We start from the raw sequence: 230,686 nt of genomic DNA, 5'->3' as shown, positions 1-230,686 counted from the left end.
TCTTCGCCAACTGTCACACTATCATGTGTAAAGACATAAATGACTGGTAATTTTTGTAAAGCACTTAACCGAATAGCTGCTTTCATATAATCTGAAAATACTAGAAACGTAGATCCAAAAATTTTGGTGCCGCCATGTAATGCAATACCGTTCATAACGGCCCCCATACCAAATTCTCTGACGCCAAAAGCAATGTTTCGTCCTGCACGATTATTTTTGTTAAATAGCGATGATTCAACAATTTCGGCATTAGTTGAAGCAACTAAATCAGCTGACCCTCCCCATAACTGCGGTAACTGTTTTGAAAATGCCTGTATAACAGCTTTCGAAATTTTACGACCAGCTTGGGTTTTAATAGTGTCTGTTAATTTGGGTGTTTCCGTCACTTGATATTGCGTAAATAATTTATAAGCGGCTAATTCATCAGTATTTGGCAGCCGTTGATGAATCAAACGCGTCTGAATACGTTGACGCATATCTTGCAAAACATCGTCATCTATATCAAAATCACTTATTGAAATATTTAAGCTCGCTGCCAATTCATCAAGCTGTTTTTCATTTAACGGCGTCCCGTGCGCTTTACTTGTGCCAGCAAAGGGTCCATAATTACCAATTATCGTTTTAACTGAAATAAACGTTGGTTTTGAATTTTCCTTTGCTTTATCAATCGCATCATGAATTGCAGAAATATGATTACCGTCAGGTACATCAAGAACATCCCAGCCATAACTTTCAAAACGTGCCATATTATCTGAAATATCTGATCTACTCTTATCACCATCAAGGCTAATACTGTTATCATCATGAATAACAATCAATTTCGATAAAACTTGTTTGCTTGCTAATGATGCAGCTTCATGACTGACACCTTCCATGAGATCACCATCCCCAACAAGGACATACGTATAATGATCAACAACATTTGGAAATTGATCATGTAATTTCGCCTCGGCCATAGCCATACCGACAGCCATTCCTAGTCCCTGACCCAAAGGTCCTGTTGTTGCTTCAACCCCAGGTGTTATACCAACTTCTGGATGACCAGGCGTTTTTGAGTGCGGTAATCTGAAATGCGCCAAATCATCAGATGATAGATCAAAGCCAGCGGCATATAACGTAGCATAAAGCAACGCAGCACCATGTCCAGCTGACAATACGAAACGATCTCGATTAAGCATATTTGGATGATCAGGATCGACCACTAACTGATTTGCATATAATTCATATAAAATCGGCGCAGCACCAAGCGCAATACCTGGATGCCCAGATCCAGCCTTTGAAATCATTTGACTAGCAAGTAACCGAATACTATTGATTGCTTTTAACGATTCAGCAGATGACGTTAATTTTTCACTCATAATTTTCTCCTAATAAAAAACCGTACCAGTATATTTCACCTAGTACGGTTTTTTAAAACAGTTATACCCTGTTAAATAAAAAGCCACTAAGTGTTAAAATTCCACTTAGTGACTAAACCCGAAAAGCTTCTGGTCGCTAAGTGCGTCGAAAACCGACGCACTTAGCGACGGTTCTACATAAACCAGAAGTAATAATAACTATTATTTTTGCTTTTCAAAATTTGTTTGTTCATTAATTTATTCTCTTATTCCTATTTAATATTTTAATTATAGCGTCTAAAATTAAAATTGTCAAATTTAAATTAAAAATATTTTTAATTTTCACTCATTTAAAATAACGTTGCACAGTTTTGTACATCAACGCTACAACATAAACACCAATTACGCGATCAAAATAATCAGTCCCTATTTGAACTGAAAATATTGCAACTACTTGGTTTACACCAAAGCCATGCAACATTTGAACAACGATGCTTGACCCTGATGATGTGATACCATGAAACAACCAAATAGTAATCATTGTACTAACAATTGTTGCTGGTACTGAGATAATTAATGCTAACCACCAAATTTTTTTGAAATCGGTTGCTTTAAATTTTTTATAAACAAATCCAGCTACAATACCAGTTGTTACTTGACTTGGCATAAAATAAATTGAAAAAAGATCCCCCGTTGCCCCATTCACAAGTGCTGTCAATATACCAGTGATCATACCGCCAATTGGGCCAAAAAAGGCGCTACCTAAAAGTGTCCCAATCGTATCTAAATAAATTGGCAAACGTGTATATAGTGCTAAGTGCCCACCGACAATGTTAATCACAATAAATATTGCCAAAAGTGCAATTTTTTGTGCTGAAAAATACTTTTTCATGATAATCGCTCCAAACTCGTAGCAATCATATTAAGTTCATTTTCAATTGTGTCCACATCATTTCCTAGTAAACCACCCACAATGTAAGCCATAACACGCTTGGCATCAATGTCTTGCAGAATAGTTGCATTTGCTGGCTTTTTCCAAAAATCAGCAATATCTACAATGCTTTGTCCCAATGCGACACCTGTTGTTACCACGGTGACGTACTTACGAATAATAGTAGCAATTTCTGGATGCAAGACATAAATAACTACCAATGGATCATTGATTACTGCACCTAATACGTGCTCTTGTTGCCAATGGAAATCAAAATAAAATCGCATTATTTTCATGATGAAATCTGTTTTTTCAGGATTTAAATAGGCCATCATTTGTAATATGTTTGGTGTCAAAACAATTTTACGCGTCACATCAAGTGGCACAAGTTCGATTTCAACAGGACTCTGTTTAAAAACATAATCTGCTGCATCAGGATCAACCCAAAAATTATATTCTGCAACAGGTGACGTATTTCCATTTGTCTTATATGCCCCGCCCATAACAATTAAACGAGATACATGATGCCAAATATCAGGATAGTGTTGCAATGATAGTGCAACATTTGTTAGTGGTCCAAGTGCCATAAACCACACATCGTCGTACTGATTCAACAGTGCTTCATAACCTGCTTGTGCGCTTAAAACAGTAGGCCCTTCAACATTGGTTACGTTAGGTATCCCACTCTCGCCCAAGCCATCCATACCATGTGTATCTTGTGCACTAGTATACTCATGCTGTAATGGGGCTTTAGCTCCCAAAAAAACAGGAATATCTAAACGATTAGCCTCCCGTAAAACTTTTAATGCGTTTTGGAAACCAATGTCAGTGGGAACATTGCCTTCAACAATTGAAATACCCACAACATCTAATTCTGGGGAATTAAGCGCCACTAGAATGGCAAGGCTATCATCAATTCCAGGATCAGTATCAATAATTACTTTATGTTTTTGCATCATCTTTCCTACCTTTCAAGGTTACTTGGTTTTTTATCCTGGGCAGTTTTCGAACCAGTCCAATAACAACGTATTGATTTTGATAAATGCTTATTAAGTGTATCAAAAATTTAAGCACAATAAAACCCAATAACCTTTTGAACAGATTTTTATTCTGTCCAAGTTATCGGGTTCAGTTCAAATATTTTAGGTTTTATTGTGATTAACGTGCATGGTATAAAATAGCCAATGCACCAACACCAGTATGAGTTGATATGATAGGTCCGGTCGTCATGACCTCAATTTTAATATCAGGCCAAATTTTATTTAAACGTACTGCCATTTTTTCAGCTACCTCTGGCACACCTGCATGTGAAACGCCAATTGCTAACATGTCAGAGTATTCTTGCATCTTAGCAATAACACCATCATTGAATTTACTAAGCGCCTTCATGCCACGCCCTTTTGTAATAACTTCAACTGATCCTGTCTTGTTGACACCAGCACCAACTTTAATATTAAGCAGATTGCCAATAAGACCAGATGTTTTACTAAGACGCCCACCAGCAACCATATTATCAAGCGATGTGAAACTTAAAAATGTGTGAGAACTCGAACGTATTTTTTCAATCTCAATTAAAATTTCAGACATCGTAGCGCCATCTTGTGCCATTTTAGCTGCAGCTAAAACACAAAAAGCTTGTGCACGATCGGCATTTAACGTATCAAAGGTTGTAATTTTAGCAGCTGTCAGTGCCGCTGCCTGTTCAGCTGCATGTACCGTGCCAGATAAGCCTGAAGATATATGTAAACTCAAAATCTCAGCTTCTGGATTTTTTTCATGAATAGCTTCATAAACAGCTTGAAATTTACCAATTGATGGTTGAGAAGTTTGCGGCAAACTATGGCTTGTCGTCATTTTTTCTAAAAACTCGTCACGTTGAATGGTCACCCCATCTTCATAAACAACACCACTAATTTGGACAGTTAGCGGTATAATTTTGATATCATATTGCTTAATTTCTTCTGGGGTTAAGGCAACCGCCGAATCTGTAACAATTTTAATATTAGACATTTTTTCCTCAATTCTTACGCTTATAACGTTCTACAACAAACGCATATTCATTCTTATCATCCTTTTCATGCGGTTCTTGACTGACTAAATCAAATTGTGTCAAATCGATTTCATCTACAAACGTATCGCCATTAATAACAGCGTCAATGCGCGTTACAACTAAATCAGTCGCATATGGCATAAAAGCACGGTAGACAGATGCACCACCGGCAATAGAGATATCTCTTGACTCATTCTTAATAGACGATAACACATCATCAAAAGAATGTGCAACCAAAACATCATCAAAACTTGTTTGCCATGTCGGTTGTCTAGTTAGCACTAAGCTTGTTCTATTTGGCAAGGGGCGCCCAATGCTTAACCATGTTGTACGCCCCATAATCATTAATGTATCGGTTGTTTCTTCACGAAATAATTTCAAATCAGCGGGTATATGCCAAGGTAATTTACCATTTTTACCAATAGCATGCTGTTGGTCTTCTGCCCACACCATTTTAATTTTTGTCATATGATTTCAGCCCCTTTATATATGTTATTAACACGTCAGGTGTATTTTCAAGTTGTTCAAGCACGACTGACTTTTCAATGATTCTTAATACACGTCCCATTTCAGGCCCAGGTTTGACTAAACCATCCCTTATTAAATCAGCCCCATTAATTGCCAGATCAGCGCTTTTAGAAATTGGTAAGTTTGCAAATATAGTGGTTATCCGTTGCATGGTTTCATCAGACACCTGCATCAAACATAATACTTCAAACAATATTTTGCGATATGCAAAAACTTGATAGAGCTCAAATTTATGGGCAGTTTCAATATGATGCACCAATGGTGCAATAAGTGAAGTCACTTTTATATCTTCACGACTCATTTTCCAAATGCGCATAAATTGAATCATTTTTTTTACATTTAAATTTGAATGAACCAATAAGTGGATCCAAGCCACTTGTGCGGTATTAGCTTGATTGGATTTAAGATCTAATATTATCTGGGATAAGTCCCAGGTGCCAATATCACCCGGTAAATATGCCATCACGCCATCACGAATGCCAATTTGTAGGCTTTCAGATGCTTGTGATCCCATTAATAATTTTTCAAATTCTACTCGAATACGTTCAACAGCAATTTTTTTAAGATTAGGCGCTAACTTAGTAAGTGCTTGTTGCGTATTAACATCAATAGCAAACTCAAGTTGTGCACTAAATCGTAAGGCGCGCATCATACGTAAAGCATCTTCTGTAAATCGTACTTCTGCATCCCCAACAGCTCGTACAATACCATTTTTTAAATCGCTCAACCCATCAAATAAATCCACTATGTTACCAGAATAATTCATGGCTAAGGCATTAATAGTGAAGTCTCGTCTTTTCAAATCTTCTCTGAGATTACGCACAAATGTTACCTTGTCAGGTCTACGAAAATCCGTATAAGTTGATTCAGTTCGAAAGGTTGTTATTTCATAACCCGCACCATGATCTAAAACCATGACTGTCCCATGCTGAATACCAGTATCTATCGTTTTGTTAAACAAAGATTTAACTTCTTCAGGAAAAGCAGAGGTCGCAATATCAACATCATGAATTGGTTTATTTAAAATCATGTCGCGCACTGCCCCGCCAACAAAATAAGCTTCAAATCCAGCATTTTCAAGTGTCTTCAAAATAGGTTGAGCGTCAATAAATTCTTGCGGCAATGTATTAATTTTCATTATTAAAAGTCCTTAATCAAATTATACCAAAAAAAATACAAATAATACGCTTAAACTTGAGGTTCTTTTTAAAACTAACATTCATACAAAATAATTCAAATTAACCGCTATCTCAAATGCAAATAAGTGAACGATTTAGTATTTTAAAAAGCTAAGTCTTCCAATCGTATCTGCATATCTGCATCATTTGGTTCCAAAAATAAGTATTGTTTCATGGCAGAAATTTCCTCATCACGGTTACCTTGTTGGTGATACCATGCTATGTTATCTAACAAAAAAGTGGCATTTTCTTGAAACAAAGGTTCAGCTTGTTGCCAGTATTTTTGTGCCTTATCATCATTACCCATAAATTGGTAAGCACGCGCCAAATACCAATAAAATTGTGGGTCCGAGATATCCTCATCCAAGTATTTTGTTAACAGTTTAATTATTTCATCAAATTTATGCTGACTGATTAATAATTCAGCCAATGCAATAATTGTCATGACATCAGCATCATCAATTTTCAAAGCTTGATGATAGTATTTCTCTGCTGTTGCTTTATCTCCCGTTTTTTCAGCCGCTAAGCCCGCCAAACGATATAGACGCACATTTGTCTCATCTTGTGCTAAGCCCGCCTGATAGGTACGATAAGCGGCATCTAGTTGCTGTGCTTTTTCATAAGCAAGGCCCAATAGTGGATAAACGGATGTATATTTTGGATCAATTTCTAAAATATCATTAAAAATACGAATCGCTTCATCTTCACGATTATTTTCTTGATATAAAATGGCTAATTGAAAACGTGTATCTGTCGTCATTTTATTCAATTTAATTTGTTCTAAATAACCAATGGCATTTTCATAATTGCCTACCTGTGCGTAAGCAACACCAATACGAGCAACAATATCTACACGACTAATTTCGCGTTGCCCTTTGAGTAATAAAGCGCGATAACGTGTGATAGCTTTTTGAAAGGACTGATTAGCATAATCAAATTCAGCCAAAGCAAATTGAATAATATCTTCATTTGGTGCAATTTTTTCAGCTTGTAATAAACTATATTCAGCGGATTCGTTTAACCCTTCGCTTTGATAAATATCAGCTTTTACAAGTAATGAACGTAAATAGGAGTCTGAATCTGGTTTAATTTGAGCTAAATAATTTTGCGCTTCATCAATTTCACCATCTTCGATTGCTATATCTGCTAATGCCGTACGAATTTCATCTTCTTTTGGGTATTTTTCTAATAATTTTTTATAAGCCCTTCGTGACTGATTTAAGAAACCGAGCGCGTATAATTCTTCGGCTAAGCTATATATTAAGTCATCATTATCATGTCGTAACGATTGCGTGAATAGGCGTTGTGCGGTTTCTAATTGTCCACTTGATAAAGCATCTAACATTTGTTGTGCATAATTTGTTTCCATGATTACTCCCTAATAGTGCCCTTTTAACATGCTAATTAACATTAGTGCACGTATTTTAAGTGATGATTCTTTCTAGTCTAACTGTGTTTTTTAATAACACATTATTTTAACATAAAAGAAGCTGTGAATGAACTGAGCGCTATATTGATTTAATTGTGAACCGATGCTAATTTTAAATAAAAAACGCTACCCTTTTTAGGATAACGTTTCAGTTTCACTATAATATGACTTACTTTTTAAGCTTGTCAACGCCATCTTTTACTGCTTCAAAAGCGTCTTCTGCCTTATCTTTTACTACCTCAGTAGCATCAACAACTTTATCTTTCGCTTTACCAAACAAATTCTGTGCTTTACCTTCTGCTTCGCGACTCTTGTCACCGGTAACTTTACCTTCTACTTCTTTTGCCTTACCAGCAATTTTGTCCTTGGCATTATCAAACTTTTCTTCAACTGTCATAATTAGTTCTCCTTGAAATTTTATTTGATGTTACGGGCTAAGCATATCATAATTGAGACTTATTGTATAATGATATGCCTCAATTATGATACTAATTAAAAAAAGTAATTCTTTTTAAGAATTACTTTTCTGTGTTGAAATATGTGTTTAAACGATTCTTTATTTAACAGCTTCTTTCAAAGCCTTACCAGGCTTGAATGCTGGTACTTTTGATGCTGGAATTTCAATTTCTGCACCAGTTTGTGGGTTACGACCCTTACGGGCTGCGCGATCACGAACTTCAAAGTTACCAAAACCAATCAATTGAACTTTTTCGCCATTCTTCAAAGCTGCTTCAATTGAGGCAAATACTGCATCAACTGATGCAGTAGCATCTTTCTTTGTCAAACCAGTTGCTTTTGCAACTGAATCTACTAATTCTTGTTTGTTAGCCATTTTTGCTTCTCCTGGGAGTATTTATTAACCGTCGAGCGGTTTTATTGAAATGTGTCGAAACATTATTTCATGTAACTAGAATACCATAAGAAAGCCTGAATGTGTAGTAATTACGCGGGTTTTCGCTGTTTCGTAATCTTTTTGTTACACAAAAATCATGTTTATGCAAAAAAGTATGCTCACGATAACTATTTTGCTAAAATTACTAATCATTTTCGTGCACGTACAATTAACTTAATCGGTGTCCCTGTAAAGTCAAATGCTTCTCGAATTTTATTTTCCAAGAAACGTTCATACGAAAAGTGCATTAATTCAACATCATTAACAAAAATAACAAACGTTGGCGGTTGAATAGCAACTTGTGTTGCATAATAAACACGTAACCGGCGACCATTATCAGATGGTGTTGGATTAATAGCAATTGCATCCATAATAACATCATTCAAAGTAGAGGATGAAATTCGTTTACGATGATTATTGTCAACATCTTTCACTAATTGTGGTAAGCGATCTAATCGTTGACCCGTTTTTGCAGAAACAAAGGTAATTGGCGCATAATCTAAAAATTTGAATTCAGCACGAATCAAGTTTTCAAACTCTTTCATCGTATGATCATCTTTTTCAACTGCATCCCATTTATTAACAACAATAATCATAGCGCGTCCAGCTTCATGTGCAAAACCAGCTACGTGTTTATCTTGCTCACGAATACCCGCTTCGGCATCAATGACCATCAAAATAACATTACTATTATCAATTGCTTTCAGTGCCCGCATAACAGAATATTTTTCAGTATTCTCATATACTTTACCACGTTTACGCATACCCGCTGTGTCAACCATGATAAACTCATCACCATCAGAGGTTACAAAGCGAGAATCAATCGCATCTCTTGTCGTACCTTCAATGCTAGAAACAATCACACGGTCCTCACCAAGCATTGCGTTAACAATTGATGACTTTCCAACGTTTGGTCGGCCAATAATACTAAATTTAATTGCCCCTTCGTCCTCTTGTTCAGCTGCTTCATCTGGAAAATGTTTAACTACTTCATCCAATAAATCGCCTAAACCAAGGCCATGAGATCCAGAAACTGGGAATGGGTCGCCTAGTCCAAGTGAATAAAAGTCATAAATATCTTGTCGCATTTCAGGATTATCAACTTTATTAATTGCTAACACAACTGGTTTATCAGTTTTATATAACATTTTTGCAACAACTTCATCAGCTGATGTGACACCCTCACGACCAGATGTAATCATAACAATAACATCAGCTTCATCTATTGCCAACTCAACTTGTGCACGAATTTCGGCTAAAAATGGCGCATCTCCAAGTTCAATACCACCGGTATCGATCATTCGAAATTCATAATTCAACCATTCTGCTGGTGCATATAAACGATCACGTGTAACCCCTGGTTGATCTTCAACTATCGCAATACGCTCACCTGCCATACGATTAAATATTGTTGACTTCCCAACGTTTGGTCGTCCCACAATTGCTACTACTGGTGCTGCCATAATGGCACCTCCTTATTTTTTTACCGTGTGCTACCATTAATGCACACTCAAATTTTTTTCAAAAATAAAAGAACTGGAAATCCAGCTCTTTTTTTGGATCATATTACAACTTATCACCGAAAATGTCGCCCAATGTAGCACCTGAGTCATCTCCATGTTGCTTATAAGCAGCAATATCTGCACGTGATGCTGCACCGTCATTTCCACGACGATCTTCACGTTGTGGCTTTTCTTCCAAAGCTTTCATTGATAATGAAATACGTTCTTCTGCTGGTTTAATATCCAACACCTTGACTTGTACCTTATCACCAGATTTCAAAACTTCTGAAGGATTTTCAATACGCTTATTTGAAATTTGTGATACGTGGACAAGTCCTTCAATACCAGGCAAAATTTCAACAAAGGCACCAAAGTCTTTTACGCGCTTAACTGTACCTTCAAGAACTGCACCAGCAGCAATTTGTTCTGCTGCTTCATCCCAAGGTCCACGTTGTGTTGCTTTAATTGACAATGAAATACGGCCCTTTTCAGTATCCAAAGCCAAAATTTTAACATTGACTTTGTCACCCTTTGTCAAAACATCTGCAGGGTTTTTAACACGATCATGTGAGATTTCTGAAACGTGAACCAGACCATCTACACCACCCAAGTCAACAAAGGCACCAAAGTCTGTCAAACGTGCAACAGTTCCTTCGACAACTTCCCCAACTGACAACTTACTGAATATTTCAGCCAACTGTGCAGCACGTTCTTGCGCTGCAACAGCCTTACGTGACAAAATTAAACGTGCATTAGCAGGATCAATTTCGATAACTTGTGCTTTAATATCTTTGTTTCGGAACTGATTCAAATCAGACACAAAGCGTTCTGCAACCATTGATGCAGGAACAAAGCCACGAACACCGTTAACATCAACGATTAAACCACCACGAACAGCGTTGATAACTTTAGCATCAACTGTATCGCCTTCGCCGAAGCTCAAGTTTTCCCATGCCTTGCGCGCATCTAAGCGCTTCTTTGATAACAAATAGGCTACGCCTTCTTTGTCACTTGTCACATTAGAAATAACGACAGCTTCAATACTGTCACCAATTTTCAATTCGTCTGCCAGGTTGATGTTACGATCGTCTGAGTACTCACGTGCTGGCACAACTCCTTCTTCACCGGTAGGCAAACCAACTACTGCTTGGTTATCGTTGTCAATGGCTAGAAGTTCACCTATAACAACATCTCCCACCTTAATTTGATCTGCTGCGCTTTCGAGAGCTGCTAAGAACTCGTTGTTTGTTTCACTCATGACGTCTAACGTCCTCCTACAATTTACACTATGAATATAGTTTACCAGAATAGTCTGCTCTTGTATAGTAAAAAACAGCGTTTTCACGCTGTAAATTATTGATATTGATTATTTTTAATGATTTTAGTAATTTCAGATACAACATCTTCAATTTTTTGACCGGTTGTATCAACCAAAATTGCATCCTTAGCTTGTACTAATGGGCTAATTTTACGATGAGAATCTTTGTAATCTCGCATTTCAATATCTGCCTTTATATCTGCCAAATTTGTCGCCATGCCTTTAGCAATATTTTCTTTATAGCGTCGTTCAGCACGTTCTGCCACGCTAGCAACTAAAAAGATTTTAACTTGGGCATTAGGTAATACTGTGGTACCAATATCGCGCCCATCCATAATGACATTTTGACTATTTGCGATATGTCGTTGTCTTTTGACTAAATCCTCACGAACAGCGCCATACGATGAAACCAATGACACATTGTTAGTGATTTCAGTTGACCGAATATCATCAGTGACTTCTTCATCGTTTAAAAAGACACGTTGCACCAATGGATCAGGTTCAAAGCGGATAGTTATTTTGGGCAACAATGCTATGATTTTTTGCTCTTCTTCATAAGCTAACCCTGCTTTATTGGCTGCTAAAGTTATCGTACGATACATTGCACCAGTGTCAACGTATACATATTTAAAATTTGTTGCCAATATTTTAGCAATTGTTGACTTACCTGCTGATGCTGGTCCATCAATTGCTACTTGAAAATTTTCTGCCATGGTTTCCTCTAGATTATTGAATATTAAGGTCTCTTCCTGAATATTGTGTGTAGTTGCCAACTGTCAACCCTGGGTTTAGCGCAACAACCTGATCTGTCGTCATACCATGGGAAACGGCAAAATTATACAATGTTTGGCTAGCGCCAAGAACTGCTGTCTCTCCTGATGCACTAGAGGCAGTATCTGCACTGCTACTTATGGCCTCACTAGATGACGGCGTCGAACTAACTTCAGAACTTGGTTCAATACTACTTGATACTGCTTCTGAACTTGAAGGCGTTTCAGATTCGCTTTCACTTTCTGAAGAAGTGGTTGATTTCTTTTCAGTGGTCGATGACACTTTACGACTAACAGACGTTTCCGCTTGCTTTTGTGGTTCTTTTCTATTGGCCCAGGAACCATAAACAGGAACACTAGCTAAAATAACGAAAGCTAATATAATTAAACCTATACGCAAACTTTTATGTTCGCCTGTTTTTTTGTCTGATTCACGGGCAAATTTTGGTTCTACTTTTTTATTTTTGTTCTTAGCCGCTCGGCTCATGTTACTCGGATCAAAATCGTTCATTATATAACGACCTCCACTATAGTATATTCATATAAAATTTTACCACAATGACCACTCTAGTGTTTATAATCTTTCATTAAGAAGTGAGTTTATTTTGAAGTGGTTTTAGTATTGATAATACAATTAAGCTCACGCCACCCCAAACAATACCTTGTATCAAATTAAATGGCAACACCATAGCAATAAAATAACGAGTCAGTCCAATGACTTTTGCAATGTTGAAATTCGCAAATTCTGCGTAAAGTGGTACCGCAACAAACCAGTTCATTATAACTGCTGATCCTGTCATAGCTATTGTTGCCAAAAAAATGGCTAATAAGCTTCTGCCAATATTTTTAGAGGTGACATATGGCATCACCCACAACATAATAACAGAAAAAACAACCACAGCAACTAAGTTAACTGGTAGTCCTAAATAAGTATTAATACCTTCATTTGCCAAAATCAATTTTAATAGCGTTCGCAAAACAACTGTCCACATGGCTGCCGAGATATCAATCCAATAGCCAGCAATAATAACTGGGATAATCGAAAAATCTAATTTTAAAAAACTGGCACCAGGCATAATTGGCACTTGTGGAAATAACATTAATCCAAATGATATCGCACTTAATATCGCAATTAACGTTAATCTCTGTGTTCGTGTTGATGTAGCTGTCGACATATTTTAAACCTCAAAAAAACTGCACAATTTGTCAGGGTATCACAAAAAGGCAGTTTTAACTTTCTTTTTTAACTTCTTTATACCCGACTTTACGGTCGGCTCCGGATTTTGACCAGATCAACTGCTTTCGCAGGTCGCGGGCTTATCATGTCATGCATGTCTCACCGCCGGTTGGGATTTGCGCCCGACCCTGAAGTTTATTCAATTTTTATCATTGTACCAAATATACAAATTAAAAACAACTGATTATTTTCTACGATAATTTTTATAATCTTCTGCTTTTAAACGTCTCACTTCAGCACCTGTTAACTTACGATACTCCCCAGATTGCAAGCCAATTAAATCAAAAAAAGCGTATTGTTCACGCGTCAGTTTGACAACTGGCAAATGCACCTTTTGTAGCATATTTTTAATTTGATGGTTACGCCCTTCATGAATAATAACACGAACCATACTTGTTTTTTTATCCTTATCAACCCGTTCAATTGTTACCCTTGCAGGTGCTGTTTTACGGCCTTTAATGACCACACCATGCTTCAACGGTGCTAACTTTTCATCTGTAGCTATACCCTCAACTTTAGCTATATAGACCTTATCAACCCGTGATTTTGGGTGCATCAATTGATTAGCAACTACACCATCGTTAGTCAATAATAAAGCACCAGTCGTATCATAATCTAAACGACCAATAGGATATACGCGCTGACTAACATCGCCCAAAAGATCTATCACTGTCTGACGCCCTTTTTCATCATTGTTAGTTGTAACGACCCCACGTGGTTTATTCAATAAATAATAAACCAGTTTCTCACGCCCTTCAATTGGTGAACCATCCACTTCAACATTGTCACTTGGTTCGACTTTCATCCCCAGTTCAGTAACCGTTTGTCCATTAACTTGCACACGCCCTTTGGCAATTAATTCTTCTGCACCACGTCGTGATGCCAAGCCAGCTTGTGCAATAATTTTTTGTAAACGTTGTGCTTCTTCAGACATGTTTATTCTCTTCTTCCGTTTCTGCCACGCGTGCTTCAAACGCGCTGGTAAATAACTCACCACCCTCATCGCTAATTTCCAATGTGTCAAAATCTGGTAAAGGTGGTAACTCTGCTAGTTTTTTTAAGCCAAAATAATCTAAAAATTCAGTCGTCGTACCATACATAATCGGCCGGCCCGGCTCATCTTTTCGACCTGTTGCTAAAATTAATTGACGCAGTGCTAATTTTTGTAATGTTCCAGAAGACTGCACGCCACGGATTTGATCAATTTCAACACGCGTTATAGGCTGTTTATAGGCAACAATGACTAGTGTTTCTAATTGTGCTTGTGACAAAGTAGCATTTACTGGTGCATCAAAATAACCTTTTACAGTAGCCCCAAGTTCTGGTTTTGTTACTAAACGATAAGCCCCGTCTGATTCTCGAATTTCTAAAGCACTATTTAAATTATTAGCATAACTTGTTGCTAACTCATCAATCAAAGTGATCACTGCTGGCTTATCAAATTGTGTCATGTGACAGATATCTTCAATTTTGATACCTTCATCTCCTGCTACAAATAACAAGGATTCCACTTGAGCTAGATTATTCATTATCGTCCAACTTTTCAATTTTTAAAAATATTTCTGATTGTGTATTTTGTTGGTGCAGTGAAACTTTATCTTCTTTAGCCATCTCAAGTAAAGCTAAAAAAGTCATTACCAACGGTTCACGATCATATACATGATCAAACAATGAATCAAAAGTCACCATGTCCCCTATTTTTTGAACTGCAAAACGTTGCCTGATGTTCTTAATAGCTGTAGCCATAGTATATTTTTCACTGATAACGCGCCGACTAATAGGCTTTTGTTGTTTCTTTTTCTTTAATAAATGCGCAAAAGCAGTTTGCAAATCAATTAATCCAAGTCCAGGCGCTAATTTTGTTTCTAATTTGAACTTGGCATCATCTGGTGCTAACAAAGGTAATCTAGCAAATGATTGCTGATGTCGATTTTCGCGTTCACGCAATTGATCACTGGCCACTTGAAATTGCTTATAAGTCAACAATTGAACCATCAATTCTTCACGCGGATCAAAATAGGGTTCCTCAATGAAATCATCTTCAACAGTTTCTTGAGGTAACAAATCAGCCGACTTAATTTGCAATAAAGTTGCTGCCATGACCAGATACTCACTTGCCACATCTAATTGCATTTTTTTCTGTTCATGAATAAAAGCTAAGTACTGTTCCGTAATTTGGGCAATCTGCAAATCAAAAATGTCCATCTCTGATTGCTTAATTAAATGTAGGAGTAAATCCAAAGGGCCTTCAAAGTCACTTAATTTAATTGTTAAACTACGTGTTGCGATGACGATTTTCTCCATTTATTAATTAACTTTTGGTTATCTAACGTTCCCATAATAAATAACGTTTGATTTTGATTTTGAAATTCTGACAGCATCGCAAAATAATTGGCAGCTGTTCGAGATTCCGGCGTTAATGCTGCATGTCGAATTAAGGCAATTTCTTGCGGTAATAGTTCAACGCCTAAAACGCCTTGCACACGACTATCACTTTGCCAAATGTACAAAAGGCGTGTATCACGATCATTGTACCAAGCAATTTCTGCATTCAAATGAGATAATTCTCGCAGTCCTGGTAACAATGATAGAATACCCATAACCGTTTTCTGATTGTCGTTTCTAACCTGTGTTAACATTAACTCTCCTGCATTTTTCTCGTGAAAATTATGCGCGCGGATGAAACTCATCATACACTTCGCTCAACCGCTTTTTAGAAATATGTGTATAAATTTGCGTCGTCGAAATATCGGCATGTCCCAGCAGTTCTTGCACAATGCGTAAATCTGCACCATTTTCCAAGATGTGCGTAGCAAACGAATGACGTAGTGTGTGTGGTGAAACATCTTTATTAATACCTGCCGACAAAACTAATTTTTTAATGATTTTCCAAACGCCCTGTCGACTCAGTTGATTACCATGATCATTTAAAAAGACAAAAGGCGAGTCATTCCCTTTTAACAACAACAGGCGACTATTAGAAAAATATTTTTCTAACCAATCAGCAGCAACTTCACCAATTGGAATAATACGTTCTTTATCGCCTTTACCAATTGTTTGAATTAAACCAAGTTGCAGGTGCAAATCACCCATTTTTAAATTAACCAGTTCACTCACACGCAAACCAGTAGCATATAGCACTTCAATCAATGCCCGATTCCGCACACCTAATGGTGTTTTTTCAGTTGGGACAGCTAACAGCGCATCAATTTCTGCAAGACTTAAAACGGCTGGCAAATGTTCAGCCTTTTTGGGTGGCCTAACATCTGTCATAGGATTGTGTAAAATCTGTTTTTCTTGCAATAAATAACCAAAGAACTTACGTAATGATGTGACCATACGAATAACAGAATTATTCGACTTACCTTGCTCTCGTAAACGATTTAACCAAGTCAATATGACAATATGATCGATATCATTTAATGCCAAGTTTTCAGTTGTTGCATAAAGCGCAAATTGCTGTAAATCTTGATGGTAACTCTTAATCGTATTATCCGATAATCCACGTTCAATGCGTATGTAGTGCAAATAGTCAGCAATTGCGTCATCTATTTTATGTGTCATTATTTCTCGATTAACTTAATACCACCATCAATTTGTTCTATGGCACGGTCTTTATACAAATGTCCCAATGCGCGTTTGAATTGGCTTTTACTAAATCCAAATTGTCTTTTAATCGCTTCTGGATTACTTTTATCATTAAATGGCAAAAAGTGGTCATCGCGGCGTTGTAATTGTAACAACAAAAATTGTGCATCTTCATCCATTGTTTGATATGCCAAAGGTTTCAATGATAAATTCAGTGCGCCGTCCTCTCGAACACCAATCACACGCGCATCAACAACTTGTCCCAAACGAGGCTCATCATCACGTTGTGAAGGATGAATGAACCCAAGGTAGTACTCGTCTGTTATGACTAGCGTCCCTACCATTTTGTTACGATAAACAGTCGCTTTAACTGTTTTTGACTTTAATTCTTGTGGTGCACGACGAGAGACAGCATCAATAATTTGTTGCTGTGCAATCTCACCCCACAGTCGGCCCTTGTTATCTTCTTTCATAGCCAACATCAATTTATCACCTTTTTGTGGCCACAAAGTTGAAATTGTTGGTAAATCATCTAACGATACAACTAAATCCTTATTTGGCAAGCCAATAGATACAAAAACGCCCAAATCATGGCGATTAGCCACAACAGTGCCCCAACCATAAACATCTTTTTGTACTGTGGGCAATTGCTTTGTTATCTGAAACTTATGATTTTCATTTTCGTAGGCAAATCCTGTTACAAAGCCACCTATTTTTAACGGTTTTTCAAGTTCTGACTTATCAATTTCATATGTATTGCCATCTACTTGAGCAAAAAAATAACGATCATTCTCATCTGTCACATCTGCTTTTATAATTGTTCCAACTGCTGGGTTTGTCATTATTTTTCCTTTGACACGCAACTTCACGTGTTTTTTCTTTAGTATTCTAGTTTACCATGGATAAGTTAACATAATCTATAAAAATGAGCTGTCTTTTATGATAGTGCTTTCTTTACAAGGTTAGCCACCAACTTACCATCAGCTTTACCTTTTACTTGTGGTGTCACTATTCCCATAACTTTACCCATATCTTTTAATGTTGCTGCATTAGTTTTTAGAACAGCGGCATTAACAATTGCTTGAACTTCTTCTTCAGTTAATTGCTTAGGCAGGTATTTTGCTAAAATCGCCAATTCTGAACGAATACCTGCTGCTAAATCTTCACGATTCCCTTTTTCAAATTCTGACAAAGATTCGTTACGCTGTTTCACCTCACGTGATAAGACCGTCAATTCTTCTTCTGAAGTCAAATCATGTCCCAAACTAATTTGCTCATTCATAACAGTTGATTTAACCATACGAATAACTGACAAAGCACCCTTATTTTTGTCCTTCATTGCTTGCTTCATATCAGAGTTAAGTGTTTCTAGTAACGTCATTTTTAATCCTCTTTCTTTATACCTATTTTAGATTTTTTACACGAATAATTCGTGTATTTATTACATTTAATATTGTAACTATCATTGAATATTGTAACACAAATAGCGTCCTTCTTTTTAAGAGGACACTTATAATATCAATGCATTATTATTTTAAATGCATTGGCCATTTTATTTTTTAATTCGTCACTACTTGTTCAGAAACATATCTTGCATATAAGCTATGCTTTTTTAATAATTCTTGATGTGTACCAGAACCAGTTACTGTACCTTGCTCAATAAAATATATGTTATCTGCCGTCACAATTGTCGATAAACGATGTGCGATGACTAATGTTGTGCGATTTTTCATCAATGTTTCAAGTGCCTGTTGCACCATTGCTTCCGATTCTGAATCAAGTGATGCCGTGGCTTCATCTAACATTAAAATTTTTGGATCACGTAAAAAGGCACGTGCAATAGCCAAACGTTGTCGTTGACCACCAGATATTTTGACGCCACGTTCACCAACTTCCGTATCTAAACCATTTGTCATCTCTGAAACAAATGTTTCAGCATAAGCCAGTTCTAAAACTTTCCAAAGTTGATTATCTGTATAATTATCAACAAGTCCATAGGTTAAATTATCTCGAATACTACCCGCCATGATCGGTGAATCTTGCGATACAAAGCCAATTTGACTGCGCCAAGATGCCAAACTGGTCTGATCAACATTAATGTTTCCAATCTTAAACTCACCAGTAGTAGGCAGATAAAATCGTTCTAATAAACCAAATATTGTTGATTTTCCACCACCCGAGGGACCAGCAAAGGCAATAACTGTATTCGGCTTTGCTTCAAATGAAATATCATATAAAATTGGTTCATTCTTTTTATAGCTAAAGGTAACGTGCTTCATAGACACCACCTTACCCGTCACATCAATTGTCTCACCAGCTTGTAAATCTTCACCAGCCTCCTCTAATATATCGCCAATCCGTTCAGTTGCTCCTTGCGTTTTGGCCAAAGTTGTTGCAAATGTTGCTATTGTTGCCACAGGCGGTAACATTTGAAATAAATACATCATAAAAGCAATTAAATGTCCTGTAGTCATCTCTCCTTGTGACATACGGTAAGCACCAAAAGCAATGATGATCATGAATACCCCCATCATAACCATAGTCATTAATGGTTGTGATACGCCATCTATAATAGCCTCGCGACGTCCCAATTTAAATAAATGCGTAATTTGATGATGTCCGCGTTCTAGTTCTTGTTTTTCAGAACCAGACGATTTAACTAAACGTATTTCAGATAGTGTATCAGTAGATTGCCCACTAAATTCAGCGATACCATCTTGTGTCGCCCGACCAATTCTACCACCCCAAATCATTGGAATTGCCATAGCGACCGCTGCTAGTGGAATAGCAATTAAGATAAGCAATGCCATGTGCCAATCAACTATAAACATTAAGATGACAGCACCTAGCAATTGAATGATACCCGTTATAAAATTAGGAAAGCTGTTGGCTACTAGTGTTTTAACTTGCGATGTGTCATTGACTAAACGAGAGATCATTTCTCCTGATTTGACTTCATCAAAATATGTTACTTTTAAAACAATTAATTTTTGCCACAATGTTTTTCGCAAATTTTGTACAATTTGTTCACCGGCAACGCCTAACAAGAAATTACCAATAGCAGTCAGAATTGCAGCGCCAATAAAAAATATTAACGCCAACATAATCAATTGCTTGTTTAACCCATTTTTGAAGGTTGAAATCAATTGACTAGCAAAAACTGGTGTCACTAAATTACCCACGACACCCACGACACCCAAAATCAATCCCGTACCCAAATATCGCCATTGGGGATGAGCCATCTTTAGTAAACTAAAAAAATGGCTCCAATTAAATTTGCCTTTATTTTTAGGTCGTCTGTCAATAACCCTTGTCCTATTTTCACTCATCATTAGTTCCTCGAGATATCTATTTTTGAAACATAAGTCATTCAGCTATGATGTTAAGGCCACCATGGCCACTGCCGGTCGTGTTTATCAACTGTTTCACGGTCTATTTGTCGTGTTAATTGGCTAAATCCGCGTCGCATATGCTCATTTTGATGGCCACGCGCCTTGATTAAATGTTCAAACATCATCTTACGATGCTTATCCATATCTTTTGTCAATTGTTCTGTAAATTCGTCAGAAACCACATGTGCGTTTAATTTATGTAAACTTTCAGCCAGTTGTAGCCGTTCGGCATCATTTAAAACACTGAATAGTGATTCTTGAAAATCTTGACGTGAGTCGTCAACATCTTGCAATTGTTGGCGACCAGTTGCTGTGATTTTAACTTTAACAATACGGGCATCACGACCATCTTTTGCACGAATAACTAGATTATCAGATTCAAGTTTGTTAATTAAAGCTGTCACTGATGCTGGGCGAATATCTAAAATGTCAGCAATTGCGCCAGCTGTTAATTCTTTATCGGTTTCTGATAAAATACGCAACAATCGGCGACTACTATCCGATCGACCATTTCCACCACCAATACTATGCTGTGCTGCCAGCCAAATTAATGGCTGCTGTACTAATTCACCCAACTCATTAAATAATGACTGATTATCCATTTTTATTGCCTCGTTTTATTTAGTTTATTTAAATATATGCTAACTAATTAATATAAAATAGTTTACTCTCATTAGTTAGTTTAGTCAATATTAAACTAACTAATGAGATATGTTTCTATTATCTACAATATAGAAAGTCAGGATTTACATTCTAACTTTTTATATTTCAATTATTTTAATACAAAAGAAAAACGCCACCAAAGTGACGTTTAGAACCGTTTAACGGCCCTTTTTCTTGTTACGCTTTTGTGCTGCTTCAGACTTCAATTTACGAGCAACTGAAGGCTTAACATAGTATTCGCGCTTACGGTATTCTTGGAGAGTACCGTCTTTTGAAACACCGCGCTTAAAGCGACGCAATGCATCATCCAAAGATTCGCTCTTACGTACGATGACCTTTGCCATGTGATAACCCTCCTCTCTCGCATTTTATTTCGTTTTAACGACATGCTATAAATACTCACTAATTCTATCAGAAATAATGTTTGTTGTCAATGTTATAAAATTTTCAACACCTCAAAAAAGGCTGTGACTATTAAGTCATCTGTCGTGAAAGTATGTCCAATTTCTTGCGCCACATCACTAAAAAAAGGCTCATGTACTTTGTGCCAGTAGGCCAAATCTCGTGTTCCCTCACCCTCTAAATAAGCGATTTCGTCATCAACTTGTTTGTAAGGTTGTAAGACAACTTTGGTATTGACTGTAATTACCTTTGGTTGCGACTCATTGTCTAAAATCAAATTCACATGACCCACGGTGGGAACGATGTCATTATCATTTGTATAGTCCAAAAAATAACTTGAAGTGGCTGTCTTTTTACCTGCAATGACTAATTGTGCCAACGCCGTTGGGTCGCTACCAAACTGCCATGACGTACGTGAACTATTAGAAAAAATTGGAAATTCTGTTATAAAATCAAGCCAAATTTGCTCGTGTGCCATGTTTTTCTCCTATAATATTACTGATAACTTTATATCTGATAAGCATCTTCATATAATTTTGTCATAAAATCAAGCCAATATTTTGGATTCAATGACTCACCTGTTACATTTTCTAAAATTTCATTTGGATCTACTGTGCCACCATGCTGCCAAATATGTGCTTGACGCCAATCAAAGATAGGTGAATAATCACCTGATTTAAAGATATCTTCGAAATCAAGCGTCTTAGCCATTGTTGCCTTAAATTGCGCAGCATATAGGTGTCCCAAAGCGTAACTTGGAAAATAGCCAAATGATCCACCTGCCCAATGGATATCCTGTAAAATACCGTTTAAATCATCTGGTACCTCTAGACCAAGGTATTCTTTATATTTTGCTTGCCAAAGCGCTGGCAAATCAGCCAGGTCAACATGATCATTAAAAATAGCTTTTTCAATTTCATAACGAATAATGATATGCAGCGGATAAGTGAGTGGGTCAGCTTCTGTACGTATCAAAGTTGCATCCGTTTTTAACCACCCTTTATAAAATTTATTCACTGAAATATCATCTAATACAGGTGAAAAAGTCGCTTGAAGTTTAGGGTATTCCGTTGTCCAAAATTCTTTTGAACGGCCAATAATGACTTCGTTAAAAAGTGATTGAGATTCGTGAATACTCATACTAATTGGTAATACGGCGCGCGCATCATCATATTTTGGATCAACATTTTGTTCAAACAGACCATGCCCTGCTTCATGAAAAATACCCAATACCGCCATTTGAAAATTTTTTTCGTCCCACCGCGTCGTTATACGAGCATCATCTCGGTTCAATGCCTCCATAAAAGGATGAATTGTATCATCTAAGCGCCCCTTATTTAAATTGTAACCTAGGCGCTGCACAGCTGATAAGGCATACTGTTTTTGTTGATTTTTAGATACCTCACGATGTAAAAACGAACTGTCAGGCACTGTCCCTGATAATGCTAATCGTGCCCTTAATTCCGTTATGCCCACTTTTAATTGTTCAAATACAGCATCTAATTTTTTAACTGTCAGCCCTGGCTCATACTGATTGAGTAGCACATCATAGGGCGTTGCTTCTTCTTTTTGCCACAAAGGAATAAATTGTTTCAAGTAACTAATAATGCGTTCAACGTAAGGTTTAAAAATGTTATAGTTGTTTGCTTCACGTGCTCTTGACCAATAATCTTGCGCCTCAGAAAGCGTTTTTTCAAAAGCAACAAAATCTGTTTGAGGAATTTTACCTGTGATTTCAAAATCTTGCCGTGCTTTTTTCAACACAATTTGGCCTAATTCATTTAAAGAAGCGCCATCAGCAGTTAAATCTGTTAAAATTTTTTGCCTTTTATCCCCCGTTGCTATCTGAAACAATTTTTCAGCCAAATAAGCATCAACATCTGCTCGAAAATGCCCTGCATCTTTTGGCATGCCCGTTAAAGCATCCCAACCTGAAAGTGCTGAAAGTTGCGATAATAATGTTTGCTCCTTAACTGATTCAAATAAATCTTGCTGTGTCGTCATATTTACTCCTAATAAATTAATTATTTGTTTATAATTATCTTATCATTTATCCATCTAATTTAGAAGTGTGTTTTGTGTCTGTCATTCGCCAATAGACAACCAAACTAATCGCAATCACCAGCGTAACATAAATAAAAAACCAATTTTCATGATTTATCTTTTTTAAATATAGGGCGACATATTCAACAGTCCCACCAAAAATCGCAACGGTTAAACCATAAGGCAAGCCAACGCCAAGCGCTCTAATTTCAGTTGGAAACATTTCTGCTTTAACAATAGCGTTAATTGATGTATAACCTGTGACGATAATCAGTCCAGCCATCATCAGACCAAAAGCTGCCCAACCGCTTTTAACATGTGATAACAGCGTTAAAATTGGTATCGTCAATATAGTTCCCAAGCCACCAAACCAAAACAGTAATGGCTTACGGCCAATTTTATCAGAAAGTGCCCCCGCCAGTGGTTGCAAAATCATAAAAATAAACAGCGCTAAAAAATTAATCCAAGCGACTTGCTGTTTTGGTAAACCAACAGAATTAATCATAAATTTTTGTAAATAGGTGGTATAAGTATAAAAAGCAATTGTGCCTCCTAATGTAAGACCAACCACTGTTAAAATTGCCTTTGGATAGCGCAGCAATTCACGTAAATTACCTTTTACCTTCTTACTTTGAGCCATAAACTGATCAGATTCTTCCATGCTCAGTCGTAATATTAGCACCACAAGTGCTCCCATGGCGCCAATAAAAAATGGTATACGCCAACCCCATGAAATCAAAGCTATTTCTGTCATTGTCGTTTGCAAAATAATCTGAACACCCAAAGCAATCAATTGACCACTTATCAATGTTACATATTGAAACGATGCATAAAATCCACGATGACCTGCACTGGCCATTTCGGACAAATAGGTGGCAGAAGTGCCATACTCACCACCTAAAGATAAACCTTGAAATAGACGTGCTAAAATTAAAATGGTTGGTGCAAAAATACCTATTTTATCATAACTTGGCGTCAGAGCAATAATTAACGATCCGCTTGCCATGATAAGTACTGAAAGCGTTAACGCTGATCGTCGACCATGTTGATCTGCATATTTTCCAAACACTAAACTACCTAAAGGACGCATCAAAAAACCAATTGCAAATACCGCAGCTGTGCTAAGTAGCTCAGCTGTTTTATCATGTGCTGGGAAAAATGATGGTGCAAAATAAACTGCAAAAGATGCATAAACATACCAATCAAACCACTCAATTAAATTGCCTAGGGATCCTTTTAATACATTACTAATGATCTTTTTTTCTGATCGCATAATCATTTCTCCTACAATCCTGTTATGCGTAATTTAACATTTTATTATATAAGCTGCTTCGTGCGCACTGCACAGTAATTAAATAATCCTTGTACATAATGAACAAATGCGATAGAATAGCAATAAAATTATGAGGTTAAAATAATGAAATTAAATGATATATTAAAATACCCCTCACTTCAGGGTATCAAAGTAGCTGCAGGTGCTAATGGCTTATTTCGTAATATTTCACAAGTTGGTATGATTGACGCACCTGATATTAATGATTTTCTTTTTGAAGGTCAATTATTAGTGACGTCTGGTTTTCATTTTACTAAAAATCCTCAGTTATTAACTGATCTCATTATTGGCATGCATGACATAAATGCATGCGGTATTGCTATTAAATTAGGCCGTTATATTAATGATTTACCGCAAGATGTCATCATTTTAGCAGACAAATTAGCAATTCCTATACTTTGGACACCAGCAGATGATTTCTTATCTTTAACCGTTAAGCGCCTTACTGCAATTATTTTAGAAACACAAAATATTGAATTACGAGAAATTATCGCTATTAATCAACAATTATCAGACCTAAACGCTCAAAATATCACCTATCAACATTTACTTGATCAAAGTGCCAAGGTACTAAAAACACCACTTGCTTTATTAGATTCTCATTTTACAGCAATATATGCTAGTAGTGAGTGGGTAGCTCAACGCGAATTTTTAACACATCATTTACGCCACGAATCCGGCATCGATTATCTTAATTTATCAAAACCAACTCGTATTGCATTTAATCATCAAAGTATTGATATTTTACCAATTTTTTCAGCATTAAACGAAAACAAAGCATTTGCTGCATTTGTAGTTAACGAATTAGAACCATCCGACTTTCAAATGTTGCGACAGCAACAAGTCATGAATACTTTAGGCCTGGCTAACTCTCGGACAGATTTATTAAATGAAACTGACTTCCGTAATCGTTCTGGATTTTTTTTGAATGTCATGCAAGGTGGCCTAAGTGATACAGCCATAGATAATTATTTGCACGATGAAAACATTGACAACAAACAATGTTTTCATGTTGCCATAATAGGTTTTCTTCAACAAAATAAAATCATTGAATCACACCAATTTGAAATTCGGCAACAACTTACACGTTGGTTCATTTCAGAACACCAGCTGCCTGTTTTAACTTTTTCGCACAGTCAGCAGCTCGTACTACTTATTAATCAAAATATTGATACACGACAATTTTTAAATCAATTGTTTGATTTTTTAAAGACGCAAAAAGGATTGCATCACTCTTTTACAATAGGATTCTCAAGAATTTCAAAGTCTATTCATAAATTATCTGAATTATACGATCAAGCTAATAATGCTTTGAAATTAACCTCCAGTCAACATCCAATTATGATTTTTCGGCCAAAAAATGCACAAGAGTTGCTTAATCTATTACCAAAACAAGAAAGTGATGTTTTTGTGGAGAAAACACTAGGCCGTATTTTAGGAAATGAAGAATTGTTGGCAACTTTAAAAAGCTATGTATTTTTACATCAAAATGTGACTGCAGTTGCATCAGCATTGTTTGTTCATCGAAATACAATTAATTATCGCCTAAAACGGATTAGTGACTTACTGGGCATTGATTTAGAAATGCCAGATGTTCTGATAGATATTCAATTAGCACTATTATTAATTTAATTTGTGCATAATGCACAAATTAAAAATATTTTTTGTATTTATTAAATGAGTAATTGATGATTAAAATGATAATATAGTTTCAACGACTATTTTAATAGTCCTCACAACTTGGGAGGTTCATTTATTATGAAAGAATATACAAATATAGCTACAAACGCAGACGGTACTAAACGTGGTCTCAAAAAGAAGCATATCCAAATGATTGCCATTGGTGGTACCATTGGAACTGGACTTTTTTTAGGTGCCGGTAATTCTATTTCTCGTACCGGTCCTTCAATTTTAATTGTTTATGCTGTTTTAGGGGCCTTTTTCTTTCTCATGATGCGTGGTATCGGAGAAATGTTATATGCCGATCCTTCTCAGCATACTTTCGTTTCTTTCATCAGCAAGTATGTTAGCCCTAGCGCTGGTTATTTCGCGGGTTGGTCATATTGGATTGGTTTAGTTTTCGTTGCAATGGCTGAATTAACCGCCGTTTCAACCTATGTTAAATTTTGGTTTCCGCATTGGCAAACTTGGATTATTCAAATCGCTTTTCTGGCAGTTTTAACGCTAATTAATCTGGTTGCCGTTAAAATTTTTGGTGAAACAGAATATTGGTTTGCAATGATTAAAATTATTGCAATCGTCGCAATGATTTTGACTGGATTAGTTTTAATTTTCACTGGTTTTCAGGCACCTGCTTCAGGTGGCCATACCATTGCTTCATTTAGCAACATTACACATAACTTCTCAATGTTCCCCAATGGCCCAGGTATGTTTTTTGCCGCCTTCCCTATGGTTTTCTTCGCCTTTCAAGGTATGGAATTTGTTGGTATCACAACAGCTGAAACACAAAATCCACGTGAAGTCTTGCCAAAAGCCATTAACACGATTATTATTCGTATTTTAATATTTTATTTAGGTGCAATGACTATTATTATGTCAATTATCAACTGGCATGTTATTGCAAAAACACCAGATCAAAGTCCCTTTGTTATGGTCTTTCAACTAGCAGGCCTAAGAGCCGCTGCTGTCATTATTAACTTCGTAGTCTTGACATCTGCTGCATCAGCTTTAAATTCGGCAATATATTCTGCAGGTCGTCATTTTTATCAATTGGCAGAAGATTCTAATACGCCAATTATGTCGCACTTCAGCAAAATTTCAACACACGGTGTGCCTGCCAATGCTATTATTTTGACCGCCATTTTAGTATTACTATCACCTGTTATTAACGCGATACCACAAATCACTTCAGCATTTGGTTTCATCACAGCGATTTCATCAAACATGTATATCATCGTTTATGCCATGACAATGTATGCCCATCGCAAATTCCGTGAATCAAATGATTACTTGCCAGATGGCTTTACAATGCCAGGGTATAAATTTACCAGTCCGTTGACACTACTATTTTTTATCGCTATTTATATCAGTCTATTTTTTCAATCAGATTCTCGCGTATCTGCAATTGGTGCTGTCATATTTACCATTGTTTTTGGTTATTTAGCTCACCGTAAGTTTGCAAACGTGGAGACTGATGTGTAATTAAAAATAATCTACAACAGCAACTAATAAAATGCGTTTGCGATATAACATATCGCAAACGCATTTTATTTTAGATTTTTTATGACTATGAGTTAAAAATCATTATTAATCAAGCTACAAGCTCTGCTATACTGACTAAGTATAGATTAAGAACAGCAAATCACTTATGTTTAAATTGTTTAACTACTACTGCGACCTAAAGATGAAGTCTTAAAATATTGGCAATTTACAGTTAATCTTATGACTTCAATTTTGTTTTAAGTTCAAACTCTAAAAGTGTTTGAGCAGTTTGCTGATCAATAAACATTTGACTAACTAGGTTACACTTTAATAATATATGAGCAGTAGACACTTGTGACACATCGTCAATAATTAATATAGAATTTTCTTTATAACCAATATTTTCTAGGGGTAAAGACACAGTTCTACTATCCAAATCTTGACTGACAGCTTCACCATTGCTACCAATAAAATGAGCTAAGACTTCGCCGACTGCTTCATACTCTATATTTTGTTTTTCTTTTTCAGATATATAAGTTGAATTATGCAATAATGCACTATTTTTTAGGTCATTAACAGTAAAAACGATAATATTTGCTACTCTTGCTAACTTTTCTAAATAACGAATTTGTTTTTCATTTTCTACTATTAATTTAGTTGTTAATTCATCAAAAACAATAGGCAAAGGTAATAGTTGAGCAGCAGTATTATAGGCTTTCGAAAATAGCGTGGCAATTTCAGCGTCAAATTGTCGATACTCTTGACTAGTAAATATGCCAGTTAGTGGTAATATTTCAACATCCTTAACATTCTTAACATTCAGTTGTTTGGCAACTTCATGAATTTCTCTACCAGTTCCTATACCAATAATGTCCCCATTTTTAATCAATTTGTGTAAATATGTGGCTGTTGCTATTGCAACTTTTTCACTTTTTATTTTATTATCATCTTGTGCGGTAGATATGACATTAAATTTAATATGGGAATATATAGTTTCAAGCTGTTCTGCAAGAACTTGTGAATCACGCACGTCATCATTGACACGTATTGAAACAAATCCGCTTTCTCTCGCAGTCGCCAAAAGTCTGGACACTGTAGGTCTAGAAATCCCTTCTTTTTTGGCAATTTGATTTTGTTCTAGACCTTCAATATAATATAGACGCGCTATACGCAGCATTTGTTCTCGTCGATTAATAATAAACTCTACATCCTTTTTAAATTATAAAATATTATTTGTTAGCCTGTATTTTAGAAAAATCATGATAAAATCCACTAGTACTATTATATGCTTTTTTATACATCATAAAGTACTTATTGTACAATTCATGCTTATGCTGATTAGGAAAAATTTTTTTATCAATTTTAATCCATTTAGAAACATTTTTAGCATCAACTGCTTTGATGCCAATTCCTGCCAAAATAGCACTTCCCAGGTTAGCCTCACCACCAGAATTTGTTGTCAATATTATTTTACCAGTCACGTCAGCTATCATTTGAACCATTTTGGATGAAGAACTCACTCCACCAACAAGCGTAATAGTATCACCGATATCTGTTCCAAATTGTTCAACACTTTGCCGAACTGAATAGGCAATAGCCTCCTGAAATGCATTATATAACTCATATTTAGTCGTTTTCAAAGAAATGCCTAAAATTGTTCCACGCACATCAGAATCCCATAAAGGACTACGTTCTCCCATGAAAAAAGGAAGAACTAGTAGACCGTGGCTGCCAACAGGTATATTTTGGCTTTGAGAATCAAGAACTGCAGGCCCACTATTTTCATCAAGTTCTTCAGAAAATTCTTTCACAAACCAAGCTATTATTGCTCCAGCAGTATTCGCACCTGCAAAATTATAATAGTAGTCTCTAGGTTTATAAGCGTATGGCCAGATAATCAAATCCTTATTTATTTGAGGTGTTTTTGTAACCAAAGCAGCATTCATAGAAGTTCCTAAAGCAACAGTCACTTTCCCAGGCTCTAAAATACCAGTCCCTACAGTAGCAGGGCCTACATCAACACCCGTATTAAATACTGGTGTACCAGTATTTAATCCTAAACGTTCTGCCCAACTTTTCAAAATATAACCTGCAGGTTCAGTACTTGTCACAAATTTTTCAGGCAATTTATTAATGTCTAATCCTAATTTTTTTATTAAATTTGGTGACCATGTATTTTTATTAATATCGAACACACCACCAAGATTACCTGCAGCAGAATAATTAATACTCACTTCACCAGTTAATTCGGAAATTACATACGACTCAGGAGGTAAAAATTTATCAGTTTTCGCGTAAAGTTCAGGTTTATTATTTTTTAACCACATCAATTTAGTATAACCATAATATGGATCTGATCCATTGGCTGTTACTGATATTAATTCAGAATTAGAGACTAATTTTTTCACATCATTAGTCTCTTTTGTTGCTCTCCTATCCATCCAAATTAGTGCTGATCCAAGTACTTTACCATTCGCATCAACTGGAATTCCTGATCCGCCATAAAGGCCATCTATCCCAATGGCAACAATATCTGCATCATCTACATGTGAAGAAAGTGTTCGAATTAATGAAGTAACAGCATTCAGCCAATCTATAGCATTGGCTGAATGCCCATCCTGGACAAGGTGTATCAAAAGAATAACTATCTTTCTTTTGTGCCACTACTTCTCCCGAAGTAGTCAAAAGCATTGCTTTCGTTCCAGATGTACCAATATCTATCCCTAAAATATATTTAGTCATTGTCTTATTCAACCTCCATTTTATTTTCTAATCCTGTTGTTACTTTAAAATAACGACTTTCGTGTGGCTTCAAGAAAATTAAACTACCCATATTTTTTGCTTGTGTATATCCTTCGGAACGACTGGTTGCGGGCAAAGCAAAAGCTGCTACCTGAAAATCAGAATTATACATCAACCATCTTGTTACATAAGGAAAATCCGTTGTATTGAATGCCACTTTAACCACATGACCATTCATGGTCATATTAAAATTAGCTATCTCAGTTATTTTATCTAATCTATCAGCAAAGTAAACTATTTCTGGATAAAAATATTTAACATCGTTTAATTTATTAACAAGGATTTTATTTTGTTTTAATTCAGATGTATAGTTCAGCCATTCAGCGGTTGGATGAATGTGACTAGGGACAGACAATCTTAAATTGAAAACATTATCAGGAATATTTTGAAAAATTTCAGCATGTTCTATAAAATTATAATTTAAATGTACCATATATTGTAGTGGCATTTTGTCAAAATTCGACAAATTTTTTACTGTCATTTCTATATCAAATAATGCGCTTCCTTTAGTTATAGTAACTGCTGGTTCGGCAAAATAATGCGCCCCAAATCCTTTAATATACTCTTTTTGGCTTTTAACAGTAATTTTATTTTCAGTAATTTCTAAACTTGAACTATCCATGATTGACAAAGGAAATTCGCCATGGGCTTGATGTGTATCTTCTGAGCTTGGATTCCCATTAGCTAGTAATCCTGAATGAAATTGAAAAGAACCATATGAGTCAACAATACTTTTTCCATTACGTGGTTGTTTAAAAGTGTTTTTCATTTTTAAATTTAAATTATCAAATATTGCATCCCAAATCATTAAGCCTTCAAAAGGAAGCACTATTAGGTATCCTCTTGAATTGACTATTTTTAATCCCTCAACATTAGAAGAATATTTAAACGTACTCACTGTAAATTCATGATTTTTCACTAAAACAGACTCTTTTTCGGAAAAGAAATAGTGATGTAATTCAATACATACTGTCATTGTTTATCACCTCTCAACTTATGATTAACTGGGTGCTTAATATAATGATAAGCAAACAATATCATAGCGCCAAAAGTGAGTAAGTGAACAGAGAAAGACAGTGACATTGATCCAGTGAAATCAGCTAACCAACCTTGGATCAAAGGCCAAAATGCCCCACCAATTACCATCATGACAATCATAGCTCCTGCCGTTTCGGTTTGTTGTGGATTTTTGATAAACCCAAGTGTTTCTGTATATATTGTTGCATACCCTGGACCCATTAAACCAGAAACGAGTATTGCAATATACACGCCATTGAAACTCCTATCAATTAACATATATGCAATCGCAATAAATCCTAGAATAGAATATCCGAGCAATACTTTCAAATGGGGAATTTTTCGCATCAAATAGTCAGCAATCACTCGTCCTAAGAAAAAGGCAATATAGCTATAGATGACAAAGTTAGAAGCATTGCGTTCGTTCAGGTGAGTATTTAATGTTAAAGCTAACCGTATAGTAAACGACCACACAGACACTTGCAAGCCAACATACATAAATTCAGTAAATAAGCCATAACAAAAATCTTTGTTTTTTAATAAATTAGTAATTGTTTCCCAAAGATTTTCATGCGCAGCAATATTAGATTGCTTCGGTTTGCTTTTAGGAAATTGAACAATTAAGAAAATTATAATCATTATCATAAGTACCATTATCATGTAACGATACGGTAGTAACGTTTTTCTCAGTGCGTTTTCTCCAAAAGCTATTTTAACAGTGCCGCTTAAACCTTTAAGCTGTGTTTCTAGATTATTTCCATTCGTGAAAATTAGATACTTTCCCAACAAAATGCCTGCAATAGAACCAATTGGTAAAAATGTTTGTGAGATATTCAATCTCAAGGTTCGCCCGCGTTCAGGTCCTAGTAATGCGGAGTACGTATCTGCAGAAGTTTCAATTAAACTTAGTCCTGTTGCCAGAACAAATAAAGCAATGAGAAAAAAACCATATGTCGCTGATGCTGATGCGGGGAAAAACAATGCGCTACCAATCAAGTATAATCCAAGACCAACAATGATTGTAAATTTATACGACGTCCTTTTAATTAAATATGAAGCAGGTATGGCCATAATAAAATATCCTAAAAAAAAAGGCACTTTGAACATACGCAGATGCAAAATTACTCAAATTAAATATTGTTTTAAATTGCGTAATTAAAATATCATTTAAACTAGCAGCTGCGCCCCACATAGGAAACAGCAATGATACAAGGACAAACTGAACAATTGGTGTTTTATTCACGTACCCATTGTCTAGTTCCCTACCACGAAATTTTACAAACTCAAAACGATGTGATTTATTCTGTTCCATTATTTTTTCCTTTCAATACCAAAGCTTAAAATGATAACGCTTACATCAAAGATAGTTATAACATTAAAATGAACATATGTCCATATTTATATAGAAATATATTTCATTTTTAATTTTAAACATTAAAAAAAACAGTCTAATATAAAATTAAACCGTTAAATAGACAACTATATTTATTAATTATTACGTTTATCATATAAAAATAATGATGCGCTTTTTAGGAGCTTTGGATACATTAACAAAGCAATGCTGTTAATTATTTATTTTTTTGACTTATTCAATGCCTTAAACAAAATATTAAATTGGCCTCTAAAAGACATGGCTTGTTCAAATAAATCTTCACCATCATTTAACATTTTCACGGTTGTCCATCCCAAGGCCTCGGTGATAGATACAGCCACAGATGCATTTATTGCAGCACCTGTAACAGTCCCAACAGCCGGAATAAATTTAATAATATTACCGACAGCGCTTCTGCCTAAACCGACTACTACCAGCTCTTTAGACAAGCTTTTCCCAACGCTTGCCGACCATGATTGACCAAACAATTTATGTAATCTAGACATCATTGTGAGCTGTATAGGGACGAGTAAAAATGCATCCGAAAATGGTATTGGTGAGCAACCTACAATTGCTGCACTAAGTGCTGCTGCATGAATAATTTGATGACATTTTATTTTCGTTTGATCGTCTACACCAACTAGAAATTCTGAAAAACTTCGTTCAACTTGATGTCGACTATTAAACAATATTTTTTCAGCTGTAGTCTTCGATTGATCAAAAGTATGTTGAATTATTTTTGATGTTTTCATTGGCATTTGTTTTAATACATCTGAAAAAAATGATTCAAAGACTTCTTCGTCTGAATTAACTTCATTTTTATTTTTTGGATGATTTTCCTTCATAAAATTACCACTTTCTTCAAATTATTAATAGCACACAAAAGACTTGTTTCAACACTAAACTTACCATACTAAGTACAACAATCTCAACATATTTGTTTTAAATAACTATTTATTTTTTATCACTTTGTAATTAACCTGTATTTATCGCTTGATAAAATTCGTTTATACTTTAATTTACTAAACATTGTTGAAAATATGCTTACTTTCTTTAAAAACAGCTATCGCTCGCGTTCTAGCCATTTTATGATTAACAATTGGCAAGGGGTAAGTCCCTGACAACTCAATATTATATTGTTTCTGTTCAGCTGATGTTAGCAAATTTGGCTCATGAATTTTTTCACCCTTTATGTTTGCTAATTCAGGGACAAATTGTTTAATAAAATATCCCTCTGGATCAAATTTTTTTGATTGTAACGTTGGATTAAATACTCTAAAATAAGGTACACTATCTGTTCCTGTAGATGCTGCCCATTGCCATCCCCCAATGTTACTGGCTGGATCATAGTCAACTAACATGTCTCGAAAATATGCTTCACCCCATCGCCAATCAATTAATAAATCTTTTGTTAAAAAAGATGCCACAATCATACGCAAACGGTTATGCATCCATCCGGTTTGATTCAGCTGTCTCATGGCTGCATCAATGATTGGAAATCCAGTTTGGCCTTTTTGCCATTTTTCAAAATTTAATTTATTATTTTCCCAAATAATATTTTGAAACTCAGGTCGTAAAGCATGCGTTTTTTGGTCAGGATACATTGTATAAATCATATTATAATAATCTCGCCAGCAAAGTTCTTTTATAAATGTCGTACGATCATCACTATCAGGCGCTTGTTTTACAGCTTCAAAAATTGTTCTAATAGAAATTTCACCGGTTCTTAAATATCGTGATAAATGGCTCGTGCCATTCAACATGGGCATATCGCGATTTTTTTCATAGTTAACTATTTTAGTTTGAATAAATTCTTTTAATGTTTTATTGGCTGACACTTCACCAACTTGATCGATATATGCATAATCATGTTTTTTATCAATCAGTTGATTCAACTTATTATCGAAATTTGCAAGTGGCAAACTGATATTTTTTTGACGAACATCGTTTATTTTAATTTTAATAGGTGGCTTTTTAGTTAATTCAACCCATTTTTTAAAATATGGTGTAAACATTTTATAATAATCACCATTATCTTTTTTGATTTCAGTGGCCTCATGTAGATTGTAATCTCCAAATGAATGAGGGTTAACCCCTAATACTTCTCGACAATATTTTTTGACTATGTCATCTCGTTGTTTACCATAACCACGTTCGTCAAAATTAAAATAAAGGTTTTGCCATTTAGGGCATAGCTTTTTAATTTTATCAAAAATGGTTATAGGATCACCTTGTAAAACATGCAAATAACTATTGTTATCTGTCAAATTATCTTTCAATTTTTGAACACTAGCAAAAAACGCACTTTGATTAACTGTACTTTTTTCAATTATTTGCGCTGGGTCTAAAATAAAAACCAGAATGACCTGTTCACTATGCTTTATCGCCTCTGATAATGCCACATTATCATTTATTCTTAAATCTCTACGAAACCACATCACACTTGTTTTATTCAAATTTTTTTCCATATTCCTATCGTAACCCGTCTATCAACTCATGTCTAGATCATCAACAGAGATCTTTTTTCATAATTTAGTAGTTTTTTTAATATAAAAATGCTTTGCACGATACTAGTTTCGATCGTGTAAAGCATTTTATTTTTACAATTTCAAACCTTATCAAAATAGCGAATAGCAGTCGACCAATTAACATCGTTTTTTAATAAACTGATTTGATTAAGCGTTTCTCTTCGAAAATCTTCCATGCCAATTGTTTTCTCAGCTGCAATTTCAGCTGCAATATTCAGATAACTAACAGCAAATAAACTAGCTTCCCATGCTTTTACGCCTGCTCCGAGAAGCGTAGCCATCATCGCACCAACTATGTCACCAGTACCAACAAAATTATCGAGCTGCGGCACGCCGTTTCTTAATATGATACATTGATACCTGTCAACAATAATATCCTGAGCCCCTGTAGCGACAAATACTGTATTTGGATATGCATTAGTTAGTTTTTTCAGAGCCACTATCAGTGTATTCAAAGCGTTTTCATCTTGATCTGCAATGTCACTATCTACACCACGCGCAGATGTTGATAAACCAACAAATCGCCTCATTTCAGAAATATTCCCCTTAACAATTGTTGGTTGATTGGCAACCAAGGACAACCCTAATTGTTGGCGTTGCATCGTGATCCCATAACCAACTAAATCAACAACAATTGGCTTATTTGTCGCTACAGATAGATTGCCTGCTACTCTTAAACTTTTTTCGTGAGATAAAGTCAATCTCCCCATGTTCAACAATACTGCATTCGTTGTTTGAAACAAATAATGGAATTCACGCGTGTCACTACTCATGATAGGTTTCCCACCTAAATATAAAACTGTGTTTGCGAGAGTCTCTAAGGTAATGTCATTAGTAATACAATGAATTAATGGTACACATTTAAACGGCATTAATTGTGCTATTTCTTTCATATTAGTTATCATATTCTCACCTTAAAAACATATCTTGTGCATGGTTAAAAGCATAAATCTTTGTTAACCTCACTAAAATAAAATAAGCAATGACTGAGCCAATCAAAGTTGCACCAATAAAACGTGGCGTATAAATAAACCAATACATGCCTTGCTGAGAGCCAGTATACCATACCATAACTGGGTATGATAGTAACGACCCAACTACACCTGTCCCTAGAATCTCACCAAACATTGCCCAATACATATTGTGCCCATATTTATAAAAAATTGCTGAGCCAAGAGCACCTAAAACTGCCCCTGTTAATGCCAATGGTAGTATTCCTAATACAACCATTCTAATAATACCAGTAATTATCGCCATAATTACAGCATACAATGGTCCTAATAATACACCTGCAATAATATTCATAACACTTGACATTGGTGCCATGCCCTCTATTCTAAAAACTGGTGATAGCACCACATCTAGTGCAATCATGATTGTCACAATGGTCATTTTTTTAATTTGTAAATTCATTTTAGTTGCTCCCTGATTATCTAATCGTTCTCATGCTGTACAAATTCATTTTCTTATTACATGTTCTTATTTATCCCTTCATTAAATGAAAAAAATGTCCCTTATACATAGTAATAAGGAGACACTTTTGCCGTTTTTCGTCTGATTAATCGGACCCATTAACAGTTGTGTTCACTTTCCTACGCTAGCATCAACTAGATCAGGTTCAAAGGGACAGATAAATATCATCTCAGTCATTATGACACCCCTAGTGATTATTATTTAGTTCTTGACATCATTTTTTAGACAATAAAAAAACATTTTTCTCATACTAAAGAAAAATGCCACCTAAAAAAATAATTAGTGTCGCACTTTCCTACGCCAGTATAATCTGGTTCAGGTTCAAAGAGTTCTTCTCAGCCATTTTCGGCGCCCCTAGTACAAAATCTATTGTAACATATAATGTTTTTTAGTGCTTCAGCCATATCAAAATAATCTGAACATACGCTTTATTTTTTAAACAATCGATGTATATTAATAGTTAGCCGTTGTAAAAGAAAATACAATCGCCGTGACTGCTTTATTTTGCGATAACGACCTTTATTTTTTTTATAAAAATCTTGATGAAAATTTTCAGCAAGCCAAAATGTTGTGGCATTCTCGATTGCTACAACAATCGGTCGTGTATAACGATGCGCTGCAATAACTGTTTGTTTTGATTGTTCAGCAATTTGACGTTGTTGCGCATCATTTACAAAAATAATGGGTCGATAATTATCACCACGATCATCAATTTGACCTAAATCATCGGTTGGATCAATCAATTGCCAATAAATATCTACTAACTGTTGGTATGATATCAATCGTCTATCAAACAATATTTCAACCGCTTCAACATGTCCAGTATATTGCCCAACAACCTGATCATATGTTGGTTGACGCCAATTACCACCAGTATAGCCAGAAATAACAGAAATGATACCAGGAAGCCTATCAAATGGTTCAACCATACACCAAAAGCAGCCACCAGCAAAGATTGCGCGTTCTTGATAAGGCGGATTTGGTGCCGCATGCAATGCCACTTTATCTTGTGAATCTGTTTGTGGTTGTCCATTTATTTTTAAATAAAAATCCATCACATCTGGTGTTAAATTATTTCTTGTAGCTAAAGGTTTCAGACCATTATTTAGTACATCAAGGCGGTCATTAAATCGCACGCCAGACTGCTCATCCTTTGCCTGTAATAGCAAGTCACGTTCCCATTGTCTTGTGGCAGGATTCAAAATCAGGTTATAGATTTCTTGCTGCACCTCATCTGATCTTAAATGCATTTATCACACCACCTATATACTATTTTTCAATATATTTAACTGTTAAAGTGACTATGATTTTTAAACTTGTTTTATGACCATCTTAATTATTTTTATAACTCTGGCTCATAGAACCGTCCAACCGTATGCTCAATTTTCCAAGTTGATGAGAAAGCATGCTCGTCAACAGATTTAATGGCTTCTCGTAATTCAAAACGTTCTTGTTGTGTAATGACAGTTAACAGTACTGCACGCTTTTCACCAGTATAACCACCCTGTGCATCGTTGATAATCGTCACACCACGCCGCATATTGTCATAAATGCCCTGCACCATTTCCTCAGGTTTCGTCGTGATAATCATAACCTGCATCTGCTGCTGTCTTGTAAAGAATGCATCAATCATTCGAGAACTCACAATAACGCCAACAATAGAGTAAAGCGCATATTTCCAACCATAAGTTAGGCCGGCACCAATCATAATTAAAGCGTTGAATCCTAAGTTGACTGGTCCCATTTTAAGACCAAATCTTTTTTTAACTAAAAGTCCAATAACGTCAAGGCCCCCAGTACCAACACCATATCTTAGTGCCGTCCCAACTGCCATGCCGTTTAAAGCACCACCAAACAATGCATTAATTAACGGATCTGATGTTAATACACGTGTCGTATCAAATAGTGGCATTAACGCTGCGCTCAATAACACTGCTAACGTTGTAAAAGTTGCAAATCGCCATGATAATTGCCACCAAGCAATAATTAACATGGGTAAATTAACCAAAGCTAATGCTAATGCAACAGGAATCTTCCCACCGGTCGATGTTGAAACCAATTGCGCAAATCCTGTAAAACCAGACGAATAAATGTGCCCTGGTCGCCAAAAATAGTTCATTGCAACAGCAACAATTACAGCATAAAATATAGCTCCTCCAATGCGGCCTGTATAACGATGTTTCATAAAATTATGGAAAAATTTTTGCATGATTTTTGTACTTACTCGCACATTTCCTTTAAATAATGTATTTTAAATCGTTTAATCTATTGACTATAAAAACATAATAATTATAATTTATAAAACACTTATTCTACTATTATAACATTTTTACATTTTACTGATTAAATTTCTGTCGCAGACAAACCAAGATCATTTAATTGCTTATCGTCAACACGCGTAGGTGCTTGAGTCATGGGTTCTGTAGCACGTGAATTTTTAGGGAAAGCAATGACTTCGCGAATATTTTCTTGTCCTGCTAGTAACATGGCCAACCGATCCAATCCAAGGGCAATGCCTCCCATTGGTGGAAAACCAAACGCCATACCTTCTAGTAAGAAACCAAAAGCTTCATGGGCTGCTTCAGGTGTAAATCCAAGCGCCTTTAGCATTTTCTCTTGGATATCCATACTGTTAATACGAATTGAACCAGATCCTAGCTCATAACCATTCAAAACCAAGTCGTAACTTTGTGCATGTGCTTTATGTGGGTCTTCACCTTCATCTAAATAATGAAGATCTTCTTCGTTTGGCATAGTGAATGGGTGGTGTGCTGCAATCCAACGATCAAAATCTTCAGAATACTCGAATAATGGCCAATCAACAATCCAAGCAAAGGCCCATGGATTTTCTTGATTAACTAATCCTAAATCCTTGGCGGTTTGACGTCGTAAATAATCTAATGTTGCCGCAACAACATCCGTCCGACCTGCACCAAACAATAGTAAATCACCAACTTTGGCGCCAGCTGCGTGAATTAAATCATCTCCCTCTGAGAAAAACTTTGCAATTGGGCCCTTAAGTCCCTTGTCAGTCACCTTTAACCAAGCTAAGCCTTTAGCTCCAAAACGTTCAATGTATTGTGCTAATTTATCAATATCTTTGCGTGAATATTTGTCGGCTCCACCTGGGACAGCTATAGTTTTGACAACGCCACCTGCTTTAATAGCATTGGCAAAGACGCCAAAATCTGATGTTTTAACAAGTGATGATAGATCTGTTAATTCATAAGCAATGCGTAGATCCGGCTTATCAGTCCCAAATCTATCCATAGATTCCTTCCAAGTCAATGTTGGGATTTGTGTTGTATCCAGATCAAAATTCACAACATCATGCATCATCGTTTTAACCCATGCGTTAACTAAAGTCCGAATTTCGTCCGCTGACATAAATGATGTTTCAACATCCATTTGTGTGAATTCTGGTTGACGATCACCTCTTAAATCTTCATCACGAAAAGCACGTGCAATTTGAAAATAACGATCAAATCCAGCACCCATTAAAAGCTGTTTAAACAACTGTGGTGATTGTGGTAAAGCATAGAATGAGCCAGGAAATATTCTTGAGGGCACAAGATAGTCTCGTGCACCTTCAGGTGTTGATTTAGCTAAAATTGGTGTCTCAATGTTGATAAAATCATTTTGGTCCATAAAGTGCATGGCACTTGACATGATTTTTGAACGAATGCGTAAATTTTGTTGCATTTCTGGACGGCGCAAATCTAAGTAACGATATTTTAATTTCAATTCTTCGTTTGCATTGACATCGTTTTCAATATAAAATGGTGGTGTTTTTGAGGTGGCTAAGATTTTTGCCTTCGTGACATTAATTTCAATTTTTCCCGACTGAATCTTATCATTAACTTGATTGTCATTTCGATTAACAACTAGACCAGTAATTGATATGACATATTCACTGCGCATCTCTTCTGCCACTGATAATGCGCTCTGATTAGTTGCATTAAAAGTCAATTGCACGATACCTTCACGATCACGTAAATCAACAAAGATAAGATCTCCAAAATCACGGCGTTTTTGTACCCATCCTGACAAAGTAACTGTTTGTCCAAGATATTTTTCATCTATTAGTCCTGCATATGCTGTTCGTTTCATTATTTATCTCCTTCTGAAGCAATGATTGTTGGTAAATTCGTATACAAATCTGCTAGTTTGACAGTCTGTTGTTGACCAGTTGACATGTTTTTAATATTAGCAGTTTGATCAACCAACTCCTGGTCACCAATAGTTATAACGTATTTACTATCGCTACGGTCAGCGCTTTTAAACTGTGCTTTAGCAGAACGACCAAGGTAGTCACGATCTGCAGCATAGCCAAATGATCGAATTGCTTGCACAATTTGCATGGCAACAACAGCAGTACCATCCCCAATGTTAACCACATAAAAATCTAACTTATCATCAATTAGTGGTGCAACATTTTGCGCATTAAGTAAGCCTACTAAGCGTTCCATCCCTATACCAAATCCAACACCAGGTGTTTCTGGTCCACCAAATTCTGCTACTAATCCCGAATAGCGACCCCCACCAGCAATTGTAGCAGCACCTTTCAAGCTATCATCAAGCGTCATAATTTCAAATATTGTATCATTGTAGTAATCCAAACCACGAACCATTGTTGCATCAATCTCATAATTAATATTTAATGCACGCAACATGGCTTGCACTTGCTCAAAATGCTCAGCGGCTTCGTCTGATAAAAAGTCTAATATTGAAGGCGCGTCAGCAACAAACACTTTATCGCGAGGATCTTTTGAGTCCAAAACACGTAGTGGGTTTTGTTCTAGTCGATTTTGTGAATCAGTAGATAGTTCATCAACATGTGGTTTTAAATAATCAATTAAAGCCTGACGATAAGCTGCTCGTGATGCTTGATCACCCAATGTATTAATGGCTACTTTTAAATTTTTAAGCCCTAATGTTTGAAATAAATCGACAGCCATTGCAATAATTTCAACATCTAACGCGGGTGATTTTGATCCAAATGCTTCTACACCAATTTGATGAAATTGACGAAAACGTCCAGCTTGTGGTCGTTCGTAACGAAACATCGGTCCCATATAATAAGCTTTGTAAGGCTTATCAAATTCTGGGCCATATAATTTATTTTCAACATATGCTCGTACAACGCCTGCTGTGCCTTCAGGTCGTAATGAAATATGGCGATCTCCTTTATCATGAAAGTCGTACATTTCTTTGGTCACCACATCGGATGTGTCTCCTGCTGATCGTGAAAAAACATCAAAATTTTCAAATAATGGTGTTCGTATTTCTTTAAAATTATAATCACCAAATAATAGACGCGCGATACTTTCGACATGTTGCCACTGTGATGTTTTGTCCGGCAATAGGTCAGCCGTTCCCTTTGGTCGTTGAAATGTTGGTTTTGCCATTTTTATTTAACTGTCGCTACAATACTTTGTACTAAAGTAGCAACATATTCTCCTTTAAAATTTTAATATCTAACCTGAAAAAGCGCCCTCAACGATTACTCGTTAAGGGCGCTTTTGCGCGGTACCACCTTAGATATTGATGTTTTTCAACACCACTTTGAAAGCTTATCGCGCTCCCACGCACTGTCTTAAACAACAGTGACCTCCAAGGTGTCACAAATCATGTTGTCGTTTTGCTCACATCGTCCGCAAAATTTCTGTTTATCCAAACTATGATTTTTCCAATTCATCGGCTTTAATATATGGTCTAATCATATCTTTAAAGTCATGCAAAGTCAAGTTAATTAGCCAATTTCAAGCAGGCATTTCAAAACCGATAAACTTTTGATTCGTAAGGACGTAAAGTATTGCCTTGATCATCGCCATAGTTACTAATTAACACTTCAGCATTCTTAGCTACGTGATAATCACGTGTTAACGTTTGGTCAGTAAAATTGTTAATAACAAGTAGTTGCTCATCATCATCCACACGTCGATAAGCATAGACTTGATCGTCATTTGGGTCTAAGAGCTGATATGTCCCCGTTGTCATAATAGTTAACTCATGACGCAAACGAATAAGTTTTTGATAATAATAGAAAATTGAATTTGGATCAGCTAATGCAGCCTGCACATTAATTGTTTGAAAATTATCATTTAACTTAAGCCAAGGTTCACCTGTAGTAAAGCCAGCGTTTTGACTGTCATCCCACTGCATCGGTGTCCTTGCATTATCTCTGCCTTTTGCATGAACATAACGCAACATCGTTTTTTCGTCTATTAAGTGATCTTTATCAATCAAATACTTAAAGGCATTTTTAATTTCGATATCATCAAAATCTGAGCGTTTTAAATTATAAGCATTGGTCATACCAATTTCTTCACCTTGATAAATATAAGGCGTTCCCTGCATGAAGTGAAGTAATGTTGCGGCCATTTTAGCTGAAACAACACGGTATTCTGGTCGATCATCACCATATCGGCTCACAGCACGTGCTTGATCGTGATTGTCCCAATAAAGTGAATTCCATGCCTTATCAGCTAGTTTATTTTGCCATTTTGACAAATTTTGTTTTAAATCAATCAAGCTTACTTTTTTATCGTACCATTTTCCAAGCGCTGGATTAGGATTATTATCTAATCCCATATGTTCAAATTGGAAAACCATGTTCAATTCAGACGTATCTTTGTCAGCGTATTTAATGGCATTATCGATATCAACACCAGATGCTTCACCAACTGTCATCATATCAGCTCTGTTTAGAACTTTTTGACGCATTTCTTTAAGATATTCGTGAACGTGTGGGCCGTTAGCAACAGCCTGATCTGAGTTACCATATTCACCATCCTCAGGGACTACGCCATCTGGCAAACCATCAGGTTTCGAAATTAAAGAAATGACATCCATTCGAAAACCATCAATTCCTTTATCCACCCAGAAATTCATCATATCAAAGACCGATTGACGCACTTTAGGATTAACCCAGTTCAAATCAGGTTGCCCTTCAGCAAATAAATGTAAATAATATTGGCCAGTTGCTTCATCGAATTTCCATGCTGGACCCGAGAAGAATGAACCCCAATTGTTTGGTTCATGGCCATTAACTGAATCTCGCCAAATATAAAAATCACGTTTATCGTTATCTTTTGAAGAGCGACTTTCAATAAACCATTGATGTTGATCGGACGTATGATTAACAACCAAATCCATTAATATTTTAATATTTTTATCATGTGCTTTTTTCAATAAGCGGTCAAAATCAGCCATGTCGCCAAACTTAGCGTTGATGTCTTCATAATCAGAAATATCATAGCCATTATCTTGATCAGGAGAAGCGTAAACTGGATTCAACCAGATAACATCTGCGCCTAATTTTTCAATATAATCTAATCTTTGCTCAATGCCTTGTAAATCCCCAATGCCATCACCGTTAGCATCTTGAAATGAACGCGGATAAACTTGATACACCACCGCTTTTTGCCACCATTTAATATTCTTTGTCATGAGTTATATTCCTTTTTTTATTCTGTCTGTTTGTGAATCATCTTCTTTAACTATCCAAATTAAGCAACCACCAATTATTAACGCCACACCAGCAATAGCTAACATATGTGCCATTGAATGTCCAACAAGTGGAAAAATAGCAAAACTTGCAATGGAAGCTACGATTTGGGGAATGCATATGAAGCAATTAAATAATCCGAGATAAATGCCATCATGTTTACCGTTTAAAGCATTAGTCAATATCGTAAATGGTATAGAAATAATAGCAATCCAGCCGATACCTATTAATGTGAATCCCAATATTGATGACAGATGTGTATGTCCATATGCAACAACCATAAAGCCAATTCCACCAGCAATTAAACTGAAGAAAAATGCCCATTTACGTGTTTTTTTATTGAGATGTTGAAAAAAAATACCAACTATTATTGCCACAACCTAATAGACTGCCTGTAATATACCAAACCAATTTCCAGCTGCTTGATATCCAGCAGACGCAGGGTCTGACACACGCCAAATGTTCTCTGATAAAGCACCAGTAGAGTAAGTCCACATATATGGAATACCAAACCAAACAAAGAATTCAACGATACCTAGTGTCCAAAACACCTTAGGTGCATTTTTTAAGATATCGACAAATGAGTCACGCTTTTCGTCATTAACTGTGATGCCATGGTAATAAGCCAGTGTTTCTGGATCATATTCTTTTACATTGATAACTGTAAATATAGTAGACAACAACAATATAACTGCTGCAACATAAAATGATATTTTGACCGAATCAGGTACGACACCTCGCGCCGCTGTATTAGAAATACCGAAAACTGTTAACACAAATGGAAATATAAAGGCAATCACACCACCTAAACTGCCCCACATATTCTGTAGTGTCCACGCTTTATCTGTTTGCTTCTCACTAACCATATCTGGAATGATCATTTTAAATGGCTGCATGGAAACATTGGCAGACAAATCCATAAATAATACAGTGACTGCACCAAACCATAAAGCTGTCATGGAACCATATCCAAACCCAAACGAACCGGTATTTGGTAATAGTAATAAAACAATAATCGATACTAAGCAACCACCAATCAAATATGGTATCCGCCGTCCTAACTTTGGAATCCATGTTTTATCTGAAAACAGACCAATTAAGGGTTGTGTTATCATGCCAGCTAGTGGCGGTAAAATGAAGAAAAAACCCAATTGTGTAGGATCTGTTCCTAATGTTTGAAATATTCGGCCCATATTACCAGTCTGAACTGAAAAGGCAACTTGTACGCCAGCATAACCAAACGTCATTAAAAACAATTGCATACTTGTGAGCCTTGGTAACTGCCCCTTTGTTTGCGTCTTACTATTTAACATATTCACGCTCCTTTGAAGTGATTTTAATTAGTGATTGCAATTTAAGTAACCGCTTACATTTACGAGAATTAAATGCCTGAAAAATAAACTTTTGATTCATAAGGTCGTAGCTCATCACCTTGGTCGTCTTCGTAATTACTAAGCAGTAGGTTCGCGCCAACATTTAATGGATAATGCCGTGTTTGAACTTGATCTGTAAAATTACTGATGATTAGCAACTCTGAATCTTTGGTAATGCGCTTATAGGTGTATACTGACTCATCATCGATATCCAATATCTGATAGTGCCCATTGGTGATAATTGGCATTTGTTGCCTAAGAGCAATTAATTTTTTGTAGAAATAAAAGATAGATTTTTGATTGGTCAGCGATTGGGCAACATTTATTGTTGCGTAGTTGTCGTTCACACCTAACCATGGTTTACCATTTGTAAACCCAGCGTTTTTTGTATTATCCCATTGCATGGGCGTCCGAGCGTTATCTCTGGATGAATGATGCACATACGTCATCATTTTTTCTGGCATAACCCGCTTTTGTCGATTAACTAAATCGTCAAAGGCATTCAGCGTATCAATATCTCGATACTGAGAGATTGATGGCCAATTGACATTAGTCATCCCAATTTCCTCACCCTGATAAATGTAAGGCGTGCCTTGCATAAAATGTAACGTTGTCGCCAACATTTTAGCAGACAAGACACGATACTGTTGGGAATCATTGCCAAACCGAGACACAACACGAGGACGATCATGATTGTTCCAATACAGGCTATTCCAAGCTTTTCCTTCTAAATCATTTTGCCACTTAGACAGAATTTTTTTCAAATCAACTAACTTAAAGCGCTCATCACTCCATTTACCAAGCCCTTCTCGACTATTATCTATTTCAGTATGTTCAAATTGAAAAATCATTTGTAACTCGTTAGAATTGAAACCAGCATATCGCATCGCATCTGCGGTTGTCACTCCGGGTGTCTCGCCGACTGTAATAATATCATGTTGTGATAATACCTTTAAATTCATTTCCTGCAGATATTGATGGACATTTGGTCCATTAGCCACAAATGTCATCGATGAACCATGACTGTTAGCATTAACATCTGGATCGTTTGGTAACCCATTTTGTTTAGAAATTAAATTAATGACGTCCATTCTAAACCCATCAATTCCTTGCCTTAACCACCAAGACATCGTATCGTAAATTTCTTGCCTCAGCTTTGGATTTTCCCAATTCAGGTCAGGTTGTTTTTTTGAGAAGAGGTGTAAGTAGTATTGTTGCGTTTTAACATCAAATTCCCAAGCCGATCCACCAAAGTCAGACAGCCAATTATTTGGTTCATGACCAGCCACTGGATCCCGCCAAATATAGTAATCACGGTATGGATTATTTATTGATGATTGACTTTGTTGAAACCATTCATGTTCATCAGACGTATGATTGACAACTAAATCCATCATAATTTTTAAATTTAGCTGATGAGCAACCGAAATCATCTCTTGCATATCAGCCATCGTGCCAAATTCTGGTAAGACCTTACGATAGTCACTAATGTCGTAACCATTATCATCATTTGGTGATTGGTAAATTGGACTAAGCCAAATCACTTGAACACCCAGTTCTTTTAAATACGGTAATCGTTGAATGATACCGGGAATATCACCAATGCCGTCGCCATTGCTGTCCTGAAAACTGCGTGGATAAATTTGGTAGACAACTGTCTTTTGCCACCAATTGTTTTTGACCATTATTTTTCCTCATCATTCTTTTGTTAAATATTTTGAGTAAACGTTTACGCAATTATTATTGTAACCGCTTTCATTTTATTTGTCAACCAATTTTAGGTTATAATATAACTTATGACTATTACAATTAAAGACATTGCACATAAAGCTGGCATATCAACAGCATCCGTCTCACGCATTTTGACCAATCGTGGGCGTTTTAGTGAGGACACGGCACAGCGAGTAAGAGAATTAGCTAATGAATTAGGTTACTTCAAAAATCAATCAGCTGCAGACCTATCACAAAAAGCAAGTCGCGTGATTGGTGTTTTAGTGCCCATCACTCACACAAACTTCGCTGATGAAATTATAAAAGGCATGCAACACAAAGCTTACGAACTGGGTTATGAGTTATTAATTGCTTTTGTTGAAACTAACAGTCAACAACAAACAGAAACTGTCAAATCACTTTTGTCACGGCAATTATTAGCAGTTGTTATGCTAGCACTTGATATTGAAGACGCTGTGTTTGACATTTTAAAAAGTGCAAATGTTACACTTTTGAGTGTCTCTAACCAGCTTAATAATGATATTCCCTCAATTTCGTCTGATAATTATGCTATGATGCACACCATTGTCGATTATTTATATGATCATGGTCATCGTCAAATAGCTTTAATAGGCTCTTCTGATGCTGATCCTATTGTTGCAATTTTAAGACGTCAAGGATATATTGATGCTTTGGCATCTCACGATATCACGTACAATCCCGATTTTATTTGGGGCGTTGAAATGACTTATCAAACTGGCATAGAGGCCATTAAAAAATTTGGCTTACCGTTGCCATTTACTGCAGTCATTGGATCAGCTGATATCATCAGTATTGGTTTACTTAATGGTGCCCGAGATGCTGGTATTTCTGTACCTAATGATTTATCTATTGTAACCGTTGATGGGACAGAATTAACACAATTAACACGGCCTGTTTTAACAGCCGCTCAACAAAATTTCACCAAAATGGGCGAATTAGCGATCAGTAACCTCGCTAATAACTCATTGTCATCACATAGCGTTATCTTTACAGATATCACCTTCATTCCAGGTGGAACAGTTACAACAATCGCTTAAAACAGCAAAAAACGCCGGTTTAACCGGCGTTTTTTTATTGATTATTTATGTCATTTTAGCTTCAATATTAACTAGCGTAATTTCTGCAGTCGAAGCAAAGTTCAAGTCTGCATCCGATAACACATCAGCTTGCCCAATTGCCAATGATGTTTCACCTGCACCATTAATTGAAGTAATGCCAGCAGCAGAATCTTCTAAACCAATAACATGGGCTGGATTTAAGTTAAGCAGGTCAGCTGCGCGAACAAAAATTTCAGGATTCGGCTTGCCATGCTTTAAAGTTGCTGGGTCAACAATGCCGACAAAATAATTCGTTAGACCCAAATGATCTAAGATCATTGGTGCATTTTTAGAAGCCGAAGCCACAGACATTGTGTACCCAACTGCTTTAATAGATTCAATAAATGCTTTCATTCCCGGTAAAATATCAGCTTCAGTCAATGTCGAAATTAGTTGTTGGTAGTTATGGTTTTTCTTTTCTGCCAATGCCTCTTTAGCGGCTTGAGAAAAATCCTCAGCATGGCCACCAGCATCTAAAATCATCTGTAACGACGCCATGCGGCTGATACCTTTCAACCCTTCTGCCAGTTCCGGTGTCCAAGTTGTGCCTACCTCATCAGCAGTCTGACGCCAAGCTTCGCCATGAAAACGTGCTGTATCAGCAATAACGCCATCCAAATCAAAGGCAAAGCCTTTAATATCTGAAAATTTAGCCATTCTTATTTATCCTCACTTTTTTTAATTTGGTAAGTTACCGTATATGTTTTTGTGTCATTTGCTGGCAAAACAATATCGCCAAAACCTTCATGATTGACCGCATCAGGCAATGTCTGCATCTCAATAGCCAACGCAGTCTTAATTGAACTACTATCATCAGGGTTAGCAGTAAAGATAACAACACCATTACGATCTGAATCAACGGTCAATGTCACAGTTTCATCAGGCGAAGTGAGGCCCACGCTTACTCCTTGACGATCGGGATCGCATACCCAAGCATCATCATAATGTTCTTGTCCCAAAGCATGCAAATGCGCGAAATCAAATTTGGTAAATTGATTGTCAATCAATTTACCAGTTGGAATTGTATCATGATTAACTTCAAGATGTTGTCGCGATGCAATTTGTAATTTGTGTTGACTAATATCTTTGTTTTTTCCTACTAAATTAAAGTAGACATGCGTCATCGGATTAAACAATGTATTTTCAGTTGAAACGCCACTAAATATAATTTCTAAACGATCCTCGTCATCCAAACGATAAGTCACTTGTGCATCTAGTTGACCAGCAAATTCATCATCAAAAGTTCGTGTAAAAATAACTTCAGCTGCTGTTTCCATATGATGTGCTTCGCCGTGCCAATTAACAGCATCGAAGCCATTAATCCCGGAATGTAGAACATTGCCATGATCATTAGGTGTCAAAGTAAACTGTGTGCCATTAAGAGTATATTCAGTCTTTGACAGACGCCCACCGACACGACCAATTGTATTACCAAAGTGGAACGGATTATCTAAGTATGCGGCTAAATCGTCAAATTGCACTAGCAATTCTTGTTTTTCGCCATCACGCTCAACTGAAAATGATTGCCAAGTCGCCCCATACGAAATCGCTGTGATTTGTGTATGATTGGTATTTTCTAGGGTAAATGCTGTCACGATTTTGCCGTCAGGTAACTGCCCAAATTCTTTTTCTACTACCTTCATGATACCCTTTCCTGCTATATTGCAAATGAGCGATTCCTCGCTCATTCTTAATTCTCATTATTTTGTCAACGTGACATCTTGACCCAATAAGTCAATAATCAATGGTTCACCTGAAATCAAGTCAACATGCGCCCCTTGACCATCGACTGACACTTCCAAAACATGACCGCGAAATACCAAACGAAAGGCATATTTTGTCCAGTTCTTTGGCAAGAACGGTTTCAAATGAAGCTTGTTGTCACGAACACGCATGCCAGCGAAACCTTGCACAATTGCTAGCCATGAACCTGTCATAGCGGTTATATGCAAACCATCTGACGTATCGTTATTGTAGTTGTCCAAGTCCAAACGGGCCGCACGTTCGTACATCTCAATCGCTTTATCCACCATTTGTAAGTCAGCAGCCAAAATTGAATGAACTGATGGCGACAACGATGATTCATGCACTGTCAGTGGTTCATAGAATTCGAAGTTGCTACGCTTTTCTTCTTTTGTGAATGCGTCTGGGAAATAGAACATGGCATGTAATGTATCAGATTGCTTAATATATGGTGATCGCAAGATGCGATCCCATGACCAATTTTGGTTAATTGGTCGAATGTCTTGTGGCATATCAGCAATTGGTGTCAAATCTTTATCCAAGAATGTATCATGCTGAACAAAGATATGCTTTTTACCTGTTTTGGTTTCAACATCAGCCTCTGGCAAGTACATTTTATCAACAATTTCTTGCCACTTTGCTAATTCATCATTAGTCAAAGCTAACTTTGCTTTTTCATCAGCATTAATTTCATCATAGTGTTCAAGCGAATATTGTAAGACCCATTTAGCCATCCAGTTCGTGTAGAAATTATTATTAACATTGTTCTCATACTCGTTAGGACCCGTAACACCATGAATCATATACTTATCGTTTCGTGCAGAATAATGAACACGATCAGCCCAGAAACGGGCAATATTATACAAAACCTGTGCGCCATCACCATCTAACCATGAGTGATCGCCCGTGATGTTAGTGTAATTGTAAATTGCATAAGCAATGGTGGAATTACGGTGAATTTCTTCAAACGTAATTTCCCACTCGTTGTGTGACTCAATACCATCAAAGGTTACCATTGGGTACAGAGCACCTTTCAATCCTTGTTCTTTGGCATTATGGAAAGCGCCATCCAATTGGTCAAAACGATATTGTAGCAATGAACGGGTCACTGATGGGTCAGCAACACCAAGATAAACAGGAATTGCAAAGGCTTCCGTATCCCAATATGTGGCCCCACCATACTTTTCACCCGTGAAACCTTTTGGTCCAATGTTCAAGCGTGGATCATTGCCATAATAAGTTGAGAATAGTTGGAATAAATTGAAACGAATACCTTGTTGCGCAGCATCGTCACCTTCAATCTGGACATCGGCCTTTTCCCAACGATTTGCCCACTCTTGTGCATGCGCATTGTAAATATCATCATATGATTTTGTAGCAATATCTTTGGTCAATGTGTCACCTGCAGCAATGATTTTGTCTAAACCGTCGTAGTCACGTGAAGTTGTCACAATGATACGTTTTTCAAAAATCACTGAACCTTTTGCTGGTACTTCAATATCAAAGTTATCTGTCACTTCCTTCTCAGAGCGATTGCTACCGTGCTTTTCGCCGCCAACAAAACTTTGACGTGCAACAACAGTAAATTGTGGCACACCAAATGGATTTTCAATGGTTTGCGTAGCAATGAATGATGCATTTGTTTCATTGCCAGCATCCAAAACTTGCCAGAATTTCTCATCGTAGTTAGCGTCTTCATTGGCAACATCGCCGTCGATACTAGCATCAAATCGAATTTGGTGCTTTTGACCATCAGCTGATGACAAGTCATAATGAACATCTGCCAATTCCTTAACTGCTGCTGAAACCAAACGCGTAATATTAAACTTTACACCAAATACAGTAAAAGTACGCTTCAACACACCAGTTTTCATATCTAAAGATACTTCGAAATCAGTCACGTCATTTTTAGCTAAATCAACTTGATTACCGTCTACGTGAATGTCTGCTTTGACATAGTTTAATGCATTGATGGCTTTACCAAAATAAAGTGGATAACCATTTTTCCACCAACCAACACGTGTTTTATCAGGGAACCAGACACCACCAACGTAAATGCCTTGATGTGTGTCACCAGAGTACACTTCTTCAAACATACCGCGCATGCCCATGTACTCGTTCCCCAAACTCGTCATAGATTCTTGCAGACGCTTATCTTCAGGATTCAAATCATGTGATGTGACTGTCCAAGGATCAACTTCAAAAATTCGTTTCATAAGACTTTTTACCTCTTCAATTTTTCTAATGCTTCGCTTCAGCGCTAAACATTATTGTTATGCATTCACAGGATTACTATGAATTTCGTTAATAAATCCCACACTAATTGCACCAACTAGCATTAAGATACCGGAAACCAATATCATTGATGGAAAATGTGAACCAAGTGCTGGGAACACTACGAAACTTGCAACTGAGGCAACAATTTGTGGTAAGCAAATTGAACCATTAAACAAGCCTAAATACGTACCCATGTGATCACCGGGCAGCGCATTGGTTACCATAATAAATGGATATGCCATCATGCCAGCCCATGAAATACCGATTAGAATAAATGATGCAATTAATAAGTACTGTGAGTGGATAAAGAACACTGAGGTGAAACCAATTGCGCCTAATAATAATGATAAAGCATAACCTGTCTTATTCTTTGTTGCTGGAATCTTTGACAAAACTAATGACCATAAGACTGCAGCAACTGCATACACTGCGGACATGATACCGAACCAGTTACCACCATTTTGATAACCAGCTGTGGTTGGGTCGGTCGCATGAAAAATATTGTCAGCCACAGCGCCAGTACCATACGTCCACAAATACTGGAACGCCATCCAGCAGAAGAATTGCGTCAACGTTACCATCCAAAATGTCTTAGGTGCGCGCTTTAACAATGTTACGAATCCACCCTTCCCATCATTTGGTATATTTAAAGCATACCCATGATACAACTCATATGTGGCGTTATCGTATTCTTTAACATTGAAGACTGCGATCAGTGAAAAAACAACTAGAACAATCGCACCAACATAGAATGAAATAATAACTGATGCTGGTACTTGACCTTTAGGTGCTGTGTTGGCAACACCAATTGCTGTCAATAAGAATGGGAAAATCGTTGCCAGAACAGAACCAGTATTTGATAAGAAGCTCTGAATTGAATAAGCATATGATTTTTGATCTTCATTAACCATGTCACCAACAACCATTTTAAAAGGTTGCATGGCAACATTTGAACTCAAATCCATGAATAAAATCGTGATAGCACCAAACCATAAACCAGCAGTTGTTGAGAGCCCAAAACTACCAGAGTTTGGTAACAAGAACATCACAATAACAGATACTAAAGCACCAACTAATAAGTAAGGCATTCGACGTCCAAAACGCTTCGTCCATGTACGATCTGAGAAATAACCAACAAGTGGTTGAACAAACAGCCCTGCCAACGGTGGTAAAATAAAGAAAAATCCCAGTTTCGTTGGGTCCGCACCTAACGTCTGAAAAATACGCCCCATTTGGGAACTCTGCAGTGAGAATGCCATTTGTACGCCCAAAAAGCCGAAACTCAGCATCCAAATCGTGCTAAGTGGTAAATTCGGCAATCCCTGCCCTGTTTTTTTGTTAGCCATAGTAATCTCCTTCAAACTAAATTTTTTCATGTAAACGTTTACAATATTTAGTATAAGACACGCTATCATCAAATGAAATAGCCAACGAGCTGTTAACGGTAACATCTTTTTAGGCCCGAGTTGTATCACGACGTATTAACTCTGGTGCTATACGTTGCATTACCAGTTCACTATTTTGTAATTGCAAGAACAAATTGTCTACCAGTGATTGCGCAATTTTTGCAAATGGTTGATGAACTGTGGTTAATTGTGGCGATGAAATTTGATCAATAAATACACCATCAAATCCAATCACACCATATTGTTCCGGTACGCCGTTTTTTTTGTTCAAGGCGCGCACAACACCTAATGCAATACGATCAGTTGCACAAACAATACCTGTATTTTTAGGTAATTGTGCCATAATGTTGTGAATTAATTGTTCTGCTATATGTGAGTGATTGGCTACAGTATAGACTCTTGATACACGTTTTTTGGCAACCATTGTGTCTAAATAGCCCAACTCACGTTCATTTGAAAAAGGTAAATCAACATCCATACCAACATAAATAATTTTTTGATAGCCAGCATTAATCATGTGCCTTGTCGCTAACATCGTTCCAATTCGATTATCAACGTCAACATATGCCATATCGTGATCTGTTGGTGATTCGCCATAAAGGACAACCGGTACACGTAACGCTTCTAATGCTAATAAGTCCGATTGACGCCATCCACTGACGATGATGCCATCAATATGGTCATTATCAGTGATTGTCGTACTAATTTCCAAAGTATAACCTTTTTGATTCAAAACATCGGCAAGGTGTAATAATAAAATAGCATAATTAGGTTCGACCGTAACAACATCTTCCAGTACTAAAAATTGAATCACATAGTTTTGGTGATTCACCAACGCTTTAGCAATACGATTTGGCTGATAGCCAATTAACTCAATCGCTGCCATAACAGCTGTTCTCACTTCCGTAGACACTTTTTCAGGATGATTTATCACCCGACTAACCGTCATTTTTGACACATGTGCTTGATGTGCGACATCCGCTAAATTCACCATAGAGTTTCTCCTTATTCGTCAGTTGCCTTCATTTTACCACGGTCGACCTTATTTTATTTAACCTTTCACGCATAAAATAAGGTATACTATTAAAGACACAAAAAGGAGTTATACTATGGGACGTTATCAAATTGATTTTAAACAAAAGCAAGCTAATGCTAATTACAAGTCAGGTCAACAAACACAATTGACTAAGGCCGAACAAGTTGCTGCTTTAAAAGCGAAGTTTACGCAAACAAAAAGCAAGTGAGAAATCTGAAAATTCAGGTTTCTCACTTGCTTTTTAGTAACTATAATTAGCTTATGATTTAAACAATTTAAAGCGATCCTCATCAGCTACAAATGTTTTATCATCTGCTGGTGATTCAATTGATCCAAAAGGCATTTGTGCTCGTAAACGCCATGATGATGGTACGTTAAAGCTTTCTGCCACTTGTTCATCAATCAGTGGATTATAATGCTGTAATGACGCACCAAGTCCAGATTCTGTTAGTGCTAACCATGTTGCATACTCAGCAATACCATGTCCTTGTTCCGACCAGTCATAAAAATTTTCAGCATATAACGGAATATTTTCTTCAAAAGACTTAACTACTGATGTATCGGTAAAAAATAAAATAGTCCCATATCCAGCTTTAAATGCACTATTAATCTTAGCTAACGTATTATTATAAGTGGCTTCATCTGGCACTTCTAATTTTAGACGGTCTGCAGTTAACTGCCACAATTTTTCATGCGAGTCCCCAGTCAATACGATTGTACGTACAGTCTGATTATTAAATGCTGTTGGTGAATTTTTAACAGCAGATTTTACAATTTCAAAAATATCTTCGGGTGTTTGAGTCATTTTTTTGCCCAAAACGTAGGTCGTTCGCCGCTGCTTTTGTAAATCGGTAAATGTCATAATTATTTTTTGCGTTATATCAAGTATTGGACAAGTTTAGCCAATACTTAGTGCCACACAGTTTCTCCTTAAATTTGCTTGTCTATTTAAATAGATTATATATTTATCATAACAGCTTACTTTTAATAAGTAAAGAGAACTACTTTAACAATAATTGATACGCCCAACGTATACTACTATCAGTACCTTCGTCAATACGCACAATACCTTGTTTAGTAAAACCATTGTCTCGTATAACAGCTTGCATTGGGATATTTTCAGGATGCGTATCAATTCTAAAATCAAAAGCCTGCCGCTCAAAAAAATAAGTCAAAATAGCTGTCATAAATCGTTGGGTCAATTTTTGTCCCCTGTAAAGTGGTGACAATGCAAATCGATGAATGACAACATAGTCAGTTGATTTGTTTAACCATTGACCCAATTCAATTTTTTTATAATTGGGTTCTTCTCCTGATACTATCGCAACATACCCAGCTACTTGATCAGCTACAATAAGTACGTAGCCTATTTTCTGATTTAAATCACTTAAAATGGTGTCTTGATTTGGATAACCTAATTGCCACTGGTTGACTCCCTGTTGGTTGAGATAAATACGTGCAGTCTCAATAATATTTAAGATATCAATTACATCATTATTTTGCGCTTGACGCATATATACTAGCATATTCGTGTTTGACTACGACAACCGTAATCACTCCTTTATAAATACTATTTATTTTACCACACGTCACAGTCACTTTTAGAATAAAAACACAATGTTCTACTCAAGTTGATCCATGTCATTAACAATTGTTAATTTTTTAATGCGTTACGCAAAGAAAAAAAGTTTTAATGCATCAATGCATTAAAACTTCCGCCCTATTACTTAGCCCGTTTGCCCCAATACTGAAAATAATCAACACGCATGGCCCCATTATATAATTTACGGCGTTTTGTTGCCTTTTCACCGTAAGATGTTTCAAACTCTAAATCGCTTGTCAAAATGTACTTACTCCAACTAGGTAGTTGACGATAAATATTTCCCATCTCTACATACAGCTCTTGGGCTGCTTCCAATTCACCTAATCTTTCACCATATGGTGGGTTAGAAACTAACACACCATTGACCTTATCAGTTTGCCAATCTTTAGCTGCTAAATGTGTGAACACAATATCTTTGCTAAGACCTGCATGTTTTGCATTTTCAATCGCAATTTCAATCATATTTGCATCATTATCAAAAGCTTCTATGTCAAGAACGCGATCATAATCTGCTTGTGCCTCAGCCTCATCGCGAACTGTTTCAGATAATGATTTGTCAAACCAATCCATTTGTTCAACATCAAAATCACGAATTAACCCAGGTGCAATATTCCGGCCAATCAAAGCTGCTTCAATAGCAATTGTACCAGAACCGGTCGTTGGATCTACAAAGGGTCTGTCTGGATGCCAATTAGTTAGTAAAACTAATGCTGCTGCAAAGTTTTCTTTTAATGGTGCGCCACCCTTATTTACACGGTACCCACGTTTGAACAATGAAGGGCCCGTTGTATCAAGTGTAACAATCACATGATCTTTATCAATCATGACTTCTAGCTGTGCAAAATAACCATTTTCAGGCAAGCGTGTATGAATATGATACGCATCCTGCAAACGACTAACAATCGCTTTTTTTGTAATTGCTTGTACATCAGGTACACTAAACAACTCTGATTTTTTTGATCGACCGGCAACTGGAAATTCTGAATCATAGTTCAGATATTCTTCCCAAGGTAATGCCTTCACGCCTTCAAACAGGTCATCAAATGTTGTTGCATCAAATTCACCAACAATAATTTTAATACGATCTGCAGTACGTAACCAAACATTTGTATTCAAAATATCTCGAGCAGTGCCTTCAAATCGTACGCGATAATTTTCCACTTGATGATCGTAATTTAAACGTTCAAGTTCTTTCCCAACAAGAGACTCAAGCCCCGCTGCTGCTGTTGCCATTAAATGATATGTTTTTTCCATTAGTTTTCCTTTATACTAGATTTAGTAAAACAATGTTTAATTAATCTATGTTCTGATATGGTGGTTAATATGAAATTAATAGACTTCGAAAATCTAACGCAATATATGTCACCTAAAAGCTTGTTGTTTTATCAAGAAGCAGGGATGGCTATAGCAATCTCACAAATACGTTACATTCCTAATTCTCCAAACTTACAAATCGTTACTGGAAAAAAGCCAATGACTCTCTCCCAACTAACCACGCGTTTACGTGATATGAGTGGCAATACTCAGTTACTATCTACTAAACAGCTACCCATTTTTGGATTTCATTTGTCTTTAGGTGATACAGTCCCAAGCATTATATTAAAATAAATTATCGTAAGTGTAAGTTACACCTCGTCTTTTTTGCTTTGCAATTTGAGCTTGTGCAGGTGTTTTAACGCTATCACGTTGCCAATTAACTAATATCGTTTCAATATATCTCAAACTACGTGCGTTATTGGCAACAGCTTCTTGTATCGCGAGTAACATCAAATCGGGTTCAAAATGATCTTGATCAAACCAATGACCAATTGTTTGCATCTCCATTGGTGTTAGTGGTCTACCAAATTCTACTTCTATGGTTTGGAATATTTCTTTGCGCGCCGATTTACCGTCAGAAATAATTGGCTTCTCAGCAACCTGTTTTCCTTGTAACAATTTTTCAATCATTGGCGTAAAATCATAGGTTTCAACTTGTTTGGTTGCAGATGAAATAATCATCAATTCACGCGTAATTAAACTTTTAAGTCGTGCAACAATAACACTTTCTGTCAAATGTAACACACGAGCTAAAGTGCTTGGGCTTGCTGAGTCTCCTTGACTTTGAATACGTGTCACTTGTAAATAAATAGCTAAATCATCATTATTCATGCCAATTTCTTGATAATGTAGTAATAAATCATTACTAATACTTAATTGACCAGCATGAATATATTGTTGCAAACGCTTTTCTAACGCCATATTCCTACCGCTTTCATTCTATTTCGATGTCGTTTTAAAAACGTCCAAGCCTTACTTGGACGTTTTTACATCTCACTATAGTCTAACATGTTTTTTGAATAGGCGTTTCAAAAAGCACTTCTTAGATTTTAAATTAAGGTCGTAAACGATTAGTCATACGAGGGAATGGAATTGCTTCACGAATATGCTCTTCACCAGTCACAAAGGTTACCAACCGTTCCAGTCCAAGACCAAATCCTGCATGTGGTACAGAACCGTATTTGCGCAAATCTAAATACCAACCGTACTCTTCAAGACTCAACCCTTCTTCTTTAATACGTTGTTTAAGATACTCATAGTCCGTATCACGCTCTGAACCACCAATAATTTCGCCGTAGCCCTCTGGTGCCAACAAGTCTGCTGACACAACAACGTCTTCACGTGTGGCGTGACGTTTCATATAAAAAGCTTTAATTGCCTTAGGGAAATTTACAATAAATACAGGCTTAGCAAAATGATTGGCTAAAAATGTTTCTTCAGGTGAACCAAAATCAACACCCCATTCAACATCAAAGCCATTGTCTTGTAATAATTTAATTGCATCATCATAACTCACACGTGGATAAGGTAATTCAGTATATGAACGAAGTAAGTCTTTATCACGTTCTAAAATGTCTAATTCCTGCTCATTTTTCTCCAAAACTTTTGAAATTAGAAATGAAATATAACGTTCCTGCACAACCAAACTTTCTTCTTGATGCATGAACGCCATTTCTGGTTCAATCATCCAAAACTCTGTTAAATGACGACGTGTTTTAGATTTTTCAGCTCGAAATGTTGGTCCAAATGTAAAGACCTTTCCAAATGCCATCGCCCCTGCTTCAGCATATAATTGCCCTGTTTGTGACAAGAATGCAGATTCTCCAAAATAATCAGTTTCGAATAGGTCAGTAGTGCCCTCCGGTGCTGATCCAGTCAACAATGGTGAGTCCAACTTTGTAAATCCTTCATTATTGAAAAACTCATAAGTTGCTGCAATAAGTGTGTTACGAATTTTTAAAGTTGCAAAGGGCTTTAAATGGCGTAAATACAAATGCCGTTCGTCAAACAAAAACTCTGTGCCATGTTCTTTAGGCGTAATTGGATAATCATGACTTTCACCAATGATTTCAATATTGGAAACAGCCATTTCATATCCAAATGATGATCGTGCATCTTCATGAATCTCACCAGTCACATATAAACTGGTCTCTTGCTTCAATCCCTTAGCAAGTTCAAAAAGTGTTTCTGAAATATCTGCCTTGACAACCACAGCTTGAAAAAAAGCAGAACCATCACGTAGTTGCAAAAAGGCCAATTTTCCTGACCCGCGCTTTTGACGTAACCATGCACCAATCTTAACTGTTTGACCGACATAATTTTTAGCGTCAATTATTTGTATTGTGGGAATTTCTTGTACCATAGATATATCTTTTACATGTCTACAACAATTAAAATAATCATTTGTTTTAATATGACCGTTAGTCACACATGATCAAAAATTATTTAATAATTATAGGCATATTTCTCCTAATTTTTAGTTAAATATATTGTTGAAAGAACGTAGTCAATCTTCGTACCGCTTCGTTTAGTACCTCTTGATCCTTAGCGTAGCCCATACGTAAATAACCTGGCATACCGAAGCCTTCTCCAGAGGGCATGGCAACGTGTGCTTCTTCTAAAATTTTCATTGATAAGTCAGTCGTATTAGCTACACCTGCAGCTAACAATATTTCTGCTGACACTTTTGGAAACAAATAAAACGCACCTTGTGGCTTAGTTGTTACCTGTAAACCAGGTACAGTATTTAATAAATCAAACGTTGTATTCAATCTTTTTTCAAAGGCGAGGCGCATCGTTTCAACACTACTTTGATCACCATTTAGTGCAGCAATTGCTGCATACTGTGCGACCGCTGTGGGATTTGATGTCATATGATCAAGTAGTTTATTCATTGCAGCGATAATTTCAGAAGAAGCCAAGGTCCATCCAATACGCCATCCTGTCATCGCATAAGCTTTTGAAACACCATCCACAATAATCATACGACTATTTTCCAGTGTTTTAATTTGTAACCCTGAAGTGAATACCGCACCATTATAAACAAGCTGTCCATAAATTTCATCTAAAATAATATACGTATCATGCTTTTTAGCCCAATCTAATATTTCTATCAATTCCTGACGTGAATAAACCTGACCAGTTGGGTTTGTTGGTGAATTAACAATAATTAGCTTGATTTGATCCGATAATTTTTCTAGGTCAGCAACGGTTAGTTTCAGTTCATCATTTTTTGGCAGAATAGTTTGTACTATCCCCCCCGCTAGTTTAATTTGTTCAATATAACTTACCCATAGTGGTGCTGCTGCAACAACAATATCATTCGGGTTCAAAAGTGTTTGCATTAAGACATATAATGATAATTTAGCACCTGTTGTCACCGTAACATTATTCAATTTAATGCTAGCCTGATAACGTTGCTCAACCTGATTAACAATGGCTTGTTTTAATTCTTTCACACCACTAGTTGGTGTATAAAAGCTAGTTTTATTTGATTCTATCGCTAGCGTTGCTGCTTTGGCAATATGTTGTGGCGTTTGAAAATCAGATTCACCGACACCTAAATTAATGACATCAATACCTTCAGCTTGCATATCTTTCGCTAATTTACTCATTGCCAACGTTGCTGCAGGTTGAACCGCCTTCGCTTTTTCTGAAATCATTTTTTCTCCCTAAAGACCATTAATCGCACGATATGGCTTCCCTGTCTTGAAATCTAATGTGACATAATTCAAAGCATTATTTTGTCCTTTATAACTTACTTCCCAAACTAATGTTTGCTTATATTCACTAATATTAGCCGAATAGATTTTTTTAGGTTTATAGTTTGTTAAGATTAATTGACGTAATTGCTTATTAGTTAAGCCACCACTACGATTATATGTTTTTGCTTGACTCATTTTGCTATTAACAATAGCTATTTTTTCTTGGCCAGAGGCTGTTGTTCCAGTAATTGCGTAAGTTGTTTTCTGCCGATGGTCAACATTTATTTGTTGTACAGTAGCAATATCTGTCTCTTTTTTTACAAAACGTTGTAAACGTACTTCATCATCTCGCATAGGAGATAAAGATACATAAAAATAACCTAATACTAAGGCACTCAGCAAAATACCAACACCCGCGATAATGAACCAAACGCGCGCCCAGTGAACATGTCTTTGTTTTTGGCGATGACGGATTCTAATATCATCTTTAAATTGCATCATACTGTCATTTCCTCCAACACACTCATTAATATTATATCAAACATCTTTTAAAATTTGGCTATACTGTTGTATTAAATTATTCTTGACATCAAAATGATGTGCCACTTGAATTTGAGATTTAAATCGATTGCGTTGCATGGCGTTTAATTGCGTAATAAGCAATGGTGCCTTATGTTTCTGCATTTGCGTCAAAACTAAGGCTAGTCTTGATACCGGTTGCCACACCAAACGCTCTGGTACAATAACCACAGCTGGCACTTCTTGATCTCGTAACCACATCGTACTAAATATTTTATCTGTTACAATGACAATGTTAGCCTGTTCAGGGTGGCTTTGGCGTTGTATTTTTTCCAAAGATCCTGTAATGCTTTCGGCAACAATACTATATTGTGTTGTTACTGTACGTTTTATTTTTTGGTACCAATGATTTACGCGCTCGATATCTGGCAAAATAATCAGTATTTCACCGACATTTTGTTGTGTGATGGCTTGTAAATGTACAATTGGAGAAGATTTTTGCATTTGTACAATACGAACTGGTGTTGCCTTATTATGAATAAAATCACGTTCTACGGTAATATTTTTTGGTGCATCACGTAAAAATTCACTTACCGTATTGTCTAAATATTCACTCACAATTAACAACTTGTGAATGTGAACAATAAACTTTTCTTGATAAATACGTCTATCAAGCACATCAAAAGATATAACGACTTGCTGTTGGTCATTAACAGCTTGTACTTCAACACTACTGATAACATCAGACTGTTGCTGTAATCGTTTTATTTTAATCAATTGCTCCTTGCCTTCGTTCAATTCATGAGGTACTTGGGTGCTACCGATTTTAATAATATCTGTCAAATGCGCAATAATTATTAATAATCGTTCAATACGTTTTAAATTAGGCACCGTTTTATCTGCATGATTAATTTGTTTAATTAATTTAAACGCTTCACTCATGCTCTGCTTAATAAACACACGTTGCTTATGTGATAAACCAATAATTTCTTGATGGTTTAAATTTTTCAACACATTTTGGACTTGCGTCAAATTCAAATCTACATGAAAATAATTTTGCAAATTTGTCACAAATTGACTTGGCGTTTCCATCACGACAACAGGCCATTTTTCAATTTTTCGAGTCACTCGTAAGTGTTGCTCCTGATTAAAATACGATTCAAAATTCATAATGATAACGTCTGAAACATTTGCATTAGCTCGAGCTTGTTTGAAATATTGGCTTTCTGTATCGCCTTGAATATCTGAAAGCATATCAATATTTTGTGCGCCAACTTGTATTTCACGTAATAAACCTGTTTTTGTTTGTGTTAACCAAACAAGTATCCGTGCTTTAAAAAATTGCGTTTGACTCGCATCCACTGATCTATTCAAAATAGCAACAAATCGATCAAGATCAATATATTCAGCTGGATCATATAAAATAGCAGTGTTTAACTTAATATCCAAAAGTTTTGTTAGCTTGTGAACCAACGTCAATTGTTGGCTTTGTAAACTACTATCGTTGGTCAACAAAACAACTGGTCTAGATTTTGCATCTAATAATAATGGTACAAGATAGCCAAGTGTTTTACCAATTTTTGGTGCTGTTAGTACTGTTAAAATACCATCAGCTCGTTTCACTATGAATTCATTGACGCGATTCATTAAGCTATTTTGTGCATCATTTGAAGTTAACCAATGACCAAATATGTCTGCTTTTTCCTGTGTAGCTATTGGGTATTTCGGTAAATTTGGTTGATTAGAGGATATCGTCGCTTGCATTGGTTGCCTTATCGCAACATTTTTTAATAACCTAATATCTTTTCTCTGACCATTAGTTTTGATTAATTTCAAAAAAACTTGTGTTTGTCTCAAAAACGGCCATTGACCATCTTGAAGTTGTTTCAAAACAACAGCAGGTAACTGTTCAGCTCGTTGCCATAACTTCAAAAATAATAGTGCCGTGGCATGCGCATCAGCATTTGCACGATGCGCATTATTCAATGTAATATCTAAATAAGTTGTCAAATCTAGTAAACGATACCCAGGAGCTGTTGGTAACAGAATTTGTGCAAGTTGCACGGTATCAATTGCAGACGAAGTCAGTTCCGGAAAACCTGTTCGTCTAAATTCATCATTTAAATAAGGATAGTCAAAATTAACATTGTGCGCGATAATAATTGTGTCATTTAATAAATTTTGTAGCATTGGTGCCAATTCTTCAAAATAAGGCGCATTCTTAACATCTTTTTGAGCAATGTGGGTTAATTGCTGAATGTTACGATCGATTAATTGGCCAGGATTAACAAAGGATTCAAAATGATCGATTATCTGACGATGCTTAATAAAAGTCATTCCAATTTGTATAATACGGCCACCTTTAGTGACACTCTGCCCCGTCGTTTCCAGATCGACAACTACAAAGGTTTCGTTGGCGTTCATAACAAACACCTTTCTGTAATTTATTTTTTGAATTACGTTGTTAACTTTGCTTTAAATATTAAATTTACGACAAACTTAACAACGTAATTCTCTTATTATTTTACACTATTTAACGCGATGCGGTACAATAGTATAGTATATTTGGAGAAAAAATATGATTAATCAAATGATCGGCGTCGGGATTGCCCACGCTAAAATAATTTTAGTTGGCGAACACGCCGTTGTGTATGGCCAGCCAGCTATCGCAATTCCATTAACAAACTTAACTGTTACAACGACTATTCGTCCAGCCTTTCGTGCCCAAACCATTGAAAGCAGTACATTTCATGGTGATTTAGACGAACTTGGCGCTAATGTTGAAGGCTTACGTCAATTAATTTTACACCTACTGACTAAACTTAAACTAACCGATGTCCCATTTACACTTGCAATTGATACAAATATTCCTCAAGAACGTGGCTTTGGGGCTTCAGCAGCTTTTGCCACTTCAATTACTAAAGCCTTTTTTGACTTTGCTGACATGCCATTAATTGCTACAGAGTTAAAATATTTCACCGATATTGAAGAAACAATTTCTCATGGCTCAGCATCAGGATTAGATGCTGCTACTGTCAGTTCAAATGATCCAATTTGGTTTGTAAAGCATCAGCAGTTAACACCCTTTAAAATGTCACTTACAGGCACTCTAGTCGTTGCTGATACAGGTATACACGGCCAAACAATGCATGCTATTAATATTGTTAAAAGTCAACTTGATTTCGATTATGAACTCACATGGCAAAAAATTGTTCATCTTGGGCAAATAGCAAATAAAGTACGCACTGATTTGACTAATAATAATCCAGAACATGCAGGACTATTATTTACAGCTGCTCATCATGAACTGCAATCACTAGGTATTTCTCATCCAAAATTAGATAACCTTGTTAACGCCGCTATTCACGCTGGTGCATTAGGCGCTAAATTAACTGGTGCTGGCATAGGTGGGGCAATGTTTGCTTTAGCTAGAAATAATGATGATGCCATTACAATCGCTAACGCATTAACTAAGGCGGGTGCTCAAAATACTTGGATTCAACCACTATAATTAATAAATGACGCCACGAAGGCTAGATATATGAAATACTTCATATATTTAACTTCCGTGGCGTCATTTATTAAAGCAATGTATTTTAATTAACCTTGTCCACCTTTATTACCATTAGCACCTTCTTCTACTCCAGGGTTCCACCAATTAACACGTGCATTTGTGTTGCGTACATTCAAATTAAACTCACTGACATATCTCGCAGGTGCTTGATCCCAAGTATATGCTTTTTGCAATTTGGCATGCGTAATAATACGATATTGTGTTGATGGAAACAAGCAACTGATGATAGTCAATTCAGCATTTTTTGTTGGATTTAAAATCGATACTTCTGTTGCTGAAACTGTTGATTGTCCATAAATAATATACCGATAAATTCCCTTCTGGTTAGCCAGCAAAACATTCTGACCGTTTAACCATGAGGAACCTCGTAACTGACCATTAACCAAATATGGTTCATTATGATTTGTTGATTCTTGCAATGCACTGAATCCAGTATGACCATCATTAAAATTGTGGGCTGCCAAGCCATAATTACCCTGACCCATGATTGGCTTTTTTTGACCAGTCGGATCAACTTCTGAACGATTAGCATAATCAGCTCCTGCATTTAAACCCTTATCAGAATAGGCATCATTATAAATTGGCAATAAAATATTTTGACTCGGAATAGAAACAAATCCTTGTTTTTCTAAGCCTTTGGCCGCGTTACGCATAACCATTTTAGAAATCACAGATCGCTTTGTATGATCATTTGTACTTTTTTTATTAAGTATGGTACGTTCACGTTTTTGAATATGCTTTCGCGTCATATCATTGATGCCAAACGTATTGTTCTGATAAGCATACAAACCACCGATTGCCACCACTGTGACAATACACGCAACTATAATACCATTATAAAACGAAAAATTATGCCATTTCCGTCTATAATTCACAATTAACTGACCAATACTAAAAAGACTAAATGTCGCCAAAAAAACGAGTCCAAATAAAAATACTTGGTGCTCATTTTGTGAAGGTAAAACTGATGCTTTGAGTAGTACGATTGAAATCACATTGCGTCCTTGTCATTTTTAATTATAACTCGTATATCACATGCTGTTCGTTAATTAACTATTGCGTTTGATTACTTTCGTTTCGTATAATTGACTAATATTGTATTGATATAACTTTATTTTTCTAAAATACTTTTAATGCGTTCAAGCTCATCATCACTAAACACCATGTTATCACTGAACGATAAATTATCCAATAAATGGTCAATATTACTAGCACCAATTACAACACTGGGTACACGCTCATCCTTTAATAACCAAGCAAGTGCCATTTGTGACAATTTTTGACCACGTGCCAGTGCTATATTATTTAGCGCATTTAATTTAGTAATCAATGCTGTTTTTCCTGATTCAAATAAAAATTCATTTGTGCGATGAATTGGATAATCATCAGGTATCTCGTCCAAGTAACGATCCGTCAATAACCCCTCTGCCAACGGTCCATAAGCAATTAAGCCAGCATGGTTCTTATCTAATACTTCAAGTAATCCGTCTTTTTCAGCAGTACGATTCAACATATTATAGGATACTTGATTACCTATAAATGGCGTTCCTAACTGATTAAATATTTTAGCAATAGCTTTAGTTTGCTCTGCTGTATAATTTGAAACACCGATATACAAAGCTTTTCCTTGCTTAACTAACAAATCTAAAGCCAACGCTGTTTCTTCCAATCGTGTGTTTGGATCCCAGCGATGTGCATAAAAAATGTCAACGTAATCAAGACCCATACGTTTTAGGCTAAGATCTAATGCCGCAGTCAGTGTCTTTTTACCAGAAAATTCACCTAACGGCCCTGGCCACATATGATAACCCGCCTTAGTTGTTATGATTAATTCATCACGATACGGCTTTAAATCACTACGGAAAACTTGCCCAAAAGTTTCTTCAGCCGTGCCATTACTTGGACCATAATTAGATGCATTATCAAAACTAAAAACACCTTTATCAAAGGCTTTTAATATAACTTTTTTAGAATTCTCCAGTGGCATTTGGTCGCCCAAATTACGCCATAAGCCAAAAGATACAGCTGGCAAAATAAGCCCAGAGTCACTTACTCGACGATAAGGTAGCTTCTCATAACGTTGTTCATTTGCTGCATAAACCATGATTAAAGTCCTCTCAAAATATGTTCAGCAATTTGCTTATGTTCATTGCTTAATGGATGTACTCTCAAATTTGGCAATGTCCAATTATCTGTTGCCATAATTATAAATCTATCAAATCGTTTTGCTTCAGTCTGATAAATATCTTTAAACGCACCATTAAAAGGTATCATCAAAATTATTTTAGCAGAATGAAAGCGTTTTATCAATTCTAACAAATAAATTCGCAAACCAAATGCGAAAGCTTCTGATGTGGCCCCATAATTAAAATCGTTAGTCCCGTAATTCACAATAACAAGATCTGTTAGGACACGTTCCCGTTCAATGTTGTCTGCCACTTGCCACAAAGCAGAAATTGCCGTAGGTTCCTGAAATGGCGCATTTGCTGTTAAGCCAGTGCCACCATATGCAATGCGATTAAGCGGCTTTCCAAGTGTCTCAGCAACTAATACAGGATAACTCAACTCTGGATGATTCCCATCTGAAGCCATTTCTTCTCCAGCCGTAATTGAGTCCCCAACAAATGTTACATAGGGTACATCATACACAACTGGTGCTACCTCACCACCATCAATCAACATGGTTGATAAGATGATTTTTTGTTGCCACAAGGACATACTGTTAGAATTAACTGAACGTAACATGATTCGTATATGCGCTAGTTTAGTTGGTATTGCAACTGTTAATTGTTGTTCTACCACTGGCAACGTTTGCCAATCTTCTTCATTAATTTTGACAGCAAAAGATACTACCTGATTGCTTGTTTTAAACGCCAATTGTATTTTTGCAACATCGGTTGTTTGCAATTCGATGCATGCGCCAAATTGCGTAGTCAAAAACGATTCACCAGAAATACACCACTCTGGTGATAGAAAAGGCTTCACATTAATACTTTTCATAACATCACATCCAAATTATCCGGGCTCTTCATAATGTTTTCTATGCTTTCAAATGCATTAACACGGCGAATAGTTTCAGCAAACGGTGCTGCAACAGATATTTGTATTAACTTATTAAACTGCTTTGCAACTGGCACTTCAATAGTGTTTGTTATAATTACTTGTTGAATGGCCGATTCAGTCAGTCTGTTGACCGCTTGATCTGAAAAAACAGCATGCGGCGCAACAGCGTAAATGTTTGTAACACCTGAAGCTACCAAGGCTTCACTAGCCACTACCATACTCGTTGCAGTATCAATAATATCATCAACTAATATTGCTCTTTTACCTGCAACATTACCTGTCACAGCATACGACTTATCTGGTGCTAAATTATCAACACGGCGATCAACAACTGCCCACTCTGCGTGCAATAATTCAGCAAACTTACGCGCACGACCTACACTAGAATGATCAGGTGCAACCACAACGAGATCATCCCCTAATAAATTATTTTCATAAAAATAGTGTCCCAATGCAGGCATGGAAAGTAAGTGATCCACTGGTATATCAAAGAAGCCTTGCACCTGATCTGCATGAAGATCCATTGTTATGACACGCTTTACACCCTGAGATTCTAACATGTTAGCAATTAAACGTGCTGAAATAGGCTCCCGAGAGCGTGCCTTACGATCTGCGCGTGCATAACCGAAATAAGGTAATACAACATTAATCGTCTTGGCTGATGCACGCCTGGCTGCATCAATAAAAATCATCAATTTCATAAAGTTATCATTCACCGGATCTGAAATACCTTGAATGACATATAAATCACGTCCTCGCACAGTGTGTTCAATACGTTCGTAGATTTCATTGTCAGCAAACTGACGTGTATCTATTGCAGATAATTTGGTCCCTAAAATTTTAGCAATTTCGTTGCCCAATTTTGGATTGCTGCCAAGGCTAAATATCTGATATTCAGGGGTCGTCATGATTTATACTCCATTTATTTTCTCACTTTATTATAACAGGCCATGCTTTAATTTGGCATAAAATCATAAGGTGTTACACCATTTAATCCAATTAATGGGTCAATTGTGCCTGAACGAATAGCTTCAAATGTTAGTATATTTTTTGAAACTATGCGTTCTATTTTTTTGTCATCATTATTTTCAAGTTGACTAACTGCTTCATTTTGTAATCGTTCTTTTAAAAAAGTTGCTCGAAATGCAACTGCAGTCTGAGCAGCACGATTAAATGCCTCATATTCACCAACCAAAATTAAAGCTTCTTTAGCACGTGTGATACCTGTGTAGAGTAAATTTCGGTTTAGCATCGGCCCAAATCGAGTTGTCAAGGCAACAATTACAAGTTTGAATTCATTTCCTTGTGCCTTATGTACAGTCGTTGCGTAAGCAAGTGCTAATTGATTTAAATTTTTCTTGGGATAGGATAATTCTTTGCCATCAAAATCAATCAGTAATCGATCCTCATTATCATCATTACTTTTATCATTTTTATATTGCACAGCAACAATTTTCCCCATATCCCCATTATACACGTCACGTTCGCTATCATTTTCTAATTGCAAAATTTTATCCCCTTTACGGAAAATTGTTGTGCCAAATTGCAATGATTTTTGCGTTGGTTTGATTGGATTAAATAATTCTTGCGCCATTGTATTCAGTGCATTAACACCAGCAGTTGTTTTATAAATTGGTGTCAAAATTTGTAAATCATCTTGGGTATATCCTTTTTTTATAGCTGCTTGGACCACCTGCTTAATTGCAGAATCAGTTTGATCATGCGATACCATAAACGTGGATCTATCAGATTGATTTTGCATAAAATCTTTTGGTAACTGACCATTTTTAATATGTTGAGCTAACGTAGTAATACTACTTCCTCGACCTTGCCGATAAATGGTATCAAGCTCCACATGTGTAATTTTTTCACTACCAACCAAATCTGCTAACACATTGCCTGGTCCAACTGATGGCAATTGATCTGAATCACCAACAATAATTAACTTCATACCATTTGGCACTGCAGCAAGTAGTTTTCCTGTTAATTCAATATCTAACATTGATGCTTCATCAATAATGAGTAGACCGCCAGAAATCGGGTTGTCTGCAGTAAATTCAGGTTCGCCTAAATCTGCAATACCAAGTAAACGATGTATTGTTGTTGCATCATATCCAGTTACCTCAGTCATGCGTTTAGCTGCTCGACCCGTTGGCGAGGCCATTTTAACTGAATACATTTTCAAAAAATCCCGTGCATGATCAGAATATTTAGCACGATTTTGAAGGATTTTTTGCCATGTCGCAACAATTGAACGTACGATGGTTGTCTTGCCTGTTCCAGGTCCACCAGTCAGTAAAAATACCTGCGCATTTAATCCTGCTTTAACTGCTGCAATTTGTGTGCTATCCAGTACTAATTGCCCTGGTGTAATGAAAGCCATATCAACATCTTCAGCTGACATTTCAAATGGTTGTTTTGCATGCAATAAACGTTTCAAATCATGAGCTACTTGCGTTTCGGCGTCGTATAGGGCTGATGCATATAATTTATCCGCATCAGCTACTAAAACATGTGTCTCTAATAATTTGGTGATTGCTTGATCTATAGCACGACCTATTTCTTCATTACGCAATAATTGTGCCGTTAATTGCAGTAATTGTTCGCGCGTTAAATAAGTATGTCCATATTGAAAACTGATAGTCATCATCGCAGCATAAACTGCTGCCTGTAAACGCTTATCATCTAAACGGTCAATGCCAATTTTTTTTCCAATAATATCCGCCGTTTTAAAGGATATACCATCAAATTCAAAGACCAAGCGATAGGGATCTTGTGTCAAAATATCCTGTGCTTCACTGCCATATTGATCGTACAGCCGTCCAGCAATATCTGCACCAATGCCAAATTGATTGCCAACTTGAAATAATCGTTCTAAGCCTAAATTTAATTGCAAACTATGTACAAGTTTTTTTGCAGTCACTTCCTTAATGATGCCATCTAATACATGCACATCGTCCAAAATCAAATTAACAGCGTTCACACCCAAATGATCAACAATTTTTTCAGCCGTTTTTTTACCAATGCCAGAAAATTGATTACTGACAAAATATTTAATGAGGCCTTCTTCATCAGGTGGCAGCTCATTTTCATAGCGGATAACCTTAAGTTGTTGTCCATATTTAGGATGTCGCACAACAGTACCATAAAAAGCGTAGACACTGCCTTCTTGCACATCAGCAAATGTTCCGGTGGCAATAATTTCAGGTTCTGTCCAACTATCAAGCGTTGATTCTTCAATCAGAATTGATAAAATTTTAAAGTAGGAATCAGACGATACAAATATAACATTTTGTAATGTACCAGTAATTTTTTCTAGTTGTTGTTCTTGGTAGGCCATTTAATATTGTGTCCAGATCGTCTTTTCATAAAAGTAGTACACGATTTTTAAATCGTGGTTGATGCATTCTGTTTTTTATTTAAATATGTGGTGTTATTCCAGTCATCAACTGTAAAATGTTGCCCATCATTAGTAGACAGAACAGTTGTTGATGTGTTACTTAATCCACCTCGTTCACGAATGGTCATGCGTGGTTGTTCAAGCAAACCATTGATACCAAAAGATAATGCCATGCCATGTGAGACAATTAATATATTATCATTTGGATATTGTTTGGCAATACTTTTGATGAAGCGTACAAATCGTTTTTCAACTTTCGTGTAACCTTCCCCGCCAAACTCCTTACCTTCAAATTTGTCTAAATCCTCACGATAATTTTTAAACGCCTCTGCGTAATCAATTTTAACATTCGCTACAAGTTGGCCTTCCCATTTTCCAAGACCAACTTCAGCGATGTTTGATCGCAATGACAAACGTCCATGATAATTTAAGTACTTTACAATATTGATAGCAGTAATTTGGGCGCGCCTTAATGGTGAAGCAAATACACGCGCAAAATCCACATGATTTAGAAATTTGCCGACTTTTGCCATATCATCATAACTTGATGGTAATAAATTAGAATCACCTTGCCCGCCTTGAAAACGGCGTTCAAGATTCCATTCAGTTTGTCCATGACGGACGAAATAAAATTTAGTCATATTAAATCTTTTCCAGCACATTGCGTGCTATCAACTCCGTCATAAAAAAATGATATAATTTAACCATTTCTTCAGCGTTATTATTTTTGAAAATATTAACGCGAACAACGTCACCAGCTGACAACGTGCTTAATTTAAATCCGTTAAGCTCTTGGTTAACCGATATTTTTAACTGAATCGCATTGGCTAAATATTTTTCTGGTTCTAAAGCACGATGCAAAACATGTACACCAGCATTGTTAGTAATAAATCCAAGGTCACTCAGTGTATACTTTTTTATATTATCACTCAATTGGTAAGTAGCATCATCTGGAACCGTTACTATTTTGTTAAAAGCCATCTTATTTTATTAGTGTGTTTGGTGCATATCAGTATGATATACACCAAACACACTTCCTCCTAAAACATACTAACTATTATTATAACAAAAAAGCGTCCGCAATCGTGACGCTTCTCAACTTTATTATTTATAAAGACTCATTAGTGACCGTTAATTTACAAAACGTATTTAAAATTTTTGATCAAATTGTGATCCCTTTGGATGATTAGGAACCTTTATTGTCCCATCAATAATAGCTTTTTGTGCTTTTTTAACTGCCGCTGTTTCTGCTGCTGTTAATTCTGAATCCGTTAAATAAACGCCATTTTCTTTCAAACCATAAGCTATCGTCTTTCCACCAGGGAAAGTTTTATCCTTATTGTATGTATCAGCAATATTCTTAACACCATCCCCAACAGATGTAATTGAAGAAGCTAATGTCGACGTTTCTTTTTTACCATCTTTTGACGTGTATGCGCCATCTGATTTTTGGTCACGATCTACGCCAATAATGTATAGGCGATCGTTAGAATCAGCTGTCAACTTAGAATTTTCAGCTTTTGCTTCTGAAAATGCACCATTCCCGACGAATCCTGCAGCAGCAAAAATAGTTTTTATTCCTGAAGCATACATAGTTGCGGCAATTGTCTTTCCTTTAGCAGAGTCAGTAAACGAATTTGCATATTGCTTTTCAATTGTTAACGAGGGATCGGTTGCTTTAACACCAGCCTCAAAACCAGCATCAAAAGCATCAATAATGTTCCCATGAATACCACCAATAAAACCAATTTTTTTCTCATTGTTAGTTTGAGCTTTAGTAGCAGCTGCGACACCAGCTAAATATGATGATTGTTCTGAACGAAACATAACTGAGGCAACATTGGCACGGTTTGTAACAATATCATCAACTAACACAAATTTTTGTTTAGGATTAAGCTTAGCTGATTTTGTAATTGATTGATTTAATGAATAACCAATGCCATAAACAATCGTATATTGATTATTTTTCGTTGCCAAATTAAAATTTTGGTCTAAATCTGAATGATCTGTTGCAGTGAAGTAAGTCACTGGCTTATTTTGTCCAGCCTGCAACTGATTTGCCTTCGCATACTTTTTAGCACCTTCCCAAGCAGACTGATTAAACGAGTGATCATCGACACCGCCAACGTCCAAAACTAAACCGAGTTTTGATGCCTTACTCGCTTGAGATACTGTACTTGATTTATGTGCCGTGGTGGCATAAATACCAACACCCACAACCGCTATGGTAGCTATGCCAATAATTATTTTAGTTGATTTGTTCATGATGATTATTCTCCCTTTTTGAGATATTATAAAAATATAAGTCTCATTATTTTAACATCGTCAGCTCGCAATTCATGCGTCCAAAACATTATTATACGTCATTCATTAAAGAGAACAAGGCCGTCTTATGTCCTTGACAAACAAAAAAGCCTGCCGGCTTTTAATACAGATCATCATCTAATAAATCATGATCTGTTTGCTTGACCATAAAGCGCAAGCCCTTTGGAAAAAAATTTTTAATTTGTCCATCAACATAACGACCCCAACCAGCGCCATTGCCGTTAGCAACCATGAGTACCCAACCTTTTTTAAGCGGTGTGCTACTATTTGGACGAATAACGTCCCCGTGAACAAACTTAGCCCAATCATCGGTAGTCATATCGTAATTTTGTACAAATTCATCTGGATGGATTGCCAGTGCCAAAGCATGCGACGGTTCAAAACGATTTTTTTTGAATGTTCCCATTTCAATACCTAACCGTAAAATTTTCATCCCTGAAATATCAGGCGTTCCAACAGGAGCTAAATATAACCGGTCACCAAACAAAGTAAATTGTCTTTTATCTAACTGAAATGAAACAAATGAGTCATTGATAAATGAACCAATTAATTTTTGCTGTTCAGAATTTAATGCAATTGGTTTTAAAGGTTTAACCAGCTGATCACTTAAAAGCACATTTGGCGATTTTTCAAGTTTAGCCACAAAATGACCTTCGCCATTTAATCGTTGTGGCCACAAGCGTGCCGTCTTTTTTAGTGACTCTTGATTACTTGTTTTACTTTGATTGATTTGACCATCGGTAAATTGTTTATCTGCCCATGCAGGTTGCCCATCACTAATAGCAGTATTTTTTGGTTTATCAATAGTTTGTAGCGCAAATTCAGGATATTCAGACATCAACCATGCGATCATTTGTTCATCTTCTTCAGGTGAGAATGTACATGTCGAATAGATAATTTGGCCACCAGGACGCAACATTTTTACCGCTTCATGCAAAATTTCACGCTGCAATTCAGCTAACTCTTGTGGAAAATCTTTATGCCATTGTTTGATTGCAGTGCTATTTTTTCGAAACATGCCTTCTCCTGAACAAGGCGCATCAAGTAAAATTTTATCAAAATATTGTGGCAACTTGGCACTAAGTTCTGCTGGTGTATGTGAACTCACAACACTATTTTGTAAGCCCATACGTTCGACATTTTCACTTAATATTTTAGCACGATTCAAGAAAATTTCGTTGGACCATAAAAGTCCCTTTTGTTGCATGAATGCTGCTAAATGCGTTGTCTTGCCCCCTGGTGCCGCTGCCAAATCCAAAATACGTTCGCCTGGTTTGGGTTGAACGACTTCGCCGACAAACTGTGCTGAAGGCTCTTGAGAGTATACCACGCCAGTCACATGTGCTATAGAGTGGCCTGAAACCGCACCAAAATAACCCCATTGACCATATGGCACACGCCCATCATTTGGCGTGTCTAGTAAATTAGTAGTCGCTTTTAAGGGGTTAATACGATAAGCCTTTTGCACAGGACCTTCAAATGCTTCAAAGAAATCAACTGATTCGTTGCCTAATAAGCGTGTATATTTACTTATAAAATCTTCTGGTAAAGTTGACATTAGAAAGTATCAACCTCATCACGTGTGGGAATTGAAGGAATAGCCCCAGCACGTGTGACAGCAATAGCACTCGCAATACTTGCCCGTTGCACAGCTTCATCCAAGTTACTAAAATTGGCATCAATTGCACTGGCAAGCGTACCAATAAAAGTATCACCAGCACCTGTTGTATCCACTGCATCGACTTTGTGAGGTTTAGCCCACCAACGCTTATCACCGTCAGCTACAAAAGAACCTGCAGCACCTAATGTAATAATACTACGTGATACACCTTTTGATAAAATTGCATTGCTCACACGGTTCAAAACCATTTCATCATTCTCAACGGCAATACCCGTCAATAGTTGTGCTTCCGTTTCATTTGGCAAAATAATATCTGTCACACGCATTAGTTCTGGCGTTAAATCGTAAACTGCTGGGGCAGGATTTAAAATAGTTTGCACATTATTTGCTTTGGCAATTTTAAAAGCCGCAGCAATAACTTCTAACGGCACCTCAAATTGTGCAATGAGTGTATCTGCTTGCGCAATAACGTTGGTGTCTAAGTCAGCAACCGTTAGTGCTTGATTTGCACCACCATGAATCAAAATTGTATTCGCCCCATTTTCTTGCAGCATAATGTAAGCAGATCCGGTTGGTACGTCACTATTGGTTGTCACAGCATCAACGTTGACGCCATTTGTAAGTAATGTTGCACGCATAAATTGACCATTACTATCATTTCCAACAGCCCCAATAAATGAGACATTCGCTCCTTGACGTGCGGCTGCTACCGCTTGGTTTGCTCCCTTGCCACCAGGTGCTGTTGTCACATCAGTTAGTGCCATAGTTTCACCGACTAATGGCATGCGTGGTATTTTCATAATATTATCGGCATTTAAGCTGCCGAGTACAACAATATTTTTAGTCATGGTTGATCGTGTCCAGTCATCATTGCTTTCATATCGTTTATCATCATTGATTCATATCAAGTTTATTATAAATGACAAGCGATTACGACTAAACACATTCCCTTCGTTAATTTTTATTATATCTATTCATCATACCATGATTGTCTGTATCAAAAAAGCACGTTAATACTTGCTAAGTATCTATTTCATAATAAGTTGAGACAACATACATACAACTAAAAATTACAAGATATTTTAATACATATTTAGTAAAAAAATCTCTGTGACATCGGTTTTTTAATACCACTATCACAGAGATTTTTTAATATTAATCAGTTTTATTATCAATTGATTTTTTTTCTCTAAAAAAACGATAAATTGTCAAGGCAACGACTAGCAAAGAAATTGAAATTGCTAATAATAATGTTTTAGTGGTTTGGTCATGATATACCAAAATAGCACGGATAAGGGCAGTTACGCCAATATACAAAAAACTTTCCATACTAATATGGGCATCTTTAATAAAATACTCGCGCACCAGACTCATAAACTCAAAAAATAAGAATACTGCCAATGTTGCCTCTGTTATTTCATTAAAATGTGCTCTCATATCATCAACCGTGATCAATAAATGTGCTAAATTATAAATTTCACGCAATAAAAAGCCAAAAATAACAAAACCAATACAAATCATCACTATATTTAATACATATTCAAAATAATTTGCAACCTTCTGGTGCCATTCATGTCTCATAATTTGACTCCTATTTTTATGTTGTTTGCCATTATTAATTCAAATTTTATAAGTTTGTTTTACCATCAGGTAAGTACATCTATTAAAAATCAAATAAACTTAATTGATTTTCATCAGGCATGCCATCAAGTACAGAATTTTGGGTTAAATACGCAATAATTGTTTGTGATACCTTACCACGCTTTTTAAGATCTTCTTTACTTAAAAAAGGTTTATCTTGTCGTGCAACAATAATTTGCTTAGCAACGTTTTCTCCTAAACTAGGCACTGCTGAAAAAGGTGGAATCAATGTATCACCATCAATAACCCATTCATTCGCCTCTGATTTGTACAAGTCCACCATCGAAAAAGTTATGCCTCGTTCGAGAGCTTCATTAGCCATTTCAAGTACGGTGAGTAGATTTTTATCACCAACGGTCGCATCATTTCCAAGTGCTCTCAATCGCTTCAAAGCCTCTTTTGTTGCATTTTTCCCGCGGCTCATCGCTACAATATCGAACTGATCTGCACGCACAGAAAAGTAAGTTGCGTAATAGATTGTTGGGAAATATACTTTAAAGTAGGCAATTCTCAAGGCCATTAATACATATGCTGCCGCATGAGCACGTGGAAACATATACTTAATTTTTAGCATTGATTGGATGTACCATTCTGGAATTTTTGCTTCACGAAGCTGCGCTTGGTAATCATCAGTTATTCCCTTACCCTTACGCACTTTTTCCATGACATTAAATGCATCAGCTGCTGGAAATCCCCAATTAATCAAATCAGTCATAATTTTGTCACGTGTTCCAATAACCGTACCAATTGTTGCTGTGCCATTTTCAATTAATTCGTTCGCGTTTCCTAACCACACATCAGTCCCATGCGATAAACCAGAAATTTGTAACAATTCCGAATAATTGTGTGGTTGTGTTTCCTCTAACATACCACGCACAAAATTTGTACCAAATTCTGGTAGACCCAGTGTACCTGTCTTTGAAAAAATTTGTTCTTCGGTGACACCTAATGCTTTTGGTGATGTAAACAAACTCAACACACCGGGATCATTGGCTGGAATTGATTGTGGGTCAATGCCTGACATATCTTTTAAAGTACGAACCATAGTTGGATCATCATGTCCCAGTATATCCATTTTGAGCAAGTTATCATGAATCGCATGATAATCCATATGAGTTGTTTGCCACAAAGATTTTTGATCATCCGCTGGATATTGTACCGGTGTAAAATCATATACCTCATACTCACGTGGCACAATCAAAATACCACCTGGATGTTGGCCAGTTGTTCGTTTAACGCCAGTGACACCTTGCGCTAAACGTTCTACCTCTGCACCACGATATTGCTTTTCATGATCTCTTTCATAACCTTTGACGTAACCGAATGCTGTTTTTTCAGCAACTGTCGCTATTGTACCTGCGCGATAAACATTATGTTCACCAAACAATACCTTCATATAATTATGTGCAATAGGTTGATAATCACCAGAAAAATTCAAATCAATATCTGGTACCTTGTCTCCTTTAAAACCCATGAACGTTTCAAAGGGAATATTTTGGCCATCTCCAATTAGCATCTCATTTGGATGATTAGGATCAACTTTATCAGGGAGATCATAACCTGATTCATAAATTTTAGGATCTGCCAATTCAAAATAATCACCATGTGCGCTACGATAATGAGGCGCAAAAGGGTTAACCTCTGTTATACCTGACATTGTGGCAACGAAGGAAGAACCAACCGAACCACGTGAACCTACTAAATAACCATCTTTGTTTGACTTTTCAACTAATCGCTGAGCGATAATATAGTGTGGCGCAAAACCATTACCAATAATTGCAGTTAATTCTTGATCAATTCGTGATTGGATAACATCTGGTACAGGATCACCATACCATTTTTTTGCTGTTTCAAGCGTACGTTTAGTAAGTTCATCACCAGCACTTGGTATATTAGGCGGATATGAACCACTTTTTAATGGCGTAATTGTTTCTAACATATTAGCAACAACATGTGTATTGTCGATAATCAATTTTTTGGCCAAATCACCACCCATAAAATCATAATCATCCAATAAATCTTGCGTTGTCCGAAAATGTAGTTTGGGTAGTGCTGTCCTGTTTTGTGGATTGCCCGGTTGCGTGGCAATTAAAATATCACGATAAATTTTATCTTCTGGATTGGTATATTTAACATCCCCCGTCACAACGACAGGTTTTTTTAACTGATCACCAATTGATACCATTTCTTTTAAAATAGCGTGTAGCTTTTCTGTATTTGCGATTAACTCTGATTCAAGCATTGGCGCATAATTAGCAGTTGGTTGGATTTCAATATAATCATAATACCGCGCTTTTTTAAGCGCTTCATCTCGGCCTTTTTCAATCAATGTGATAATGACATCACCACTTGTATCGCCAGTACCAATAACGAGTCCTTCACGATATTGATCCAAAACAGAGCGCGGAATACGAGGCACACGGGCGAAAAAATTAATATTAGATTGGGAAACTAATTTATATAAGTTTTTCAAGCCAATATCATTTTGAACAAGTAGAGTGGCATGAACTGGACGTCCGTGTTTCCAAGCATGACCCTCTGTCATATGATCATTTAATTGATTATGTCGTACTAATTCATAACGTATATTCGCTTCTTTGATCAAACGCCAAGCAATGTGACCAGTAGTTTCCGCATCAAATATTGCCCGATGCGCTTGTTCCAGATTAATACTAAAACGCTTAGCAATCGTACCTAATCGATAAGATTTATAATCTGGGTACAACCACCTTGTAAACGGTAACGTATCAATCACTGGATTTGTAATAGCCGCCTGACTATATCTTGCGTAAGCGGCATTCATAAAGCCAATATCAAAAGTCACATTATGGCCAATTAAAACAGCCTCACCAGCCCATTGTCTGAAACGATTGATAATATTTTCTTCAGTATCAGTATGAGCAACCATCGTATCCGTTATCGAAGTTAATTTTGTTGTAAAATCTGATAGTGGAAATCCAGGATTAATATATTCTGAGAATTTTTCAATGACATTTCCAAGCTGCATTTTAACCGCTGACAGTTCAATAATTTTATCTGTTACAGCTGACAGCCCTGTTGTTTCTAAATCAAATGCGACATAAATTGTATCTTTATCAAGTAACGTGACCGGCGCTAAATTAAATCCAATGGGTTCCCCATCTTCAACAAGGTTAGCTTCCATACCATAGATCATTTTTAAATCGTTTTTCTGTCCAGCAGCTACTGCCTCTGGAAATCCCTGTACGTTAGCTGTATCAATGATTGCCAGCGCTTCTTGTCCCCAATTTTTAGCTAATTTTGCTACAGCAGCATAATCGGTTACAGCGTCCATTGATGACATAGTAGAGTGCACTTGCAGTTCAATACGTTTTTTGTCACCTTGATATTTTTCTTGACGGCCCTCATGATCAATAACTTGCAAATCATAAATATTTAGAACCAATTCACGTGCATAAGTATCTTCTTGAACATTTCCAGACATGCGTACCCACATACCAGTTTTTAAATTTTCAAATACAGCCTCATCCGACTCATTATTTGAAAACTTTTTAGCTGCTATAGCACTTGAATAATCCGTTACTTTAAGTGTCATGAGTTTGCGTCCTGAACGTAATTCACGAACCTCACTAGCAAATATATAGCCCTCGACAACAACGCGATTTTCTTCATTATCAATTGTTTCCAATCGCGTTATTTCAGCATCAGCCGCAATTTTACGTCCTAATGTTAATTTCACACCTGTCATTGATGATTTTGGTTTAGTTTGTTCACTAGCTTTAATCGCCTTTTGCAAGTCTTCATTCACCTTGGCATGATGTTGCGCCACACTTTCTTCAATCTGTTGCATCAAGGTATCGTCCTTACTTGGCGTCAAAATGACTTTAGGAAAACCAACATTTTGATATGCAGCCACAATTGAATCTAATGCAGATTCATTTAAAGAACTAAATAATAGCTGAGCACCCACAGCAATACTGTAATGGTTTTGATCTATTTTTTTTAGCATTGTGTTACTAGCCATTTGTTGAATTATGGCATGATTCAGATTTGATTCTGCAAGTGTAATATGCCAATATTGATTCATGAGCTCTTCATCAATCACTTGAACTGAGGTTTTAATGATTACTACTGTCCCAGCAATATTAGTAAATGCCGCGTGCAGATTTTGACGAAATTGCATCAACACATTAATAGGCAATATGTTATCTAAAGTTAAATGGAAGGCCCAAGTTTTTGAATTTTTTGAAACAACAACTTGCGTTAATTTACCAGTATTAAAAAAACCTTGCATTTCTGTTGGTAACTGAATATGATTCAGTAAATGTTGTAATTGTTCTTGTTGGGTTAATGCCATATTTCCCTCTAATTTATTGATTAAAAAAACCGAAAAATTCGGTTTTTTGTTTTATTTATCACCGCTCAACAATACCGAAACAGAATCAACAACTTCACTTAGACGCATCTCAATATTTGTATTACTTGCACGTACTTTAACTTCTACAATATCTTCACTGGCTTTTTTACCAACCGTAATACGGATTGGTAACCCTATGAGATCTGCATCAGCAAACTTAACGCCAGCACGTTCTTTTCGATCATCAACTAAGACTTCTAATCCTTGTGTTGTCAATAACGTCTCTAATTGTCCAGCTACACGTACTTGATCAGCATCTTTTATATTGACTGGCACAATATGTACATCAAATGGTGCTACATTAGCAGGCCAAACCAGACCATCTTCATCAGCTTTTTGTTCAACAATTGCGCTTAAAAGACGAGACACGCCAATACCATAAGATCCCATAATCATATCAGTTTGGCGCCCATTTTCATTTAATACTTGCGCACCTAGCGTCTTTGAATAACGCGTACCGAGTTTAAATATGTGCCCAATTTCAATTCCTGGTGTAAATACTAACTTACCTTTGCCGTCAATTGCAGTATCACCTTCACGTGCTGTACGGAAATCACCGACATTTTCTTCAAGGAGTTTAACATCACGTTGCCAGTTAATATTCATGTAATGTTTGCCATCTTTGTTGGCACCAGCAACAAAATTTGCCATATCAGCCGCACGCTCATCGACCAACAGTTGGATTTCTTCAGGTAGATTAATGGGTCCAAGTGAACCAAATCCAGCGCCCAATAAATCACGTACCTGATTTTCTTCTGCAACTTCAAGCGTATCAACTTGTAGGAAATTTTGTACCTTAACAGTGTTAACTTCAAAATCACCAGTCGTTACAACTGCCACCAACTTATTATCAGCAACAAACATAATTGTCTTTGCAATTATGTTTGTTTCAATTGATAAGAAGTTCGAAACTTCTGTGATTGTTTTTGCATCTGGTGTATCAATTAACGTTAATTCTTGAGCTTCTGCAGTTTCATTTTGACGTTCGTAAAAGTCTTTCGCCATTTCTAAATTAGCCGCATAGTCTGTTGTATCAGAGTAAGCAATAATATCTTCTCCAGCAGCAGCAGGGGCTGAAAATTCTTTTGAATCTGATCCGCCCATCGCACCGGCATCACCGACGATAGCACGATATGACAAACCAATACGATCAAAAATTTTGATATAAGCAGTCTCCATATTATGAAATGCTTGATCTAAACCTTCTTGATCTGCACTAAATGAATAAGCGTCTTTCATAATAAATTCACGTGTACGTAAAAGTCCAAAACGTGGTCTGTTTTCATCACGGAATTTTGGCTGTATTTGATAAACAACCAATGGTAACTTTTTATAAGATTTAATATCATCAGACATGAGTTGTGTGAATGTTTCTTCATGTGTCGGACCTAAAATAAAGTCACGATCCTGACGATTTTTAAACTTGTACAATGCTGGTCCATATGTTGCATAACGTCCCGATTTTTCCCATAGTTCAGCAGGCAAAATTTCTGGTACCAGCATTTCGTTAGCATCAATAGCATTCATTTCTTCACGAATGATATTTTCAATTTTATTTAATACACGCTTAGCCATAGGTAAATATGAAAACATACCTGCAGCTACAGGACGAATAAATCCAGCTTTCAGTAATAACTGATGACTCTTAACTTCTGCATCGGCAGGTATTTCTCGTAAAGTTGGCATTAACAATTTAGATTGTTTCATAAGTAATCCTCGTTCAATTTTCTTTTTTGAATAATATATAACACTATAGCTTAAGTAAAGGTGATTGTTGCGATAAATGACTTATCGCAGCAAATCGTTTATCGTAACAGCAATCATCAAAACAAACATGAAAATAGCCCCACCAATTGTCACCACGTTTTCAATTGATGCTGGTAATGGTCTACGTAGAATTGCTTCTATGGCATTTAAAACTAATTTACCGCCATCCAACGCTGGTATAGGAATCAAATTCATGATGCCTAAGTTTAAAGATAGCATAGCCATAAAGGCCAAAATACCCAAAAATCCTGTTTTAGCTGCCGTTGATGTTTGCTTAGCAATAGATACTGGTCCACCCAGTTTATCTAAACTAAATCCACCAGAAAAGAGATGACTCAAAGCATACCAGATTCTTTGTATTGTTGTGCTTGTTGTTAAAAAGCCGTATTTAATGCGTGAACCAAAGTCCGTATATGTCCTCGGTGTGATTCCTACTAATGATCTGTTAATACCATCTATTTTAACAGTTTTTGCAGTCATGTTTAATTTAATTTTATTACCGTTGCGCAATACAGAAAAAATTAAATGATTGTTCGCTGTATCGCTAATGCTAGTTGCTACTTCTTCCCATGTAGTCGTTTTGTGATTATTAATAGCAATAATTTGATCATCAGCCCTTAGTCCAGCTACTCTTGCCGGCATGTTGTTTTGAACAGTGCCAACAATTGGTTCATTTAACGTCACTTCTGGTAAGGCAAATGCTAACCCGGAAAAAACAACCAGTGCTAAAATAAAATTCATTGCTGGCCCAGCAATATTAATTAATGCGCGTTTATAAACTTTGGCACTTTGAATCCACGAATCACGAGGTGCAATTTGAATTTCTGTCCCATTGATTTCAACAATAGTCGCGTCGTGGTGAACATCTAATGTTTTTGATACGTCGTCACCATTTAGAAAACCAGTTAAAATTAAAGCATCGCTTAAATCAAACTTATCTACTTGAAAGGGTACACCATCGCCAACTTCATCAATACGCTTATCAATTTTTATAATATGATTTTGATCATCAAATGTTAAGCGTACCCGTTGCCCAGAATCTAAGTCTGCTTCCTCATCTAATCCTGCCATACGGACATAACCACCTACCGGTAATATACGAATTGTATACGCCGTATGATTACGATGCCAACTTAGTAACTTTGGCCCCATACCAATTGCGAATTCACGTACTAGTACGCCCGATTTTTTAGCAACAAAAAAATGCCCAAACTCATGTACTGCGACCAGTACACCAAAAACAAATATAAATGCAATAATTGCGGTTAAATTCATATGGTTTTATCCTAACATACCTAAAATAGCCATTAATGGCATAACAATGAGCATTGAGTCAAAACGATCCAAAATACCGCCATGACCAGGTAATATATTTCCTGAATCTTTAACACCATAATGTCTTTTAAGACCTGATTCAATTAAATCTCCCAATTGCCCTGCAATTGACAAAACAATTGTAAATAACACCAATTCGATCAAATCATAATTTGGTAACCAATTAAATAGGTTAAAAAGTATAGGGATAATAATAACAGCGATTAGACCACCGCCAATTGACCCCTCCCATGTCTTGTTAGGACTAATTTTAGGCGCCAATTTATGTTTCCCTATTGCACGGCCAACCATGTATGCGCCAGAGTCAGTTATCCAAACAATCAACATACCAAAAAAAACTGTTGGCAAACCAACACTTGCTGCTTGAAAAAAATAATGAAAACCCGTACCAATATATAACATAGCTAATGTCATTGCACCTGCATCATCAAAATTAAAATGATTACGCGCTAACACTGTATTTAATAGCATTAAGAATGCCAAAATATAAAACACAACGTGGGCACTTTGAGCAACTGGTACATCATGCCAAAAACTGTTAGGCAAAGTAATTGCAATGACCCCCACAAAACTGATGAGCGCCTCAGTTGATACAAAAATAATATGTTTCATCCGCAAAATTTCACTCACGGCAATAATTCCCAATATCAATGTTAAAATCAATAATGGCAACTTGCCAATAATAAGAAGTGGAATAAAGATGAGTAAAGCCACTACAGCAGTTATAACGCGCACTTTCATGTATTAAATCTCGCTTTCGTATTTGTCGTTTAAACCGCCAAATCGACGATCACGTGAAGTAAATGATGCAATAGCTTCAACTAAATCATCTGCAGTATAGTCAGGCCATAGGACATCAGTGAAATACAGTTCCGTATAAGCTGCTTGGTAAGGCATAAAATTACTCAAACGTAATTCTCCCGACGTTCTTATCATTAAATCAGGCGCTGCCAAATCACCCAGTTTACCTGTCTGTAATGCCTTAGAAAAAAGGTTGGCATTAATATCATTTGGCAAAAGCTCACCAGTGGCAACCTGCTGAGCTAATTTTTTAGCTGCTTCAACGATTTCTACTTGCCCACCATAATTTAAAGCAAAATTCAAAATCATTCCTGTTCCGTTAACAGTTTGATTGATAGCATTTTTAACTGCTACTTGCGTTCCTTTCGGTAGCCCATCAATATTTCCCATTACCTGAACTCGAATGTTATTTTTAACCAGCTCAGGCACAAAATCGTTAAAAAAATCAATTGGCAATTGCATTAAAAAATTAACTTCATCCTTTGGACGTGACCAATTCTCAGTTGAAAAAGCATACAAAGTCAAAACTTTAATGCCTAAGTCGCTTGCCGCTGTGGCTATTTTTTTAACTGTGTTCATTGCTGTTTTGTGACCAGCAATTCGTGGCATAAGACGGCGTTTCGCCCACCGGCCATTACCATCCATGATAATGGCAACATGATCGGGTATTTTCAATTGTGCCTGTACAGTACTAATATTCGTTTTCGTTTTAAAAAGCGCCAAGATGGCCCCCTCCTTGATGCGCAATATGCGCAATGCTATCTAGTTCATTTTACCAGATGTCACGCTCATGCACAAAAAAACGTGATAAGAATTTTCTTATCACGTCTAAAGTTTATTGTACTGTAACAGATTTCGCTAAATTTCTTGGACGATCAACGTCCAAATTACGATCTAGTGTTGCATAGTAAGCAATTAATTGCGCAGGTATAATTGTTAACAATGGCATTAATAATTCGTTAACATCTGGCAAAATATAGGCATCGCCTTTTTTGGCAAGCGCTTTACCTGAAATAATAACTGTGTTAGCACCACGGGCTGCTACTTGTGCAATTTCGCCACGCACTAATCCTGCGGTCTTTGATTGTGTTAGCAAGGCAAAGACCGGCGTTCCTTCCTCAATTAATGAAATTGTCCCATGCTTGAGTTCACCAGCAGCAAATCCTTCTGTTTGAATATAAGAAATTTCTTTTAACTTTAAGGCAGCTTCAACAGCCACTGCAGCATCTAATCCTCGACCAATGTAAAATGCTGATTTTTGTCCTCGCAATGCTTGTTCTGCAATCGCCTTAAAATCATCTTTTTGATCAATGATAACTTGCATTTCAACAGCAGTTTTTGCTAATTCATTTTTTAAATCAAGTTGACTATTGCCAACCGCATGCGCCAAAATTGCTTCGACAATAATTTGTGCCGTGTAGGCTTTTGTGGAAGCCACCGCAATTTCTGGGCCAGCCAACAATGGCAACGCAAAGTTTGCTTCACGTGTTAAAGTTGAATTCATGACGTTTGCTAAAGTCAAAGAAGGATAACCCTGCTTAACCACGTTATCAAGAACCTCACGAGAGTCAGCTGTTTCTCCTGATTGGCTTAAGAAAATAAAGAATGGTCGCTGACTTAATAGTGGCTGATCATAGGCAAATTCCGAAGAAATATGTACTTCTGTTGGTATGCCAGTCCATTGTTCGAAATATCGTTTCCCCACAAGTCCCGCATGATAAGATGTACCAGCAGCGACAATATACAGACGATCAGCCGCTTTGATGGCTGCAATAATTTCATCATCAATATTTTGAATTTGTGCATCGTCATCAAAATAATATTGTGATAATGTATGTGCTACAATAACTTGTTCATCAATTTCTTTTAACATGTAGTAAGGATATACACCTTTATCAGTTTCTGAAGCGTCAATATCCAAATGAAATGACTCGCGTGTCACTTCATGGCCCTGTGCATCAAACAAATTAACTGCTTTCTTGTCAATAATCGCAACGTCGCCATCCATTAACTCAATAAAGTCTTGTGTCACATCAAGCATTGCTGTTGCATCTGATGTCACAACATTGCCCTCATCTGCTATACCAATTAACAAGGGTGACTTTTTCTTAGCAGCATACAATAAGTCAGGTGTTTCATTGTCCATTAACAAGAATCCATAAGCAGAATTATCATCCAACAAAGAAATCATTTGACGAAAAGCATCAAATGTCGACATGTTATTTTCTCTTGAAAACTTATCAATCAATTGAACCGCAATTTCAGTATCAGTTTGTGAGTGTAATTTCACACCCTGCAAGTAGGTATCACGCAATTCATCATAATTTTCAATAACACCGTTATGAACCAAGAAAAAACGACCATCTTCAGACATATGCGGATGCGCATTTTCAACAGAAACACCACCGTGCGTAGCCCAACGAGTATGTGCAATACCTGCTGTGCCAGTGATATTTTTATTTTTTGTTGCTTCTTCTAATACCGAAACACGACCTTTTTCTCGTACTAAAAAGTCACCAGCATCGCCACCATTAACATAAACACCGGCCGAATCATAACCACGATACTCTAATTTTTCTAAACCTCTTAACAAACTTGGTAAAACTTGATTCAATCCTGTAGCACCAACAATTCCACACATAAATATATCCTCTTTTTTAAATTGGTTAAATTTTAATATTTCAATAACAACCACTATTTTAAAGCACAACAGACTATTTGTCAACGACATATATAAATTGGTATAGGTCTAATCAGCAGTTTAATTTATTTACTAGGCAATATCCTACCATTCACAAACGTTGAATTGTGGTAAACTATTAAAAAATGAAAGTGAGTGTTATTGTGACAAAAAACGTGACATGGCATATTATTAATGCCAAAATTTTAGATGTATTTAATCTTAAATTTGATGAAACAGAACTTTGGATAGACAATGCCAAAATTGTTTATCGTGGCCAACGCTCAGATTTTAAAGCACTACATACCTATGACGCTCAGGGACAATATGTTATTCCAGGATTAATTGATGCTCACGTACATATTGAAAGCTCGCTATTAGCACCTAGTGAATTTGGTAAATTAGTCATCCCACATGGCATCACTAGAATTTTTGCTGATCCACATGAAATTGCTAGTGTTTCAGGCGTTTCCGGAATTCAATATATGCTGGAGGAGGCACGACAATCACCACTTCATATACACTACATGCTGCCATCATCCGTTCCAGCAACACCGTTTGAGCATGCCGGTGCAACATTGCACGCAGATGCGCTTAAACCCTTTTATAGCGTACCAGAAGTTAATGGGCTGGCTGAGGTGATGGATTTTCCCGCTGTTTTCAATGAAGATAGTGATATGCATCAAAAAATTAGGGACGCACAGGCAGCTGGCAAACATGTCGATGGTCATGCCTCCGGATTGTCACGAGCTCAGCTCGCAATTTATCGTAAATATGGTATTGACACCGATCACGAAAGTGAAAATGCATCACAAGCACTTGAGCGTTTAAATTCAGGATTTTCAGTATTTGTACGTGAAGGCACAGTTGAACGTGACGAAATTGCCATTCTTCCGGCAATTAATGTTGCCAATCAATCACACTTTTCGTTTGCTACTGATGATAAAACAGCAAACGACATACAACATGAAGGTTCAATTGATTTCAGCGTTAAGTTAGCAATTAAAAACGGTATGGCGCCTGCCATGGCTTTCACAATCGGTAGTTATAATGCTGCCCAAGCACAACATCTCCAAAATATTGGCGCGTTAACTGATGGTTTTGTAGCCGATTTAGTCATAATCGATCAATTAAATGATTTTACTGTGAAAAAAACGATGATCAACGGTGAGTGGTATGCTGAACCAGCAACCCAAGTGACACCACTAGCCAATCAACTTCTCAATTTTACTTTAACAATGTCAGATATTAAATTACCAATTAATTCAAAAAAGCCTGCACATGTCATCAATATTATGCCGCACCATATTACGACAAAGCATACTGTTGAAAATGTCCCAAGTACCAATGGCTATTTTACGCCAGACAATACCTACGCAAAAATAGTTGTCGCAGAACGATATCATAATCTTGGGCACGGTATCGGTATAATCAAAGGATTTAATCTAAAATCTGGCGCAATTGCTTCAACGATTGCTCATGATTCGCACAATATCATCATTGCTGGTACAAATGATTCTGATATTATTCTTGCTGCCGATACATTACGTGAGATTGGCGGTGGACAAGTTGTTGTCAATAATGGCAAAATAACAACTCTACCACTTGCGATTGGCGGCTTAATGTCTGATCAGTCATTTCAAGATACAATTGCAACCAATAACAAGTTACAAAAAGCGTTTTCTGATATTAGTGACATTAAGTATGATCCCTTCTTGACGTTATCTTTCATGGCCTTACCGGTAATTCCAAGTTTGAAAATTACAGATCAAGGTTTGTTTGACTTCAACAGTTTTTCTTTCATTAAGGTTCAAGACTAATTATGAGAACACTAAGTATCGCACCAGAACAGCTACTAACAATTCTACTCGGTAAACCAGTAGCACTAGAAACTGATTATACTGGCCTATTATTATTGGCGGCAGAAAAAAACAAAAATATCAACTTACCTTCTGAAATGGCTGGCTGTATTGTTTATATTGATAATCGCCAAATCACATTTGTTTCCCTAGTTCATCCATTCAAAGTAAGCACACATTTTGATATTTTCAAAACTGACGATAGTCTTATCCATCGTGAACCATACAATTGGTTTGGCCCGCAATCATTAGTTATTGAAAAAAAATTAAAAGATTTTTCAATAAGCTATGATGGTCCTTTAAACAATGGTGGCAATATTCCTAGAGGATTTATTCCAGATAATATTGCAGAACCAGTTATCTTATCTGATAAGTATTGGCAGGATTATACGACATTCGTTAATGATCCGGATCATAGCTTCGCTGAACAAATTAAGCCCATGTTTAAACAACAATAAAAATACACGAACAAGTAAGGCAAACCCGCAAAGTTAAGTGATTTTCACTTTAACTTTGCGGGTTTACCTCATGTCTTAGTTCGTGTATTTTTTAATAGCTTATCGCCTAGTCAGATATTCATATTAATCGTGTTCTATACCTGAAGTGCCATCACTAATATTGACATGACGTGGCCGTGATCCATCAGCTGGGCCAATATAACCGCCAGCTTCTAAATCATCAATTAATCGCGCCGCGCGATTATAACCTATACGGAAACGACGTTGCAGTAATGAAGTTGACGCCTTTTGTTGTTCAATAATGAATTGTATGGCTTCCTGAAATAGTTCATCTTCACTATCACCTTGGCTCACACCATTACCATTATCTTGTGAAATTTCATCATCAGTTACGGTCATTGACTCTGAGTACTGGGCTTCTTGTTGAGCCTTAACAAACTCGACAACGTTAGTGACATCAGTGTTACTGATAAATGCACCTTGAACGCGTTGCGTAGGTTTTCCTGGCGGAGCAAAAATCATATCCCCTTTGCCTAACAATTTCTCAGCACCATTACTGTCTAAAATAGTACGTGAATCAATACCCGAAGCTGTTCTAAAAGCAATACGTCCTGGTATATTACTTTTAATTGTCCCATTAATAACTTTCACATCCGGCCGTTGCGTTGCTAAAATCATATGAATTCCTGCTGCACGTGCCTTTGCTCCTAAACGTGCAATAGATACTTCTATTTCTGAGCCAACCGTACTCATCAAATCTGCAAATTCATCAACAATGGCTACAATATACGGCATTTTTTGCATAACAGTGGCACCGGATTCTTTAGCTTCAGAATTTTGCTTGTCAACTGCTAAGTTATATTCTCCAATATTACGTTTTCCAAATTGCGCAAGTAATTTATAACGATTTTCCATTTCGTCTACAACTTTTTGCAAAGACTTGGCCGCCTTTCGTGGATCAGAAACAACTGGTGTCAATAAGTGCGGAATGCCATTATAAATTGATAGTTCAACCACTTTCGGATCGACCATCATCAATTTTACTTCGCTTGGTTTTGCCTTTAAAATAATTGAAATAATAATACTATTTAGGCCGACTGATTTACCTGAACCTGTTGATCCAGCAATTAACAAATGTGGCATATCCGCTAAATTAGCCATGATAATATTTCCTGTAACATCACGACCTAAGGGAACATTCAAAAGATGCTTGTCATCTTTAGGGGCTTGTTCAATCATATCACGGAAACTAACTGTAGCCTGAGTATCGTTTGGTACTTCGATACCTACATATGGTTTACCAGGTATCGGTGCTTCAATTCGAATAGATTTCGCTGCTAATGCTAATGCCAGATCATCTGATAAGTTAGCAATGCGGTTAACTTTAACCCCTTGTCCTGGTTTAAGTTCATACTGTGTTACAGTTGGTCCAAGAGACACACTAGTGACTTCAGCTTCTACACCAAAACTAAGTAGCGTATCACGTACTAGGCGTGATTTTTCAGTTAAGCTTTTAAATTCTTTCGTTTGATCAGTTGGCGCAACTTGCGTTAACAAGTCAATAGTTGGCAATTGATAATCAGGATTCTCATCTTCTATTGTGCCTGTAGCTAATTCAACCAATTCGTCAGGCGTTTCAGTCGATTTGCTGACATTTTTTGCCACGCTATCGTTTTGTATAGCTTCTTCTGTTATAGGTCCACGCCATTTAATTTCAGGCTTTACAAAGTCCTCGGTCTTTTGTTTTTCCTGACCACTATCAAGCTGTTGTTCTTTAGACACTGCTGATGTCGCGCTATTATGAACACCTAATGGATCATCACCATAATCAGCCATACGTTTTTTTCGCCGATCACGTTTTTTAAAAAGTGGTGCTCGTGGTGGCATATTCGCGTGTTGTTCTTGAACATACGCAACACCTTTTTGAGCTTTCTCAATACCTTTTTGTGTTAAATCACGTGCAGGAATACGGAAGAAAATAACAATCCCAGCAAACAATAGTATGATCGAAACGATCCATGTGCCAATATTTGACATCAAGGTAAATAATAATTGATAGATTATAGCACCTACACTACCACCACCCACTGGTGTATTTGCTGCCTTATTAACAAAATCCTGTCCGATTAAATGGACTACTTCTTGCATATAGCCGTTGCCGTTTTTCAATGTGTATGTAAAAAACAGTAAGGAAGACATTGTGAGCAATGAAATAAAGACCATAATAGCCCCCATCCAGAAATGCCCGGCAATTTTTGGTAATTTTTTAAATATAAAATAATAAATCAAAGCAGCTGTAAATGGTACTAAAAATCCAAGATACAAGTTACCAAAAAAGAAGCGACAGATATTTGCCATATACGCGCCTAGCAAACCTAATTTAAATATACCTAATACACCAAATAATGCCATCACTAAAATAACAATATTTTTACTAATAATTCTATTTGTGTTTGCTTTTTTTCGAGTTGTCGTTGTACGCCGCTTTTGGGGTGTTTTTCGAGTTGCCAATTATCTTCACCTTTATTATTACTTATGACCTAGACTTTATTTTACCATGAAAAGAAAACAAACACTTGTTCGTTTTCTTGCTTAAAATTTTCTGACACAATATAAAAAGTCACAACCAGGGTTGCGACTTTTTATAGCTCGTGAGAGAATCGAACTCTCGATTCCGCCGTGAAAGGGCAGCGTCTTAGCCGCTTGACCAACGAGCCATGGTCAGCTGTTATAGTCATTATTGAAATAACTATATTATGTTAACAATTATTTCAACTATTGTCAACCACTTACTTCAATTTATCTTGCTCATAAGTATGAATCGTATCTAAATTAGGAAAATGCTGTTGACGTAAAGCTTCAAACAAAACAATTGCAACAGTATTTGACAGATTTAGTGACCTAATATGTGTATCGTTTTGTGGAATACGAATTGCTTTTTCAGGATTTTGACGCATAAATACTTCTGGTAGCCCAGTAGTTTCTTTACCAAACAAAAAGTATTGATCACCTTGCGTTTGATTATAATTAGGCTGTGTATAATCCATATTAGCAAATTTAGAAACTAAATAAAGTTGATCTTTACCAGTCAAAGTTGCCAGAAAATCAGGTAAGCTGGCATGCCTTACTAATTTCACATGCTCCCAATAATCTAATCCGGCACGTTTAACATGTTTATCATCAAGTTCAAATCCTAATGGTTCGATTAAATGTAAAACGGCATCAGTCCCCGCCGTTGTACGTGCAATATTACCAGTGTTTGCTGGCATTAAGGGTTCAAATAATACAATATGATTAGTCATTTCTATATGTCTTCCACTTCGTCTTTATAAAATTCTGAATTGCTACGCCACCACATATAAATACGTATCACGATAACCTTTACAACAGCATATGTCGGTACGGCTAAAATAATACCTAGAACACCAAATATATGCCCACTACTTAATAATACAACAATAACCGTTACTGGATGAATAGATAACGCTTCACCCAAAATTTTTGGTGCAATCACATGTCCTTCAATTGGTTGTTCAATAGCTAAAACAATAATTGCCAATACTAACATTTTTGGTCCACCTGCTATTAGCGCGACAGTCCATACAGGTACTTGTGCAATAATTGACCCAACATAGGGAATCATATTAAAGAAACCTGCCATTAATGCAAGTAAAATGCCATAGGGTAACCCAATCAATGTGAACCCAATGCTAAACATAATCATAACCGCAAAAGCAACACCTAGTTGTCCACGAATGTATTGCGCAATTTGTTTGCTGATATCTTTCAATAACTGTTGTAATGATTGTTGTGCTTGAGGTGGAAATTTTTCAGCAATAAATTCAGAAAATTTATGCCCATCCAACAGCATATAATACAAAATAAAGGGTGTTGCAACAGCTGTTATACCAACAGTTGTTAATATTGATGCAAATGAACTAATGCCAGCTACGCCAGTTGTGAGGTATTTTCGGCTCCAATCAATGACAGTTTGGTTAATGTTGGTGTTTGTATGATTTAAAAATTCTCTCACTGGATTAAACTGGTCTGATTTAAATGTTTCATTAATGAAATTTTGGCTTGTGTGCCAATAGCCAGGCCAATTATCAATAAAGGTGACAACTTGGCTACGTAATACAAAAACCACGGTCGTTACAATTCCTGCTATCACTGCTAATAACAGTATCAAAATTATACCAATTGATATACCACGTGGTGATCGCGTATATTTACTCATTAAATTAACCACTGGACTTAGTAAGTAGTACAGTACACCAGCAATTAAAATTGGCGCACCGACTGCTGTAAATAGTGCACGTACTGGCCCAAATATAAAACGCACTTGCCAACCCAAAAAAATAATCAATAAGATGAGTAAAATAACAAGTAAACCCTGTAATAAATCATTTCCTGAAAACAGTCGACGATACCAAGACTGTTGTCCTTTATTTTTCGCCATGAAACCCCTCCAATAATTAATGCTACTAAAATTCAATTTTTCAACAATTTGTATTACTTCAATACTACCATATTTCATACAATCCTAAACATAGAATGTTGACACATTTTAGCAATGAACCCTGCCTAAAAAGATTAAATATGATAATATTGAAGTAACTTATATTTCAGAAAGAATCCCTATGTCCACAACAGCAACCGCACATACAAATATCGCTCTTATTAAGTATTGGGGTAAAAAAGATCCTATCTTAAACTTACCAACTACCAGTTCATTATCCTTAACGCTTGAGCAGTTTTACACGCAAACAACGGTCACGCCAAATGTACATAGTGATCAATTAATTTTAAACAATTTATCGGTAGACACAACAAGAACTCACCATTTTTTAAATATTTTACGTGAACAACTTGGTCAATTTAGTCCACTAACCATCACATCAACTAATCATGTGCCAACTAGCGCTGGATTAGCCTCTTCGGCTTCAGCATTTGCAGCACTCACAGGTGCTGTCACACGTGAACTCGGAATTATAAAGCCAAATGAATCACTATCACGTCTTGCACGTCGTGGTTCTGGTTCAGCTTCACGATCACTTTATGGCCATTTTGCCGTGTGGCATGAAGGCACAGATGATACATCTTCATTTGCTGAGAGTCTCCACGCACCTGATATGCCAATAGCACTTGTGGTTGCTGAAGTATCATCTGACATTAAAAAAGTTAGTTCTAGTGAAGGTATGCGCAGAGCAATGACATCACCAAACTATGGTGACTGGATAAACAAAAGTAAAAATCAATTCGTTGATATGCAAGCTGCCGTGATGGACAAAGATATTGAAAAAATTGGTAGTATTGCAGAAGACAACGCATTAAGTATGCATGCTTTAAATCTAACCGCACAACAACAACCTTTCACTTACTTCACAAGTGAAACACAACAAATACTAAAAATCATTCAAGACATTCGTCATCAAGGCTTACTGGCTTTCGCAACCATCGATGCTGGTCCTAATGTCAAAATTATAACAACTTTAACTACTGCCCCACATGTTGTTGCAGCCTTACATGACAAACTACCACAACTTCATATAGAAACTGCTACGAGCGGATCAGGTATAACTTATGACTAAAGTTTTCATCCCCGGTAAACTTTTTTTGGCCGGCGAATATGCTGTAACACATCCTGGTAACACAGCAATTCTTGCTGCTACAACCACTGGATTAAGCATTGAAATAGTGCCCTCAAATACAAAATCAAGTGCCTACTCTAATACCCTTCCCAAGCAATGGCATTTCCAAATTAATCACACCGAAAATCAGTATGTTGACGACTGGCGTTACGTTAGAGCTGCAATTAAGATTATCCATGACTATGTTAAGATTGATGCAAAAAATAATCAGTTCAATGAAGTTGTTCTAACAATTACAAGCAACTTAAACGGGCCATTTGGTAAAATTGGGTTAGGATCTTCAGCCGCCGTTGTCGTTGGTGTCGTTGAAGCGTTCAATGATTTTTTCAAACTTAACTTACCTATTTTGACACGCTTTAAACTAGCTAGTTTAGCTCATCTACATGTCCAAAAAAATGGTTCTCTAGGCGACATTGCCGCAATTACTTATGGTGGTGTCATTGCTTATCAAAGTCCTGATTTATCAGAGTTTACACAAGCTAATAAGAGTTGGTTAACGCCTACTATTATCAATAAACCTTGGCCTAAATTAGCAATTACCCCACTGCCTTGGCCAACTGACTGGCAACTATTACTTGGTGCAACCCATGAATCAGCTGATACTAAATCTGCTATCAAAGGCCTTAACTTAGCAGAAGAATTTTTATCTGAAAGTCAAGATATCGTTCAAAATATTATTAATACAGTTGTTACAGGTAACTATGTTAATTTTTCCAAGGGTCTGCGCGCCAATCAGCTTCTACTCACTGATAATTTACCTGCTGGTTATATCACACCAAAATTAGCCATATTACTGGCGAGCCTAAAAAATGTTGCTGGAAAAATTAGTGGCGCCGGATTTGGGGATAATGGGTTTGCAGTATTTAATGACAATGTCGACAATCTCATTAATTTTTGGCAATTACATCAAATTGACACACAAGTCATTGTTATTTCACCACAAAAAGAGGTTAATTATGAGTGAATCTAAACAAGCGCATCGTAAAGATGAACATTTATCACTTGGTGTCAATATCTGGCGCCAAAATCAACGACTAAAAGTTGGTGCTGATTTTAACGATATACGTTGGTTACCTGATACATTTCCAGAAATGTCAGTAGCAGATGTGAACCTCGGTACAACAATTTTAAATCATCATTTTGATTGGCCTTTTTATATTGAAGCCATGACCGGTGGTTCGCACTTAACTGGTCGTGTTAACGGCCAACTTGCCCAAGTAGCTGAAAAAACTAATTTAGCAATGGCAGTTGGTTCACAATCAATAGCTCTAAAAGAATCTGATGCAGTTGCCTCGTTCAAAATTGCTCGTCAAAATAATCCTGAAGGATTTTTAATTGCCAATTTAGGTGCAGACCATCCGATAGCCAATGTTCGTAATGCCATCGATATGATCGATGCTAACGCAATTGAAATGCACGTCAACGTCGGTCAAGAACTCGTTATGGCAGAAGGCGATCGTGAATTCTATTGGCTTGAAAATCTTGCAACAATCATCGCTAAATCACCTGTGCCAGTTATTATTAAAGAAGTTGGGTTTGGTATGAGTAACAAGGCTTTTGAAATAATCAATCAACTTGAACCTGCAGCAATTAATGTTGGTGGTGCCAACGGTACCAATTTTGCAGTCATTGAGCGGCGCCGTAATCGTCAACCAGATACTTTCAACATTGATCATCATGGTTTATCCACGGTAGAAAGTTTATTATCAGCACAATTTGCATCTAATCAATTGCCACTTATTGCAACGGGCGGTATTCAGTCTGCAAATGATATTGTCACAAGCTTAATGCTTGGTGCATCTTTAACTTCAAGTGCTGGATTTATGTTATCAACGCTTATGGATAAAGGCGAAGTTGCACTGATTCAACAAATTGAAGATTGGCAACATGCTTTGCCACGGCTATTTACATTGCTAGGTGCAAAAAATGGAAAATCACTACATGCTGCTGAACGGCTGTATTCACCGACACTACAAAATTTTATCAACCAACGTCAAAGCGCGACTCACTAAGAGCCGCGCTTTTATAATTTATTGACACTTTGTTCTCAATGTTAAATAGCGAACAAAAAAAACGTCATTTACTTAATTAAATCTAACTTATCAAAATCCACAACAGCGATAACTGGTAAATTACGGAAAAAATTATTATAATCCATACCATAACCAACCAAAAACTCATCCGGCACATCTAAACCAAAATAATCAACTTCAAAATCAACCACACGAGCTGCTTTTTTATCGGCCAAAGCAACTGTTGTTACTGTTTTTGCACCTTTTAAATCAAAATAATTATGCAACCATTGCATCGTTCGACCAGAATCAATAATCTCATCAACAACAACGACATCACGTCCTGTTAAATCCATACTGACATTATGTACTACTTTTACTTGTCCTGTCGATTCAAGGCCAGAATAGCTTTTAACATCAATAAAATCAAAATCAACATCAAGTGGCATTTTACGTAGTAAATCTGTTGCAAAAATCACCCCACCCTTAAGCACCGCAATAAATATTGGGCGTTGTGGCTGATCTTCAAATTTCAATGTTAACTCATTTGCCACACGTTGTACTTGTGCTTGAATGTCAGTTTCGGTTGCCAAGACTGATTTGATAGCTGGGTGATTAATTAACGACCTCATGCCAAACCTACTCTCTTAAAGATTTCATCAACATGACGCAAATGATAATGATAATCAAAGGCGTCATCAATTTGTACTTTTGTTAAGTGTGATGCTATTGTGCTATCAGCATCAACAAGGTCACGAAACATCAATCTTTCATCCCAAGAACGGGCCGTTAATGGTTGTACAGTATCATAAGCTTGTTCGCGAGATAACCCCGCATCAATTAAACTCAATAACAGACGTTGCGAGTATATCAAACCATATGTACGATCCATATTTTTTCGCATTGTATCAGGAAAGACACCTAAATTATTTAAAATACTCGTATGACGTTGTAACATATAATCAATAATGGCAGTTGCATCAGCTAAAATAATGCGCTCTGCAGATGAATGTGAAATATCACGTTCATGCCATAATGTCACATTTTCTAATGCAGTAACAGCATAACCACGTAAAACACGTGCCAATCCAGTAATATTTTCATCACCAATTGGATTACGTTTATGCGGCATGGCAGAAGAACCCTTTTGTCCCTTAGCAAATCCTTCTTCAACTTCATGAATTTCTGAACGTTGCAAAGATCTAATTTCTGTCGCTAATTCTTCCATTTGTGTGCCAATTAAAGCAATGGTTTGAACGTAATCAGCATGCAGATCACGTGGCAAAACTTGTGAACCAATAGGTTGTGCGCTCAAACCAAGCTCTTTCATGGCAACTTCTTCGACAAACGGTGGCACATTCGCAAATGTGCCTACGGCACCAGACAACTTACCTGTTTCTACTTCTGCAGACACACGTTCAAAACGTTCAATTGCCCGAGTTGCCGAGGCATAAAAGCGTGCCATTTTCAATCCAAATGTCGTTGGTTCTGCATGTACACCATGTGTACGCCCCATCATAACTGTCTCTTTATATTGTAGGGCTAACTTTTTTATTGCTTCACGCCATGCTTGTAAATCTGCTTTAATAATAATATTAGCTTGACGTAAACGTAATGCTTGTGCTGTATCCACAACATCTGTTGAAGTTAATCCGTAATGAATCCATTTACGTTCATCACCAAGTGATTCTGAAACGTTTCGTGTAAACGCAACCACATCATGACGTGTTGACAACTCAATTTCAGCGATGCGTTTAGCATCAAATTTGGCATTGGCACGAATTTTTTCAAGATCGGCAGCTGGAATATGTCCTGCAGCAACCCAACCAGCATCAACGGCAATTTCAACATCAAGCCAAGTTTGATATTGATTTTGCATTGACCAAATGTCACGAAGCTCTTGACGAGAATAACGTTCTATCATTTTTAGATTCCTTTATGTTTTATTCTTTAACTATAATTGTAACAGTTAATTAAGTATTTGCATTCGTAATTTTATAAGTTTTATCTCACAAACAGAACACATTGTTCGTTAATTCTCAACCATGCTGCTATCATCAAAAAAAACTAAAGTTAGGCATGTGATTATTTTATTCAATCAATGTCTGTTTTGAGTTAACAACGGTCATTGAAATTATAAAAGCAATTGCATATAATACAGCAATAACGATAAATACCACCTTATAATCCATACCCAAGCCATGGACTATAAAACTAGCTAGTTGATTACCCGATAGTCCGGCTGCTGCCCATGCTGTCAACGCCATACCATGAATTTTTGAAATGGCATGCATGCCAAATCTATCTGCTAATAACGGTGGTAATGCCGAAAAGCCACCACCATATCCAGCATTGATTAAGAAAAATGCGGCAACAATGACGATTGGCATCAAAGTAGCCTGATCAGGTAACAAATAAGCGCTTAGTGCCATAATCAGAGACATAATAAAAATAACACGATAAATTGTATTACGATCCTTTAATCGGTCAGAAAAACTAGCAAATCCTACACGGCCAGCAGCATTGAAAAAAGCATCAATACTCACAATCGTTGTTATCGCTGCAACTGAGAATATAGCCGATCCATTACTTGTTTTGAGTCCCGTTAAAATATCTTTTTCTTGCGAAATAATAGCTAATCCTGCTGTAATGTTAAGATAAAACATCAGCCAAATACCAATAAAATTCGGTGTTTTCACCAAATTTAAAGGCTTAAATTGGTTTTCAAGCGGCTTTTCTTGCCAATCAGTTGGCTTCTTGATTAACATTGTGCCAACCAACATCATTACGGCAAAAACAGCCCCTAAAATAACAAACATCTGCCATAAACCAACATGAAGTTGCAAGCTAATCATAATGGGAGAAAAAATCATTTTAGCTAATCCAAATCCTGCTACAGCTAACCCTGTTCCAAGTCCTTTATTGTCTTTGAACCAGAGCATTAAATTTTTAACAGGCGTTAAATAGCCAATACCTAAGCCAATACCCATAATAACGCCATAAAAAATATAAATACCAAGTAATGATTTTTGATGAATACTAATGCCTGTTCCAATCATACCAATAACAAAAAATAACGTTGACAATAGTGCAGATTTTTTGATATCACGTTCTACAAAATGTCCTAAAGCCGCTGCTGACAATCCTAAAAATAAAATGGCAATTGAAAATGCCCATTCAACGTTTGGCACATTCGTGCCAATATCGTCCGCAATAGCCTGTTTAAAGACACTCCATGCATAGACTGTGCCAATACTGCCATGAATAAGTAAAGCCGGTAAGGCTGCCCGCACCCATTTATTTTCCACAATAATAATTTCCCCTTTTTGTTTTCAATTATCATTTAGCCATTGCTAACTCAGTTGCGTATATTTACGATAATCGTTTTTCTTGACGATAATTAATTGGCAACCATTCAAGAATACGCTCAATTTTTTTGTCCCAATAATACCAGTCATGTTCACCTGGACTTGTTTCAAAAGTGACATCATACCCTAATGACTTGATTTGCGCTATGGTACGTTGATTATTTTCAAACAAAAAATCCTGTTCACCAATCCATGCGTAAAGCTTTGGTAATGGCTTTTTTCCATTAGATTGCTTTTGTGCTAATGAAATAATATCATTCTCTGATCCTAAAAAATTTTTCAAATTTCCAAATATGCCTTGCCAATAAGCATCATTTTGCCATGTCTTTCGACCTGGAAAATCCGGATCTCCTATTAATGCACCAGATAAAGATGCTGCATAACTAAACTTTTCCCCACTAAAAGCCATTTTGAACGCGCCGTATCCGCCCATAGAAAGACCTGCAATAAAATTTTTGTCGCGTTTTTTTGAAATTTGTGGAAAAAGTGTCGCAACTTTTTTGGGTAATTCATCCATTAATGCATCAAAATAATTCATCCCATATTGGGTATTTGTGTACCAAGCTAAATCAGTTGCTGGCATCACAATTGCTATTGGCGTTTGTCGGATTAAACGTTCAATACTTGTTCGACGTGTCCATACTGCCTGATCTCCTGACATACCGTGCAATAAATATAAAACTGGTATATCTTGTAAATCAGCAGCCGTCCAGTTTGGATTATGATCAGATAATTCTGGCAAAATAACAGTCATCACACGATCCATCCCTAAAGTTTGCGAATAATAATTTACCTGTAAAAACGCCATAGTATCGCCTTTCTATTTTGTAACATCAAACTCATCTTCAAAAAAGACCAGTAATGACACCATTTTTATCAATATCAATATCCAACGCTGCGGGATGTTTTGGTAAGCCAGGCATTGTTAAGATTGATCCTGTCATAGCGATTAAAAATCCTGCACCAAGTTTCGGCACAAATTCACGGATATGAATCACAAAATTTTTGGGAGCGCCTAGTTGTTTAGCATCGTCAGACAATGAATATTGTGTTTTGGCCATAATAATTGGTAATTTATCCCAACCATGTTGCTTAAATGCCATTAATTGCCTTTGCGCAACTTGAGATAATTCAACACCTTGGCCACCGTAAATTGTTTGTACAATTTTGTTGAGTTTATCAATGGCCTCATCTGACGATTGATAAAGTGGTGTAAAGTCAGATTTTTGCGCGCTTTTTTCAATCACTGCTTCTGCTAATGCTTTAGCTCCAGCGCCACCTTTTGCCCAAACTTCAGTCGTATAAGCAGTTGCACCAAATTGTTCAACATAATTTTTAACAACCTGTAACTCAGCTTCTGTATCAGCAGTAAAGCGATTAATTGCAACAATAACTGGCACCCCATAACGGCTCATCGCTGTTAGATGTTGTCCTAAGTTTTCTAAACCAACTTTTAAAGCATCAACATTCTCTATGTTCAACTCTTTTAGCGGGACATTTCCGTGATGTTTTAACGCTCTAACTGTTGCAACAACGACGATTGTATCTGGTGTTTTACCTAACAATGGCACCTTAACATCTAGAAACTTTTCGCCTCCCAAGTCAGCACCAAACCCGGCTTCCGTTACCGCATAATCTGCCAATTGCAAAGCAGTTTTAGTTGCTAAAATTGAATTAGTTCCTTGTGCAATATTAGCAAATGGCCCACCATGAATAATTGCTGGTGTGTGGGCTAATGTTTGTACGAGATTAGGCTTGATGGCATCTTTTAACAGCACTGTTAATGCCCCAGCAACGCCTAAATCACTCACCGTTACTGGTTCTTTTGTATAAGTGTAACCAACAACGATGCGTGCAATGCGAGATTTCAAATCCATTAAATCGGTTGACAATGTTAAAATAGCCATCAGTTCTGAGGCTACCGTAATATCAAAGCCATCTTCACGCGGCACACCGGAAGTTGGGCCGCCCATGCCAATATTAATATGACGTAACGCACGATCATTGATATCTAACACACGTTTCCACAAAATACGACGTGGATCAATATTGAGCGGATTTCCTTGCTGTATGCTATTATCCAAAACAGCAGCTAATGTATCGTGGGCTGATGTTAAGGCATGAAAATCGCCCGTAAAATGTAAATTAATATCCGCCATTGGGATGACTTGTGCATATCCGCCACCAGTAGCACCGCCCTTCATTCCCATAACGGGTCCAAGAGATGGTTCACGTAAAGCAATCATAGTTTTTTTCCCAGCCATCTGTAAGGCATCAGCTAAACCAACAGTTACTGTTGATTTGCCTTCACCAGCTGGTGTTGGGTTAATTGACGTAACAAGTATTAACTTACCAAGTGTCTCGTCTCGCTTCACAGTGAGGTCTAGATTAATTTTTGCTTTATCATAACCATATGGTTCGATTTCATGCGCCTTTAATCCTGCAATCTCTGCAATCTCTGTAATTGGCTTAATAGCAGCCGTTTGAGCAATTTCAATGTCTGTTTTCATAGCAGTATACCTTCTTTTTACACTTACACCTCAGGTCATTTTCAAAAAATTCAGCTAATTAATCAAAAAAGGGTGTTTTTTCATGACTGACCGCTTGATAAGCAATGTCATGCCGATATTCTAGATTCGTCTCCAAAAGACTAATTTTATTGTAAACCTGTTTTTGTGCCAAAATAGCAGTAGTATCATGCCCAACAATGGTTACTACACGGCCGCCATTTGCTAAACCATTTTTGACACCAGCAAAATTAATAATTAAAGGTGTTACAGCTTCTACTGTTGGCACGATTGCACCTTTAACAGGTGCTTCTGGATAACCTGTAGCGGCTAAAACAACGCCAACATAAACATCATTTATTTGCCAGTGCGCTGTAGGGTGTTGACCAGTCATTAACTGACTGATTAATTCATAAAAATCACCGGTGTATTGTGGCAAAACCACTTGTGCTTCTGGATCACCAAACCGAACGTTAAATTCAATCACTTTTGGCCCGGCTTGCGTTAACATAACACCTGTATAGAGTACGCCAGAAAAAGGTGTGCCTTCTTTTTTCAAAGCATTAATTGTTGGTTCTACAAGTTCTTTAATCGCGCGATTTTTAACTTCATCACTAAGCCAACGCACAGGGCTATAGGCTCCCATGCCACCAGTATTTGGCCCTTTATTTTGATCAAAACGACGCTTATGATCTTGCGCCAACGGCGCATGTATTATCATGCCATTTTTTCCAACAAGAGAAAATATAGAAAATTCAACACCTTCTAAGTATTCCTCAATAACTAATTTTGTTGTGGGATTTTGCATGTATAACTCTGTCAAATAAGCATTGGCTGCTGTCAGATCAGTTATAATAGTGACCCCTTTTCCAAGGGCTAAACCATCAAGTTTGAATACAATTGGTAACCCGAAGTCCTGTAAAACATCAATTGCACTGTCTAGCGTTGATACAGTCACAGATTTTGCTGTTGGAATAGCATACTTTTGCAATAAATTTTTAGTAAAAGACTTTGATCCCTCTAACTGTGCTGATACTTTAGAGGGGCCAAAAATGGGCAACTCAGCTGCCTCAAATAAATCAACAATCCCTAATGTCAATGGCTCCTCGTTACCAACAAACGTTAAATCAACAGACTCAGATATCGCTAAATCACGAAGTTCTAATAAATTCGTTGCTGGAATTGTCACACGTTTTAGCCCTGCATCAGTCATACCATCATTTCCTGGTGCAACAATCACTGTCGTCACTTGATCACTACGCAAAAATGCTTGTGCCAAAGCGTGTTCACGTGCGCCAGAACCAATAATCAATACTTTTTTCATCACAGCCTCTAAATTATTTATTTTATGTTATATCCTATTTTATCAAATTTTTTCATGTTTTTGTTCGTTAATAAATTATTTTTTTCTCACAAAACGATATATTGTTCGTTATTAGAACGTTTCATGGTTATCAACTGCAAACTATCACTTAGTAACCGATGCATCTTTACAGCCACGTTACCGTGCGTTCACCCTGAAATACATCGCTTAGTGCAAGTTCGTTAATTTCTATCTCATCAAACACTGGTAACATTTCTAAAAAAGTTTGCGGTGTTATCATATCGCGCAGTGCGTCACGTGTTGTCCAAAATATGTCACCTTCTCGTCCTGATTGAATCGTACCGTGGTATTTTGTTGCCTTAAATAACATCACAATATAGCGCGCGCCATCAGTCAATGGCCATTCTTTGATGCCAACTAGTCGCGGATTTTCAATCGTTAAACCAGTTTCCTCGTATGCCTCACGAATGGCACTGGCTACAACTGTTTCGCCAGATTCGATGTGTCCGCCTGGAAAGGTCACGCCAGACCAAGTAGGATTCTTACGGTTTTCAACTAGAATTTCATGGGTTTTTGAATTTTCAATCATAATCATGTTAGTCAATTCGATTGGTGTTGTACGTGTCATTTTGATTCCTCTGTGACAAATTATAGCATACAAAAAGCGCTATACTCAGCGCTTTAAATTAACTTTTAATGTTTGAAGTGACGTGTGCCAGAAAATACTAACACAACCCCCAACTCATCTGCTTTTGCAATTGAGTCTTTATCTTTAATTGAACCGCCAGGTTCAACAATCGCTTTAATGCCATGGTTAGCCGCATAAGCCACAGAATCATCCATTGGGAAAAAAGCGTCTGATGCCAATACGGCTTCACTATAATCTATCTTATTTTCAGCCTTTTGTATCGAATAAACAACTGAATCAATGCGATTGGGTTGACCTGCACCCACGCCAAGTGTTTGACCATCACGTGCCACAACAATTGCATTAGATTTAACATGCTTAACAACTTTTTGTGCAAAAATCATTGCCCGTAATTGTTGTGCTGTTGGTTGTGCTGTTGATACAACTTCGAAATTAGCTTCTGATTCACCAATCAAGTCACGTTCTTGTACAACAACACCACCCAAAACGGAAGTAACCTCCAAATTTTGTGAAATTGTATTCGTAAATGGTAAAGTCAACAAACGTAAGTTCTTTTTTGCTGCCAAAATTTCAAATGCTTCAGGTGTGAAACTTGGCGCAATAATAATTTCTAAGAAAATGCCGTGCATTTTCTTAGCTGTTACAGCATCAACCTGACGATTCAAGGCCACAATACCACCAAAAATAGAAATATCATCAGCAGCAAAGGCTTTATCCCATGCTTCTTCTAAACTTCCCCCTTGTCCGATACCTGCCGGATTCATGTGCTTAACAGTGACTACAGTCGTTTCTTCAAATTCGGCAATAATACGCAAAGCGGCATCAGCATCACGAATATTATTATATGACAACTGCTTACCATGCAAAATATCGGCATTTAATACTGAATATGCTTCTGGTAAGGCAGTCGTATAGGCTGCCGCTTTTTGATGCGGATTTTCCCCATAACGCATATCATCAAATTTTTCAAATGGTATAGTTAGGTTTGTCGGAAATTCTGATTCCGTTAAATAATCAGCAATTAACGCATCGTAAGCAGCAGTATGCTGAAATACTTTTGCCGCTAATGATTTGCGGAATGTTTGGTCAACGTGATTGGCTTGTAATTTTTCAATCACAACATCATAATCAGATGGATCAACAATTGGTAAAACTGACGCAAAGTTTTTTGCGGCTGAGCGCAACATTGATGGGCCGCCAATATCAATATTTTCAATCGCTTCTGCTTCTGTGACACCGTTTTTTTGAATCGTTTCCTTAAATGGATATAAGTTGACCACAACCATATCAATTGGTGTAATGTTAAACTCAGCTAATTTTGCCATGTGGGCTGGTAAGTCACGTCGCGCTAGCAAACCAGCATGCACACGGGGATGTAATGTTTTAACTCGACCATCCAACATTTCTGGAAAATCTGTCACATCATCAATTGCAATCACATCTAAGCCTGCTTCAGCAAGCACTTTATGTGTGCCACCAGTTGAAACTAGCTCGTAACCCAATTCAACTAATTTTTTGGCAAATGGTACAAGCCCTTTTTTGTCAGAAACACTAAGTAATGCACGTGTCATTTTAAGAATACTCCTTCGTTAAGTAACTGTTCTAGTGTGTTTGGATACAAGACATGTTCAACATTATGAATACGAGTTTCCAAATCTTGTAAGGTATCGCTGGGTAACCGCTGCACTTTTTGTTGCGCAATAATTTTGCCTGTGTCAATGCCATTGTCCACAAAATGTACGGTTACGCCTGTCGTATTAACACCCGCTTCATAAGCATCTAAAATACTGTGCCTACCTGGGAAATTTGGTAACATCGCTGGATGTAGATTAATGATCTTACCAGAATAAGCACCAATTAAAGTAGGTGTTAAAATGCGCATGTAACCAGCAAGTAAAATGCCATCAACCGCATCTGTTTTCAACTGATTTAAAATAGCCTGTTCCGCTTCTGATTTGGTTTCATAATCTGAATATTTGATAAACGTTGCCGGAATGCCAAATATTTTTGATAAATTCAACGCCCCAGCAGCCGATTTATCGACTATTAAACGCACAATTTCAGCATCGAGATGTCGCTGTAAAATAGCATCGTGCAACGCTTGAAAATTTGTTCCCGTACCTGATGCAAATACAGCTAGCCGAACTGACTTTACCATGGCGCTACACCTTTAAATACAACATCTTCCTCTTGACGTGCGGTCATTTCACCAATGAGATACGCTGGCTGGTTGGCTTGAGATAATTGTGACATCACCTGCTGGCTGTTCTCCGATTTAACAACAAGTACCATACCTAAACCGTTGTTAAAGGTTAATAGCATATCTGCCACTGACAAGTCGCCTGCTTCCTGTAACATATTAAAAATAGGCAATACAGGCCATGAACCCCAATTAATTTCGGCAGACAACTTATTCGTATACGCACGCGGTAAATTTTCAATTAAACCACCACCTGTAATATGCGCCATTGATTGAATGCTACCCCGCGCAATGAGTGGCCAAACAGACTTAGCATATAAATTAGTTGGCGTCAGAAGAGTCTCTTGTTCCTCGATAGGTAGATGGTTAAAATCAGCATCAGTTTTAATACCTAACACATGGCGAACCAAAGAATAACCATTTGAATGAATACCCGATGATGGTAGACCAATTAAAACATCCCCTGATTGGACATTTTTTGGTTCTAATAACTGATCACGTTCAGCTACACCAACTGCAAAAGCGGCTAAATCATAATGATTTGGTGCATATAATCCTGGCAGTTCTGCACTTTCTCCACCAATAAGCGCCATTCCGGATGCTTTAGCTGCTTTGGCAATACCAGTAACAATTGTTGCCACAACTTCTGGCCTCATTTTATCAACTGCCAGATAATCTAACATAAAGGCCGGTTTTGCACCCTGTGCTAAAATATCATTGGCAACCATAGCCACTAAATCTTGACCAATCGTATCGTGTTTATTCGCAGCGATTGCGAGCAATAATTTGGTGCCCACACCATCAGCACCTGACACTAATACCGGATTTTTATAGTCTGACCCAAGTGCAAACGCTGCACCAAAACCACCTAAACCATCTAAAACGTTATCTGTATAGGTATCAGATACTGCGTCTTTCATCAATTCAACAGCCTTTTCACCAGCTTTAATATCAACGCCTGCTTGTTGATATGCGTTTTGCTCAGTCATTATTCTACTCCCTGAATTGTTTGTGAGTCTAAGTGAATTGTCCCATCTGCCAAAGTCTCTTCATTACGTAATGAGGCCACTTGGCGGGGATGATAAGTTGTTGTCGGTTCAGGCGCAAAATCAACAAGATCTTTTGCCACAAAATATGACAAACTCGCTGCATAATCATAAATCGGACTGGGGTAATGACCGTCAAAATAGGCAGTTGTTAACCCAGTACCTTGGCCATCGTAAGGTAAATCAATCGCCTTGACAAGTTGATCAACCGATAAGAAGCCAAGCGAATCAGCCTCTATTTTTTCACGCATACCATCTAATGTATTGTTAGCACCCATCAATTCTTTGGTTGTTTGCATATCAATACCATAAAAAGACGGAAATTTAAAAATTGGACTAGCAATACGCACATGCACTGATTTTGCGCCTGCTTCTTTTAACATACGTACAATAAACATTGAAGTCGTACCACGAACAATGGAATCATCAACTAAGACCACATTTTTATCACGCACAACATCTTTAACTGCACTCAATTTCATTCGTACGGCACGTTCACGTTTATCTTGTGTCGGTTCAATAAATGTCCGCGCGATATATTGATTCTTCACCAGGCCCATCTCGTTGGGTAAGCCAGTAGCTTCAGCAAATCCTGCTGCTGCAGATAAGCTTGAGTTCGGTACACCAACAACAATATCAGCCTCAGCCACCGGTTGCTCTGCAGCAAGTGCTGCGCCCATACGTTTGCGTGCTTTATGCACGTTGACACCATAGATTGTAGAATCAGGACGAGCAAAATAAATATATTCCATCGAGTCAATATGCAATGCGGTATTTTTTGTATAACTATCAATGGTCAGCCCATTGTCATCAATGACCAATAACTCACCAGGTTGGACATCTCGAACAAAACGAGCGCCAATCACATCTAGTGCTGCTGTTTCAGAAGTGACAATATAATTGCCTTCAGGCATTTGTCCAACAACAAATGGTCGAAATGCATGTGGATCAAGTGCCGCATACAAACCATGGGGTGTTAACAATAAATAAGCAAAACCGCCACGTACAATATTCAATGCCTCTTTTAATTTGTTCACAAATGTACTTGCTTTTGATCGTCGAATCAAATGTAACAAAATTTCAGAATCAGATGAACTTTGAAAAATAGCGCCCTCTTCTTCTAAATCTTTTCGTAAAGACATCGCGTTTGTTAAGTTACCATTATGCGCTAGAGATATTTGCATATCGTGAAAATTAACCATAAGGGGTTGAATATTTTCAACACCGTGAGAACCCGCGGTAGCATAACGCACATGACCAATTGCAGCTGTTCCAGTTAATGCTTCAATACGTGCGGGATCTCTAAAGACATCGCTCAGTAACCCCAAACCACGTTCCTGCCAGAGATGACCATTGTTGTTTGCAACAATGCCTGCACCTTCTTGACCACGATGTTGCAAAGCATGCAAGCCATAATAAGTGAGTTGAGCAGCATCTTGGCGCCCCCAAACACCAAAAATACCACACTCTTCATTTAGGCTACGTACGTTCACACGTGTTTTTTCAGTTTGTTGGGCTAATCGTTGTGCGATTTGTTGTTGCTCTAACCCTTTAATTGCCATGAAATACTCTCCTGATAAACTGTTTGAATTTCTTCACGTGATAAAGTAATCGTTTGTGTTAGTGTCTTAATGACAACATCTGACTCATTTGTTACTGACCCGATTTTTGTTGCCTGTTTTCCTGCTATATGTTCAAAATCTGCGACTTTAGTCTGAGGGACACTGACAATAAATCGACTGGCCGTTTCAGAGAACAGATACTTATCCAATTGTTTCGTAATGACATCAAAACTCAAATTACCAGCAAAACTACTTTCTAATAAGCCGACAACCATGCCACCTTCTGAAAGGTCATGTGCACTGGCAAGTAGGTTTTGCGCAATGGCTTTACGAACTAATGATTGTGACGCTAACTCTGCTTCGTCATCAAATTCAAATAATTGGCCACTGATTTGCCCTAATTGTAGCTTTTGAATTTCTGAACCATTAAAGCTATCTGTTGTTTCTCCGATTAAGTAAATAGCATCACCAGCATGTTTGAAAGCAATTGTTGTTGCTTGGTTAATATCATCCAATAATCCAACCATACCAATCATAGGTGTGGGATAGATTGCTTGACCATCAGTTTCGTTATAAAGGGATACGTTGCCAGAAATAATAGGCGTGTTGAATTGTTTGGCCATATCATTAATACCGGCTACCGATTGATCTAGCTCATAATATACTTCTGGATTATCAGGTGAGCCAAAATTCAAACCGTCTGTAATCCCAATTGGCAGAGCACCCGTGGCTACAATATTGCGTGCAGCTTCAGCAACTGCCATTTTTGCACCAATATGTGGGTTCAGGTACAAGTAACGCGCATTAACATCTGTCGTCATTGCTAAAGCCTTTTTGGTACCACGCACACGTACCAAACTTGCATCCCCGCCAGGTTTAATTACGGTATCAGCACGCACCATGGCATCAAAATGTTTAAACAACGAAGCCTTGGAAGCAATAGTCGACTGTGCCATTAATGCCTTAATTGTTTCCTCAACTTGAGACATGTCAGGTTGATATTGTGCATCTGAAAATTCTGACAGCCGTTTAGGCGCAATCATTGGTAGATTTTGCTTTGGTGCATGTGTTAAGAAATTAATGGGTACATCTGCGACAGTGTTACCTTCAAACTCTAAAATATAACGACTATTATCTGTGACTTCACCAATAATGACAGCATCCAAATCAGCTTCTTGAAATAAATCAATAATTGGTTGTTCTTCCCCATGTTTAACAACCAACACCATACGTTCCTGTGATTCTGAAAGCATCAGCTCATAAGGTGTCATATGTGACTCACGTTGTGGTACAAGATCCAAGTTCAACGTAATGCCCATACCGGCTTTAGCTGCCATTTCCGAACTTGATGATAATAGACCTGCAGCGCCCATGTCTTGAATACCAACAATAATATCAGAATGATCTTTAACAGCCTTAAGCGTTGCATCCATCACTAATTTTTCTAAAAATGGATCGCCAACTTGCACAGCAGAACGATCTGATTCTTGCTCCGTTGAAAATTCAGCAGATGCAAATGAGGCACCATTAATGCCATCACGACCTGTTTTTGCGCCAACATAAATAATCGAATTGCCAATGCCCTTGGCTTGTCCAACTTGCATCGCTGTTTGATCAATTAACCCAACGGCCATCACATTGACCAATGGATTACCAGCGTAAACAGCATCAAAACTGATTTCGCCACCAACTGTTGGAATACCAATAGCGTTGCCATAACCGGCAATACCGGCAATCACGCCATCAACAATATGTTTAGTATGGGCATTATCTAATTCACCAAAACGTAATGAATCTAATACAGCAATTGGCTGGGCTCCCATTGAAAAAATATCGCGTAATATACCACCAACACCAGTTGCAGCACCCTCATAAGGTTCAACAAAACTAGGATGATTATGACTTTCTGCTTTAAATACGACCGCTTGACCGTCACCAATATCTAAAATACCAGCGCCTTCGCCCGGACCTTGTAATACACGCTCATTAGTTGACCAAAATTTGCGTAAAATTGGTTTGGACTTTTTGTAAGAAACATGTTCAGACCACATACCAGAAAAAATGCCAGCTTCAGTAAAATTGGGTAAACGTTTTAACTCGGTCACAATGAGATTGTATTCTGCCTCAGTTAATCCCCACTGGGTATAAATCTTAGAATCGCGTACCTGCTCTGGTGAGAGCTCACTATTGATGACTGTTGCCATTTTTTTGCCTTTCATAACTGTGTTTTCCCTACTATGACCTATGTTTTATAAATAATAAGCATTATGCTTTTGTTAAAATACCTGAAAGCATACTTTTAAAGAAGTTTTGGCCGTCAATATTTCCAAGCACTGAGTCGACTGCACGTTCTGGATGAGGCATCATACCAAAAACATTACCTTTCTCGTTCATAATGCCAGCAATATCATGTGCTGAGCCATTTGGGTTATTCACATATCGGAATATAATTTGATTATTTTTTTCAAGCTTATCTAAAGTTGCTTCATCGGCAAAGTAATTCCCTTCAGCATGTGCGATAGGTATTGAAATTGTTTCATCAACATCATATGCATTGCTGAATGCTGTTTGACCATTTGCAATACGTAATGCAACTTCGTCACAGATAAACCCTGGTGTCGCATTACCTAACAGTTGTCCTGGTAACAAACCAGCTTCTGTCAAAATTTGAAAGCCATTGCAAACACCAACAATCAGTTTACCCGCATTTGCTGCCTGCGTGACGGCGCTCATAATCGGTGAAAAACGTGCGATAGCACCTGTTCGAAGATAATCACCATATGAGAAACCACCTGGTAAAAAAATAGCATCAAATCCTGCTAAATTATTTTGTTTAGCCGAAACAATCTCTGCATCTATGCCAAAATCTTGTAACGCATAAAGCATATCAAAATCACAATTTGATCCAGGAAAACTAATCACGGCCGCTTTCATACATCCACCTCATCTGGCACCAAACTCAAGTCAAAACGGTAGGTTTCTGTATTTTGATTAATTAACAAGGCCTCCGTAAAGCTTTCAACTTCGGCAGTTGCAACATCAACATCTTTGGCATTTAATATTACTTCAAAATACTTGCCTTGCGCAACTTGCTCAATACCAACGTAATCCATACGCTTTAATGCGGCCTTAATGACCTCACCCTGTGGATCTAAAATTGACGGCTTATAAGTCACATAAATCTTTGCTAAATACATTGTTTTTCTCCTTAAATGATCTGCTGTAATCGTGTTAGGACTTCTTGATAACCAACTGTGACGTCACCTGCATGTTTGCGGAAAACGTCTTTGTCTAATGAATTCCCAGTTGCTACATCAACCAAACGCATATTGTCAGGTGATAGCTCATCAGCTAATAATATATTGCCATTTTTTGTACGACCAAACTCTAACTTAAAATCAATCAACGTAATATTGGCTTTTTGAAACAAGCTTATTAAATGTTCATTAATAATTGTCGATTGATATCTTAATTTGTCTAGTTCAGCGTTTGTAGCATATTTTAACGCCAAAATTTGTGAATCATTTATAAATGGATCGTCCAGCGCGTCTGACTTATAATAGAATTCTTGGACAACAGGTGTTAATTTTTGCATAGGCACTGCCGCAAACTTACTCACAAAATGGCCTGAAGCATAATTTCGTGTCACAACTTCGATCGGCAAAATGTCCAAACTGGTAATCAGCTCATCAGTTTTCGAAATCGAACGCAAGTAATGATTTTTAATATTGTTTTCAGTTAAATAGTTAAATAATAATTGGCTAATGGCACTATTGAGTTCGCCTTTTCCACTAATTGTTTCTTTCACTTTGCCATTTAATGCTGTGGCTTGGTCAAGATAATGCACCCACAATATATCAGGATCATCTGTCATGTATACTTGTTTTGCTTTACCTGTATATTTCAATACACCACGTGTAATTGTACGTTTTTCATACTCAATGCTGTCCATGTGTTTGACTCCATTCATATAATTTTTTAATATTATCTTCGCCAATTACTGTAATGTGACCCATTTTACGATTACGTTTGATTGTTGCCTTACCGTAATCATGAAAATGCCATTCTGAATGATTTACCAAATCATTCCTAGCTTGCTGAATTTCATCTCCTAATAAATTTAGCATTAATGCAGGCTTCTCTATCTTAATTTCAGGTATTGTTAAGCCGGTAATACTGCGAATATGGCCTTCAAATTGTGATACATTCGTTGCTTCAATCGTGTAATGCCCCGAATTATGTGGGCGTGGTGCAAGTTCGTTCACCCAAACATTATTATCACTGACGAATAACTCTATACCCAAAACGCCTCTTAAATCTAATTCATTCGCAATTTCAGTTGCAATTTGTTGTGTTTTTTTTGTGAGCGCGACACTTATATTAGCGGGTACAAGGCTTGTTTTCAAAATATGATTCACGTGGACGTTTTCAGAAATTGGCCACATCGTGACATGGCTTTGTGCGTCACGTGTCACCATGATACTCAACTCTTTTTTAAATGGTACCTTTTGTTCTAATATAAGTGTGCCTGTTGGGAAATCATTTATGATTTCATCAACATCAGCTTGATTATCGACGTGCCATTGACCATGACCATCATAGCCACCGCTCACCGTTTTAAGAATTGCTGGCAACTCTATTTTTACAACGGCCATTTTAAATTCTTGAGCGTCATGAACCGCTATAAATTTAGCTACAGGTACTTTAGCACTATCTTGAATAAATGTTTTTTCTCTTAAACGATTACTGGTTATTTCAAGTAATCGCGTACCTTGAGGTAAGCGATCTTTATGTTCGGATAAAGCATCAATATCAACATTTTCAAATTCATATGTCAAAACATCACTACGTTGCGAAAGTTCAGCTAATGCTTTCGCGTCATCATATTCAGCAATAATCTGAAAATCTGATACCTGCCCAGCTGGTGATGCCACAGTTGGGTCTAAAACCCCAACTTTATATCCCATCATTTTTGCAGATAATGCCATCATTTGTCCCAATTGGCCACCACCAATAATCCCAATTGTTGCTGGTGGCAAAATAAGATTTGTCATATTAATTCCGCCTCGCTATCAATAGACTTTTTGGTTTGTTCCTTTCGAAATGCCACTAAGCTTTTTCTGACGTCTTCATGATGCAAAGCAATAATTTGTGCAGCTAGAATACCGGCATTTTTAGCCCCTGCATCACCAATAGCAACAGTAGCAACAGGAATGCCAGCTGGCATCTGCACAATTGAGAGCAGAGAATCCAAGCCATTTAGAGCATGCGACTGCATAGGAACACCAATTACAGGAATAAGTGTATTTGCTGCAATCATACCAGGTAGATGAGCTGCGCCACCTGCGCCGGCAATAATCACCTGTAAACCACTTTTTTCTGCTGCCTGTCCAAATTTTTGTAACTGTTCAGGCATTCTATGCGCAGAAATAACGTGTTTTTCATATGTTATACCTAGCTTCTCTAATAAAAAAGTTGTTTGTTGCATAACAGGCCAATCACTTGTTGACCCCATAATTACAGCGGCTTGTGGCATAATTTTCTCCATCGTTCGTGTTTTATTCAAAATATCAAATGCAATTCATCATTCGTTCGTTTACTATTCTAATTTAACAGAAAACAGCATAAAATGCTTCGCTTTTAAATAAGAAAATTCACACAAATAAAAAAATCGTTCGTTATACACGAACGATTGACTACTTTATATATATATTTACGAACGTTTGCTTTGTAAGCACTTTCATAAACTCAAAATCTTAATATTCGTTTCTCACCTATTTTGTTGCATTAACGACTAGTACGCGCCATACGCTTTTCAGCATAACCTAATGCACGACTAATACTAAACGTTAATACAAAGTAAATGAATGAGGTAATTAGCAGTGGGAAGAATGGCTGGAAACTGGCACCTTGTACAACACCGGTTTGAAACATTAATTCACCAACACCAATAACTGACACAACTGATCCTTCTTTAATAACCGTCACAAACTCATTACCCAAGGCTGGTAAAATATTTTTAATAGCTTGCGGTAAAATAATATAACGCATAGCTTTACCCTTAGATAAACCAAGAGACCTTGCTGCTTCTGTTTGACCATAATTAACTGAGTTAATACCTGAACGGATAATTTCAGCAACATAGGCAGCGGAATTTAATCCCATTGCCAAAGCACCAGCGGCAAAAGCTGACAAATTCAATCCGATAACTTGTGTGCCAAAAAATACCATAAACGCTTGCACTAACAAAGGTGTTCCACGTATATATTCAATGTATATATTGCCAAGTGACTTTAATATGAAGTTTGGTGACAATTTGAATAAAGCCACTACAGTTCCAAACACGGCACCAATAACAACTGCAATTGCAGCTAAAGCAAGCGTAATCAATGTCCCTTTAATAAATAAATTACCATATTTTGCCCAAAATGATTGCTTAGCAAACATTAACGTATTTGCCTCTTTTTGGTAAGCTTTTAATTTACCAGAGGACACAATGCCATCTATTGACGTGTTAATTTTTGACTGTAACACGGGTGAATTTTTACGCATTGCAACTGACACAGCACCTTCAGCTTCATTTGGCTTTGGATAAATAACTTGCAATGTCTTATTTTGTTGTGCGTAAGCTTCAGAAATTGGATCATTTAAAACAACACCTGAAACTTTACCAGCTGATAGTTGAGAAACTAAATCCGGTACTTTCTGGATACTAACTAATGTCGATGAAGGCATATTATTCTGTACAAAAGTTTCTTGTGTCGTTTGTCTTTGTGCGCCTACTTTCTTACCAGCAAACGAATCAACATTTGTTGTAAATTGTGGGGCATTCTTTTTTAAAATTAATATTGTTTGTTTGGGTGACATGTAAGATTTTGAAAAATCAACAACTTTTTCACGTTCAGGTGTTGCATTAATACCTGAAATAATCACATCAATTTTACCAGTTTGTACAGCACCGATTAATCCATCAAATCCCATTTCTTTAATTTGGATTTTTACACCCAAATCTTTCGCAATTTGTTTCGCCATAGCGACTTCAAAACCAACGATTTGATCGCGACCACCGACTGTGGCATGAAATTCAAATGGTGCATAATCAGCTGACAAACCAACGATCAAAACGCCACGCTTTTTAATCGCCGTGTAGGCAGGATCTGTCGTTGCTGCTTGTGTTTGTGGAACAAAAACTAGAAACATTGGCAGCAATAACATCAATCCCATCGCCGTCATAACTAATTTTTTTACAATTTTGTGTACCATATCTTCAATTCTCCTATATCCTAATTAACGTAATTAATCATAACCCTTTATGAATTTTTATGCAATATTTTCTGGCTTATATTCACTAAAGAGTTGTATATTAACTTAATTATTGCATAAAATATCATAAAAAAAACGCCACAGAGTGACGTCTCCTGTTGTAAGTATCTGTAGGCCATGTTTTGTTCCAGTAATATGCAGGATCATATTACCTTCGGTAATCATCTATCTAAGTTTGTCGCCAAACCATACCGACCATCGCTTCAATTTGCTAGATCAGCCGCCCCTACCAAAAGTTTGGGTTGCCCACTTGTGGGGTTTACCTCGTCTCAAACGTTAACTTTTATTAACGCATACGTTTCTATGGCACCTTCGAGCCTATTAAGACATAGCCGTAACCTTAGCCTTTTCGACCGCCGTGGCATTTCTGCCCCTGGGTTTATTTTTTATCCCAGCACAAACACTACAATCATCTCAGATTGTGTGAGCATGGACCTTCCTCACGCTAGAAATATAGCGCGCAATTACCCGATACTTACAAATTAAAAACTATTGACACATGTAACTTAATATATCATACTAACTCATTAATCAAACAACTTAGACATTCTCAGCATCATGTCCGAATACAGCACGCTCTAAATTAGCAACACGTTTAATTAAATCTAAATTAGTCACTACTTGTGCAGGCCTTGGTGTTTCAACTACAGGCGCCACATAAGGTGCTTCGGGAATAACCGTAGCTGGCGTAACCACTGTCTGAGGTTGTTGTTGCTTCACAGCCACCAATTGTTCCTGTGACGCTTTCAAAGCCGTCTGTAAACGTGTCACTTCATTTTGCAATTGATCAATACGACCAGCATAAGCACCATAATCCTTGATGATATCATCTAAGAAATTATCAACATCAGCTGGATCATATCCAACACCCATACGTTTTTGTTTGAAAACACGTTCTAGAATATCTTTTTGCGTGTACTTTACTTGTTCCACAAGTTCACACCTCATTTATTTTTTTACTCATTTAATATTACCAATAAATAACTAAAATTACAAGGTACTTGCTCGCTTATTCATAAAAATTAGACTTTTCTTCACGTATCTCTTCATATTCTGTTGCATATTCCTGTAATTGATCCATATCAATCGTCGTCAACGGATACGGCACGATATTTTGTTGTTTTTCAATGGCACGATAATCATAGACAGATTTCCCCTCAAATTCTGTATCATATACCAAAATCGCACCATCAGTATGGCTGAGCGTAAACTGTTGATAATTTTGTAATTGCCGTGGCCCTTCATATGGTGCTTGAGACACGCTTTCACAAAAGTCACTTTTTGCAATAATTGACTTCAGGTGAGCTTGATTATCAGGTTTCCATTCACTACCAAAGTTTTGAAACGGCAACATTATGGCCACTTTTAAAAATGGAAATTCTTGTTTTAACTCTGAAATAACAGCAACTGTCCACTGTTCAATACCCATTTGTCCACCAGTAATTACCCACTCAAGACCATTGTCTATTTGTTCCCTAAGTGTACGATTTAAAGCATATTTAATCACTTCAATTTTTGGATCTTTATCACCAAATGTACCAATTTCGTAATTACGGTATCCTGTGACCCATAATCTTGACATGTCACTGACCTCCAAAATAAAAATCTTGCCTATGCAAGATTTTTATCATTCACATTAATTATTGCCTGTTGTTGCACCAACAGCTGCAGATCCTGAAATACCTGCTTCTGCTGGCGTTTCGCCGGATTGTGGTAATGAATTAACCGATGGTAACCCACCATTACTCCACTTTTCACCTTTCACTTCATACTCTACAATATTGCCTCTTACTTTTGGTGTTACCGTATCTGGTGCTGTCCAATCAGTGTTTGGCTTATTTTGCATGGCATATGACATGATTCTTTGATAGTATTGCGCTGGTAGATCTTGATATGTCCAAGGAATATAATTCTTAGCAGGCCAATCATAACCAGTCCATACTGATAACGCATATGATTTTGTGAATCCTGTAAACCAGGCATCTTTAATTGCTTGGTCTGGCATATTTTCATTATCGCCATAAGCTACCAACCCTGATTTCCCTGCTTGATTTAACCCTGGAATAATCGCATCACTAGCTGTTGCGTTAGGTTTGATAACGCCCTTCATCATATCAGTTAACATGAACGCTGTACTCGTCTTCATGGCTCGCTTACCACTCGTATTATAATTATGCGTTGTGCCATCAGCTGTTACAATTTTAGTAATATAGCTTGGTTTATAGTATGTGCCACCATTGGCAATAGCACCATAAGCACCTGCTTCTTGTTCCGTTGACGCATCTAAGTTAATAGCATCCTGTCCACCTGGTACATGGTTAGTTGGTATACCAATATTATTAACGAATTTGCCAGCATTTGCACCACCAACTTCTTCCAAAGTTCTTGCTGCCGGAATATTACGTGACTGGGTCAACGCTGAACGCATCGTAATGTTACCCATGTCTTTGCGATCCCAATTATAAACATCAATATTTGTGCCAGTATACTTATATTTTTTATCTTCTACTGTCCTATATGTCGGCCAATTGAGATATTCAATAGCTGGTCCATAATCTAACAAAGGCTTAATTGATGACCCAGCTGAGCGTCCAGTTAGCGTAGCATGATTTGTTGCCTGTAAAACGTCAGTATTGCGACTACCAATTTGTGCAACAACTTTTCCATTACTAGGGTCTGTCATGGTTGCACCAATTTGCGTATCTGCTGAAGGAAAAGCGATACTATTGCCATTAGCATTATCATACATGTACTGTTGCATAGTCGAATCCATGTTTGTATAAATTTTCAATCCAGATTTTGTCGTGTCATATCCTAACGCCTTAGCTTCGGCAATCGTTGACTGCACATATGCATCTGTCACTTGTCGGTTGTTATTTGCTAACTTTGCTTTAGCAGTTAAATCTTGTAGACCATCTGTTACTGATGTTTTAGCCGCTGCGGTGGCTTGACTTTGTGTGACTGCACCATACTTAACCATGGCAGACAAAACAGTATTACGTCGTTCCGTACTACGTGATGTATCTTTTAAATAGGGATCATAATTAGTTGGTGATTGTGGCATACCCGCTAATAAGGCAAGTTGAGCCAATGATAATTGTGTTAGTGGTTTACCATAAAAATATTCAGATGCTGTCTTCATGCCAGAGACACCATGTCCCATGTAAACCTTGTTCATATAAAAAGTTAATATTTCATCTTTTGAAAAATTCTTTTCAACACGCATGGCTAAGACAGCTTCTTGTGCCTTACGTTTAACTGTTTGATCAGCTGTCGATGTACTAAATACTGATAGTTTAACGAGCTGTTGCGTCAAGGTTGAACCGCCCTGCATACCTAATGATGACCCACGAATGTTAGCTACCAAGGCCCCAGCAATACGAATAGGATCAACACCATTATGTTTATAAAAACGGCGATCTTCTGTCGCAACAACTGCTTGTTTTAATTGCTTTGGGATTTCATTTGAACTAGCATAATCACGATCTACTGTTGATAATTTCCAAATCGCATTTTCTTGATTATCATAAATACTACTTGATGTTTCAGAAGCTAAATTAGCTTGCGTAATGTTAGGCGCATCGTTTGCATACGTCACAAATACAGCTGCTCCAGCTAGGCCACCAATGATACCTAAAACAACTAACCATAAAAATATTGCTAACACCCAACGTCGTTTTTTTCTTGGTTTTTGGGGGCCACCCGTACCATTTTGTTTTGGCATGCGTGGTGGTTCAGTTGCCGGATGGTTATCGTACATATTATGATTGCGATTCACGCGCGACCATTGATTTTCGTTTGCCATAATGACTAGAGTACTCCTAATTGTTAGTTTAAATGTTCAAAATACTGATCGACAGCCTGTAAATAATCTAGACTCGGATTGAGACTAGTTGGCACGACGTAACTATCACGCACAATTTCATGATAGGCAATCGATTGTTTTCCTTTGAGTTTTTGCCACTGTGCAATCAAGTATTTTGCTGGATACACATAGGTTTCATCTAAACTTGTAAATTTAATAATCACAAACCCAATACCATGTTGCGATAGAATACTCGCCAAATGAATAATTTGATGTTCATGGAAGTTTTTTAACGGAAATGATGTTTTGTTTTTAGTTTCTTTTGCATCAAAGTCAATATAACGTCCTTGATACACACCATTATAATCAGTTGTTGAAGCTTGTTTAAAATAAGCCTCAGTAATTTTTGCTGCTGACCGTGCCGGATAATCGACTTTGACAATCGTTATTGGTGTCGGCTTTTTATGGATAACTGCTAAATGATTTGCAAGATAGTAGTCATTTGCAAGGTTAATTTCCTCCTCCAAACCCATTCCTCGTTTGCCAAAAGTTAATGCCTTTTTCGTTGTTTTACCTGTACGTATTGTATTTTGAATGTCTTGGACATGATGAGTCCCTGCAGGATAATTGATTGCCATTAATCCTCTCAACCTTAAATTTTAAACTATATAATAACTATTTTACCATAAAAGAAAAGATGACAAGTTAAAACTTGTCATCTTTTTCTTCGGCTTATGAATTAGTAATCATTGCTTATCAGTCTTAGTGTATTTAAAGCCCTCTGTTAATGAGGCTAATCCATCTGCAGATTCAACAACAAAAGACTGTTTATCATCTGACAGTTTAGCCGTCATATTATACTTAGCAATCGTCATTTTTAATTCACTACCAGAAATTGTATATGTGCCAGACTGTGCTTTTTTTCCGTCAGTATATTCAATCACCTTATCTCCGTCAAACTTTAATGTGTCAGTTGATGAAAATAATAGCAAGTTCGTTTTATGCGAATATTCGCCCGTCAAATGCTTCGGAAGAGAAAAAAATATGAAAAGACCGATTATCACGATCAAGACTGCACCGCTACCAATTATCACATTTTTATTAATTTCACCATTGGCGTTTTTTATTTTTAAAGCATCCATTATTTTATTCCGTTTCTTTATAATCATGCTACATTACTTAACCTGTTTAAAATAGCATGTTAGGGTTTCAAAATTGCATAAGCTTGTCCAATAAAGTTTTCAACGCTTTTGGAATCTGCCAATATCAAAGAGATTTTTGGATAAGAAATAAAATCAGTTAAAATATCGAAATGCCATTCATAATAATCAGTGGTATTTGCTTGTGTAGCAGTCTGAGCACCACCAACGGATAGACCGGATTTTCCCACAGCAGTCGCAAGACCTACTGAGTTAGATGTGCTACTTGTCTGGGCCCCAGTATGTACCCGTTCTCTACTGACTTCTTTAATATTTTCTTTATTATAGGCAACTAACAATTCTTTCTCTACATCAAAATAAACACATCCTTGATTGCCATAAATCAAACATTTTCTACCAATTCTATAGCTTTTCCATTGTTCTGTCAGCAATTTTTCTGCTAGTGGTTGAATAAACATATCTGTATGTTCATACCAAGTTAACATCAAATCATTATGAGCTGCGTTTAATTCAACAGTCAGTTTTTGACTGAGACCACCTTTTTTTCTAAATATAAAAGATGCAATTAACAATAACAAACCAACATTCAATATCAATATTATGCCAGCTATAAGACAACCAATACTCACCCATTTGTATATTTTTTGTTTGTTCTCTATCTCTGCTTTTTTTTGTGCATAAATCTGATTAGCTGTTATACCTTTATCCCAATGATCAAAATTTGGGAGATCTACAAATTCATACAAATGCCATTTTCCTGGCATATTTTCTGATACCATAAATTTTTTCTCTCTTCCGTCCATAATAGTCAATCAAAAAAATGATACCATGTTAGGTAGCTATTTTTCTGGATTTCACCTATACAGTATTTACAATTTGGATTATGATTTGATGTGACTAGAATTAATTCCAGCCATCATTATCAAAATATGCACCATTAGGGGCATCCGTACCTGTATCAGGATTAATTGGGTTTTGAGCTGATCCCGGAACGGCATGCTTGATACCAGAACCATTATCATTTGAAGCGGCTGAACTGTTATTAGCTGATGTAGATGAACCCTTATCAGTTGACGTGGTTGAACCGTTAGCAGCTGATGTAGATGAACCCTTATCAGTTGACGTGGTTGAACCGTTATTAGCTGGTGCACTTGAACCATTAGCAACTGGTGTACTTGTTGCTGCACTTGAATCGTTAACAACTGGTGTACTTGTTGCTGCACTTGAATCGTTAACAGCTAGTGTACTTGTTGCTGCACTTGAATCGTTAACAGCTGGTGTACTTGTTGCTGCACTTGAACCGTTAACAGCTGGTGTACTTGTTGCTGCACTTGAACCATTAGCAGCTGGCGTACTTGTTGCTGCACTTATGCCAGTAACAATAGATGGCACAGCAGCAGTGATGCTAGCGACTTGACTATTGAAATCTTTTTGGTGTACTAAAGTAACACCTGCAAAGATACTGTTGGCATCAGGAATGCCATAACGTGAAGCTAAATCATTCACACTTATGCCAGTAACTTGTGAAATGGTACTTAACGTATCACCCCATTGCACTTCGTAATTATCTATGTCATTTGATTTATTTTGACTCGCAATATTTTGTTTAACTGTGTCAGTTGAATTTGCTTGCCAACTTGCTTTTACAATTGTGCTTTTGACAGCATTTGTTTTTGAAGCCACCGTGTTTGTACTAACACTTGCCATTACAGCACTGCTACCAACAACCAGTGTCATAACACCAACACTGACAAGATACTTACCAAACTTTACTAATTTCCACTGGTGATTTTCATTCTTCATTTCAATTCTCCGTTTTCAATTATTTGTTTAATAACAATATAATAATACCACATTTTAAATAAAGTATCAATTTAACTAGTACTTTATACACCTAATACTGGTATATACCTCTGATATCCTATAGAAAAGGTGGATTTAATATGCAGACAGACTTTTTTGGAGAAAAACTTAAAGCAGTACGAAAATCTAAAAATCTGACACAATTAGAATTGTCCAAACGTATAGAAGTAAGCAAAGGAACTATATCAGCCTATGAACAAGGCCTATCTTATCCATCACTTGAAACACTAGTTAAAATTTGTGGCATTTTAGACACTTCGGCTGATTATTTGTTAGGTCTATCAGATAACTTAGTATTTAAAATGGGTGGATTAACAAACGATCAGATAAACAGTGTGTTACAGTTCATTTCTACAATCGAACGCGCTAACAGAATAATTGACGAACATTAATTAATAGTTAAAATTGTAATAGCAATAAAATGATAATTTACATAACACAAAAAAGATTACGATAAAGTTAACCTTATCGTAATCTTTTTTAGTCGATACAGCTTCTAAATGTTTATCATGTTCTAAAACGCGTTAAACTAAGCTATGAAGATATCTATTTTATTCCCACTCAACTGTTGAAGGTGGCTTAGCCGTAATGTCATACACGACGCGATTGATATGACCAACTTCGTTAACAATACGTGCAGAAATTTTTTGTAGTAGTGGCCAAGGTAATTGTGCAAAATCAGCTGTCATGCCATCAACAGAAGTGATAGCTCGAATGGCAATCGTGTAGTCATAGGTACGAAAATCTCCCATAACACCAACTGAACGCACACCAGTTAATACTGTAAAGTATTGCCATACATCAGCTTCAAGACCTGCCTTAGCGATTTCGTCACGTAAAACCCAATCAGAATCACGCACAATTTCAAGCTTGTCTTCTGTAATATCACCAAGGATACGAATACCTAATCCTGGTCCAGGGAACGGTTGCCGCCAAACCATTTCATGAGGCATATTTAACGCTTCACCAAGTTCGCGAACTTCATCCTTGAAAAGTGTATTGAGTGGTTCAATCAACTTAAATTGCATATCTTCTGGTAAGCCACCCACATTATGATGTGACTTAATTGTTTGCGCAGTATCTGTTCCAGATTCAATCACATCTGTATATAGTGTCCCTTGTGCCAAAAATTCAATGCCATCTAATTTAGTTGCTTCATCATTAAAGACTTGAATAAATTCATTACCAATAATTTTACGTTTTTGTTCAGGATCTTTAACGCCTGCTAATTTGGATAAGAATCGTTCTTGTGCATCTACTTTAATAATGTTTAGGCCAAATTGCTTACCCATCATCTCCATAACTTGCTCTGCTTCATTTTTACGTAACAAACCATGATCAACAAAAATTGATGTCAATTGATTTCCAATCGCTTTATGCAATAAAACGCCAACTACTGATGAATCAACGCCGCCAGAAAGACCAAGCAACACCTTTTTATCACCAACAACTTCACGAATGTGGGCAACTTGTTCATCAATAAAGCCACTCATATCCCAATTAGCAACAGCATCAGCAATGTCTAGCACAAAATTCTGTAAAATTTGTTTACCGTGCTCTGACAGTGTCGTTTCAGCGTGAAATTGTACGCCATACAAGCGACGTTCTTCGTTAGCAATAGCAGCTATTGGTGTTGATTCTGATCCCCCAGCAATAACAAAACCATCAGGCAAGTCAACGACATTATCTGAATGACTCATCAAAACTGTCTGAGACAGCGGTGTATTTGCTAATAAACGACCACTTTCTTCAGTTTGCTTCAAAATAGTCTGCCCAAATTCACCGTTGCCAGTGTTGGCTTCAACTTTTCCACCAAGATTTTGTGCCATTAATTGCATGCCATAACAAACACCAAGGACGGGTACACCAAGGTTAAAAATCTCATTATCAATTGTGAAGGCATCTTTTTCGTAGACCGATTTTGGACCACCTGATAAAATAATAGCTTTAGGGTTATATGCCTTGACTTCGTCAACTGTCATATTGCGTGACTTTAATTCAGAAAAAACACCCATTTCACGAATTCGGCGGGTAATTAATTGATTATATTGACTACCGTAATCTAATACTAAAACTTTGTCGGCATTTATGACATCGGCCATTGTTACTCTCCTCTATATTCAAAAGTGTCTATTTTTTATGTCTAAGAGCCTAATTATTTTGCATAATTAGGTGCAATTTTAGTAATTTCAACATCATGTGGATGCGATTCGCGCAAACCATTATCAGTAATTTGAACAAATTGTGCTGTTAATTTCAAGTCCAATATGGTTGATGAACCAGTATAACCCATGCCAGCTCGCAAGCCACCATCAGATTGGAATATTGCATCATCAATCGACATATTCCCACCAGCAAAAGTACCGTCTGCTTCTAATACTTCACCCTTTAATAAATCTGTCACTAACGTTGCATCAGCACCAGCTGAAATAGCTTTAACCACATCACCTGAATAATGTACGCCACCTGTTGAAATAACCGCTTTATCAAATTCAGTTGCCATTTCAGCAATAGCCATCGTTGTTGTTAAAAACGGATACAATGTGTTGTTTGGCAATTTAGAGTTAACTGAACGTCCAGCAATTACAGCATCAACACCATCTTGATATAATGCACCAGCAATCTCTTGTGCTTCAATCACACCGACTGCTAAAAAAGTTGATGGAAATGCTTTGCGGACTGCTTTGACAATATCATTTGTTTCTTTATTGAGTTCAGCATGTAAATAAAAGAATATCGCATCAGCGCCTGCTGCTATGAGTTTTTCAACTCGTGCTTGTGCCCCAGTTATCAACCAAACTTCTGCAGCAATTCTAACACGTCCTTGTACATCTACAAAGGCATTAGGGTACTTTTCATGGTCAACCTCTACTGACTTAGCTGCAGAAATAGCAGCCATCTGAGCTGAAATATCTTCTTGTTCAGCAATAACTCCCAAACCACCGTTCAATGCCGTTGCTGCTGCGCGTCCATCAGTTGCTACGCCATTTGCTTCTGCAATAATTGGTATGTTTAAAATAAAATCATCAGCTAGCCTTGTTGCAAGTGACACTGTGTGAGGTAAGACATTTGAAGCACCTGGTACAAGCAAGACTTGGTCATAGCCAAGTCCTTGATTTTCATTATTTTCAGACATGTTTTTTCTCCGTGAATTTATTATTAAAATGTTGGAATGACAACTTGTTTTTTAACTTTTGACAATTTTGCTTCGTAATCAATGCTATCGATGTCACGAGCAATATGATTGTCTTGAATTAAATCAGTGATTGTTCTAGTACCCATTTTAGCCATGTCTTCACGAACATCTGTCATGATTCCTGTTAAGATATCAACCAATGCGCCTTTGTATTGCACACGTGCCTCAATACCTTCTGGTACCATTTTCTTTGCCTCATTAACTTCACCTTGGAAGTAACGATCTTTAGATCCGGCTTCCATGGCAGCAATAGATCCCATGCCACGATATGTTTTGTACTTTTTACCATTATCTTCAAAAATAGCGCCCGGTGTTTCTTCTGTTCCTGAGAACATTGAACCTAGCATCACTGCATTTCCACCAGCAGCAAGGGCTTTGACAATATCCTCTGATGTTTTAGCACCACCATCAGCAATAATAGTTTTACCACGTCTAGCAGCTTCAATAGCTGCATCGCGAACAGCAGAGATTTGTGGTACACCAATACCTGCAACAACACGCGTTGTACAAATCGATCCTGGTCCAATACCTATTTTAACAACATCAGCACCAGCATCATACAACGCTGCCGCACCATCTGTCGTCGCAATATTTCCCGCAATAATGTTTATATCAGGAAAAGCATCACGAACTTCGGACACTTTACGCAAAACGCCCTCTGAATGACCGTGCGCTGAATCTAGTACAATCGCATCAACACCAAAAGCAACCATCGCTTCAACACGTTTCACTGTATCAGATGTTACACCAACGGCACCAGCAACTAACAAACGACCTTGTGAATCAACGGCAGCATTAGGGTATGTCTCAACATCAAACTTTGCTACTTTAACTTGCTTAATTTCATCTGCTTGCTCAGCAATCGTCATATTTTTATGAACGACTCCTAAACCACCAAGCTTGGCTAATTCTATGGCGAAACGTGATTCTGTTACGGTATCCATTGCTGCAGAAAGTAAAGGCAACTTCAAATTCAAAGTTGGTGTCAGACTAGTTTCAACAGTCACTTCATCAACCTTGACGACTCTTTTTTGATCATAAACCAACTTGATATCATCAAACGTTAAGCCCATTTTTGCAAACTTATTGCGTGCACTGAATTTAGGCTTTTCGTCATCTAAGAAAAATTTTTGCATGAGATCCTCCGATTTTAAACGCAACTTCTAATAAGATAAAGTACCTCGGACATCAGAAATATCATCGATACATTTATGCCATTATTTATCACGGCTTGTCTAGTTGGCCTTTTTGTTAACACGATTGTTAACTGATCCGCCGAAAAGTAAATAATAATAGTCAAATACTTGGTACAAAAAAAGCACTTGGGATACACAGATCCACAAATGCTTAGACAATATCATAGATATGCCCTGACATTTGCGGATAGTCACGAATTTTGGGACGTGGTAGAAACTGCCGGCCATTTTCCAGCGATATATCTGCAAACAAATGATTTAGTTGTTGGTATTACTTTACCGGTTTTTATGAGAAAAATCAACCCTTAATTTGCAATATATTCACTGTTAATAACATTCAAAAAGCCAGACATTACACTGTCTGGCTTTCTCACATTTTCTCTAAACGTGCAATACGTTCTTCTATTGGTGGATGGGTATCAAATAAACGTTCTTTTTTCTTTAGTGGATTACTAATATATAAAGCCGCTGATGATGGGTCAACATTTTGCATAGGCTTTGCTGAATTTAACTTGCGTAACGCAGAAATCAATTCTTCTGGATTACGTGTTAATTCAACACTACCAGCATCTGCTAAATACTCACGATTACGTGAAATAGCCATTTGTATCATAGCAGCCACTAACGGTGCTAAGATCATCACAGTAATAGAGAAGACAAAAAGCAATATTTGCAAACCGCCACCACTACTGTTATTGTCACGGTTATCACGATTGCGGTCACCGCTACCAAAAAACCACCAATTACTGCCTAAATTGGTCAACAATGTAATTGCTGCGGTCAGCGCTAGCGCAATTGTTGAGATACGAATATCATAATTACGGACATGGCTCATTTCATGTCCTATAACACCTTCCAATTCATGGCGATCCATAATTGCAATTAACCCTGTAGTCGCTGCAACGGCAGCATTTTTAGGATTATTGCCAGTCGCAAAAGCATTAGGGCTGTCATCTTCAATGATGAATACACGTGGCATAGGTAATTGTCCAACCATAGCCATATCCTCAACAGTGTGCCACAACTCCGGTGCTTGATCAGCTTGAGTAATTTCTCTACCATGATTCATTGCCATAACAACGTTAGTAGAATTACTAATCATAATCACAGTATAAATTGCACCAATGATTAACGCACCTACGACTCCCGTCGTGAGCGAGTTTAATAGCATGTACCCTACCGCTGCACCTACCATGCCAACTAGAATGAGAAAGCCAACCAAAAGCACAATGGTTCGGCGCTTATTTGATTGTATTTGCTCATATAACATTAAAATTTAACCGTGGGTACTTCTTTTTCAGTTTCTGGTACAGCAATAAATTCACTTGGTTCAAAATGATGTATGCCTGCGATAATATTGCTAGGAAATGATTGCAACTTTGTATTATAGCTTGCTGTTGTCGTGTTAAACAGTTGACGAGAATACGCAATTTTATTTTCAGTGTTGGTTAATTCTTCTTGCAGTTTTGTAAAATTAGCACTGGCTTTTAAATCAGGATAGGCTTCAGCAACAGCAAATAAGTGTGTCAACGCACCTGATAACTGATCTGAAGCTGCCATCGTTGCTGCTGGTCCTTGTGCGCTGTTAACATTTGTTCGTGCGTCTGTAACTGCTTGTAACGTTGTCTTTTCAAAATCAGCATAACCTTTAACTGTGTTAACTAAGTTAGGAATTAAGTCATTTCTGCGCTTCAATTGCACATCAATTTGACTCCATGATTCCTTGGTTTGCATACGATATTTAATCAAACTGTTGTAAATACTAATCCAAATAATCGCAATTAATGCAACTACAGCGATAATAATAATTAATGTCATACGTACTACCTCTTTCTATTGCAGGCATTTTTAGTTTAACAGTCTACCAGTCAAACTAAAAACGCCTTATACTATTTTCTCATAGTCTGTGTTAATCTACAAATACTTCGCGCTTATCTTTTAAACCAACAACTGTTAAATGATCACTATACCACTGATAAAAAAATGGTAATTGCTGAAATAATGTGTATATTGTGACAATTTTATTATCATCTATAATATCATAAGTCCATTGCTCATGCCCATCATTGATGTCATGCTGTGTTAATTTGAGTGATACTTCACCAATTGTAATGATAGCGCCATTTTTTTCGCCTGTCATTCGTTTTAAAATAAATTGTTGTTTGGCAGCAAGAACAAACAAACTATCTAAAATATTTGTCGATAAATCCTTTTGAATCATTTCCAAACCAACTTGTTTCTGTGCGTCAAGACCCGGTAACATGATATCATATGCTACTTCAATGAACTGCGAGGCAATTGCTGTTAATCGTTTTTGAAATGTAGCTAAAGCATCAAGGCCTGCTAACTGCACAGCTTGTGTTTGAACCAGTTTGGCAAACTGATTTGTGTCTAAATAAAAACGTTTATGCATGATATCCCAATATAATACTCTTAAATTTTGCGCTGTTTCTACTAAATAATATCCACCCGCAGCAAGTGGTGCTTGCATAAAACGAAAGGCAGCATTTGGCCATTCAGCAAAATGTAATTCCGCAACTTTTTGTGCGTTAGGTAAAACAACCTTAGTTGACGACAATGATGCTTGTTCGGAAAGTTTTGCAAACGCAATGGTTACCCAGTGTGTCGTTGGAAACCAATACTCATTGTCAATACGAACCATTTTAGATTGGTGACTATCAAAGGCTAGAATTTTTTGCAAAATAGCAAGTAATTCTGGCATGTTGTCAGTTGTACTTAAAGCATCAATTAAAACTTGCCACCGATTGAACAAATCTAAATCTGCTTTTAATTGATTACTATATAATTTTGTCTCAAATTTATCCATTATTCACTATTTCTAATCTAATTTAGTCATATATGACACATAGATATTCTGCAATGCTGCGCTAAATTCTGGCACATCGACATAATGTGCTAAAATTGCCTGTAATTCTAATTGACGCAGTGCATCTTCTTTTTCAAATGTTAACAAATCTTCTTGTTGCTTGCTCAGCTTTTCTTCAACTTCTGGCACACGCTTTTGTGTTGCAATCAATAACTCTTGTTTTTTTTCTAATGCTTCTCGTGTCACTTTGTCGCTACGTCCAAACAGTCCTGATTTATTAGCAGATATTTCGGATAGTTGATCTTCAATAACCTGTAACTCTAATGAACGCTTTGTATTGTCCGCTAAGAATGACTCTAAACCAGTAATCACTTCTCTTAACTCTTGAATTTTAGTTGCATTAATTGTCTTCCCCTCAGGTAACTTAGCCGTTTCTATGAGTTCGGAAAAAATCGTATCATCACTTGTCATCATAACTGATAACACATTTAAAGTTCCTACTTGCCGATGGTCCCACCAGTCTCCTAAATAAACATTATAATTCGTCGCATCCTCAGCAACAGGTGCCAATGTCAAAAAATTAAAATTAGTCACAACATAGTTAATTAATTCAGGTGCCAAAAACGCTGCAATATCTTTTTTTATATCAGCGATTAAATATTCTAACTGTACCATAGATACTTCAGATGATATTTTTTTGACATTATCATTCAATTTGTGAGGGTCCAATAATTGATAAACTTGTGAGATTTGGTTATTTTTAATAGCTGACTGTAAATCCCTTAAATATGAAATTTTACGTTCTAATTGGTTAACAAGTTCTGGTTGCAATATTGTTTGTGTGTCTTGAATTGTCATTTTACGCCTCCATTAAGCACAAATCTTATTTTTAGCATACACCAACTGCGTCTTTAAAAATAGCCTGTTAATCATTTTTTATCCAATTAACGCGTAAAAAAAGCGATGATAAGCTCATCGCTTTGGTCGTAACTTAGCTGGTATATGTCTTATTTTATTTCCTAATAGATCGTCGCCAAATCCCATACGTAAATACAAGAGTATGACAACAATACCACCAATAGCAGCACTAATCAGAGCAGTGATGGTAACTGAAATTTTTGTGTCCATTGGGAACAAAAAGTTGCTCATAACAAATACACTTGCATAAGAAATAATTGCCATCACTACTGCACCAATAAATAATTGCCAAAGTTCGTGGCCAACAGAAGATAATGATACGTCATAGGCTGATTTAAGATAATCAAGCATATAAGCTATCGCAATCGCCATACCAATCATACTTGCTATCAAAGCTCCCATACCCTCAAAATACCGAATACTAGGCACTTGGAGTGCCAGTTTGACTAACAAACCAAAAACAAAAGCCTTAATAACAATTGACACTTCCGATAACGCTTGAAGTACAAACGCCAATAACATAAACAAACTAAATGCGATTGCTAATATTGTTGAAAATTGTAGCAAATAAATACCCTCTTGGTTTGATACATCAATTGGATAAAACATTTTGTAAAGTGGCGATGCGATGGCAAACATCCCTAATGTACTTGGAAACATAACCAATGCGAACAATTTAATCACTTGTTTTAACTGGTCTTGAATATTTTCCCGTGTCAAAGTTGCCTTACTGCCAGACAACATTGGTAATGCCGTCGCTGCAATACTTGTTGAAAAAGGAACAATAATCATAATTAATTTATTAGGATTGGCACTAAATAAGGCAAACTGTGTTTGTAGTTGCGTATTGGTATTCGCAAAAAAATGACTCATAACATTAAAATACGTATACTGATCAACTAATTGAAACAATGTAATGGCCGATCCAATAATAATAAATGGCCATGATTCTTTTAAAATGTTAAAAATTAAACTTAACGTTGGCTTTTTAACATGCTCTGTATTTAAAGATAAAGGCTTAATCAAAATATAACGATATTTGAACCATCCCCAGATAAGCACTAACATACTAAATATAGCACCAATAAATGCAGCAAAAGTTGATTGTACAACAACGCCGCTCCAATTTCCGGGGTTAACTCGCAAAATAATAACTGTTGTGACTAGCATGTAAATAACACGCGCGATTTGTTCCACAACCTGTGACAACGCCGAAATACTCATGAGCTGATAGCCTTGAAATATACCACGAAGCATCGACATCAACGGAAAGATAGCGACCGCTGGTGCTAGTGAATGTAAAACTGGAATAAAATTAGCATTTCCCATAGCAAGTACTGGGGTTAAAAGATAAATTGCAGAACCAAATACAATGCCTAATGCGACACCTAATATCATAGATTGACGTATGAGTTGACGAGATTGATACACATCGTGTCTTGCATTAAATTCTGCCACTAATTTTGAAATTGCGGCAGGTACACCAAACGTCGCAATAGCTAAAAATATCGCATAAATCGTGTATCCCTGTGCAAATAGACCATTCGCACGGTTAGAATTAGAACCAAGTAACGCCATCCAAGGTACAATATAAATTGCTCCCAATATACGAGACACAATATTACCAGCAGACAACCAAGCTGATCCCTTTACTAGTGTTGCTTGATTACTATCTTTTGCTTCTTGTTTCGTATCTATCGTGGGTACCTTTTCAGAAAAAGGATCTGATTTTTGAGCTTGAACAAGATTTGGCTTTTTCTTAATAATTTGCTGACGAGAGTGCTTATTTTGAGCTTTAATTGCTGCAATTTCATCATGCGTTAGCGGCCTTTTTTGTAGTTTTTGTTTGTCTACACCCGATGTTGGTTGTTGCTTCTTTTGAACCCGTTGTTGCGCACGCGCTAATATTTCATCTGCACTTAATATTTGACCATCAACATTAATTTTGTCAACATGTTGACTTCGCATTTTCAGATCACTTGGACGCTCTTCATCCGCCATTTGTGTACTCCTCTTAAATTATGTACGCTGGCAACAAACACCAGCTTTATCACTTTAATTATTCATAATAATTTATTTATCCAACAACAATATTAACAAACTTACCAGGTATCGCGATAACTTTGCGAATCGTTTTTTCTGCTATGAAATTTTGAACATTATCATCTAATTTTGCAGCCGCAATCATACTATCTTTATCAATATCACGCGCTACTGTTGCCTTACCACGTACTTTACCATTTACTTGAAATATAATTTCGACAGTATCATCTACTAATTGTGCTTGGTCATATTGCGGCCAAGCCACATAAGATATTGATGCTTCTTTTCCTAATCGTACCCATAATTCTTCAGCCAGGTGCGGCGCAATAGGTGCCAATAATTGAACAAAACCTGTCATATAATTAATTGGTAACGTTTTAGATTTATAAGCTTCATTGATAAATACCATCATTTGAGAAATAGCTGTATTAAAACGCATATTTTCCAAATCTTCAGTCACTTTTTTGACTGTTTGATGATATATTTTGTCTAAACCGCCAGAATTAGACGTCGTCACCTGATCACGAACGTGTCCTTCATCATCAATTAACAGACGCCAAACGCGATCAAGCCAACGCCTTGATCCAGTAATACCTTCTTCTGACCACGGCTTGTTTTGTGTTAATGGTCCCATGAACATTTCATAAACACGCAGCGTATCTGCACCAAATGCCATAACAATATCATCAGGATTAACAACATTTCCTTTTGATTTTGACATTTTTTCATGATTTGAACCTAAAATCATACCTTGGTTAACCAATTTTTGAAACGGCTCTTTGGTAGGAACAACCCCTAAATCATATAAGAATTTATGCCAAAAACGCGCGTACAATAAGTGTAACACAGCATGTTCTGCACCGCCAACGTACAAATCAACATTCATCCAATATTTCAATTTATCTAAATCTGCGATTTTTTCTGCATTATGTGGATCAATATAGCGCAAGAAATACCAAGAAGAACCTGCCCATTGTGGCATAGTATTTGTTTCACGACGGCCCTTCACGCCATCTTCACGTGTCACTTCCAACCAATCAGTTAAATTAGCTAATGGCGATTCACCACTACCAGAAGGTCTCAACTCTGTCGCATGTGGTAATAACAGTGGTAATTCCTTTTCAGGTACCAAAGTTTTTGTCCCATCTTCCCAGTGAATCACTGGAATTGGTTCTCCCCAATAACGTTGTCGTGAAAAGATCCAATCACGTAGTCGGAAATTAGTTTGTGCATGTCCTGATTTATGTGTTTCAAGCCATGTAATAGTTGTATTAATGGCCGTTTCTTTGTCTAAATCATTCAAAAAATCAGAATTGATATGCAGTCCATCACCTGTATATGACTCTTTTGTAACATCTCCACCAGCAATGACGGGTTTAATTTCTAGATTAAACTTCTGTGCAAATTCAAAGTCTCGTTCATCATGTGCAGGAACAGCCATTATTGCCCCTGTACCATATGAAGCCAAAACATAATCAGCAATCCAAATAGGTAGTTTCTCGCCATTAACTGGATTGACACCATACGCGCCAGTGAAAACACCTGTTTTATCTTTATTTAAGTCTGTACGTTCAAGATCTGTTTTAGCCGACATAATCGCACGATAATCACTAATTGCTTGTTTTTGCTCTTCTGTGGCAATGTCATCTACTAAGGTATGTTCTGGTGCCAAAACCATGTATGAGGCGCCAAATAATGTATCAGGACGTGTGGTATAAACTTCAATTTTCTTATCTGAATCTGCGACATTAAAAAATACCGCAGCGCCCTTTGAACGACCGATCCAATGACGTTGTTGTTCCTTAATCGCCTCTGGCCAATCTAATTCATCTAAATCATCAACTAGACGATCAGCATACGCTGTAATTTTAAGAACCCATTGGCGTAGCGCCTTACGTTCAACCTTATTACCCGAACGTTCCGATTTACCATCAATAACTTCTTCATTTGCCAAAACAACACGATCAATTGGATCCCAATTCACCATCATATTTGACTCATATGCCAAACCTTTTTCATACAATTTTTCAAAAATCCATTGTGTCCACTTATAATACGCTGGATCAGTGGTGTTGATTTCACGGTTCCAGTCATACGATAAACCAAGTGATTTAATTTGTTCACGAAAATGGTCAACATTTTGGCTTGTAAAATCCGCTGGATTATGGCCAGTTTTCATCGCATATTGCTCAGCTGGTAAACCAAATGCATCCCATCCCATAGGGTGCAAAACGTTAAACCCATTTGCTCGTTTAAAACGGCTCATTATGTCTGTCGCAGTATAACCTTCTGGATGTCCAACGTGAAGTCCTTGACCGGATGGATAAGGGAACATGTCCATCGCATAGTACTTTGGCTTGCTTGTGTCATCTGTTGTTGCAAAAGTTTGATTCTCATCCCAATACTTTTGCCATTTTTGTTCAATTGTTTGATGTTCGTATGACATATTATCTTTAATGCAGCCAATGCCTACTTTTTCTGGTATGACATAACTGCATCTCCTCCTGGTTTACTTTTATTTGACAATTAAAAAATCCCCCCTTGTCACACTAAAAAAGTGTGACAAGGGCGAATTATCGCGGTACCACCTATGTTCACGTATCAATACGTCTCAAATGCCTTAACGCGACAACACGCTGAAAACTACTGTTAGTTCACTTTCAATTTTTCTGACCGAGTTCCACCTGTTGATTGATAAACTTGCAACACCGTTTATTTTCTAATGCTTCGCGAACGTGTACTATTGTCAAATATATTGTCCTAATTATATCACGTTTCCGTGAAATCAGGTATACTATATACTATGATTATAAAACCTAAAATTCGATTTTTATCTGTTATTTTAGCCTTTACTCTATTTATAGGCCTTTTAATAGGTGTTATATGTCAGTCACAATGGCTCAATAATTTAAATTCTGCAGGGCAACGGCTAATTCAACATCGTTCCGTTTTCGCAGATATTTTCTTTATAGACATCACACAATTTGGTAGTGTCACATTTACATCTATCTTAACCTTGATACTATCATTATTTTTTATTTATCATCGTCAATATCGTTTATTAAGCTTTCTACTAGTTAACGTCATTCTGTTTGCTGGCGTTGTGACACAAATTATTAAATATCTTGTTCGTAACCCACGACCAATGCCACAACTACTATCTGAACATGGTTACAGTTTTCCATCTGGGCATACGATGATAGCCATCCTGTTATATGGTAGCTTAATTATTATTATACAAACGAAAATACAAAGTTCTTTATTAAAATATATCACAGTTACTATGTTATTGATCTTAATTATTACTATTCCGACAAGCCGTATTTATGTTAATGTACATTATCCTAGTGATATTTTAGCTGGATTAGCATTAGGTTATGGCTTACTCATCCTATCACAGCATATCTTTCAAATTGGAGGCAAACACACATGATTCCGACCGCACAAGCACTAGTTCACCAATTAATCGAACAAACGGTTCACATTGGTGACGTAGTCGTTGATGCAACCACTGCAAACGGTATTAACACACGTTTTTTGGCCACAAGAGTTGGTACAACAGGCCATGTGATCAGTTACACGGCAACAAAAGATAACGCCAATGCAGCTGCCACGTCCCTGTTCATGAGTGGCCTTTCCGAGCGCGTTACGCTACTTGGTAAAAACATTGATTCCAGCTATGTTACAGAACTAGGCAAAAAAAATCAAGCAAGCATTGCTATCTTTGATTATTCAAGTGACGCACAAAATAACAACGATTTTTCAGAAAATTATCTTGAACAAATTGATTGTGTTTTACCTCGTTTAACACATGGCGGTTTATTAATTATCAAATTTAATAACACTCCAATTAGTTGGCAAACTTACACTCGTAATTTAATACGCGACGATTTTAAACAAGCAACATATATCACAGAAACTGTACAAGCGCATATTATTGAGCGTATATAAGGGATAACAACATGAAAAAAGAAAAACAATATGTCATACTCGCAGCTATGGGCACAATATTAATTGCATTAATTGTTGGTATTTCAATGATGACGACACATCAAAATGCCAATAATAATACAACCACAACAGCTGCTTCATCATCAACCCAGACCAAAAAAGATCCTGAATTAGACAATGTTGCCTTACCTCAGTTAGAGAATAAAGTTACAGCCAACGAGAGTGAAGTAAGAATGACAACCACAGCTGGAGAAATAACTTTAAAATTATTTAATCAGTATGCACCTCTAGCAGTTGAAAACTTTTTGACACATGCTAAAAATGGTTATTATAATAATACTTCATTTCATCGTGTTATTGCAGACTTTATGATTCAAGGTGGTGATCCCAAGGGAGATGGCACCGGTGGTAATTCAATCTGGCACGATAAAAACAAAAGTATTGACAGTGGTCATGGATTCAAAAACGAAATCAGTCAATCTTTGTACAATATTCGTGGGGCTTTAACTATGGCAAATGCAGGTCCAGATACAAATGGCTCGCAATTCTTCATTAACCAAAACCCGCAAAAACCAACGCAAGATTTTGACAAAAATAAATACCCCTCTAAAATAGTTGATGCTTATAAAAAAGGTGGTAATCCATCACTAGATGGTAGTTACACTGTATTTGGACAAGTTATCAAAGGTATGGCTGTTGTTGATAAAATTGCATCAGCAAAAGTTAAATCCGGTGGCGAAGGCTCAACGCCTGTTAAACCTATTAAAATAACACAAATCACCATCCTAAAACAAGCAAACTAATAACTATTATTAAAAAATCCAAGCAATTATATAAATTGCTTGGATTTTTAAGTTATATCGATAATTTTTCTATTTTTTTGCCGTACGCATAATAAGCACATCGGTTGTTGCTGTGTGTGTTACAAATGATGGTATCGTTCCAGCCATAGCGCGTTGTAAACGGCTAAGTCCAGTTTCTCCAACAACGATTAAATCATTTTTATGATCCTTTGGAAAATCACGTGCGATAACTTGCTTAGGTGCACCAAAACGTACATGGACATCTGTGTTAGCATGACCTATTGACTTAGCATAATCATATGCCTTATTAATTACTTTTTCAGCATCTTGTTCCATCTGATAAACAATATCAGCATTCATAACAATTGTGCCAAAATATCCACCACTTGTATCTACCACAATCAAAATGTCAATATGTGCATCAGGCACAAACTCATGTACTTTTTTGATTAACAAGTTTGATACTTCTGATCCATCAACTGCTATTAAAATATTATTATATGCCATAACTAGTTATTATGCTACGCAATCTTGCGTGACACACTCCTCCACATTTATTCTTACAAGTTCATTATACCGCTTCTTAATTTATAATGTAAACGCTTTTAAGTCTATTCTCATTTATTTCTGTCAATCAGTTCGTAACAAGTGTTTCACACCAGTAGCAGTGCCGATAATTATTTCATCTGCTATACCTAAAAATAGTCCATGCTCTATAATGCCGATTTGTCCATCCAAGTAACGTGCCAATTCAGATGGCTGGTCAATTGCCTTTAAAGATAAATCAACAATATAATGTCCCATGTCTGTCACTAAAAGTCTTCCATCTGTTTTTCGCCATGTTGGATATAAATGTTGTTTCCCTAACTTTGTCATTAACTTACCACTTCCAAATGGCACAACTTCTAATGGTAATGGCATCAGTCCTAATTTCAGATGAACTTTTTGACTATCAACAATCCACACAACCCGTTTTGAATTGTTTGCAACAATTTTCTCCATTAAAAAAGCAGCCCCACCGCCTTTAATACCATTCATATCATAATCCACTTCATCAGCACCATCTACAGTTAAGTCAATGGTTTTTGCATCATCTATATCTATTATTTTAATGCCTAGTTTTTGTGCAATTATTGCTGTCTTAAAAGAAGTCGTAACTCCTATAATTGATAAATTTTCTTGTTTTATACGCTTGGCAAGTGCCTTCAAAAAAAATGCAACTGTTGAGCCTGTTCCTAGGCCGACTGTCATGCCATTTTTTATAAGTGTCGCTGCTGCAATAGCCGCATGCTGCTTTTCTAAATTAATATTATCCATACTGTTATAATAACAAAAAAAGAGCTGATTAGCTCAAATTCCAAAAATCTATAATATTTTATTCAAAAAATCTTTAGCACGTTGTGTCTTAGGGGCATTAAAAAATGTTTCTGGTTCTGAAATTTCTTGAATGCCACCATCCGCCATGAACCAAACTGTATCAGCAACTTCTCGTGCAAAGCCCATCTCATGTGTCACAACTAGCATAGTCATCCCATCTTCTGCCAGCTGCTTCATAACATTTAATACCTCACCCACCATTTCGGGGTCTAATGCGCTCGTTGGTTCATCAAACAACAAGACATCAGGAGACATTGCTAGTGCTCTTGCAATCGCCACACGCTGCTGCTGGCCACCTGATAAACTAGCAGGATAAACATCTTGTTTATCCGCTAAGCCAACCTGATCTAATAATTTTTCTGCCAAGTGTGTCGCTTCTGTATCAGAAAGGTGTTTAACTTTCATTGGTGCCAATTTAATGTTTTCAATAACAGTTAAGTTTGGAAACAAATTGAAACTCTGAAATACCATACCAATTTTTTCGCGCAAAACATCTAATTCTTTTTCTGCCAAATTGGTTAATTCATTTCCCTCAAATATAACCTGACCAGCAGTAGGTGCCTCTAACAAATTAATTGCACGTAAGAAAGTTGATTTACCGGCACCCGATGGTCCTAATATTGCAATAACCTCACCCTGATTGACTTTTGTATTGACTTGGTCAAAAATAATTTTATTTCCATATTGCTTCTTTAAGTTAGTTATCGTTAATAATTCAGTCATTTTATCGCTCCCTTTTATATCTATATATAAGTATACATGATAATATATGATATGCACATATTATACATACAATTTTTGAATATTTGCATATATTTGCATATAAAATGCGTTATACTATCAGAAACGGAGGTATATTATGGCAAAAATTGTAAATCGCGAAGAACAATTGGCAAATTCATTCGATGATTTAATCTCGTTACCAATTGAAAATACTGCTGAAGAAGCACGCGCAGCCGCTCTAGGCCGAGAAACATCATCAAATAAAGAAAAGAAATAAGATTAACGTATGATATATGATATCATGCGTTTTTAATTTGCAAAATTATGCCACAAAAAAAGCACGCCAAAGCGCACTTTTAAAAAATAATTAATCTTCAATTTCTGTAACTGTGCCGGCACCAACAGTATGGCCACCTTCACGAACAGTAAACTTCAAACCTTGTTCAATAGCAACTGGTGAAATCAATTCGATTTCAAATGTTACTTGATCACCAGGCATAACCATTTCTACACCAGTTGGCAATTCAACAACACCTGTAACATCTGTTGTATGGAAATAGAATTGTGGACGGTAGTTTGTAAAGAATGGTGTATGACGTCCGCCTTCTTCCTTAGAAAGAACATAGACTTCAGCCTTAAACTTCTTATGTGTCTTAATTGAACCTGGTTGTGCCAAAACTTGACCACGTTCGATATCACTGCGATCAACACCACGCAACAATGCACCGATGTTATCTCCAGCTTGAGCTTCTTCCAAAGTCTTACGGAACATTTCAATACCTGTAACAGTAGTCTTTTGAATTTGTTCTTTCAAACCAACGATTTCAATTTCAGTTCCAGTAGTCAATACACCACGGTCAACACGACCAGAAGCAACTGTACCACGACCAGTAATTGTGAATACATCTTCAACAGGCATCAAGAAAGGCTTGTCGATTTCACGCTTTGGTTCTGGAATATATGAATCAACAGTATCCATCAATTCTTCGATAACCTTAACTTGTTCAGGGTCACCTTCAAGAGCCTTCAAAGCTGAACCCTTAAGTACAGGAATATCGTCACCAGGGAAGTCATATTCTGACAATAATTCACGAACTTCCATTTCAACTAATTCAATTAATTCTTCATCGTCAACCAAATCTGTCTTGTTCAAGAACACAACCAAATAGTCAACACCAACTTGACGTGCCAACAAGATATGTTCACGTGTTTGTGGCATAGGACCATCAGTTGCAGCAACAACTAAGATAGCACCATCCATTTGAGCAGCACCAGTAATCATGTTTTTAACATAATCGGCGTGACCAGGGGCGTCGATATGAGCATAATGACGTGCTTCTGTTTCATATTCGATATGCGAAGTATTGATCGTGATACCACGTTCTTTTTCTTCAGGAGCATTATCGATTTCAGCAAAGTCAGTAGCTACGATACCTTGCTTTTCAGCCAATACCTTTGAGATTGCGGCTGTTAAAGTCGTCTTTCCATGATCGACGTGTCCAATAGTACCAATGTTAACGTGGGGCTTAGTGCGAACGTAAGTTTCCTTAGCCAATGTAGTTTCCTCCAAAATTCATTTACCAGTAATCTGGAAAATGTTTATAAATATATTTTACAACGCAAGCCATCAAAAGACAACAGTTAATTGCGTTTTTCCGGCTATTGAAGCCAAAAATTATTATACCGAGTTATTAAGAAAATGTAAACAGTTTTATTAATTAATTTTCAAAAAAATTTTCAGTGAGACTTCTAACTTTTTCATGCCATTTTTTTTGTACGACAGTTTCAGTGACATTTTGATGTTCATAGTAGCGATCAATACTTGCTTCTACCCAAGCTTCTGGATCTGTCACAACCTCTTCAACGCGTGGATAAAGTAGCGTTAATTCAAAACGCACTTGTTGCGCCAGCATGTCAATTGCAATTGGATCTTCATTGCCTAATTTCTCGTCAAGAAAATCAGCAATATCTTCAAAAATTTTAGAATTTGTAAGTAGTGGCAACTCACTTAATTTAATCGTGTATAATTCATCATCCAGCCAACGATACTGTATGTTTTCAGTGACCCGTAATTTTTGTAAATCTTCAAGCAGTGTTGCTCGAATAATCGGTGTCGCATAGGGATCGACCAACAGATACTTTGCACCAATAACGAATTGTGCTACTGGTAAGTGCCTTGCCGACTCATATCGATCACGTTGTTCAATAATACTATAATCACTGAGATGATAAAATTGTCGTGAAATCGTTTGAAACGTTGTAGACATTGTTTCTACTGCTTTTGCTTCAGCATCACGTATTTCTTGTGATACCTTTTGCTGTATGTCTAAATCATCCCATAACATTGCCAATTGTTGTGCATAAACAAAACTTTGGTTTTGAATAGCCAATGCAACAACCATGCGAAAATCACTTTCTTCTTCAAGGTAGTTCAATAAAAAATCATCTGCATATGAAGAGGCTAATTGATATTGTTCATCCATAAATAATGATGTTACTAAGCGATAATTCACCTCAAATGTAGACAAAGAATCATATAATTCTGTTAAAGTCTCTGCAGCATCATGCCAGTTTTCTTGTTTCATTTCAGTGTGCGCACGGTCAATCATGCTTTTTAATTTTGGTGATAGTTGATCTTCTTGTGTCATAAAACAAGTGTGACTTTGTTTGTGTGATAATCAAAGACACATTTCCTTCCTAGATTGATAATTAACTAATCTTGAGTTTTTAGTCAGACAATTATAACTTGCATCATTTTACAGTTTTTACTGTCGCTTTATTGTTTTGCTTCTTAAGTTGTTTATTTTCTATTTTTGACGTTTGTCGGTTACGTTGCTGTCCGGTTATTTGAGCAGACTTATGAGCTGCTGGTCGTCGATTTTGGTTGACTTCCATCACAACAGGCATAACCATTGGACGACGACGTGTTTGTTCAAACAAATAGCGAGATACAACTTCTCGTACGCCATTCTTAAGCTCATTCCAATCAAAATTTTTAGTTGTGGTGAGATAATTTTCTATCTGCTTAACTGTTAAATCAGAAGCTTCTTTCATCAAATCACGATTTGCCTTAACATAAACAAAACCGCGTGATGTCAATTTGGGTTTAGAAACAACTTGTCTTTTCTTTCTATCAATTGTTACAACAGAGACAAAAATACCATCTTCTGATAAAATGCGACGATCACGTAAAACAACATTACCAATATCACCAATGCCTGCGCCATCAATCAAAGTTTCTCCAACTGTAAAGGAATCTTGCAATTCAAAATGATCCTTTAACCATTTAAATTGATCACCTTTCATAGCCATCATAATATGATCTTCAGCAATGTTAACTTCTTCAGCTGCCGCTTTTGCAGTTGTCATTACCCGATATTCTCCCTGAACTGGCATGAAATATTCAGGTTTTAACACATTGATCATAATTTGTAAATCATTACGTGATGCATGACCACTTGACCGTAAATCACTACTAATTTGTTTAACATCTGCGCCTTGCTTAAAAAGCATGTCTCGTGTTTTTGCTACGACACTCTCCATAGCTGTTGACGGCGTTGTTGTAATAAACACTAAATCATCTTCACCAATACGAACATAAGGATCTTCGCCATTAGCCATGCGATTTAAATGTTTAATGGGTTCACCCATACGACCTGTTTCAAGAATGACAGTTTCTGAAGCAAGTAAGTTTTTAGCGTTTTTAAGATTAACAAATAATTTATTTTCAGGTATTGGTAAATTCAATTTACGTAAACGAATTGCAGTTCGAACAACATTTTCAATATCATTGCCAGATAGAACCAATTGTCGCTTAGTTGCCACGGTTGCATCTATGACCTGTTGAATACGTTGAATGTTTGATGCAACAGCCGCTACAATAATACGTTTTTTATTATTTTCTCTAAAAGTTTCAAGAATATATTCACTAATTTTTGACTCATTGACAGAATTAAGTTCACTACCTGTTCCAGCTGCATCTGCTAATAATGCTAATACTTTCCCTTGACCTATTTCCACTAAACGTGCAAGATCTGTCCCATAATATGAATTTGCTGTTTGATCAAATTTAAAATCGCCAGTATACACAACTTGCCCATAAGGCGTAGCCAAAACAATTCCTAATGATTCTGGTATAGAATGTGTTGTATTAAAAAACGATACCGTAACCTGTCCGAAATCGATTTCTGTTTTTTCATTAACAACATGATAATCATCATAATCTTTAAGTGCCTGTTGCTCTTTGATAGCTAATTTTGCCAATTCAATGGTCAGCTCTGAACCAAATACAGGCGCTTTTACCTGTTGCAAAAAGTATGGTAAAGCACCAATTGCATCAGCATGCCCATGCGTCAAAAAAACACCAGCAATTTTATCACTATTTTTAATAAAATAGTCAAAATCAGGAACTACCACATCGACACCTAACTGGTCTGTCTCTGGATATTTTAATCCAGCATCAAAAATAAAAATTTGATCATTTACAGTAATTGCATACATGTTTTTGCCATTTTCGCGCACACCGCCAAATGGAATAATACTTAAATCTGTCATAATTCTTTCCTCTATAAATAGACTTATTTCATAAGTCGTTATTTTTCGTAAATATAACAAGTGGACACTGCTGGTTTCTAAAACGCTGAGGTTATCCCATTTTTTGTCTCGATACGTAATTACATCTATTTTAACACACTTTACATCTTTTCTGGTATCATATTGTTAGTGTTAGGAAAGGAATGTGTAGAACACTAGTGTTCTACACGTAATTTATCATGCAACGTCATCCATTTAAAAAGTCGCACAAGTTGCGCAATACGCTTATTGCGTTTATAGCTTTAATTATTGTAGTGCTTATTATTTTTGTTGTTTTAGGCCATAACAACCAGGCAACTTCCCAAAATAACGTTTCTGAATCCACATCAATAAAAAAGACTAAAAGCGCAAAGAAGGCAACATCAACAATCGCTAGCTCCAGTACCTCTCAATTGTCAGCAAGTGAGTCAACATCTGTCGCTCAGGTACCAGAAGCAGCTAGTTCAGCTGCTTCTACTGCCATTAGCAGTGTCACAAGTGATGCGACACAGACACCTATCACAGAAAATACGACAACAGAAAATTCGGTTAGCTCCTCTACTGATTCTAGTACAGAACAAGCTTCTTCACATATCGCTCAACAGCCTACTGAATCAAAGCCTGTATCATTTGGCAACTGGTCAATGGCAACCTATAATTCCGTTGCTATTGGTTCTGCAACTTACGATCAGGTGCGAGCCGCTTATGGCTCCCCAACTTATATGACAGCCAGTGATCAATTATACGCCACATGGCAAAGCACAAGCGGTGCCAAAGTGTCGATTGTATTCACCCCAACAGGAGATGCAAATGATCTTAAACTCATCGCAAGTAGTAAACTGCAAACTGGTTTACAATAACATTACTCAATAGCCTGTCTATCGTTAACACTTTTTACCCTATTCATACTAAAAGGCTCCGAAAATCTTAAACAGATTTTTGGAGCCTTTTAGTATGAATATATATTAACGATCAACCTTAACAGTAGTTTCTAATGTTGCGGCTACACGTTCTTGTACCAAAACATTATCAGCTGCTAAAGCAGTTTTTGCTTGATCAGCTAACTTTGAAAATGTATCAAAATCAGTCACAGCGATATCGGCTAACATTTTACGATTTAACTCAACACCTGCAAGTGTCAAACCATGCATTAACTTAGAATATGACAAACCGTTCATACGGGCTGCTGCATTGATACGAGCAATCCACAACTTACGGAAGTTACGCTTTGTGTTCTTACGATCACGGTATGCATACAAATACGACTTCCATACTTGTTGCTTAGCAACCTTGAAATTAATACGACGTTGGCCACGGTAACCCTTAGCTAACTTAACAATCTTTTTACGACGTGCGCGTGAAACTGTACCACCCTTAACTCGCATGGGTAATTCCTCCTAGAATTCTAAAAAATAAATTACTGGATTTTAAATCCAAAATATAGATAGATGAACTATCGCAACGCGAATTAGATGTTTGACAGCATCTTAGCGTATGTTTTAACAGTCGTTGAATCCATCATGCGTGTACCACGCAATTGACGACGTTGCTTCTTTGTTTTACCATGGAAGCGGTGTGAAGTATAAGCTGAAGCTGACTTCAAACCACCGTTGGCTGTCTTCTTAAAGCGCTTTGCTGATGCGCGGTGTGTCTTCATCTTTGGCATGTGACTAATTCTCCTACTGTGTGATTTTTTGTTTAAGCATGCAATTAAGCAACTAAACCCTTAATTACTTGGCATCTCTAGGTGCCAAGACCAAAAACATCTGTCGGCCGTCCATCTTGGCACGTTGCTCAACCTTAGCAATGTCGTTAAGCTCTGCGGCCATACGGTCTAATACTTGACGTCCGATGTCTTGGTGTGTAATCATACGACCTCGGAAGCGCAAATTCAGCTTCACCTTATTCCCTTGTCCAAGGAATTTAATAGCAGCTTTTTTACGCGTTTCGAAATCGCCCGAATCAATAACCGGTGACATACGAACTTCTTTAACTTGAACGATTTTTTGGTTTTTGCGTTGTTCTTTTTGCTTCTTTTGTGCTTCGAACTTAGCTTTTCCCCAATCCATAATTTTAGCAACTGGTGGTTCAGCGTTAGCTTGCACCAGTACCAAATCTTGGTTTGAATCGTTAGCAATTTGTTGTGCATCTCGCGTAGACATTTCTGTTTGCTTACCCTCATGGATAAGTAATACGCGAGATGCGCGAATATTATCGTTGATTAAATCAACTTGTCTTGGTTGACGTGCTATTGTCAGGCACCTCCAAATTTATTTTGTGAATCAAGAAGAAAAGTGGATAAAGAACCTAATCTTCACCCACTTCAACACTTGCAATCCATTCGGATAACTGTATCTGCCAAGCAACTTAATCACTTGGCGAGAAGCGGGTGCTCCTACTTGTTCAACATATATTATTCTACCACATTACTTCTCTACTGACAAGTTTATGTTTATCAATCGCACACCATAGTGAAAAATGATAAGTATTGCAAATTGTGCGCCTGCAAATAGTATCACAAATGTTACCATATGATAGCCCACGGATGATACAACATGTCCAATGACATCACTAAAATTAGTGAACATATCCCATGAGTTTAATCGTAAATATCGGCCAAGATATATACCAATAGCTGATAGTAACGACACAAGTGCCGTAATCGCAAAATAAATAATATGAACGTGATTTTTAAACAAAGCTTGTGTTATGATTTCTAAACTCAAAATACCTAAACCAACACCGATAAAAATTCCTGTTGCCAATATTGCATAGTTAAAGTATTGTGTGGCTTGATTCAAATCTGTACCAATCGCATATAAATGTATAAAATCCGTCATCATATACATGGTATTTGGAAAAAAAAGTAACCATAACACAAAAAAAATAGATTTAACACTTTTAAAATGCGTCGTTGCCACAATTAATGCAAAATCAAATGGTAGTAATGATAGAAAAACATTCCAGTTTAAAAATGTAAAATGTGTTGGTGTCGCATAAACAAACAAAAAAAATAAAAAAACCATCATATGAATAATTGTTATATTTAGAACTTTATCGCGCATATATTATTCCCCTTTACAATGTTTCTAGTGTAGCATACCAAATAAAAACTGTTCAATCTTTTCAGTTGAACAGTTAACAATTTTATAGGATAGTTTTTTGGGGTTGTCGCCATGAAATCAAGCCAAATATCACCAACCAAATTGTTGAACCAATAGCCGGTACACGCGAATCAGGATTGAAAAATAGCGTAATAAATACAAAAATAAAGAATATAATTGCAAGTGGTACTACTATTTTAGGTGCAATAACCAAAAAGCCATTACTCATATAGTCATTTGATTTACGGTAGTTCATATACGCGATTAACGTTAAGACATAAATCATCAAAAATAGGTCTGTTGAAGCACTGGTAACAAAACTAAAAGCATTTTTAATAGCAGGTATAAACGAAATAATAGCCGAAAAGGCTACCATTAACGATGTAAACAAAACTGCGTTTATTGGTAATTGTGTTTTAGACATTTTTCTAAATGGCTGTAAAAAACGTGCTTTTGATTGAAATGCTAGTGCATAAAAATTGCGGCTTGCGCTAAATAATACCGAATTCAACGCTGATGCAGCACTTGTAAGAACAACAAAGTTAACTAATGCTGCCGCCCATTTAATTCCAACTAACTCAAAAACCATAACAAAGGGACTTTGATCAGCCGGAATTTTTTGCCAAGGATAGATTGTCATAATAATAAACAATGCTCCCAAGTAAAAAAATAATATCCGCCAAGGTATTTGATTAATTGCTTTAGGTAAAACTTCACGTGGGTTGTCTGTTTCTGCCACAGTCATACCTATAAATTCCATACCGACAAAGGAAAACATAACCATTTGGAAAGCATTAATAAAGTTCCCAAATCCATTTGGGAAAAATGAAAAATGATGAAAAACATTACTAAATGACACATCTCCTACGGGTGTTTTAAATCCTGTTAATGCTAACATAATACCCGTAGCAATTAAAGCTAAGATAGCAACAATTTTAATCATTGAGAACCAAAACTCTGTTTCGCCGTATAATGCTACAGCGACTAAATTGACGCATGTTAATATAATCAACATGCTAATTTGAATCAACCAACTGGGTAACCCTGGTAACCAATACTGAACATATTTGGCCACCGCTGTTAATTCAGCCATCCCCATAAATACAACCGTCAGCCAATAAGACCATCGTGCAAAAAAACCTGCGCGATTACCAACATATCTGGTAATAAATGTAATAAATGTATGTTGCTTTGGATCAGCATACAATAACTCACCAATGGCCCGCATCATCACAAACATGACTAATCCAACAATTAAGTATACTAATAAAATAACCGGTCCAGCATAATGAATTGAATTACCAGCACCCATGAAAAGTCCTGTTCCGATTGTGCCACCAATAGCAATTAATTGCACATGGCGATTTTGTAAGCCGCGTTTTGGCGGTTTATTACCATCTTCCGTTGTTTCTGTCATGAAAATATTTATCCCCCTGTTTCAAACACATACATCAGTCTGTATATACAAAGTATCTAACATAATAAAATACGAGATACTTCTAATTTAAGTTTATTCCTGTATTTCTGCTGTACGTGAATAGCGCGCAACATCTGCTAAAATAGCCATTTGGAAATCAATAAATGACATTGTTTTTGTCTTTTCTTCACCATATTTACGCACTGTAACTGTCTGAGCCTCAACTTCAGAATCTCCTAATACCAGTGTATATGGGATCTTGTTAGTTTGCGCTTCACGAATCAAGTAACCCATCTTAGCTTCCTTGGTTTCGACATTAGCCCTCAAGCCTGCAGCCTGTAATTTTTGTTGGATATCATTAGCATACTCGCCATGTGCACCAAGATTAACTGGTATGATTTGTACTTGTAATGGCGACAACCAAGTTGGAAAAGCACCCTTATACATTTCAATCAAATACGCTGTAAAACGTTCCATTGTACCGACAATACCACGATGAAGCATCACTGGTCGATGATTATCTTGCCCATCAGCACCAATATATGTCAAATCAAAACGTTCAGGTAACAAAAAGTCTAGCTGAATCGTCGACATCGTTTCTTCATTGCCTAAAGCTGTCTTCGTTTGAACATCCAATTTTGGACCATAAAACGCAGCTTCGCCTTCAGCTTCATAATAGTCCAACTTAAGATCATCCATTGCGCGCTTAAGTTGAGCTTGTGATTTCTCCCACATTTCGTCATCATCAAAATACTTTTCAGTATTCTTAGGATCACGGTATGATAATCGAAAGCGATAATCTGTGATATTAAAGTCACGATAAACGCCCATCATCATTGTCAAAATTGACTTAAATTCTTCTTCAATTTTTTCTGGTTCAACGAACGTGTGTCCATCATTTAATGTCATTTCACGTACACGTGATAGACCAGTTAATGCGCCAGATTTTTCATAACGGTGCATCATACCAAGTTCAGCAATACGAATTGGTAATTCACGATACGAACGTGGCTTGTGCTTGAACACCATAATATGTGATGGGCAGTTCATAGGACGTAACTCTAAAAATTCGCCATCGCCCATATCCATTGGTGGAAACATATCCTCACGATAATGATCCCAATGTCCAGAAGTTTTATACAAATTCAAATTTGATAATACAGGTGTATAGACATGTTGATATCCATTGGCTAATTCTTTATCAGTAATATAACGCTCAACTTGACGGCGAATCGTTGCCCCGTTTGGCAACCAAACTGGCAAACCAGAACCAACTTCTTGACTCGTAAAGAACAAATCTAAATCACGACCAATTGTACGGTGATCACGTTCTTTAGCCTCTTCACGGCGTTGTACCTCAGCATCAACATCTGCTTGCTTCCATTCTGCGATACCATAGATACGTTGCATCATGGGATTTGATGATTTACCACGCCAGTATGCACCTGCAACAGATGTCAGTTTAAAGTTTTTTATCCAACGTGTTGAGGGAACCAAGCCACCTTTATCTAACTCAATATGGTCACCTTGAATAGCAATCGTTATTTTTTCATCGACAGGTAAATCTGTAATCAATTCAACCTTATATGGATCTGATGCAAACATTTTCAATGCTTCTTCACGTGTAATTTGACGTGACACGATTGGCAAATCTTCTTTAACAATTTTATGCATCATGGCTTCAATTTCAGGAAAGTCTTCTACTGAAACTTGATTACCAGCACCATTATCTGTATCGTAATAAAAACCATTATCAATAAATGGGCCAACACCAAAATGCATCGCTGCAAATTTTGGTATTCGCTTGAGTGCCTGTGCCAATAGATGTGATGCTGAGTGACGCAATAACGACAATGCTTCATCATCACCTGTGGTAATCAATTGGAAATCACCAGATTCTTGAATGCTATCATTCATACCAGCATAGTTGCCATTTAATTTAGCAGAAACTGATTTTTTTGCCAATGATTTTGAAATACTTTCCGCAACCTCTAATGGTTTTGTACCCTCGGCAAAGCTTTTTACTGCACCGTCTGGAAATTTAAGCTTAAGTTCTGACATTGTAATATTCCTTTCATAGATCGTATTGTTGTTTTAATAAACATAATAATGACGTTAATAAAAATAAAAACGTCCCTTTAAGCTATTCAGCTTAAAGGGACGTTTCACCGTGGTACCACCCAAGTTTAACATGTTTAACCATGCTACTTAAATGACAGCTATCGGTGTCACCCGGATGTTTTTCATTACTTACTCAAGCATCACTCAAAGGTAGTCTCTTATGCACAAATCACCCATTTTCACCAAACATGGGCTCTCTTTATCATGTGTACACTTGAGTTGTCCTTATCAACGTTACTGAAAATAATTTTAACACTGTTTTTTTATTTATGCAATAGTTACTTTGGTGTAACTGCTAGTAATACCGTCTCAAGCGCATCCTTAGCAAGATCATCATGATCTAAAATACCATTATCAAATGCCATTTTTAAGGCATTATACTGTTCTCGTGTTAGTGTCATAAGTTTTTCCTCTTTAAAATTAATAACTTTATTATAGCTGATTAATTAAAAATAACAAGTTCATGTTTAAAACCTAGAACACGTCATAAACCCAAGTAATATTTTGAAAATAAGGCGGCAACTATTGCACCTACAAATGGCGCAATACCTGGCACAATTAGCCCATATTTAAAATCGGACGTTGCACGATTTTTCCAAGGCAAAATTGTATAAGCTAACCGCGGTCCCATGTCTCGTGCCAAGTTCATTGCGAATCCAGTCGTACCACCCATTCCCATGCCCACAGCCCACACTAAGAAGCCAACTGATAATGGCATCATAGCAGGCACACTTTCAGCACGAGCTGAGATGGCCATAATACCGGTTAAAAATACAAAGGTTGCAAATGCTTCAACAAAAAAATTACGTGGTAAATTACGAATTGCTGGTGCAGTTGAAAATATGTTACGTACGATAACAGGATCAATATCTTTTTCTGACAGTTTAAATTGATCAGCGTACATCACGTAAACAATCAACGAGCCAGCAATACCACCTAGCACTTCAACAACACTGACTATTAGAAAATATATCAGATCAATTTTTCCAAGTACAAGCTGTGCCATAGCCATAGCTGGGTTAATAAAAACATCCCCAAAGACAAACAACACGATAGAGATACCAAATCCCCAGGTTGTAATGGCAAAAATATGACCCGAACCGTGAAATTTTGTTCGGTTCAAAACCTCATCGGCGTGAACGCCAACGCCAAAAATAATCATTAGAGCAGTGCCCATAAATTCGGCCAACAACTGGTGTATCATTTGTAATCTCCTAAGCGGTCGCAAATCTATCAAGTAGTCGCGGTTTTTACATTTTAATTTCCAATCTTTATAGTAAGGCCATAAGCGGTTAGTGTAAAGGTCTTTTTTCATTTTGTCAACAAATCGTCACATTCGTGCATGATTTCACGAAAACAAGGGGTGCAATTATCTGTAAAGTCTCTATAATTATAACCATAACTATTAATTGGAGGAAATATGTTTACTATACGCATAATTTGAAAGTATACTAACATAAATCATATTAATCATGAATGCACACGTCGTATATGCAACAATAACTGGCAACAATGAAGATGTTGCCGATATTATCATTTCAGCTTTTAAATCTGCTAGTATCAACGTTAAAAAAACAGAAATATCACAAACTGAAGTTGATGAGCTCGAACAGACAAATATTGCCGTTATCGTACCTTACACATACGATAATGGTTCTTTGCCTGACGAGGGCCTTGATTTTTTTGATGACTTAGCTCAAGCTGATTTAAGCGGTGTCGTTTACGGCGTTGCTGGATCAGGAGATACCTACTATATGTCTGATTTTGGACTAGCTGTACCAAAGTTTGAAGCACAATTTACCAAAACAAATGCTATTAAAGGTGCAGATGGTATTAAAATAAATCTAAGACCTGACGATAAAGATATTATCCTGCTAAATGCCTTTGTTTCAAAATTAATTCAAAAAGCTCAAAATTAAATTGAAAAAGCACGTTCAGTAAACACTGTCTACTTTAAGACAAAGTGTTCACTAACCGTGCTTTTTATATGCCACAATAGGTCATGAATCTGCTGTTGTATAAACAGCTAAAACATCTTCATTTTCTTCTAATTCATCTATTAATTGTTCTAACTTTTCTTGGTCTTCATCAGAAATAGTCATCGGATTTTGAGCAATCATTGTTACTTCGGCTTCCTCAAAAATATAGCCAGATTCACTCAAGGCGCCTTCAATGGCTTGAAATTCATTTGGTGCCGTATAAATTTCAAAAACAGCATCTTGCGTTTGCACATCATCAGCACCAGCATCTAACGCCGCTTCCAAAACTGTGTCTTCATCTAGCGTTGGAAACGATTCTCGATCAATAGCCAAATATCCCTTGCGATCAAATTGAAACGCCACAGATCCTGATGTTCCTAATGCACCCCCATAGTGTTTAAAAGAATTACGAATGCTTGAAACCGTACGATTGATGTTATCTGTTGACGTTTCAACTAACACGGCAACACCAGCCGTACCATAACCTTCATAAGTGACTTCTTCAAATTTTTGGCCACCGGCACCTGAAGCTTTATCCAGCGCACGTTGGATATTTTCTTTTGGCATGTTAGCCGACTTAGCTTTTTCAACAACTAATCTCAGTGAAGCATTCATATCTGTATCTATACCGCCAGCTTTCGCTGCAACGTACAAATCATGTGCTAATTTTTGAAAAATCTTACCACGCTTAGCATCTTGGGCGTTTTTACGACCTTGTATGTTATGCCATTTACTATGTCCTGACATGCTACATCTCCTTGAAATTATTACTATGCTCTTAATTCTATCAAAAAAACGCTTTGCTCACCAGTTTTTAAAGTAGTAAGTCGCGTTTTCACGAATTTATGACATGCCTATTTTTAATAAGTGTTACCACCCAATAGTTCTAAGTAAAGCATAGCTGAACTGGCAATCAGAGCCGCTAATATGTCATCTAAATAAACATTAATACTATCAGTTTTATCATTAATAACACCAATTAAGCCTGGCTTGAGATCATCTAATAAACCATAATGGACCGTTGCTGCTGCTGAAAATTGTTGTGTGATTGCAATTGCCAGTATTTCATCAACGTTGTGCCCGTTAGCATCACGTTGTAATCGTGATTTAAGTGGCTGCGTATCAGGCATAGTTTCTGCTTGTTCGTCTAAATACAGCGCTGTTAATATAATATCAGCGACTTCATCCTTGTGTAACACACGTAAAATAGCTGTATTTAATAACGACTCATCAACACTATCATGATATTTTTCTATGAGAAAAGTGCGTGTTCCTTCTGCTATATCATTAATATTAACGCCACGTTGTGCCAATTTTGTAATGCCTGATTCTTGTAAATCTTTCATTATGGTTATCCTTTTTAGTAGTTTTCATTAACATAGCGGCGAGTCAAAATGACATGTGGAATATCATCTAATGCCGTTTTAACATACTCTTGTTGGGTGTCACTAAAGTCATTTATCGCTACTAACGTATAGGCATATGCACCCACCGCACGATTACTTAATTGCTCAATATTGATGTTATTATCACCAAAAAATTTTGAAATTTGACTGATCATATTCGGTACGTTTTCATGAATAATACCAACACGATACTTTGTTGTAAATGGTTCATCAATGTCTGGATAATTAACTGAATTAATAATATTGCCAGTTGTCAAATACTCATCTAATTCGCGTGCTGCCATTAAGGCACTTGTATCTTCTGCTTCAACCGTTGACCCACCAATATGTGGTGTAATGATGACTTTGGGATGATCAAATAAAGCCTCATCAGCAAAATCTGTGATATAGACACGTAATTTATCTTTATCTAACGCTTCTTTCGCTGCAATATCATTAACAATCCCACCACGTGAAAAATTCAATAAAGCAGCCGTTGGTTTCATAAGCGACATACTGTCACTGTCAATAAAAAATTTATTTTTATCAGTTAACGGAATATGCACTGTTATATAGTCAGCTTTTTGTAAGACCTCTTGCACGTTTTTAGCATGTAAAATGTGTCGATCAATTCGCCAAGCGGTATTAGCATTTAGTCCAGGATCATAGCCAATAACATCCATATCTAACGCTAAAGCAGTATTAGCTACCTTTGACCCGACATTTCCTAAGCCAATAACGCCTAACGTTTTCCCAGCTAACTCAGTACCACGATAGCCACCTTTGCTTACCTCGGTACGTAAAGATACATCACCACCACGTGTTTCATTAGCAAAGCCAATCGCACCAACAACTGGCCGCGCCGCTAAGATTAACGAAGCTAGTGTTAACTCTTTCACCGCGTTCGCATTACCACCAGGTGTGTTAAATACAACTACGCCTCGCTTTGATAACTCGTCTACCGGAATATTATTGAATCCAGCACCTGCTCGTACAACTGCTCGTACACTAGCTGCAATTTCTTCATGATGTAAATTTTGAGATCGCAAAAGTATCCCTTTTGGACTATCATTTGTATTTATATCATAGTCATGTTGCTTTAAATAATCTAATCCTGTGGCACTAATTGCATTATATGTTTTGATAGTTGTCATGCTTGTTGTTCTACTTTCTGCAAAAATGCAATCAACGCATTTACAGCTGACATTGGCTGTGCGTTATATAGTGATGCCCTAAAACCGCCAACTGAACGATGTCCACTGAGGTTAAATAAGCCCGCTTCAGTCGCTTGCTTGGCAATAATTTTATCTCTTTCAAGGTCTCCTGTCGTAAAGACAACATTTGTTAGCGAACGCGCACTCACTTCGACTGGTGCGGTATAAAAGTCTGACTGATCAAGATAAGCATAAAGACGTTTTGATTTTTCCAAATTACGACGGTGCATTTCAGTAACACCACCTTGTTCTATGACCCAATCAAGCACTAAATTTAAAGCATATATTGCAAAAACAGGCGATGTATTATACATTGACTGCTTATCAATATGATTTTGATAACGCATCATCGGACCAACACCAGTTAAATCTTGTTCTGCTAACCAAGATTTTTTAATGATTGCAACAGTGACACCTGCTGGGCCAAGATTTTTTTGGCCGCCAGCAAAAATCGCATCAAAATCGGATACATTATAAGGTTCTGCTAATATATTCGAACTCATATCAGCAACCAGACGGCCATTTGTCTGGGGTAAATTATTTGAATGGAAAGTTGCCCCTTCAATCGTATTATTAGTCACAATATGTAAATAATCATAGGCCGTGGCATCAAAATCGTCAGGTAAAAGTGGCAGTTTTTGAAAGTGTATACCCTTTGTACTATTCAATGTTGTCACTTTATTTCCAAGCTGTCTAGCTGCTTCCGCAGCTTTTTGAGCAAAGTTACCTGAATCTAATAATGCAATTTCATGATGATTGGTTGCAAAATTTAATGGCATCATTTCAAACTGGGTAGATCCGCCACCTTGTAAAAAGACAACAGCATACTCATCAGAGATATGCATCAATTTCCGCAATTTATTTTCAGCATCAGTAACAATCGTTTGAAATTGTTTGGAACGATGAGATATTTCAATAATGCTCATATGTGTTTGTTCGTTTTTTTCAAATTCTTGTTTAATTTGTGTTATGACCTCTTCTGGCATAACACCTGGTCCAGCAGAAAAATTATAAGTTGTCATCATGATTTTGTGCCTTTGCACACCCTCCATTTTGGATTCAATAACGAAATACTGAGACATTAAATGTATATTTTACGAATACCGTTAGTGTATAGAACGAAAATTTCGTTCTATACACTAACAAAAAAATTGAAAAAATATAAAAATACTCAAAAAACTTAACATTAGTCTTTTTAATCCCATTATTTTATATATTACTATATTGGCATTGAAAGTCAATCTTTTATTTTTTCAAAAAATCTAGTATAATGTAGAATATATTGCCGCTGTGGCGGAACTGGCAGACGCGTACCGTTCAGGTCGATATGAGAGTAATCTCGTGCAGGTTCGATTCCTGTCAGCGGCATATTTGCTGTTTTATCAACATTGTTGGTAGAACAGCTTTTTTGTTTGTAAGCGTTGGTATGACTGGGTTTTGAGATTATAATCGTATACTATGATTCGATTGAAATTAACCATTATTTAACTTGAGTGCTACAAAAAGGCTACAAAACTGATTGACACAAATGATTATTTTTCTTTTTTGTAAGAATTTATAAAAAAGCATATCATTTTCTTAACATGCTTATATTGTTACATCGCCGTCATATAAATGCGTTATATTAAAATTAAATAATAAAATATGGGGAGGTCCATCATATGCGACGTTCTAAACCACAACTTAACATTAAATGGTGGCGCATAATTAGCTGGCTATACTTAATCAGTCTATTACTTTATGGTATTTATACAATTACGACTAATTTGCGTCATTGGTAAATTTATAATTGCTTCTATGTAAATGTCTTCCCCAGTATGATCCCAATGTAGCGTATAATAAAACATTATGAATAACTCAAATAGGCGTATGAGCCCATCCGAAATCAAAGAACAGCTTTCAAAATCAGACTCCACTATCGGTGAAATGATCCGTTTTGTTTTTGGATCTGTTTTAAAACGCCGTGGACTTGTTATACTAAATGTTCTCTTACTAACAATTATGGCGGGGCTAAACTTTATGGTACCACAATTCACAAAAAATATTATTGACCATGCGTTACCTCAACATAATCAATATCAACTATACAGTAACATTATTTGGTTACTGATTACCACTCTGATTCTTGGCACAATCACATTTTTTTCTACCTATATGATGCAAATTTTATCACAACGTGCCATTACAGATTTGCGAATTGAAACATACAATTACATACTTAAACAAGATTATGCTTTTTTCCAAGATACAAAAACCGGTGATTTAATGGTTCGATTAACCAGTGATATCAATAACCTCCAAATGTTAATTAGTTCCAATACCTTTAGTATTATTGGTAATATTTTCACATTTATTGCTATTTTAACTTTCTTATTTGTTCAAAATTGGCATTTAGCCTTACTAGTCTCAATAACATTCCCAATTTTGTTTGTCACTATTCGATTTTTCCGTAGCCGTATTCGTGAATCATACTCAAATGTACGTTATGCGCAAAGTAAAATCAACAATCAACTGCAAGATACACTCACAGAAATTGAATTAATCAAATCCTATACATCAGAAAATTCAGAAACAAACAAATTTAAAGCCATTGCTAACGAATCAAATAATTATTCCTTAACCGCTACTAAATGGCAAGCCATTTTCCAACCTTTAATCACACTAATTAGCACAGTCGGTATAGCCATTGTATTATTATTTGGCTCATTACTTGTTATGCAAGGTATAATGACTATCGGTGATTTGGTTGCTTATATTGCTTATGTCACTATGCTACAAGATCCCATTCGATCATTTTCTATGTTAATGAACGTTTTTCAAACTGCACAAGTCTCGTACGATCGCATTAAAAATATTTTAAGCTATTACCCAAGCATTCTTGAAATACAAAAACCGGTAGCTTTTCCTAAACCACTAAAAACAGGCATCAGCTTACATCAGGTAACATTTGAATACGATGTGGAAACTAATCCTGCTTTGAATCATGTTTCTTTAACCATACCAAGTGGTAAAACAACAGCCTTAGTTGGCCGTTCTGGTTCAGGTAAATCTACTCTGACTAAACTTCTCACACGTATGTATGATCGTTCAGCCGGCAGCATTACATTTGACGATATAGATATTAAAAATTTCAGTTTATCTAACTTACGTCAAAATATCGCCGTGGTTAGTCAAGACGTTACAATTGTTGATGGCACCATAGCTGACAATATTTCATACGGTACTGAAAACGTTACTGAAAATAAGATTTGGCAAGCAGCGCAACAGGCCGATATTGCTGATTTTATCAAACAGTTACCACACCAATTAAATACCGAAGTTGGTGAACGTGGTGTCAAACTATCTGGTGGGCAAAAGCAACGCCTATCTATTGCACGTGCCTTATTAAAAGATGCGCCTATCGTTATTCTAGATGAAGCTACTGCTGCATTAGATAATGAATCCGAAAAAGCTATTCAACATGCATTAGATAATTTAATGGTCGCCAAAACGGCACTTGTTATTGCACATAGATTGAGTACAATACATAAAGCAGATCAAATTATTGTCATGAATGCGGGTCAAGTTGCAGAAACAGGCACACACCAAAGTCTTTTGGCTGATAATGGTATTTATAAGCATCTATATGATGCACAATTTGAATAAAACATGACAAAAAATGAACTTTTTAACTTAATGGCAAGATATAACTCAAAAATGGCCTCACTTAAATTTTATGACATGGCTGACCGATATATATTAACAATCGGCGATCATCACTTTGATTTAAGTGACCTTACTGCTGAAGCCCTATTGGTTGATTTGAAAGACCATGATTTTGTAACTATCACTGATCATAAACAGCATAAGTCTGCTCAAATAACAAAATAAGAAGCGATATACAATGTATATCGCTTCTTATTTTTTATAGACAGCATAAATTTACTTATGATAATGCTTGTGCTGCAGTAATAATTGCTACCTTATAAACATCTTCCTCATTCGCACCACGCGATAAGTCAGATACAGGCTTGGCCAACCCTTGCAAGATAGGGCCAATTGCCTCATAGCCGCCTAAGCGCTGTGCAATTTTATAGCCAATATTACCTGATTCCAAACTGGGGAAAATAAATGTATTAGCTTGTCCTGCAACCTTTGATTCCGGTGCTTTTGCTGTGCCGACACTTTCGACGAATGCCGCATCAAACTGTAATTCACCGTCAATTTGATCGGCTAGCCCTGGTGCCATTTCCTTAGCTAATTTAGTGGCTTCAACTACCTTATCAACCAATGGTGATTTAGCTGAACCCTTAGTTGAAAATGATAACATAGCAACTTTAGGCTCAATATCAAATACCTTAGCTGTTTGTGCTGATTGAATCGCAATTTCCGCCATCGCTGATGCATCAATATTAATATTGATTGCAGCATCCGAAAAGACATATCGTTCATCGCCTTTTTGCATGATAAAAGCACCTGAAATACGTGATGAACCTGGCGCTGTCTTGATGATTTGCAGTGCTGGTCTGACAGTGTCACCAGTCGGATGTGTTGCCCCTGAAACCATGCCATCAGCTTTGCCAGTATAGACTAACATTGTGCCAAAATAATTAACGTCTTGCAACCATTTTTCAGCTGTTTCAGCGTCAGTTTTACCTTTACGACGCTCTACTAATGATGCATTTAACTTTGCTAAGGCATTCACGTCATAGTTTAAAGGATCAATCACTGTTATGTTTGACAAATTAAAATTATACTCATTAGCAGTCGCATTGATATCATTTTCATTTCCCAGCAAAATTGGCTTAATTAAGCCTTCATCAGCTAATCTGACAGCTGCACCTTGAATACGAGCATCGTCACCTTCAGGAAAAACAATCACTTTATTTTGTCCACTTATTTTTTGCTTTAATTGTTCAAATAATTCAACCAAGATACTTCCTCCAACGTGTTTAACAAACACCTTTTAATTTAATTTACAAGTTTATTGTAACAGAACAATTCGGATTTGTCTGTGGTTTCATCACTTTTTGTGATTTATTTCACTCAGTTTAACCAATCAACTTGTGAGCGCCCGTTTGTCTTTAAAAATTCATTCGCTTGTGAGAATGGTTGACTACCAAAAAAACCGCGATATGCTGATAATGGGCTGGGATGCACTGACATTAAAACCAAATGTTTTGATTCATCAATCAAACGCCGTTTAGACTGTGCATATTTTCCCCACAGAATAAATACTTTAGGGGCATCATTGTCAGAAGCAATTTGAATAATAGCATCAGTTAATGGTTCCCAAACTTTCCCAGCGTGTGCATTTGCACGCCCCTGCGGCACAGTTAAAACAGCGTTTAGTAATAGTACGCCCTGTGTTGTCCATGATGTTAAATCATGAGATTGACGTTCACCAATGTCTGTAGCTAATTCCTTTAAAATATTACGTAACGACGGTGGCGCCAATACATCGTCTGGAACCGAAAAGCTTAGACCTTGTGCTTGATCAATTTCATGATAAGGGTCTTGCCCCATGATAACTACTTTAGTATTTTTTAACGGTGTCGCAACTAAGGCCGAAAATACCCTATCACGTGGTGGGAAAATGGTATCAGCTTGATAAACAGTGTCCAAAAAATACTGAATAGCTTTAATTTGCTCAGAAGTCAATTTTTCTTTGACATATGGAGCCCAGGTTGTATGCGATAATGGCATGTTTAATCTTCTTTCGTGGTAAAATTAGTGTCAAGAGGCGATCATGACAAAATACTATCTCCGACAAAGACACAGCATAGACGACGGTGTAAATATCGTGTTTGACGAAAATTTTCAAGCAAGTTATTTAGTATCCGGTCGAACAGGTAAAAAGCATGACGAGCTACACGTCCAAGATATGTCCGGCAATGTGCTGGTTCGTATAGAACAGACATCATTTGGTATATTACCACGTTTTTCTTTAAAATACCGTGGTCATGTTGTTGGCTCGATTAGTTTTACATTTGGCCATTTGGGCGATATTGTCTACATTCGCCATCTTGGATGGTTAATATCAGGTAATTTTATTGCTGGTCGCTACATCACTACCCATAGTACCAAAAAATTACTCAGTGTCAAGCCCGAGTTACGCCAAGATGGTATTTATAACCAACTTAATATCACATTTGATTCTCAAGCACCTGTTCACATTGCTATCGCTGCATTGCTTGATATATGGGGCACCAAATCAAACCCATTAACCAAATTAAAATGGCTCCCTGGACAAAATGATCGCTACGAGGTAACATCGTAATCATCATTTTCACCTTGTTTTTATATTATAACAAGTTGTTTAATGCTATCAAAATGACGCTGTTTTAAAGCTAATAGAATTTGTTTAACTTACGTATTAGTAAATTCAGGCACTAGTTTGTTTCCTATCATCACAACCAGAGCGTCACTGCTAAAGTGATGCTTTTTTAATTGCTTAAACTATGCTTCGTTTTAGAATTTATGTACTGTTCTTAAAATAAAAAGCTTATTTTAAGAACAAAATTATATTACTAATTAGAATTCAAATCACTGTCACGTTGGTGAGTTCTTAAACATCTGCTACTAACTCCTGGAGTACAATATTACGTGCTTTTTCCAGATTCGTTAGAGCTGTCTTAGTTTGGTCTTCGGTACGTGTTTTCAAACCGCAATCAGGGTTAACCCAAAACTGCTTTTCATCAATAACTTTCAAACCACGGCGAATATTATCAGCAATTTCAGCAACTGTTGGTATACGAGGTGAATGAATATCATAGACACCCAAACCAATTTGTTTGTCATAGTCAGCGTCTTCAAATGCAGAAATAATTTCGCCATGAGAACGTGATGTTTCAATTGAAATAACATCTGCGTCTAACGCTGAAATCGTGTCAATGATGTCCTCAAAATCCGAATAACACATATGCGTATGAATTTGCGTTTCATTACTAACACCAGAGGTTGTGATTTTAAATGAATAAACTGCCTCATCTAAGTAATCTTGCCAAGACCGTTGTTTAAGTGGCAACCCTTCTCGCAATGCGGGTTCATCAACTTGTATGATTTTAATGCCCGCTTTCTCCAAATTCAACACTTCTTGACGCAAGGCCAAAGCAATTTGATTTTGAACATCTGCACGCGCAATGTCATCACGCACAAACGACCAATTAATAATTGTTAATGGTGCCGTCAACATACCCTTAACGATTTTTTTCGTTTGCGATTGTGCAAATTGTGAAGCTGCAACAGTAATTGGTTCGGTATAATCAACATCCCCGAAAATTACTGGTGGTCGAACGCCTCGTGAACCGTATGATTGAACCCAGCCATTTTGCGTTGCATAAAAGCCGTCTAACTTTTGTCCAAAGTATTCAACCATGTCTGTTCGTTCAAATTCGCCGTGAACAAGCACATCCAAACCAATATCTTCTTGTATTTTCAACCAGCGCTTAGTTTCTGATTCGATAAATGCCTGATATGCTTCATCTGACAAACGTCCTTTACGCCATGCGGCACGCTTTGCACGCACTTCAGAAGATTGTGGGAACGATCCAATTGTTGTCGTCGGTAATTTAGGCAATTGTAATCGCTCTTGTTGTGCAATAGCACGATCAGCATACTTGCCTTGACGTTCAAATACTGTATCGCTCAAATGCTTAATTGCTGTTTGCACTGATGTATTATTACGTGCTTTTGATTCATTTAATGCTTTTAATGCAGCAGCGTTTTTAGCCAAAACCGCACGCGTATCTTGACCATTTAACGTTTGTGTTAGTATAACAATTTCTTGTAACTTTTCATCAGCAAATGCTAAGCCACCAAGTAGTTCTGGCCCAGCCGCTGTTTCATATTTTGTTGTAATTGGCACGTGAAGTAAAGTGTTTGAAGGTTGAATCCATAACTCTGACGTTGCTTTTTGTAATTCACGAACCAATTCTAGCTTCTTTGACAAATTAGCTGTCCAAACGTTATGCCCATCAATAACACCAGCGGCCAAAACTTTATCTTTTGGAAAGCCAAATTCACGAACATGTGCCAGATTTTCGCCATGTCCATGAACGAAATCAAGACCAATAGCTTGAACAGGTAATTGAATCACTGCTTGGTAAGGATCAATTGAATCAAAGTATGTCTGTAATTCAATATTCAATGATGGCGCTGCTTCTCTTAATGCCTCAACTACACGGCGATATGGCGCAACGCCTGTTTCATCTTCAAGTTTCACCAAAGTAGGTTCATCAAGTTGCACCCATGTCACACCTGCTTGTTCTAATTCTTTAAACACTTGTTGGTAGAGTGGCAAAATAGCATCAAGCAATCTATTAATATCACTTTCACTTGAAACATAATCGCCATTTAATTTACCTAACTTTATGAGCGTTACTGGCCCAACAATGACTGGCTTACCATCAATACCTAGTTCATCGTGTGCTTCTTGCCAATACTTTAACCATCGATTTTCTAATAGTCTTGGTGTCGTTTGATCAAATTCAGGGACCGTATAATGATAGTTAATATTGAACCATTTAGTCATATCGGCCGCAACATTATCTTTATTTCCTCGTGCTATATCATAATATTCATTCAAAGTCAGTGGCCGGTCATAGCTGCCAAAACGAGTCGGAATGAGATTGAATGCTGTGGCTGTATCTAACATATGATCATAGTTCGAATTATCGGCAACAGGAATAATGTCAATACCCGCATCAATTTGTTTTTTCAAATTAGTTAAACGCAATGCTTTTGCCGTTTTTTCAAATGTTGAGACGTCAATGTCTTCTTTCCAAAATGATTCCAAAAGCTTTTTCCACTCACGTTGTTCGCCCAACCGTGGGTAACCAAGATTTGATGATTTTACTGTAGTCATATTTTTCTCCTATTAATCAACCTGTTCTAAAACAATTAACCTATCAACACATCAATTACACAGTATTCATAGCGCCACCGCCATGCAGAAATACAATTGTGAGGATTTTGTTACTGTGCAAATAATAAACTGTCATGTTAGTGACTGACATGATGTACTCCTTTCAATTTTTTAATTTGTAGCAACATCAGCGTTTAAGTAATTATAAGACGTTATTTTAATTGACAGCTTTAATTATTATCTTTTTGCCAAAGACACGACTAGACAAAAAAATCCCACAGACTAAAAAATTAGTCTGCGGGACGAAATCTCGTGTTACCACCCGGTATTTATGTGCTCAAATTATTTTATAAACACACCTCTAATCAGTCGCTATCAGTATGTTGACATCTTCATGTACATACTTTCAAGGAACTCATGTCGCTATAACGGGCTCTCCCGAGTATAGTTTATGTGTTATCTATCGATTCACACTCACCATACGATAACTCCAAGACCATTTTCTTAATTTGCTCACCATTTACTTTCACCAACCGTAAACTCTCTTTGCGTGCTAAACTAATACTTATCTCTTCAACGTTGTAATTATATTATCAAATTTTCATTATTTTGTCAACTTAATCTCATATTTTTAAAAATGTTTGGCCACAATTTCTTGATTAATAATAGGTAACATGCTTTTGAGTACACTTGGCCGGTTCATGGCATATAAATGAATGCCGTCTACGCCATGATCTAATAAATCTTGAATTTGTTCAAGTGCATAGTCTATGCCTGCTTTTTTTAAATCTTCCGGACTATCTTCATATTTATGAATAATTTTAACCAACCGTGCCGGTAATGATGACCCAATCATATACGTCATGCGTTCAACCTGAGCCTTACTAATAATTGGCATCACACCAGCAGAAACCGGCACTTTAATATAATTATTTTTTAAGGCTTCCTGCATGTTATAGTACACATCGTTTTCAAAGAAAAATTGCGAAATTAAAAAATCAGTGCCACTCGTAATTTTTTCTTTAACCCCCGCGACACTAATGCCAGTAATTGGGTCGTCAACATGCCCTTCTGGATAAATTGCTGCCCCAATATTAAATTCACTAAATTTTTTAATATCACAAATTAAGTCTTTAGCATATGGATAATTAGCATTCACATAGTCTTTATCTGGTAAATCGCCACGCAAAGCAAGTATATTTTCGATGCCTGCTTGTCCAATTTTTGAAAGATTATCTTGTAAACTTTCTGGTGTTTGATTAACACCTGTCAAATGATGAAGTGCTGTCACACCAAAATGCGTTTGAATATATTGTGCTAGATCACGTGTCATCGTATTATCGCCTGATCCACCAGCACCATATGTCACACTAATATAATCGACGCCTAATTTTTGCGGGTCAACTTCATCGAGCGTTTGATAAAGCGATTCAATACCGCTTTCTTTTTTTGGTGGAAAAATTTCAAATGATAGTACTGGTGCTGATTTTGTATGGTATATTTCAGATATTTTGGTCATTTTCTCATCCTTTTAATTGTTATGCTCAAGTCGTCAAATGAGAACATAATATCATCCACTGCACCACAACCCTTCAAGAATACATTTGTTGTAATTTTATCACTATGTAAATAATACACTTTTAAGCCAGTTATCATTGCCAATCCTCTTGATTGTTTAAGAACATAGTCATTTATCTCTGTCTCTGAATCACTATGTAATTTATTGATTCGTGTTTGTAATGGCCTGTGCTATCTCATCAATATCATCAGGGCTAGTTCTGCAGCAACCGCCAATTAAACTAGCCCCGGCTGTTTGCCATACTGGTACTAATTCAGCCCAATTAATTGGGCCATGTTGACTAACCCAGCGTTTAGTTTCTGGGTCATACTCATCCCCTGCATTAGGATAGACAATCATTTTTTTGCTTGTATTCGGTGCAATTTTTTCTAAAGCAGGTAAGATATTTTGAGGTGATGTGCAGTTCACACCAATAGCTTTAATTTGGCTGATTGATTCGAAATAAGCAACTGCTTCCGATAGTGGCGTGCCATCCCACAAATGATCACCATTTTCTGTGGCAAACGATAAATAAGCATCAATAGTCGCAAACTCTTTTTGCAGTAAGTGACCTAAAGCTTTTGCTTCTGCAAAATTTGGCATCGTTTCTAATGCCAATACATCGACGCCATCAGCAATTAAACGAGCAATACGCGGCCGATGAAATGCTTGAAATTCAGATTCTGATAAGTGATAGTCACCGGTGTATTCAGCGCCATTTGCAAGATACGCACCATAAGGTCCAACAGATCCAGCAATTAAACCATCGCTTCGATCAGACTCCTTAAGCCCAAGTTTAGCTAGTGACACTGCTGAATCAATTAATTCATATGCTTGTGTTTCACTTAAACCCTGATCCGTAAAAGACTTCACATGCGCTTGATAGGTATCTGTTATCGCCAAAGCAGCGCCAGAATTAAAATAATTTTTATGAATTTCACGAATGTCATCTGGAGACTGAATCAACGCCGAAGCTGACCACCAACTATTATTCACATCAATATGGCGCTTCTCAAGTTCACTGCCCATGCCACCATCTAATACAACGACACCTGATTCAATATACGATTCAAATTTTGTCATGCTAATTCTCCTATATTATTTTTTAATCGTGGTTACTGTTGACAAATGGTGTTTTGGCCACCACTTAAATTTTAAATAATAATAACCATAGACAATTATTATAAATGGCACTGACCATAGCAATGCTGCCCGTTGATCAGGATCAAAGATAACTAGTAAAATAGACAACGATGAACCAATAAATCCAGCTAATGGCAAAAGTGGATAAGCCCATTTTGGATAACGTAATTCTTGGGTTCGCTTTTCACGTTTTAGCAATTGATAATACTTATAATGCGACCAACTGATTGCTACCCATACAAATACAACAGCTAACCCGGAAACTTCTACTAATATAAGATACAACGAACCAGCAGCCATAAAACTAGAACCCAAAGCTAAAATACCACCCATGAGGCTTGCCAAAAGTGCCCTAATTGGAATACCATTTTTGTTCACTTTCTCAAATTTAGCAGAAATCAATCCTTCATGACTAAGCGACCATAACATGCGCGTCGAAGCATACAAACCTGAATTAGCCATCGAAATGATACCAGTTAAAATGACAAAATTCATAATATCTGCGGCATATGGTATGCCAATCATACTAAATACTGTGACAAATGGACTTTGAGTAACAGCTGCTTTTTCGTAAGGAATAATTGCTGCCAAAATAGTAATACTACCAATAAAGAAAATGACTTGTCGCCACCAAACTGCTTTTATAGCTTTAGCTATGGCACGAGTCGGGTCTGCCGCCTCGCCAGCCGTAATAGCCATCAATTCTGTGCCACTAAAGGCAAAATTAACTGCTAACATTGTGGTAAATACAGCGCCAATACCGTTTGGAAAGACACCATGACTAAAAATGTTTTGAAACCCAACGTTTTGCGTTTGACTGGAATGTAATACACCTGTCAAAATTAAAACGCCAATAACCAAAAATGCAATAATTGTAACAACTTTAATGGCAGCCAACCAATATTCACTTTCACCGAATATTTTAACGGAAAATATATTACTCAATAAAATAATCACGAGAAATACCCCAGAAAATGCCCATACTGGAATATTTGGAAACCATCTTTGCATAATAATACCTGATGCTGTAAATTCAGAACCTAATGCAATGGTCCAGGTTAGCCAATAGGCAATAGCAACAAAAAATCCTGTGGCTGGGCCAATTAATTTCTGCGCATGATAATGAAATGCGCCTGTTTGTGGCATAGCAATAGATAATTCAGCCACACTTAACATGACTAAGTAGACTAAAATTGCACCCATCGAATAAGCTAAAATTGTACCAAAAGCGCCTGCTGTATGAATTGTATAAGCTGATGATAAAAATAATCCCGTACCAATACCACTAGCTAACCCAATCATTTGTATCTGCCGCGCTGTCATTACACGTTTTAATTTTCCTGCCATAATATCCTCTATTCACTTCATATAATCGAAACTAATCATTAAATACCAAGAAAGACAAAAAAATCCCGCAGTTTGAACCTAATCAAACTGCGGGACGAATTATCGTGTTACCACCCGGTATTTGTATGTTAAAAAACACACCTCATACAATCGCCGTCTTTTAAAAGACGGGAATTGCTGTTACTATAACGGGCACAACCGGTCATTGCTTACAACGCATTAGCGTATGCTCACCATGGCATTTATCTCCAAGACCATTTTCATATCGTCGCGCAATCTACTTTCACCAATCGTAGACTCTCTTTGTGTGTTCATGATATTACTTATCTCTTCACTGTTGAGAATATGATAACAACTTTATCAGAATATGTCAAATTTTTTTATTTTCGAGCCCTTATCCACCCAAATAGGCTTCTCGTACATCACTAGATGATAATAGTTCATCACCTGTGCCAGTTGCAATAATTTTGCCACCTTCTAACACATAACCACGATCTGCTATTTTTAAAGCTTGATTAGCATTCTGTTCGATTAACAGCACTGTCACACCTGTATCTCTGATTTTTTGAATAATATCAAATATTTTTTGAATATACAATGGCGCTAATCCCATAGAAGGTTCATCCAATAAAATCATTTTTGGTTGTGCCATTAGTGCGCGACCAATGGCTAACATTTGCTGTTCGCCACCCGATAGTGTAGCCGCATCTTGATTGCGACGGTCTTTTAAAATTGGAAATTGTTGGTAAACTGTATCATACCCTGAATTATTCTGACTTTTATTCGAAACAGTAAAAGCGCCCAATTGCAAATTTTCTTGCACCGTCATACCTGGAAAAACGCGTCGACCTTCGGGGACTTGAACAATCCCATGTCGCACTCTTTTTTCAGATGGCATATGATTCACAATTTGATTATTGAAAATAACAGTCCCATCTGTTACTTTTTCCAATCCAGAAATTGTTCGTAAAATAGTACTTTTCCCAGCACCGTTTGCGCCAATTAAAGTCACAATTTCACCACGATTAACCACAAAATCAATTCCGCGCACCGCTTTAATGGCACCATAATTAACGCTTAAATTAGCTATTTTCAATAATGTTTCAGCCATTAATCAACCCTCTTCTCCCAAATAAGCCTTAATGACTGCTGGATTATTTTGAATGTCCTTTGGCGTACCAGTCGCTAAAACTTTACCATACTCCAAAACGTATAAGCGTTCACTAACTGCCATAACCAATTTCATATCATGTTCAATTAGCACAATTGTCATTTTAAATTGTACCTGAATTTGCTTAATTAAATCTGTTAATTCTGCTGTCTCTTGTGGGTTCATGCCCGCAGCAGGTTCATCTAAAAATAAAATTTTAGGTGTTGTGGCCAATGCCCGTACAATTTCTAACCGACGTTGCTGACCATATGGTAACGTATTAGCTAGCTCATCTGCCACCTGTGTCATACCAAATATTTCTAATAATGACATTGCTTTTTGGCGATTTTGTGCTTCATTTTGATAGAATTTCGGTGTCCGTAAAATTGCCTGTATTGGATACGATTTATTGGCAGCAGTCATTGCAATCAACACATTTTCTATGACTGTTCTACTTTTAAATAATCTAATATTTTGAAAAGTGCGCGCAATACCTAATTGGGCTCGTTTATAAGGAGACAATTGATTTATGGGAGATAATTGATCATGATTATCAATAAACACATCACCAGATGTTGGTTTGTAGACACCTGTTAGTAAATTAAATAGTGTTGTTTTACCAGCACCATTTGGACCAATTAATCCAATCAATTCATTTTCATGTGCCTCTATAGTTACCTTATCTACCGCTGTCACACCACCAAATTCAACACGTAATTCATGCGCCTTTAGAATGGTCTTTGTCATGGTTTCCTCCTGAATCAAACAACATCTTTTTTAACGAAAATTCTGATCTACCAAATAATCCTTGTGGTCTAAATAACATGACAACAATCAATACCACAGCATAAATGACCATACGTAGTGAACCAAAATTTTGTAATATAACATCTAAAATACCTAGAGCAATGGCAGTTACTACGGTACCACTAATTGAACCAATACCGCCCAACACCACAATGATTAAAATAGTGATGCTTTGCATAAAAGTAAAATCTTGTGGTGAAACAGATTGTATAAAACTGGCACGTAATCCACCAGCAAGAGCTGCTAATACTGCGCCAAGTACAAACGCAATGACTTTATACTTGGTCGTATTAATTCCAAGCGATTCTGCTGCAATTTCATTGTCACGAACAGCGATAATAGCTCGTCCTGTTGGACTTCTAACTAAATTAACAACAACAATAATCGTTAGCACAGCCATGCCAAAAACAAGTGGCCAATTAACGAAGGATGGAATAGCAAAAATACCAGCAGGCCCATGTGTGAATTTAAAATTCATTATCAAAATTCTAATAATTTCCGAAACGCCTAATGTTGCAATTGCTAGATAATCACCACGCAAACGTAATGTCGGTATACCGACAATTAAAGCCACAATACCGCTCAACATCGCTCCAACAAAAAGACTCATTATAAATCCAAATATCGTTGGTACTGCTGTCACAATTAAAGCAGTAGCGTAAGCACCAATAGCCATAAAACCAGCATGCCCTAATGAAAATTGACCAGACATACCAATAATCAAATTCAAACCAATTGCAGCAATTAAATTAATGCCAATCAACACAATAGTGGTTAACCCATAGGGGCCAATAATATCAAACATCGTCATGACAACAATTAAAATAACAATCATTAACGCTAAGGTGGCCCAGCTCAACGTATACTTTATATGCGCTTTATCCATGAACTTACACCTTTTCCCGTTTATTTTTACCCAAAATACCCGTTGGTTTTAATAACAAAATAACAATCAAAATAGCATAAACAATCGCATCTTTATAGTTTGAAAGTCCTACTGCCTGTGTCATAGTTTCTAAAATACCAATTAACCAACCACCTAAAGCAGCACCAGGAATAATACCAATACCACCCAAAACTGCAGCTACAAAGGCCTTAATACCAGGTGTCATACCCATCAGTGGATCAATATTGTTGTAGTACAAACCAATGAGCATTCCGCCGGCAGCAGCTAACGCTGAGCCAATTGCAAAAGTGAATGAAATTGTACGATTAACATTAATACCCATTAATATAGCTGCTTCTTCATCAGCAGATACGGCACGCATAGCACGCCCCATTTTTGTTTTCTTAACGATTATATTCAACAAAATCATCAAAACAATCGCGGTTGTTATAATAATAATTTGAATGTTAGAAATTTGTAAACTACCAAAATGATATTGTGTTGTTTCAATCGCTTGTGGAAATGATCTTTTATCAGATCCAAAAAGATAGCTCATACCATTTTCAAGAAAAAATGAGACACCTAAGGCTGAAATCAAGACAGCAATTCTTGGCGAATGACGCAAAGGTCGATAAGCAATAAATTCAATTAACATACCTAATACTGCACAAATTGCCATTGACAAAATTAAAGCAATAAAGAAATTTAGATGAAGTACACGAAGAAAGAAATAGCCAAAATAAGCGCCCAGCATATAGATATCACCATGTGCAAAGTTAATTAATTTAATGATGCCATACACCATCGTATATCCTAATGCTAGTAGTGCATAGACACTTCCCAGTATCATACCATTGATTAATTGTTGAATTATCATTGACAAGATAGTCACCTACTATTTCACAACTGTAGCAGTTGTGTCTTTTCCGTTTTGAACGCCAACCATAACAATTGATTTTTTCGGATTATGGAATTTGTCCATTGTCATTTTACCTGTTGTACCTTCAAAATTCTTAATTTTAGCTAAACCTGTTGTAATTTTAGCCTTATCAATTGATTTTTCATTTTCAATTGCCTGCTTAATCATGTAAACAGCATCATATGACAATGCTGTAAATTGTGATGGCTCTTGTTGATATTCCTTGCGATAAGACTTAACAAAGGCCTTAGCTGCATCAGTAGATAACGCCTTTGTTGAGAAGTGCGCTGCGTAATATACATTACTTGTATTTTTATTACCAGCAATCTCAGCCAATTTTGGATCACCTAATCCATCTGGTCCAATAACGGGGGCTTCAATTCCCATATCACGCGCTTGCTTTAATATTGCGCCAGCTTCAGTATAGTAACCATTAATGACAATGGCATCAAATTTTTTATTCTTAATCTTTGTTAACATTGCCTGGAAATCTGTATCTCCTGCTTGATATGAATCAGTTTCAACGATATTACCTGTATACGCTTTTTTAAACGCTGCTGTGATACCTGTGCCGTAATCTGAGGAATTATCTTGAAAAACAATGACATTTTTTGCTTTGATAGTGTCTGTAGCAAATTTAGCCATCTTTGTACCTAAATATGAATTTTTAAATTGTGCACGGAAAATATAAGGTTGTACTGTCCCATTTTTTTGTACTGTAATACTGTCAGCACCAGCTGTGGGTGATATCACTGGTGTTTTACCTTTTGTTGCTGATGGAATAGCGGCTTGAACAGCAGAAGTCACAACTGGCCCTACAATAGCGTTAACTTGATTATTATTAATCAAATTTGTAGTAACCGAGGCCGCCTCTGTATTGTCTGATTTACTATCTTTATTAACCATTTTAAATTTGTAAGTTTTACCGTCGACTTTAACGCCACCAGCAGCATTAATACGCTTAACTGCAAAATTAGCACCTTTTTGTTCAGCTTGACCATAAGCCGAAACATTACCGGAAGTATCAAATACACCACCAATTTTGACAATATCGGCGGTTTTATTGCCTGTTTTCTTCATCATGCCAAAACCAATAACACCCCCAATTACAACAACGAAGGCAACAACTATAGCAATAATTTTTTTCATAATTTCTCTCCAAATTTTATTTAAACAAATTAAATCATTTCCAAATGCAACTGTTCTGGTTTTGCCCAACCCATTTTGCGCATCACACGGTAACCCACAAATGACACAATAATTGGCACGACAACACCAACGCCCATATAAGCAGCAAACGCAACTGGATTTGATCCCGCCAAAGCCAAAGGTACGATAAACGAATTAAATCCAATACCCGCCATGGCAAAAGGTGCTGTAACATGAAATACTAATGTAGCAATTGGTGCTGCAATGGCTGCACCAATCATTGGTGGAATAATCAATGCTGGATTTTTAGTCAAATTAGGAAACTGAATTTTTGGCGTCACAATACCTTGTGCAATCGTTGCGCCAATTTTATTTTCTTGAAACGACATTGCGGGAAAACCAACGAAAACAGCTGTTGTACCAATTAATATTGCACCAGCAGCTTGTGGTGAAGTGACACCAGTTGCGCCAATGGCCACAGCCAAGGCAGCAGCTGAAGCCGGTGTCATCGTCATAGCGCCAAATACCATCGCAACAATTGCTGTCCCAATAATCGGATTAACTGATACACTTGAAGCAATAAATTGACCAACTGCTACTAATGCTGGTGTTGTAATCATCGCCAGATAATATCCGCTCACTGTACCCACAATTGTTGTCGCAGCTGGCACAATTACCATGTCCAACGGTGTTTTACCACTCAACCATTTTCCAAACAACACAGCAATGATAGCTGCCATAACAGCTGATATCGGTTGACCTGTTGTGATAATCGCTGAACCAGCAGCTTGTGTCCCAGCATAGCCTGTTGCCGTAACACCTTGAACCGCTGTATTACTAAAAAATACTGCATTGGCGCCGACCGTTGAGGCGGCCATCGCGCTAAACATAACCATCGTGTTTGTCTTCATTTGCGAGGCGACTGCTGCACCAAAAGCAGCTGGTAACATGATTTTTGTGATTGCACCCATTTGTACCATTGGTGCCCAATTAATGAATCCAGCAATCGTTTGCAATAACAAACCCATTCCCAATGTCACCAAGATAGCATTAGAAACTGCAGCCGATGTTTTATACACAATATCACGGACAGATTCTTCTGCTTCACCAACTTTTTCTTGGATTACTTCTTTGTTAATTTGTGTCTCTTTATTAATTGCATTCTGTGCCATATTCCTAATCTCCTTTTAATTTACACTTCAATTGAGCAATGCAATCATTGGAGAAAAAGAAAAGCGCCCCAACGATTGCTCGTTAGGGCGTTTTCACGTCATATTCCTAACCAGCTACATAAACTTACTTTCAAAGTCTAGTAGCTGATTTTGCTCAAATAACAACCAACTAGACTCAAATGAGAAGGAGGTTGAGGAGAAGTGCACTATTCACTTGTGTGTTAAAAGTTTTAATCATATTATCTCTCCTTATATTGAGCAATTACTTGCTTACTTCTTGATGAATACTACTATACAGATATAAATTTAAAATGTCAATAGTTTTTATTTTTATCATTATAAATACATAAAAAAATATTGATTTATCATCAGTCTTTCAATAAGAGATTACATTGTACCAAATAATCGATCACCGGCATCACCCAATCCAGGAATAATATAACCATTCTTGTCCAAACCCTCATCTAGTGATCCGGTATAAATGTCAACATCCGGATGTGCTTCTTGAACAGCTTTCACACCTTCAGGAGCCGAAACAAGTGTAATCAACTTGATGTGCTTAGCGCCACGTTTTTTAAGTGCAGAAATCGCATCTTTTGCTGATCCACCAGTTGCTAACATTGGATCAACCAATAAAACATCTCGTTGATCAATATCTTCTGGTAATTTAATAAAATATTCTACAGGTTCTAATGTTTCTTCATCACGATACATACCAATGTGACCAATTTTAGCAGCAGGAATCAGTTGTACAATGCCATCTACCATGCCTAGACCTGCACGTAAAATTGGCACAACAGCTAATTTTTTACCAGCTAATTGTTTTTTAGTAGTTGTCGCAACAGGCGTTTCTACAACAACATCTTCTAACTGTAAATCGCGACTGGCTTCATAAGTCATTAACATAGCGATTTCATCGACCAAAGCACGAAAATCTTTGGTCCCCACTTTTTTATTGCGAATCATTGTCAGCTTATGCTGAATCAATGGATGATCCATTTCAACAAATTTTCCCATGATATTATAGATTATATTTGACAAAAGCCGGCTATCTTAAGTTCACCAGCAGTTTATCAAGTATATTTCCTTTCAATTTTACTAACATCATTATATCAAAAAAGCGCCCTGCACGGGGCGCTTCTGACAATCAATCGCGTAATATATTAACAGATACTTCTGAGTTAACACGATCATGCTGTTTTTGGTTCACATTTGAAAAAACATAAAATCCACAACCAATCAACGTACCTACTAAAGCTGGGACTATCCAACCAAATCCTAATGCTGAAAATGGGACATATTGATGATATGCTGCTACAGCTCCCTGAACACCATGGTTACCCATAAATGGTGAATTGGCAAGAGCATCCAATATCGCGGGTAGCACAACACCTGCCACAGCACTACGGTATATCGTGCTTGAACGATTAAAATAGTTAGAAAAAAGCGACAGCAAAATGAGCACCAAAGCAAACGGATATAATAACATTAATACAGGTACCGACCAAGCTACAATGTTAGTCAAACCCGCATTTGCAGTAACAAAGGAGCCAAAAGCAATCAAACGCAAAAACCAAAGATAACTCACTTTAGGAAAAGCTAAATGCAAGTCCTGTGCGAAAGAAACGAACAACCCCATTGCTGTCGTAAATACAGCCAGCGTCACCAATACACCCGTTAAAGCAGTGCCAAAATTACCTGCATAGTGAGTAATAATCTGAGCAAAGGCATCGCCACCATTCGCTGCAGGTTTGAATTGTCCTAAACTTGAAACACCCAATAAAACTAAACTCGTATAAAAAACACCTTCTATAACGATACTTAATAAGCCAGCTTTAGCCAATACCTTTGATACTTGGTTCTCGCCAAAACCAAGCCCTTTTACAGCGTACACAACCGATACAGCCAATGCGAGCAAAGCTAAGCCATCCATTGTATTATAACCATCTAATACACCTTGTAAACCAGCATTACTTTGGTACGCTGTATTGACCACTTGATGTGTGCCACCCATTGGCATAAAGAGTGCCACAAGTAATACAACAACTAATAAACCAATAAACAATGGATTCAAATATTTACCAATGTGTTTAGTTAGCTCAGCTTGTTTAACTGTTAAAAAGTAAGCCAATCCAAAGAATAAAGCAGAAAAAACTAGCATGCCTACCTGTTGATGTTCTGCTGATAAAAATGGTGCCACACCCATTGAAAAAGCTGTTGCTGCCGTACGAGGTGTGCCAAAAAATGGCCCAATTGTGAGATGAATCGCGACTAAGAATAATAATCCAAACCAATGTCCAACAGGTTTTGCCACATCGTATACACTTCGACTACGCGTGACACTAACAGCTAACATAGCTAGAAACGGTACAATAGTTCCCGTCACTAAGAACCCTAAAGTTGCAGGAATCCAGTTTCCACCAGCCATTTGACCTAATTGTACTGGAAAAATCAGATTACCAGCACCGAAAAACATCCCAAAAATTAATGAAGCTATCAAAAGCAATTGACGCCATGTCAGTTTTTTATCAACCATTATTTATTCTCCTCAACCCGGAGAACGACTGTACCAAATTCCCCTGTGAAATCCACACGCCATTCTCCTGCACTTAAACGTGGCGGTAATAAGAACGTTCCCGTAGATGCTTGCGTCCCTGCCAAAAATGGCTTATCTTGTTCTGCTAATTTAGCAACTAGCCATTCTAATGATGCTACTGGATTTCCCAATACCTCGCTTCCTTCTCCTTGTCCAGCCTGCTTACCATCATAGGTCAACGTAGCACTGACATTTGCCAACTCGTCAACAGTTAATGTGTCCCCATCTCGAGGTGTGCCTGAAACAACAGCACCACCTACAGCTGTATCACTTAATACTAAGTACTTGTCTAGTTTTGGAAACCATGACTTGAAACGTGCATCAGGGACTTCTAAAGCTGGTGCCACTGTCGTATTTTTTAGTAACGTTTCTTTTGACATATCAGGTGTCAAATCTACTTTAGCGGTAAATAGTAACTCCACTTCAACTAGTGGTTCGTTATATGACGCTAAGTCTAAGACATACGGTGATTTAACGAAACGATTAGCCACTTGTGCACCATATAATGGTGCATCTGATGCAAACATATGCTGCGTTTCAGGAGAAGTCAGCGATACTTTATAGCCTGCTGTTGGTTCATTTTTCAATGCCATAACTGCGTCTTGTACCTCATATGCCGTGTCAAAATCATGGACGACATTAACGTAATCGTTCTGATCTAATGGGACATTATCTTTAAATGCCTCAAACAAATGTTTTGCAAGCTTTTGCTGTTCTAATGTTAATGTCATAATACTCTCCTACGAAATGAAACAAAAAAGAGACAAGTTGCTTGTAAAAAGCAGCTTGTCTCTTTGACATTTATCAGCTGCCTATCAATTGATTGATAGGCACCAAAAATTATCAGCACCTATCACGAAATAATGATAATGCTGATAATAATTTGTGTTGTTGTATTAACTGATGTTGTCATTTGTTTATCTCTTTTTTATTTAATACATTTATTAAAACATACTAATCAATAGTTGTCAATATTTAATTTATATCACAGAATTAATCATCCCTTAATTCCTGACTTCTCGGCTAAAGGAACTAATATTTTACCAATAATCGTGACTAAAATGGCCCCTGTAATCACTTCAAATATACCGTTAAAGGCAACAATACTAACTAACCAGCCTAAAATATTATCTGTTGGTACACCTGTAAAATTGGTGTGCATAACCTTAAAGCCAACCGCCGTTGACAAGACAACACCAACAGTATTAATCAAAGCAGCTAATGCACCCAAGAAAGCTAATCCAACAACTTGTATTCTCGCGCTTTTCCCGCGCAATAATTGATTAAATAACCAACCAATTAAAAATCCCATTAAAAGACGTGGTACGATTGCTGTAATTGGATTTTGAAATATGAGAGAACCAATAGTTCCTGGTGTTGACCATGCTTGCCACAACGTTATTAATCCCCAAAATGCACCAATAAAAGCGCCCCAACGCGCACCTAAAATAATTGCTGCAATAGCTACTGTAAATTGTATAATTGTTGGCGCTGCCCCGACAACAAAAGCACCTAGTGGAATATAACCTAACCATGGGATAACAACTTGTATTATCACAATAGCCATGAAAAAAATTGTCAGTACTAAATATTTTGTCCTATTATTTGTCATCCTACATTCCCTTATCAAAAATAAAGACTGAATTAACCAGTCACGTTATAGTTTGTTTTTAATTTAATTTACGGTATAATAAAATAGTTCGCACTAATAGTTTAACAGGATAAAACGGGGACCTCCTAAGTCTTTGCTCCCAGTTCGAGTCTGGGTTAGTGCATCAAAAAGCACGACTTTTGTCGTGCTTTTTCCATTGCTAACAAGACTTATTAACCTTTAATATTTGCTCGTTCAGCCACTGGTAATAAGACATTGCCAACAACACTAATCAAAATAAATCCAACAATCATTTCAAAAATAGCGTTAAATGATACAATACCAATTAACCAGCTTAACAAATTTTGATCAGGAATACCTGTAAAATTTGTATGCATCACAGTAAAGCCCACTGTTGTTAAAATGACAACGCCAACAGTATTAATCATAGCAGCTAGAATCCCAAGAATTCCTAATCCAATGGTCTTAATTGTTCCTGATCGTTTACGTAAAAAATAATTAAACAATAAACCAATTAAAAACCCGACCAAGATACGTGGAATCAATGCTGTGAAAGGATTTTGGAACATGAGCGACCCAATTGTTCCTGGGTGTGTTAATGCGTTAATAAACGACATTATTCCCCAAAAAAATCCAACAACAGCGCCATACTTAGGTCCCAATAAAATACCAGCTAATGCCACTGTAAATTGTATAATTGTTGCGCTAGCACCAATTACAAACGCACCCAATGGCATCGTACCAAGCCATGGCACAATCATTTGAAGTAAAACAATCGCAACAAACAAAGTTGTAATAACATAATATTTTATTTTTCGATTTGTCATTTTTTTTTCAGTTATTTTAAAAAAACATAACCGCCCTTTTTTATTTATAACTATATTGTATCTTAGAAAGCTACTCCAACACAATAAAAATACACTGTTATTAAAATTAACAGTGTATTTAGCTTGCTCCTAGTTGCACGTGTCACCGTGCGTAATCAAACTTTTGCCACAACTAAACAAATAAAACCATTGAGAAATGCCACATTTATTAACTTTGAGCTAAAATAACACAGTTCTTCAGTTATTTATTTTTTAAAATATGCACTCATACTGATTTTATTCTAGTCCTTCAATCAAGGCTTCTGGATAGAATTCACGTATAATATCTGCTTCATGCTTTGACAAATTTGGAAATGCTGAGTCTGCGCCAATATCCTCATGAAACAGACGATCACGTGGCGATACACCACCAACAGCATGCTTTACCGAGATTAGAACCCCATCATATAATCTCACGTCAACTGCTGTTTTAGCATCAACAATATATAGCTGTGAAACCATCAGAAGTAAACGAACATCAGCATTCAAATCAGCCAACAGTTGTTGTTGCTCTGTTGTCAAATACAATATCAAGGCTGCCTCAGCATTTTTACCAATTAATTCAGCTGTTCTGGCTTCTTCAAGCGCCTTATTAACTGCATCTCGCATTGCCATAAAGGTAGACCAGTTTGCTAATAACTCACTTGTATCGCCCAAATTCTGTACTTCTGGCATGTCAGAAAGATACGCAAAATCAAGTTTTTCATTTGGCAAATATTCCCAAACTTCTTCAGCTGTATGTGGCAAAACAGGCAACAATAACTTTGTTAAAGCTATTAAAGTATCATAAAATACTGTTTGCATTGAACGGCGTGCATGACCATTTGGTGCTTCAACATAAACAACGTCTTTGGCAATATCCAAATAGAAGGCCGACAAATCAACGTTAACAAAATTAATGACACGTTTAAAGATATCATTAAATCGATAATTATCATATGAATCACGTATATCTTTAATAAAATTATTTAAAACAACTGAGAAATATTGATCGTGCCCAGCTCTGTCATTAAAAGCAATTGCATCTGTTGCGTAGTTAAAATCGGCCGTATTAGCCATTAAGAATCTCAAAGTATTACGTAATTTACGATAACTTTCAGACACTTGCTTTAAAATTTCATTTGATACTGGCATATCTTGTGATGTATCAACTGAAATTGTCCACAAACGCAAAATTTCAATTCCCATTTTGTCAGCCACATCAAGTGGTGATATGGTATTACCTAGTGATTTAGACATTTTATTACCCTTACCATCCAAAGTAAATCCTTGAGATAGTACATTTTTGTAGGGCGCTTGTCCTGTAACAGCAACAGAAGTAATCAATGAGGAATTAAACCAACCGCGATACTGATCTGATCCTTCTAAATATAAATCTGCAGGATAATCTAATTGATCACGTGTATTCATGACACCAGCCCAAGAAGAACCTGAATCAAACCAAACATCCATAATGTCTTCTTCTTTAGCAAACTTGCCATTAGGCGAGTGCGGGTTGCTATAACCTTCAGGTAATAGGTCTTTAGCTTCATGCTCAAACCAATAATTTGAACCATTTGCTTCAAATAAATCAGCTACATGATTAATAATAGTTTGATCTAAAATAGGCGTTTGGTCTTCTGCATAAAAAATAGGTAATGGCACACCCCAGACACGTTGACGTGAAATAACCCAATCGCCACGATCGCGAATCATATTATATAAACGCTTCTTTCCCCACTCAGGGAAAAAATTAACATTATCTAATTCATCCAAAATATTTTGACGGAATTTCCCTACCGATGCAAACCATTGTGGTACCGCACGCCAAATAATAGGCTTTTTTGTACGCCAATCAAACGGATAAGAATGCGTAATTTTTTCTTTAGCCAAAAACAAATTAGCTGCAGTTAATTTGTTGATGACAAGGCCAACAACATCATCGTAAAATTTGCCTTCGAAATCAGGTCCAGCATTTTTAGTCATATAGCCTTTTTCATCAACTGTAACAACAGCTTCTAGGCCATATTGCTTACCAACATTAAAATCATCCTCCCCAAAACCTGGGGCAGTATGAACTAAACCAGTTCCAGAATCAAGCGTCACATGATCTGCATTCATAACTAATTCTTCGGCATCAATATCCCATGGATGATACGCTGTCATACGATCTAATTCTTCGCCTTTATATGTTGCTAAAGTCTTATAATTATCCCAGCCAAACAATGGTGTAATGGCCTCTAAACGGCCAGTAGCAATAACAAATTTACGTGTCTCTCCCGCTGGTTGAATAACTGAATAATCCATATCAGGTCCAAGCGTAATCCCACGTGAGGCCGTCACTGTAAATGGTGTTGTTGTCCAAACAACAAAATAAGTATCAGAATCTAAAATACCATGTCCGTCTTTCACACGATTAGCATAATACAATGATGCTGAATTGATATCGTGGTATTCAATCTCCGCTTCTGCTAAGGCAGATTCTGATGACCATGACCAATAAACTGGCTTTGAACCCTTGAAAATGTACCCTTTACCAGCCATTTCACCAAACACTCGTAACTGTGCCGCCTCAAATTCTGGCTGCAATGTGATATATGGGTTCTGCCAATCAGCCATAATTCCTAAACGCTTAAAATCATTTTTTTGCTTATCAACTTGTTCCAAGGCAAAATCTTTTGCTAAATCTCGCCATTCAGCTTTAGGCATAGCTTTACGATCATGACCAGCTTTTGTTAACTGCTGTTCAATTGGTAAACCGTGTGTATCCCATCCTGGAACATAAGGTGCATAGAAGCCAGCCATGTTTTTGTATCGCACAATAATGTCTTTTGATATTTTATTTAAAGCATGCCCTAAATGAATATTTCCATTAGCATACGGCGGGCCATCATGTAAATTAAAATGTGGCTTTTTTTCATTTTGTGACAAACGTTGATTATATAAATCAGCATCATACCATTTTTGTTGACGAATCGGCTCTGTTTTTGGTAGTGATCCACGCATTGGAAATGCCGTTTTCCCCAGATTAAGTGTATCTTTATACTTCATAATGTCATCTCCTATGTATAACTTAGCGTTAGCAATAAAATAATTAGGTCGTGTTTTAAAACAATCAAAAACGTCCCTGTGTTTCAAAACACAGGGACGTTTTCACGTGGTACCACCCAATTTTAGTTGTTTGCAAGTAAACAACTCTCAAATCAGTATTAACGGTCTGCACCGGTTAAACTTACTCAAATTTCAGTCTAACAACTTCATAACTGATTTAAACGGCTACAGGGACGGTCATCTCTAACCACCATGACTCGCTGCACGTATGTATGCCATTCTTATTGTGTTATGCTTCTTATAATTTATTATCTTCGTTTTCACTTGGTTCGGGAAACACAACAATTGGTCCTTGTTCAGGAGCTGTTTCCTCATTTTCTGTTTCTTTAGAATCTGATTCGCTTGCTATCACTGGCATAACAGTTTCAGTTTCAATTGTTGCTATTTTATCAATACGATCAGCCGTTGCTTGTCCTACGGGCAAACGATGAACTGCCTCAGCTAAATCATCATTTTCTAATAGTTTACGCTGAAGCTCCAATAATTTCAAGAATGAATTTTTAAAATTTTCAACTTCAGTTCTTAATTCATTTTGCTCTTTAATTAGACCTTCATTTTCCTGCGCTAAACTTGTTGCTTCAGCCTCAGCCTTTGTACGTGCGTCACTAATAATTTTAGTAGCGGCTTCTTGGGCATGTGTTAATTGCTTTTTTACTTCACCATCAGCTTCTTGTCTCAAACGGTCAGCAGCTTCTTGAGCAACAAAAATTGATTGATTGACTTGCTCACGTTTGGCTTCCAAACCATCAACTTTAACTTGCAACTGTTGATTATCATTTGAAAGTTTATCACGTTCAGTAATGATAGTTTCATAGTCACCATTAACTTGGTCTAAAAACGAATCAACCTCAGATGCAATGTATGCACGTGAACCCTTTTTAGTAAATTCATGCTTCAAAATTTCATCAGGTGTTAGTACCATCTTGGTCTCCTTTTAATTTTGATATAACTCGAGTTAACTTAACGTCGAATAATATTAACAATTGCTTTAATTTTATCTTTTTTGCTAAACCCATCACACATTTTAATTTGCATACGTCCATATTTACGAACAGATACAATATCTCCTACTGCTACTATATGATCTGGCTTAACAATCGTTGTCCAATTAACTCGAACTTGCTGCTGTTCAATTAATGTTTTTGCTAAACTACGTGATATATTAAATGCCATTGAAATAATTGTGTCAATTCGCAGAGATGATAATAATAAAAATATTTCACTCCAATCATCGTGAACTGCAATGACATCTGACACATCCCGTGCAATCAATTCAATTTTGATCCGTCCAATCTTTTGAACTGTTTGTTGAATATACATAATCATTTTTGCATCAACAACAACTTGCCATTTTTTATCATCAGATAAAATATCGCCAATCACTTCACGTTTTATACCAGCATTCATAAACGCGCCAAGTATCATTGCATGATGCAATTCGGCAAATTTTACTGGATATTTAATTTCAAGAATTGCTAATTCAAAGTCCGCCAATGCTACAGTATAAAAATCTGGCGCAACGATAGCACGTTGATTTTCGGTATGACTAGTCGCACCATTATAATGGACTTTCAAATTTTCTGCACGATTAACTAAAGTTTGCAAAATATATTGTTCTCGCGGGTTCAAAAACCGTGTTAGAATACCACGATACTCATCTTCACTTTGACGAATCCAATCGCTTGCTTGCTGAATAAATGATACTTCTTCTGGTCTAAAATGCTGTTCAATTGTTGAAAAATCATCTACCATATTACAAGAAAATTAGCACAAGATGCGACAAACCACTAATTGCAAAATTCAACGCTAAAATAGCGACAATTGGTGAAATATCAATCATACCACCAATTGGTGGTATGATTCGAAATAAGTTTAGATAGGGTGAAACGATGCGTTGAAGCCATTTGCCAAACACTGATTGTTGGGCGCCAGGTAACCAAGACATTAGAACATAAATGACAATTGCATATTCATAATAGTGTGCGATACGTATAATCCAACTTAGTATTTCTAACATAAATTAATACCGTGTATTCGGTTCTAAATTATCTGTTAACGTTCCTGAAATTTCAAAAGTTGCAGGCGTTACCAAAAAAATAGACTGACCGATACGTTCAATTTCTCCATTGACTGCATATATAGCACCACCGAGGAAATCTAAAATTCTTTTGGCTTGCGCCTCATCAATTTGAGTAAAGTTAACAATTACAGCTTCTCCGCCTAATATCTGAGACGCAATGGCTCTAGAATCCGAATACACTTTGGGCTCAAATAATGCAATTTTACTATTAGCATTACCTGGATCTGTCATTGTTGATTGTGACGATTGGCGACCAAAATAAGTTGTTTGTTGCTGTGACGTTTGTTGAACTGGTTGTTGATATTGTGGTTGTTCTTGATAGTTGTTATCATCATAACTATCTTCATATAAATCGTCTTCATCATTACTGAAAAGACGTTTAATTGTATCGCCTAATGCCATGATCTCTCCTTAAACACGCAGGTTGCAATTCACTGCTTACATAACAATACATTAATCATTGCATATTATCGTCATACAACACAGTAAAAGGTAGACAACTCACGTTTTTTTATATTAACGTTTTTTAAAGAATGGTGGTTGTTCAGTATCATCGTCATTGTTTGAAAAATCTACTGGTGTTTCATTTGACGTTGGTGTATTGAATACATCGAACGCTTGTTTTTGTACACCATCAAACCGCTCATCATCAGCAAAGGCATCTTTGGAGGCACCACTAATATTCCAATCAGCAAATGGGTCATTTTGTGGCGCTGGCGTTGTTGATTTAACAGGCTCTGTTGTTGGTTTTTCAAATATTGAAGTGGTAGGTGTTGCTGGTGTTACATTTGTGCTTGTCGTGCCAAATACTTTAGCAGCATTTGCTTTTGGTGCAGCAGCTTTTTTGGCTGCAGAATCTACCGTGACGTTTTGAAGGCCAGTTGCAATTACCGTCACACGAATAGAGTCACCTAAGTTTTCATCAATAGATGTACCAAAAATAACGTTGACTTCACGTCCAGCTTCTTGAGCAATCACTTCTGAAGCAGTTTGTGCTTCAAACAATGACATATCCAAGCCACCGGTAATGTTGAGCAAAACATCCTCAGCACCTGACATGTCCACCTCAAGTAGCGGTGAGGAAATAGCTTGTTTCGTCGCATCAGCGGCACGTGTTTCGCCACTGGCTTGTCCAACACCCATTAATGCAGGCCCAGCATCTTGCATAACCGTTTTTACGTCAGCAAAATCAAGGTTAATGAATCCTGGATTTGTAATTAGTTCTGAGATGCCACGAACGCCTTGAGCCACAACTTCGTCAACAACTTTGAAAGCTTCTGACAATGGTGTACGCAAATCAATACGATCTTTTAAACGTTCGTTGGTAATCACAATCAGTGAATCTACTGATTCAGACAATGCTTGTAATCCTTCAGCAGCGAAACGACCACGTTTTGGGCCCTCCCACTTGAATGGACGTGTCACAACAGCAACAGTTAAAGCACCTTGTTCTTTAGCTATGCGTGCAACAACTGGTGCTGCACCGTTGCCAGTTCCACCACCCATTCCAGCCGTGATAACAATCATATCTGCACCTGAAATTGCTGAGGCAATATCTTCAGATGATTCTTCGGCAGCTTTAGTGCCACGTTCAGGATTAGAACCAGCGCCTAAACCACCAGTCAATTTTGGACCGATTTGTATTTTAGTATCAGCCTTAGATTTATCTAAGGCTTGTACATCAGTGTTAGCAACGATAAACTCAACACCACTAACACCTTCTTCGATCATATGATTGACAGCGTTTGATCCACCACCACCAACACCGATAACTTTAATAATTGCGCCGGTATCTTGGGCGTCATCAATTGAAAAATCCATAAGTTGTCTCCTTAATTATGCTAATCTTCGCGAAATAAATTCTTAATTGTTTGTATTAAACGGCTAAAAATACCTTGCCGCGGTTGATCATCTTGATCGCCTCCATAATTGTACAGTGGCTGATCAGTTGACTCAGATGTTTCGACGTAATCATGTGCTTGTTTAGGTGCTGCCGGCACAGATTCCATACTGTTGCTATCTTCACGGTGCGACATGATTACTTGTTTAATGACTTGCTGCGTCATATTTTCACGCGAAGCAAACATTGCATATGACATTGCACGTGTATAAGAAGGATGACGTAGCCCTATTTGATCAGGTATAAAAAGTCGGACATTCTCACCCAAAATAGTTTTGGCATAGTCTACCATACGTGGCAAAGCTGCATTTCCACCAGTTAAAACGACACCACCTGGCATGTTCAAACCGTTAACTGCACTCAGCGGGTCCAATGCACGCATGTATATTTGTTCTAAGCGTGCCGCAATAATTTCTGAAAGATAATGTTCATTGATTAATTGCGGTGTATTATCCCCAACGACTTCAACAGAAAACTCTTTATCAGCACTTGCCTGGGTTGGATCGGCATATCCAAAATCACGTTTAATCTTTTCAGCATGCGTATAAGATATACCTAGCACAGTTGAGATATCTTTCGTAACATTATCCCCACCTTCTAAGTCTACATGATTAAATTTCAACTTGCGATCATGTATAATAGATGTCGTTGTTTGTCCACCACCAAGATCTATTAACACGGTCCCAAAGTCCTGTTCGCCATCGTTTAAAATGCTAGTACCGATAGCCAATGGCGCCAAAACAAATTCATGTAATTTCAAGCCTGCTTTTTGAATTGCCATACGCGTATTATCTAAAATTTTACTTGGTCCAACAAACGCTGTACCACGTAATTCAAGTCGCACACCAATCATTTCGTGAGGATCTTTTATCCCATCAAAACCATCTACAATAAATTCTTCAGCAATTAAATCAATAACATCATGATCTGATGATACATTGTGTGATAAAGCCTGCTTTGCCACATTTTGTACATCAGCGTAAGTAATACGTTTATTCTGATTAGCAATGGATACGAGGCCTTCGACATGAACCATTTCAATTTGATTTGCAGGAATACCTACAACTACTTCATCAATTTGAAAATTTGCTTTTTCTTGTGCTTGTTCAATCGCTTCGCGTATCGCACTGGCAGTTGCATCAATGTCCACGATCACGCCCTTACGTAACCCCCGAGAAGGTGCATTTCCTGCACCAATCACATTGAATTGATTACCAGTTGTTTGCGCAATGACTACTTTGATGGATGTGGTACCAATGTCTAAACCCACCGTCACGCCTGAGTTATTCATGCGTCGTGCCCCTTTACAAAATTATTTTTTAATAAAATATACCTAACTATAATAATATCATAAACCATAGCTATTACGCCACAAATTCTCACTTTTGTTTATCTTTATGATCATTTTTTTTGTGAGTTGCATTTGTCTGTGACGTACCATAAGCATACGAATAAGCACCAAATTGCAAGTCCACAATGCCTTTAGCAGGCATTTGTGCTGCAATTCCAGGATAATAATTAATTTTTTTACCAAATGTATTTAACGTTGCATACACAGTATTGCCATCATTCATAATAATTATGAGACGATTAGCGTTATCTTTATTGGGCGAAAAAATAATTTGACTAATATTTTGACGTAACGTTAATTCTAATGACACAAACTCTTTCGCTAGTTTTTTAACAGGTGTATTTGTTTTAAAATTGACATATACCGGTGCATTTCCTTCAGGAGCTTGAATCTTTTTAAACACTCCTTCTCGATCAATAATATACCAATTATTGCCTTGTTGAACATAACCTGCAGTTACTTTTTCAACAATGTTAATATTAACATTGTTACCTTGTAACGTGACTTGAGCTGCGTCAATTTGATCATCTTGTTTAACAATTTGTTGGGCAATAAAGTTTGTTTGGCCTACTATACGCCAATATGGCGTTTGTTGCTTGATATTAGCATATTTCTCAATTTTATTAGCTGGTATCATCATGGTATTGATGTTGACTGTTTTAATTGTTCGCCAAGGTTGTAATAAAAAAATGATTGAGACTATAAACACCACAAAAGCCGCTAAACTTATCCAAAGTTGTCGCGGTCGTTTTGTTTGCAGTATTTTTTTGTCTTTTAAAACATGCACTACTTTAAGCTTTCTTTTCTAAAATTGCATCCTGTATCAAGTTATATAATCTATCGCCTGCATCAGGTATGCCCACTTTTGCAACTTGTGCAGCCATGTTTTCGCTAACGATGTCATTTAACAATAACGAATCAACAGCTGTTATAAGTGTTTCACCATTCAAATTCGTTTCAGCTACTACTAGAGCGGCACCATCATCAACCAAACTCTGTGCATTTTTAGTTTGATGGTTACCAGTAACATGAAGACTTGGCACTAGAATTGATGGAATCCCTAAGGCTGTGATTTCAGCAATTGACGTTGCCCCAGCTCTGGATACAATTGCATTTGTTTTTGCTAGTACTTCTGGCATATTGTCAATATATGGCAGAATACGAATATTATCAGCGACAGTAATGCCCCGATCATTTAGTTCTGATAAGACATTATCATATCGTTTAGGCCCAGTTACCACAACAACTTGATAATTTCTTAAATTAAAAGCATTCATAGCTTCAATGACTGCTGAATTAATAGCCGGTGCACCCTGTGAACCGCCAAAAATTAAAAGCGTTGCTTTATCATCTCGCAATCCCAAAGTTTGCCAAGAAAACGTTGACACAATATGTGCAACTTGTTGCGCACGAGGATTACCAACAAGTGTCACTTTCTCTGATGGAAATTGTTGTTTAGCAACATCAAAAGCCACACCTATTTTACTTGCCCCACGCGCCAAAAATTTATTTGTCACACCGGCAACAGAATTTTGTTCATGGATAACGGTTGGAATATGCATGCGTTGTGCAGCATACACCACTGCTCCAGCGACATAACCACCTGTACCAACAACAACGTCAGGTTTAAAGTCTTTAATAATTTTTTTAGATTGTTTAACTGCTCTTAAGAATAAATTAACTGTTTTAACATTATCTAAGGATAATGATCGTTTAAATCCTTGTACAGATAACTTGTCAAAAGCCATACCAGTCGCTGGTACAATGTTAGATTCCACACCACGTTCCGATCCAACATATAAAAATTCCGAGTCTGGTTCATGTTGCTTAATAACTTCAGCTAATGCTAAAGCTGGATAAATATGGCCACCTGTGCCACCACCTGATAAAATTACACGCATATTATAGCCCCAATACTTTCTTTAACTCAGTGACATAACGTTCACCGCGTTCTTCAAAACTCTTATATTGATCCCAGCTAGCTGCTGCTGGTGACAATAACACAACATCTCCAGTCGCAGCTAATTTCACTGCGACTGGTACCGCTTGTTCAACGTCAGCCACAGTAATAACTGGTTTATTAGCAGCACGTGCTACAGCAACAACTTTTTGCTGTGTTTCGCCAAAGGCAATAACAGCCTTCACATGTAATAAATTTGGCAGTAATCTCATTAAATCATCCCCACGATCTAATCCACCTGCTAACCAAATTGTTGGTTTTTGAAAACTATTTAACGCTGTTTGTGTGGCTTCAATATCTGTCGCCTTAGAATCATTATAAAAAGCAATGTCATTGTGCGTAAAAACATGTTGTAAACGATGTTTTACACCACCAAATGCTTCAAGTACCTGCCTTATTGCCAAATCGTGAACGCCTGCTAGTTTTGCAACTGTCACTGCAGCGATAACATTTTCCAGATTATGCGGTCCGACTAATTTAATATCACTTAACGGCATTAAATGATTGTCAGAAATAATGAGATCAACACCATCCGTACGTACAGTATACTCGTTTTTTATGCGAGAAAATTCAATAACTTTTGCATGTGTTTTTTTTATAAAATCATTTGTATCTTGTCCATCAGCATTTAGGACTAATAATTGGTTATGCGTTTGATTTTTTGTTAGTTGGAACTTCGCAGCCACGTAATTTTCGCGTGTCCCATGGTAATCTAAATGGTTGGCAAAAATATTTGTAATTAATGCAATATCTGGCCGTATATCTGGAATCCCCATTAATTGAAAACTTGATAATTCTAACAACAATGTATCATCTGCTGTTAAATTTTTAACAACCTCGCAAACTGGGATACCTATATTTCCAGCAGTTGTCACTTTTTGGCCATCGTTTTTGAGCATATCTCGAATTAACGACGTTGTTGTTGTTTTGCCATTCGAACCTGTCACAGCAATTAAACGGCCTTCAAACGAACTCAAAGCAACTGCTACTTCCGTCAAAATAGGAACGTTTAACTCTTTTGCTCGTTTAACTAATGCTGTTTCATAATTAATACCTGGATTTTTAACCAAATAATCAAAACTATCATTTAATGATTTCGCATCATCATGATCAATAAATTGAACGTCTGCCGCCAACAATTGTCGATAGACTATGTCATCTTCGAATTCGCCACCATTAACAACAGTGACTTGCGCCCCAAGTTCAAGTAATCGTTGCGCCGCTGCTTTTCCTGAACGTGCCCAACCAAATACCATCACTTTTTTATTGTTAAAATCTTGTATTTTCATCATAACCTGATTTCTAAAATTTTATGTACGCGAGTAAACCCGCTTTTAATTCATATAAAAGATACCAGCAACTGCTAAAATTGCAGATAAAATCCAAAATAAGGTGCCGATTTGCCATTCACTCCAACCAAATTTTTCAAATGAATGATGAATTGGTGCCATTGGAAATATACGTTTATGCCAGAAATGATAACCAATCGTTTGAATAATAACTGATAATGTTTCGATAACAAATACCAAGCCAAACCAAATCAAAGAAAACGGTATACCTAGCAAAATTGATTCAATAGCTAAACCAGCTCCTAAAGCAAGTGAGCCAGTATCACCCATAAAAATCTTAGCTTTAGGTTTATTAAAGATTAAAAAGCCAATCAAGGAACCTATTACCGCAAAATTGAAAATGACCAATATTTGATTATGCATATTCATAGCAATAACACTGTAGGCGGCATAAACAATAATACTTATACCCGCGAGCAAACCATCGAGACCGTCAGTTAGATTAGTTGCATTTGACCAGCCAACAAGCCAAAACCAAAGAAATACAAAATAGAAAATACCTAAATTATATGTTCCAAACAATGGTATATACAATGTGAAAGGAACACCCATACGCCACATAATTAGCATAATAACTGCTGCACTAATCGTTTGGGCTATTAGCTTTGGTTTAAAAGCGAAACCATCGTCAGCATGATTAACTAATTTCAATGTATCATCAATACCACCAATAACGGCATAAGCCAAAAATGCCACAACAGGAAGCACCATAGCCATTACACCTTGCCAACCATTATGAATGCCACCACCTATAAGTGAACTAATAGACGCAGCGACAACAAAAAGTGCCCCGCCCATACTAGGCGTACCCGACTTTGCTTGATGATCGGGCCCAAGCTTTCGAATAACCGCCTGTTCTTTTGATTGTTTTAAAAACTTAATCAGTAACGGCATAAATATCACTGTTATGATTAACGCGCGGGCCAACGCCCATAAATTTTCAGACATACTTTTCCCTTATTTCTTCTCTTTTAACTTAACAGCCACTTGGCTAGTATCCACAACTAGCTGATCTTTAGCCACAGTTTGACCCGCGACATAGCCAGATCCCGACCAAGTAAGTTTAAACCCTGCCTCACGAGCAAATGACTGTGCATCAGCTAAACTCCATCCCGTCATGTCTGGCAAATGTGTATTCCCTTTTGCGCGCAAAATCACTAATTGATTTGTTAATGATTTTTGTTCTGGTAATAAAGATTGACTACTAATTTTGCCACTATTACCCACAATCGCTGTTCTAAAACCGGCATCAGTCAGTGTTTGTGTCGCTTTAGTAATTGACTGCCCAACAACATTAGGTACTGTCTGTTTCGTTGTTTTAGATTTAACAGCACTGTCACTATTATTTAAAGCTTGAAGCATTAGCGGCTGAAATACCTTATTCATTGTTATTTGAATTGTTGGATCAGGGAAAACCTTAGGTTGTTTCACAGCCATATAGAAAATATATTTCGGATTTTTTTCTGGTGCCAAAACTATAACAGAATGAATAGCATTGTTTAATCCTTGTAAATACTGGCCATTTTCAGAAACTTGCGCGGTGCCAGTTTTAGCTGCAATTTGATAGCCAAACTGCCGTAAATCAAACTCTTTTGCGGTACCCGTTTCTTGATTGACAACATCGATCATATATTTACGAACTTGCTGCGCGGTACTTGATTTAATTGGTTGTGCAACAGTATCTGTTTTCCCTTGTTGCAGAATTGCCCCCGTTGCAGAATTAACCACTTTATCTACAAAGTATGGTTTAACTTCCTTTCCATCATTTGCAATAGCTGAATAGGCTTGAATCATTTGTAGTGGTGTCACACTAATTCCTTGACCATAAGCAGTATTGGCTTGATCAATAGGATAATCATAAGAAATATGCCCTGCTTCTTCACCATTTAGACCTGATTTAGTCGATTGTAGAAACCGAAATTTTTCAAGATAACTACGCCATGTTGTCGCACCAAGTTTTTGTTCAGTTCGTGCAAATGCAACGTTGGACGACCGCCAAAATCCTTCTCGATAAGTTAACATGCCTTGATCTTGTCCGAATGCATCAACAACTTTTTTACCATCAATTAATAGTGTACCAGATGGATAAGTATCATTAGGTTGCCATTTGCCTGAATCAATTGCAGCAGCTAGCGTGATACCTTTCATAGTAGAACCCGGTTCAAAAGCACCTTGGTCCAATAAATTAGACCATAACTCCGGATTAATTATTTTATCATTCGGATTAAAATTTGGTCGTTGTGTTGCAGCAACAATCCGACCAGTTTTGGCTTCCATCAAAACACCAACTGTTGCTTTTGCTTTCGTCGTTTTAAGTAAATCATCCATACGCGTTTCAAGTGTATTTTGCAGTGAACTATCTAACGTGAGGTAAACATCATCCCCTTGTTTTACCGTCCTACTATCCTGCACATTTTCCACTTGACCATTGTACTTTTTAACCCCATCTTTTCCGGCAAGTATTGTATTTTCAGCAGCCTCTATGCCCATAAATCCAATTTGTTGGGATTGACCACTCTTTTTATTTTCACTTGTACTCATTGCCCCAATCAAATGTGATGCCATATTACCATTAGGATATATACGTGATGGCCGTGATGTGAAGCTTATACCTGGCAGTTTAAGCGCTTGAATTTTTTTATACTGATCAATACTTAAATTTTTACTGGCCTGCACTTTTTTAGAGATAAACTCAACCTGATACACATTTTTTTCTAACCGGCTCAAGATATCTTTTTGATTCATATCAATAATTTTACTAAGTTTTTCTGCAGTTGTTTCTTTATCTACCACATGACCAGATCCATCAACATATTTACCTGTTTTTGTGTCTTTAACACGTGCAACTTTTTTATCAAGTACAGCGTACATATCATAGACTGTTGTATTTTCTGCTAATACTTGACCATTAGTATCATAAATTTTACCACGATTTGCTGGTACTATTTGGTTCGCCATAAATGCACGACGTGTTGCGTCATTTAAATTATGTCCATCAACCGAACCGCTTGCTATAACAAAAAGACGTATTCCAAGACCTAAAGTTACCAGCACAATTGCGCCCAACAATACACCGCCAAAGGCTTTGACGTTTTTCGTAACTTTTTTATTTGGTATCCGTCTCATGGTATTTTTCATAATTATTGGTTAATATTTCTGACATTACTATCAGATAATGTCATATTATATTTCTTAGCAACCTCATCTAAATTTTGTTTACTTGTTTTATTTTGAATATCACTGCGTAAAGCGTTATTAGTTTCTTTGGTGGTCTCAGTTTCCGCTTGCATATGTGTAGCACTCGAACGTGCCGCATTCGTTTGCATGCTAGAAAAAACAACACCCACCATCAATATCATAATAACGGCTGAAACAAAGGTAACCATTAGTTGCTCTTTTCTTGTCCAACGTGCTGCTTTATACTTGATACGTGTTTTTGGTTGTGCCAAAGGTAACGCTTCAGCCGTCGTTGAATATTGATATGCATTCTGTGCCATTTTTTGCCGCTCCTAAATATTATTTGCGTTCGATGCCACGTAACTTGGCCGATTGTGATCTATGATTAGTTTGTGTTTCATCATCAGTTGGTAAAATAGGTTTACGTGTTAACAAAGTATAATCCGCTTCGAATTGTCCTGGTAAGACTGGTAAACCAACTGGCAATTCTGGAGTTGATGTTTTTTCGCGAAACATTTGTTTCACTAAACGATCTTCAAGTGATTGGAATGTGATTGCACTAATACGACCATTTGGTGCAAGTAGGTCAAGTGATTGAGTCAGAGAATCTTCTAATGCCCCTAATTCATCATTAACGGCTATTCTTAACGCTTGGAAGGTTCGCTTTGCGGGATGCCCACCCTTACGTCGAGCTGGCGCTGGAATTGCTTCTTTGATAATATCAACTAATTCAAATGTTGTATTAATCACGCTATTTTCACGATGACGCTCTATCTTACGCGCAATTTGTTTAGGAAAACGATCTTCACCATATCGACTTAAAATACGTAAAATATCGTTAAATGACCACTCATTAATAATCGTTTTAGCTGTTAACGTTTGACGTTGATCCATCCGCATATCTAAATCAGCATCGTAATTGTAACTAAATCCACGTTGCCCATCATCAAACTGTACGGAACTGACACCTAAGTCATAAATCACGCCATCAACTTGTGTCACACCAAATTCAGATAACGCCTCAGTTAACGTACGGAAATTCTTATGAATTAATACTAATTTGCCAGCTTCAATTTCAGCGGCATACTGTTCTTCGTTATACTTAATTGCTGTATCATCTTGGTCAAAACTATATAGTCTACCCTTATCTAATTGCTTTAGAATTTCACCAGTATGACCACCGCCACCTAGGGTTGCATCAACATAACTACCATCTGGTTTTATATTCAATAATGCAACAGCCTCTTTTAAGAGGACTGTGACATGTTCAAATTCAGTCATTCCATTTATCCTTTTAACTAGAAGTCAAAGTCAACTAGTCCTTCTGCAATCTCATCAAAATCATCAGCTGTAGCAAGTGTATAATCATGCCAGTTTTCTGAACTCCAAATTTCAAAGGCGTCCCCAGATCCTGTTACTGTCACACTTTTTTCAAGTGAAGCATAGTCTTTTAAGTTAGACGGAATTATAATTCGCCCTTGCTTATCAATCTCTGCTTCCATAGCACCTGCCAAAACAAAACGTTTAAATTGGCGTGCTTCTTTTTTTCCTAATGGTAACTCGTTAAGTTGTTTTTCTAATTTTTCCCAAATTGGCATTGGCATAGCGCGTAAAGCATGTTCCATCCAACGCGTCACAATAAACTTCTCGCCTAATTGGTTTCGAAATTTTGCTGGAATAATAAGTCGCCCTTTTGTATCGAGCGTATGTGAATATTCGCCCATAAACATCAGGACCACCTCCAATAAAAATTCTATACTACTAATTTACCACATTTCACCACTTCCCTCCACCTAATTACCAATTTGTCATCATTTAGTAAATTTTAACACACATAAAAAACGCTGCTATGTAAGAATAACAACGTTTTTATCGACAAACTATATTAGTGGTGCCAAAACCCAATAATTGTCACAATTAAAAGTAATAAACTACCAATCAACCCACTCCATTGCCAATACTTATGCCAAAACAAGCGCCAATGCCATTTGCTTTGTAATAGAAACCATGACAATATAGTCCCCACAACAAACCATACTAATAGAAACCATAAAAGCAAGCTAACACCAAAACGGTATCCCATAGTAAAATGTAATATCACCCAGACTGGGATAACAATGATATCTAATGTTTTAATTTTAAACTCACCAAAACGGGTCCACTTATTTAACACAAATATAAATAATATAAAACTTACCGCACCTAACGGCCAAATCCACCACTGCATTACTTTACCTCACAGTTTCTTTGCACTTTAATAACAATACCTAAACCTAAACCAAAAGGCAAGAATTTCTATTATAATTTATAAATACATCGTATAAAATTAATTGACTTACCGTTTTAAAATTGCATATAGCTAGCTGATTATGATACACTATTTTTGAGTTATAAAATGAGGTGAAACATGACAGATGAACAAAAAATGCGCCCTGTTAATGCTAAATTACAAGCAGAAATTGACGCAAAATTAAATCAACACCGTGTTCCTAAAGCTGTTCAAAAATCACGCACCCGCATCGAAAAAATGACGCTTGTCATGTCGTGGGTCATGGTTGTGTTAATGGTTGGTAGTGTTTTCTATGCTGCAATTAGTGCATTAGGTTGGTTATAAAAAATAACATTTAAAAACTCTGGCGCAATTATAATTGCGCCAGAGTTTTTAAATATTATTTTTTATACATCACTTATTCAACCGAGATTAAAAATGGATATAACGGTTGTTTGCCATTATGAATTTCAATCTCAAGACTGTCATCAAGCGCTAAAATAGCCTCTTCTAACTTTTCAGCATCCTTTGCACTGGCATTTTCTCCAAAGATAATCGTCACAATTTCAGAATCATCATCAATCATTTTTGCCACCGATTGACTGGCAGCATCAAGTAGTTTCTTAGTCACAACTTCAATCTCGCCATCAAGAATTCCCATCCAATCACCATGCTTAATATCTATACCATTTAGCTTGGTATCTCGCACAGATTTTGTGATTTGGGCTGATTTAACATCTAACATCACTGATGCCATCTCGTCAGCATTGTCTGATAATTCTGCTTCTGGATTGTATCCCATCATAGCTGTTAAACCTTGCTGAACCGTACGCGTTTTGACAACACTTACTGGCATATCCACTAAATCAACAGCTTGATCAGCAGCCATGAAAATATTTGAATTATTAGGTAAAATTAAAACACTTTTAGCATCGATGGCTTTAATCGCATCAACAATATCAGCCGTTGATGGATTCATTGTCTGTCCACCAGAAATAACTGTATGCACGCCTAAGCTTTTGAACAATTCAGCGACGCCGTCCCCAGCTGCAATTGCAATCACAGCCGTATCAGAGGCTGGTACGGCTGCAGCAGCCATTTTAGCAATGTGTGCTTCTTCTGTACGCTGTGCGTCAATAACTGCTTGCTGCTGGTCTCTCATGTTATCGACTTTCACTTTAACTAATGAACCAAAATGCGTTCCCCAACGAAGAACTTCTCCTGGATTTTCTGTATGAACATGAACTTTAACGATTTCATCATCATTGATAACAAGTAACGAATCACCAAGTTGTGATAGATGATGATAAAATGTGTCATAATCAAATTCATGATCATATGTTGTCCCTTTAGCAATTTGCACCATAACTTCCGTGCAATAACCATATTCTATACTTTGGGGATCTAAATGACTATTGGCTTGTGCACCAGCATGTAGTTCTTTAACCATTTGCTCTAATTCAGCATTATCCGGCGTTTTAAGGTCCGCTTCATTGAAGTTACCACTTAACACCTGATAGAATGCCTGCAACACAAAAACAAGCCCTTGACCACCTGAGTCCACAACGCCAACTTGTTTTAGTATAGGCAACAGATCCGGTGTCGATGCCAACGCAATTTGTGCTGCCTCATTGACAGCCTGCATTAATTCAACCAAATCATCTGTATCATCAGCTACTTTATTTGCTTTTGATGCTGCTTCGCGAATGACCGTTAAAATAGTCCCCTCTGTTGGCTTCATAACAGATTTGTAAGCTACTTGTGCACCTGACATCAAAGCGTCAGCTAAATCACGTGCCGATAATGTTTTTTTACCTTCAACTGAGTTGGAAAAACCACGAAATATTTGTGATAAGATAACGCCAGAATTACCACGCGCTCCCATTAACAGCCCTTTAGACGTTGCTTTAGCCAGTGTGCTAATATCTGTATCTAGTGCATCACGCTCATACTGCGCGCCACTTGCCATTGACAGACTCATATTTGTGCCTGTATCACCATCTGGCACAGGAAAAACATTTAGTTTATTAATCGTATCCGCATTTGCGGCAAGTGCTGCTGCTGCTGCATTAATCATCTTACCAAATTCAACATTGGTAATTGTCGTAATTTTAGTCATGATACTCCTAGTCCGTGACGCGGACACCTTGAACAATCACGTTAACTTCCGTTGCGTGAATTCCCAGTAGTGCGTCGAGATTATATCTTACTTTACCTTGAACTGATTTAGAAATTTCTGATAGCTTTGTGCCATACTGCGCAACCAAATAAACATCCACGTTTACGCCGTTCTCTTCTTGATGAATGACAACACCCTTAGCATAATTTTCGCGATTCAAAATCTGATTCATGCCATCACGAAATGTTGCGCGAGAAGCCATACCAACAACCCCAGGGTTCTCAATAGCAGAACCGCCAACAATTGTCGCGATAACATCGTTTTCAATTGTAATCTCACCAATTTTAGTTTTAATTTTGATTGCCATAATATTTAAAGCATTAACTCACAAACACTCTAATAGTCATACTATAAAATAACTGTAATTAATTTGTAGCATAAACAATTTGAGATTAATTAAGTTAATGTATCTCCTCCTTGAAAGGTCTACTGCTATTATTTTAACATATCTCAACAATAAACGTATCCGAGCAATCCATTCTTTGATATAAAAAAACCACCGGAGTGGTGGTCGTTTTATATCAGCTATGCACAAATATTTAGCATAACTTCAATCGTGCTGCCGTTTATACGCGTTCGATAGTTCCAGTCTTCAATCCAGACTTCAAAGTACGCGCTGATAAATAAACTTTCTTTGCAGGAGCACCGTTAATCTTAACAGTCACTTTTTGCAAATTTGGCTTCCAGCTACGACGACTTGAATTCAACGCGTGTGAGCGTTGGTTACCAAAACGTGTGCGTGCGCCTGTAATAGCATCTTTTGCCATGTTCGACCCTCCTTTTCGAGCCAATATTTAAAAAAAGCTCTTTCTACAACATTAGTAAATTCTACCAGATTAAAACCACTTTGGCAAGCTATTTTGTATATTTTGACAAAACAGCTGCTAATTGATCTTTTGTATGGAAACCCGTTAATCGCTCGACCACTTCACCATTTTTTTGAACGAGCAGCGTTGGAATTGCACGAATACCAAATTTTGCTGGTGTATCAGGATTAGCATCAACGTCCATTTTAACAAAATCAACGTTGTCGACCTCTTCAGACAGCGCCTCTAATACTGGTGATTGCATACGACAAGGGCCACACCAAGTTGCCCAAAAGTCTGTGATACTGACGCCAGACGCTGTGATACTTTCAAATGTTGCATCTTCAACTATTTTTACTGCCATAATTTTATCCTCATAATCATCTGCGTACTTACTTTTCCAATGACATTATGTTTTATCTCTTGTTTGCGTAACCATAATAACGCCTGTATCAAAGCTCACATGTACCATCTTGCTAACAAATTCATTTGACGACCACATTTTATAAATATTATCCGTTGAATCTAACGTATATTTTGCATCAATTATTTTAAAATTAGAAACTGAATTAAGTGGCATAAACCCAAGATACTTTGCATTCGGTATTTTGGTAACTGTTTTCAAACCAGGCTTTAAATAACTCACACTATTAACATTATCGATAATTTTTGTTTTTTCAACAATTTTTTCAAACGTAGGGTCTGCTAACAGCCACAAATTACTTAATAGGTGGTCCAGTCGGCCACCAGTTGCACCAAAAATATTAATTTCATCCGGGTTTTTAGCTTGCGCATAGAGTAATGCAAGCTCCGTATCAGTTTCATCTTTTTCAGCCTTAACATGTATAATTTCGTTGGCTTTTAGATGTGATTCTAATACATGTAGCTCATCAGAAGTTAGTGAATCAAAGTCTCCTACAGCCATCAGCATCGGTATATTGTGTTGATACAATCGCCATGCGCCACGATCAGCGCCAATCCAGAGACCTGGAAGATCAAACAAATCATTCGGCCATAATGCCGTTTCCCCACCTGCCAAAATATTAATTTGCATTATTTCGTCAGGTCTTTCAAGGTAGCAATTTTAGCGGCAGGATCAACTTTATCATACACATATGATCCTGCAACAAAGACATTTGCACCTGCTTCAAATGCAGCAGTGATTGTCTCATTATTCACACCACCATCAATTTCGATATCAAATTGATAACCTAATTCATCACGGATAGTTTTTAATTGCGCAATTTTTTCAATTGCAGATGGCAAAAATTTTTGTCCCCCAAAGCCTGGATTAACCGTCATCACAAGAACTTGGTCAACCATATCCAAAACAGATTCAATTGCTAATACAGGTGTCCCAGGGTTGATGACAACTTCGGCCTTAACACCTTTATTTTTAATCATTTGCAATGCACGATGGATATGTGGCGTTGCTTCCACGTGCACACCAATGATATCTGCACCAGCATCGGCAAATTCATCAACAATTTTTTCAGGATTCATGACCATTAAATGTACATCCAACACCATTTCTGTTTCTGAACGTAATTGTTTAACCCAACCTGGACCATAAGAAATTGATGGTACAAAACTACCATCCATCACGTCAATATGCAAATATTGAGCCCCTGCGGCTTCTACGAGCTTCACATCACGCTCTAGATTCGTATAATCCGCACTTAATATGGATGGTGCAATAATTCCTGCCATGTTACTATTCCTTCTTCCTAAATGTTTCGATTATCTGTATTGTATCTTGGCTTCTGCGACTTGATTAAATCGTAAAAGGCCTTATAACTATTATACCGTGATTGTGCTATAGCACCAACAGTTACGCTTTCTTTAACGGCACATCCCGGTTCGTTGAGATGTAAACAACCGCGAAAACGACAATTTTGACGTGCAATAACAAATTCAGGAAAATACTCATCTAACTGTTCAACTGGAAAATCAAAAACTTCATACGATGAAAATCCTGGCGTGTCGGCAATCAAGGCATCATCCACCCGAATAAGTGTTACTTGCCGAGTTGTGTGTTTACCACGGCTCAGGGCCTTTGAAACAACACCCGTTTCCAGGCCTAACTTAGGCGACAAATGATTTAAGAGTGTTGATTTTCCAGCACCCGTTTGTCCCATAAATACAGCAACTTTACCGCGCAGTTCAGAGCGTAATTCAATAAAGTCACCATTTGTATTGTTTACGGATGGTAATATTGTCGTATACCCTATTTTTAAATAACGGTTTGACACTGCCGTTGCATTTATATATTCTTGGTCAGTCAATAAATCCGATTTTGTAAAATAAATTAAGGGTGTCACACTGGCAGCTTCTAATGCAACTAATTGCCGATCTAGCAAGTTCGGCGCAAAATCCGGTTCTTTAAGTGCCGTTACAATGACTGCAACATCAATGTTAGCAATTGGTGGTCGAACTAACACATTTTCTCTTGGATGAATTTTCCAAATTAGTCCTTCATCGTTTTCACTCTCAAAGTCAACAAAATCACCAACAAGTGGTTTTTGCCCTGATTTTCGAAACTCACCGCGCGCGCGTGTCCGCTGCACCTCACCACTTGAAACTTGTATATCATAATAGCCACTTAATGATCTAATAATTCGTCCTTTTTTCATATCATTTATTATAACAAAAAAGCCGATTATAATCGACTGATGTTGTTTTAGTTTTTATTTTTGTTACTTGATGCACTGCTGGATGAAGACGATGAACTAGATGAACTTGAACTGCTTGATGAAGATGATTCATCCGATGAACTCGAACTATCAGAAGACTCACTTGATGAGGCCTGAGGGCCTTGTGAAATGGTCACAAGTAATACCATATCTTTAGTAATACTTGAACCACCACGAATCGACTGACTGATAACATGATCTTTTTTTGTATTACCATCATATTGTGTGTTAAAGTTTACGACAATATCATGTTCACTGGCCCAACTCTGTACTTGTTCTTGTGTACTCTTTCCAGTAAAATCTGGCACATTAATTCGTTGTGCACCAGTCGAAACTGTGAATTCAACATTTGTCGCAGTCGGATCTACTTTGCCATTAGCATCAACAGATTGTAAAATTATTCTACCTTCAGAAACACTATCAGAAGGGCTATCTTTTCTTGTAATAGAGTAACCTTGAGCACGGAGTTGTGCCGCGGTCACATCATAATCCGAACCAACATAATCGCCAAAACGTACTTTAGCGCGTCCAGAAGAAAGAATTAAATTAATTATATCTCCTTTTTTGGCTTCTGCACCACTATTTCGTGTTGACCGAACAACATGCCCACTAGTAATTGTTTTTGACGGTGTTGAGCTAACAGTGCCAACAACTAAACCAGCTTTTTTGATTTTCGTTGTCGCTTGATCTTGTGTTAAATTCGTAACATTTGGTACCGTGGTTTTAGTTGATTGATAATTTAAGAAAATAGTTACAGAAACAATCATTAAAATGATTCCCAGTAGCACCCAAGGCCACTTTGGTGCTTTACGAAATTTAATCCCATTTTCTCGTAAAACACTACGGACATAATTAGGTGTACGATCAACAATATGTGCGATATCTTTAACAGAATAGCCCTTTTTACCATGTGCTATAATAACATCTTTTATTGAGGGTTCTTCAGGTGCATCATCTGGCAATATTTTATCAGATGATACACCTGTTTTTAACTGATCTTGAATTTGAGCCATCGGAATAATGCGTGTTTCATCTATCGTGTCTGACATCGGTGCAAATCGTATTTCATCTGAACGTCTAGGTGATAACGTCGTATTCAAATCTTCAGACATCGCTGCTGCACTTAAATAGCGATCTTGTGGTCTTTTGGCTGTTGCCTTTAAGATAACATTTTCTAAGGCCTGCGGAATTCTCGGATCAAAATCACGAACAGATGGCATATCTTCTGTTGTATGTTTCATTGCAACTGCAACAGGTGTGTCACCTTCGTAAGGCACTTGTTTGGTCAGCATTTCGTAAAGCATAACCCCCAGTGCATATATATCTGATTTCGCTGAAGCAAGGCCGCCGCGCGTTTGTTCAGGCGATAAATAATGAACTGACCCGATAACGGTGTTTGTCTGCGTCATATCTTGCACTGATTTTGCAATTGCAATGCCGAAGTCGGTAATCTTTACTTGACAATTTTTATCAATTAAAATATTTTGTGGCTTTAAATCGCGATGAATAATATCCGCGTCATGTGCTGCTTGTACTGCACTTAAAACTTGCGTCATGATATCAACAACTTGTTGGTACGGAATTGGAAAATGTTCGGCAATGAAGGACTTTAAATCATTCCCTGCTACATATTCCATCACCAAATATTGTGTGCCTTCATATTCCCCGGTGTCATATACCTGAACAATATTATCATGGACTAATTCCGTTGCTGAAATAGCTTCACGCTGAAACCGCTTGGCTAGTTCAGCATCGTTTTTCATATCCAAACGCATCATTTTAAATGTGACGTCGCGATCCAAAAATCCATCATGCGCCAAATAAACATTGGCCATGCCACCCCCGCCAAGCGATTTGATAATTTTATAACGATTGTCTATCACTGTATCTGGTAACATAATTATTTTGTATCCTCTTCATTATCACGGCTCACCAAGAGAGCTGTCACATTATCTGGCGCACCATTGTCGTTAGCGAACCTAATCAAGTCGTGTGCACGAAAATTCAAACTTGCTGGTGCCCTCATAATTTGTTTAATTGTTGTTTTATTGAGCACCTTAGTAATACCGTCAGATGTTAAAAACAACATGTCTTCACCAGAAAATGTATGTTGCCCAATTTCAATATCTGCGTGCCGATCAACGCCTAAAAATCTTGTTACACTATTCGCATTAGGGACATTTTCGGCTTGCCTTTTGCTAACCGTACCGGTACGAACAAGTTCATTTTTAAGATTATGATCAAATGATAGTTGTTTTAGACTATTATGATGCAACAAAAATGCCTTAGAGTCACCCAAGTTACCAATAACAACCTGCTCATCAAACAAAATTGCTAACACAAGTGTCGTAGCCATTGTTTTTAAGTCATCAAATCGTTGCCCTGCTTCTATAATTGCATCGTTTTCAAAGGCAACTGTTTCTTTTAGCCAAGCGATTGATGGATTGATTGTTTCAATTGTTGTTTTTTCCCAGGCGTGTCCAAAATGTTCTACAGCCATGGCGCTAGCAACTTCACCACCTTCAGTTGAAGTTACACCATCAGCTACCATAACCATCACGGTGCCTTTTTGATTTGTAAATGCGCCAACGTAATCTTGATTTTCATTACGTTGGACGCCGGAATCGGTATGAAATGCTATTTGCATAGGATTATTTTATCTTCTAAAAAACGTTTCTGCTAAAAAATTTCTAGTCGTTCACCAAAAAAATTTGCTTCACGTGCTGTGCTTTCACTTTACTTTCGACAATAGATTATGCATTGTAGGTCAGTGCTTTTTTTGCAATGTTGCAACGAAAAAGCCATCTGTTTGATAATCATTCGGATAAACATGTAGCACGTTTTCAGAACGGTTTGGCTTCAAGTTTTTTGACGTTTGTGTTGGTACAAGTTCAAAATCCGAATTTTTCAATAAGAATTTTGTGATCACATCATCATTCTCTTGACGCAAAATCGTACATGTACTGTAAACAATCATACCATTATCGGCAACATTTTGACTAACAGAATCTAATATCTCGAATTGCAGTTGTGCTAAATTCTTGACATCTGCTAAAGTTTTATCGTAACGAATTTCTGGTTTGCGTCGTAGTAAACCAAATCCTGAGCATGGCGCATCCACTAAAATACGATCAAATTTTTGATCAATTTCTGCTGGTACTTTACGTGCATCCAACACCCGCGTATGGATTTTTTCTGCTACATGTAACCGTTCAGCGTTATTTTTAATTAATTTAATTTTATGTTCATGAATATCTAATGCCGTAATTGCAACATCTTCACCAACAGACTGTGCAATTTGTGTCGTTTTACCACCAGGAGCGGCCGCTGCGTCAAGGATTGTTTTAACATTTTCTGTTAAACGCATACTTTCAACTGGTAACATGGCGCTTTCATCCTGCAAGGTTAATAGCCCATCGTGAAAGGCTTTTGAACTAGCCACATGCCCGCCAGAAACAATGTAAGCGTGCTCAGCGACGCGTGATTTGACAGCGGTAAATTTTTCAGCTGCCAAGGCTGTTTCTACTTCCTCATCACTTGCTAATATCGTATTCACACGAACAGACTGTTGTGGTGCATCATTGATGGTTTCAAGCATAGCAAGTGTGGCTTCTTCACCATTTTGTGAAATTAATTCTTCAATTAACCAAATTGGTAGACTGCTTTCAATAGACAAACGTTGTATTGGGTCTTTTATTTCAGCAGTATCTCGTAGCCCTTGGCGACCGATATTATGTAAAATAGCCGTCACATACTTCCCTGTTCCAACGTGACCAAGTATCTTAGCAGCTTCAATAGATTCATTAAAAATGGCATGTTCTGGAATTTTATCCAAGAATTTCATTTGAAAAATAGCTGAATACAATAATTCGCGCACCCAAGCATCAATTTTTTTATCACCGACAAATGGTGCTAGCCAATAGTCAAATGTCATACGGTGTTGGATAACGCCGTACACAAGTGTTGTTAATAAACGCTTATCTGCTTCACTCAGCTGATGTTGTTTAATCACTTGATTCAACTGTAAATTAGAGTATGCGCCATTTTTAATTTTGGCTAACGTTTGTACTGCTAATACACGGGGATTATCACTATAAACACGTTTATCACTCATTAATTGGCTCCTCTGCCCATAAATCTCCTGTTTGCAACTGACTGCCCGCTCCGTTGAGATAAGCTGCAATAGTCATCTCAGATTTTCCAGCTGGTTGTAATCTATCAATACTAACCACGGTTTGATTAGCTGCTGCAATTTTTAACTGTTTTTTTGTTTTTTCAACAACATGTCCTGCACCTAAGCTAGTTGTTTCAACCAATGGTGTCACTTGAGTAAGCTTAACCCGCTGTCCGGCAACTTGCACATGTGCTGGATGTGTTGGATAAAGACCGCGCAAATGCCAATCAATCTGTTGCGCTGTCTCACTTGCAAAATTTAAATTTTGCATATGGCGTGGAATGTTAGGCGAAAATGACACATCATCATCATTTTGTTTAACTGGTGAAATATTCCCAGTAGCAATTTTAGGTAAACTTGCTAATAGTAAGTCACGTCCAGCTAAACTCAGTTTATCAAACATTGTTCCAACATTATCTTGATTTGTAATGGGTACTTTAACGACATCGATAATGTCACCAGCGTCCATTTTTTTAACCATATACATGATTGAAACGCCAGTTTCCGTATCCCCATTCATAATAGCGTAATGCACTGGTGCGCCACCACGATATTTAGGCAATAATGAGGCATGTGTGTTGACAGCGGCTATTTTAGCTGCTGCCAATAATTCATTGGGCAAAAACTGACCAAAAGCCGCAGTAACAATAAAATCTGGGTTTAATGCGATAATTTGTTGCATCTCATTTGAACCACTAATTTTTTCAGGTTGAAATACAGGCAAGTCATGTAATAATGCTGCGACCTTAACTGGACTAGGTGTCAATATATGTTTACGCCCTTGAGGTTTATCTGGTTGCGTAACAACAGCCTTGACATCATATTTATCATCAGTAATTAATGCTTCTAAGATGGGGACTGCAAACTGTGGCGTTCCCATTAATACAACTGAATATGTCATGAAAAATCGCACCTCTTTTCTATACAATATATGGATCAATAATGTTAATTGTGTCGTTCAATGACTAAAATACCAAACTAATAATAAATTATATCCTTATAATCACTAAAAAATACTCGCTAATACGAGTATTTCGCTTCCTAATTATTATAACATAGAATATTGTCATACATTTGTCACATAAAAGAAACTGGCTCACGATCAATCACTAATTGTAACCCATTTTTTGATTTTTGAGCGCGATTTTGCAATTCTGTCAATAAAACGTCCATTTCATGCTGATGTTTGAATTTTAAAATAATTTGAAAATAATAACGATTACGTAATTTAGCAATTGGTTTTGGCGATGGGCCTAAAATAATAACCTTATCACTAGCACGAGAACGTAACCAACGGGCAACTTGTATCATCTGTTTTGCAGTTTCGTTTTCCATGACATGGCTAGCTTGAATTTGAACAGTATAGTAGTACGGTGCATAATTACCTGCATGTCTGACTGCCATTTCTTGCTGATAAAATCCTTCATAATCATGATTTTTTGCATAAACGATGGCATAATGTTGTGGATTAAATGTCTGGACTAATACCTCACCTGCCTTTTTAGCTCGACCAGCTCGACCACTGACTTGTGTTAACAATTGAAAGGTACGCTCACTGGCGTGAAAATCAGGCAAACCTAATGATGTATCAGCGTTTAAGACACCGACTAATGTCACATCTGGAAAATCAAGCCCCTTAGCAATCATTTGTGTCCCAAGTAAAATATCAGCTTCATGATTTCCAAATTTTTGCAACATTTTATCCATGCTACCTTTTTTACGTGTCGTGTCTTGATCCATACGGATAACGCGTGCTTCAGGTAACAATGTTGCCAGCTCTGTTTCAATTTTTTCAGTCCCAGTGCCGTAATAACGAATGCGATTTGAACCACAATTAACACAAATTGTTGGAATAGACTCTTCATGTCCACAGTAATGACATTTTAGTGTATGCGAATCCATATGCAATGTCATAGCCAAGTTGCAATTAGGATCACGTGGCACAAAGCCACAATCACGACACATAACAAAACTAGAAAAACCACGCCGATTCAACATTAATACAGACTGTTCTCCACGTTTAAGACGGTCTTGCAACTTATTTTTCAATTGTTCAGAGAAATTTGTTTCAGGTCCCTCTGCTAATGTTGCTTTCATGTCTATGACATCAACTATCGGTAACTTGGCGCCACCAGCACGTTGTGTTAAGCGCAATAATTCATAAACACCACGCTGTGCACGCGCACGACTTTCTAAGGAAGGTGTTGCTGAACCTAATACAACCGGTATTTGATAATATTCACCACGCCAAAGTGCCACATCTCGTGCATTGTAACGTGGATTATCTGTTTGTTTATAAGTTGTTTCATGCTCTTCATCAACAATAATGAGTCCAATATGATTCAATGGTGCAAAAACAGCTGACCTTGCGCCCACAACTATTTTAACATCCCCACGTTCAATACGACGCCATTCATCATATCGTTCGCCATCGGATAAACCAGAATGCAACACCGCAGTTTGTGCACCAAACCGTGATTTTACACGACGAACCATTTGCGGTGTCAATGCAATTTCTGGTACTAAAAACAAGACTGTTTTTCCTTGATCAAAAATATGTTGTGCTGCCTGTAAGTAAACTTCAGTTTTACCAGAACCTGTAATGCCTTCCAACAAAAACGGTTGATATTTTTGCGCATCCGCACTAGCAACAATATGATTCAATGCATTTTGCTGTTCTTCATTAAGTGTTAAAGCTGTCGTTGGTGTAATGTCATTCATTGAAAAAGGGTCACGTAACTGCTCTACCTGTTTTTTTATTAACCATCTTTTTTCGACGCCTTGATTTAACGTGGCATTACTCACATTAATAACTTCTTGCAATGTTTTTTTTACCCATGTTTCTTGCAAATGCCCCATAATAAACGTGAGTAGTTCAACCTGCTTTTTTGCAATTGGTCTCAAATCTTCTAGCTCATCTTCCAAAAACATCATGTCATCATTGAATTGATAAGCCAATTGAGTTTTAACTTTTGCTCGATTTTTTACGTTGACGGACACTTCGATTTTATGTTCACGTCGTAATTTAGTTAAAGTGGCAATATCATAGGTATTTAATTCATTTGCTTGATACACAATTTCATCTAATCCTTTAAAAATACGGTCACGAACATCGTCATCAACCTCATCGATAATTTTAAAAGTGCGTTCATAGCTAGCTCTTAAAGCATTTGGTAACATCGTTTGCAAAACAACAATACGAAACGCAAACGTTTCTTGCGCTAAATAATCTGATAAATTTAATAATTCTGTGTTTAAAACTGGTGTTAAATCCAATAAGCCTTTAATATGACGCAACTTGTCAGTTTCTAAATCCGTTGTTGCTCGTAAGCCTACAACAAATCCCATAACCTGTCGATGACCAAAAGGAACATCCACACGCATACCGGGACGTACTGAGTCAATCATTGTCTCTGGTACAACATAAGTATATGGTTGGTTAGTTTGCATCGTCGGAACGTCAACGATGATTTGTGCATACTGTAATTTCGTCATACTCTTATTGTATCAAATCTGTCAATAGCATAGCGCTGTTACGCAATATATGAACCTGTTTTTCTTTTAAAATTAAAAATAGACTAACACTTCTTGACATTAATTATCTTTACCTGCAATATTTGCACTAAAAAAGAGTCATTGCTGCTGACTCTTCTCTGCTTATATATGCGTTTCAATCCATTGCCAAACTTCGTCTTTACCATACTTTGTTTCAGATGAAAAAAATTGGAAATCACTCTCATCTTCATCAAAACCAAGTGTTTGCTTAATATTTGATGCATATTTGTTAAATTTACTTTTTGAAATCTTATCTGATTTTGTTGCCACAATCAAAATTGGAATATTATAATAATGCAACCATTCATACATTGACACATCATCATCACTTGGTTCATGACGTGCATCAACTAAACTGACAACACCACGTAATTGTTTACGTGATGTGATATATTCTTCAATCATATGGCCAAATTCTTCACGTTGTTTTTTAGAAACTTTAGCATAGCCATAACCTGGGACATCAACAAAATATAATTTATTTTCCACATTATAAAAATTCAATGTTTGTGTTTTTCCTGGTTGTGATGATGTTCGTGCAAAATTTTTACGTTGAATCAACGTATTAGTTAATGATGATTTACCAACATTCGAGCGACCAACTAATGCAATCTCTGGCTTGCCGTCTGTTGGATACTGTGCAGCAGAAACTGCACTCATCACCATATCAACATTGTGTACATCCATTATTTCACCTTTTTTAACTGTAATTCTGGTTGCTCCCCACCAATAACACTGGCTTTGGTAATAATGACTTTTGTGACATCATCACGACTAGGAATATCATACATAACATCTTTCATAGTTAATTCAATAATTGATCGTAACCCTCGTGCACCAGTATGTCGTTGAATAGCTAATTCGGCCATTGCTTCTAGTGCATCTGGTTGAAATTCTAAGGTGACATCATCCAATCCCAGTAAAGCCGTGTATTGCTTAATCAGCGCATTTTTAGGTTCAGTCAAAATTCGTGTCAAATCATCAATTTTTAATTCATCCAATACAGTTACGATTGGTAGACGGCCAATAAATTCAGGAATTAAACCAAATTTAGTCATATCTTCTGGTTGCACATGTTCAAGAATATTTTCAGAATCTAAAGCGGCAGCATTATCGTTTGCATCCGACCCAAACCCAATAACTCGTTCACCTAAACGTTCTTTAATAATTGTGTCGATTCCAGCAAATGCACCGCCAACAATAAATAAAATGTTAGTCGTATCAACTTGAATCAACTCTTGTTGTGGATGCTTTCGACCACCCTGTGGTGGCACGCTAGCAATCGTACCCTCTAGCATTTTAAGAAGTGCTTGTTGCACACCTTCACCGGAAACATCACGTGTAATTGAAACATTCTCAGATTTTTTTGCAATTTTATCAATTTCGTCAACGTAAATAATGCCATGTTGTGCTGCTTCTATATCAAAATTAGCTGACTGCAGCAATTTTAATACAATGTTTTCAACATCTTCTCCGACATAGCCAGCCTCTGTTAATGTTGTGGCATCAGCTATTGCGAAAGGGACGTCCAAAATACGAGCTAAACTTTGTGCTAAATATGTTTTACCAGAACCAGTAGGTCCAATCAAAGCAATATTAGATTTTTGTAATTCAACATCGGTTGTTGGTGTATAGTTTTCATTGATACGTTTGTAATGATTATAAACAGCAACTGCTAGTGTCTTTTTTGCATCGTCTTGTCCAATCACATAGTCGTTCAATTCTGAAACGATTTCATGTGGTGTAGGTAATGCTAGTGTTATCGGTTTTGTTACTGTTTGATCCACTGTTGCTTCCTCGCTCATGATATTTTTTGCTAAATCCACACATTCGTTACAAATATAAATGCCACTTGGTCCAGCAACAATTTGTTGTACCTCACTCGCAGATTTGCCGCAAAAACTGCAATAAACTTCTTCTTCCAAATCTGGTGTCTGTGTCATGTTATCTTCCTTTGAATTTCATTTAAGTCATACAATTATGTCAAGTTTAAATACTATTCTATTCTAACAGATTACACAATAATTTTAAGTACAAATTTTTATCTTATTAAAGCTAGTTCATCCTAACCTTAAGTTATTAAAAAAAAGCCTCACGGCTTCTCTTAAAAATAATATTACTTTGCTTTTGCTGAGTCAGTAACTCTTTTAATGACTTCGCGCATGGCAATGTCATGCTTCAATAATGAATCTGACAAGTTTGCACGTACTTGCGCAACTTCCATCTTATATTGTGTTGCCAAGTTAGTGACTTCTTCGTTAATTTGGTCTTCACTTGGTTCAATAGCTTCTGCCTTAACAATTGCTTCAAGAACTAGATTAGTTTTAACACGTGTTTCTGCGCCTTCTTCAAATTGCTTGTGCAAATCATCTTCAGTTTGACCTGAAATTTGGAAGAACATCTCACGTGAAATGCCTTGTTGTTGTAGTTGTGCCAAATATTGATCGATTTGACGGTGAACATCTTCATCAATCATTGCTTCAGGAATCTTATCACCATCAATTGATGCGTTATCAACTGCTTTTGTGATCACTGCATCTTCGAAAGCTGCTTGTGCTGATTCTACCTTGTCTTCAGTCAATTTCTTAGCTGTTTTTTCTCTCAATTCAGCTAAAGTTTCAACTTCTTCGTCAACATCCTTGGCAAATTCATCATCAATTTCAGGTAATTCCTTACGCTTCAATTCGTGAATTTTAACTTCAAACAAAGCTTCCTTATTGGCAAGGTCTGCTGCTTGATAGTCTTCAGGGAATGTCACAGTAACGTTAACATCTTCGCCTGCTGAATGACCAACTAATTGTTCTTCAAATCCAGGAATAAATTGACCTGAACCTAATTCTAATGAAAAGTCATCAGCTTGACCACCATCAAAATGGTCACCATCAACTGAACCATCAAAATCAATAATCACAGTGTCGCCGTTTTCAGCCTTAACTGAAGCTTCTTGCAAAACTAATTCAGCTTGACCGTCTTGTAAGTGCTTGATTTCTGCTTCGACATCATCATCTGTTACTTCAGTATCAGCTGCTTCAACTTCAAGATTCAGGTACTCACCCAACTTAACTTCAGGTGCAGTTGTGATTTCAGCCTTCATTGTCCAGTCTTCACCTTTGTTCATTGACACTGGTTCAATATTAGGACGGCCGACTGGTGTAATGCCAGATTCATCAACAGCAGCTTCATATGCAGCTGGTAAAACAATATCCATTGTCTGTTGATACAATGCTTCTTCTCCAAATTTTGAGAAAAAAAGTGCCTTTGTTACTTTTCCCTTACGAAATCCAGGAATAGAAACATCATTCTTGTTTTGTTGAAAAGCCTTTTCTAAACCTGCTTCAACTTGTGCGCGTGAAATTTTAAATTCTAATGTGCCTTGGTTCTTTTGATCCTCGGCTGCTGTCCAGTTAGACATTGTAAGTCCTCCAAATGTTTTAAATACCTTTTAATTTTATCTTAAATACGACTAAATCACAACAATTTTATCTTATTTATTAAAAGTCAGTCAATATGTCAGTATGATTATTTCAATTATCACACTTTTCAAAGTTAATTTAATCGTCAATTTCGACATTATAAAAGCCTTTTAAGTTAGCTTTCCTAACTCAAAAGGCTTTGTTAAACTCACTACTAGCATTATTGCGCTAAACGATAAACATAATAATACGGATAACCATTTTTAGCAGCGTATTGATTGTATTGTACTTCTTGAACTGCAGTACCTTTTTGTCCCTGCGTAATATAGCATGTTGAAATGAATAAGGGATTATCTAAGTCATTTGTTATAATACCAATGTGACCAGCAGCCCCGTCACTATGACCTTTTTGTCCCCAAATAACAATATCTCCACGTTTTGATAACCAACCATTACTATCATTGTTATCAATAAGTTTATAAGCATTATCTTGCAAATAACCGTGAATTGCCTCGGTATTATACAACCATGTGAATGGTGTACCGCCAGCATCTCGAATAGCTTGTACAACAGAACCAGAGCAATCAGCTGTACCATCTGCGCCATTACGAGAACCATACATTGAATAAGTTAACTTTCCCTTACGGCTTTCGAACCAATTAATCACTTTATTCGTATCAACTTTTTGAACATGCTTAGCAACCATAGTCTTATCGGCACCAGGATTTTTAGATGTAATTGAATCAGCATCGCCATCTTTATCGAAATGATAAATTTTATCACCAAGTGTTACGGATTGATTGCGCACTTGCTTAAAATCAGTACCATAATATTCAAATCCTGTTGAACTATATTGACGCAGACCCTTAAACGCATCTCCGTTAGCTTTCATGTAATAATATGTATTACCTGTTGGCACATAGTTATTTCGGATTTGCTTATGGTTAGCATCATAATACTCCATGTTTGAACCATAATGACGCACACCAGTCATCGCATGACCATTCCCGTCAAAGAACATTAATGAACCATTTATCCACGCATAATTATTCTGTACTTGTTTATAGTTATTATCATAATATTCAATCTGACCGTTAACTTTGTGTGTACCCTTAATGGCGTCCCCGCTACCATTGAAATAGTACTTTGCACCATTAGTTGTAGCATAATTATTACGAACTTGTTTAAAATCAGAACCGTAATACTCAAAACCTGTCTTACTATACTGACGCAATCCCTTAAAGGCATCGCCATTTGCTTTCAGATAATAATACGTGTTGCCGGTACGAACATAACTATTTCGAACTTGCTTATGGTTAACATCGTAGTATTCCATGTTCGAACCATAATGACGCACACCAGTCATCGCATGGCCGTTGCCATCAAAAAACATAAATGACCCATTTATCCATGCATAATTATTGCGCACTTGTACATAATTAGCACCGAAAAATTCTAACTGTCCATTGACTTTTCGTGAACCTTTATAGGCGTCGCCATTACCAGTTAAGTAATATCTTGAACCACCTATTGTCGCATAGTTATTACGGATTTGCTTAAAATCAGAACCATAAACTTCCACACCACCGCTGTAGTGTCTTACACCAGTTAACGCGTGCCCATCGGATGTATCAAAAAACATCAGAGCCCCATTAGTCCAGACATAACCATAGTGCATTTGACCAGACTTAACATCATAAAATACTGTTTTATGTGTCAGTGCCGTCAGACCTTTTGATTGTGCACCATTTCTATCAAAATTATACCAATGACCCTCAATGTGCTTTTCACCAACGACAGGCGCGCCCTTAACATAGTACTTGGTTACGCCATTTTCATTTGACCAACCATCTTTATGTACAGGCTTATTCGTGTATCGTTGCAAATCTTGTTCCAAGACTTTGGTTATGACAACACCATTATCCAATTTAACCTGATAATAGAAATTGGATGATAACTGATGAAATCGCGTGACCTTGGTGATCGTAGCACCAATACCGCGATAGGCGATAATATTTTTAGCATCGCCATCATGTGTCGCATCTTTTTTAATTTCAACGCGGTTATTAATTGCAAACGCACTGGTTTTAACAAACGAAGCGACACCTGACTCTAAAACATGAGATACGACAACACCATTATCCAATTTAATGTCATAGCTATAATTTGTATTGACATTCTTTGGCACAATGACTTTCGTCACAACACCTGATTGGTTGCCATAGCTTTGTAATTGTGTGCCATTGGCTGTTTTTGCTGAAGGAGTTAATACAATGACAGAACCGGTTTTAAATTTGGCCTGAGGCATTTGAATCGAACGTGTTGAGGGTGTTACGTTAGAACTAGCATTTTGGGTAGCATCATCTACCGCAACTGAATGTTGTGATTCTATCGTTGAACTTGACGTTTTAGTGCTTGGTACTTGTGATGTAGCACGCGAACTTGGTGTCGTTATACTTGCACTTGACACTTGTGTCGCTGCATGTGTTGTATTTTCAGCAGCATTAACCGTAGACATTGTGCCTAAGACACCACCAATAATTATTGTTGAAACGAGTAATTCTTTCACTCGTATTTTTTTATTTACCAAAACAGGAAAATTTCCCTTTCTCCATCTCACATTTAACGTGATTATTTATAACATAATATATCATACCATAATTATTATTTCTTGATCTTATTTTTTTGGTAAATATAAAATATAAAAAAACGCCTAAGCGTTTTAATTTTATTGATATGCACAAATACGCTAATAAAGCCCGGTTAAAAACCTCTTACACACTTTGCTAATCACTAAGCATCGGTATGGTTGCACACGTCAATATCAATGCTGTTTACTTAACAGGTGCCTTCTTAGCCACTTGCAGTGCCTGATTGATCACCTTAGCATATAAAACATCACCGGCTGGAATCCCGCCAAAGTGCACCCCATCAGTGCCATTAAATATTTCAGGATGTTGAGCAGCAATCTTCCCCCAATCAGCGACCGTAATGAACTTATACTTAGCCGGCAGGCCTCGTTCCAAAACAGCCAATTTAGATGAATTCCAATCCGCATCAGCTTGCGCATTATACGGTGTCATCATAATTAATTTATGACCAGGCGCCAAATCGTGAATGAGCTTCATAGTTTGTTTTGCATAATCATCTAACGCGTTAGTTCCGATACAAATCACCACGTACTGTCGTAACGTGTGACTCTGTTGCTGACTCATCATCACGTTGTACGCAAGGTCCATAGTTCGATCTCCTTCGGCGTCAATGTTACTATTAGCGACATGAGCCCCCAAATAACTACGCGTTCCCAAAGTCACACTATCTCCAATAATTGACACGCCCGGTGCTTTTGTTTGATTCGCCTTAGTAGCCCCTTGCTTTTTATTTGGTCTTACGGCCGCTAATACAGTATCATGAGTTGTTTTAATCTTATCAATATCTTGATAAATGCCACCCACCCATAATTTTTGTTCAAGCGTCGAGAGTTGTGGCGCATTTTTGACCACAATCCCTGTATTGATAGCTAGCAATAACCCCACAACGACAACCGGCAACTGTAATTGTCGCCACGTCACTGTGTGCCCAAAAACATTGGCCTGCTTACCAGCAATGATTGGTTCCAATACATAATACGATAAAGCTGACAATATAATCGAGAGTACAGTCGTGACTAGCACTGCTAACCAGTTGACCATCATGTGTGAAAAAATCACGTATAGCGGCCAATGATAAAGGTACACGCTATAGCTCACGTCCGCCAAAAAAGTAATCCACCGCGGTTCATTTATGTTAGGCGTTTGGTCATGTAACAACCGAGCACAGTAAATCATGACCCCTGCCAGCACGGTTGCGAGTAGTAGGCCACCTTGATACGTTTGCAGCGCATCGAATGTCATGCGATAGCCCATAGTAACGAGTAGTATAAAACTAATCAGCATTCCTACGCCCACAATAATCGGGTTACTGTGCGCCGTGGTCCATCGATAGATTGGCCCTTGCGCCTTAATGCCACTCAAGATACCAATAAGACCACCGAAGAAGAATGGAAAACAGTGAGTCAAACTCGAAAAGTAAACCGGCGAAAAGTCTTTCAGGCCGCCTGCTCCAAAGAACATCATCACAAAGCTCTCGACTGCAAAGATGGTTGTTAAAATACCCAACCCCCAACGAAAATACGTTAAGGCGCGTGGCCCACTAGCCAACCGTTGACTAATTTTAGCCACTGACCACGCCATCAATCCCCATAAAATATAGAAGTGCATTTCAATTGCTAATGACCACGTATGGACGAATAAATGCGGAATAAATTTATTTTCATAACTGCCACCCGTCGCAATTTCAAAATAGTTTGTGGTAAAGCCAAGGGCCGCTGCGACCTGCTTACCGATATCAGTCACGAAATCGTGGTTAATCAGATAAGTTAGTGGTAAAACGACTAGTACCATAATAAATAGCGGTGGCACGATCCGGTAAAAGCGGCGACCGTAAAAAGCCATTAATTTAAAATTATCCGAACGCGCAAATTCATCAACCATTAATGCCGTAATCAAGAACCCAGAGAAGGTAAAGAAAACGTCCACGCCAATAAAGCCACCAGTAAATTTAGTCTGAAAAAAGTGATATGTCAATACCAGCACGAGTCCCGTTATTCGTACTAAGCTAAACCATTTAATTCGCATTTTCCAACTTACCATCTTCCGTAATTTTTTTCGCGTAAGTCTTATTACCGACCTGCAACTTGACTACGCCATTCAGTTCGCCCTTGCTAAAATCGCCTTGTAAGCGCCAACCACTCGGTCCAGTGAATTCACCAGAACCTTCAAAACGGCCGTTCGCAAAATTACCGACATAGTTCCCCTCTTTTTGAATGTGCAACGTCCCGTGACCATCAAATTTATGGTTCAGCATTGCCCCACTATAATTCATACGTCCGTGATCTAATCGCACACTTTTGCGTTTTGTCGCTGATGGCATTAAACTGATGACGGCAAAAATTAGAATACCGATAATCGTTATAATCTCAAAGACCATTCTGCTATTTATTTTTTTCATAAAATATCTCGCCCTTCTATTCTCCATAAGAATATCATATGCCTAATTTTGAAATATTGCCATTTTAGTAATCACATGATTAAGCGTATGATGCATATTACAGTAGTAGCTCAATGACATAAATTAAAAATTCTAATGAAGCCACAAAAAAACCAGATTAATTAAAATCTGGTTTTTGAACTTCATTGATTTGATAGACATCTGAAGCTAGTTATACTTGTCAACCCTTTTTATAAATATTTTTTAAAGCGTAATCCAATAGGACTAGTAACATAAGCACAATAAATATGGCGTCAAGTTCCCCATGTAATATTAGTTGTGGTAAGGTCATAACTAATAAGAACCCAAAGAATATTATTAGACCTGTAAACACAATTCTTATAAAGTTCATAGCAAGCCTCCTAAATAGCCATATAAACGGTACAAAGGAAGCATAACGTACTGAGCTATTACAGCTGCGTCCGCCCTTGCAAACCTCATTGATCTGACACACATCTGAAGCGGTCGTTTATGTGTGATTTTGATTGAGTCAGGTTTGAACCTCATTGATCTGACACACATCTGAAGCGATTGCGAGTACATATAGTCTATCCATGGAGGTTTGAACCTCATTGATCTGACACACATCTGAAGCAAAATCAACAGCATCTTGTTTAATGTTGAAGGTTTGAACCTCATTGATCTGACACACATCTGAAGCATAAATCCTCGTCTCGTATGCCATATTAATGGTTTGAACCTCATTGATCTGACACACATCTGAAGCGTTAGAATATAAAGTCGGTATTTTATCAAAGGTTTGAACCTCATTGATCTGACACACATCTGAAGCGCCAAAAAGTGGTTGATAGCGAAAGCAATTGGTTTGAACCTCATTGATCTGACACACATCTGAAGCAGCAAATTACGCCTTATTACACTAGGACATGGTTTGAACCTCATTGATCTGACACACATCTGAAGCTAATACGAAATGTTAAAACAAGCCTAGAACGGTTTGAACCTCATTGATCTGACACACATCTGAAGCAGACCGCCTGTTCGCATTGGTTAGTCAGCACCAAATTGAACGAAATCTTCATCGATGAAAATTTCTGAAGACGAACCCTGTTTAGTCATAACAGGATTTTGTGTCAAATTAAGAGAAATCAAACATAAATTTATTGCCTTCGCTAGATTATTCAGATAGTCAATCTGATCAATCGACAACAACAAATAGATATTGGTAAAAATGATTAAACGTTGCTCTGAAAACTCACCAGCAACGTTCACTACATCTTCTATTTTACCAAATCCAGAGCTATTTGTCAGTGTTTCTATCTTAATTTTCTTCTCATTTATCAAGTCACCAATATTAAATTCTGTTTGGAAATAGAAAGGTAAATTATTTTCTAATATAATATTTTCTAGGAGTTGGTTTAGTTCAGAATTAATGCTATAAAATCTTTCTAATGCTTGATCATCTGCGTATTTTTTCACCGTATTGACAATATTTTTTTGATATAACTTATTCACATCAAGTTGCGCACTTATATCACCAATGAACATAACTCCCTTACTAACATCGACAATATGTCCATCTTGCCCTAATGTTACGTCTTCACTAGTCTCTTTCAATCCTGTACTTAATTGCCAATATAGTTCATGATTAGTGATAGAAACCATAGTCAATCCTGAAGTTACCTGTATGGGACTATTCGGAAAACATACGATCGAATAAGTCATATGACGACCATCTTTTCATCTGAATTTCTGACATCATCACTAGATGTACCAGATAAAAATTTCATCATTGTATATTGTTTTTCTGTCACAATTAAAGATTGTACTAGCCCATCAACTGGTGTAATCGCCTGAATACGATTTTCCAATAACGTTGCCGCTTGACGATTAGTGGTCACACGTACATAAACAGACTCTTGAATCATCAAAAACCCTTCGTTAATCAAACCTTTTCTAAAATGGCGATAATTACGCCGATCAGCGTCAGTTAAAGTTGGTAAATCAAAAAAAATCATCACTCTCATTATACGATACCTCAAATTTCAAACCGCCATTCTGGTAATTTTAAACCATTATTTAAATAGTTTATTGCATCACGTACTAAAATAGTGATTGCATTAGTCACTAACATTTGTTGCCCATTGATTTCAATAACTTGGTTAATAACATCTACCAAAGCCAATTTGATATCTAAGTTTAGCGCCGTTTCATGTTCATATTTTTTTGCGACTGCATCAATCAACGGTCGAAACGGCTCCATTAAGTCAGAAGCCAAATTATAATCATTCTGTGCGCCATTATGATGAATACCCAACTCTGACAAATAACCTTGTAATACAATTTCTCTGGCAACTGCAGCCATCAAAATTTGATAGCCATAATCTAACATCGCATTAATAATTCCTGATTCATGTCTCACAAATTCATTGCCAAATAGTCGATTAAAGTACATTCTAGCGGCCACAGCTTCACGATTCGTTTCATCGCCAATCTCAATACTATCGACCAGATCCTGAAATTTTTCTCTGTCTGTCGTTTGCTGGGTAACTAATACTTGCATTTGATTTTTAATCTTTAATTTGACAATTTCGCGCCATAGCATATTTTTCCGTTCCGATTGCCACACAATTTGTTGACTAATATTACGATTATGCTTACCGTTCGTATGATACTGATTAATTTCACCAATGGGCTGTCCATTGATATCTGAAAAAATAATTTTAATATTTCTTTTGATTGTTTCGGCAATCACATAAGCTGTGACAACTGCCTGTGTGGTCGTAATCAAAATAATTTGAATGTCTTCCATGGGTATTTGAAATGTTTTTTCTGACGTTTGTACCACTAAATGATTCATTTTATAGTTTAGTTTACTATGTTTTGTTATCACGACTGTCCGCCATGCCATGTTGTATCCTCCAGTTATTTATGATAGAATAATACTTAAGGAACTAGTCATTCCTTAGAGGCTGAACCTCATTGATCTGATACACAGTATTGAAGTAACGCAAGGCTTTATGCCAAGCTTAATTACTCATCAGAGTGGCCTTATGGCCGTACATAAAATCCCGTGTTGTTACTAAACAGCACGGGATTTCTTTTTTATTCGCCAACAATTTTGATTGTTTCAAATATTCCTGTTGGTGATTGGTATACAATGTTTGATTCTGAAGAGAGTTTAATGCCGCCATTCCCCCTATCTTGGCTCTGTAACGAAGTCCAAGCCGGTTTCTCTTTAATATGCTTAAACGGATCACACCATACAGCATCATTGTGCAGTTCATCAATAACATCCGATAAAATTGCCGCTTTAATCGTATTATTTGCTTCAATAAATTTGTTGCGTACCATTATTAAGTGTCGTAAATCTTTTTCATAAAACTTAAAATGTTCGATTGTCTTGTCACTGACCAAAAAATCAAATATAGCGATTAATTTTTCCGTGGCGGCTTTATCTAATTTTTGAGCGCTTTTCAAAATTTCTTTGGGTGCCCAAAGTTGCTTAGCGTTGTGTTTCATTTCTGACGTTGCTGCATAAAATTCACTACCATTTGTTTCTCGAATTAAAGTACCTAAAGGCAACTTTTCAATAACGACACGACTAAAGTCACGCAAATTCAACGTTTCAATATACTTTGATACTGTTAACTGTTTATTATTAACACGATTAGCGATAGTCATCGGTACTTTAATCAATTTATACGATTGCTGCCCTTTCTTATTGAACTCAACTAAGCTCATATAAGCTGATTCAGCTTGTGTAAAGCCACCATATAATTCAACTGAACGATTCGCTTTTGAGGCAATTAATTTAGCTTTAGGATTTGGTCCAAACAGCGTCTCTTTATACAATTGTCCAGATGAACCACCTAAACGCCGTGTCACTAGTATCTTTTTATACCCCAACACTTGACGTAAATACGTTACATTCTCATCATGCCAGACAATTTCGCCAGTTTCTGTGTTCACCTGTTGACGTACTGATTTTGATTGCATCGATCCGACAATGAACCCAAATGGATTTACCCGCTGACTATCATCTTTAACGCCAGCACGTGCACGCTTTAGCCAGTCTTTCGTGTATAGATTATAAGCGTTATCAGCGTTATCGCTGACATTGCCTTTATCAAAAAAACCACGCTTATCAACATATTTACCAACAGTTGCCATCATAAGCGCATCATGAGCATGATGGAAATCATTGATATCACGATTTTTGGGCCAATCTAGGTAACGACGCATTTCGCCAGTTAATGATGCACGAATTGCAACTGCCTGAGTGCCTTCGTAATTATTTTTGATCAAATCAGCGACATTTTTGATGATTTGACGTGTTTCAACCAATTGACGAGCAATGAAATGACTTGTCTGATTGTCACTAAACGTTTTACGTCTATCTGTTAATCGTTCAAATTTTTCTTTTGAGATTAACCCACGCTTCACCAATGATTGCCACCAAGATTTTCGGGCATCAATAATATCATTGGTAAAGGTTGGTGAATCAGACTTACGTGCATTGGTAGCACGGTTGACTAGGACACGATTATCGAGTGAGTCATCTTTCGTAAATGCCTGCGGGATAATATGGTCAATATCATAATTAGTGCTTAATTGCTCTACTGGAATGTCCTTTCCAGTATACATATCTTTTCCTTCTTGAAGGTAGTAAAGATACAATCTATCATCATGAATGGTTTCTTTAGTTTCAGTTGCCAATTGCTTAACTAACTCAGAAAATTCAGTTTTCAAGGTGGAATTAGTATACAATTCTTGCACACGATTTAGCCTAGAGTTAGTTAAACGTGAAGCTTGCGGTTCACGTGCAAATTCTACATAAACTTTCTCTGGATTGCTACCCATAGCTTTTTTGATATCGGCAATAATACCAAAAACTTGTGTAATACCACGCTTAATATTTTTTGGCCCCGCTAGGGCATCAATTTGATCATAGAGACTGTTGCCAGACTCTGTTCCCTTATTTTGTGCTGTCATCCATTCCTGTACATTGAATTTTTTATCAGTCAGAATTTCCATTAAGTTTTTATCAGAGTGATAGAGCAAATCCATGATACTGTGTGATTGCGGTATGATATCGCCAGCTTCTGATAAAGTAGTCTCTATGAATTTAGTGCCTAATAACTTTTTTGATAATCTGCCCCACCCAGTATAATGCTTAGCTGATAGTTTATCTTTTTCTTGTTGCGTTAAATAATCTAAATTTGATAGTCGTCTAACAACAATATTTCTATCTTCAAACACAGTTTGAATTTCAATAATTTCTTCTAACTTAGCTTCCCCAATTGCTTCGGTTTTTTCGCGACCAAGTACATCAACAAAATAATGATAACTCACTAAGTTACTGTTAAACTTGCCTGACCGTGTGTCCGATAAACCAGTTATTTCAAAGTCACCATAACCATTTAATTTGAGATATGTCATGACCTTTTTAGCAGTAACATTTTTATCTACTTTAAACACATGTTCATAGATATCTTGTTTCACTTTAATTGGCAATCGCTGATGTCTTTCATTGCGAACATTGTTCAATTCTTGCAACACATTATATTTTTGATACAAAAGCGAATTTTGGGGCAACGTTGGTTCCCCAATTAAATAACTGTCAGTACCAGTTATACGTTTGATAAACTGTTCACCACTTTTGTCTTTATCCACAACATCATCAAAGTTAAAAGGTGTAATCGGTGTATTTTCTTGCGTTTCCTTTTTAATTAACCAGTGATTGCTTGCATCCCCACTAACTTTTTCAGGTTCTACAAGCGGCCCAACGTAGTAAGGTACTCTGAATTTTAATAGACCAGCCAATTTATTTTCTGGCTTATTATCTTTCTCAAAAGTGTCAGCCAAAAATGGATAATATTTGCTTTGTTTTGCAATAATTTGTTCTAATTCTGCTAAATGTAGTTGGTATGGCAACACACCATTTCGTTTCGTACGTTGTTTTAGTAAAAACGTATCATTTTCTATGCGCTGTAGTATGTCAGCATCATGAATGTTTGTTTTAAAATATTCCAAACCTTTTTTATGTTCATCTTCATTTGATGAGATGACTTGTAGATAAGCCAAATTAGATGGATATATTAGTTTTTTGGGATCTAACTTAAATATTTTGACACTGTTTTTATCGGGTTCAATTTTTTGTTCGTTTATTCGAACATTGCCTTTAATATACGTCCAATCACGTTGATGTGATTTATAACTTTCAATCATTGATTGACTAATACTTTTGTAATCACCCAAAATCATTTTTAGAGTAATGCCATCATATGCTATTAAAATAGCCTCTAGAAAAGCATTTTGTTCATCTGAAAGCTTTGCTCGCACAACATCTAGTTTTGTTTCGACATCTTCTAAATCTAGTTTAAATTTAAAGTTTTTTGCTTCATCTTTTTCCAAATCAAGTAGTTCAAAAATAGTTTGAAAATTAGCTGTATTACCCACTAATGCTGTTAATACGGCTTTCAATATTTTTGACTTACTATCTGAAGTCGCTGACATGGCATTTTCGACACGGACAGATTTGTTGCGGGCATTTTTATCAGTTAGCATATCCGAAAACAATTGCACATCTTTAATTAATGGTAGTGGCGTTTCAATAGATTCATTATAATCGTTTAATGCTGCCACAAATAAATCAACATTGAAAGAATTATCCGCATTAATTTTATCTGCTGTATTCAAAAAGTTACCACGATATTTGACAATATGATGGATCGCCAAATAAACCTCACGTAAATCATGTCTGTCCGTATCAGTCATGAGTTTATATCGCAAATGATAAATCGTTGGATAATTTTCGTGAAATACTTTATCCGCCTCACTTGATCCAAATAACGCCCCGTTTGCAACATTATCGTTCAATTGCGGGTTTTGCTCGTCAGCTGGGTTAACCCATGAATACTTGAGCCGTGGCAGAAAATTTTCATCTAATTTTACTAAATTTGGTGAAAATATATCATTTAACAAACGTAAACGCCAATGACGACGTGATAAACGACGACGTGTCGTACGATAGCCACGTCTTTCGGCTGCTGTAGTTGCTGAATCAAACAGTCGTACACCAATTAAATTCTTACCTTTGGCACGCTTTAAACGGTAATCATCCTCAATTACAGCCCAACCAACGGAACCAGTCCCTATATCTAAGCCAATTGAATATGTCATAAATTGCTCCTCATTAATTTATTAATAGAATAGCACAATCAGTAACCAAATAACGTATTTTTTCAAAAATTAATTTTATCATTATTGTAAATCTAAAATTGATTCAATATATCCTGATTCAACCATACTGATATTAAAAACATTACCAATATATTCTAATGCCTCTTTTAAATGTGATTTGTCACTTATCCACCCCTCACCATCAGTAATATAAATAAATTCGTGATTAGTTTTAGCCAATCTATCACGTAATGTTTGAAACTCCGTGGAAGCGGATTTTGATTTACTACCACTAGCATTAAAAAGATTTATTTCAAATAAAATAAGTTTTAATTTTTTTGGATTATATAGTGCACCATCAAAACGACGGTTTTTAAAGATATATTCAATATCAATGTCAAATTCTTTCTTTATTTTGCTGGGTGTTGACTGTCCCATCCATTTTAAATTATTTCTAGATGCAATTGCCGCTAATTTTGCCTCTAAAAATTTTTCACCAATTTTACCAGAACGATTTTTGCGACCATTTGAATCCATTCCTGCCTGTACCCCAATAGAATAATCAAAGACACTTTTTTTCAAACCTTGCGACAACAACTGCATCAAACCAGAACTCGTCAAAAAATCAAAGTATGAATGCATATTTTTGGTATCAATAGTATTAAAATTAAGTTGATATTTTTCTTGGATATCTTGCACTGAAAGATTCCCATATTGATCTAATTTATCTTTTCGAATGCCTAATAGTAATGGCAACAATGTCAATAACTGTGGCCTTTCATAAAAAAATAGCTCAATTTCCATTTGATTTTTACCTATTAAATAATCTAGCGTAAATAGGTCAGGTGCAATTTTTTGAGGCACATTTTTATAAACATTATCAAAATTAACCCAGTAATCGGCAAATTTCTCTATATTTGACAATGTTGAAACAAAATAGTCTAAACGCTGATTAATCTCTAAATTACGATACTCAAATACGTTCAATCTATTTACCATGAACAATAACCTCCCCAACTTTTTTACGTGAAGAAGCTTTTGCACCAACCATGCGCGTAACACTCACCTGTTCAATGACAATGCCCTCAATATGACCATATAATTCTTCAATTAAGGGTACATCAGAATTTGACAACATCACATGTACCCCTTTTTGATGAAGCCTTACAAATACATCTCGCAATCTAACTTGCTGATCATAACCGAACTCTGAACTATAAGCCGTAAAACTACTCGTTACAGAAATTGGTATGTATGGTGGATCAAAATAAACGAAATCACCTGTTTGAGCATCTAAAACTACTTGTTCAAAGTCTGAATTTGTAATCGTTATATTTGCATCACTCAAATATCTAGATACCGTTTTAATCGTATCTTTATCTGCAATATTTGGATTATTATAACTACCAAATGGAACGTTATTTTGTCCTTTTTTGTTAACTCGCCACAAACCATTAAACCCAGATTTATTCATATAAATAAATCTGGCCGCACGTTGCACCGAAGTCATACTTTCTAATCTGCCATCACGATCTGCTTTACGCAAATGCAAATAGTATTCTTTACTATGATTTAATTGATGTTGCTTAAGTTGTTTTAATAGTTCTTCCGGTTTGTCTCTAACCACCATCCACGCAATAGCTAATTCCAAATTGAAGTCATTAATTATTGCGTGTTCAGGCGATAAAGCAAGTAAAAAGGCACCGCCACCTAAAAACGGCTCAAAATATGTTCCAAAGTGCTCTGGAACATACTTCGCCAATTCTGGTAACAGTTGCCTTTTGCCACCGACCCACTTTATAAAAGGTCGTAATTCAGCTAATTGTTGCTTGTTGCTTGTTGCTTGTTGCTTGTTGCTTGTTGCTTGTTGCTTGTTGCTTGTTGCTTGTTGCTTGTTGCTTGTTGC

At 37.0% G+C, this 230,686-nt stretch carries 208 protein-coding genes, 3 tRNA genes, 1 other RNA gene, 1 pseudogene, 1 CRISPR repeat array, 4 riboswitches and 2 other annotated features (1 of these 220 cut by a window edge); of the genes and pseudogenes, 24 read left to right on the top strand and 189 right to left on the bottom strand.

The genetic code is table 11. The features are described from left to right. The 27 genes from K5Q14_RS03505 to K5Q14_RS03375 all read right to left on the bottom strand — a co-directional run. Window positions 1-1,358, bottom strand: partial view of a transketolase family protein gene (locus K5Q14_RS03505; RefSeq protein ID WP_220734443.1) — the 5' portion only. 580 nt of this gene lie to the left of the window's left edge; the window shows 1,358 of its 1,938 coding nt (coding positions 1-1,358); its start codon is at window positions 1,356-1,358; its stop codon lies beyond the left edge, outside the window. A 325-nt stretch (window positions 1,359-1,683) separates the two neighbouring features. Then, the gene (locus K5Q14_RS03500) at window positions 1,684-2,229 is read right to left on the bottom strand and encodes an ECF transporter S component (RefSeq protein ID WP_220734442.1); all 546 of its coding nucleotides are present in this window, start codon (window positions 2,227-2,229) and stop codon (window positions 1,684-1,686) included. Then, window positions 2,226-3,224 carry a nucleoside hydrolase gene (locus K5Q14_RS03495; RefSeq protein ID WP_220734492.1) on the bottom strand — a complete coding sequence of 333 codons (999 nt, stop codon included), beginning with the start codon at window positions 3,222-3,224 and terminating at the stop codon, window positions 2,226-2,228. Before K5Q14_RS03495 ends, K5Q14_RS03500 begins: the two co-directional genes overlap by 4 nt. Window positions 3,225-3,426: 202 nt before the next feature. Further along, window positions 3,427-4,278: a DegV family protein gene (gene fakB, locus K5Q14_RS03490; protein ID WP_220734441.1), complete on the bottom strand. Its 852-nt coding sequence runs from the start codon at window positions 4,276-4,278 to the stop codon at window positions 3,427-3,429. A gap of 7 nt (window positions 4,279-4,285) precedes the next feature. Beyond that, complete coding sequence (locus tag K5Q14_RS03485; protein ID WP_220734440.1) at window positions 4,286-4,786, bottom strand: dihydrofolate reductase; 501 nt, start codon at window positions 4,784-4,786, stop codon at window positions 4,286-4,288. Next, window positions 4,773-5,984, bottom strand: a complete 1,212-nt coding sequence (locus tag K5Q14_RS03480; RefSeq protein WP_220734439.1) for a CCA tRNA nucleotidyltransferase — start codon at window positions 5,982-5,984, stop codon at window positions 4,773-4,775. The genes K5Q14_RS03485 and K5Q14_RS03480 overlap by 14 nt, the downstream gene beginning before the upstream one ends. Window positions 5,985-6,127: 143 nt before the next feature. After that, window positions 6,128-7,393, bottom strand: coding sequence for a tetratricopeptide repeat protein (locus K5Q14_RS03475; RefSeq protein ID WP_220734438.1), 1,266 nt, complete (start codon window positions 7,391-7,393; stop codon window positions 6,128-6,130). A gap of 229 nt (window positions 7,394-7,622) precedes the next feature. Next, window positions 7,623-7,850 carry a CsbD family protein gene (locus tag K5Q14_RS03470; RefSeq protein ID WP_220734437.1) on the bottom strand — a complete coding sequence of 76 codons (228 nt, stop codon included), beginning with the start codon at window positions 7,848-7,850 and terminating at the stop codon, window positions 7,623-7,625. A 159-nt stretch (window positions 7,851-8,009) separates the two neighbouring features. After that, window positions 8,010-8,285, bottom strand: coding sequence for a non-specific DNA-binding protein Hbs (hbs, locus tag K5Q14_RS03465; RefSeq protein WP_010385704.1), 276 nt, complete (start codon window positions 8,283-8,285; stop codon window positions 8,010-8,012). Between the two features lie 209 nt (window positions 8,286-8,494). After that, window positions 8,495-9,808, bottom strand: coding sequence for a ribosome biogenesis GTPase Der (der, locus tag K5Q14_RS03460; protein ID WP_220734436.1), 1,314 nt, complete (start codon window positions 9,806-9,808; stop codon window positions 8,495-8,497). Between the two features lie 103 nt (window positions 9,809-9,911). Beyond that, entirely contained in the window at window positions 9,912-11,105 is a 1,194-nt protein-coding gene (gene rpsA, locus K5Q14_RS03455) for a 30S ribosomal protein S1 (protein WP_220734435.1), read from the bottom strand. A gap of 95 nt (window positions 11,106-11,200) precedes the next feature. Further along, window positions 11,201-11,878: a (d)CMP kinase gene (gene cmk / locus K5Q14_RS03450; protein WP_220734434.1), complete on the bottom strand. Its 678-nt coding sequence runs from the start codon at window positions 11,876-11,878 to the stop codon at window positions 11,201-11,203. Between the two features lie 13 nt (window positions 11,879-11,891). After that, a complete protein-coding gene (locus tag K5Q14_RS03445) occupies window positions 11,892-12,446 on the bottom strand; it encodes a peptidoglycan-binding protein LysM (protein WP_220734433.1) in 555 nt (184 codons plus the stop codon). Between the two features lie 76 nt (window positions 12,447-12,522). Continuing rightward, window positions 12,523-13,110 carry an ECF transporter S component gene (locus tag K5Q14_RS03440; protein ID WP_220734432.1) on the bottom strand — a complete coding sequence of 196 codons (588 nt, stop codon included), beginning with the start codon at window positions 13,108-13,110 and terminating at the stop codon, window positions 12,523-12,525. Between the two features lie 66 nt (window positions 13,111-13,176). Continuing rightward, a riboswitch (FMN riboswitch) is annotated at window positions 13,177-13,312 on the bottom strand. Window positions 13,313-13,356: 44 nt separating this feature from the next. After that, complete coding sequence (locus K5Q14_RS03435; protein ID WP_220734431.1) at window positions 13,357-14,106, bottom strand: pseudouridine synthase; 750 nt, start codon at window positions 14,104-14,106, stop codon at window positions 13,357-13,359. Then, window positions 14,099-14,701: an SMC-Scp complex subunit ScpB gene (scpB, locus tag K5Q14_RS03430; protein ID WP_220734430.1), complete on the bottom strand. Its 603-nt coding sequence runs from the start codon at window positions 14,699-14,701 to the stop codon at window positions 14,099-14,101. The genes K5Q14_RS03435 and scpB overlap by 8 nt, the downstream gene beginning before the upstream one ends. Then, the gene (locus K5Q14_RS03425) at window positions 14,694-15,476 is read right to left on the bottom strand and encodes a segregation and condensation protein A (protein WP_220734429.1); all 783 of its coding nucleotides are present in this window, start codon (window positions 15,474-15,476) and stop codon (window positions 14,694-14,696) included. The genes scpB and K5Q14_RS03425 overlap by 8 nt, the downstream gene beginning before the upstream one ends. Then, entirely contained in the window at window positions 15,443-15,811 is a 369-nt protein-coding gene (locus K5Q14_RS03420) for a riboflavin biosynthesis protein RibT (protein ID WP_220734428.1), read from the bottom strand. The genes K5Q14_RS03425 and K5Q14_RS03420 overlap by 34 nt, the downstream gene beginning before the upstream one ends. 28 nt (window positions 15,812-15,839) lie before the next feature. After that, window positions 15,840-16,736 (bottom strand): site-specific tyrosine recombinase XerD, encoded by an 897-nt coding sequence (gene xerD / locus K5Q14_RS03415; RefSeq protein ID WP_220734427.1) that lies wholly within the window; start codon window positions 16,734-16,736, stop codon window positions 15,840-15,842. Then, complete coding sequence (locus K5Q14_RS03410) at window positions 16,736-17,602, bottom strand: CvfB family protein (RefSeq protein ID WP_220734426.1); 867 nt, start codon at window positions 17,600-17,602, stop codon at window positions 16,736-16,738. The genes xerD and K5Q14_RS03410 overlap by 1 nt, the downstream gene beginning before the upstream one ends. A 95-nt stretch (window positions 17,603-17,697) precedes the next feature. Next, window positions 17,698-18,141: a GatB/YqeY domain-containing protein gene (locus tag K5Q14_RS03405; protein ID WP_220734425.1), complete on the bottom strand. Its 444-nt coding sequence runs from the start codon at window positions 18,139-18,141 to the stop codon at window positions 17,698-17,700. A gap of 178 nt (window positions 18,142-18,319) precedes the next feature. Next, the gene (locus K5Q14_RS03400; RefSeq protein ID WP_220734424.1) at window positions 18,320-20,089 is read right to left on the bottom strand and encodes an ABC transporter ATP-binding protein; all 1,770 of its coding nucleotides are present in this window, start codon (window positions 20,087-20,089) and stop codon (window positions 18,320-18,322) included. Window positions 20,090-20,142: 53 nt separating this feature from the next. Beyond that, the gene (locus tag K5Q14_RS03395; protein ID WP_220734423.1) at window positions 20,143-20,754 is read right to left on the bottom strand and encodes a MarR family winged helix-turn-helix transcriptional regulator; all 612 of its coding nucleotides are present in this window, start codon (window positions 20,752-20,754) and stop codon (window positions 20,143-20,145) included. A gap of 219 nt (window positions 20,755-20,973) precedes the next feature. After that, window positions 20,974-21,159, bottom strand: coding sequence for a 30S ribosomal protein S21 (gene rpsU / locus K5Q14_RS03390; RefSeq protein ID WP_010017424.1), 186 nt, complete (start codon window positions 21,157-21,159; stop codon window positions 20,974-20,976). Between the two features lie 92 nt (window positions 21,160-21,251). Beyond that, window positions 21,252-21,695 carry an ASCH domain-containing protein gene (locus K5Q14_RS03385; protein ID WP_220734422.1) on the bottom strand — a complete coding sequence of 148 codons (444 nt, stop codon included), beginning with the start codon at window positions 21,693-21,695 and terminating at the stop codon, window positions 21,252-21,254. 29 nt (window positions 21,696-21,724) lie between these two features. Continuing rightward, window positions 21,725-23,221 carry a carboxypeptidase M32 gene (locus K5Q14_RS03380; RefSeq protein ID WP_220734421.1) on the bottom strand — a complete coding sequence of 499 codons (1,497 nt, stop codon included), beginning with the start codon at window positions 23,219-23,221 and terminating at the stop codon, window positions 21,725-21,727. A 46-nt stretch (window positions 23,222-23,267) separates the two neighbouring features. Then, the gene (locus K5Q14_RS03375) at window positions 23,268-24,533 is read right to left on the bottom strand and encodes an MFS transporter (protein ID WP_220734420.1); all 1,266 of its coding nucleotides are present in this window, start codon (window positions 24,531-24,533) and stop codon (window positions 23,268-23,270) included. Window positions 24,534-24,677: 144 nt separating this feature from the next. Between K5Q14_RS03375 and K5Q14_RS03370 the strand changes: the two genes are divergently transcribed. Beyond that, entirely contained in the window at window positions 24,678-26,225 is a 1,548-nt protein-coding gene (locus K5Q14_RS03370; protein ID WP_220734419.1) for a PucR family transcriptional regulator, read from the top strand. A gap of 126 nt (window positions 26,226-26,351) precedes the next feature. Further along, complete coding sequence (locus K5Q14_RS03365) at window positions 26,352-27,755, top strand: amino acid permease (RefSeq protein ID WP_220734418.1); 1,404 nt, start codon at window positions 26,352-26,354, stop codon at window positions 27,753-27,755. Between the two features lie 238 nt (window positions 27,756-27,993). Here K5Q14_RS03365 and K5Q14_RS03360 read toward each other — a convergent pair whose 3' ends face one another. The 17 genes and pseudogenes from K5Q14_RS03360 to K5Q14_RS03290 form a co-directional block, all read right to left on the bottom strand. Further along, window positions 27,994-28,932: a sugar-binding transcriptional regulator gene (locus tag K5Q14_RS03360; protein ID WP_220734417.1), complete on the bottom strand. Its 939-nt coding sequence runs from the start codon at window positions 28,930-28,932 to the stop codon at window positions 27,994-27,996. A gap of 52 nt (window positions 28,933-28,984) precedes the next feature. Continuing rightward, complete coding sequence (locus K5Q14_RS09890; protein WP_281419674.1) at window positions 28,985-30,391, bottom strand: FGGY family carbohydrate kinase; 1,407 nt, start codon at window positions 30,389-30,391, stop codon at window positions 28,985-28,987. Continuing rightward, the gene (locus tag K5Q14_RS09900) at window positions 30,294-30,497 is read right to left on the bottom strand and encodes an FGGY family carbohydrate kinase (RefSeq protein ID WP_308442843.1); all 204 of its coding nucleotides are present in this window, start codon (window positions 30,495-30,497) and stop codon (window positions 30,294-30,296) included. The genes K5Q14_RS09890 and K5Q14_RS09900 overlap by 98 nt, the downstream gene beginning before the upstream one ends. Before the next feature lie 4 nt (window positions 30,498-30,501). Continuing rightward, window positions 30,502-31,533 carry an aldose epimerase family protein gene (locus K5Q14_RS03350; protein WP_220734416.1) on the bottom strand — a complete coding sequence of 344 codons (1,032 nt, stop codon included), beginning with the start codon at window positions 31,531-31,533 and terminating at the stop codon, window positions 30,502-30,504. Further along, window positions 31,530-32,645, bottom strand: a complete 1,116-nt coding sequence (locus tag K5Q14_RS03345) for an MFS transporter (RefSeq protein WP_246587531.1) — start codon at window positions 32,643-32,645, stop codon at window positions 31,530-31,532. Before K5Q14_RS03345 ends, K5Q14_RS03350 begins: the two co-directional genes overlap by 4 nt. Continuing rightward, window positions 32,617-32,886, bottom strand: a complete 270-nt coding sequence (locus tag K5Q14_RS09755; RefSeq protein WP_246587529.1) for a hypothetical protein — start codon at window positions 32,884-32,886, stop codon at window positions 32,617-32,619. The genes K5Q14_RS03345 and K5Q14_RS09755 overlap by 29 nt, the downstream gene beginning before the upstream one ends. 260 nt (window positions 32,887-33,146) lie before the next feature. Then, window positions 33,147-33,791: a YcjF family protein gene (locus K5Q14_RS03340; protein ID WP_220734415.1), complete on the bottom strand. Its 645-nt coding sequence runs from the start codon at window positions 33,789-33,791 to the stop codon at window positions 33,147-33,149. A gap of 177 nt (window positions 33,792-33,968) precedes the next feature. Further along, the gene (locus K5Q14_RS03335) at window positions 33,969-35,414 is read right to left on the bottom strand and encodes a cryptochrome/photolyase family protein (RefSeq protein ID WP_246587527.1); all 1,446 of its coding nucleotides are present in this window, start codon (window positions 35,412-35,414) and stop codon (window positions 33,969-33,971) included. 140 nt (window positions 35,415-35,554) lie between these two features. Continuing rightward, window positions 35,555-36,379, bottom strand: coding sequence for a hydroxyethylthiazole kinase (thiM, locus tag K5Q14_RS03330; protein ID WP_220734414.1), 825 nt, complete (start codon window positions 36,377-36,379; stop codon window positions 35,555-35,557). A gap of 4 nt (window positions 36,380-36,383) precedes the next feature. Further along, complete coding sequence (thiW, locus tag K5Q14_RS03325) at window positions 36,384-36,887, bottom strand: energy coupling factor transporter S component ThiW (RefSeq protein ID WP_220734413.1); 504 nt, start codon at window positions 36,885-36,887, stop codon at window positions 36,384-36,386. Window positions 36,888-37,046: 159 nt separating this feature from the next. After that, window positions 37,047-37,146, bottom strand: a riboswitch (TPP riboswitch). A 76-nt stretch (window positions 37,147-37,222) separates the two neighbouring features. Then, window positions 37,223-37,313: riboswitch (TPP riboswitch) on the bottom strand. 62 nt (window positions 37,314-37,375) lie between these two features. Continuing rightward, entirely contained in the window at window positions 37,376-38,197 is an 822-nt protein-coding gene (gene msrA, locus K5Q14_RS03320) for a peptide-methionine (S)-S-oxide reductase MsrA (RefSeq protein WP_220734412.1), read from the bottom strand. Window positions 38,198-38,289: 92 nt separating this feature from the next. Next, window positions 38,290-39,156 carry a YitT family protein gene (locus tag K5Q14_RS03315; protein ID WP_220734411.1) on the bottom strand — a complete coding sequence of 289 codons (867 nt, stop codon included), beginning with the start codon at window positions 39,154-39,156 and terminating at the stop codon, window positions 38,290-38,292. 134 nt (window positions 39,157-39,290) lie between these two features. Then, window positions 39,291-41,057 carry an aspartate--tRNA ligase gene (gene aspS, locus K5Q14_RS03310; RefSeq protein WP_220734410.1) on the bottom strand — a complete coding sequence of 589 codons (1,767 nt, stop codon included), beginning with the start codon at window positions 41,055-41,057 and terminating at the stop codon, window positions 39,291-39,293. Continuing rightward, window positions 41,057-42,355: a histidine--tRNA ligase gene (hisS, locus tag K5Q14_RS03305; protein WP_220734409.1), complete on the bottom strand. Its 1,299-nt coding sequence runs from the start codon at window positions 42,353-42,355 to the stop codon at window positions 41,057-41,059. The genes aspS and hisS overlap by 1 nt, the downstream gene beginning before the upstream one ends. A gap of 367 nt (window positions 42,356-42,722) precedes the next feature. Continuing rightward, window positions 42,723-44,399, bottom strand: coding sequence for a glycoside hydrolase family 13 protein (locus tag K5Q14_RS03300; RefSeq protein WP_220734408.1), 1,677 nt, complete (start codon window positions 44,397-44,399; stop codon window positions 42,723-42,725). Between the two features lie 3 nt (window positions 44,400-44,402). Further along, window positions 44,403-45,770, bottom strand: a pseudogene (locus tag K5Q14_RS03295) (SLC45 family MFS transporter). 68 nt (window positions 45,771-45,838) lie between these two features. Further along, on the bottom strand, window positions 45,839-47,515 hold the full coding sequence (locus tag K5Q14_RS03290) for a glycoside hydrolase family 13 protein (RefSeq protein WP_220734407.1): 1,677 nt from the start codon (window positions 47,513-47,515) through the stop codon (window positions 45,839-45,841). Between the two features lie 111 nt (window positions 47,516-47,626). Between K5Q14_RS03290 and K5Q14_RS03285 the strand changes: the two genes are divergently transcribed. Continuing rightward, window positions 47,627-48,619: a LacI family DNA-binding transcriptional regulator gene (locus K5Q14_RS03285; RefSeq protein WP_220734406.1), complete on the top strand. Its 993-nt coding sequence runs from the start codon at window positions 47,627-47,629 to the stop codon at window positions 48,617-48,619. 45 nt (window positions 48,620-48,664) lie between these two features. Here the strand turns inward: K5Q14_RS03285 and pgmB are convergent, their stop codons facing one another. The 5 genes from pgmB to K5Q14_RS03260 all read right to left on the bottom strand — a co-directional run bounded on the left by pgmB (window position 48,665) and on the right by K5Q14_RS03260 (window position 55,099). Further along, entirely contained in the window at window positions 48,665-49,336 is a 672-nt protein-coding gene (pgmB, locus tag K5Q14_RS03280; protein ID WP_220734405.1) for a beta-phosphoglucomutase, read from the bottom strand. 2 nt (window positions 49,337-49,338) lie between these two features. Beyond that, a complete protein-coding gene (locus K5Q14_RS03275) occupies window positions 49,339-50,322 on the bottom strand; it encodes an aldose epimerase family protein (RefSeq protein ID WP_220734404.1) in 984 nt (327 codons plus the stop codon). Window positions 50,323-50,379: 57 nt separating this feature from the next. Continuing rightward, complete coding sequence (locus K5Q14_RS03270; RefSeq protein ID WP_220734403.1) at window positions 50,380-52,638, bottom strand: glycoside hydrolase family 65 protein; 2,259 nt, start codon at window positions 52,636-52,638, stop codon at window positions 50,380-50,382. A gap of 57 nt (window positions 52,639-52,695) precedes the next feature. Then, window positions 52,696-54,045: an SLC45 family MFS transporter gene (locus K5Q14_RS03265; RefSeq protein WP_220734402.1), complete on the bottom strand. Its 1,350-nt coding sequence runs from the start codon at window positions 54,043-54,045 to the stop codon at window positions 52,696-52,698. Window positions 54,046-54,154: 109 nt separating this feature from the next. Next, window positions 54,155-55,099, bottom strand: coding sequence for a LacI family DNA-binding transcriptional regulator (locus K5Q14_RS03260; protein WP_220734401.1), 945 nt, complete (start codon window positions 55,097-55,099; stop codon window positions 54,155-54,157). Window positions 55,100-55,214: 115 nt separating this feature from the next. Between K5Q14_RS03260 and K5Q14_RS09885 the strand changes: the two genes are divergently transcribed. After that, a complete protein-coding gene (locus K5Q14_RS09885; protein WP_281419673.1) occupies window positions 55,215-55,349 on the top strand; it encodes a hypothetical protein in 135 nt (44 codons plus the stop codon). Window positions 55,350-55,400: 51 nt separating this feature from the next. On the opposite strand, the gene K5Q14_RS03255 is transcribed toward K5Q14_RS09885, so the two are convergent. The 3 genes from K5Q14_RS03255 to K5Q14_RS03245 form a co-directional block, all read right to left on the bottom strand. Further along, window positions 55,401-56,003 carry a nitroreductase family protein gene (locus tag K5Q14_RS03255; protein WP_220734400.1) on the bottom strand — a complete coding sequence of 201 codons (603 nt, stop codon included), beginning with the start codon at window positions 56,001-56,003 and terminating at the stop codon, window positions 55,401-55,403. A 139-nt stretch (window positions 56,004-56,142) separates the two neighbouring features. Then, window positions 56,143-56,655: a GNAT family N-acetyltransferase gene (locus tag K5Q14_RS03250; RefSeq protein WP_220734399.1), complete on the bottom strand. Its 513-nt coding sequence runs from the start codon at window positions 56,653-56,655 to the stop codon at window positions 56,143-56,145. A 209-nt stretch (window positions 56,656-56,864) separates the two neighbouring features. Continuing rightward, complete coding sequence (locus K5Q14_RS03245; protein WP_220734398.1) at window positions 56,865-57,998, bottom strand: THUMP domain-containing class I SAM-dependent RNA methyltransferase; 1,134 nt, start codon at window positions 57,996-57,998, stop codon at window positions 56,865-56,867. A 69-nt stretch (window positions 57,999-58,067) separates the two neighbouring features. Between K5Q14_RS03245 and K5Q14_RS03240 the strand changes: the two genes are divergently transcribed. Continuing rightward, entirely contained in the window at window positions 58,068-58,352 is a 285-nt protein-coding gene (locus tag K5Q14_RS03240; RefSeq protein WP_220734397.1) for a hypothetical protein, read from the top strand. Here K5Q14_RS03240 and K5Q14_RS03235 read toward each other — a convergent pair. From K5Q14_RS03235 to K5Q14_RS03215, 5 genes are all read right to left on the bottom strand, one after another. Beyond that, a complete protein-coding gene (locus K5Q14_RS03235) occupies window positions 58,344-58,982 on the bottom strand; it encodes a DnaD domain-containing protein (protein WP_220734396.1) in 639 nt (212 codons plus the stop codon). The genes K5Q14_RS03240 and K5Q14_RS03235 overlap by 9 nt on opposite strands. A 133-nt stretch (window positions 58,983-59,115) precedes the next feature. Continuing rightward, window positions 59,116-60,423 carry an asparagine--tRNA ligase gene (asnS, locus tag K5Q14_RS03230; protein ID WP_220734395.1) on the bottom strand — a complete coding sequence of 436 codons (1,308 nt, stop codon included), beginning with the start codon at window positions 60,421-60,423 and terminating at the stop codon, window positions 59,116-59,118. Between the two features lie 118 nt (window positions 60,424-60,541). Next, window positions 60,542-61,723: a pyridoxal phosphate-dependent aminotransferase gene (locus K5Q14_RS03225; protein ID WP_220734394.1), complete on the bottom strand. Its 1,182-nt coding sequence runs from the start codon at window positions 61,721-61,723 to the stop codon at window positions 60,542-60,544. 9 nt (window positions 61,724-61,732) lie between these two features. Further along, on the bottom strand, window positions 61,733-62,266 hold the full coding sequence (locus K5Q14_RS03220; RefSeq protein ID WP_220734393.1) for a cell wall elongation regulator TseB-like domain-containing protein: 534 nt from the start codon (window positions 62,264-62,266) through the stop codon (window positions 61,733-61,735). Window positions 62,267-62,302: 36 nt separating this feature from the next. Then, complete coding sequence (locus tag K5Q14_RS03215; protein ID WP_220734392.1) at window positions 62,303-64,708, bottom strand: exonuclease domain-containing protein; 2,406 nt, start codon at window positions 64,706-64,708, stop codon at window positions 62,303-62,305. A gap of 154 nt (window positions 64,709-64,862) precedes the next feature. Between K5Q14_RS03215 and mvk the strand changes: the two genes are divergently transcribed. Continuing rightward, window positions 64,863-65,795, top strand: coding sequence for a mevalonate kinase (gene mvk / locus K5Q14_RS03210; protein ID WP_220734391.1), 933 nt, complete (start codon window positions 64,863-64,865; stop codon window positions 65,793-65,795). An 89-nt stretch (window positions 65,796-65,884) separates the two neighbouring features. Here mvk and K5Q14_RS03205 read toward each other — a convergent pair whose 3' ends face one another. From K5Q14_RS03205 to glmS, 17 genes are all read right to left on the bottom strand, one after another. Beyond that, on the bottom strand, window positions 65,885-66,853 hold the full coding sequence (locus K5Q14_RS03205) for a class A sortase (protein ID WP_220734390.1): 969 nt from the start codon (window positions 66,851-66,853) through the stop codon (window positions 65,885-65,887). A 116-nt stretch (window positions 66,854-66,969) separates the two neighbouring features. Continuing rightward, on the bottom strand, window positions 66,970-67,962 hold the full coding sequence (locus K5Q14_RS03200; protein ID WP_220734389.1) for an aldo/keto reductase: 993 nt from the start codon (window positions 67,960-67,962) through the stop codon (window positions 66,970-66,972). A gap of 2 nt (window positions 67,963-67,964) precedes the next feature. Then, window positions 67,965-68,858, bottom strand: a complete 894-nt coding sequence (locus tag K5Q14_RS03195; RefSeq protein ID WP_220734388.1) for a GDSL-type esterase/lipase family protein — start codon at window positions 68,856-68,858, stop codon at window positions 67,965-67,967. Then, complete coding sequence (locus tag K5Q14_RS03190; protein ID WP_220734387.1) at window positions 68,855-69,829, bottom strand: ribose-phosphate diphosphokinase; 975 nt, start codon at window positions 69,827-69,829, stop codon at window positions 68,855-68,857. The genes K5Q14_RS03195 and K5Q14_RS03190 overlap by 4 nt, the downstream gene beginning before the upstream one ends. A 47-nt stretch (window positions 69,830-69,876) precedes the next feature. After that, the gene (recD2, locus tag K5Q14_RS03185) at window positions 69,877-72,261 is read right to left on the bottom strand and encodes an SF1B family DNA helicase RecD2 (protein ID WP_220734386.1); all 2,385 of its coding nucleotides are present in this window, start codon (window positions 72,259-72,261) and stop codon (window positions 69,877-69,879) included. Window positions 72,262-72,308: 47 nt separating this feature from the next. Next, window positions 72,309-72,962 (bottom strand): histidine phosphatase family protein, encoded by a 654-nt coding sequence (locus K5Q14_RS03180; protein ID WP_220734385.1) that lies wholly within the window; start codon window positions 72,960-72,962, stop codon window positions 72,309-72,311. A 1-nt stretch (window position 72,963) separates the two neighbouring features. Next, entirely contained in the window at window positions 72,964-73,302 is a 339-nt protein-coding gene (locus K5Q14_RS03175; protein WP_220734384.1) for a DUF1831 domain-containing protein, read from the bottom strand. 168 nt (window positions 73,303-73,470) lie between these two features. Beyond that, a complete protein-coding gene (locus tag K5Q14_RS03170; protein WP_220734383.1) occupies window positions 73,471-74,586 on the bottom strand; it encodes a BMP family lipoprotein in 1,116 nt (371 codons plus the stop codon). A gap of 160 nt (window positions 74,587-74,746) precedes the next feature. Next, entirely contained in the window at window positions 74,747-76,204 is a 1,458-nt protein-coding gene (locus K5Q14_RS03165) for an RsmB/NOP family class I SAM-dependent RNA methyltransferase (protein ID WP_220734382.1), read from the bottom strand. Then, window positions 76,204-77,115, bottom strand: a complete 912-nt coding sequence (gene rbsK / locus K5Q14_RS03160) for a ribokinase (RefSeq protein ID WP_220734381.1) — start codon at window positions 77,113-77,115, stop codon at window positions 76,204-76,206. The genes K5Q14_RS03165 and rbsK overlap by 1 nt, the downstream gene beginning before the upstream one ends. Window positions 77,116-77,422: 307 nt before the next feature. Beyond that, entirely contained in the window at window positions 77,423-77,848 is a 426-nt protein-coding gene (locus K5Q14_RS03155; RefSeq protein ID WP_220734380.1) for a phosphate-starvation-inducible protein PsiE, read from the bottom strand. 82 nt (window positions 77,849-77,930) lie between these two features. After that, window positions 77,931-82,244, bottom strand: coding sequence for a PolC-type DNA polymerase III (locus K5Q14_RS03150; protein WP_220734379.1), 4,314 nt, complete (start codon window positions 82,242-82,244; stop codon window positions 77,931-77,933). Between the two features lie 51 nt (window positions 82,245-82,295). After that, window positions 82,296-84,011 (bottom strand): proline--tRNA ligase, encoded by a 1,716-nt coding sequence (locus K5Q14_RS03145; protein WP_220734378.1) that lies wholly within the window; start codon window positions 84,009-84,011, stop codon window positions 82,296-82,298. A gap of 81 nt (window positions 84,012-84,092) precedes the next feature. Beyond that, window positions 84,093-85,346 carry an RIP metalloprotease RseP gene (gene rseP / locus K5Q14_RS03140; protein WP_220734377.1) on the bottom strand — a complete coding sequence of 418 codons (1,254 nt, stop codon included), beginning with the start codon at window positions 85,344-85,346 and terminating at the stop codon, window positions 84,093-84,095. Window positions 85,347-85,352: 6 nt separating this feature from the next. Beyond that, entirely contained in the window at window positions 85,353-86,147 is a 795-nt protein-coding gene (locus K5Q14_RS03135; protein ID WP_220734376.1) for a phosphatidate cytidylyltransferase, read from the bottom strand. A 3-nt stretch (window positions 86,148-86,150) separates the two neighbouring features. Continuing rightward, window positions 86,151-86,930 (bottom strand): undecaprenyl pyrophosphate synthase, encoded by a 780-nt coding sequence (gene uppS, locus K5Q14_RS03130; RefSeq protein WP_220734375.1) that lies wholly within the window; start codon window positions 86,928-86,930, stop codon window positions 86,151-86,153. A 112-nt stretch (window positions 86,931-87,042) separates the two neighbouring features. Beyond that, window positions 87,043-88,848, bottom strand: a complete 1,806-nt coding sequence (gene glmS / locus K5Q14_RS03125) for a glutamine--fructose-6-phosphate transaminase (isomerizing) (protein WP_220734374.1) — start codon at window positions 88,846-88,848, stop codon at window positions 87,043-87,045. Window positions 88,849-89,051: 203 nt separating this feature from the next. Here glmS and ade point away from each other — a divergent pair, with 203 nt between their 5' ends. Next, a complete protein-coding gene (ade, locus tag K5Q14_RS03120) occupies window positions 89,052-90,707 on the top strand; it encodes an adenine deaminase (protein WP_220734490.1) in 1,656 nt (551 codons plus the stop codon). A gap of 2 nt (window positions 90,708-90,709) precedes the next feature. After that, window positions 90,710-91,204 carry a hypothetical protein gene (locus K5Q14_RS03115; RefSeq protein ID WP_220734373.1) on the top strand — a complete coding sequence of 165 codons (495 nt, stop codon included), beginning with the start codon at window positions 90,710-90,712 and terminating at the stop codon, window positions 91,202-91,204. Between the two features lie 123 nt (window positions 91,205-91,327). Here the strand turns inward: K5Q14_RS03115 and K5Q14_RS03110 are convergent, their stop codons facing one another. The 4 genes from K5Q14_RS03110 to K5Q14_RS03095 form a co-directional block, all read right to left on the bottom strand. Continuing rightward, window positions 91,328-93,715, bottom strand: a complete 2,388-nt coding sequence (locus K5Q14_RS03110) for an FtsK/SpoIIIE family DNA translocase (protein WP_220734372.1) — start codon at window positions 93,713-93,715, stop codon at window positions 91,328-91,330. Window positions 93,716-93,849: 134 nt separating this feature from the next. Continuing rightward, window positions 93,850-93,921: transfer RNA gene (locus tag K5Q14_RS03105), tRNA-Glu, on the bottom strand. A gap of 72 nt (window positions 93,922-93,993) precedes the next feature. Continuing rightward, window positions 93,994-94,506, bottom strand: coding sequence for a tRNA (cytidine(34)-2'-O)-methyltransferase (locus tag K5Q14_RS03100; protein WP_220734371.1), 513 nt, complete (start codon window positions 94,504-94,506; stop codon window positions 93,994-93,996). A gap of 2 nt (window positions 94,507-94,508) precedes the next feature. Next, entirely contained in the window at window positions 94,509-95,663 is a 1,155-nt protein-coding gene (locus tag K5Q14_RS03095) for an AI-2E family transporter (RefSeq protein ID WP_220734370.1), read from the bottom strand. 181 nt (window positions 95,664-95,844) lie between these two features. Between K5Q14_RS03095 and mvaD the strand changes: the two genes are divergently transcribed. From mvaD to fni, 3 genes are read left to right on the top strand one after another with little or no spacing between them, the layout of a single operon-like run. Then, the gene (mvaD, locus tag K5Q14_RS03090; protein ID WP_220734369.1) at window positions 95,845-96,795 is read left to right on the top strand and encodes a diphosphomevalonate decarboxylase; all 951 of its coding nucleotides are present in this window, start codon (window positions 95,845-95,847) and stop codon (window positions 96,793-96,795) included. Further along, entirely contained in the window at window positions 96,788-97,819 is a 1,032-nt protein-coding gene (locus K5Q14_RS03085; protein WP_220734368.1) for a phosphomevalonate kinase, read from the top strand. Before mvaD ends, K5Q14_RS03085 begins: the two co-directional genes overlap by 8 nt. After that, complete coding sequence (gene fni, locus K5Q14_RS03080) at window positions 97,812-98,867, top strand: type 2 isopentenyl-diphosphate Delta-isomerase (RefSeq protein ID WP_220734367.1); 1,056 nt, start codon at window positions 97,812-97,814, stop codon at window positions 98,865-98,867. The genes K5Q14_RS03085 and fni overlap by 8 nt, the downstream gene beginning before the upstream one ends. 68 nt (window positions 98,868-98,935) lie before the next feature. Here fni and hpt read toward each other — a convergent pair whose 3' ends face one another. From hpt to K5Q14_RS02950, 26 genes are all read right to left on the bottom strand, one after another. Then, the gene (gene hpt / locus K5Q14_RS03075; protein ID WP_220734366.1) at window positions 98,936-99,499 is read right to left on the bottom strand and encodes a hypoxanthine phosphoribosyltransferase; all 564 of its coding nucleotides are present in this window, start codon (window positions 99,497-99,499) and stop codon (window positions 98,936-98,938) included. Continuing rightward, window positions 99,496-100,791, bottom strand: coding sequence for an adenylosuccinate lyase (purB, locus tag K5Q14_RS03070; protein ID WP_220734365.1), 1,296 nt, complete (start codon window positions 100,789-100,791; stop codon window positions 99,496-99,498). Before purB ends, hpt begins: the two co-directional genes overlap by 4 nt. A gap of 166 nt (window positions 100,792-100,957) precedes the next feature. Then, window positions 100,958-102,175 carry an OFA family MFS transporter gene (locus K5Q14_RS03065; RefSeq protein WP_220734364.1) on the bottom strand — a complete coding sequence of 406 codons (1,218 nt, stop codon included), beginning with the start codon at window positions 102,173-102,175 and terminating at the stop codon, window positions 100,958-100,960. Between the two features lie 64 nt (window positions 102,176-102,239). Then, the gene (locus K5Q14_RS03060; protein ID WP_220734363.1) at window positions 102,240-103,043 is read right to left on the bottom strand and encodes an alpha/beta hydrolase; all 804 of its coding nucleotides are present in this window, start codon (window positions 103,041-103,043) and stop codon (window positions 102,240-102,242) included. A gap of 37 nt (window positions 103,044-103,080) precedes the next feature. After that, complete coding sequence (locus K5Q14_RS03055; protein ID WP_220734362.1) at window positions 103,081-104,745, bottom strand: formate--tetrahydrofolate ligase; 1,665 nt, start codon at window positions 104,743-104,745, stop codon at window positions 103,081-103,083. Window positions 104,746-104,803: 58 nt separating this feature from the next. After that, window positions 104,804-106,066, bottom strand: coding sequence for a phosphoribosylamine--glycine ligase (gene purD / locus K5Q14_RS03050; protein WP_220734361.1), 1,263 nt, complete (start codon window positions 106,064-106,066; stop codon window positions 104,804-104,806). Between the two features lie 166 nt (window positions 106,067-106,232). Further along, the gene (locus tag K5Q14_RS03045) at window positions 106,233-106,694 is read right to left on the bottom strand and encodes an 8-oxo-dGTP diphosphatase (protein ID WP_220734360.1); all 462 of its coding nucleotides are present in this window, start codon (window positions 106,692-106,694) and stop codon (window positions 106,233-106,235) included. 65 nt (window positions 106,695-106,759) lie between these two features. Further along, window positions 106,760-108,286, bottom strand: coding sequence for a bifunctional phosphoribosylaminoimidazolecarboxamide formyltransferase/IMP cyclohydrolase (purH, locus tag K5Q14_RS03040; RefSeq protein ID WP_220734359.1), 1,527 nt, complete (start codon window positions 108,284-108,286; stop codon window positions 106,760-106,762). Beyond that, complete coding sequence (purN, locus tag K5Q14_RS03035; RefSeq protein WP_220734358.1) at window positions 108,283-108,873, bottom strand: phosphoribosylglycinamide formyltransferase; 591 nt, start codon at window positions 108,871-108,873, stop codon at window positions 108,283-108,285. The genes purH and purN overlap by 4 nt, the downstream gene beginning before the upstream one ends. Next, window positions 108,867-109,904, bottom strand: coding sequence for a phosphoribosylformylglycinamidine cyclo-ligase (gene purM / locus K5Q14_RS03030; protein ID WP_220734357.1), 1,038 nt, complete (start codon window positions 109,902-109,904; stop codon window positions 108,867-108,869). Before purM ends, purN begins: the two co-directional genes overlap by 7 nt. Then, entirely contained in the window at window positions 109,904-111,523 is a 1,620-nt protein-coding gene (gene purF / locus K5Q14_RS03025) for an amidophosphoribosyltransferase (protein ID WP_220734356.1), read from the bottom strand. The genes purM and purF overlap by 1 nt, the downstream gene beginning before the upstream one ends. Next, complete coding sequence (gene purL, locus K5Q14_RS03020; RefSeq protein ID WP_220734489.1) at window positions 111,505-113,727, bottom strand: phosphoribosylformylglycinamidine synthase subunit PurL; 2,223 nt, start codon at window positions 113,725-113,727, stop codon at window positions 111,505-111,507. The genes purF and purL overlap by 19 nt, the downstream gene beginning before the upstream one ends. Window positions 113,728-113,788: 61 nt before the next feature. After that, entirely contained in the window at window positions 113,789-114,457 is a 669-nt protein-coding gene (gene purQ, locus K5Q14_RS03015) for a phosphoribosylformylglycinamidine synthase subunit PurQ (RefSeq protein ID WP_220734355.1), read from the bottom strand. Next, window positions 114,454-114,720, bottom strand: a complete 267-nt coding sequence (gene purS, locus K5Q14_RS03010; protein ID WP_220734354.1) for a phosphoribosylformylglycinamidine synthase subunit PurS — start codon at window positions 114,718-114,720, stop codon at window positions 114,454-114,456. Before purS ends, purQ begins: the two co-directional genes overlap by 4 nt. 11 nt (window positions 114,721-114,731) lie before the next feature. Continuing rightward, window positions 114,732-115,445 carry a phosphoribosylaminoimidazolesuccinocarboxamide synthase gene (locus tag K5Q14_RS03005; RefSeq protein WP_220734488.1) on the bottom strand — a complete coding sequence of 238 codons (714 nt, stop codon included), beginning with the start codon at window positions 115,443-115,445 and terminating at the stop codon, window positions 114,732-114,734. 16 nt (window positions 115,446-115,461) lie between these two features. Then, a complete protein-coding gene (gene purK, locus K5Q14_RS03000; RefSeq protein WP_220734353.1) occupies window positions 115,462-116,577 on the bottom strand; it encodes a 5-(carboxyamino)imidazole ribonucleotide synthase in 1,116 nt (371 codons plus the stop codon). Next, window positions 116,574-117,059 carry a 5-(carboxyamino)imidazole ribonucleotide mutase gene (gene purE, locus K5Q14_RS02995; protein WP_220734352.1) on the bottom strand — a complete coding sequence of 162 codons (486 nt, stop codon included), beginning with the start codon at window positions 117,057-117,059 and terminating at the stop codon, window positions 116,574-116,576. Before purE ends, purK begins: the two co-directional genes overlap by 4 nt. Window positions 117,060-117,310: 251 nt before the next feature. After that, complete coding sequence (locus tag K5Q14_RS02990) at window positions 117,311-118,786, bottom strand: ABC transporter substrate-binding protein/permease (RefSeq protein ID WP_220734351.1); 1,476 nt, start codon at window positions 118,784-118,786, stop codon at window positions 117,311-117,313. A gap of 166 nt (window positions 118,787-118,952) precedes the next feature. Then, window positions 118,953-119,322: RNase P RNA component class B (gene rnpB / locus K5Q14_RS02985), an RNA gene on the bottom strand. A 64-nt stretch (window positions 119,323-119,386) separates the two neighbouring features. Continuing rightward, window positions 119,387-119,779 carry a DivIVA domain-containing protein gene (locus K5Q14_RS02980; RefSeq protein ID WP_220734350.1) on the bottom strand — a complete coding sequence of 131 codons (393 nt, stop codon included), beginning with the start codon at window positions 119,777-119,779 and terminating at the stop codon, window positions 119,387-119,389. 76 nt (window positions 119,780-119,855) lie between these two features. Then, complete coding sequence (locus K5Q14_RS02975) at window positions 119,856-120,428, bottom strand: SLOG family protein (protein WP_220734349.1); 573 nt, start codon at window positions 120,426-120,428, stop codon at window positions 119,856-119,858. Between the two features lie 54 nt (window positions 120,429-120,482). Then, window positions 120,483-122,651, bottom strand: a complete 2,169-nt coding sequence (locus K5Q14_RS02970) for a transglycosylase domain-containing protein (protein ID WP_220734348.1) — start codon at window positions 122,649-122,651, stop codon at window positions 120,483-120,485. 23 nt (window positions 122,652-122,674) lie between these two features. Beyond that, window positions 122,675-123,289, bottom strand: coding sequence for a Holliday junction resolvase RecU (recU, locus tag K5Q14_RS02965; protein WP_220734347.1), 615 nt, complete (start codon window positions 123,287-123,289; stop codon window positions 122,675-122,677). Window positions 123,290-123,397: 108 nt separating this feature from the next. Continuing rightward, the gene (locus K5Q14_RS02960) at window positions 123,398-123,820 is read right to left on the bottom strand and encodes a hypothetical protein (RefSeq protein ID WP_246587525.1); all 423 of its coding nucleotides are present in this window, start codon (window positions 123,818-123,820) and stop codon (window positions 123,398-123,400) included. A gap of 32 nt (window positions 123,821-123,852) precedes the next feature. Beyond that, window positions 123,853-124,590, bottom strand: coding sequence for a hypothetical protein (locus tag K5Q14_RS02955; protein ID WP_220734346.1), 738 nt, complete (start codon window positions 124,588-124,590; stop codon window positions 123,853-123,855). Between the two features lie 124 nt (window positions 124,591-124,714). Next, the gene (locus K5Q14_RS02950) at window positions 124,715-125,614 is read right to left on the bottom strand and encodes a LysM peptidoglycan-binding domain-containing protein (RefSeq protein WP_220734345.1); all 900 of its coding nucleotides are present in this window, start codon (window positions 125,612-125,614) and stop codon (window positions 124,715-124,717) included. A 140-nt stretch (window positions 125,615-125,754) separates the two neighbouring features. Between K5Q14_RS02950 and K5Q14_RS02945 the strand changes: the two genes are divergently transcribed. Continuing rightward, the gene (locus K5Q14_RS02945; protein WP_220734344.1) at window positions 125,755-126,066 is read left to right on the top strand and encodes a helix-turn-helix domain-containing protein; all 312 of its coding nucleotides are present in this window, start codon (window positions 125,755-125,757) and stop codon (window positions 126,064-126,066) included. Window positions 126,067-126,225: 159 nt separating this feature from the next. Here the strand turns inward: K5Q14_RS02945 and guaA are convergent, their stop codons facing one another. From guaA to leuS, 9 genes are all read right to left on the bottom strand, one after another. Then, window positions 126,226-127,776 carry a glutamine-hydrolyzing GMP synthase gene (gene guaA, locus K5Q14_RS02940; RefSeq protein WP_220734343.1) on the bottom strand — a complete coding sequence of 517 codons (1,551 nt, stop codon included), beginning with the start codon at window positions 127,774-127,776 and terminating at the stop codon, window positions 126,226-126,228. A gap of 53 nt (window positions 127,777-127,829) precedes the next feature. Further along, window positions 127,830-128,810 carry an IMP dehydrogenase gene (locus K5Q14_RS02935; protein ID WP_220734342.1) on the bottom strand — a complete coding sequence of 327 codons (981 nt, stop codon included), beginning with the start codon at window positions 128,808-128,810 and terminating at the stop codon, window positions 127,830-127,832. 23 nt (window positions 128,811-128,833) lie between these two features. After that, the gene (guaB, locus tag K5Q14_RS02930; protein ID WP_220734341.1) at window positions 128,834-130,006 is read right to left on the bottom strand and encodes an IMP dehydrogenase; all 1,173 of its coding nucleotides are present in this window, start codon (window positions 130,004-130,006) and stop codon (window positions 128,834-128,836) included. A 228-nt stretch (window positions 130,007-130,234) separates the two neighbouring features. Beyond that, a riboswitch (purine riboswitch) is annotated at window positions 130,235-130,331 on the bottom strand. 105 nt (window positions 130,332-130,436) lie between these two features. Next, entirely contained in the window at window positions 130,437-131,336 is a 900-nt protein-coding gene (htpX, locus tag K5Q14_RS02925) for a zinc metalloprotease HtpX (protein WP_220734340.1), read from the bottom strand. After that, entirely contained in the window at window positions 131,336-131,884 is a 549-nt protein-coding gene (locus tag K5Q14_RS02920) for a LemA family protein (RefSeq protein WP_220734339.1), read from the bottom strand. The genes htpX and K5Q14_RS02920 overlap by 1 nt, the downstream gene beginning before the upstream one ends. Window positions 131,885-131,975: 91 nt before the next feature. Then, a complete protein-coding gene (locus K5Q14_RS02915) occupies window positions 131,976-132,893 on the bottom strand; it encodes a hypothetical protein (RefSeq protein WP_220734338.1) in 918 nt (305 codons plus the stop codon). A 12-nt stretch (window positions 132,894-132,905) separates the two neighbouring features. Next, window positions 132,906-133,751 carry a hydrolase gene (locus K5Q14_RS02910; RefSeq protein ID WP_220734337.1) on the bottom strand — a complete coding sequence of 282 codons (846 nt, stop codon included), beginning with the start codon at window positions 133,749-133,751 and terminating at the stop codon, window positions 132,906-132,908. A gap of 114 nt (window positions 133,752-133,865) precedes the next feature. After that, window positions 133,866-135,812, bottom strand: coding sequence for a putative polysaccharide biosynthesis protein (locus K5Q14_RS02905; RefSeq protein ID WP_220734336.1), 1,947 nt, complete (start codon window positions 135,810-135,812; stop codon window positions 133,866-133,868). A 76-nt stretch (window positions 135,813-135,888) separates the two neighbouring features. Next, complete coding sequence (leuS, locus tag K5Q14_RS02900) at window positions 135,889-138,300, bottom strand: leucine--tRNA ligase (RefSeq protein ID WP_220734335.1); 2,412 nt, start codon at window positions 138,298-138,300, stop codon at window positions 135,889-135,891. A 357-nt stretch (window positions 138,301-138,657) separates the two neighbouring features. On the opposite strand from leuS, the gene K5Q14_RS02895 reads away from it, so the two are divergent. Genes K5Q14_RS02895 through K5Q14_RS02885 form a run of 3 tightly spaced genes read left to right on the top strand, consistent with a single transcriptional unit; the run spans window position 138,658 to window position 140,608 of the window. After that, entirely contained in the window at window positions 138,658-139,287 is a 630-nt protein-coding gene (locus K5Q14_RS02895) for a phosphatase PAP2 family protein (RefSeq protein WP_220734334.1), read from the top strand. Then, a complete protein-coding gene (locus tag K5Q14_RS02890; RefSeq protein WP_220734333.1) occupies window positions 139,284-139,805 on the top strand; it encodes an SAM-dependent methyltransferase in 522 nt (173 codons plus the stop codon). The genes K5Q14_RS02895 and K5Q14_RS02890 overlap by 4 nt, the downstream gene beginning before the upstream one ends. A gap of 11 nt (window positions 139,806-139,816) precedes the next feature. Next, window positions 139,817-140,608: a peptidylprolyl isomerase gene (locus tag K5Q14_RS02885; protein WP_220734332.1), complete on the top strand. Its 792-nt coding sequence runs from the start codon at window positions 139,817-139,819 to the stop codon at window positions 140,606-140,608. A gap of 69 nt (window positions 140,609-140,677) precedes the next feature. Here the strand turns inward: K5Q14_RS02885 and K5Q14_RS02880 are convergent, their stop codons facing one another. From K5Q14_RS02880 to K5Q14_RS02870, 3 genes are all read right to left on the bottom strand, one after another. After that, window positions 140,678-141,115 carry a universal stress protein gene (locus tag K5Q14_RS02880; RefSeq protein WP_220734331.1) on the bottom strand — a complete coding sequence of 146 codons (438 nt, stop codon included), beginning with the start codon at window positions 141,113-141,115 and terminating at the stop codon, window positions 140,678-140,680. 123 nt (window positions 141,116-141,238) lie between these two features. Further along, on the bottom strand, window positions 141,239-141,925 hold the full coding sequence (gene rpiA / locus K5Q14_RS02875) for a ribose-5-phosphate isomerase RpiA (protein ID WP_220734330.1): 687 nt from the start codon (window positions 141,923-141,925) through the stop codon (window positions 141,239-141,241). 48 nt (window positions 141,926-141,973) lie between these two features. Further along, complete coding sequence (locus K5Q14_RS02870) at window positions 141,974-142,708, bottom strand: amino acid ABC transporter ATP-binding protein (protein ID WP_220734329.1); 735 nt, start codon at window positions 142,706-142,708, stop codon at window positions 141,974-141,976. Window positions 142,709-142,844: 136 nt separating this feature from the next. Here K5Q14_RS02870 and K5Q14_RS02865 point away from each other — a divergent pair, with 136 nt between their 5' ends. Beyond that, complete coding sequence (locus K5Q14_RS02865; RefSeq protein WP_220734328.1) at window positions 142,845-142,985, top strand: hypothetical protein; 141 nt, start codon at window positions 142,845-142,847, stop codon at window positions 142,983-142,985. Between the two features lie 90 nt (window positions 142,986-143,075). On the opposite strand, the gene tuf is transcribed toward K5Q14_RS02865, so the two are convergent. From tuf to K5Q14_RS02850, 3 genes are all read right to left on the bottom strand, one after another. Beyond that, on the bottom strand, window positions 143,076-144,263 hold the full coding sequence (gene tuf / locus K5Q14_RS02860; protein ID WP_220734327.1) for an elongation factor Tu: 1,188 nt from the start codon (window positions 144,261-144,263) through the stop codon (window positions 143,076-143,078). 163 nt (window positions 144,264-144,426) lie between these two features. Then, entirely contained in the window at window positions 144,427-145,356 is a 930-nt protein-coding gene (locus K5Q14_RS02855) for a type I restriction endonuclease subunit R (RefSeq protein WP_220734326.1), read from the bottom strand. Between the two features lie 103 nt (window positions 145,357-145,459). Next, entirely contained in the window at window positions 145,460-147,262 is a 1,803-nt protein-coding gene (locus K5Q14_RS02850) for a ribonuclease J (protein ID WP_220734325.1), read from the bottom strand. Between the two features lie 218 nt (window positions 147,263-147,480). On the opposite strand from K5Q14_RS02850, the gene K5Q14_RS02845 reads away from it, so the two are divergent. Then, on the top strand, window positions 147,481-148,140 hold the full coding sequence (locus tag K5Q14_RS02845) for a hypothetical protein (protein WP_220734324.1): 660 nt from the start codon (window positions 147,481-147,483) through the stop codon (window positions 148,138-148,140). A 105-nt stretch (window positions 148,141-148,245) separates the two neighbouring features. Here the strand turns inward: K5Q14_RS02845 and rplT are convergent, their stop codons facing one another. The 8 genes from rplT to larD form a co-directional block, all read right to left on the bottom strand. Beyond that, complete coding sequence (gene rplT / locus K5Q14_RS02840; RefSeq protein ID WP_220734323.1) at window positions 148,246-148,665, bottom strand: 50S ribosomal protein L20; 420 nt, start codon at window positions 148,663-148,665, stop codon at window positions 148,246-148,248. A gap of 83 nt (window positions 148,666-148,748) precedes the next feature. After that, a complete protein-coding gene (gene rpmI, locus K5Q14_RS02835) occupies window positions 148,749-148,946 on the bottom strand; it encodes a 50S ribosomal protein L35 (protein WP_004900365.1) in 198 nt (65 codons plus the stop codon). Between the two features lie 64 nt (window positions 148,947-149,010). After that, window positions 149,011-149,550 carry a translation initiation factor IF-3 gene (gene infC, locus K5Q14_RS02830; RefSeq protein ID WP_049777074.1) on the bottom strand — a complete coding sequence of 180 codons (540 nt, stop codon included), beginning with the start codon at window positions 149,548-149,550 and terminating at the stop codon, window positions 149,011-149,013. A 156-nt stretch (window positions 149,551-149,706) separates the two neighbouring features. Further along, the gene (locus K5Q14_RS02825; protein ID WP_220734322.1) at window positions 149,707-150,345 is read right to left on the bottom strand and encodes a DUF1361 domain-containing protein; all 639 of its coding nucleotides are present in this window, start codon (window positions 150,343-150,345) and stop codon (window positions 149,707-149,709) included. 82 nt (window positions 150,346-150,427) lie between these two features. After that, a complete protein-coding gene (locus tag K5Q14_RS02820; RefSeq protein WP_220734321.1) occupies window positions 150,428-151,801 on the bottom strand; it encodes an amino acid permease in 1,374 nt (457 codons plus the stop codon). Window positions 151,802-151,894: 93 nt separating this feature from the next. Then, the gene (gene thrS, locus K5Q14_RS02815) at window positions 151,895-153,862 is read right to left on the bottom strand and encodes a threonine--tRNA ligase (RefSeq protein WP_220734320.1); all 1,968 of its coding nucleotides are present in this window, start codon (window positions 153,860-153,862) and stop codon (window positions 151,895-151,897) included. 338 nt (window positions 153,863-154,200) lie between these two features. Beyond that, window positions 154,201-154,323 (bottom strand): hypothetical protein, encoded by a 123-nt coding sequence (locus tag K5Q14_RS09880; protein WP_281419672.1) that lies wholly within the window; start codon window positions 154,321-154,323, stop codon window positions 154,201-154,203. Window positions 154,324-154,406: 83 nt separating this feature from the next. Further along, on the bottom strand, window positions 154,407-155,126 hold the full coding sequence (gene larD / locus K5Q14_RS02810; protein WP_220734319.1) for a D/L-lactic acid transporter LarD: 720 nt from the start codon (window positions 155,124-155,126) through the stop codon (window positions 154,407-154,409). 268 nt (window positions 155,127-155,394) lie between these two features. Between larD and K5Q14_RS02805 the strand changes: the two genes are divergently transcribed. Continuing rightward, window positions 155,395-155,841, top strand: a complete 447-nt coding sequence (locus K5Q14_RS02805) for a flavodoxin (RefSeq protein ID WP_220734318.1) — start codon at window positions 155,395-155,397, stop codon at window positions 155,839-155,841. Between the two features lie 81 nt (window positions 155,842-155,922). Here the strand turns inward: K5Q14_RS02805 and K5Q14_RS02800 are convergent, their stop codons facing one another. The 4 genes from K5Q14_RS02800 to serC all read right to left on the bottom strand — a co-directional run bounded on the left by K5Q14_RS02800 (window position 155,923) and on the right by serC (window position 159,522). After that, entirely contained in the window at window positions 155,923-156,648 is a 726-nt protein-coding gene (locus K5Q14_RS02800) for a YebC/PmpR family DNA-binding transcriptional regulator (RefSeq protein ID WP_220734317.1), read from the bottom strand. A gap of 113 nt (window positions 156,649-156,761) precedes the next feature. Then, on the bottom strand, window positions 156,762-157,247 hold the full coding sequence (locus tag K5Q14_RS02795; protein ID WP_220734316.1) for a phosphatidylglycerophosphatase A family protein: 486 nt from the start codon (window positions 157,245-157,247) through the stop codon (window positions 156,762-156,764). 14 nt (window positions 157,248-157,261) lie between these two features. After that, window positions 157,262-158,440 (bottom strand): 3-phosphoglycerate dehydrogenase family protein, encoded by a 1,179-nt coding sequence (locus K5Q14_RS02790; RefSeq protein WP_220734315.1) that lies wholly within the window; start codon window positions 158,438-158,440, stop codon window positions 157,262-157,264. Beyond that, the gene (gene serC / locus K5Q14_RS02785; protein ID WP_220734486.1) at window positions 158,437-159,522 is read right to left on the bottom strand and encodes a 3-phosphoserine/phosphohydroxythreonine transaminase; all 1,086 of its coding nucleotides are present in this window, start codon (window positions 159,520-159,522) and stop codon (window positions 158,437-158,439) included. The genes K5Q14_RS02790 and serC overlap by 4 nt, the downstream gene beginning before the upstream one ends. Before the next feature lie 262 nt (window positions 159,523-159,784). Here serC and K5Q14_RS02780 point away from each other — a divergent pair. The 3 genes from K5Q14_RS02780 to K5Q14_RS02770 all read left to right on the top strand — a co-directional run bounded on the left by K5Q14_RS02780 (window position 159,785) and on the right by K5Q14_RS02770 (window position 162,370). After that, window positions 159,785-159,868, top strand: a tRNA-Leu gene (locus tag K5Q14_RS02780). 480 nt (window positions 159,869-160,348) lie between these two features. Then, window positions 160,349-162,145: an ABC transporter ATP-binding protein gene (locus tag K5Q14_RS02775; RefSeq protein ID WP_220734314.1), complete on the top strand. Its 1,797-nt coding sequence runs from the start codon at window positions 160,349-160,351 to the stop codon at window positions 162,143-162,145. A gap of 3 nt (window positions 162,146-162,148) precedes the next feature. Beyond that, window positions 162,149-162,370: a phosphate acetyltransferase gene (locus K5Q14_RS02770; RefSeq protein ID WP_220734313.1), complete on the top strand. Its 222-nt coding sequence runs from the start codon at window positions 162,149-162,151 to the stop codon at window positions 162,368-162,370. Window positions 162,371-162,425: 55 nt separating this feature from the next. On the opposite strand, the gene pta is transcribed toward K5Q14_RS02770, so the two are convergent. Then, window positions 162,426-163,412 (bottom strand): phosphate acetyltransferase, encoded by a 987-nt coding sequence (gene pta / locus K5Q14_RS02765; RefSeq protein WP_220734312.1) that lies wholly within the window; start codon window positions 163,410-163,412, stop codon window positions 162,426-162,428. Window positions 163,413-163,525: 113 nt separating this feature from the next. Further along, window positions 163,526-164,185: a uracil-DNA glycosylase gene (locus tag K5Q14_RS02760; protein ID WP_220734311.1), complete on the bottom strand. Its 660-nt coding sequence runs from the start codon at window positions 164,183-164,185 to the stop codon at window positions 163,526-163,528. 43 nt (window positions 164,186-164,228) lie between these two features. Between K5Q14_RS02760 and K5Q14_RS02755 the strand changes: the two genes are divergently transcribed. Beyond that, a complete protein-coding gene (locus tag K5Q14_RS02755) occupies window positions 164,229-164,759 on the top strand; it encodes an LURP-one-related/scramblase family protein (RefSeq protein ID WP_220734310.1) in 531 nt (176 codons plus the stop codon). A 288-nt stretch (window positions 164,760-165,047) separates the two neighbouring features. On the opposite strand, the gene metE is transcribed toward K5Q14_RS02755, so the two are convergent. The 14 genes from metE to K5Q14_RS02685 form a co-directional block, all read right to left on the bottom strand. Then, entirely contained in the window at window positions 165,048-167,345 is a 2,298-nt protein-coding gene (gene metE / locus K5Q14_RS02750) for a 5-methyltetrahydropteroyltriglutamate--homocysteine S-methyltransferase (protein ID WP_220734309.1), read from the bottom strand. A gap of 295 nt (window positions 167,346-167,640) precedes the next feature. Continuing rightward, window positions 167,641-167,931: a binding site (T-box leader), on the bottom strand. A 45-nt stretch (window positions 167,932-167,976) separates the two neighbouring features. Beyond that, entirely contained in the window at window positions 167,977-168,864 is an 888-nt protein-coding gene (locus K5Q14_RS02745; RefSeq protein WP_220734308.1) for a methylenetetrahydrofolate reductase, read from the bottom strand. A gap of 201 nt (window positions 168,865-169,065) precedes the next feature. After that, window positions 169,066-169,986, bottom strand: coding sequence for a homocysteine S-methyltransferase (gene mmuM, locus K5Q14_RS02740; protein WP_220734307.1), 921 nt, complete (start codon window positions 169,984-169,986; stop codon window positions 169,066-169,068). A gap of 15 nt (window positions 169,987-170,001) precedes the next feature. Further along, complete coding sequence (locus tag K5Q14_RS02735) at window positions 170,002-171,393, bottom strand: amino acid permease (RefSeq protein WP_220734306.1); 1,392 nt, start codon at window positions 171,391-171,393, stop codon at window positions 170,002-170,004. Between the two features lie 87 nt (window positions 171,394-171,480). Beyond that, window positions 171,481-171,737: a binding site (T-box leader), on the bottom strand. A 50-nt stretch (window positions 171,738-171,787) separates the two neighbouring features. Beyond that, the gene (locus tag K5Q14_RS02730) at window positions 171,788-172,504 is read right to left on the bottom strand and encodes an ABC transporter ATP-binding protein (protein ID WP_220734305.1); all 717 of its coding nucleotides are present in this window, start codon (window positions 172,502-172,504) and stop codon (window positions 171,788-171,790) included. A 3-nt stretch (window positions 172,505-172,507) separates the two neighbouring features. Then, window positions 172,508-173,290: an ABC transporter ATP-binding protein gene (locus K5Q14_RS02725; protein ID WP_220734304.1), complete on the bottom strand. Its 783-nt coding sequence runs from the start codon at window positions 173,288-173,290 to the stop codon at window positions 172,508-172,510. After that, the gene (locus K5Q14_RS02720) at window positions 173,262-174,236 is read right to left on the bottom strand and encodes a branched-chain amino acid ABC transporter permease (protein ID WP_220734303.1); all 975 of its coding nucleotides are present in this window, start codon (window positions 174,234-174,236) and stop codon (window positions 173,262-173,264) included. Before K5Q14_RS02720 ends, K5Q14_RS02725 begins: the two co-directional genes overlap by 29 nt. A gap of 4 nt (window positions 174,237-174,240) precedes the next feature. Further along, on the bottom strand, window positions 174,241-175,119 hold the full coding sequence (locus tag K5Q14_RS02715; RefSeq protein ID WP_220734302.1) for a branched-chain amino acid ABC transporter permease: 879 nt from the start codon (window positions 175,117-175,119) through the stop codon (window positions 174,241-174,243). Window positions 175,120-175,131: 12 nt separating this feature from the next. Further along, the gene (locus K5Q14_RS02710) at window positions 175,132-176,304 is read right to left on the bottom strand and encodes an ABC transporter substrate-binding protein (protein ID WP_220734301.1); all 1,173 of its coding nucleotides are present in this window, start codon (window positions 176,302-176,304) and stop codon (window positions 175,132-175,134) included. 29 nt (window positions 176,305-176,333) lie between these two features. Further along, complete coding sequence (locus tag K5Q14_RS02705) at window positions 176,334-177,476, bottom strand: PTS sugar transporter subunit IIC (protein ID WP_220734300.1); 1,143 nt, start codon at window positions 177,474-177,476, stop codon at window positions 176,334-176,336. Window positions 177,477-177,863: 387 nt separating this feature from the next. Continuing rightward, window positions 177,864-178,493, bottom strand: coding sequence for a uracil phosphoribosyltransferase (upp, locus tag K5Q14_RS02700; protein WP_220734485.1), 630 nt, complete (start codon window positions 178,491-178,493; stop codon window positions 177,864-177,866). Window positions 178,494-178,623: 130 nt separating this feature from the next. Next, complete coding sequence (brnQ, locus tag K5Q14_RS02695; RefSeq protein ID WP_220734299.1) at window positions 178,624-180,012, bottom strand: branched-chain amino acid transport system II carrier protein; 1,389 nt, start codon at window positions 180,010-180,012, stop codon at window positions 178,624-178,626. Continuing rightward, window positions 180,012-180,803 carry a 2-keto-4-pentenoate hydratase gene (locus K5Q14_RS02690; RefSeq protein ID WP_220734298.1) on the bottom strand — a complete coding sequence of 264 codons (792 nt, stop codon included), beginning with the start codon at window positions 180,801-180,803 and terminating at the stop codon, window positions 180,012-180,014. Before K5Q14_RS02690 ends, brnQ begins: the two co-directional genes overlap by 1 nt. A gap of 266 nt (window positions 180,804-181,069) precedes the next feature. After that, on the bottom strand, window positions 181,070-181,684 hold the full coding sequence (locus K5Q14_RS02685; protein WP_220734297.1) for an ECF transporter S component: 615 nt from the start codon (window positions 181,682-181,684) through the stop codon (window positions 181,070-181,072). 90 nt (window positions 181,685-181,774) lie between these two features. Here K5Q14_RS02685 and K5Q14_RS02680 point away from each other — a divergent pair. Beyond that, window positions 181,775-181,847: transfer RNA gene (locus tag K5Q14_RS02680), tRNA-Arg, on the top strand. Between the two features lie 49 nt (window positions 181,848-181,896). Here the strand turns inward: K5Q14_RS02680 and K5Q14_RS02675 are convergent. The 17 genes from K5Q14_RS02675 to K5Q14_RS02595 all read right to left on the bottom strand — a co-directional run bounded on the left by K5Q14_RS02675 (window position 181,897) and on the right by K5Q14_RS02595 (window position 199,684). Then, window positions 181,897-182,511, bottom strand: a complete 615-nt coding sequence (locus K5Q14_RS02675; protein WP_220734296.1) for an ECF transporter S component — start codon at window positions 182,509-182,511, stop codon at window positions 181,897-181,899. 276 nt (window positions 182,512-182,787) lie between these two features. Then, window positions 182,788-185,580 carry an isoleucine--tRNA ligase gene (gene ileS, locus K5Q14_RS02670; protein ID WP_220734295.1) on the bottom strand — a complete coding sequence of 931 codons (2,793 nt, stop codon included), beginning with the start codon at window positions 185,578-185,580 and terminating at the stop codon, window positions 182,788-182,790. A 298-nt stretch (window positions 185,581-185,878) separates the two neighbouring features. Continuing rightward, on the bottom strand, window positions 185,879-186,562 hold the full coding sequence (locus tag K5Q14_RS02665) for a DivIVA domain-containing protein (RefSeq protein WP_220734294.1): 684 nt from the start codon (window positions 186,560-186,562) through the stop codon (window positions 185,879-185,881). Between the two features lie 38 nt (window positions 186,563-186,600). After that, window positions 186,601-187,392, bottom strand: coding sequence for a YlmH family RNA-binding protein (locus tag K5Q14_RS02660; RefSeq protein WP_220734293.1), 792 nt, complete (start codon window positions 187,390-187,392; stop codon window positions 186,601-186,603). A 1-nt stretch (window position 187,393) separates the two neighbouring features. Then, window positions 187,394-187,657: a YggT family protein gene (locus K5Q14_RS02655; RefSeq protein ID WP_220734292.1), complete on the bottom strand. Its 264-nt coding sequence runs from the start codon at window positions 187,655-187,657 to the stop codon at window positions 187,394-187,396. Window positions 187,658-187,660: 3 nt separating this feature from the next. Continuing rightward, window positions 187,661-188,122 (bottom strand): cell division protein SepF, encoded by a 462-nt coding sequence (locus K5Q14_RS02650; RefSeq protein WP_220734291.1) that lies wholly within the window; start codon window positions 188,120-188,122, stop codon window positions 187,661-187,663. Between the two features lie 114 nt (window positions 188,123-188,236). Beyond that, window positions 188,237-189,541, bottom strand: coding sequence for a cell division protein FtsZ (gene ftsZ, locus K5Q14_RS02645; RefSeq protein ID WP_220734290.1), 1,305 nt, complete (start codon window positions 189,539-189,541; stop codon window positions 188,237-188,239). A gap of 20 nt (window positions 189,542-189,561) precedes the next feature. Further along, on the bottom strand, window positions 189,562-190,911 hold the full coding sequence (gene ftsA / locus K5Q14_RS02640; protein ID WP_220734289.1) for a cell division protein FtsA: 1,350 nt from the start codon (window positions 190,909-190,911) through the stop codon (window positions 189,562-189,564). A gap of 88 nt (window positions 190,912-190,999) precedes the next feature. Next, window positions 191,000-191,731, bottom strand: coding sequence for a cell division protein FtsQ/DivIB (locus tag K5Q14_RS02635; protein ID WP_220734484.1), 732 nt, complete (start codon window positions 191,729-191,731; stop codon window positions 191,000-191,002). Between the two features lie 31 nt (window positions 191,732-191,762). Continuing rightward, entirely contained in the window at window positions 191,763-192,872 is a 1,110-nt protein-coding gene (murG, locus tag K5Q14_RS02630; RefSeq protein ID WP_220734288.1) for an undecaprenyldiphospho-muramoylpentapeptide beta-N-acetylglucosaminyltransferase, read from the bottom strand. A gap of 1 nt (window position 192,873) precedes the next feature. Further along, window positions 192,874-194,220 (bottom strand): UDP-N-acetylmuramoyl-L-alanine--D-glutamate ligase, encoded by a 1,347-nt coding sequence (gene murD / locus K5Q14_RS02625; protein ID WP_220734483.1) that lies wholly within the window; start codon window positions 194,218-194,220, stop codon window positions 192,874-192,876. 45 nt (window positions 194,221-194,265) lie between these two features. Then, the gene (mraY, locus tag K5Q14_RS02620) at window positions 194,266-195,228 is read right to left on the bottom strand and encodes a phospho-N-acetylmuramoyl-pentapeptide-transferase (protein ID WP_220734287.1); all 963 of its coding nucleotides are present in this window, start codon (window positions 195,226-195,228) and stop codon (window positions 194,266-194,268) included. A gap of 9 nt (window positions 195,229-195,237) precedes the next feature. After that, complete coding sequence (locus K5Q14_RS02615; protein WP_220734286.1) at window positions 195,238-197,418, bottom strand: PASTA domain-containing penicillin-binding protein; 2,181 nt, start codon at window positions 197,416-197,418, stop codon at window positions 195,238-195,240. A 2-nt stretch (window positions 197,419-197,420) separates the two neighbouring features. Next, window positions 197,421-197,777, bottom strand: a complete 357-nt coding sequence (locus tag K5Q14_RS02610) for a cell division protein FtsL (protein WP_220734285.1) — start codon at window positions 197,775-197,777, stop codon at window positions 197,421-197,423. A gap of 19 nt (window positions 197,778-197,796) precedes the next feature. After that, window positions 197,797-198,738 (bottom strand): 16S rRNA (cytosine(1402)-N(4))-methyltransferase RsmH, encoded by a 942-nt coding sequence (rsmH, locus tag K5Q14_RS02605; protein ID WP_220734284.1) that lies wholly within the window; start codon window positions 198,736-198,738, stop codon window positions 197,797-197,799. Between the two features lie 17 nt (window positions 198,739-198,755). Then, entirely contained in the window at window positions 198,756-199,187 is a 432-nt protein-coding gene (mraZ, locus tag K5Q14_RS02600; RefSeq protein WP_220734283.1) for a division/cell wall cluster transcriptional repressor MraZ, read from the bottom strand. Between the two features lie 155 nt (window positions 199,188-199,342). Continuing rightward, window positions 199,343-199,684, bottom strand: a complete 342-nt coding sequence (locus K5Q14_RS02595) for a DUF3397 domain-containing protein (RefSeq protein WP_220734282.1) — start codon at window positions 199,682-199,684, stop codon at window positions 199,343-199,345. 180 nt (window positions 199,685-199,864) lie between these two features. On the opposite strand from K5Q14_RS02595, the gene K5Q14_RS02590 reads away from it, so the two are divergent. Then, window positions 199,865-200,071: a DUF4044 domain-containing protein gene (locus tag K5Q14_RS02590; RefSeq protein ID WP_220734281.1), complete on the top strand. Its 207-nt coding sequence runs from the start codon at window positions 199,865-199,867 to the stop codon at window positions 200,069-200,071. A gap of 73 nt (window positions 200,072-200,144) precedes the next feature. Here the strand turns inward: K5Q14_RS02590 and fakA are convergent, their stop codons facing one another. From fakA to K5Q14_RS02465, 25 genes are all read right to left on the bottom strand, one after another. After that, window positions 200,145-201,845 (bottom strand): DAK2 domain-containing protein, encoded by a 1,701-nt coding sequence (fakA, locus tag K5Q14_RS02585; RefSeq protein WP_220734280.1) that lies wholly within the window; start codon window positions 201,843-201,845, stop codon window positions 200,145-200,147. 7 nt (window positions 201,846-201,852) lie between these two features. Then, window positions 201,853-202,212: an Asp23/Gls24 family envelope stress response protein gene (locus K5Q14_RS02580; protein ID WP_010386579.1), complete on the bottom strand. Its 360-nt coding sequence runs from the start codon at window positions 202,210-202,212 to the stop codon at window positions 201,853-201,855. 259 nt (window positions 202,213-202,471) lie between these two features. Further along, the gene (gene rpmB / locus K5Q14_RS02575; RefSeq protein ID WP_010017046.1) at window positions 202,472-202,672 is read right to left on the bottom strand and encodes a 50S ribosomal protein L28; all 201 of its coding nucleotides are present in this window, start codon (window positions 202,670-202,672) and stop codon (window positions 202,472-202,474) included. A gap of 88 nt (window positions 202,673-202,760) precedes the next feature. Next, complete coding sequence (gene trxA, locus K5Q14_RS02570; protein ID WP_220734279.1) at window positions 202,761-203,075, bottom strand: thioredoxin; 315 nt, start codon at window positions 203,073-203,075, stop codon at window positions 202,761-202,763. 45 nt (window positions 203,076-203,120) lie between these two features. Then, window positions 203,121-203,765 (bottom strand): thiamine diphosphokinase, encoded by a 645-nt coding sequence (locus K5Q14_RS02565; protein ID WP_220734278.1) that lies wholly within the window; start codon window positions 203,763-203,765, stop codon window positions 203,121-203,123. Further along, a complete protein-coding gene (rpe, locus tag K5Q14_RS02560) occupies window positions 203,765-204,421 on the bottom strand; it encodes a ribulose-phosphate 3-epimerase (protein ID WP_220734277.1) in 657 nt (218 codons plus the stop codon). The genes K5Q14_RS02565 and rpe overlap by 1 nt, the downstream gene beginning before the upstream one ends. 17 nt (window positions 204,422-204,438) lie before the next feature. Next, on the bottom strand, window positions 204,439-205,344 hold the full coding sequence (gene rsgA, locus K5Q14_RS02555) for a ribosome small subunit-dependent GTPase A (RefSeq protein WP_220734276.1): 906 nt from the start codon (window positions 205,342-205,344) through the stop codon (window positions 204,439-204,441). A 47-nt stretch (window positions 205,345-205,391) separates the two neighbouring features. Then, window positions 205,392-207,302 carry a Stk1 family PASTA domain-containing Ser/Thr kinase gene (pknB, locus tag K5Q14_RS02550; protein WP_220734275.1) on the bottom strand — a complete coding sequence of 637 codons (1,911 nt, stop codon included), beginning with the start codon at window positions 207,300-207,302 and terminating at the stop codon, window positions 205,392-205,394. Between the two features lie 2 nt (window positions 207,303-207,304). Then, window positions 207,305-208,051, bottom strand: coding sequence for a protein phosphatase 2C domain-containing protein (locus K5Q14_RS02545; RefSeq protein WP_220734274.1), 747 nt, complete (start codon window positions 208,049-208,051; stop codon window positions 207,305-207,307). 120 nt (window positions 208,052-208,171) lie between these two features. Next, window positions 208,172-209,518 carry a 16S rRNA (cytosine(967)-C(5))-methyltransferase RsmB gene (gene rsmB, locus K5Q14_RS02540; RefSeq protein WP_220734273.1) on the bottom strand — a complete coding sequence of 449 codons (1,347 nt, stop codon included), beginning with the start codon at window positions 209,516-209,518 and terminating at the stop codon, window positions 208,172-208,174. Further along, entirely contained in the window at window positions 209,511-210,479 is a 969-nt protein-coding gene (gene fmt / locus K5Q14_RS02535) for a methionyl-tRNA formyltransferase (RefSeq protein ID WP_220734272.1), read from the bottom strand. The genes rsmB and fmt overlap by 8 nt, the downstream gene beginning before the upstream one ends. A gap of 176 nt (window positions 210,480-210,655) precedes the next feature. Beyond that, on the bottom strand, window positions 210,656-213,073 hold the full coding sequence (priA, locus tag K5Q14_RS02530; RefSeq protein WP_220734271.1) for a primosomal protein N': 2,418 nt from the start codon (window positions 213,071-213,073) through the stop codon (window positions 210,656-210,658). Window positions 213,074-213,235: 162 nt separating this feature from the next. Further along, on the bottom strand, window positions 213,236-213,820 hold the full coding sequence (gene yihA, locus K5Q14_RS02525) for a ribosome biogenesis GTP-binding protein YihA/YsxC (RefSeq protein ID WP_220734270.1): 585 nt from the start codon (window positions 213,818-213,820) through the stop codon (window positions 213,236-213,238). Beyond that, complete coding sequence (clpX, locus tag K5Q14_RS02520; RefSeq protein WP_220734269.1) at window positions 213,820-215,076, bottom strand: ATP-dependent Clp protease ATP-binding subunit ClpX; 1,257 nt, start codon at window positions 215,074-215,076, stop codon at window positions 213,820-213,822. Before clpX ends, yihA begins: the two co-directional genes overlap by 1 nt. A 173-nt stretch (window positions 215,077-215,249) precedes the next feature. Then, window positions 215,250-216,545, bottom strand: a complete 1,296-nt coding sequence (tig, locus tag K5Q14_RS02515) for a trigger factor (RefSeq protein ID WP_220734268.1) — start codon at window positions 216,543-216,545, stop codon at window positions 215,250-215,252. Window positions 216,546-216,766: 221 nt separating this feature from the next. Then, on the bottom strand, window positions 216,767-219,136 hold the full coding sequence (locus K5Q14_RS02510; protein WP_220734267.1) for a peptidoglycan amidohydrolase family protein: 2,370 nt from the start codon (window positions 219,134-219,136) through the stop codon (window positions 216,767-216,769). Window positions 219,137-219,380: 244 nt separating this feature from the next. Beyond that, the gene (locus tag K5Q14_RS02505; RefSeq protein WP_220734266.1) at window positions 219,381-221,222 is read right to left on the bottom strand and encodes an acyltransferase family protein; all 1,842 of its coding nucleotides are present in this window, start codon (window positions 221,220-221,222) and stop codon (window positions 219,381-219,383) included. Continuing rightward, window positions 221,212-221,574 (bottom strand): MORN repeat-containing protein, encoded by a 363-nt coding sequence (locus K5Q14_RS02500; protein WP_246587522.1) that lies wholly within the window; start codon window positions 221,572-221,574, stop codon window positions 221,212-221,214. Before K5Q14_RS02500 ends, K5Q14_RS02505 begins: the two co-directional genes overlap by 11 nt. Before the next feature lie 241 nt (window positions 221,575-221,815). Next, a complete protein-coding gene (locus tag K5Q14_RS02495; protein WP_220734265.1) occupies window positions 221,816-221,986 on the bottom strand; it encodes a hypothetical protein in 171 nt (56 codons plus the stop codon). Between the two features lie 75 nt (window positions 221,987-222,061). Further along, a CRISPR array of direct repeats spans window positions 222,062-222,625; the repeat unit is 36 nt; unit sequence GGTTTGAACCTCATTGATCTGACACACATCTGAAGC. A gap of 20 nt (window positions 222,626-222,645) precedes the next feature. Then, window positions 222,646-223,320 (bottom strand): type II-A CRISPR-associated protein Csn2, encoded by a 675-nt coding sequence (gene csn2, locus K5Q14_RS02490; protein WP_220734264.1) that lies wholly within the window; start codon window positions 223,318-223,320, stop codon window positions 222,646-222,648. After that, a complete protein-coding gene (gene cas2 / locus K5Q14_RS02485) occupies window positions 223,317-223,622 on the bottom strand; it encodes a CRISPR-associated endonuclease Cas2 (RefSeq protein ID WP_220734263.1) in 306 nt (101 codons plus the stop codon). The genes csn2 and cas2 overlap by 4 nt, the downstream gene beginning before the upstream one ends. 11 nt (window positions 223,623-223,633) lie before the next feature. After that, on the bottom strand, window positions 223,634-224,506 hold the full coding sequence (cas1, locus tag K5Q14_RS02480) for a type II CRISPR-associated endonuclease Cas1 (protein WP_220734262.1): 873 nt from the start codon (window positions 224,504-224,506) through the stop codon (window positions 223,634-223,636). 194 nt (window positions 224,507-224,700) lie between these two features. Next, window positions 224,701-228,780, bottom strand: a complete 4,080-nt coding sequence (gene cas9, locus K5Q14_RS02475; protein WP_220734261.1) for a type II CRISPR RNA-guided endonuclease Cas9 — start codon at window positions 228,778-228,780, stop codon at window positions 224,701-224,703. Between the two features lie 81 nt (window positions 228,781-228,861). Beyond that, a complete protein-coding gene (locus K5Q14_RS02470) occupies window positions 228,862-229,779 on the bottom strand; it encodes a DpnII family type II restriction endonuclease (RefSeq protein ID WP_220734260.1) in 918 nt (305 codons plus the stop codon). Then, window positions 229,769-230,581, bottom strand: a complete 813-nt coding sequence (locus K5Q14_RS02465; RefSeq protein WP_220734481.1) for a DNA adenine methylase — start codon at window positions 230,579-230,581, stop codon at window positions 229,769-229,771. The genes K5Q14_RS02470 and K5Q14_RS02465 overlap by 11 nt, the downstream gene beginning before the upstream one ends. Window positions 230,582-230,686: the final 105 nt, after the last annotated feature.

Source organism: Leuconostoc inhae (assembly GCF_019656015.1).
Taxonomy (GTDB): domain Bacteria; phylum Bacillota; class Bacilli; order Lactobacillales; family Lactobacillaceae; genus Leuconostoc; species Leuconostoc inhae_A.
The sequence above is the reverse complement of the archived record's forward strand: the minus strand, read 5'-3'. Positions and strand labels throughout refer to the sequence as shown.

Bases quoted from the DNA above. Each gene is read 5' to 3' on its own strand.
- K5Q14_RS03500 (WP_220734442.1), bottom strand. From the start codon at position 2,229: ATGAAAAAGTATTTTTCAGCACAAAAAATTGCACTTTTGGCAATATTT.
- K5Q14_RS03495 (WP_220734492.1), bottom strand. From the start codon at position 3,224: ATGCAAAAACATAAAGTAATTATTGATACTGATCCTGGAATTGATGAT.
- fakB (WP_220734441.1), bottom strand. From the start codon at position 4,278: ATGTCTAATATTAAAATTGTTACAGATTCGGCGGTTGCCTTAACCCCA.
- K5Q14_RS03485 (WP_220734440.1), bottom strand. From the start codon at position 4,786: ATGACAAAAATTAAAATGGTGTGGGCAGAAGACCAACAGCATGCTATT.
- K5Q14_RS03480 (WP_220734439.1), bottom strand. From the start codon at position 5,984: ATGAAAATTAATACATTGCCGCAAGAATTTATTGACGCTCAACCTATT.
- K5Q14_RS03475 (WP_220734438.1), bottom strand. From the start codon at position 7,393: ATGGAAACAAATTATGCACAACAAATGTTAGATGCTTTATCAAGTGGA.
- K5Q14_RS03470 (WP_220734437.1), bottom strand. From the start codon at position 7,850: ATGACAGTTGAAGAAAAGTTTGATAATGCCAAGGACAAAATTGCTGGT.
- hbs (WP_010385704.1), bottom strand. From the start codon at position 8,285: ATGGCTAACAAACAAGAATTAGTAGATTCAGTTGCAAAAGCAACTGGT.
- der (WP_220734436.1), bottom strand. From the start codon at position 9,808: ATGGCAGCACCAGTAGTAGCAATTGTGGGACGACCAAACGTTGGGAAG.
- rpsA (WP_220734435.1), bottom strand. From the start codon at position 11,105: ATGAGTGAAACAAACAACGAGTTCTTAGCAGCTCTCGAAAGCGCAGCA.
- cmk (WP_220734434.1), bottom strand. From the start codon at position 11,878: ATGGCAGAAAATTTTCAAGTAGCAATTGATGGACCAGCATCAGCAGGT.
- K5Q14_RS03445 (WP_220734433.1), bottom strand. From the start codon at position 12,446: ATGAACGATTTTGATCCGAGTAACATGAGCCGAGCGGCTAAGAACAAA.
- K5Q14_RS03440 (WP_220734432.1), bottom strand. From the start codon at position 13,110: ATGTCGACAGCTACATCAACACGAACACAGAGATTAACGTTAATTGCG.
- K5Q14_RS03435 (WP_220734431.1), bottom strand. From the start codon at position 14,106: ATGTCTGAAGAAGCACAACGTTTACAAAAAATTATTGCACAAGCTGGC.
- scpB (WP_220734430.1), bottom strand. From the start codon at position 14,701: ATGAATAATCTAGCTCAAGTGGAATCCTTGTTATTTGTAGCAGGAGAT.
- K5Q14_RS03425 (WP_220734429.1), bottom strand. From the start codon at position 15,476: ATGGAGAAAATCGTCATCGCAACACGTAGTTTAACAATTAAATTAAGT.
- K5Q14_RS03420 (WP_220734428.1), bottom strand. From the start codon at position 15,811: ATGTTAACACAGGTTAGAAACGACAATCAGAAAACGGTTATGGGTATT.
- xerD (WP_220734427.1), bottom strand. From the start codon at position 16,736: ATGACACATAAAATAGATGACGCAATTGCTGACTATTTGCACTACATA.
- K5Q14_RS03410 (WP_220734426.1), bottom strand. From the start codon at position 17,602: ATGACAAACCCAGCAGTTGGAACAATTATAAAAGCAGATGTGACAGAT.
- K5Q14_RS03405 (WP_220734425.1), bottom strand. From the start codon at position 18,141: ATGACGTTACTAGAAACACTTAACTCTGATATGAAGCAAGCAATGAAG.
- K5Q14_RS03400 (WP_220734424.1), bottom strand. From the start codon at position 20,089: ATGAGTGAAAATAGGACAAGGGTTATTGACAGACGACCTAAAAATAAA.
- K5Q14_RS03395 (WP_220734423.1), bottom strand. From the start codon at position 20,754: ATGGATAATCAGTCATTATTTAATGAGTTGGGTGAATTAGTACAGCAG.
- rpsU (WP_010017424.1), bottom strand. From the start codon at position 21,159: ATGGCAAAGGTCATCGTACGTAAGAGCGAATCTTTGGATGATGCATTG.
- K5Q14_RS03385 (WP_220734422.1), bottom strand. From the start codon at position 21,695: ATGGCACACGAGCAAATTTGGCTTGATTTTATAACAGAATTTCCAATT.
- K5Q14_RS03380 (WP_220734421.1), bottom strand. From the start codon at position 23,221: ATGACGACACAGCAAGATTTATTTGAATCAGTTAAGGAGCAAACATTA.
- K5Q14_RS03375 (WP_220734420.1), bottom strand. From the start codon at position 24,533: ATGCGATCAGAAAAAAAGATCATTAGTAATGTATTAAAAGGATCCCTA.
- K5Q14_RS03370 (WP_220734419.1), top strand. From the start codon at position 24,678: ATGAAATTAAATGATATATTAAAATACCCCTCACTTCAGGGTATCAAA.
- K5Q14_RS03365 (WP_220734418.1), top strand. From the start codon at position 26,352: ATGAAAGAATATACAAATATAGCTACAAACGCAGACGGTACTAAACGT.
- K5Q14_RS03360 (WP_220734417.1), bottom strand. From the start codon at position 28,932: ATGCTGCGTATAGCGCGTCTATATTATATTGAAGGTCTAGAACAAAAT.
- K5Q14_RS09900 (WP_308442843.1), bottom strand. From the start codon at position 30,497: ATGACTAAATATATTTTAGGGATAGATATTGGTACATCTGGAACGAAA.
- K5Q14_RS03350 (WP_220734416.1), bottom strand. From the start codon at position 31,533: ATGACAGTATGTATTGAATTACATCACTATTTCTTTTCCGAAAAAGAG.
- K5Q14_RS03345 (WP_246587531.1), bottom strand. From the start codon at position 32,645: ATGGCCATACCTGCTTCATATTTAATTAAAAGGACGTCGTATAAATTT.
- K5Q14_RS09755 (WP_246587529.1), bottom strand. From the start codon at position 32,886: ATGGAACAGAATAAATCACATCGTTTTGAGTTTGTAAAATTTCGTGGT.
- K5Q14_RS03340 (WP_220734415.1), bottom strand. From the start codon at position 33,791: ATGAAGGAAAATCATCCAAAAAATAAAAATGAAGTTAATTCAGACGAA.
- K5Q14_RS03335 (WP_246587527.1), bottom strand. From the start codon at position 35,414: ATGGAAAAAAATTTGAATAAAACAAGTGTGATGTGGTTTCGTAGAGAT.
- thiM (WP_220734414.1), bottom strand. From the start codon at position 36,379: ATGATAACTAATATGAAAGAAATAGCACAATTAATGCCGTTTAAATGT.
- thiW (WP_220734413.1), bottom strand. From the start codon at position 36,887: ATGAATTTACAAATTAAAAAAATGACCATTGTGACAATCATGATTGCA.
- msrA (WP_220734412.1), bottom strand. From the start codon at position 38,197: ATGCATTTAAGATCAGATGAGGTGCAGCAAGAAATCTATAACCTGATT.
- K5Q14_RS03315 (WP_220734411.1), bottom strand. From the start codon at position 39,156: ATGCAAAAATTTTTCCATAATTTTATGAAACATCGTTATACAGGCCGC.
- aspS (WP_220734410.1), bottom strand. From the start codon at position 41,057: ATGAAACGAACAGCATATGCAGGACTAATAGATGAAAAATATCTTGGA.
- hisS (WP_220734409.1), bottom strand. From the start codon at position 42,355: ATGGCAAAACCAACATTTCAACGACCAAAGGGAACGGCTGACCTATTG.
- K5Q14_RS03300 (WP_220734408.1), bottom strand. From the start codon at position 44,399: ATGACAAAGAATATTAAATGGTGGCAAAAAGCGGTGGTGTATCAAGTT.
- K5Q14_RS03290 (WP_220734407.1), bottom strand. From the start codon at position 47,515: ATGGTCAAAAACAATTGGTGGCAAAAGACAGTTGTCTACCAAATTTAT.
- K5Q14_RS03285 (WP_220734406.1), top strand. From the start codon at position 47,627: ATGACTATTACAATTAAAGACATTGCACATAAAGCTGGCATATCAACA.
- pgmB (WP_220734405.1), bottom strand. From the start codon at position 49,336: ATGGCTAAATTTTCAGATATTAAAGGCTTTGCCTTTGATTTGGATGGC.
- K5Q14_RS03275 (WP_220734404.1), bottom strand. From the start codon at position 50,322: ATGAAGGTAGTAGAAAAAGAATTTGGGCAGTTACCTGACGGCAAAATC.
- K5Q14_RS03270 (WP_220734403.1), bottom strand. From the start codon at position 52,638: ATGAAACGAATTTTTGAAGTTGATCCTTGGACAGTCACATCACATGAT.
- K5Q14_RS03265 (WP_220734402.1), bottom strand. From the start codon at position 54,045: ATGGCTAACAAAAAAACAGGGCAGGGATTGCCGAATTTACCACTTAGC.
- K5Q14_RS03260 (WP_220734401.1), bottom strand. From the start codon at position 55,099: ATGGTGAATTTAGCGGATGTCGCACATCAAGCACATGTGTCAAAAATG.
- K5Q14_RS09885 (WP_281419673.1), top strand. From the start codon at position 55,215: ATGGGACGTTATCAAATTGATTTTAAACAAAAGCAAGCTAATGCTAAT.
- K5Q14_RS03255 (WP_220734400.1), bottom strand. From the start codon at position 56,003: ATGACATTTACCGATTTACAAAAGCAGCGGCGAACGACCTACGTTTTG.
- K5Q14_RS03250 (WP_220734399.1), bottom strand. From the start codon at position 56,655: ATGCGTCAAGCGCAAAATAATGATGTAATTGATATCTTAAATATTATT.
- K5Q14_RS03245 (WP_220734398.1), bottom strand. From the start codon at position 57,998: ATGGAAAAAACATATCATTTAATGGCAACAGCAGCAGCGGGGCTTGAG.
- K5Q14_RS03240 (WP_220734397.1), top strand. From the start codon at position 58,068: ATGAAATTAATAGACTTCGAAAATCTAACGCAATATATGTCACCTAAA.
- K5Q14_RS03235 (WP_220734396.1), bottom strand. From the start codon at position 58,982: ATGGCGTTAGAAAAGCGTTTGCAACAATATATTCATGCTGGTCAATTA.
- asnS (WP_220734395.1), bottom strand. From the start codon at position 60,423: ATGGTACAAGAAATTCCCACAATACAAATAATTGACGCTAAAAATTAT.
- K5Q14_RS03225 (WP_220734394.1), bottom strand. From the start codon at position 61,723: ATGATTTCAGAAAAAGCGAAGGCGGTTCAACCTGCAGCAACGTTGGCA.
- K5Q14_RS03220 (WP_220734393.1), bottom strand. From the start codon at position 62,266: ATGATGCAATTTAAAGATGATATTAGAATCCGTCATCGCCAAAAACAA.
- K5Q14_RS03215 (WP_220734392.1), bottom strand. From the start codon at position 64,708: ATGAACGCCAACGAAACCTTTGTAGTTGTCGATCTGGAAACGACGGGG.
- mvk (WP_220734391.1), top strand. From the start codon at position 64,863: ATGATTAATCAAATGATCGGCGTCGGGATTGCCCACGCTAAAATAATT.
- K5Q14_RS03200 (WP_220734389.1), bottom strand. From the start codon at position 67,962: ATGGTTTATGCAGCAAATGAACAACGTTATGAGAAGCTACCTTATCGT.
- K5Q14_RS03195 (WP_220734388.1), bottom strand. From the start codon at position 68,858: ATGAAAAGTATTAATGTGAAGCCTTTTCTATCACCAGAGTGGTGTATT.
- K5Q14_RS03190 (WP_220734387.1), bottom strand. From the start codon at position 69,829: ATGACGACCCCTGAATATCAGATATTTAGCCTTGGCAGCAATCCAAAA.
- recD2 (WP_220734386.1), bottom strand. From the start codon at position 72,261: ATGGCCTACCAAGAACAACAACTAGAAAAAATTACTGGTACATTACAA.
- K5Q14_RS03180 (WP_220734385.1), bottom strand. From the start codon at position 72,962: ATGACTAAATTTTATTTCGTCCGTCATGGACAAACTGAATGGAATCTT.
- K5Q14_RS03175 (WP_220734384.1), bottom strand. From the start codon at position 73,302: ATGGCTTTTAACAAAATAGTAACGGTTCCAGATGATGCTACTTACCAA.
- K5Q14_RS03170 (WP_220734383.1), bottom strand. From the start codon at position 74,586: ATGAACAAATCAACTAAAATAATTATTGGCATAGCTACCATAGCGGTT.
- K5Q14_RS03165 (WP_220734382.1), bottom strand. From the start codon at position 76,204: ATGTCAACTTTACCAGAAGATTTTATAAGTAAATATACACGCTTATTA.
- rbsK (WP_220734381.1), bottom strand. From the start codon at position 77,115: ATGACTAAAAATATTGTTGTACTCGGCAGCTTAAATGCCGATAATATT.
- K5Q14_RS03155 (WP_220734380.1), bottom strand. From the start codon at position 77,848: ATGAGACATGAATGGCACCAGAAGGTTGCAAATTATTTTGAATATGTA.
- K5Q14_RS03150 (WP_220734379.1), bottom strand. From the start codon at position 82,244: ATGGCATTAACCCAACAAGAACAATTACAACATTTACTGAATCATATT.
- K5Q14_RS03145 (WP_220734378.1), bottom strand. From the start codon at position 84,011: ATGAAACAATCTAAATTGTTAATGCCAACTTTACGAGAAATACCTGCC.
- rseP (WP_220734377.1), bottom strand. From the start codon at position 85,346: ATGAATTTAACCGCAATTATTGCATTTATATTTGTTTTTGGTGTACTG.
- K5Q14_RS03135 (WP_220734376.1), bottom strand. From the start codon at position 86,147: ATGAAAGTGCGCGTTATAACTGCTGTAGTGGCTTTACTCATCTTTATT.
- glmS (WP_220734374.1), bottom strand. From the start codon at position 88,848: ATGTGTGGAATTGTTGGTGCTACAGGATTGAATCAAGTTTTACCAAGT.
- K5Q14_RS03115 (WP_220734373.1), top strand. From the start codon at position 90,710: ATGAGAACACTAAGTATCGCACCAGAACAGCTACTAACAATTCTACTC.
- K5Q14_RS03100 (WP_220734371.1), bottom strand. From the start codon at position 94,506: ATGACTAATCATATTGTATTATTTGAACCCTTAATGCCAGCAAACACT.
- K5Q14_RS03095 (WP_220734370.1), bottom strand. From the start codon at position 95,663: ATGGCGAAAAATAAAGGACAACAGTCTTGGTATCGTCGACTGTTTTCA.
- mvaD (WP_220734369.1), top strand. From the start codon at position 95,845: ATGTCCACAACAGCAACCGCACATACAAATATCGCTCTTATTAAGTAT.
- K5Q14_RS03085 (WP_220734368.1), top strand. From the start codon at position 96,788: ATGACTAAAGTTTTCATCCCCGGTAAACTTTTTTTGGCCGGCGAATAT.
- fni (WP_220734367.1), top strand. From the start codon at position 97,812: ATGAGTGAATCTAAACAAGCGCATCGTAAAGATGAACATTTATCACTT.
- hpt (WP_220734366.1), bottom strand. From the start codon at position 99,499: ATGAGGTCGTTAATTAATCACCCAGCTATCAAATCAGTCTTGGCAACC.
- purB (WP_220734365.1), bottom strand. From the start codon at position 100,791: ATGATAGAACGTTATTCTCGTCAAGAGCTTCGTGACATTTGGTCAATG.
- K5Q14_RS03060 (WP_220734363.1), bottom strand. From the start codon at position 103,043: ATGGCGTTTTTACAGGTAAATTATTATTCGCAAACTTTAGGGATGGAT.
- K5Q14_RS03055 (WP_220734362.1), bottom strand. From the start codon at position 104,745: ATGAAAACAGACATTGAAATTGCTCAAACGGCTGCTATTAAGCCAATT.
- purD (WP_220734361.1), bottom strand. From the start codon at position 106,066: ATGAAAAAAGTATTGATTATTGGTTCTGGCGCACGTGAACACGCTTTG.
- K5Q14_RS03045 (WP_220734360.1), bottom strand. From the start codon at position 106,694: ATGACACGTACAACACCAATCGAATTGACTAACATGATTATGATTGAA.
- purH (WP_220734359.1), bottom strand. From the start codon at position 108,286: ATGACACGTGCATTACTTAGTGTTTCTGACAAAAAAGGGCTTGTACCA.
- purN (WP_220734358.1), bottom strand. From the start codon at position 108,873: ATGGTAAAGTCAGTTCGGCTAGCTGTATTTGCATCAGGTACGGGAACA.
- purM (WP_220734357.1), bottom strand. From the start codon at position 109,904: ATGACTGAGCAAAACGCATATCAACAAGCAGGCGTTGATATTAAAGCT.
- purF (WP_220734356.1), bottom strand. From the start codon at position 111,523: ATGGCAATTAAAGGGTTAGAGCAACAACAAATCGCACAACGATTAGCC.
- purL (WP_220734489.1), bottom strand. From the start codon at position 113,727: ATGGCAACAGTCATCAATAGTGAGCTCTCACCAGAGCAGGTACGCGAT.
- purQ (WP_220734355.1), bottom strand. From the start codon at position 114,457: ATGAAAGCGGCCGTGATTAGTTTTCCTGGATCAAATTGTGATTTTGAT.
- purS (WP_220734354.1), bottom strand. From the start codon at position 114,720: ATGTATTTAGCAAAGATTTATGTGACTTATAAGCCGTCAATTTTAGAT.
- purK (WP_220734353.1), bottom strand. From the start codon at position 116,577: ATGACAAATCTTATTTTGCCACCAGCAACAATTGGGATTATTGGTGGT.
- purE (WP_220734352.1), bottom strand. From the start codon at position 117,059: ATGCCACAAGCCGCTGTAATTATGGGGTCAACAAGTGATTGGCCTGTT.
- K5Q14_RS02990 (WP_220734351.1), bottom strand. From the start codon at position 118,786: ATGGTACACAAAATTGTAAAAAAATTAGTTATGACGGCGATGGGATTG.
- K5Q14_RS02975 (WP_220734349.1), bottom strand. From the start codon at position 120,428: ATGTCAAGATTATGGGTCACAGGATACCGTAATTACGAAATTGGTACA.
- K5Q14_RS02970 (WP_220734348.1), bottom strand. From the start codon at position 122,651: ATGGCAAACGAAAATCAATGGTCGCGCGTGAATCGCAATCATAATATG.
- recU (WP_220734347.1), bottom strand. From the start codon at position 123,289: ATGGCAATCAATTATCCTGCAGGGACTCATCATGTCCAAGACATTCAA.
- K5Q14_RS02960 (WP_246587525.1), bottom strand. From the start codon at position 123,820: ATGATTATAAAGAAACGGAATAAAATAATGGATGCTTTAAAAATAAAA.
- K5Q14_RS02955 (WP_220734346.1), bottom strand. From the start codon at position 124,590: ATGGTATCAGAAAATATGCCAGGAAAATGGCATTTGTATGAATTTGTA.
- K5Q14_RS02950 (WP_220734345.1), bottom strand. From the start codon at position 125,614: ATGAAGAATGAAAATCACCAGTGGAAATTAGTAAAGTTTGGTAAGTAT.
- K5Q14_RS02945 (WP_220734344.1), top strand. From the start codon at position 125,755: ATGCAGACAGACTTTTTTGGAGAAAAACTTAAAGCAGTACGAAAATCT.
- guaA (WP_220734343.1), bottom strand. From the start codon at position 127,776: ATGGCCGATGTCATAAATGCCGACAAAGTTTTAGTATTAGATTACGGT.
- K5Q14_RS02935 (WP_220734342.1), bottom strand. From the start codon at position 128,810: ATGTCTGAAAATAATGAAAATCAAGGACTTGGCTATGACCAAGTCTTG.
- guaB (WP_220734341.1), bottom strand. From the start codon at position 130,006: ATGCAAAAATTTTTCTTAGATGACGAAAAGCCTAAATTCAGTGCACGC.
- htpX (WP_220734340.1), bottom strand. From the start codon at position 131,336: ATGTTATATGAGCAAATACAATCAAATAAGCGCCGAACCATTGTGCTT.
- K5Q14_RS02920 (WP_220734339.1), bottom strand. From the start codon at position 131,884: ATGACATTAATTATTATTATCGCTGTAGTTGCATTAATTGCGATTATT.
- K5Q14_RS02915 (WP_220734338.1), bottom strand. From the start codon at position 132,893: ATGGATAAATTTGAGACAAAATTATATAGTAATCAATTAAAAGCAGAT.
- K5Q14_RS02910 (WP_220734337.1), bottom strand. From the start codon at position 133,751: ATGACAATTCAAGACACACAAACAATATTGCAACCAGAACTTGTTAAC.
- K5Q14_RS02905 (WP_220734336.1), bottom strand. From the start codon at position 135,812: ATGGCGGATGAAGAGCGTCCAAGTGATCTGAAAATGCGAAGTCAACAT.
- leuS (WP_220734335.1), bottom strand. From the start codon at position 138,300: ATGTCATACGAACATCAAACAATTGAACAAAAATGGCAAAAGTATTGG.
- K5Q14_RS02895 (WP_220734334.1), top strand. From the start codon at position 138,658: ATGATTATAAAACCTAAAATTCGATTTTTATCTGTTATTTTAGCCTTT.
- K5Q14_RS02890 (WP_220734333.1), top strand. From the start codon at position 139,284: ATGATTCCGACCGCACAAGCACTAGTTCACCAATTAATCGAACAAACG.
- K5Q14_RS02885 (WP_220734332.1), top strand. From the start codon at position 139,817: ATGAAAAAAGAAAAACAATATGTCATACTCGCAGCTATGGGCACAATA.
- K5Q14_RS02880 (WP_220734331.1), bottom strand. From the start codon at position 141,115: ATGGCATATAATAATATTTTAATAGCAGTTGATGGATCAGAAGTATCA.
- rpiA (WP_220734330.1), bottom strand. From the start codon at position 141,925: ATGGATAATATTAATTTAGAAAAGCAGCATGCGGCTATTGCAGCAGCG.
- K5Q14_RS02870 (WP_220734329.1), bottom strand. From the start codon at position 142,708: ATGACTGAATTATTAACGATAACTAACTTAAAGAAGCAATATGGAAAT.
- K5Q14_RS02865 (WP_220734328.1), top strand. From the start codon at position 142,845: ATGGCAAAAATTGTAAATCGCGAAGAACAATTGGCAAATTCATTCGAT.
- K5Q14_RS02855 (WP_220734326.1), bottom strand. From the start codon at position 145,356: ATGACACAAGAAGATCAACTATCACCAAAATTAAAAAGCATGATTGAC.
- K5Q14_RS02850 (WP_220734325.1), bottom strand. From the start codon at position 147,262: ATGACAGATTTAAGTATTATTCCATTTGGCGGTGTGCGCGAAAATGGC.
- K5Q14_RS02845 (WP_220734324.1), top strand. From the start codon at position 147,481: ATGCAACGTCATCCATTTAAAAAGTCGCACAAGTTGCGCAATACGCTT.
- rplT (WP_220734323.1), bottom strand. From the start codon at position 148,665: ATGCGAGTTAAGGGTGGTACAGTTTCACGCGCACGTCGTAAAAAGATT.
- rpmI (WP_004900365.1), bottom strand. From the start codon at position 148,946: ATGCCAAAGATGAAGACACACCGCGCATCAGCAAAGCGCTTTAAGAAG.
- K5Q14_RS02825 (WP_220734322.1), bottom strand. From the start codon at position 150,345: ATGCGCGATAAAGTTCTAAATATAACAATTATTCATATGATGGTTTTT.
- K5Q14_RS02820 (WP_220734321.1), bottom strand. From the start codon at position 151,801: ATGACAGAAACAACGGAAGATGGTAATAAACCGCCAAAACGCGGCTTA.
- thrS (WP_220734320.1), bottom strand. From the start codon at position 153,862: ATGTCAGAACTTAAGCTTAAATTTCCAGACGGTGCAGTAAAAAGCTTT.
- K5Q14_RS09880 (WP_281419672.1), bottom strand. From the start codon at position 154,323: ATGACACTAACACGAGAACAGTATAATGCCTTAAAAATGGCATTTGAT.
- larD (WP_220734319.1), bottom strand. From the start codon at position 155,126: ATGATACACCAGTTGTTGGCCGAATTTATGGGCACTGCTCTAATGATT.
- K5Q14_RS02805 (WP_220734318.1), top strand. From the start codon at position 155,395: ATGAATGCACACGTCGTATATGCAACAATAACTGGCAACAATGAAGAT.
- K5Q14_RS02800 (WP_220734317.1), bottom strand. From the start codon at position 156,648: ATGTCAGGACATAGTAAATGGCATAACATACAAGGTCGTAAAAACGCC.
- K5Q14_RS02795 (WP_220734316.1), bottom strand. From the start codon at position 157,247: ATGAAAGATTTACAAGAATCAGGCATTACAAAATTGGCACAACGTGGC.
- K5Q14_RS02790 (WP_220734315.1), bottom strand. From the start codon at position 158,440: ATGACAACTATCAAAACATATAATGCAATTAGTGCCACAGGATTAGAT.
- serC (WP_220734486.1), bottom strand. From the start codon at position 159,522: ATGACAACTTATAATTTTTCTGCTGGACCAGGTGTTATGCCAGAAGAG.
- K5Q14_RS02775 (WP_220734314.1), top strand. From the start codon at position 160,349: ATGAATAACTCAAATAGGCGTATGAGCCCATCCGAAATCAAAGAACAG.
- K5Q14_RS02770 (WP_220734313.1), top strand. From the start codon at position 162,149: ATGACAAAAAATGAACTTTTTAACTTAATGGCAAGATATAACTCAAAA.
- K5Q14_RS02760 (WP_220734311.1), bottom strand. From the start codon at position 164,185: ATGCCATTATCGCATACAACCTGGGCTCCATATGTCAAAGAAAAATTG.
- K5Q14_RS02755 (WP_220734310.1), top strand. From the start codon at position 164,229: ATGACAAAATACTATCTCCGACAAAGACACAGCATAGACGACGGTGTA.
- metE (WP_220734309.1), bottom strand. From the start codon at position 167,345: ATGACTACAGTAAAATCATCAAATCTTGGTTACCCACGGTTGGGCGAA.
- K5Q14_RS02745 (WP_220734308.1), bottom strand. From the start codon at position 168,864: ATGACCAAAATATCTGAAATATACCATACAAAATCAGCACCAGTACTA.
- mmuM (WP_220734307.1), bottom strand. From the start codon at position 169,986: ATGACAAAATTTGAATCGTATATTGAATCAGGTGTCGTTGTATTAGAT.
- K5Q14_RS02735 (WP_220734306.1), bottom strand. From the start codon at position 171,393: ATGGCAGGAAAATTAAAACGTGTAATGACAGCGCGGCAGATACAAATG.
- K5Q14_RS02730 (WP_220734305.1), bottom strand. From the start codon at position 172,504: ATGGCTGAAACATTATTGAAAATAGCTAATTTAAGCGTTAATTATGGT.
- K5Q14_RS02725 (WP_220734304.1), bottom strand. From the start codon at position 173,290: ATGACAAAGACCATTCTAAAGGCGCATGAATTACGTGTTGAATTTGGT.
- K5Q14_RS02720 (WP_220734303.1), bottom strand. From the start codon at position 174,236: ATGGATAAAGCGCATATAAAGTATACGTTGAGCTGGGCCACCTTAGCG.
- K5Q14_RS02710 (WP_220734301.1), bottom strand. From the start codon at position 176,304: ATGAAAAAAATTATTGCTATAGTTGTTGCCTTCGTTGTTGTAATTGGG.
- K5Q14_RS02705 (WP_220734300.1), bottom strand. From the start codon at position 177,476: ATGGCACAGAATGCAATTAATAAAGAGACACAAATTAACAAAGAAGTA.
- upp (WP_220734485.1), bottom strand. From the start codon at position 178,493: ATGGGAAAATTTGTTGAAATGGATCATCCATTGATTCAGCATAAGCTG.
- brnQ (WP_220734299.1), bottom strand. From the start codon at position 180,012: ATGGTTGATAAAAAACTGACATGGCGTCAATTGCTTTTGATAGCTTCA.
- K5Q14_RS02690 (WP_220734298.1), bottom strand. From the start codon at position 180,803: ATGACATTAACATTAGAACAGCAAAAGCTTGCAAAACATTTGTTTGAG.
- K5Q14_RS02685 (WP_220734297.1), bottom strand. From the start codon at position 181,684: ATGACAAATAATAGGACAAAATATTTAGTACTGACAATTTTTTTCATG.
- K5Q14_RS02675 (WP_220734296.1), bottom strand. From the start codon at position 182,511: ATGACAAATCGAAAAATAAAATATTATGTTATTACAACTTTGTTTGTT.
- ileS (WP_220734295.1), bottom strand. From the start codon at position 185,580: ATGAAGTATAAAGATACACTTAATCTGGGGAAAACGGCATTTCCAATG.
- K5Q14_RS02665 (WP_220734294.1), bottom strand. From the start codon at position 186,562: ATGGTACTAACACCTGATGAAATTTTGAAGCATGAATTTACTAAAAAG.
- K5Q14_RS02660 (WP_220734293.1), bottom strand. From the start codon at position 187,392: ATGGTAGATGATTTTTCAACAATTGAACAGCATTTTAGACCAGAAGAA.
- K5Q14_RS02655 (WP_220734292.1), bottom strand. From the start codon at position 187,657: ATGTTAGAAATACTAAGTTGGATTATACGTATCGCACACTATTATGAA.
- K5Q14_RS02650 (WP_220734291.1), bottom strand. From the start codon at position 188,122: ATGGCATTAGGCGATACAATTAAACGTCTTTTCAGTAATGATGAAGAC.
- ftsZ (WP_220734290.1), bottom strand. From the start codon at position 189,541: ATGGATTTTTCAATTGATGACGCCCAAGATACCGGCGCAATTATTAAA.
- ftsA (WP_220734289.1), bottom strand. From the start codon at position 190,911: ATGAATAACTCAGGCGTGACGGTGGGTTTAGACATTGGTACCACATCC.
- murG (WP_220734288.1), bottom strand. From the start codon at position 192,872: ATGCGTGTAATTTTATCAGGTGGTGGCACAGGTGGCCATATTTATCCA.
- murD (WP_220734483.1), bottom strand. From the start codon at position 194,220: ATGAAAATACAAGATTTTAACAATAAAAAAGTGATGGTATTTGGTTGG.
- mraY (WP_220734287.1), bottom strand. From the start codon at position 195,228: ATGTCTGAAAATTTATGGGCGTTGGCCCGCGCGTTAATCATAACAGTG.
- K5Q14_RS02615 (WP_220734286.1), bottom strand. From the start codon at position 197,418: ATGAAAAATACCATGAGACGGATACCAAATAAAAAAGTTACGAAAAAC.
- K5Q14_RS02610 (WP_220734285.1), bottom strand. From the start codon at position 197,777: ATGGCACAGAATGCATATCAATATTCAACGACGGCTGAAGCGTTACCT.
- rsmH (WP_220734284.1), bottom strand. From the start codon at position 198,738: ATGACTGAATTTGAACATGTCACAGTCCTCTTAAAAGAGGCTGTTGCA.
- mraZ (WP_220734283.1), bottom strand. From the start codon at position 199,187: ATGTTTATGGGCGAATATTCACATACGCTCGATACAAAAGGGCGACTT.
- K5Q14_RS02595 (WP_220734282.1), bottom strand. From the start codon at position 199,684: ATGCAGTGGTGGATTTGGCCGTTAGGTGCGGTAAGTTTTATATTATTT.
- K5Q14_RS02590 (WP_220734281.1), top strand. From the start codon at position 199,865: ATGACAGATGAACAAAAAATGCGCCCTGTTAATGCTAAATTACAAGCA.
- fakA (WP_220734280.1), bottom strand. From the start codon at position 201,845: ATGACTAAAATTACGACAATTACCAATGTTGAATTTGGTAAGATGATT.
- K5Q14_RS02580 (WP_010386579.1), bottom strand. From the start codon at position 202,212: ATGGCAATCAAAATTAAAACTAAAATTGGTGAGATTACAATTGAAAAC.
- rpmB (WP_010017046.1), bottom strand. From the start codon at position 202,672: ATGGCAAAAGATGCTATTACAGGCGCACGCACACGTTTTGGTAACCAA.
- trxA (WP_220734279.1), bottom strand. From the start codon at position 203,075: ATGGCAGTAAAAATAGTTGAAGATGCAACATTTGAAAGTATCACAGCG.
- K5Q14_RS02565 (WP_220734278.1), bottom strand. From the start codon at position 203,765: ATGCAAATTAATATTTTGGCAGGTGGGGAAACGGCATTATGGCCGAAT.
- rpe (WP_220734277.1), bottom strand. From the start codon at position 204,421: ATGGCAGGAATTATTGCACCATCCATATTAAGTGCGGATTATACGAAT.
- rsgA (WP_220734276.1), bottom strand. From the start codon at position 205,344: ATGAAAAAAGGACGAATTATTAGATCATTAAGTGGCTATTATGATATA.
- pknB (WP_220734275.1), bottom strand. From the start codon at position 207,302: ATGTTACCAGATACAGTGATAGACAATCGTTATAAAATTATCAAATCG.
- K5Q14_RS02545 (WP_220734274.1), bottom strand. From the start codon at position 208,051: ATGCAAATAGCATTTCATACCGATTCCGGCGTCCAACGTAATGAAAAT.
- rsmB (WP_220734273.1), bottom strand. From the start codon at position 209,518: ATGAGTGATAAACGTGTTTATAGTGATAATCCCCGTGTATTAGCAGTA.
- fmt (WP_220734272.1), bottom strand. From the start codon at position 210,479: ATGACATATTCAGTTGTATTAATGGGAACGCCACAGTTTGCAGTCCCC.
- priA (WP_220734271.1), bottom strand. From the start codon at position 213,073: ATGACGAAATTACAGTATGCACAAATCATCGTTGACGTTCCGACGATG.
- yihA (WP_220734270.1), bottom strand. From the start codon at position 213,820: ATGGATGTACACAATGTTGATATGGTGATGAGTGCAGTTTCTGCTGCA.
- clpX (WP_220734269.1), bottom strand. From the start codon at position 215,076: ATGACACAGACACCAGATTTGGAAGAAGAAGTTTATTGCAGTTTTTGC.
- tig (WP_220734268.1), bottom strand. From the start codon at position 216,545: ATGTCTAACTGGACAGCAGCCGAGGATCAAAAGAACCAAGGCACATTA.
- K5Q14_RS02505 (WP_220734266.1), bottom strand. From the start codon at position 221,222: ATGCGAATTAAATGGTTTAGCTTAGTACGAATAACGGGACTCGTGCTG.
- K5Q14_RS02500 (WP_246587522.1), bottom strand. From the start codon at position 221,574: ATGGTCTTTGAGATTATAACGATTATCGGTATTCTAATTTTTGCCGTC.
- K5Q14_RS02495 (WP_220734265.1), bottom strand. From the start codon at position 221,986: ATGAACTTTATAAGAATTGTGTTTACAGGTCTAATAATATTCTTTGGG.
- csn2 (WP_220734264.1), bottom strand. From the start codon at position 223,320: ATGACTTATTCGATCGTATGTTTTCCGAATAGTCCCATACAGGTAACT.
- cas2 (WP_220734263.1), bottom strand. From the start codon at position 223,622: ATGAGAGTGATGATTTTTTTTGATTTACCAACTTTAACTGACGCTGAT.
- cas1 (WP_220734262.1), bottom strand. From the start codon at position 224,506: ATGGCATGGCGGACAGTCGTGATAACAAAACATAGTAAACTAAACTAT.
- cas9 (WP_220734261.1), bottom strand. From the start codon at position 228,780: ATGACATATTCAATTGGCTTAGATATAGGGACTGGTTCCGTTGGTTGG.
- K5Q14_RS02470 (WP_220734260.1), bottom strand. From the start codon at position 229,779: ATGGTAAATAGATTGAACGTATTTGAGTATCGTAATTTAGAGATTAAT.